Source organism: Aeromonas sp. sif2433, from assembly GCF_019218705.1.
Lineage (GTDB): Bacteria > Pseudomonadota > Gammaproteobacteria > Enterobacterales > Aeromonadaceae > Aeromonas > Aeromonas encheleia.
This window is the reverse complement of sequence record NZ_JAHUXD010000006.1, coordinates 1-229982: the sequence shown is the minus strand read 5'-3', so window position 1 is coordinate 229982 and position 229982 is coordinate 1. Positions and strand designations below refer to the sequence as shown.

Annotated in this window: 206 protein-coding genes, 5 tRNA genes, 1 pseudogene and 1 other annotated feature (1 of these 213 running past the window's edge); of the genes and pseudogenes, 99 read left to right on the top strand and 113 right to left on the bottom strand. The window is 61.8% G+C overall.

Annotation, left to right across the window (positions count from 1 at the left end):
* The 7 genes from KW825_RS11540 to KW825_RS11510 form a co-directional block, all read right to left on the bottom strand.
* Nucleotides 1-273 carry the 5' portion of a substrate-binding domain-containing protein gene (locus KW825_RS11540; protein WP_218329284.1) on the bottom strand. 756 nt of this gene lie to the left of the window's left edge, so only the first 273 of its 1029 coding nucleotides appear in the window; it begins with the start codon at nt 271-273; its stop codon lies beyond the left edge, outside the window.
* Complete coding sequence (gene rbsK / locus KW825_RS11535) at nt 273-1205, bottom strand: ribokinase (protein WP_218329283.1); 933 nt, start codon at nt 1203-1205, stop codon at nt 273-275. Before rbsK ends, KW825_RS11540 begins: the two co-directional genes overlap by 1 nt.
* Nucleotides 1206-1308: 103 nt before the next feature.
* The gene (gene rbsB, locus KW825_RS11530; protein WP_218329282.1) at nt 1309-2184 is read right to left on the bottom strand and encodes a ribose ABC transporter substrate-binding protein RbsB; all 876 of its coding nucleotides are present in this window, start codon (nt 2182-2184) and stop codon (nt 1309-1311) included.
* A gap of 22 nt (nt 2185-2206) precedes the next feature.
* The gene (gene rbsC, locus KW825_RS11525) at nt 2207-3172 is read right to left on the bottom strand and encodes a ribose ABC transporter permease (RefSeq protein ID WP_025327024.1); all 966 of its coding nucleotides are present in this window, start codon (nt 3170-3172) and stop codon (nt 2207-2209) included.
* Nucleotides 3169-4734 carry a ribose ABC transporter ATP-binding protein RbsA gene (gene rbsA / locus KW825_RS11520; RefSeq protein WP_218329281.1) on the bottom strand — a complete coding sequence of 522 codons (1566 nt, stop codon included), beginning with the start codon at nt 4732-4734 and terminating at the stop codon, nt 3169-3171. Before rbsA ends, rbsC begins: the two co-directional genes overlap by 4 nt.
* Nucleotides 4735-4755: 21 nt before the next feature.
* Entirely contained in the window at nt 4756-5175 is a 420-nt protein-coding gene (gene rbsD / locus KW825_RS11515) for a D-ribose pyranase (protein WP_218291389.1), read from the bottom strand.
* 198 nt (nt 5176-5373) lie between these two features.
* Nucleotides 5374-5991, bottom strand: coding sequence for a glutathione S-transferase family protein (locus KW825_RS11510; RefSeq protein WP_042653807.1), 618 nt, complete (start codon nt 5989-5991; stop codon nt 5374-5376).
* A gap of 303 nt (nt 5992-6294) precedes the next feature.
* Here KW825_RS11510 and KW825_RS11505 point away from each other — a divergent pair, with 303 nt between their 5' ends.
* The gene (locus KW825_RS11505) at nt 6295-7047 is read left to right on the top strand and encodes a hypothetical protein (RefSeq protein ID WP_218329280.1); all 753 of its coding nucleotides are present in this window, start codon (nt 6295-6297) and stop codon (nt 7045-7047) included.
* Between the two features lie 16 nt (nt 7048-7063).
* Entirely contained in the window at nt 7064-7729 is a 666-nt protein-coding gene (locus KW825_RS11500) for a DUF2987 domain-containing protein (protein WP_218329279.1), read from the top strand.
* Between the two features lie 83 nt (nt 7730-7812).
* Here KW825_RS11500 and ttcA read toward each other — a convergent pair whose 3' ends face one another.
* The 11 genes from ttcA to ccoN all read right to left on the bottom strand — a co-directional run bounded on the left by ttcA (nt 7813) and on the right by ccoN (nt 17881).
* Nucleotides 7813-8721 carry a tRNA 2-thiocytidine(32) synthetase TtcA gene (ttcA, locus tag KW825_RS11495; RefSeq protein WP_218291392.1) on the bottom strand — a complete coding sequence of 303 codons (909 nt, stop codon included), beginning with the start codon at nt 8719-8721 and terminating at the stop codon, nt 7813-7815.
* A 67-nt stretch (nt 8722-8788) separates the two neighbouring features.
* Nucleotides 8789-9736: a universal stress protein UspE gene (uspE, locus tag KW825_RS11490; protein ID WP_218329278.1), complete on the bottom strand. Its 948-nt coding sequence runs from the start codon at nt 9734-9736 to the stop codon at nt 8789-8791.
* A gap of 139 nt (nt 9737-9875) precedes the next feature.
* Nucleotides 9876-10631, bottom strand: a complete 756-nt coding sequence (locus tag KW825_RS11485; protein ID WP_042653802.1) for an FNR family transcription factor — start codon at nt 10629-10631, stop codon at nt 9876-9878.
* 68 nt (nt 10632-10699) lie between these two features.
* Nucleotides 10700-11386, bottom strand: a complete 687-nt coding sequence (locus KW825_RS11480; protein WP_218329277.1) for a sulfite exporter TauE/SafE family protein — start codon at nt 11384-11386, stop codon at nt 10700-10702.
* A complete protein-coding gene (gene ccoS, locus KW825_RS11475) occupies nt 11370-11558 on the bottom strand; it encodes a cbb3-type cytochrome oxidase assembly protein CcoS (protein ID WP_218329276.1) in 189 nt (62 codons plus the stop codon). The genes KW825_RS11480 and ccoS overlap by 17 nt, the downstream gene beginning before the upstream one ends.
* A 91-nt stretch (nt 11559-11649) precedes the next feature.
* Complete coding sequence (locus KW825_RS11470; protein WP_218329275.1) at nt 11650-14040, bottom strand: heavy metal translocating P-type ATPase; 2391 nt, start codon at nt 14038-14040, stop codon at nt 11650-11652.
* Between the two features lie 3 nt (nt 14041-14043).
* Entirely contained in the window at nt 14044-14532 is a 489-nt protein-coding gene (locus KW825_RS11465) for a FixH family protein (protein WP_218329274.1), read from the bottom strand.
* 125 nt (nt 14533-14657) lie between these two features.
* Complete coding sequence (ccoP, locus tag KW825_RS11460; protein WP_042653797.1) at nt 14658-15635, bottom strand: cytochrome-c oxidase, cbb3-type subunit III; 978 nt, start codon at nt 15633-15635, stop codon at nt 14658-14660.
* Nucleotides 15635-15814 (bottom strand): CcoQ/FixQ family Cbb3-type cytochrome c oxidase assembly chaperone, encoded by a 180-nt coding sequence (locus KW825_RS11455; protein ID WP_042076232.1) that lies wholly within the window; start codon nt 15812-15814, stop codon nt 15635-15637. The genes ccoP and KW825_RS11455 overlap by 1 nt, the downstream gene beginning before the upstream one ends.
* Before the next feature lie 11 nt (nt 15815-15825).
* Nucleotides 15826-16440, bottom strand: a complete 615-nt coding sequence (ccoO, locus tag KW825_RS11450) for a cytochrome-c oxidase, cbb3-type subunit II (RefSeq protein ID WP_042653796.1) — start codon at nt 16438-16440, stop codon at nt 15826-15828.
* A 16-nt stretch (nt 16441-16456) separates the two neighbouring features.
* Nucleotides 16457-17881 (bottom strand): cytochrome-c oxidase, cbb3-type subunit I, encoded by a 1425-nt coding sequence (gene ccoN / locus KW825_RS11445; RefSeq protein ID WP_218329273.1) that lies wholly within the window; start codon nt 17879-17881, stop codon nt 16457-16459.
* Between the two features lie 287 nt (nt 17882-18168).
* Here ccoN and KW825_RS11440 point away from each other — a divergent pair, with 287 nt between their 5' ends.
* The 14 genes from KW825_RS11440 to rmf all read left to right on the top strand — a co-directional run bounded on the left by KW825_RS11440 (nt 18169) and on the right by rmf (nt 38601).
* A complete protein-coding gene (locus KW825_RS11440; RefSeq protein ID WP_218329272.1) occupies nt 18169-18627 on the top strand; it encodes a hypothetical protein in 459 nt (152 codons plus the stop codon).
* 111 nt (nt 18628-18738) lie between these two features.
* The gene (locus tag KW825_RS11435) at nt 18739-19197 is read left to right on the top strand and encodes a GAF domain-containing protein (RefSeq protein WP_218329271.1); all 459 of its coding nucleotides are present in this window, start codon (nt 18739-18741) and stop codon (nt 19195-19197) included.
* A 102-nt stretch (nt 19198-19299) separates the two neighbouring features.
* The gene (gene proQ / locus KW825_RS11430; RefSeq protein WP_042653792.1) at nt 19300-19938 is read left to right on the top strand and encodes an RNA chaperone ProQ; all 639 of its coding nucleotides are present in this window, start codon (nt 19300-19302) and stop codon (nt 19936-19938) included.
* A gap of 8 nt (nt 19939-19946) precedes the next feature.
* The gene (prc, locus tag KW825_RS11425; protein WP_218291401.1) at nt 19947-21962 is read left to right on the top strand and encodes a carboxy terminal-processing peptidase; all 2016 of its coding nucleotides are present in this window, start codon (nt 19947-19949) and stop codon (nt 21960-21962) included.
* Between the two features lie 152 nt (nt 21963-22114).
* Entirely contained in the window at nt 22115-24739 is a 2625-nt protein-coding gene (gene pepN / locus KW825_RS11420; protein ID WP_218329270.1) for an aminopeptidase N, read from the top strand.
* A gap of 108 nt (nt 24740-24847) precedes the next feature.
* Nucleotides 24848-25069 carry a DUF2835 family protein gene (locus tag KW825_RS11415; protein WP_042653789.1) on the top strand — a complete coding sequence of 74 codons (222 nt, stop codon included), beginning with the start codon at nt 24848-24850 and terminating at the stop codon, nt 25067-25069.
* Nucleotides 25070-25343: 274 nt separating this feature from the next.
* Nucleotides 25344-30185 (top strand): NAD-glutamate dehydrogenase, encoded by a 4842-nt coding sequence (locus tag KW825_RS11410; protein WP_218329269.1) that lies wholly within the window; start codon nt 25344-25346, stop codon nt 30183-30185.
* 64 nt (nt 30186-30249) lie between these two features.
* Nucleotides 30250-31260, top strand: a complete 1011-nt coding sequence (gene pyrD / locus KW825_RS11405) for a quinone-dependent dihydroorotate dehydrogenase (protein WP_218291405.1) — start codon at nt 30250-30252, stop codon at nt 31258-31260.
* An 85-nt stretch (nt 31261-31345) separates the two neighbouring features.
* Complete coding sequence (locus KW825_RS11400; RefSeq protein WP_218329268.1) at nt 31346-31882, top strand: cell division protein ZapC; 537 nt, start codon at nt 31346-31348, stop codon at nt 31880-31882.
* Nucleotides 31883-32207: 325 nt separating this feature from the next.
* A complete protein-coding gene (rlmKL, locus tag KW825_RS11395; RefSeq protein WP_218329267.1) occupies nt 32208-34388 on the top strand; it encodes a bifunctional 23S rRNA (guanine(2069)-N(7))-methyltransferase RlmK/23S rRNA (guanine(2445)-N(2))-methyltransferase RlmL in 2181 nt (726 codons plus the stop codon).
* Complete coding sequence (locus KW825_RS11390; protein WP_218291408.1) at nt 34388-34612, top strand: glutaredoxin family protein; 225 nt, start codon at nt 34388-34390, stop codon at nt 34610-34612. Before rlmKL ends, KW825_RS11390 begins: the two co-directional genes overlap by 1 nt.
* 85 nt (nt 34613-34697) lie before the next feature.
* A complete protein-coding gene (locus KW825_RS11385; RefSeq protein WP_218329266.1) occupies nt 34698-36608 on the top strand; it encodes an ABC transporter ATP-binding protein in 1911 nt (636 codons plus the stop codon).
* A gap of 8 nt (nt 36609-36616) precedes the next feature.
* Nucleotides 36617-38263, top strand: a complete 1647-nt coding sequence (locus KW825_RS11380; RefSeq protein WP_218329265.1) for a DUF3466 family protein — start codon at nt 36617-36619, stop codon at nt 38261-38263.
* Nucleotides 38264-38421: 158 nt separating this feature from the next.
* The gene (gene rmf, locus KW825_RS11375; protein WP_005315693.1) at nt 38422-38601 is read left to right on the top strand and encodes a ribosome modulation factor; all 180 of its coding nucleotides are present in this window, start codon (nt 38422-38424) and stop codon (nt 38599-38601) included.
* 160 nt (nt 38602-38761) lie between these two features.
* Here the strand turns inward: rmf and fabA are convergent, their stop codons facing one another.
* The 20 genes from fabA to KW825_RS11275 form a co-directional block, all read right to left on the bottom strand.
* Complete coding sequence (gene fabA / locus KW825_RS11370; protein WP_042653781.1) at nt 38762-39322, bottom strand: 3-hydroxyacyl-[acyl-carrier-protein] dehydratase FabA; 561 nt, start codon at nt 39320-39322, stop codon at nt 38762-38764.
* A 78-nt stretch (nt 39323-39400) separates the two neighbouring features.
* Complete coding sequence (locus tag KW825_RS11365; RefSeq protein WP_218329264.1) at nt 39401-41377, bottom strand: Lon protease family protein; 1977 nt, start codon at nt 41375-41377, stop codon at nt 39401-39403.
* 206 nt (nt 41378-41583) lie between these two features.
* Nucleotides 41584-42615 (bottom strand): zonular occludens toxin family protein, encoded by a 1032-nt coding sequence (locus tag KW825_RS11360; protein WP_218329263.1) that lies wholly within the window; start codon nt 42613-42615, stop codon nt 41584-41586.
* Nucleotides 42612-42881: a DUF2523 domain-containing protein gene (locus tag KW825_RS11355; RefSeq protein WP_218329262.1), complete on the bottom strand. Its 270-nt coding sequence runs from the start codon at nt 42879-42881 to the stop codon at nt 42612-42614. Before KW825_RS11355 ends, KW825_RS11360 begins: the two co-directional genes overlap by 4 nt.
* Nucleotide 42882: 1 nt before the next feature.
* Nucleotides 42883-44202: a virulence factor TspB C-terminal domain-related protein gene (locus KW825_RS11350; protein ID WP_218329261.1), complete on the bottom strand. Its 1320-nt coding sequence runs from the start codon at nt 44200-44202 to the stop codon at nt 42883-42885.
* Between the two features lie 62 nt (nt 44203-44264).
* Entirely contained in the window at nt 44265-44585 is a 321-nt protein-coding gene (locus KW825_RS11345) for a hypothetical protein (protein WP_218329260.1), read from the bottom strand.
* Between the two features lie 17 nt (nt 44586-44602).
* Entirely contained in the window at nt 44603-44824 is a 222-nt protein-coding gene (locus KW825_RS11340) for a major capsid protein (protein WP_218329259.1), read from the bottom strand.
* Nucleotides 44825-44886: 62 nt separating this feature from the next.
* On the bottom strand, nt 44887-45177 hold the full coding sequence (locus tag KW825_RS11335; RefSeq protein WP_218329258.1) for a single-stranded DNA-binding protein: 291 nt from the start codon (nt 45175-45177) through the stop codon (nt 44887-44889).
* Nucleotides 45178-45188: 11 nt separating this feature from the next.
* A complete protein-coding gene (locus KW825_RS11330; protein ID WP_218329257.1) occupies nt 45189-45518 on the bottom strand; it encodes a hypothetical protein in 330 nt (109 codons plus the stop codon).
* Nucleotides 45515-46660 carry a phage/plasmid replication protein gene (locus KW825_RS20565; RefSeq protein WP_256353837.1) on the bottom strand — a complete coding sequence of 382 codons (1146 nt, stop codon included), beginning with the start codon at nt 46658-46660 and terminating at the stop codon, nt 45515-45517. The genes KW825_RS11330 and KW825_RS20565 overlap by 4 nt, the downstream gene beginning before the upstream one ends.
* A gap of 816 nt (nt 46661-47476) precedes the next feature.
* A complete protein-coding gene (locus KW825_RS11320; protein WP_218329263.1) occupies nt 47477-48508 on the bottom strand; it encodes a zonular occludens toxin family protein in 1032 nt (343 codons plus the stop codon).
* On the bottom strand, nt 48505-48774 hold the full coding sequence (locus KW825_RS11315) for a DUF2523 domain-containing protein (protein WP_218329262.1): 270 nt from the start codon (nt 48772-48774) through the stop codon (nt 48505-48507). The genes KW825_RS11320 and KW825_RS11315 overlap by 4 nt, the downstream gene beginning before the upstream one ends.
* A gap of 1 nt (nt 48775) precedes the next feature.
* A complete protein-coding gene (locus KW825_RS11310) occupies nt 48776-50095 on the bottom strand; it encodes a virulence factor TspB C-terminal domain-related protein (protein WP_218329261.1) in 1320 nt (439 codons plus the stop codon).
* Between the two features lie 62 nt (nt 50096-50157).
* Nucleotides 50158-50478 (bottom strand): hypothetical protein, encoded by a 321-nt coding sequence (locus KW825_RS11305; RefSeq protein ID WP_218329260.1) that lies wholly within the window; start codon nt 50476-50478, stop codon nt 50158-50160.
* Between the two features lie 17 nt (nt 50479-50495).
* Nucleotides 50496-50717, bottom strand: a complete 222-nt coding sequence (locus tag KW825_RS11300) for a major capsid protein (protein ID WP_218329259.1) — start codon at nt 50715-50717, stop codon at nt 50496-50498.
* A 62-nt stretch (nt 50718-50779) separates the two neighbouring features.
* A complete protein-coding gene (locus KW825_RS11295; RefSeq protein ID WP_218329258.1) occupies nt 50780-51070 on the bottom strand; it encodes a single-stranded DNA-binding protein in 291 nt (96 codons plus the stop codon).
* An 11-nt stretch (nt 51071-51081) separates the two neighbouring features.
* Nucleotides 51082-51411, bottom strand: coding sequence for a hypothetical protein (locus KW825_RS11290; protein WP_218329257.1), 330 nt, complete (start codon nt 51409-51411; stop codon nt 51082-51084).
* A complete protein-coding gene (locus KW825_RS20560; RefSeq protein WP_256353837.1) occupies nt 51408-52553 on the bottom strand; it encodes a phage/plasmid replication protein in 1146 nt (381 codons plus the stop codon). Before KW825_RS20560 ends, KW825_RS11290 begins: the two co-directional genes overlap by 4 nt.
* A 719-nt stretch (nt 52554-53272) precedes the next feature.
* Entirely contained in the window at nt 53273-54523 is a 1251-nt protein-coding gene (locus KW825_RS11280) for a tyrosine-type recombinase/integrase (RefSeq protein WP_218329332.1), read from the bottom strand.
* A gap of 317 nt (nt 54524-54840) precedes the next feature.
* Entirely contained in the window at nt 54841-55146 is a 306-nt protein-coding gene (locus KW825_RS11275; RefSeq protein WP_042654753.1) for a YebG family protein, read from the bottom strand.
* 273 nt (nt 55147-55419) lie between these two features.
* On the opposite strand from KW825_RS11275, the gene KW825_RS11270 reads away from it, so the two are divergent.
* From KW825_RS11270 to rsmF, 4 genes are all read left to right on the top strand, one after another.
* Nucleotides 55420-56064 (top strand): paraquat-inducible protein A, encoded by a 645-nt coding sequence (locus KW825_RS11270; protein ID WP_218291412.1) that lies wholly within the window; start codon nt 55420-55422, stop codon nt 56062-56064.
* On the top strand, nt 56042-56650 hold the full coding sequence (locus KW825_RS11265) for a paraquat-inducible protein A (protein WP_042654755.1): 609 nt from the start codon (nt 56042-56044) through the stop codon (nt 56648-56650). The genes KW825_RS11270 and KW825_RS11265 overlap by 23 nt, the downstream gene beginning before the upstream one ends.
* Before the next feature lie 55 nt (nt 56651-56705).
* A complete protein-coding gene (locus KW825_RS11260) occupies nt 56706-59258 on the top strand; it encodes an MlaD family protein (protein WP_218329256.1) in 2553 nt (850 codons plus the stop codon).
* A gap of 144 nt (nt 59259-59402) precedes the next feature.
* Entirely contained in the window at nt 59403-60833 is a 1431-nt protein-coding gene (gene rsmF, locus KW825_RS11255; RefSeq protein ID WP_218329255.1) for a 16S rRNA (cytosine(1407)-C(5))-methyltransferase RsmF, read from the top strand.
* 255 nt (nt 60834-61088) lie between these two features.
* On the opposite strand, the gene KW825_RS11250 is transcribed toward rsmF, so the two are convergent.
* The 15 genes from KW825_RS11250 to yceD all read right to left on the bottom strand — a co-directional run bounded on the left by KW825_RS11250 (nt 61089) and on the right by yceD (nt 73251).
* Complete coding sequence (locus tag KW825_RS11250) at nt 61089-61346, bottom strand: RepB family protein (protein WP_042654858.1); 258 nt, start codon at nt 61344-61346, stop codon at nt 61089-61091.
* Between the two features lie 168 nt (nt 61347-61514).
* Entirely contained in the window at nt 61515-62543 is a 1029-nt protein-coding gene (locus KW825_RS11245) for a site-specific integrase (protein WP_126623323.1), read from the bottom strand.
* Nucleotides 62544-62830: 287 nt separating this feature from the next.
* Nucleotides 62831-63610 carry a TatD family hydrolase gene (locus tag KW825_RS11240; RefSeq protein WP_218329254.1) on the bottom strand — a complete coding sequence of 260 codons (780 nt, stop codon included), beginning with the start codon at nt 63608-63610 and terminating at the stop codon, nt 62831-62833.
* An 18-nt stretch (nt 63611-63628) separates the two neighbouring features.
* Nucleotides 63629-64576, bottom strand: coding sequence for a DNA polymerase III subunit delta' (holB, locus tag KW825_RS11235; RefSeq protein ID WP_218329253.1), 948 nt, complete (start codon nt 64574-64576; stop codon nt 63629-63631).
* Nucleotides 64561-65202: a dTMP kinase gene (gene tmk, locus KW825_RS11230; RefSeq protein ID WP_042654761.1), complete on the bottom strand. Its 642-nt coding sequence runs from the start codon at nt 65200-65202 to the stop codon at nt 64561-64563. Before tmk ends, holB begins: the two co-directional genes overlap by 16 nt.
* Complete coding sequence (gene mltG, locus KW825_RS11225) at nt 65202-66203, bottom strand: endolytic transglycosylase MltG (RefSeq protein ID WP_042654762.1); 1002 nt, start codon at nt 66201-66203, stop codon at nt 65202-65204. Before mltG ends, tmk begins: the two co-directional genes overlap by 1 nt.
* Nucleotides 66193-66999, bottom strand: a complete 807-nt coding sequence (gene pabC / locus KW825_RS11220; protein WP_042654763.1) for an aminodeoxychorismate lyase — start codon at nt 66997-66999, stop codon at nt 66193-66195. The genes mltG and pabC overlap by 11 nt, the downstream gene beginning before the upstream one ends.
* A 77-nt stretch (nt 67000-67076) precedes the next feature.
* Nucleotides 67077-68318: a beta-ketoacyl-ACP synthase II gene (gene fabF / locus KW825_RS11215; protein WP_218329252.1), complete on the bottom strand. Its 1242-nt coding sequence runs from the start codon at nt 68316-68318 to the stop codon at nt 67077-67079.
* Nucleotides 68319-68400: 82 nt separating this feature from the next.
* Entirely contained in the window at nt 68401-68637 is a 237-nt protein-coding gene (gene acpP, locus KW825_RS11210; RefSeq protein WP_005300909.1) for an acyl carrier protein, read from the bottom strand.
* A gap of 157 nt (nt 68638-68794) precedes the next feature.
* Nucleotides 68795-69529, bottom strand: a complete 735-nt coding sequence (fabG, locus tag KW825_RS11205; RefSeq protein ID WP_042654765.1) for a 3-oxoacyl-ACP reductase FabG — start codon at nt 69527-69529, stop codon at nt 68795-68797.
* 13 nt (nt 69530-69542) lie between these two features.
* Entirely contained in the window at nt 69543-70478 is a 936-nt protein-coding gene (fabD, locus tag KW825_RS11200) for an ACP S-malonyltransferase (protein WP_042654766.1), read from the bottom strand.
* Nucleotides 70479-70544: 66 nt separating this feature from the next.
* Nucleotides 70545-71504 carry a beta-ketoacyl-ACP synthase III gene (locus KW825_RS11195; RefSeq protein WP_218291420.1) on the bottom strand — a complete coding sequence of 320 codons (960 nt, stop codon included), beginning with the start codon at nt 71502-71504 and terminating at the stop codon, nt 70545-70547.
* 7 nt (nt 71505-71511) lie between these two features.
* Entirely contained in the window at nt 71512-72531 is a 1020-nt protein-coding gene (gene plsX / locus KW825_RS11190) for a phosphate acyltransferase PlsX (protein WP_218291487.1), read from the bottom strand.
* A 9-nt stretch (nt 72532-72540) separates the two neighbouring features.
* Nucleotides 72541-72708, bottom strand: a complete 168-nt coding sequence (gene rpmF / locus KW825_RS11185) for a 50S ribosomal protein L32 (RefSeq protein WP_081966227.1) — start codon at nt 72706-72708, stop codon at nt 72541-72543.
* A 21-nt stretch (nt 72709-72729) separates the two neighbouring features.
* Nucleotides 72730-73251 carry a 23S rRNA accumulation protein YceD gene (gene yceD, locus KW825_RS11180; RefSeq protein WP_084228411.1) on the bottom strand — a complete coding sequence of 174 codons (522 nt, stop codon included), beginning with the start codon at nt 73249-73251 and terminating at the stop codon, nt 72730-72732.
* 339 nt (nt 73252-73590) lie between these two features.
* Between yceD and KW825_RS11175 the strand changes: the two genes are divergently transcribed.
* The gene (locus KW825_RS11175) at nt 73591-73962 is read left to right on the top strand and encodes a hypothetical protein (RefSeq protein WP_218329251.1); all 372 of its coding nucleotides are present in this window, start codon (nt 73591-73593) and stop codon (nt 73960-73962) included.
* A 25-nt stretch (nt 73963-73987) separates the two neighbouring features.
* Here the strand turns inward: KW825_RS11175 and KW825_RS11170 are convergent, their stop codons facing one another.
* The gene (locus KW825_RS11170) at nt 73988-74644 is read right to left on the bottom strand and encodes an START domain-containing protein (protein WP_218329250.1); all 657 of its coding nucleotides are present in this window, start codon (nt 74642-74644) and stop codon (nt 73988-73990) included.
* A 195-nt stretch (nt 74645-74839) separates the two neighbouring features.
* Between KW825_RS11170 and KW825_RS11165 the strand changes: the two genes are divergently transcribed.
* Entirely contained in the window at nt 74840-75421 is a 582-nt protein-coding gene (locus KW825_RS11165; protein WP_218329249.1) for a nucleoside triphosphate pyrophosphatase, read from the top strand.
* A gap of 72 nt (nt 75422-75493) precedes the next feature.
* On the opposite strand, the gene KW825_RS11160 is transcribed toward KW825_RS11165, so the two are convergent.
* Both KW825_RS11160 and rluC read right to left on the bottom strand, forming a co-directional pair.
* Nucleotides 75494-76141: an HAD family hydrolase gene (locus KW825_RS11160; protein ID WP_218329248.1), complete on the bottom strand. Its 648-nt coding sequence runs from the start codon at nt 76139-76141 to the stop codon at nt 75494-75496.
* A complete protein-coding gene (rluC, locus tag KW825_RS11155) occupies nt 76141-77085 on the bottom strand; it encodes a 23S rRNA pseudouridine(955/2504/2580) synthase RluC (protein WP_218329247.1) in 945 nt (314 codons plus the stop codon). Before rluC ends, KW825_RS11160 begins: the two co-directional genes overlap by 1 nt.
* A 413-nt stretch (nt 77086-77498) precedes the next feature.
* Between rluC and rne the strand changes: the two genes are divergently transcribed.
* The gene (gene rne, locus KW825_RS11150) at nt 77499-80705 is read left to right on the top strand and encodes a ribonuclease E (RefSeq protein WP_218329246.1); all 3207 of its coding nucleotides are present in this window, start codon (nt 77499-77501) and stop codon (nt 80703-80705) included.
* Nucleotides 80706-81446: 741 nt separating this feature from the next.
* On the opposite strand, the gene KW825_RS11145 is transcribed toward rne, so the two are convergent.
* The 4 genes from KW825_RS11145 to apbC all read right to left on the bottom strand — a co-directional run bounded on the left by KW825_RS11145 (nt 81447) and on the right by apbC (nt 85761).
* On the bottom strand, nt 81447-82919 hold the full coding sequence (locus KW825_RS11145; protein WP_042654775.1) for an inorganic phosphate transporter: 1473 nt from the start codon (nt 82917-82919) through the stop codon (nt 81447-81449).
* 361 nt (nt 82920-83280) lie between these two features.
* Nucleotides 83281-83862, bottom strand: a complete 582-nt coding sequence (gene dcd / locus KW825_RS11140) for a dCTP deaminase (RefSeq protein WP_043134827.1) — start codon at nt 83860-83862, stop codon at nt 83281-83283.
* 63 nt (nt 83863-83925) lie between these two features.
* A complete protein-coding gene (gene udk, locus KW825_RS11135; RefSeq protein ID WP_042654777.1) occupies nt 83926-84570 on the bottom strand; it encodes a uridine kinase in 645 nt (214 codons plus the stop codon).
* 108 nt (nt 84571-84678) lie between these two features.
* Nucleotides 84679-85761: an iron-sulfur cluster carrier protein ApbC gene (gene apbC / locus KW825_RS11130; protein WP_218329245.1), complete on the bottom strand. Its 1083-nt coding sequence runs from the start codon at nt 85759-85761 to the stop codon at nt 84679-84681.
* Nucleotides 85762-85946: 185 nt separating this feature from the next.
* Between apbC and metG the strand changes: the two genes are divergently transcribed.
* Nucleotides 85947-87980, top strand: coding sequence for a methionine--tRNA ligase (gene metG, locus KW825_RS11125; protein ID WP_218329244.1), 2034 nt, complete (start codon nt 85947-85949; stop codon nt 87978-87980).
* Between the two features lie 113 nt (nt 87981-88093).
* Here the strand turns inward: metG and KW825_RS11120 are convergent, their stop codons facing one another.
* The gene (locus KW825_RS11120) at nt 88094-88837 is read right to left on the bottom strand and encodes a CHAD domain-containing protein (protein WP_218329243.1); all 744 of its coding nucleotides are present in this window, start codon (nt 88835-88837) and stop codon (nt 88094-88096) included.
* Nucleotides 88838-88864: 27 nt separating this feature from the next.
* On the bottom strand, nt 88865-89137 hold the full coding sequence (locus KW825_RS11115) for an acylphosphatase (RefSeq protein ID WP_042654781.1): 273 nt from the start codon (nt 89135-89137) through the stop codon (nt 88865-88867).
* Between the two features lie 82 nt (nt 89138-89219).
* Between KW825_RS11115 and KW825_RS11110 the strand changes: the two genes are divergently transcribed.
* Entirely contained in the window at nt 89220-90650 is a 1431-nt protein-coding gene (locus KW825_RS11110) for a methyl-accepting chemotaxis protein (protein WP_218329242.1), read from the top strand.
* A 122-nt stretch (nt 90651-90772) separates the two neighbouring features.
* On the opposite strand, the gene KW825_RS11105 is transcribed toward KW825_RS11110, so the two are convergent.
* Nucleotides 90773-93985 carry an ExeM/NucH family extracellular endonuclease gene (locus KW825_RS11105; protein WP_256353836.1) on the bottom strand — a complete coding sequence of 1071 codons (3213 nt, stop codon included), beginning with the start codon at nt 93983-93985 and terminating at the stop codon, nt 90773-90775.
* A gap of 332 nt (nt 93986-94317) precedes the next feature.
* Between KW825_RS11105 and KW825_RS11100 the strand changes: the two genes are divergently transcribed.
* On the top strand, nt 94318-95511 hold the full coding sequence (locus KW825_RS11100; protein WP_218329241.1) for a class I SAM-dependent methyltransferase: 1194 nt from the start codon (nt 94318-94320) through the stop codon (nt 95509-95511).
* Nucleotides 95512-95942: 431 nt separating this feature from the next.
* Here KW825_RS11100 and KW825_RS11095 read toward each other — a convergent pair whose 3' ends face one another.
* Both KW825_RS11095 and KW825_RS11090 read right to left on the bottom strand, forming a co-directional pair.
* Nucleotides 95943-96587 (bottom strand): glutathione S-transferase family protein, encoded by a 645-nt coding sequence (locus KW825_RS11095; RefSeq protein ID WP_218329240.1) that lies wholly within the window; start codon nt 96585-96587, stop codon nt 95943-95945.
* Between the two features lie 104 nt (nt 96588-96691).
* A complete protein-coding gene (locus KW825_RS11090) occupies nt 96692-97120 on the bottom strand; it encodes an EamA family transporter (RefSeq protein ID WP_042654786.1) in 429 nt (142 codons plus the stop codon).
* 345 nt (nt 97121-97465) lie between these two features.
* On the opposite strand from KW825_RS11090, the gene selD reads away from it, so the two are divergent.
* Genes selD through KW825_RS11075 form a run of 3 tightly spaced genes read left to right on the top strand, consistent with a single transcriptional unit; the run spans nt 97466 to nt 100330 of the window.
* Nucleotides 97466-98503 carry a selenide, water dikinase SelD gene (selD, locus tag KW825_RS11085; RefSeq protein ID WP_218329239.1) on the top strand — a complete coding sequence of 346 codons (1038 nt, stop codon included), beginning with the start codon at nt 97466-97468 and terminating at the stop codon, nt 98501-98503.
* Between the two features lie 58 nt (nt 98504-98561).
* Nucleotides 98562-99692 carry a tRNA 2-selenouridine(34) synthase MnmH gene (mnmH, locus tag KW825_RS11080; protein WP_218329238.1) on the top strand — a complete coding sequence of 377 codons (1131 nt, stop codon included), beginning with the start codon at nt 98562-98564 and terminating at the stop codon, nt 99690-99692.
* Complete coding sequence (locus KW825_RS11075; RefSeq protein ID WP_218329237.1) at nt 99686-100330, top strand: MBL fold metallo-hydrolase; 645 nt, start codon at nt 99686-99688, stop codon at nt 100328-100330. The genes mnmH and KW825_RS11075 overlap by 7 nt, the downstream gene beginning before the upstream one ends.
* A 117-nt stretch (nt 100331-100447) precedes the next feature.
* On the opposite strand, the gene rplY is transcribed toward KW825_RS11075, so the two are convergent.
* The 5 genes from rplY to KW825_RS11050 form a co-directional block, all read right to left on the bottom strand.
* A complete protein-coding gene (rplY, locus tag KW825_RS11070; RefSeq protein ID WP_042654790.1) occupies nt 100448-100735 on the bottom strand; it encodes a 50S ribosomal protein L25 in 288 nt (95 codons plus the stop codon).
* Nucleotides 100736-100906: 171 nt separating this feature from the next.
* The gene (locus KW825_RS11065; protein WP_218329331.1) at nt 100907-101749 is read right to left on the bottom strand and encodes a hypothetical protein; all 843 of its coding nucleotides are present in this window, start codon (nt 101747-101749) and stop codon (nt 100907-100909) included.
* A gap of 73 nt (nt 101750-101822) precedes the next feature.
* Nucleotides 101823-105710 (bottom strand): ATP-dependent RNA helicase HrpA, encoded by a 3888-nt coding sequence (gene hrpA, locus KW825_RS11060; RefSeq protein ID WP_218329236.1) that lies wholly within the window; start codon nt 105708-105710, stop codon nt 101823-101825.
* 176 nt (nt 105711-105886) lie between these two features.
* Nucleotides 105887-106309, bottom strand: coding sequence for a CBS domain-containing protein (locus KW825_RS11055; protein ID WP_042654793.1), 423 nt, complete (start codon nt 106307-106309; stop codon nt 105887-105889).
* Nucleotides 106310-106392: 83 nt separating this feature from the next.
* Nucleotides 106393-107463, bottom strand: coding sequence for a LuxR C-terminal-related transcriptional regulator (locus KW825_RS11050; protein ID WP_218291440.1), 1071 nt, complete (start codon nt 107461-107463; stop codon nt 106393-106395).
* A gap of 447 nt (nt 107464-107910) precedes the next feature.
* On the opposite strand from KW825_RS11050, the gene KW825_RS11045 reads away from it, so the two are divergent.
* Complete coding sequence (locus KW825_RS11045) at nt 107911-109233, top strand: YjiH family protein (RefSeq protein ID WP_218329235.1); 1323 nt, start codon at nt 107911-107913, stop codon at nt 109231-109233.
* 88 nt (nt 109234-109321) lie between these two features.
* Here KW825_RS11045 and KW825_RS11040 read toward each other — a convergent pair whose 3' ends face one another.
* A complete protein-coding gene (locus KW825_RS11040; RefSeq protein ID WP_218329234.1) occupies nt 109322-110188 on the bottom strand; it encodes a pirin family protein in 867 nt (288 codons plus the stop codon).
* Between the two features lie 118 nt (nt 110189-110306).
* Between KW825_RS11040 and KW825_RS11035 the strand changes: the two genes are divergently transcribed.
* Together KW825_RS11035 and KW825_RS11030 are read left to right on the top strand one after the other, a co-directional pair.
* Nucleotides 110307-111215, top strand: a complete 909-nt coding sequence (locus KW825_RS11035) for a LysR family transcriptional regulator (RefSeq protein WP_218329233.1) — start codon at nt 110307-110309, stop codon at nt 111213-111215.
* A 501-nt stretch (nt 111216-111716) separates the two neighbouring features.
* Entirely contained in the window at nt 111717-112871 is a 1155-nt protein-coding gene (locus KW825_RS11030) for a serine protease (RefSeq protein ID WP_218329232.1), read from the top strand.
* Nucleotides 112872-112990: 119 nt separating this feature from the next.
* On the opposite strand, the gene KW825_RS11025 is transcribed toward KW825_RS11030, so the two are convergent.
* From KW825_RS11025 to KW825_RS11010, 4 genes are all read right to left on the bottom strand, one after another.
* Nucleotides 112991-113320 (bottom strand): YbaB/EbfC family nucleoid-associated protein, encoded by a 330-nt coding sequence (locus tag KW825_RS11025; protein ID WP_042654799.1) that lies wholly within the window; start codon nt 113318-113320, stop codon nt 112991-112993.
* A gap of 115 nt (nt 113321-113435) precedes the next feature.
* Nucleotides 113436-116045, bottom strand: coding sequence for a DNA polymerase III subunit gamma/tau (dnaX, locus tag KW825_RS11020; protein ID WP_218329231.1), 2610 nt, complete (start codon nt 116043-116045; stop codon nt 113436-113438).
* A 182-nt stretch (nt 116046-116227) separates the two neighbouring features.
* Nucleotides 116228-116773: an adenine phosphoribosyltransferase gene (gene apt, locus KW825_RS11015; RefSeq protein WP_042654801.1), complete on the bottom strand. Its 546-nt coding sequence runs from the start codon at nt 116771-116773 to the stop codon at nt 116228-116230.
* Between the two features lie 133 nt (nt 116774-116906).
* The gene (locus KW825_RS11010) at nt 116907-117284 is read right to left on the bottom strand and encodes a YbaN family protein (protein ID WP_218329230.1); all 378 of its coding nucleotides are present in this window, start codon (nt 117282-117284) and stop codon (nt 116907-116909) included.
* A 233-nt stretch (nt 117285-117517) separates the two neighbouring features.
* Here KW825_RS11010 and dusC point away from each other — a divergent pair, with 233 nt between their 5' ends.
* Both dusC and KW825_RS11000 read left to right on the top strand, forming a co-directional pair.
* Nucleotides 117518-118462, top strand: a complete 945-nt coding sequence (dusC, locus tag KW825_RS11005; RefSeq protein ID WP_218329229.1) for a tRNA dihydrouridine(16) synthase DusC — start codon at nt 117518-117520, stop codon at nt 118460-118462.
* 96 nt (nt 118463-118558) lie between these two features.
* Nucleotides 118559-118927, top strand: a complete 369-nt coding sequence (locus KW825_RS11000; protein ID WP_042654804.1) for an RNA polymerase-binding protein DksA — start codon at nt 118559-118561, stop codon at nt 118925-118927.
* A gap of 276 nt (nt 118928-119203) precedes the next feature.
* On the opposite strand, the gene KW825_RS10995 is transcribed toward KW825_RS11000, so the two are convergent.
* Entirely contained in the window at nt 119204-119860 is a 657-nt protein-coding gene (locus KW825_RS10995) for a response regulator transcription factor (RefSeq protein WP_218329228.1), read from the bottom strand.
* A gap of 186 nt (nt 119861-120046) precedes the next feature.
* Here KW825_RS10995 and KW825_RS10990 point away from each other — a divergent pair, with 186 nt between their 5' ends.
* A complete protein-coding gene (locus KW825_RS10990) occupies nt 120047-120340 on the top strand; it encodes a PilZ domain-containing protein (protein ID WP_218329227.1) in 294 nt (97 codons plus the stop codon).
* 80 nt (nt 120341-120420) lie between these two features.
* Complete coding sequence (locus tag KW825_RS10985) at nt 120421-124230, top strand: S-layer family protein (protein WP_218329226.1); 3810 nt, start codon at nt 120421-120423, stop codon at nt 124228-124230.
* A gap of 140 nt (nt 124231-124370) precedes the next feature.
* Here the strand turns inward: KW825_RS10985 and rnd are convergent, their stop codons facing one another.
* From rnd to KW825_RS10950, 7 genes are all read right to left on the bottom strand, one after another.
* Complete coding sequence (rnd, locus tag KW825_RS10980) at nt 124371-125483, bottom strand: ribonuclease D (protein WP_218291450.1); 1113 nt, start codon at nt 125481-125483, stop codon at nt 124371-124373.
* 84 nt (nt 125484-125567) lie between these two features.
* The gene (gene fadD, locus KW825_RS10975) at nt 125568-127244 is read right to left on the bottom strand and encodes a long-chain-fatty-acid--CoA ligase FadD (RefSeq protein WP_371315806.1); all 1677 of its coding nucleotides are present in this window, start codon (nt 127242-127244) and stop codon (nt 125568-125570) included.
* 198 nt (nt 127245-127442) lie between these two features.
* A complete protein-coding gene (locus KW825_RS10970) occupies nt 127443-128285 on the bottom strand; it encodes an alpha/beta fold hydrolase (RefSeq protein ID WP_371315804.1) in 843 nt (280 codons plus the stop codon).
* A gap of 2 nt (nt 128286-128287) precedes the next feature.
* Nucleotides 128288-128803 carry a Slp family lipoprotein gene (locus tag KW825_RS10965; RefSeq protein WP_042654810.1) on the bottom strand — a complete coding sequence of 172 codons (516 nt, stop codon included), beginning with the start codon at nt 128801-128803 and terminating at the stop codon, nt 128288-128290.
* Nucleotides 128804-128851: 48 nt separating this feature from the next.
* Entirely contained in the window at nt 128852-129565 is a 714-nt protein-coding gene (gene tsaB / locus KW825_RS10960; RefSeq protein ID WP_218329223.1) for a tRNA (adenosine(37)-N6)-threonylcarbamoyltransferase complex dimerization subunit type 1 TsaB, read from the bottom strand.
* A gap of 123 nt (nt 129566-129688) precedes the next feature.
* Entirely contained in the window at nt 129689-131656 is a 1968-nt protein-coding gene (locus tag KW825_RS10955) for an ATP-dependent DNA helicase (protein WP_256353835.1), read from the bottom strand.
* A gap of 144 nt (nt 131657-131800) precedes the next feature.
* Nucleotides 131801-132043 carry a hypothetical protein gene (locus KW825_RS10950; protein WP_042654813.1) on the bottom strand — a complete coding sequence of 81 codons (243 nt, stop codon included), beginning with the start codon at nt 132041-132043 and terminating at the stop codon, nt 131801-131803.
* A 185-nt stretch (nt 132044-132228) separates the two neighbouring features.
* Nucleotides 132229-132353 (top strand) — a sequence feature (His leader region).
* Nucleotides 132354-132381: 28 nt separating this feature from the next.
* Between KW825_RS10950 and hisG the strand changes: the two genes are divergently transcribed.
* From hisG to KW825_RS10890, 12 genes are all read left to right on the top strand, one after another.
* The gene (gene hisG, locus KW825_RS10945) at nt 132382-133278 is read left to right on the top strand and encodes an ATP phosphoribosyltransferase (RefSeq protein ID WP_218329222.1); all 897 of its coding nucleotides are present in this window, start codon (nt 132382-132384) and stop codon (nt 133276-133278) included.
* A gap of 12 nt (nt 133279-133290) precedes the next feature.
* Nucleotides 133291-134616, top strand: a complete 1326-nt coding sequence (gene hisD / locus KW825_RS10940) for a histidinol dehydrogenase (RefSeq protein WP_218329221.1) — start codon at nt 133291-133293, stop codon at nt 134614-134616.
* On the top strand, nt 134613-135683 hold the full coding sequence (gene hisC / locus KW825_RS10935) for a histidinol-phosphate transaminase (RefSeq protein ID WP_218329220.1): 1071 nt from the start codon (nt 134613-134615) through the stop codon (nt 135681-135683). Before hisD ends, hisC begins: the two co-directional genes overlap by 4 nt.
* Nucleotides 135684-135694: 11 nt before the next feature.
* The gene (hisB, locus tag KW825_RS10930; protein ID WP_218329219.1) at nt 135695-136828 is read left to right on the top strand and encodes a bifunctional histidinol-phosphatase/imidazoleglycerol-phosphate dehydratase HisB; all 1134 of its coding nucleotides are present in this window, start codon (nt 135695-135697) and stop codon (nt 136826-136828) included.
* Nucleotides 136829-136907: 79 nt separating this feature from the next.
* Entirely contained in the window at nt 136908-137534 is a 627-nt protein-coding gene (gene hisH, locus KW825_RS10925) for an imidazole glycerol phosphate synthase subunit HisH (protein WP_218329218.1), read from the top strand.
* 5 nt (nt 137535-137539) lie between these two features.
* Entirely contained in the window at nt 137540-138289 is a 750-nt protein-coding gene (gene hisA, locus KW825_RS10920; protein ID WP_042654819.1) for a 1-(5-phosphoribosyl)-5-[(5-phosphoribosylamino)methylideneamino]imidazole-4-carboxamide isomerase, read from the top strand.
* A gap of 127 nt (nt 138290-138416) precedes the next feature.
* Nucleotides 138417-139526: a two-component system response regulator gene (locus KW825_RS10915; RefSeq protein WP_042654820.1), complete on the top strand. Its 1110-nt coding sequence runs from the start codon at nt 138417-138419 to the stop codon at nt 139524-139526.
* A 114-nt stretch (nt 139527-139640) separates the two neighbouring features.
* Complete coding sequence (locus tag KW825_RS10910; protein WP_218329217.1) at nt 139641-143060, top strand: PAS domain S-box protein; 3420 nt, start codon at nt 139641-139643, stop codon at nt 143058-143060.
* Between the two features lie 199 nt (nt 143061-143259).
* Nucleotides 143260-144033 carry an imidazole glycerol phosphate synthase subunit HisF gene (gene hisF, locus KW825_RS10905; protein ID WP_218291461.1) on the top strand — a complete coding sequence of 258 codons (774 nt, stop codon included), beginning with the start codon at nt 143260-143262 and terminating at the stop codon, nt 144031-144033.
* The gene (gene hisIE / locus KW825_RS10900) at nt 144026-144661 is read left to right on the top strand and encodes a bifunctional phosphoribosyl-AMP cyclohydrolase/phosphoribosyl-ATP diphosphatase HisIE (RefSeq protein ID WP_371315803.1); all 636 of its coding nucleotides are present in this window, start codon (nt 144026-144028) and stop codon (nt 144659-144661) included. The genes hisF and hisIE overlap by 8 nt, the downstream gene beginning before the upstream one ends.
* A gap of 356 nt (nt 144662-145017) precedes the next feature.
* Nucleotides 145018-145308, top strand: a complete 291-nt coding sequence (locus KW825_RS10895; RefSeq protein WP_218329216.1) for a hypothetical protein — start codon at nt 145018-145020, stop codon at nt 145306-145308.
* A gap of 107 nt (nt 145309-145415) precedes the next feature.
* Nucleotides 145416-145730, top strand: coding sequence for a hypothetical protein (locus KW825_RS10890; RefSeq protein ID WP_218292119.1), 315 nt, complete (start codon nt 145416-145418; stop codon nt 145728-145730).
* 130 nt (nt 145731-145860) lie between these two features.
* Here KW825_RS10890 and KW825_RS10885 read toward each other — a convergent pair whose 3' ends face one another.
* Nucleotides 145861-147483 (bottom strand): acyl-CoA synthetase, encoded by a 1623-nt coding sequence (locus KW825_RS10885; RefSeq protein WP_218329215.1) that lies wholly within the window; start codon nt 147481-147483, stop codon nt 145861-145863.
* 662 nt (nt 147484-148145) lie between these two features.
* On the opposite strand from KW825_RS10885, the gene KW825_RS10880 reads away from it, so the two are divergent.
* The 5 genes from KW825_RS10880 to KW825_RS10860 all read left to right on the top strand — a co-directional run bounded on the left by KW825_RS10880 (nt 148146) and on the right by KW825_RS10860 (nt 156592).
* On the top strand, nt 148146-149672 hold the full coding sequence (locus KW825_RS10880; protein ID WP_218329214.1) for a YfcC family protein: 1527 nt from the start codon (nt 148146-148148) through the stop codon (nt 149670-149672).
* A gap of 256 nt (nt 149673-149928) precedes the next feature.
* On the top strand, nt 149929-150468 hold the full coding sequence (locus tag KW825_RS10875) for a glycine zipper 2TM domain-containing protein (protein WP_218292122.1): 540 nt from the start codon (nt 149929-149931) through the stop codon (nt 150466-150468).
* Between the two features lie 276 nt (nt 150469-150744).
* The gene (locus tag KW825_RS10870) at nt 150745-151272 is read left to right on the top strand and encodes a glycine zipper 2TM domain-containing protein (protein WP_218292207.1); all 528 of its coding nucleotides are present in this window, start codon (nt 150745-150747) and stop codon (nt 151270-151272) included.
* Nucleotides 151273-151870: 598 nt separating this feature from the next.
* Nucleotides 151871-153475: a sensor domain-containing diguanylate cyclase gene (locus KW825_RS10865; protein WP_218292123.1), complete on the top strand. Its 1605-nt coding sequence runs from the start codon at nt 151871-151873 to the stop codon at nt 153473-153475.
* Between the two features lie 1005 nt (nt 153476-154480).
* Nucleotides 154481-156592 carry a phosphocholine-specific phospholipase C gene (locus tag KW825_RS10860; RefSeq protein WP_218329213.1) on the top strand — a complete coding sequence of 704 codons (2112 nt, stop codon included), beginning with the start codon at nt 154481-154483 and terminating at the stop codon, nt 156590-156592.
* A 310-nt stretch (nt 156593-156902) separates the two neighbouring features.
* Here the strand turns inward: KW825_RS10860 and KW825_RS10855 are convergent, their stop codons facing one another.
* From KW825_RS10855 to fadI, 4 genes are all read right to left on the bottom strand, one after another.
* Complete coding sequence (locus KW825_RS10855; protein ID WP_042654834.1) at nt 156903-157460, bottom strand: YaeQ family protein; 558 nt, start codon at nt 157458-157460, stop codon at nt 156903-156905.
* A gap of 180 nt (nt 157461-157640) precedes the next feature.
* Complete coding sequence (locus tag KW825_RS10850; RefSeq protein WP_084228413.1) at nt 157641-157781, bottom strand: TIGR02808 family protein; 141 nt, start codon at nt 157779-157781, stop codon at nt 157641-157643.
* A gap of 296 nt (nt 157782-158077) precedes the next feature.
* Nucleotides 158078-160225 (bottom strand): fatty acid oxidation complex subunit alpha FadJ, encoded by a 2148-nt coding sequence (gene fadJ / locus KW825_RS10845; protein WP_218329212.1) that lies wholly within the window; start codon nt 160223-160225, stop codon nt 158078-158080.
* Nucleotides 160225-161535, bottom strand: coding sequence for an acetyl-CoA C-acyltransferase FadI (fadI, locus tag KW825_RS10840; protein WP_042654835.1), 1311 nt, complete (start codon nt 161533-161535; stop codon nt 160225-160227). Before fadI ends, fadJ begins: the two co-directional genes overlap by 1 nt.
* A gap of 181 nt (nt 161536-161716) precedes the next feature.
* Here fadI and KW825_RS10835 point away from each other — a divergent pair, with 181 nt between their 5' ends.
* The 11 genes from KW825_RS10835 (at nt 161717) to KW825_RS10785 (ending at nt 174078) form a co-directional block, all read left to right on the top strand.
* The gene (locus tag KW825_RS10835) at nt 161717-162667 is read left to right on the top strand and encodes a MoxR family ATPase (RefSeq protein WP_042654836.1); all 951 of its coding nucleotides are present in this window, start codon (nt 161717-161719) and stop codon (nt 162665-162667) included.
* Nucleotides 162668-162746: 79 nt separating this feature from the next.
* Nucleotides 162747-163631 carry a DUF58 domain-containing protein gene (locus tag KW825_RS10830; RefSeq protein WP_218329211.1) on the top strand — a complete coding sequence of 295 codons (885 nt, stop codon included), beginning with the start codon at nt 162747-162749 and terminating at the stop codon, nt 163629-163631.
* Complete coding sequence (locus tag KW825_RS10825) at nt 163616-164134, top strand: DUF4381 family protein (RefSeq protein WP_218329210.1); 519 nt, start codon at nt 163616-163618, stop codon at nt 164132-164134. The genes KW825_RS10830 and KW825_RS10825 overlap by 16 nt, the downstream gene beginning before the upstream one ends.
* Nucleotides 164131-165093: a VWA domain-containing protein gene (locus tag KW825_RS10820; protein ID WP_218329209.1), complete on the top strand. Its 963-nt coding sequence runs from the start codon at nt 164131-164133 to the stop codon at nt 165091-165093. The genes KW825_RS10825 and KW825_RS10820 overlap by 4 nt, the downstream gene beginning before the upstream one ends.
* Before the next feature lie 21 nt (nt 165094-165114).
* Nucleotides 165115-166584, top strand: coding sequence for a tetratricopeptide repeat protein (locus KW825_RS10815; protein ID WP_218329208.1), 1470 nt, complete (start codon nt 165115-165117; stop codon nt 166582-166584).
* A 149-nt stretch (nt 166585-166733) separates the two neighbouring features.
* Nucleotides 166734-168176: a hypothetical protein gene (locus KW825_RS10810; RefSeq protein ID WP_371315802.1), complete on the top strand. Its 1443-nt coding sequence runs from the start codon at nt 166734-166736 to the stop codon at nt 168174-168176.
* Between the two features lie 41 nt (nt 168177-168217).
* Nucleotides 168218-168808, top strand: a complete 591-nt coding sequence (locus KW825_RS10805) for a sigma-70 family RNA polymerase sigma factor (RefSeq protein ID WP_084228414.1) — start codon at nt 168218-168220, stop codon at nt 168806-168808.
* Entirely contained in the window at nt 168801-169550 is a 750-nt protein-coding gene (locus KW825_RS10800) for a DUF3379 domain-containing protein (protein ID WP_218329207.1), read from the top strand. The genes KW825_RS10805 and KW825_RS10800 overlap by 8 nt, the downstream gene beginning before the upstream one ends.
* 408 nt (nt 169551-169958) lie before the next feature.
* The gene (locus KW825_RS10795; protein WP_218292132.1) at nt 169959-171230 is read left to right on the top strand and encodes an outer membrane protein transport protein; all 1272 of its coding nucleotides are present in this window, start codon (nt 169959-169961) and stop codon (nt 171228-171230) included.
* 252 nt (nt 171231-171482) lie between these two features.
* Nucleotides 171483-172739, top strand: coding sequence for an outer membrane protein transport protein (locus KW825_RS10790; protein ID WP_218329206.1), 1257 nt, complete (start codon nt 171483-171485; stop codon nt 172737-172739).
* A gap of 115 nt (nt 172740-172854) precedes the next feature.
* Nucleotides 172855-174078, top strand: coding sequence for an EAL and HDOD domain-containing protein (locus KW825_RS10785; protein WP_218329205.1), 1224 nt, complete (start codon nt 172855-172857; stop codon nt 174076-174078).
* Between the two features lie 94 nt (nt 174079-174172).
* Here the strand turns inward: KW825_RS10785 and KW825_RS10780 are convergent, their stop codons facing one another.
* Nucleotides 174173-175477, bottom strand: a complete 1305-nt coding sequence (locus tag KW825_RS10780) for an outer membrane protein transport protein (protein ID WP_218329204.1) — start codon at nt 175475-175477, stop codon at nt 174173-174175.
* Between the two features lie 448 nt (nt 175478-175925).
* Nucleotides 175926-177089 carry an acetyl-CoA C-acyltransferase gene (locus KW825_RS10775; RefSeq protein ID WP_218329203.1) on the bottom strand — a complete coding sequence of 388 codons (1164 nt, stop codon included), beginning with the start codon at nt 177087-177089 and terminating at the stop codon, nt 175926-175928.
* A gap of 133 nt (nt 177090-177222) precedes the next feature.
* Here KW825_RS10775 and KW825_RS10770 point away from each other — a divergent pair, with 133 nt between their 5' ends.
* Nucleotides 177223-177618 carry a MerR family DNA-binding transcriptional regulator gene (locus KW825_RS10770; protein ID WP_218292137.1) on the top strand — a complete coding sequence of 132 codons (396 nt, stop codon included), beginning with the start codon at nt 177223-177225 and terminating at the stop codon, nt 177616-177618.
* A 145-nt stretch (nt 177619-177763) separates the two neighbouring features.
* Here KW825_RS10770 and KW825_RS10765 read toward each other — a convergent pair whose 3' ends face one another.
* Nucleotides 177764-179002, bottom strand: a complete 1239-nt coding sequence (locus tag KW825_RS10765; RefSeq protein ID WP_084228415.1) for a dicarboxylate/amino acid:cation symporter — start codon at nt 179000-179002, stop codon at nt 177764-177766.
* 270 nt (nt 179003-179272) lie between these two features.
* Between KW825_RS10765 and KW825_RS10760 the strand changes: the two genes are divergently transcribed.
* From KW825_RS10760 to KW825_RS10750, 3 genes are all read left to right on the top strand, one after another.
* Nucleotides 179273-179557: a pyrimidine/purine nucleoside phosphorylase gene (locus KW825_RS10760; protein WP_042654848.1), complete on the top strand. Its 285-nt coding sequence runs from the start codon at nt 179273-179275 to the stop codon at nt 179555-179557.
* 168 nt (nt 179558-179725) lie between these two features.
* A complete protein-coding gene (locus tag KW825_RS10755) occupies nt 179726-181108 on the top strand; it encodes an L-serine ammonia-lyase (RefSeq protein WP_042654849.1) in 1383 nt (460 codons plus the stop codon).
* A 286-nt stretch (nt 181109-181394) separates the two neighbouring features.
* Nucleotides 181395-182765: an L-serine ammonia-lyase gene (locus KW825_RS10750; protein WP_042654850.1), complete on the top strand. Its 1371-nt coding sequence runs from the start codon at nt 181395-181397 to the stop codon at nt 182763-182765.
* Between the two features lie 143 nt (nt 182766-182908).
* Here KW825_RS10750 and KW825_RS10745 read toward each other — a convergent pair whose 3' ends face one another.
* Both KW825_RS10745 and KW825_RS10740 read right to left on the bottom strand, forming a co-directional pair.
* On the bottom strand, nt 182909-183868 hold the full coding sequence (locus tag KW825_RS10745; RefSeq protein WP_218329202.1) for a lytic transglycosylase domain-containing protein: 960 nt from the start codon (nt 183866-183868) through the stop codon (nt 182909-182911).
* On the bottom strand, nt 183868-184146 hold the full coding sequence (locus KW825_RS10740) for a YcgL domain-containing protein (RefSeq protein ID WP_042654852.1): 279 nt from the start codon (nt 184144-184146) through the stop codon (nt 183868-183870). Before KW825_RS10740 ends, KW825_RS10745 begins: the two co-directional genes overlap by 1 nt.
* 106 nt (nt 184147-184252) lie before the next feature.
* Here KW825_RS10740 and minC point away from each other — a divergent pair, with 106 nt between their 5' ends.
* The 5 genes from minC (at nt 184253) to mtgA (ending at nt 187350) form a co-directional block, all read left to right on the top strand.
* Nucleotides 184253-184969 carry a septum site-determining protein MinC gene (minC, locus tag KW825_RS10735; RefSeq protein ID WP_218329201.1) on the top strand — a complete coding sequence of 239 codons (717 nt, stop codon included), beginning with the start codon at nt 184253-184255 and terminating at the stop codon, nt 184967-184969.
* A gap of 18 nt (nt 184970-184987) precedes the next feature.
* The gene (gene minD / locus KW825_RS10730; RefSeq protein WP_042654854.1) at nt 184988-185800 is read left to right on the top strand and encodes a septum site-determining protein MinD; all 813 of its coding nucleotides are present in this window, start codon (nt 184988-184990) and stop codon (nt 185798-185800) included.
* A gap of 2 nt (nt 185801-185802) precedes the next feature.
* Nucleotides 185803-186069: a cell division topological specificity factor MinE gene (gene minE, locus KW825_RS10725; RefSeq protein ID WP_005311265.1), complete on the top strand. Its 267-nt coding sequence runs from the start codon at nt 185803-185805 to the stop codon at nt 186067-186069.
* A gap of 193 nt (nt 186070-186262) precedes the next feature.
* Nucleotides 186263-186589, top strand: a complete 327-nt coding sequence (locus KW825_RS10720) for an HI1450 family dsDNA-mimic protein (protein WP_218329200.1) — start codon at nt 186263-186265, stop codon at nt 186587-186589.
* 53 nt (nt 186590-186642) lie between these two features.
* A complete protein-coding gene (gene mtgA, locus KW825_RS10715) occupies nt 186643-187350 on the top strand; it encodes a monofunctional biosynthetic peptidoglycan transglycosylase (protein WP_218329328.1) in 708 nt (235 codons plus the stop codon).
* Here the strand turns inward: mtgA and KW825_RS20555 are convergent.
* Nucleotides 187347-187478: a hypothetical protein gene (locus tag KW825_RS20555; protein WP_256351777.1), complete on the bottom strand. Its 132-nt coding sequence runs from the start codon at nt 187476-187478 to the stop codon at nt 187347-187349. The genes mtgA and KW825_RS20555 overlap by 4 nt on opposite strands.
* Nucleotides 187479-187636: 158 nt before the next feature.
* Between KW825_RS20555 and KW825_RS10710 the strand changes: the two genes are divergently transcribed.
* Nucleotides 187637-187960 (top strand): HI1450 family dsDNA-mimic protein, encoded by a 324-nt coding sequence (locus KW825_RS10710; RefSeq protein ID WP_042654857.1) that lies wholly within the window; start codon nt 187637-187639, stop codon nt 187958-187960.
* Between the two features lie 51 nt (nt 187961-188011).
* Here the strand turns inward: KW825_RS10710 and KW825_RS10705 are convergent, their stop codons facing one another.
* Both KW825_RS10705 and KW825_RS10700 read right to left on the bottom strand, forming a co-directional pair.
* Complete coding sequence (locus KW825_RS10705; protein WP_218329199.1) at nt 188012-188323, bottom strand: DUF1289 domain-containing protein; 312 nt, start codon at nt 188321-188323, stop codon at nt 188012-188014.
* Nucleotides 188324-189196, bottom strand: coding sequence for a S1 RNA-binding domain-containing protein (locus tag KW825_RS10700; RefSeq protein ID WP_218329198.1), 873 nt, complete (start codon nt 189194-189196; stop codon nt 188324-188326). It lies immediately after the preceding gene.
* A 271-nt stretch (nt 189197-189467) separates the two neighbouring features.
* Between KW825_RS10700 and KW825_RS10695 the strand changes: the two genes are divergently transcribed.
* From KW825_RS10695 to KW825_RS10680, 4 genes are all read left to right on the top strand, one after another.
* Nucleotides 189468-190700, top strand: coding sequence for a UPF0149 family protein (locus KW825_RS10695; RefSeq protein WP_218329197.1), 1233 nt, complete (start codon nt 189468-189470; stop codon nt 190698-190700).
* A gap of 150 nt (nt 190701-190850) precedes the next feature.
* Nucleotides 190851-191321, top strand: a complete 471-nt coding sequence (locus KW825_RS10690; RefSeq protein WP_042653740.1) for a MarR family winged helix-turn-helix transcriptional regulator — start codon at nt 190851-190853, stop codon at nt 191319-191321.
* Nucleotides 191318-191506, top strand: a complete 189-nt coding sequence (locus KW825_RS10685) for a DUF4250 domain-containing protein (protein WP_042653739.1) — start codon at nt 191318-191320, stop codon at nt 191504-191506. The genes KW825_RS10690 and KW825_RS10685 overlap by 4 nt, the downstream gene beginning before the upstream one ends.
* A gap of 159 nt (nt 191507-191665) precedes the next feature.
* Nucleotides 191666-191842 (top strand): hypothetical protein, encoded by a 177-nt coding sequence (locus tag KW825_RS10680; protein ID WP_126623314.1) that lies wholly within the window; start codon nt 191666-191668, stop codon nt 191840-191842.
* Between the two features lie 103 nt (nt 191843-191945).
* Here KW825_RS10680 and KW825_RS10675 read toward each other — a convergent pair whose 3' ends face one another.
* Nucleotides 191946-192533, bottom strand: a complete 588-nt coding sequence (locus KW825_RS10675) for an FMN-dependent NADH-azoreductase (RefSeq protein ID WP_042653738.1) — start codon at nt 192531-192533, stop codon at nt 191946-191948.
* 225 nt (nt 192534-192758) lie between these two features.
* Here KW825_RS10675 and KW825_RS10670 point away from each other — a divergent pair, with 225 nt between their 5' ends.
* The 4 genes from KW825_RS10670 (at nt 192759) to KW825_RS10655 (ending at nt 195995) form a co-directional block, all read left to right on the top strand.
* Nucleotides 192759-193649 carry a DMT family transporter gene (locus KW825_RS10670; RefSeq protein ID WP_218329196.1) on the top strand — a complete coding sequence of 297 codons (891 nt, stop codon included), beginning with the start codon at nt 192759-192761 and terminating at the stop codon, nt 193647-193649.
* 71 nt (nt 193650-193720) lie between these two features.
* Nucleotides 193721-194899 (top strand): formate-dependent phosphoribosylglycinamide formyltransferase, encoded by a 1179-nt coding sequence (purT, locus tag KW825_RS10665; protein ID WP_218329195.1) that lies wholly within the window; start codon nt 193721-193723, stop codon nt 194897-194899.
* 106 nt (nt 194900-195005) lie between these two features.
* The gene (gene hxpB, locus KW825_RS10660; protein ID WP_218329194.1) at nt 195006-195662 is read left to right on the top strand and encodes a hexitol phosphatase HxpB; all 657 of its coding nucleotides are present in this window, start codon (nt 195006-195008) and stop codon (nt 195660-195662) included.
* 129 nt (nt 195663-195791) lie between these two features.
* Nucleotides 195792-195995 carry a CPXCG motif-containing cysteine-rich protein gene (locus KW825_RS10655; protein ID WP_017412080.1) on the top strand — a complete coding sequence of 68 codons (204 nt, stop codon included), beginning with the start codon at nt 195792-195794 and terminating at the stop codon, nt 195993-195995.
* 647 nt (nt 195996-196642) lie between these two features.
* Here KW825_RS10655 and KW825_RS10650 read toward each other — a convergent pair.
* On the bottom strand, nt 196643-197260 hold the full coding sequence (locus tag KW825_RS10650; RefSeq protein WP_218329193.1) for a riboflavin synthase subunit alpha: 618 nt from the start codon (nt 197258-197260) through the stop codon (nt 196643-196645).
* Between the two features lie 137 nt (nt 197261-197397).
* Between KW825_RS10650 and KW825_RS10645 the strand changes: the two genes are divergently transcribed.
* From KW825_RS10645 to KW825_RS10615, 7 genes are all read left to right on the top strand, one after another.
* Complete coding sequence (locus tag KW825_RS10645) at nt 197398-197604, top strand: YaeP family protein (RefSeq protein WP_042653731.1); 207 nt, start codon at nt 197398-197400, stop codon at nt 197602-197604.
* A 152-nt stretch (nt 197605-197756) separates the two neighbouring features.
* Nucleotides 197757-199136, top strand: a complete 1380-nt coding sequence (locus tag KW825_RS10640) for an MATE family efflux transporter (RefSeq protein ID WP_218329192.1) — start codon at nt 197757-197759, stop codon at nt 199134-199136.
* A gap of 183 nt (nt 199137-199319) precedes the next feature.
* Nucleotides 199320-199396 (top strand) — tRNA-Val (locus KW825_RS10635).
* A 13-nt stretch (nt 199397-199409) separates the two neighbouring features.
* A tRNA-Val gene (locus KW825_RS10630) sits at nt 199410-199486 on the top strand.
* A gap of 18 nt (nt 199487-199504) precedes the next feature.
* Nucleotides 199505-199581: transfer RNA gene (locus KW825_RS10625), tRNA-Val, on the top strand.
* A 64-nt stretch (nt 199582-199645) separates the two neighbouring features.
* Nucleotides 199646-199722 (top strand) — tRNA-Val (locus tag KW825_RS10620).
* 35 nt (nt 199723-199757) lie between these two features.
* A tRNA-Val gene (locus KW825_RS10615) sits at nt 199758-199834 on the top strand.
* A gap of 155 nt (nt 199835-199989) precedes the next feature.
* Here the strand turns inward: KW825_RS10615 and KW825_RS10610 are convergent.
* A complete protein-coding gene (locus tag KW825_RS10610; RefSeq protein WP_218329191.1) occupies nt 199990-202401 on the bottom strand; it encodes a DNA polymerase II in 2412 nt (803 codons plus the stop codon).
* A 130-nt stretch (nt 202402-202531) separates the two neighbouring features.
* Here KW825_RS10610 and KW825_RS10605 point away from each other — a divergent pair, with 130 nt between their 5' ends.
* The 3 genes from KW825_RS10605 (at nt 202532) to KW825_RS10595 (ending at nt 204745) form a co-directional block, all read left to right on the top strand.
* Nucleotides 202532-203344 (top strand): DUF3106 domain-containing protein, encoded by an 813-nt coding sequence (locus KW825_RS10605; RefSeq protein ID WP_218329190.1) that lies wholly within the window; start codon nt 202532-202534, stop codon nt 203342-203344.
* Between the two features lie 80 nt (nt 203345-203424).
* Nucleotides 203425-204303 (top strand): pirin family protein, encoded by an 879-nt coding sequence (locus KW825_RS10600; protein WP_218329189.1) that lies wholly within the window; start codon nt 203425-203427, stop codon nt 204301-204303.
* 133 nt (nt 204304-204436) lie between these two features.
* Nucleotides 204437-204745 carry a hypothetical protein gene (locus KW825_RS10595; protein ID WP_218329188.1) on the top strand — a complete coding sequence of 103 codons (309 nt, stop codon included), beginning with the start codon at nt 204437-204439 and terminating at the stop codon, nt 204743-204745.
* Between the two features lie 164 nt (nt 204746-204909).
* Here KW825_RS10595 and KW825_RS10590 read toward each other — a convergent pair whose 3' ends face one another.
* From KW825_RS10590 to KW825_RS10575, 4 genes are all read right to left on the bottom strand, one after another.
* Nucleotides 204910-205770 (bottom strand): PA4780 family RIO1-like protein kinase, encoded by an 861-nt coding sequence (locus KW825_RS10590; RefSeq protein ID WP_218292152.1) that lies wholly within the window; start codon nt 205768-205770, stop codon nt 204910-204912.
* A 208-nt stretch (nt 205771-205978) separates the two neighbouring features.
* Nucleotides 205979-206974: a lauroyl-Kdo(2)-lipid IV(A) myristoyltransferase gene (locus KW825_RS10585; protein ID WP_218329187.1), complete on the bottom strand. Its 996-nt coding sequence runs from the start codon at nt 206972-206974 to the stop codon at nt 205979-205981.
* A 152-nt stretch (nt 206975-207126) separates the two neighbouring features.
* On the bottom strand, nt 207127-208116 hold the full coding sequence (locus tag KW825_RS10580) for a lipid A biosynthesis (KDO)2-(lauroyl)-lipid IVA acyltransferase (RefSeq protein ID WP_218329186.1): 990 nt from the start codon (nt 208114-208116) through the stop codon (nt 207127-207129).
* A gap of 265 nt (nt 208117-208381) precedes the next feature.
* On the bottom strand, nt 208382-209371 hold the full coding sequence (locus KW825_RS10575) for a TDT family transporter (RefSeq protein ID WP_042653770.1): 990 nt from the start codon (nt 209369-209371) through the stop codon (nt 208382-208384).
* A gap of 103 nt (nt 209372-209474) precedes the next feature.
* Here KW825_RS10575 and KW825_RS10570 point away from each other — a divergent pair, with 103 nt between their 5' ends.
* A complete protein-coding gene (locus KW825_RS10570) occupies nt 209475-210389 on the top strand; it encodes a LysR substrate-binding domain-containing protein (RefSeq protein ID WP_218329185.1) in 915 nt (304 codons plus the stop codon).
* Nucleotides 210390-210458: 69 nt separating this feature from the next.
* Here the strand turns inward: KW825_RS10570 and KW825_RS10565 are convergent, their stop codons facing one another.
* The 3 genes from KW825_RS10565 to KW825_RS10555 form a co-directional block, all read right to left on the bottom strand.
* Entirely contained in the window at nt 210459-211460 is a 1002-nt protein-coding gene (locus tag KW825_RS10565; RefSeq protein WP_218329184.1) for a Gfo/Idh/MocA family protein, read from the bottom strand.
* Between the two features lie 21 nt (nt 211461-211481).
* Nucleotides 211482-212327, bottom strand: coding sequence for a deoxyribonuclease IV (nfo, locus tag KW825_RS10560; RefSeq protein ID WP_218329183.1), 846 nt, complete (start codon nt 212325-212327; stop codon nt 211482-211484).
* A 197-nt stretch (nt 212328-212524) separates the two neighbouring features.
* The gene (locus tag KW825_RS10555) at nt 212525-214549 is read right to left on the bottom strand and encodes a glycoside hydrolase family 3 protein (RefSeq protein ID WP_218329182.1); all 2025 of its coding nucleotides are present in this window, start codon (nt 214547-214549) and stop codon (nt 212525-212527) included.
* Nucleotides 214550-214777: 228 nt separating this feature from the next.
* Here KW825_RS10555 and KW825_RS10550 point away from each other — a divergent pair, with 228 nt between their 5' ends.
* Nucleotides 214778-215788 carry an AraC family transcriptional regulator gene (locus KW825_RS10550; protein ID WP_218329181.1) on the top strand — a complete coding sequence of 337 codons (1011 nt, stop codon included), beginning with the start codon at nt 214778-214780 and terminating at the stop codon, nt 215786-215788.
* Here KW825_RS10550 and KW825_RS10545 read toward each other — a convergent pair.
* Nucleotides 215768-216691, bottom strand: coding sequence for a LysR family transcriptional regulator (locus KW825_RS10545; RefSeq protein WP_218329180.1), 924 nt, complete (start codon nt 216689-216691; stop codon nt 215768-215770). The genes KW825_RS10550 and KW825_RS10545 overlap by 21 nt on opposite strands.
* A gap of 127 nt (nt 216692-216818) precedes the next feature.
* On the opposite strand from KW825_RS10545, the gene KW825_RS10540 reads away from it, so the two are divergent.
* On the top strand, nt 216819-217577 hold the full coding sequence (locus KW825_RS10540) for an SDR family NAD(P)-dependent oxidoreductase (RefSeq protein ID WP_218329179.1): 759 nt from the start codon (nt 216819-216821) through the stop codon (nt 217575-217577).
* Nucleotides 217578-217689: 112 nt separating this feature from the next.
* Here the strand turns inward: KW825_RS10540 and KW825_RS10535 are convergent, their stop codons facing one another.
* Complete coding sequence (locus tag KW825_RS10535; RefSeq protein ID WP_218329178.1) at nt 217690-219123, bottom strand: glycoside hydrolase family 1 protein; 1434 nt, start codon at nt 219121-219123, stop codon at nt 217690-217692.
* 147 nt (nt 219124-219270) lie between these two features.
* Between KW825_RS10535 and KW825_RS10530 the strand changes: the two genes are divergently transcribed.
* Both KW825_RS10530 and KW825_RS10525 read left to right on the top strand, forming a co-directional pair.
* Nucleotides 219271-220167 (top strand): LysR family transcriptional regulator, encoded by an 897-nt coding sequence (locus KW825_RS10530; RefSeq protein ID WP_218329177.1) that lies wholly within the window; start codon nt 219271-219273, stop codon nt 220165-220167.
* Nucleotides 220168-220375: 208 nt separating this feature from the next.
* On the top strand, nt 220376-221953 hold the full coding sequence (locus tag KW825_RS10525; RefSeq protein WP_218329176.1) for a sensor domain-containing diguanylate cyclase: 1578 nt from the start codon (nt 220376-220378) through the stop codon (nt 221951-221953).
* Nucleotides 221954-221969: 16 nt separating this feature from the next.
* Here KW825_RS10525 and KW825_RS10520 read toward each other — a convergent pair whose 3' ends face one another.
* The 3 genes from KW825_RS10520 to fdhD form a co-directional block, all read right to left on the bottom strand.
* On the bottom strand, nt 221970-223100 hold the full coding sequence (locus KW825_RS10520; RefSeq protein ID WP_252994344.1) for a hypothetical protein: 1131 nt from the start codon (nt 223098-223100) through the stop codon (nt 221970-221972).
* A gap of 275 nt (nt 223101-223375) precedes the next feature.
* Nucleotides 223376-225667: an FdhF/YdeP family oxidoreductase gene (locus KW825_RS10515; RefSeq protein ID WP_218329175.1), complete on the bottom strand. Its 2292-nt coding sequence runs from the start codon at nt 225665-225667 to the stop codon at nt 223376-223378.
* Nucleotides 225651-226436: a formate dehydrogenase accessory sulfurtransferase FdhD gene (gene fdhD, locus KW825_RS10510; RefSeq protein ID WP_218329174.1), complete on the bottom strand. Its 786-nt coding sequence runs from the start codon at nt 226434-226436 to the stop codon at nt 225651-225653. Before fdhD ends, KW825_RS10515 begins: the two co-directional genes overlap by 17 nt.
* 160 nt (nt 226437-226596) lie before the next feature.
* Between fdhD and KW825_RS10505 the strand changes: the two genes are divergently transcribed.
* Nucleotides 226597-227490 (top strand): LysR family transcriptional regulator, encoded by an 894-nt coding sequence (locus KW825_RS10505; protein ID WP_042653712.1) that lies wholly within the window; start codon nt 226597-226599, stop codon nt 227488-227490.
* A gap of 112 nt (nt 227491-227602) precedes the next feature.
* Here KW825_RS10505 and KW825_RS10500 read toward each other — a convergent pair whose 3' ends face one another.
* A complete protein-coding gene (locus KW825_RS10500; RefSeq protein WP_218329173.1) occupies nt 227603-227989 on the bottom strand; it encodes a hypothetical protein in 387 nt (128 codons plus the stop codon).
* A gap of 76 nt (nt 227990-228065) precedes the next feature.
* Nucleotides 228066-229451 carry an FAD-binding oxidoreductase gene (locus KW825_RS10495; RefSeq protein ID WP_218329172.1) on the bottom strand — a complete coding sequence of 462 codons (1386 nt, stop codon included), beginning with the start codon at nt 229449-229451 and terminating at the stop codon, nt 228066-228068.
* Nucleotides 229452-229732: 281 nt separating this feature from the next.
* Here KW825_RS10495 and KW825_RS10490 point away from each other — a divergent pair.
* Nucleotides 229733-229982: pseudogene (locus KW825_RS10490) on the top strand (IS1595 family transposase); the annotation flags it as partial.

The window sequence follows — 229982 nt, the reverse complement described above, 5'->3', positions numbered from 1 at the left end:
GTTGTAACCCTGCTCGAAGCAGTAGCGCTCCACCCCGCGCACCACCTCGGCGAAGAAGGGGTTGCTGGAGGTGGTGACCAGCATGCCGATGCTGTTGGTCTCCTTCACCTTGAGGCTGCGCGCCACCAGGCTGGGGGCATAGTTGAGGCTCTGCATGGCGGCGAAGACCCGTTCGCGGGTCGCATCGCTCACGACGCGGGTCTCGTTGATGACGTGGGAGACAGTGGTGGTGGAGACCCCCGCCAGCGCGGCCACCTCCTTGATATTGGCCATCAGTGTCCCTGCGCGGCTTGAGCGAGCAGGAAGGCCTCCACCTCGGCCTCGCTCGGGATGGAGCTCTGGGCCCCCAGCCGGGTGACCGAGAGCGCGGCCGCGCCGTGGGCGAAACGCACCGCGCCGTGGAAGTCATGGCCCGCCAGCTGCGCCACCAGCAGGGCGCCGTTGAAGGTGTCTCCCGCCGCCGTGGTGTCGACCGCCGTCACCCGAAAACCCGGGATGAGCGCTTGTTGGCTGGGGTTGCTGCAGTAGACCCCTTGCGCGCCCAGGGTGATCATCACCTCCTGGATCCCCAGCTGATGGAAGCGGGCCGCCGCCTCGCGGGCACTGGCTTCGTCGGTGACGGGGACCCCGGTCAGCAGCTCGGCCTCGGTCTGGTTGGGGGTGATGAGATCCACCAGCGCCAGCAGCTCCGCGGACAGTGGCTGGGCTGGCGCCGGATTGAGCACCACCCGGGTGCCATGGGTACGGGCCAGCCGGGCCGCCTCGAAGACGCTGTCGAGCGGCACCTCCAGCTGCAGCAGCAGGGTGTGGGCGTCGGCAATCATGGACTCGTGGCGCTTGACCATGGCGGGGTCGAGGGCGCCGTTGGCCTCGGCGGAGATGCCAATGCTGTTTTCCCCCTCGTCGCTCACATAGATGATGGCGATGCCGGTGGGGAGCCGGTCATCGCGCTCGACTGCGCTCACGTCTATGCCGTCGGCGGCGAAGCCTGCCTGCATCTGGCGACCGATGGCGTCATCCCCGATGCGGGCGATAAAGGAGACGGGGGCCCCCAGCCGTGCGGCGGCGACCGCCTGGTTCGCCCCCTTGCCACCGGGGACGACCTGGTAGCCGTGGCCGGTCAGGGTCTCACCGGGACGGGGAAAGTGGGGGACGCGCAGCACATGATCCGCATTGACGCTGCCGAGAACTACGAGACGATTCATATCGATCACCCTTGCTTGAGAACATCTTGGCTTGAGTGGGCCCAAGCCGAGCGGCTCTGTAAGAACCAGCAAAGGGGGAGGCGAGCCTCCCCCTTTATCAGACTTATTTGCTGACGATCTGCAGCGGTACCGGGATGGATTGCTCCACCGGCTGACCCTTGAGCAGCTTGTCGGCGGTTTCCACGCCGATGGCACCGATCAGGGCCGGTTGCTGGGCCACGGTGGCGGCCAGTTTACCCTTGGCCACCGCCGCCTTGCCATCGTCCGTGCCGTCGAAGCCGACGATCATCACCTCTTTGCCGGCCGCCTGCACGGCGCGGATGGCGCCCAGCGCCATCTCGTCGTTCTGGGCGAACACGGCCTGCACGGTCGGGTGGGCGGCCAACAGGTTCTCCATGACGTTCAGACCCTTGGTGCGATCGAAGTCGGCGGGCTGAGAGGCCAGCACCTGCAGCTTGTTGGCGGCCACCGCCAGGGCGAAGCCCTCACCGCGGTCACGGGCGGCGGAGGTGCCGGCGATCCCTTCGAGCTGGATCACCTTGGTGCCGGTCCCCAGTTTCTCGGTGATGAAGTCACCGGCCAGCTTGCCACCGGCCACGTTGTCGGAGGCGATGTGGGCCTTGACCTCACCCTGGGCCGCGCCTCTGTCCAGGGTCAGCACCGGGATATTCGCCTTGTTGGCCAGGCGGATGGCGTTGCCCACGGCCTCGGAGTCGGTCGGGTTGATCAGGATGGCGTCGACCTTGCGCACGGTGAGATCTTCCACGTTGGAGAGCTCCTTGGCCGGATCGTTCTGGGAATCCAGTACCACCAGCTCGTAGCCAAGCTCCTTGGCCTTGGCTTCAGCCCCTTCCTTCATGGTGACGAAGAAGGGGTTGTTGAGGGTGGACACCACCATGGCCAGGGTGTGATCGGCAGCCTGGGCAGTGCCCAGCACGGACATGATGGCGGCGGCGAGCAGGGTATTGAGCTTTTTCATCGTTTCATTCCTTGTGTGTGCATTACTTGCTTTTGTTATCGATCATCACGGCGAGCAGGATCACGCTGGCCTTGGCAATCATCTGGTAATAGGACGAGACGTCGAGCAGGTTGAGGGCGTTGTTGAGGAAGCCGATGATGAGTGCCCCGATCAGGGTCCCCATGATGCGGCCCTTGCCCCCCATCAGGCTGGTGCCACCCAGCACCACGGCGGCGATGGCATCCAGCTCATACCCCATGCCGGCGGTCGGCTGGGCCGACGACAGGCGGGAGGTGACGATGAGGCCGGCCAGGGCCGATAGCATGCCGCACAGACCGTAGACCGCGAGCTTGACCCTGGCCACGTTGATGCCGGAGAGGCGGGTGGCCGACTCGTTGCCGCCGAGGGCATAGATGTAACGGCCGAGGCGGGTGTGATTGAGCAGGTACCAGGCCAGCAGGAAGACGATGGCCATCAGCCAGATGGGCACCGGCAGGCCGAACAGGTAACCGGTACCCAGCCAGGCGAAGTGATCGGCACCGTCGCTGAAGCCGGTGGAGATAGGGCGCCCCTCGGTGTAGACCATGGTCACTCCGCGCAGGGCTGTCATGGTCACCAGGGTGGCGATGAAGGCCTGCACCTTGCCCTTGGCGATGATGAGCCCGCTGACGCCGCCGAGCAGGGCGCCGGCGCCCAGGGTGAGCGGCACCACCAGCCAGATCGGCAGCTCCATGGCCACCATGGTGGCGGCCAGGGCGCCACACAGGGCCAGCACGGAGCCGACCGAGAGATCGATGCCGGCGGTGAGGATGACCAGCGTCATGCCGACCGCCATGATGGCGTTGACCGAGGTCTGGCGCAGTATGTTGAGCAGGTTGTCGGCGGTGAAGAAGTTCGGGCTCAGGAAGGAGACCACGCCGATCAGCACCAGCAGGGCTACCAGGGATTTGTTCTCGATCCACCAGGCCTTGCTCATGACGCCACGGCGGGGAAGGGTTTGGGTTGTCATTGCTGTGCCTCTTGCTCTGCTTGCCACTGTTTACCGACTGCCGCGGCCATCAGTTTCTCCTGATTGGCGTCACGGGACATGAATTCTGCGCTGATGCGTCCCTCGTGCATCACCAGGATGCGGTCGCTCATGCCGAGCACCTCCGGCATCTCGGAGGAGACAAGGATGATGCTCATTCCCTCCTTCTTGAACTGGTTGATGAGCTGGTAGATCTCTTTTTTCGCCCCCACGTCGACGCCGCGGGTCGGCTCGTCGAGGATCAGCACCTTGGGACGGGTCAGCAGCCCCTTGGCGATGGCGACCTTCTGCTGGTTGCCGCCGGAGAGCAGCTTGATCAGCTGTTCGCCGCTCGGGGTCTTGATGTTGAACAGCCGCACGTAGTCGGCCACCGCCTGGCGCTCCGCCTTGCCGTCGATCCGGCCACCCTTGTTGAATTCGCTAAGGGCACAGAGGCTCATGTTCTCCCGCACCGACAGCTCCAGCACCAGGCCATCCCCCTTGCGATCCTCGGAGATGTAGGCGATGCCTGCCTTGAGGCCATCGGCGGGGCTGCGGGGCCGCAGGGCGTGACCATCCACGGCAATCTCACCGGCGCTGATGAGGTTGGCGCCGTAGATGAGCTTCATCAGCTCGGTGCGCCCCGAGCCCATCAGGCCGCTGAAGCCCAGGATCTCTCCCTGGCGCAGGGAGAAGCTCACCCCGCGCACGCCGGGGCCGCTCAGATCTTTCACCTGCAGGCTGACGGGGCCGAACTCGCGGGCGAGGCGCGGGTACTGCTCCTCCAGCCGGCGGCCGACCATCATCTCGATGATCCTGTCCTCGTCCAGCTCGCTCACCGCCTGCTCGCCGATCCACTTGCCGTCCCGCAGCACGGTGACGCGGTCACAGATCTGGAAGATTTCCTTCAGACGATGGGAGATGTAGACGATGCCGCAGCCCTGCTCGCGCAGTTCGCGGATGACAATAAACAGCTGCTCGGTCTCGGTGTCGGTCAGCGCATCGGTGGGCTCATCCATGATGATGACGCTGGCATCGAACGACAGCGCCTTGGCGATCTCCACCATCTGCTGTTCGCCGATGGAGAGATCCCCGAGCCGGGTATCCGGCCCATGCTTGACCCCGAGCCGAGCCAGCAGGGTGCCGGCCCGCGCGCGCAACTGCGGGTGATCTATGTTGCCAAAGCGGGTGCGCGGCTCGCGGCCGAGGAAGATGTTGGCGGCAATGGAGAGCTCCGGCAGCAGGTTCAGCTCCTGGTGGATGATGCTGATGCCCTGATCCTGGGAGTCTCGCGGCCCCTTGAAGTGGACCGGCTGGCCGCGATAGCTGACAGTGCCGCCGTCGGCCTGATAGATGCCGGTCAGCACCTTCATCAGGGTGGACTTGCCGGCGCCGTTTTCACCGAGCAGGGCCATTACCTGACCCGGGTAGACGCGCAGGCCGGCCTCATCGAGGGCGCGCACCCCGGGGAAGGTCTTGACGATCCCGGTGAGCTCCAGAATGGGCGAGGGGAGGGCCTTGGCGTTCCCGGTGAGGTCGGAGGAAGGCGAGGAGAGGGTGCTCATGGCAGTTTCCTTAGGATGGCCTTAAAACGCCACGCCGGCGCAGAGGATGAGGTTGGCGTAGGGCGTCACCTCGCCGGTGCGCACTATGGCCTTGCTCTGCCGGGTACGGCTCTTGAACGTTTCGTGCAGGCAATATTCGACGGCGATGGGCTTGCCCTGATCGAGCGCGTGTGCCGCAATCTGATCGAGCAGTGCCTGGTGGGCGAGCGGACTGATCAGTTTGAGCTCGCTCGCCATGATCACCTTCTCCACCACCAGATCGGTGAAGAGTGCGGTCAGCACTGCCTCAAGGCTGGGGGTGCCTGCCATCAGCGCCAGATCGATGCGCTCCGGGCCCGCCGGGATCGGCAGACCGGCATCGCAAACGGTGATCTCGTCGGTGTGACCCATCTGTGCCACCAGGGCACTCAGGGGGGCATTGAGCAGCTTGCCTCGTTTCATACAGCACCTCGGCGGGTGGACCCCGCATCTCTGTTATCCTGTCAGGCAACCGGTTACGCAACCGGTTGCGTCGTGAGGCGAAAGATAGGCGTTAACGGTTAACGGGTCTAGCGACAGATGATGAAAATGTGAAAACGATCTCAATGCGAGGGGATGATGGCTGAAAAAGCGGGCGCTGGCAGGCGCCCGCTTCCGGGATCAGATCACCAGGGCCTGCTGCACGGCGGGACGGGCCTGCATCCGCCGGGAGTGCGCCGCCACCTTGGGGAACTCGTCGATGGATACCCCATCGCTCTCCAGCCAGCTGGCCACCACGAACAGGTAGATGTCGGCCAGGCTGAAGCGATCCCCCAGCACCCAGGGGCCGGTCAGGTAGTGGTTTTCCACCTCGGCGAAGCCGTCGCGCATGTTTTGCGGCATCTTGGCCTTCATGGCGGCGATGGCCTGCTCGTCATCGGCCCAGCGGCTGCCACGGCGCCCGTGGGCATGGGAGATGTGCAGGGTGGCGGCGAGGAACAGGTTGACCTCTTGCATCCTGGCCAGCAGGAAGGGGTCTTCCAGCGGTGCCAGTCCGGCCGCCGGGAAGCGCTGTGCCACATAGAGCAGCAGGGCCGGGGTCTCGGTCAGCACGCCGCGCTCGGTGACCAACGCCGGTACCCGCCCCTTGGGGTTGATGGCTAGATATTCGGGGGTGCGCTGCTCGCCGGCGACCAGATCGAGTCGCTTGATCCGGTGCGGGGCATCGGCCTCCACCAGGGCGATGCGTACCGCCATGGCACAGGTGCCGGGGGCGAGATAGAGCGTCAGTTCGGACATTGCGGGTCTCCTTGTGTGCGATCGCCGGCCTGTACCCGAGGGCGTATCGCCGGCGATCAAATGGGTCTTGGGCATCCTACGCCCATGACGGGCATGGGCCAAGCCGGCTGTCGTGATCGCTGGCGACGGGCCGGCCTGACACCCGCTCGTTATCGCGGTCGATCCGGGCGCCGGCCAACAAAATCAATGGCTTTATGAACAACAGATAACAGGAAAAACGGCTACGCATGCCCGGTCAAATCGCTATAATGTGCCACCTTGGATCAGTCGCTTTCGATGTTGGACAGTCAATTGAGTAATAAAATGCGGATCGGTGGAACCCTCGAACAGTCCCTCAGCCAGGGATATCGTCTGGACCTGCAAGGGGTGGTGAAGGAGGGCTGGCAACAGACCAGGCGCACCGGCTTTGGCCTGTCGCTGGCCATCGCCGGCGTCATGGCTATCTGGATCCTGCTGAGCAACACCCTGCTGGCCCCCTATCTCAGCCGGGAAGGTGACATGGACATGGCGCTGGTGTTGAGCCTGCTCATCACCGTCATGATGTCCCCCATGACCTCTGCCCTCGACATGCTGGGGTTGCAACAGTCGGTCGGGGTGCGGGCGCGCCCGAACCAGGTGTTCGACTTCTTTCGCCACTTCCTGCGCCTCGGTAGCCTGAGTCTGCTGGGCAGCCTGATCACCAGCCTGTTTGGCCCCCTGTTCGAGCTGGTGGGGCTGCCGGTGATGCTGGCGTTCATTCCCTCCGCGCTGGTGGGCATGGGGCTGGTGTTTACCGTTCCCCTGGTGCTGGAGCGCGGCCTGCCGCCTGCCCAGGCCATCCTGGTCTCGCTCAAGCTGTTTGCCCGTGGCTGGCCCAGCATAGTGCTGTTGCACGGCGTCATGCTGGCGCTGTTCTTCCTCGCCCTGATCCCCATGGGGCTGGGACTTATCTGGGTGGCCCCCCTCTATTTCAACTGCAAGGGGATCCTCTACCGGGATCTGTGCGGGGTCGCCGTCGAGGTGACCGAGGTAGGGGAGAACGCAAGCAACGAGGGCCCCGATCATTTCAACGCATGATGCAAAAGGACGGCATATGAAGCTGGTTCGACATGGCATGGCGGCAAGCTTGCTGCTACTGCCAACCCTTGGGCTGGCGCAGCCCTCGCTGGATCTGCAGTACTCAACCTTCTACAGCCAGATGAAGACCTTCGCCAAGGGGGAGTTTGGCCAGGCGAGACTCGGTTTTTATCTGACCGATCCGCAGACGGGCCAGCGCTGTGGCTTGAGCGCGGCGCGGGTCAGCACCCAGGATAGAGAGGTGGCGGCCGAGGTGACGGTGGACGGCGAACTGCGCCTGCCCTATGACGACGATCTCAACCTGGACAAGGCCACCGTGGTGGTGGCGCTGACCGAGCCGCATGCCAGCTGCGATCTGTCGGTGCAGGTGATGGCGGATGCACCCAAGGGGGGGTTCGAGGTGAGCGAGCTGCTGGGGCGTCAGCAGGACATGCAGGCGTTGCTGGACAAGCTGGCGGGCATGATCGGCAAGTACTTCCTGCCGGGGATGGAAGGGGTACGAGTGAGCCTGGCACAGCCGAGCGGCACCGCCTATCTCATCGATGGGGATCGCCAGCAGGCGCTGCCCTGGCAGGATGGCCAGCTGCTGCTCGACAATGCGCTGCTCACCGACTTTGCGACGGGCAAATTGCAGCTGCAGGGGGAGATCCTGCGACTGACCCCCTGGTTGCGCAAGGGTTGATCAGGGCCCGCCATGAATAGAATCCATAAAAAAGGAGCGCCAGGCGCTCCTTTTTTCTATGTGCGGTACAGGGAAGGCGGTACTTAGCGCACCTCTATCACATCCAGCACGTCCATCTCGTCGATGTTCAGCAGGGGGGCGGTCGGCAGCTCGGGCGGATCGAAGGCCTTGTCGCCACCGTCGATGATGCCGGAGTCGCGGTTGATGCTCTTGAAGTCAAACAGCTTGTGATCGAGCAGGTGGCTCGGGATCACGTCCTGAATGGCGGTAAACATGGTCTCTATGCGGCCAGGGAAGCGGCGATCCCAATCCTGCATCATCTGCTTGATGGCCTTGCGCTGCAGGTTCTCCTGAGAGCCGCACAGGTTGCACGGGATGATGGGGAAGGCCTTGACCTCGGCGTAGCGCACCAGGTCCTTCTCCTTGCAGTAGGCCAGCGGGCGGATCACCACGTTCTTGCCATCGTCACTCACCAGCTTGGGGGGCATGGACTTGAGCTTGCCGCCGTAGAACATGTTGAGGAACAGGGTCTCGAGGATGTCATCGCGGTGATGGCCGAGGGCAATCTTGGTGCAACCCAGCTCCAGGGCGCTGCGGTAGAGAATACCGCGACGCAGGCGGGAGCAGAGGGCGCAGGTGGTCTTGCCTTCCGGTACCTTGTCCTTGACGATGGAGTAGGTGTCTTCCTCGACGATCTTGAAGTCGACGCCGAGGGCGGCCAGGTACTCTGGTAGCACGTGCTCGGGGAAGCCGGGTTGCTTCTGATCCAGGTTGACGGCCACGAGATCGAAATGGATGGGGGCGCTCGCCTTCAGGCTCATCAGGATGTCGAGCATGGCGAAGCTGTCCTTGCCGCCAGACAGGCACACCATGATCTTGTCACCCTCTTCAATCATGTTGAAGTCGGCGATGGCCTGACCCACGTTGCGCCGCAGGCGCTTCTGCAGCTTGTTGAAACTGTATTTCTCTTTGGCGTTAAGCTCTTCGTGCATGGCCTCAAACCCGGGACAAAAATAAGCGGCTTATTATAGCCATGTCCCGAGGGAGGGCAAGAAACGCTTATGCCGGATGACGCCTGTCGTCCACCGGGCAGCTGTAATCGTCCGGTTTGAGGATCAGGATGTCGCAGTTGAGCCGATCCACCACGTGCTCGGCGGTGTTGCCAAGCAGTGCGGCGGAGAGGCCGGTACGGCCGACGCAGCCCATGATCATCAGGGTTGCCTTGAGATCGTCGGCCATGTCGGGCAGCACCTCTTCCGGCAGCCCCTCTGCCACCTTGGTCCACATGTGGCCGATGCCGAACTGATCCGCATGCTCGCGCAGCAGATCCTCGTGGTGCTTGCGGATGGCGTCGTTATAGGCGTTGGGATCGAATTCGGGCAGCTCTATGGCCACATTGACCGGGGTGCCCGGGTAGGTATTGACCAGATAGAGGTTGGAGCCGAGCAGATCGGCGATGGCGGCTCCCTCGCGGGTGATGCGCTCATTGAGCACCTTCTGCTCCAGATCATCGCTTGAGCAGTTGATGGCGGCAATGATGTTGCCGCCTCGTTGCCAATGACCCTCCTTGACCAGCAGGACGGGGCAGGGACACTTGCGCAGCAGGTGCCAGTCGGTCGGGGTGAAGATGAAGGTCTGCAGGAAGGAGTGATGGTGGGTCGCCTTGACCACCAGATCGTGGCGCTGTGCCAGCACTGTCTGGATCACGCATTCGAAGGGGCGGTTGTGCCACACCACCTTGACCTCGCACTCGACCCCCTTGGCACGGTAGGGCTGCAGTATGTCATCGAGCCATTCCCGGCGCTGCGAGATGACCCCATGGCGCATCTCTTCCCGCTCATCCACCGACAGCATGGCCGTCATCTCGTATGAGAAGTCGTAGATGGTCAGCAACAGGGTCAGCTGGGCGCCCTCGTCCAGCTCGGCGATCTTGACCGCCCGTTCGAGCGCGATCTGGCGCTCCTCTTCCGGGTTGATCACCACCAGAATATTTCGGTACTTGACCATGTTCTCCTCCTTGGCAAAAACGCCAATGATGGCAACTCTTTAGCCTTTACAGCTTAGTCCAAGGGGAGAGGTGGGGAACTGTGCCGGATCAAATTTCAGGGCGAACCGATCCGGCAATAGGGGGAAGAGGCGGGTGTGATCAGCCGCAGGCGGGGCGGGTGGCGCCAGCCATGACACCGAGTGCCACATGATCCAGCACCGTGATGTACTTGCCCTTGACGCTGATGAGGCCAGACTTCTGGAAGCGGCCGAGCAGACGGCTGATGGTCTCGACGGTGAGGCCGAGGTAGTTGCCGATGTCGCCGCGGGTCATGGAGAGACGGAACTCCTTGGCGGAGAAGCCACGCTCGGAGAAGCGCACCGACAGGTTGTGCAGGAAGGCGGCGAGGCGCTCTTCGGCGTTCTTCTTGGAGAGCAGCAGGATCATCTCCTGATCCCCCATGATCTCGTTGCTCATCAGTCGCATGATCTGCTGACGCAGCTTGGGCATCTTGCCGGAGAGATCGTCGAGCACGTCGAACGGGATCTCGCACACCATGGCGGTTTCCAGCGCCTGGGCGAAGGAGGGGTGAGCCTGCTTGTGGATGGCGTCGAAGCCAACCAGATCCCCAGCCAGGTGGAAGGCGGTGATTTGCTCGTCCCCCTGCTCGGTAATGGTGTATGACTTGATGGTCCCGGAGCGGATGGCGTAGAGCGACTTCAGCTCATCACCGGCCTTGAACAGCTCCTCGCCTTTCTGGATCGGCTTTTTGCGCTCGATGATGCTGTCCAGCTGATCGAGCTCGTTGTCGTTCAGGGTGAAGGGGATGCAGAGCTGGCTGATGCTGCAATCCTGGCAATGAATTGCACAGCCACCGCTCTGAATACGTCTGCCAGGTTTCTTGTCCGGGATCATAGGCTCATATGAATAATTGATTTATATCAAACAAGTTTACCATCAACTCATCCGTTTTGGATAGGGTTTCAAAAGGATGCAATGCCGATCCAGAGGGTATGCAGTCCATACAGGATGAGCAGCAGAGCCCCTCCGACGCGCAGGCTGCGCAGGGTCAACCAGTAACGTAACCTGTCCGCCAGACCGCCCAATGCAAACAGCGTCGGCAGGGTGCCGATGCCGAAGCAGAACATGAGCAAGGCCCCGCCGCTGGCGGAGCCGGCCGCCGCACTCCAGGTCAGCATGGAGTAGACCAGACCGCAGGGCAGCCAGCCCCACACCATGCCAAAGGGGAGGGCCTGCAGGGCCGAATGGAAGGGGAGAAACTTGCCCGCCAGCGGCCTGATGTGGGGCCAGAACCGGGCTCCGAGACGCTCGAGCAGCAGTATGCCCTGCCACCAGCCGGCCAGATAGAGGCCGAGGGCTACCATCAGCAGCGCCGCCACCAGCCGCAAGCCGGCGATGGCATGCTTGCCGGCCCCGAGCTCGCCGGTGGTGGCCAGCAATCCGCCTACCAGGGCGCCCGCGATCACATAGCTGAGGATCCGCCCCAGATTGTAGTTGAGCAGGTAGCCGAGCCGTCCCCAGAAGTGCTGCTTGTCGGGCGGGATCGCCATGGAGAGGGCGGCCGAGACGCCGCCGCACATGGCGATGCAGTGGCCAGAGCCTGCCAGCCCCACCAGCAGGGCCCCCATCAGGTCAAGGCTGTTTGTCATCACGTTGCGGGTCCTCGCCCTTGGCGGTGAGTTGCTCCTCGTCGAACAGGATGTTGGAGCCCTGGCGATCCAGATCCTCGAACTGCTCCGAACGAATGGCCCAGAAGAAGACGACGCCCGCGATGATGACGAACAGGATGGCAATGGGGATGAGGACGAAGATGATGTTCATGATGCGAGCCTTGCTGTGGGGGGGGTCATGATAAACCAGTTGGGGCCGGCATGCCCCTGTCATCGCGGCAAGTGGCCCTGGCGCCTGAGCCTCAACGGTTCAGGCGCATGGAGTTGGTTACTACTATGAGCGAGCTAAGGGACATACCCGCCGCCGCCAGATAGGGGGGCAACCAGCCGCTGGCCGCCAGCGGCAGCACCAGCAGGTTGTAGCCGATGGACCAGGCGAAGTTCTCCTTGATGATCTTGCGGGTGCGCAGCGCCAGGGTGCGGGCCGTCAGCAGGCGGGAGAGATCATCGGCCAGCAGGATGGCATCGGCGCTGTTCTTGGCCAGATCCGTGCCACCCGCCATGGCGAAGGAGGCGTGGGCGCCGGCCAGCACGGGAGCATCGTTGATGCCATCCCCCACCATGATGCTGATGTCGCCCGCGGCTTCTCGCGCCTTGAGGTAGCTCAGCTTGCCATCCGGCGTCACCCCTTTCACCAGCTCATCCACCCCCAGCTCGCGGGCGATCGCGTCGGCCTCGGCCGAGCCGTCCCCGGTGAGTATGGTGGTGTGCAGCCCGGCGGCCTTGAAGGCCTGGATCAGCGCCCTGGCATCCGGGCGCAATGTATCCGCCAGGCTGAAGCGGGCCAGCAGGCGGGCGTCGTCGGCCAGATAGATGGCCAGCCCCTGAGTCGCGCTCTGCTCCTCAGCCAGCCCGAGCCAGCGGGCGCTGCCGATGCGATAACGGGTGCCGGCGACCGTTCCCTGAATGCCGTGGCCGATGACGGGGAGCACCTCGCTCGCCGGCAACGGCGCGACACCTTCGGCGGCCATGCTTCTGAAGGCGCGGGCGATGGGGTGCTCGGAGTAGGCCTCGAGCGCCTGGGCGATGGCGAGGCACCGGGTCTCACTCAGCTCGGCCAATGCCTGGGTGCCTGTCAGGCTGATGTTGCCGGTGGTCAGGGTGCCGGTCTTGTCCATCACCACCCGGTTGGCGCGAGTCAGCACGTCCAGCACGTGGCCGCGGCGCAGCAGTATGCCGGTGCGAGTGAGGTGGGCGGTGGCCGAGGTGAGCGCGGTCGGAGTGGCCAGCGACAGGGCGCAGGGGCAGGTGGCCACCAGCACCGCCAGTGTTATCCAGAACGCCTGCTCCGGCTGATGGAAGTGCCAGTAGGTCCAGACCCCGGCGGCGATGAGCAGCAGCACCAGGATGAAGTGACGGGAGAGTACGTCGGCCAGCTGGGCGATGGCGGGTTTGTCATCGAGGGCGCTGTCCTGCAGCCGCATGATCTGGGCCAGGCGTGACTCCGCGATGGGGTGGCTGACCCGGATGTCGAGCGGCGCATCCGTGTTGATGGTGCCGGCATAGACGGGATCCCCGGGTCGTTTGAGCAGGGGCAGTTGCTCGCCGGTCAGCATGGCTTCGTTGAGGCTGGCCTGCCCCAGGGTGATGATGCCATCGGCGGGCAATGTGGCCCCCGCCAGCACCCGCACCCTGTCCCCGACTTGCAGCGTCTTGGCGGCCACGTCGTGCTCGCCATCCTCGTCGATGCGGGTCGCCATGATGGGCACCAGCCGCGCCAGGTTGGAGCTCGACTCCGACGCCTTGCGCCTGGCCCGCAGCTCGAGCAGGCGCCCCAGCAGCAGGAAGAAGACAAACATGGTGATGGAGTCGTAATAGACCTCACCCGTATTGAATACCGTGGCCCAGATGGAGGCGACGAAGGCACCGATCAGCGCCAGCGACACCGACACGTCCATGGAGAGGTGGCCCTGCTTCAGGCTGCGCCAGGCGCCCACATAGAACGGCTGGGCCGAGTAGATCATGATGGGGGTCGAGAGCAAGAGGCTGATCCACTTGAAGTAGATCATGAATTCCTCCTCGACGCTGATGAAGAGATCCATGTAGAGCGCCACGGCGCACATCATCACCTGCATGGAGCCGAGGCCGGCCAGCGCCATGCGGAACATGTAGCTGCGCACCTCGCGGGCGTAGAGCGCCTCTTGGCTGTGAGTCTGGAAGGGGTAGGCGCGATAGCCGATCTTGGCGAAGCCCTTGAGGATGTCGCTCAGGGAGAGCCGCGCCGGATCCCACTTGATGCGGGCCCTGTGGGTGGTGGTGTTGACGTTGACGTAGTGCAGGCCGTCGAGTCGGGTCAGGTGGCGCTCGATGAGCCAGGCGCAGGCGGCGCAAGTCAGCCCTTCCACGCTGAGCTGGATCTCGCGCTGGCTGCCCGCGCCGCTGTCGGTGACGAAATCCTGCTGCACCTCGGCCAGATCGTAGTGGCTGAGGGCGGCCAGTTCGCTGGGCACCAGCTCCCCCTTGATGCCGGGGGCGGTACGGTGTTCGTAGTAGCTGGCGAGGCCGCATTCGAGAATGGTTTGGGCCACGGCCTGGCAGCCGGGGCAGCACATGGGTTGCACTATGCCCTTGATCTCGAGTGCATAGCTGCTGCCAGCGGGCACCGGCTCACCGCAGTGGAAGCAACCCGTCATGGCTTAGCGTCCCTTGGGATCGAGTTCGATGGGGGCCTTGGTCGGCAGCTGTACCGTCTCCTGCAGGCGCCACTCGTGGTCGAAGGCATCGACCCGGATGTGCCACTTGCCGGTGGGGGCCTTGTCGAACAGCAGGCGATAGACGCCATTGCCGTCGGCCGTCATCAGGTGCTCGCTGTCCATGCCGGCCAGGGTCGGATGGAACAGAGAGAGACGCAGTGCCTGCCCGGGCGGGATATCGCCGGCGAGGGGCTTGAGGGTCAGCTCGTTGCCGTTGACCGCCAGGGCCATGCGAATGTGGAGGGCCTCGGCGCGATCAAACTTGCTGAGGTCCTGATTAATCTCCTTGCCCTGCTTGTAATAGTCTTCGGCCACCAGGTTGACCCCGTCCTTGCTGGCGATGATGGCAGTGGCGATGCTGCCGACGACGGCGGCGCAGGGGAGGGCGATGATGAACCAGGGCCAGAATTGGCGATACCAGGGATGAGTCATAGTGCTACCGAAACCTATGATTAACAAAATAGAGGGATTTTAGCCAACACAAGATAACAAAAAGCCTCGAAGAGTCGAGGCTTTTTGCTGAGTAATCACGTGCTTATCACATGTTACTGCTTATTTTACTTGTCGTTGTGGGACAAGCTATAGACGTAGGATGCCAGCAGATGGACCTTGTCTTCCCCCAGGATATCCTTCCAGGCCGGCATCACGCCGTGACGCCCGTGGGTGATGGTCTGCTCCACCACCTGACGGGAGCCGCCGTACAACCAGGTGTTGTTGGTCAGATCCGGCGCCCCGAAGGCGATACCGCCCTTGGCATCCGGGCCGTGACAGGCGGCGCACATGGCGAAACGGGCTTCCCCCTTCTTGGCTTCGACCAGATCGACCTTGCGGCCGGACAGGCTCAGCACATAGGAGGCGACCTCCTTGACCCCATCCTGACCCAGGATCTCGCCCCAGGCCGCCATGATGCCCTGACGACCGCCCATGATGGTGGTCTTGATCTGATCCGGTTGACCGCCCCATTGCCATTCGCTGTCGGTCAGGTTCGGGAAGCCGCGACCGCCACGGGCATCGGAGCCATGGCACTGGGAGCAGTTCTGCAGGAACAGACGCTGACCCACCTTGCGGGCTTCCGGATCGGCGGCGACGTCTTCGATGGGACGATAGCTCTTGCCGTCAGCCTGATAGGCCAGCTCGCGGAACTTGGCGCCATAGACTTCGTCGGCCTTGACCAGTTCACGGTCATACTCGACCGCGCGCCCTTCCGCCTTGGCGGAGGCCACCGCGGCCTTGGAGTCCGCCAGGGAGCGGATGTCCTGGTTGGAGCTCTGCCAGCCCAGCAGGCCCTTCCAGTTGCCGAGGCCCGGGAAGGCGAGCAGGTAGATGAGGCCGGTGACGATGAAGAAGAGGAACATGTAGGACCACCACTTCGGCAGCGGGTTGTTGATCTCCTCGATGCCGTCGAAGGTGTGCCCCATGGGTTTGCCCTCTTCGGACCCCATCTTGTCCTTCATGCACCACATCAGCAGCAGGAAGCAGCCCAAGATGGTGCCCAAACTGATGACGGTCACAAAAATGCTAAACAAAGTGCTCATTATTGCTTCGCTCCTGCGTTCTTGTTATCAGCACTGGGTTGCTCGTCGTCGGCAAAAACCAGGTTGGCAGCCTCGTCGAAGGAGGCCTTGCGGCGCTTGCTGTAAGCCCAGACGATGATGCCGATCATGATGGCCATCAACAGCAGGGTGTAGAGGCCGCGAAATGTGCCGTAATCCATATCCCTACTCCTTATTTCAGGGCATGACCCAGTGATTGCAGATAGGCCACCAGGGCATCCAGCTCGGTCTTGCCCTTCACGGCATCGCTCGCCCCCTTGATGTCCTCATCGGTATAAGGCACGCCGAAGTTGTCCCGGAACAGCGCCAGCTTCTTGCCGGTCAACTCGCCGGTCAGGACGTTGGTCTCCAGCCAGGGGAAGGAGGGCATGTTGGACTCGGGCACCACGTCGCGCGGGTTGATCAGGTGAGCGCGATGCCAGTCATCGGAGTAGCGACCGCCGACCCGGGCCAGATCTGGACCGGTACGCTTGGAGCCCCACAGGAAGGGGTGCTCCCACACGCTCTCGCCGGCGACCGAGTAGTGACCGTAACGCTCGGTCTCGGCGCGGAACGGACGGATCATCTGGCTGTGGCAGACGGTGCAGCCTTCGCGGATGAAGATGTCGCGCCCTTCCATCTGCAGGGCGGTGTAGGGCTTGAGGCCCTCCACCGGCTCCGTGGTCTGCTTCTGGAAGAACAGCGGGGTGATTTCGACCAGGCCCCCCAAACTGATGGCAAAGATGATGCCGACCACCAGCATGGGGACGCTCTTTTCAAAGATCTCGTGACGATTTTTGTTGCTCATGCTTTGACCTCTTCAATCATGCTGGCTGTGCGACAGGTTCCAGGGAACCCTTGGGCGCAGTGATGGTGCGATAGGCGTTGTAGGCCATCAGCAACATGCCGGTGACGAAGAAGCAGCCACCCAGGAAGCGCACGAAGTAGAAGGGATAAGAGGCCTGCAACGCTTCCACGAAGCTGTAGGTCAGGGTGCCGTCGTCGTTGACCGCACGCCACATCAGGCCCTGCATCACACCGGAAATCCACATGGAGACGATGTAGAGCACGGTACCCACGGTCGCCAGCCAGAAGTGAACGTTGATCAGGCGAATGCTGTACATGCGGCCCTGCTCGAACAGGTTCGGGATCAGGTGATACACGGCGCCGATGGATACCATGGCAACCCAGCCCAGCGCGCCGGAGTGGACGTGACCTATGGTCCAGTCGGTGTAGTGGGAGAGGGCGTTGACCGTCTTGATCGCCATCATGGGGCCTTCAAAGGTGGACATGCCGTAGAACGACAGGGACACGATCAGGAAGCGCAGGATGGGGTCATAGCGCAGTTTGTGCCAGGCACCGGACAGGGTCATGATGCCGTTGATCATGCCGCCCCAGGAGGGCACGAACAGGATCAGGGACATCACCATGCCGAGGGACTGGGCCCAGTCGGGCAGCGCGGTGTAGTGCAGGTGGTGCGGACCGGCCCAGATATAGAGGGAGATCAGCGCCCAGAAGTGCACGATGGAGAGACGGTAGGAGTAGACCGGGCGTCCCGCCTGCTTGGGCACGAAGTAGTACATCATGCCGAGGAAGCCAGCCGTCAGCAGGAAGCCGACCGCGTTGTGGCCATACCACCACTGCACCATGGCATCCATGGCACCGGAATACATGGAGTAGGACTTCATGCCGGAAAGCGGCACTTCCATGTTGTTGACGATGTGCAGCACGGCGACCGTGATGATGAAGGCGCCAAAGAACCAGTTCGCCACATAGATGTGGGAGGTGGTGCGCTTGGCCAGGGTGCCGAAGAAGACGATGGCGTAACTCACCCAGACCACGGCGATGGCGATGTCGATGGGCCACTCCAGCTCGGCGTACTCCTTGGAGGTGGTGTATCCCAGCGGCAGCGAGATGGCGGCGGCGAGGATGATGGCCTGCCAGCCCCAGAACACGAAGGAGGCCAGCGGGCCGCCGAACAGTCTGGCTTGGCAGGTGCGTTGCACCACATAGAAGGAGGTCGCCATCAGGGCGCTACAGCCAAACGCGAAGATGACCGCGTTGGTGTGCAGGGGACGTAATCGGCTGTAAGTCAGCCAAGGGGTGTCAAAGTTGAGGGCAGGCCAGATCAACTGGGCTGCAATCAGTACACCAACCGACATACCGACAATTCCCCAGACAATTGTCATGACGGTGAACTGGCGCACAACGGTGTAGTTGTACTCAGGATGGTTTGTTGTATGGCTCATCGTTGTATTCCGCTTCCGATGCTGCTGTTGTTTGATTTTTTTGTCCGGTGACCAGGACCATTTTCACCCCAAATCTGCGAAATCCCTCTCGTTAACATCTGTTAATAAAAGGAAAAGCAAAAGGTGGTTAAATGAAAATTCATTGAGAATGATACTGAACTGACCGGTAAAATAACAGTACAAACAGTGATATATTTGGCTCTGACGGGTCTCGTGTTCGCCAGTTTTTACCTTGCGCGAGATCACGAAAATCGTATTTTCAAAGTACCTTACAAGGCTGTTTTTTCATGAAAGAGAGACTCACTTCACGCAAAATCGGGCACTTGACGATTGTCCTTGCCATTTTGCTCTCATTGATGGCGTATCGGACCTGGTTTTCGGGCCCGCAGACGGCGCTGCCGCAGGCAGGAAATGATCAGATTTGTGATCTGTCCCACAGCCCGTGCGACGGTCTCATCGGCAACAAGCCGTTGACGGTCAGCGTCGAGGGGGCGCCGGTGCAGGCCGAACATGACTTTGTTTTGCGCCTTCAGGGGGGGGATGCGGCCATCACCCCGCTCAAGGCCTGGCTGGAGGGGAAGGAGATGTTCATGGGCCGGATCCCGGTGCAATTTGAGGCCAGCGATGGCGGTTGGCAGGGGAAAGCCCAGGTGGGTTCCTGCACCTCGGCGACCATGGTCTGGCTGCTCAATATCGAGTGGAGCAATGGCCAGCGCCAGCAGCTGGCGCTCTCCGTTCCCCGTTGATGGTGCTGGCCCGTTTGGGTAAAAGCAGGGGGGCCGAGTGAAATTTGATTTGAATTTTTCAGTCAGGACGGTACCTTGCACTGATTATCAAGGAGTGAAGTTCATTTAATCATGATTGAAAAACAAGCATTTTATCGCACCCTGAACCAGCAGGTCCAGGCATTGCTGGAGGGAGAGCCGGACCTCATCGCCAACCTGGCCAACCTGTCCGCGCTGCTCAATCAGGAGCTGGCTGACATCAACTGGGTCGGCTTCTATCTGCTGCAAGGTGACACCCTGGTGTTGGGGCCCTTCCAGGGCAAGCCGGCCTGCGTGCGCATTCCGGTCGGGCGAGGGGTCTGCGGCACCGCCGTGGCCGAGGGCAAGACTCAGCTGGTGGACGACGTACACCAGTTCGTCGGCCATATCGCCTGCGATGGCGCCAGCAACTCGGAGATCGTGATCCCGCTGCGCCGTGGCGGTGACATCATCGGGGTCCTGGATGTGGACAGTCCGATTTTTAACCGTTTTGACCAGGAGGACCGAATTGGCCTCGAAGAAACGGTGCAAATTTTGGAAAGCATGCTCTAAGTCATTGCTAGATGGTTCGCAAAAGGCCCCAAGCTCTCTATAATAGGGCCTTTGTTGTGTTCGGGCATGGCCCGTGCGTCTATATGAAAGCCAAGGTTATACATGGAAAACACTGAAAAGCTGAAGAACAGTAAAGAGATCGTTGCCTACCTGGTCGAGAAATTCCCGGCCTGCTTCATCGCTGAAGGAGAGGCCAAGCCACTCAAGATTGGCATCTTCCAGGATCTGGCCGCGCGCCTTGCTGATGACGACAGAGTCTCCAAGACCATGCTGCGCTCTGCTCTGCGTCAATACACCTCCAGCTGGCGTTACCTGCATGGCCTCAAGGCTGGCCAGGCCCGTGTCGATCTGGACGGCAACCCCGGTGAGCTGCTGACCGAAGAGCACATCGAACATGCCAAACAGGCGCTGAAAGAGAGCAAAGAGCGTGTCTTTGCCAGCCGCCGCACCAATACCAAGGAAAAGGAAGACAAGCCGAAGCAGCCGCGCCGTCCCGCGCCACGCAAAGCCGATGCCGCCCGTTCCGACAAACCGAAAGCCGCCCCCAAGGCCGCTCCCGTTGCCGAAGCTCCGCTGGTGAAAGTCGATGCCGCGACGCTGAAAGTGGACCAGGGTGTGCGCGTCGTGCTGGGCAAGAACCCTGTCCCGGCGACCATCAAGGAAGTGACCAAGGACGACGTACAGGTTCAATTGCAGACCGGCATGATGTTGCGGGTCAAGTTCGAGCATCTGGTTCTCTAAGGAGACAAATGTTGAAGCATGGCGTAATTCGTTTTTCCCTCGTTGCCTGTAGCCTGGCGCTTGCCGGGCTTGCACAGGCCATCGAGCCGGTGCTCAAGGAAAGTGATTTGCCTGTGTTGGCTCAAGAGAGCCAACATGCTACGGCCAGCAAGCGAATTGCCAATCTGTTTACCCGCTCCCATTACAAACAGTTCAAGCTGGACGATGCCTTTTCCTCCGTGATCTTTGACAAGTATCTGGAGAATCTGGACTACAGCCGCAACCTGTTTTTGGCCTCTGACATCAGCCGCTTTGAAAAGTACCGTACCGGTTTTGACACCGATCTCGAAAGAGGACGGCTGGCTCCTGCCTACGAGATGTTCAACCTGAGTCAGCAGCGGCGTTATGAGCGGTTCGAATACGCCCTTAAACTGCTCGACACTCCCTTCGATTTTACCCAGCCCGACAATTACATCTTCGATCGGGAAGGGGCGGCCTGGCCCAAGGACGAGGCCGAGCTCAACGAGTTGTGGCGTCAACGGGTCAAGTTCGATGCCCTGAGCCTCAAGCTCAGCGGCAAGGAGTGGCCCGAGATCAAGGAGTTGCTTGGCAAGCGTTACAACAACGCCATCAAGCGGATGTCCCAGACCGAGAGCGAGGATGTGTTCCAGCTCTTCATGAACTCCTTCGCCCGTGCCATCGAGCCCCACACCAGCTACCTCTCGCCGCGCAGCGCCGATCGCTTCAACACCGAGATGAACCTCTCGCTGGAAGGCATAGGTGCCGTGCTGCAGGCGGAGGATGATTTCACCGTCATCCGCTCCCTGGTGCCCGGTGGCCCGGCCGCCAAGTCCAACCACCTCAAACCCGATGACAAGATCACCGGGGTCGGGCAGGACGATGGCAAGATTGTCGATGTGATCGGCTGGCGTCTGGATGACGTGGTCGAACTCATCAAGGGTCCCAAAGGCAGCAAGGTGAAGCTGGAGATCCAGCGCGGCAAGGGCGCAACCGCCAAGACCGAGCTGATCGAGCTGACCCGTGACAAGGTGCGCCTAGAAGACAGGGCCGCCAAGTCCAAGGTGATCAATGCGGAAGGCAAGAAGATAGGGATACTCGAGGTCCCGAGCTTTTACGTCAATCTGCACGACGACGTCATCAAGGAGCTCTCCAGCCTCAACAAGCAGAAGATCGATGGCCTCATCGTCGATCTGCGTGGCAACGGCGGCGGTGCCCTGACCGAGGCCTCGGCCCTGAGCGGCCTGTTCTTCGCCAGCGGGCCCGTGGTGCAGATCCGTGATCACATGGGCCGCATCACGGTCAATGGCGACGATGACGGCAATGTCTACTACGGCGGCCCCATGTCGGTGATGATCGATCGCTACAGCGCCTCGGCCTCCGAGATCTTCGCCGCCGCCATGCAGGACTATGGTCGCGCCCTGATCCTGGGTGAAAACTCGTTCGGCAAGGGCACGGTGCAGCAGCATCGCAGCCTGGCCAAGGTCTATGACTTCTACGAACAGCCGCTGGGTCATGTGCAGTACACCATCGCCAAGTTCTACCGGATCGATGGTGGCAGCACCCAGAACAAGGGCGTTGCCCCGGACATCAGCTTCCCCACCGCCGTGTCACCGGAGGAGACGGGGGAGAGCCGCGAGTTCAATGCGCTGCCCTGGGACAAGATTGCCTCGGCCAGTTATGGCAAGTTGGGGGACTTCTCCAGCCTGCTCTCCAGGCTGAAGAGCGATCACGAGGCGCGGATCAACAAGGATCCGGAATTTGCCTACGTGATGCAGGACATCAAGGAGTATCAGGAGGACAAGGACAAGAAGTCGGTCTCCCTGAACGAAGCCGAGCGGTTGGCCGAGCAGGCCAAGCAGGACGAGAAGGCGCTGGTGCGAGCCAATGAGCGACTGACCCGTCTTGGCAAGCCGACGGTGAAGAGCCTGGATGCGCTGCCGACCGATTTCGAGGCCCCTGACGAGTACCAGATCGAAGCCGCGAACATCACGGCTGATCTGGCTCGACTGAGCAAGAAAAGCTGAGCGAACACGCAGCGATGCGAACTGACAAGGGCGACTTCGGTCGCCCTTTCTTTTTGGCCGCGGTTAGCCAGTGGAATGCAAACTATTTGACCCTGCCGATCCGTTGTGACAGCCTCTGACACGTTGATAACAAAGCGTGGAAGCACACAATAATGACCGATCACTCCCAGGCCATGACGGCCAAATATCGCCAGGATTACCAGGCGCCGCTCTACTGGATCGACAGCATCGATCTCGACTTCCAGTTGCAGGAGCCCCTGACCCGTGTCACAGCCATCTCCCGTCTGCGTCGCAACGGTGAGCACAAGGCGCCGCTGGTGCTGGACGGCGAGGGACTCGTCCTGCGGAGCATCAGCGTGGATGGTATTCCGTTCACTCAGTACGAGCAGGGGGAGAACAGCCTGACGCTGTTCAACCTGCCGGCCGAATGTGTGCTGACCCTAGTCACCGATCTGGATCCCGCCGCCAACACGGCGCTGGAGGGGCTCTACAAGTCCGGCGACGCCTACTGCACCCAGTGCGAGGCCGAGGGTTTCCGCCGCATCACCTATTATCTGGACCGCCCCGACATACTGGCGCGCTACAGCACCCGCATCAGCGCCGACAAGGCCAAGTATCCCTTCCTGCTCTCCAACGGCAACAAGGTCGAGAGCGGCGATCTGGATGGGGGCCGTCACTTCGTGCAGTGGCAGGATCCCTTCCCCAAGCCCAGCTACCTGTTCGCCCTGGTGGCCGGTGACTTCGATGTGGAGCGCAGCAGCTACCGCACCAGGAGCGGCCGCGAGGTGGCGCTCGAGATCTTCGTCGACAAGGGCAACCTGGACAGAGCCGGTTTCGCCATGGAGAGCCTGATCAACTCCATGCGCTGGGACGAGCAGCGTTTCGGCCTCGAGTATGACCTCGACATTTATATGATCGTCGCGGTGGACTTCTTCAACATGGGCGCCATGGAGAACAAGGGGCTGAACATCTTCAACTCCAAGTTCGTGCTGGCCAACCCGGCGACCGCTACCGACGGCGACTACCACGGCATAGAGCGGGTCATAGGCCACGAATATTTCCACAACTGGACCGGCAACCGCGTCACCTGCCGCGACTGGTTCCAGCTCAGCCTGAAAGAGGGGCTGACGGTGTTCCGGGATCAGGAGTTCTCCTCCGATCTGGGCTCGCGCGGGGTCAACCGCATCAACAATGTGCGCACCGTGCGCGGCCCGCAGTTTGCCGAAGACGCCGGCCCCATGGCGCACCCCATCCGCCCGGATGTGGTGATCGAGATGAACAACTTCTATACCCTGACCGTCTACGAGAAGGGCTCTGAAGTGATCCGCATGCTGCATACCCTGCTGGGTGAGGACAATTTCCAGGCCGGCATGCGGCTCTATCTCGAGCGCCACGACGGCCAGGCCGTCACCTGCGATGACTTCGTGCAGGCGATGGAGGATGCCGGAGGCCGAGATCTCGGCCGCTTCCGTCGCTGGTACAGCCAGTCCGGCACCCCAGAGCTCACCGTGACGGACGAGTACGATGCCGCCACCGGTATCTACCGCCTGCACGTGCGCCAGCACACGCCGCCGACCCAGGATCAGCCGCAGAAGCTGCCGCTGCACATTCCCCTCGACATCGAGCTGTATGACGAAAACGGGGCCGTGATCCCGCTGCAGTATCAGGGCCAGGCCATCGGCCAGGTGCTCGACGTGCTGGAGGCGGAACAGACCTTCGTCTTCGACCGGGTGCCGGTCAAGCCGGTCATCTCCCTGCTGCGGGACTTCTCCGCCCCGGTCAAGCTGCACTATGAGTACAGCGACGAGGCGCTGGCCTTCCTGATGCGCTTTGCGCGCAACGAGTTCGCCCGTTGGGATGCGGCCCAGATGCTGATCAACAAGGCGGTGATCGCAGGGGTGGCCCGGGTGCAACAGGGCCTGGATGTCGAGCTCTCCGCGACCCTGCTGGCGGCCTTCGTCGCCATCCTGGACGAGGCCGAACTGGATCCGGCGCTCAAGGCCGAGATTTTGGCCCTGCCGGGGGAGGCCACCCTGGCCGAGCTGTTCGAGGTTGCCGACATCGATGCCATCCACCGGGTCCGCGATGCCATCCACCGCGCCCTGGCGCAGGCGTTCGGTGCTCGGCTGGCCGCCAGCTACGAGGGACTGCGCCTGCAGGGCTATAGGGTGGCGCATAGCGATATGGCCAAGCGCGCCCTCAAAGGGGTGGTGCTGGGTTATCTGGCGGCGCTCGACAGTGAGGGCACCGATGCCCTGGTGCGCGAGCAATACGCCCAGGCCGACAACATGACAGATACCCTGATGGCGCTGCAGGTGGCCAATGGCCATCTGCTGCCGTGCCGCGCCGAACTGCTGGCCGATTTTGAAGGCAAGTGGGCCCAGGATGGGCTGGTGCTGGACAACTGGCTGCGCCTGGTCGGCAGCAAGCCGGCGAGCGATGTGCTGGTCGAGGTGCGTCAGGCAATGGGCCATCCCACCTTCAGCATTCGCAACCCGAACCGGCTACGTGCCCTGGTGGGCAGCTTCGCCATGAACAATCAGGTGCAGTTCCACGCCATCGACGGCAGCGGCTATCGCTTCCTGACCGATCTGCTGATCGAGCTCAACGAGGTCAACCCCCAGGTGGCCTCCCGCCTGATCACCCCGCTGATCCAGTTCAAACGGCTGGACGAGGTGCGCAAGGGGCTGATCCGGGCCGAGCTGCTCCGACTGTTCAAGCTGGACGGGTTGGCGCGAGACTTGTTCGAGAAGGTGAGCAAGGCGCTGCAGCAGTAATCTCGCCTGGTTGAACAGAGGGCAGGGGAGCCTGGTTCTCCTGCCCTCTCGTTCGGATCCGGCAGACCCATTCATGACGTGCATATAGAGAGAAGAGGAACCAACAAGGTGAGGCAATATACCTTTCGACTGGCATTGAGCAGCGAGGAGATCCTGCTGATGTATCAGGGCCATGCCAGGCGGCTGGTGGTACGTACCGAGCAGGGGTTGACCATAGAGCTCGGGCTGGAAAAAATTCGGAGTTTTGTCGCAACCACTGGCGTATACGGCTACTTTCGGCTGAAAACCCAGGACGATCATCGCTTCATCAGCCTGGAACGCATAAATTAACAAAAACAGAACAGATTCCCGAGTAATTATCTGCTTTAAGTCACTATCTATCCGGTAGATTTGCCATAAGCCAGTGTGATTTTCTATTTTTTGCCGACTTGGCAAAATTTATCACAACCCAAGCCGTGATCTGTCCCTTGTTTTTAACATCCCATTATCACCATTGCTCGCCTTCCTTGATCCAAGACATTACACTTCGCAGCAACTCTGTACCGGTGGGTATCCAGCGTGGTTACCCATGTGTCGGTGATGTCGTCCGATAAGGAAACTAGCAATGGCATTGAAAGACGCCCCTACCTCAGTTCTGCTCGAAAACGTTCTCAGCCTGATCCATCAGAAGTTGCCCAAGAAGAGTGCCTCCCTGGTCGAGTGCTTCGTCGCCAAGTTCTACGGCAACATGGCCAGCACCGATCTGCACGATCGCAATGACAGCGATCTCTACGGGGCGGCGCTGAGCCTGTGGAATGCGCTCAACCAGCGCACCAGCACGGATCCCTATATCCGGGTCTACAACCCCGAGCTGACCCGCCACGGATGGCAGTCTCCCCACACCATCGTCGAGATCATCTTGCAGGACACTCCTTTCCTGGTGGACTCCATCCGCATGGCCCTCAAGCGTCTCAACATCACCGCTCACATGATGCTGCACCAGCCGCTGCACCTCATTCGTAGCGGCGAGGGCAAGATCAGCGCCATTCTTGAGCTCGACAACACCGCCGAGCAGACCTCGGTGGAGACCGCCTTCCTCATCGAGATCGACCATCTGACCTCTGACGAGCAGATGGAGGCCCTGGCCGCCGAACTGAAATCCGTGGCCGGCGAAGTGGCGCTGGCTGTGGGTGACTGGCAGCCGATGCTGGCTCGCCTCAACGAGATCATCGACGAGCTGCCCAAGCGCAAGAACCCGGTCAGCCAGGCCGAGGTCGATTCCAGTGTCGCCTTCCTCAAGTGGGTGGCGGCCAATAATTTCACCCTGATGGGTTATCGCCGTTATGACGTCAAGGCGGTGGAAGGGGATCACGAGATCCTGCCGCTGTCGGATTCCAGCCTCGGCCTGATGAAGAACTCCGTCAAGGACGAGGGCCAGCGGCTGGGCAGCATGCCCGCCAGCGCCCGTCACGCGGCCCTGAGCTCGGATCTGCTGATCCTGACCAAGTCCAACAGCAAGGCCCGCGTGCACCGCCCGGCCTATGTGGACTACATCGGCATCAAGCGCTTCGATGAGCACGGCAAGGTGGTGGGGGAGGATCGCTTCATCGGTCTCTACGCCTCGTCCATCTACAACACCAGTGCCACCCAGATACCGCTCATCAGCCATCGTCTGGAGCGCATCATGGCCGCCTCCGGTCACGAGAAGGGCTCCCACGCCTACAAGGCGCTGCTGAACGTCTTGGAAACCTACCCGCGCGACGAGCTGATCCAGGCTCGCGAGGAGGAGCTGCTGGCCACCGGCCTCGGGGTGCTGGAGATGCAGGAGCGCGACATGTTGCGCCTGTTCGTGCGCCGCGATGTGTACGGCCGCTTCTTCTCCTGCATGGTCTATGTCACCAAGGAGCGCTACAACACGGCGCTGCGGGTCAAGACCCAGCAGATATTGCAGAAATATTTTGGCAGCAGCGACGAGGTGGAGTTCAACGTCTACTTCTCCGAAGGCGTGCTGGCCCGGACCCACTACATAGTACGGGTCAACAATAACAACGTGGATGTGGATGTGAACGAAGTACAGAACAACCTGATTGAAGCCGCCCGCAGCTGGGATGACCGCCTGGATTCCGTGCTGCTCTCCCATTACGGCGAGGCCCTCGGCAACGGCCTGCGTCGCCGCTTCAGCACCGCCTTCCCCCGTGCCTACAAGGAAGATGTGCTGCCAGGCTCCGCCGTGGCCGACATCATAGCGCTGGACAGCCTGAGCGAGAGCAATCCGCTCGGCATGCTGTTCTACCGCGCCCAGGAAGAGGAGAACGATCGCCGGGTGCGCCTCAAGTTGTTCCACCGCACCGAACCTATCCACCTCTCTGACGTCCTGCCCATGCTGGAAAACATGGGGCTGCGGATCATAGGGGAGACCCCGTATCAGGTGCGCACCCCGACCGGTGAGGTGTTCTGGATCCTCGACTTCTCCATGCTGCTGCGCGGCGATCAGCCGTTCGATCTGGCCCAGAGCCAGCAGCGCTTCCAGCAGGCCTTCGCCGGCGTCTGGAACAAGACCCTGGAAGATGATGGCTTCAACCGTCTGGTGCTGGGTGCCAGCCTCACCGGCCGTCAGGTCTCGGTGCTGCGGGCCTATGCCAAGTACATGCGCCAGACCGGTGTCTCCTTCAGCCAGTCCTACATCGAGGAGACGCTGACCCGTTATCCCGAGATTGCCCAGCTGTTGTTCACCCTGTTCGAGCAACGCCTCTGCCCAACCATCAAGCAAGATGCCAAGGCGCAGGAGAAGCTGCACGAGCAGCTCGCCGCCAAGCTGGATCAGGTCGCGAACCTGGACGACGATCGCATCATCCGCCGCTACATGGAGATGATCGACGCCACCCTGCGCACCAACTTCTATCAGCGGGACGCGCAGGGCGAGATCAAGCCCTACATCTCCTTCAAGCTGGCGCCGTCCAGCATCACCGACATGCCACTGCCGCTGCCAAAATTCGAGATCTTCGTCTACTCGCCGCGAGTGGAAGGGGTGCATCTGCGCTGGGGCAAGGTCGCCCGTGGCGGCCTGCGCTGGTCCGATCGCAAGGAAGACTTCCGCACCGAGGTGCTGGGTCTGGTCAAGGCGCAGCAGGTCAAGAACACCGTCATAGTGCCGGTCGGTGCCAAGGGCTGCTTCTACTGCAAGCAGATGCCGGTCGGCGCCCCCCGCGCCGTCCTTCAGGAAGAGGGCAAGGCCTGCTATCGCCTGTTCATCCGCGGCCTGCTCGATGTGACCGACAACATCATCCAGGGGGAGGTGATCCCGCCCAAAGACGTGGTTCGCCACGACGAGGATGACTACTACCTGGTGGTGGCGGCCGACAAGGGCACTGCGACCTTCTCCGACATCGCCAACGAGCTGAGCCACGAATATGGTCACTGGCTCGGCGATGCCTTCGCCTCCGGCGGCTCGGTCGGTTATGACCACAAGAAGATGGCCATCACGGCGCGCGGCGCCTGGGAGTCGGTCAAGCGCCACTTCCGCGAGCTCGGCCTCAACTGCCAGACCAGCGACTTCACCTGTGTGGGGATAGGCGACATGGCGGGGGACGTGTTCGGCAACGGCATGCTGCTCTCCGAGCACACCCAGCTGGTGGGCGCCTTCAACCACATGCACATCTTCATCGACCCGACCCCCAACGCCGCCAAGAGCTTCGTCGAGCGTCAGCGCCTGTTCGATCTGTCGGGTTCAAGCTGGGATGACTACAATCGCGAACTGCTCTCCGAGGGCGGCGGCATCTTCCTGCGCTCGGCCAAGTCCATCAAGCTGAGCCCGCAGACTCAGGCCCTGCTCGGCACCGACAAGACCAGCATGGCGCCGAACGAGCTGATCAAGGCGCTGCTCTGCCTGAACGTCGACCTGCTCTGGAATGGCGGCATCGGCACCTATGTGAAGAGCTCCCGCGAGAGCGATGCCGAGGTCGGCGATCGCAGCAACGACGTGCTGCGGGTCAACGGTCGCGACCTGCGTGCCCGCATCGTCGGCGAGGGCGGCAACCTCGGCTTCACCCAGCTCGGTCGGGTGGAGTACGCCAGCCAGGGCGGTCACATCAACACCGACTTCACCGACAACGTGGGCGGGGTGGATTGCTCCGACAACGAGGTCAACATCAAGATCCTGCTCAACCAGCTGGTGGCCGCAGGCGACATGACCCTCAAGCAACGCAACCAGATGCTGTACGAGATGACGGATGCGGTGGCGAAGATCGTCATCACCAACGCCTACCGTCAGTCCCAGTCCATCTCGGTCACCGCCTTCCGTGGTGCCGAGCAGCTCAAGGAGCAGCAACGCTTCATCCAGGGGCTGGAGCGGGAAGGCAAGCTGGATCGGGCGCTGGAATTCCTGCCCTCCGATGAGGAGTTGTCCGAACGGATGGCGGCAGGGCAGGGGCTGACCCGTCCCGAGCTCGCCGTGCTGGTGGCCTATGGCAAGATGGTGCTGAAAGAGCAGCTCAACTGCCCGGAAGTGATCGACGAGCCCTTCCTCGCCAACATGCTGGTGACCAGCTTCCCGGCCCAGCTGCAGCAGCAGTTCGGTGCCCAGCTTGCCCAGCACCCGCTGCGCGGCGAGATCATCGCGACTCGCGTCGCCAACATGCTGGTCAACGACATGGGGCTCAACTTCGCCAGCCGGATGAAGGACGAGACCGGAGCCTCGGTGGCCGAAGTGGCCTGCTGCTTCGCCATGGCCCGCGAGGTGTTTGGCCTCAATGCGCTCTGGCGTGACATCGAGGGTTGCGACAACCTGGTGGATGCCAATACCCAGCTCGAACTGATGTTCTACAGCCGCCGCATCGTGCGCCGTGCCACCCGCTGGTTCCTGCGTGCCCGCAACCGCAGCTGGAGCATCAGCGAAAACATCGCCTTCTTCCGCCCGGCCTTCGAGACTTTGGCCCAGCACCTCTACGAGGTGATGGACGAGAGCGAAGTGGCCGAGCACCAGCAGGCGGTGGCCGCGCTGGTGGCCAAGCAGGTCCCCGAGCAGATTGCCCGTCAGGTGGCGCACATGAGCAGTCTGTTCTCCAGCCTGGATCTGGCGCAGATCGCCGCTGAGCACAAGACCGACATACTGCGTGCCGCCAACGTTTACTACCGCCTCGGTGCCAAGCTCGACCTGCACTGGTTCCTCGAGCAGATCAACCATCAACCCGTGGGCAACCACTGGCAGGCGATGGCGCGGGCCTCCTTCCGCGAAGATCTGGACTGGCAGCAACGCAGCCTCACTTCCGTGGTACTGGAAGGGTGCAAAGAGCAGGGCGAATGCGCTACCATACTGGCCGACTGGATTTCGGAGCATGAGCAACTCTTGTCCCGTTGGACCCACATGTTGGCCGACTTCAAGACCACCAGTACTCACGAGTTCGCCAAGTTCTCGGTGGCCTTGCGAGAGTTGAACCTGCTCCAGTTGAATTGCCGAACCTCGATATAACGTTTATTGGCATCATCACACCAAAAGCCCCGGCCAGTTGCCGGGGCTTTTTTAAGGAGCAAACATGCTGTACCCCCTCGCAAGGCATTTCCTGTTCAAGCTCAATCCTGAACAGGCACACGATCTCTCCATCAAATATTTGCCCCGCCTTCTCGGTACGCCACTCGATTGTTTCTTCCGCCACGCATTGCCCACTCGCCCCGTCACCGTCATGGGGCTTAATTTTGCCAACCCGGTGGGACTGGCCGCTGGGCTGGATAAAGACGGGGAGTGTATCGATGCATTTGGCGCCATGGGGTTTGGCTTTATCGAAGTGGGGACAGTGACTCCCAAGCCCCAGAGCGGGAATGACAAGCCGCGTCTGTTCCGGGTTATTCCGGCGGAGGGGATCATCAACCGGATGGGATTTAACAACAAGGGTGTCGATCATCTGGTGGCCCGGGTCAAGGAGGCCAAATATCAGGGAGTGATCGGCATTAATATCGGCAAGAACAAGGATACCCCCATCGAGCAGGGCAAGGATGATTACCTGATCTGCATGGACAAGGTTTATGATCATGCCGGTTATATCGCCGTCAATATTTCCTCGCCGAACACCCCGGGTCTGCGCCAATTGCAATACGGCGAGGCACTGGATGAGTTGCTGGCTGCGCTGAAGGTTCGGCAGCAGGAGTTGGCGGCGCAATATAAGAAGTACGTACCACTCGCCGTTAAAATTGCACCTGACTTGAGCCTGGATGAAATTAATCAGGTGGCCGCGTCCTTGATCAAAAACGGGATCGATGGGGTCATCGCCACTAATACCACCCTGGATCGTGACATGATCTATGACCTGCCCCACGCCGGCGAGGCGGGTGGCCTGAGCGGGCGCCCCCTGCAACACAAGAGCACCGAAGTGATCCGCCAGCTGGCCAAGGCCCTCGATGGCGCGCTGCCTATTATCGGGGTAGGGGGCATCGACAGTGCCATGGCCGCCCGGGAGAAATTAGCCGCGGGTGCCAGTCTGGTCCAAATTTACAGCGGCTTTATTTATAAGGGCCCGAGTCTGGTGAAAGAGATCGTCACCCATATTTAAAAAATAGACGGTTGCCCTTATTTAAAGTTGCTCAAATTCTCGACATGGAATAAAGTCGAGTAACGGCTTAAGTAAGGGCAACTCCATGTGTATCCAACCCAATGACAATTGGCAGTGGCATTACGATGCTCAGGATGATCGTCTGATGCTGGATTTGTCCGACCGCATGATATTTGCCACCGAATATAAGGGGCGACAACTCGTCCCCAGCTCCTTCACCACCCAGCCATTCTGTGTGGACGACGCCGCCCTCTATTATCAGCTGATGGACAAGGCTGCCGAACTCGATTGGAGTACACCCCATCAGGTTCAGCTGGTACTGAATGCCATCGCCGTCAGTCGTTTTTACAAACCCTTGATGCCGCAGAGCTGGTTCTTTAATGAACAGCAGACTCATTGCACGCTCGATGTTGGTTCTCTGGTGCGTATGGATACCTCCCATGGCAGGGGAGAATTCATGATCATCGAGGCAGGCGAACAGGCGAGCGTCTGTCTGAACCTGACCGAGGAATTAGTGTTGGCGACCAGCAAGATCCTGCCACGCTTCGGAGTGATCAAGGTGATGAATAATCGCATGCAGATCAGAACGACAACGGTGGCGCAGTATCGGCAGGTCAGCTAATAGCGCGCCGCCATTAATAGTTCGTTTTTTAAACTCACCTTCCAATAATCGGCTCCGGTTATTTTCAATGATATCCATCTCTGCCTGGCGGCTCATCGAGCGAGATCGTCGCTGTCTCTATTTCCCCTTTTTTTTAAATGCGTCATTGCGACAGGGACTGAGTCAGCGGTAGCTGGCCTGCAACCACAGGATGCTGACGGCCCCCTCAAATAGACCCGGTATCGGCGAGACAACAGGCCGCCCCGGCGCTTGGCCATGGCGGACGGCCCTTTATATTCGCGGGATACCCAAGGTTCGGATGCCGAGTGCGGGCCGATAAGGTATAATGCGGCACTATTTTTATGGCATCCCCGTGAGCGTGATGAAAGAATTCTTTGCAACCTGCCCCAAGGGGCTGGAAAACCTGTTGGCCGACGAGCTGACCACCCTGGGCGCAGAGCAGGTCCGTGAGACCGTGGCCGGCGTGCATTTCAAAGGCGAGCTGGCGATGGGCTACAAGGCCTGCCTGTGGAGTCGCTTCGCCTCCCGCATCGTGCTGGTGCTGTCCGAGTTCCAGATGAACGACGATCTGGATCTCTATCTGGGCGCCCACACCATCCCCTGGGAGGAGCACTTCCCCGGCACCGCCACCATAGCGGTGGACTTTACCGGTACCAACCCCGCCATTCGCAACACCCAGTACGGCGCCTTGAAGATCAAGGATGCCATCGTCGATCGCTTCACCAAGCGCGGTCATGTGCGCCCGGACATCGACAAGAAGTCGCCGGACATTCGCATCATGGCGCACCTTGGCAAGGGCAAGGCCAACATCACCCTGGACCTGTCCGGCCCGGCCCTGCACCAGCGTTTCTATCGCCAGGGCACCGGTGAGGCGCCGCTCAAGGAGAACCTGGCCTGCGCCATGATAGCCCGCAGCGGTTGGGCCGGTGAGCCCATGATGGACCCCATGTGTGGCTCCGGCACCCTGCTGATCGAAGCGGCCTTCATCGCCGCCGACATGGCACCGGCCCTGCGCCGGGAGCGCTTCGGCTTCGATCGCTGGCTGCAACACGATGCCGAGCTGTGGCAGAGCCTGATGATGGAAGCCCAGGTGCGTGCCAAGCGCGGCATGCAGCGCTGCGAGGTCAAGCTGTTTGGTTGTGACGCCGATCCCCGGGTGCTGATGAAGGCCCGTGACAACGCCAAGGCCGCCGGTGTCGCTCACCTCATCACCTTCAAGCAGGCCGATGTGAGCGCGCTGGAGAACCCGCTGCCCATGCCGGTCGGTGAGGATGAGGCTCGCCAGGTGGGGATGTTGATCTCCAACCCGCCCTATGGCGAGCGCCTGGGCGAGTTCCCGGCCCTGCTGGAAGTGCACCAGGCGCTGGGCGATGCCCTGCGTCGCAGCTTCCAGGGCTGGCGCGTCTCCATTCTGTCTGCCTCGCCGGAGCTGCTGAGCTGTCTGCGCCTGCGGGCCGACAAGCAGTATCGCCTGTTCAACGGCGCGCTCGAGTGTCAGCTGCGCAACTACCAGATAGCGCTGGACTCCGTCGCTTCCCAGAAAGAGGTGGCCCAGGACTTCGCGAACCGTCTGCGCAAGAACCTCAAGACCCTGGAGAAATGGGCGAGCAAAGAGGGCATCGACTGCTACCGCATCTACGATGCGGACCTGCCGGAATACAACGCCGCCATCGACCGCTATCAGGATTATCTGGTGGTGCAGGAGTATGCGGCGCCCAAGGACATTCCCGCCCAGAAGACCCGTCAGCGCCTGCTCGACATGGTGCAGGCCGCCATCAAGGTGACCGGCATGGACGGCGAGAAGGTGATCCTCAAGGTGCGCGAGCGCCAGGAAGGCAAGCAGCAGTATCAGAAGCTTGCCACCGAGCAACACCGGATGGAGGTGCAGGAGTACGGTGCACGCCTCTGGGTCAACCTCTATGACTACCTGGATACCGGTCTGTTCCTGGATCACCGTCAGACCCGTCGCATGCTGGGTCAGATGGCCAAGGGCAAGCGTTTCCTGAACCTGTTCGCCTATACCGGCAGTGCCACAGTGCACGCGGCGCTGGGCGGTGCGAGTGAGACCACCACGGTCGACATGTCTTACACCTACCTGGATTGGGCGCAGGACAACATGCGTCTGAACTCCCAGGTGGGTCGCCAGCACAAGTTCGTGCAGGCCGACTGCCTGAAGTGGCTCTCCGAGGCCGATGATCAGTACGACCTCATCTTCATCGATCCGCCCACCTTCTCCAACTCCAAGCGGATGGACGAGAGCTTCGACGTGCAGCGGGATCACCTGTTGCTGTTGCAGCATCTGAAACGTCTGCTGGCGGCCGACGGCACCCTGGTGTTCTCCAACAACAAGCGCCACTTCAAGATGGACCTGGCCGGTCTGGAGGCCACGGGCCTCAAGGCGCAGAACATCACCAGCAAGACCCGGCCGAAAGACTTCGAGCGTAACGTGCATATCCATAACTGCTGGATCATCACCCACGCCGACCAAGCGGCGGATGCCAGCTGATGCTGACCCTGTTTCACACCGACGGCTGTCACCTGTGCGAACAGGCCTGGGCGCTGGTGGAGGAAGCGGGATTGGCCGCGCGGACCCGCCAGTGCGACATCATGGAGGATGCCGACTGGTTGGCCGCTTACCGGGTGCGCATCCCGGTGCTGCGTGACGAGGCCGGCCGCGAGCTGGGCTGGCCCTTCACCCTGGCCGAGCTCAGGCTCTGGCTGGCGGCGTAGGCGAAACACTATTGTGTGCGTATGACATTGAGAGTGGGGCAGACCGGGTCTGGCCCGCTTTTTCATGAAGAATTAAGGAAATGACATGGCTTTATTAACATTGCACGGCGCCTGTCTGTCGTTCAGTGATTTCCCGCTGCTCGACCATGCCGAACTGGCGATCGAGCGCGGCGAGCGTCTCTGTCTGGTGGGACGCAACGGGGCGGGCAAGTCCACCCTGATGAAGGTCATCGCCGGCGAACTGCCGCTCGATGACGGCCGCATGGTGCAGCAGCAAGACTTGAAAGTGACCCGCCTCGAGCAGGATCCGCCCGCGTCGAGCGATCTGACGGTGTTTGACTACACCGCCGAAGGGCTGGCCGGGGTGGGCGAACTGCTCAAGCAGTATCACCATATCGCCATTGAGCTGGGCCACGATCCCTCCGACGCCAACATCCGCAAGATGAGCGAGCTGCAAGAGCAGCTCGATTACCAGAATGGCTGGCAGTTAGAGACCCGCATCAGCCAGGTGCTGACCCTGCTCAACCTCGATCCCGATGCGACCCTCGACAGCTTGTCCGGTGGCTGGCTGCGCAAGGTGGCCCTGGCCCGCGCCCTTGCCTGCGATCCGGATCTGCTGCTGCTCGATGAGCCAACCAACCACCTGGACATCGAAGCCATCAACTGGCTGGAAGAGTTCCTGAAAGATTTCCGTGGCGCCATCGTCTTCATCTCTCACGATCGGGAGTTCATCCACAAGCTGGCGACCCGGATCATCGATCTCGATCGCGGCGAGATCACCTCCTGGCCTGGCAACTACGATCAGTACCTGCTGGGTAAAGAGGAGTGGCTGCGGGTCGAGGAGCTGAAAAACGCCGAGTTCGATCGCAAGCTGGCCCAGGAAGAGGTATGGGTCCGCCAGGGCATCAAGGCACGCCGCACCCGTAACGAAGGCCGGGTGCGCGCCCTCGAGGCGATGCGGATGGAGCGTGGTCAGCGCCGTGAGCTGCAGGGCAAGGCCAAGCTGCAGATGGACGATGTGAATCGCTCCGGCAAGCTGGTGTTCGAGACCGAGGGGTTGGGGCTGGACTTTGGCGATCGTACTCTGTTCCAGGGGCTGGATCTGCAGGTGCTGCGCGGCGACAAGATTGCGCTGGTGGGCCCCAACGGTTGCGGCAAGTCGACGCTGATCAAGCTGCTGCTCGGCCAACTCGAGCCAAGCCGTGGTGTGGTCAAGGGCGGCACCAAGCTGGAAGTGGCCTATTTTGACCAGTATCGCGATCAGCTCGATCCCGAGCAGACGGTGATGGAAAACGTGGGGGAGGGCAAGCAGGAAGTGATGGTGCGCGGTCGTTCCCGCCACATCCTCGGCTACCTGCAGGACTTCCTGTTCGAACCCAAACGGGCAAGGACCCCGGTCAAGGCCTTGTCAGGGGGTGAGAAAAACCGTTTACTGTTGGCCAAGTTGTTCCTCAAACCCAGTAACTTGTTGATTTTGGATGAACCAACCAACGATCTGGATGTCGAAACGCTGGAATTGCTGGAAGAGTTGCTGGCGGATTACCCCGGTACTCTGCTGCTGGTCAGCCACGATCGTCGCTTCATCGACAACACTGTAACCGGTTGCTGGCTGTTTGAAGGGGATGGCCGGATCAGCGATTATGTGGGTGGTTATGCCGACATGATGGCAACCCGTGCCCTGCAAGAGGCACAGCTGGCGGTCAAGACCGCGGCGCCGAAAGTGGCAGAGCCTGTCGCATTGGCGGCGGAGTCGGCGAAAAAAACACGTAAGCTCTCTTACAAGTTGCAGTTGGAGCTGGATAATCTGCCGGCCAGACTGGAACAGTTGGAGACCGAACTTGATGCCCTGCAGGCGGAGGTAAACGACCCGAGTTTCTTCTCCCTGCCTGCCGAGCAAACCCAGCTTAAACTGGATGCATTGAATGCAGCAGAGGCTGCATTGGAACACGCCTTCTCCCGTTGGGAGGAGTTGGAAGCGTTGAAACATCAAGACTAAGGAAGTAGATGAAAAAGCAATTATCCATGCTGGCCATCCTGGTCGGCGCCAGCCTCAATGCACAGGCGGCACAGAGCCCCTTTTTCACCATTGTCGATGACGAAGTCAAGGGATATGCCAGCGGGATCAGTGCCGATGGTAGCGGAGTCATCGGGATCAACACCAAGAACAACATGGCCGAGTACTTCTCGACCGTGCGTTCTGCCGACTTCCTGGTCGATCGTTTCCGGTTTGAGCAGGGCTGTTTCCTCTCCGATGATGTGTGCAACACCTTCTGGGACGAAGGCCCGACGCCGACTTATGCCTATCAATGGCGTCGTGACTTCCTCGATGGCCTCGATCAGCGCAGCAACGTAGGTTATGTGGCGAGCTCCGAAGTCGACGGTCTGGTGACCGCCCTCGGCGAGACGCCGAGCACTCAGGTGGGTTACAAGATGAACGGCAAGCTGCGCACCGCCTTTGCCATCGTCGATGACGGTACTCCGGTTGAGCTTAAGGATGCCGCCAGCACCCACGCGATAAGCGTCCCGACCAGCATCAAGAAGCTGGACAACGGTCAGTACCTGGTGACCGGGACCGCCGCCAGTGGCAAATATCGCCATAACGTAGGCGGTGATTTCTATAACTGGTGCTTCGCTGGCAATGACGATGAGTACGGCGATTTCCGTTACTGCCCGGGCCTCGATACCCAGGCCAGTTTCTGGCTGCTCAATGGTTCGGGTGGCTTCAACAAGCTGATGCAGGCCCGCGACTATGGCCGTCAGCGCGACGAGGTGCTGCAGACTGCCTCTGCACTGGGTGCCGCCGAATTCAAGGGTACCCTGTATGGGGTGGGCTATAGCTCCACCGGTGAAGTGGGCTCGGGCGATCTGGATGGCCGCAACCTGGCCAGCTACTGGACGCTGGATCTCAATGCTGGCAGCGTAGGCACGACTCAGGTCATTCCGCTGCCCGACGGTGAGCCGGGCAAGGATGATAGCGTGCTGCAGAATAGCTGGGCGGTGTCGGTCAACGAGAATGGTTATGTGATCGGTAACCAGCGTTACAGTATCAACAAGGGTCAGAACCGGCCGACCGAGATGTTCGTATTCAATCTGAATACGAAGGAAACCGCGTCCATCCCCCTGCAGGACAAACCGCTGAGCGGCTCCGGCTCCGAGGGCGCGGCCATCAACGATCACGACATGGTGGTCGGTTGGCGCGACTCCCGCCACCAGACCCAGCCTGTGGCCAACGGCACCAACCGCATGCAGGAAGGCTTCCTGCTCAATGCGGGCACTGGCAACAACTGGTACCTCAACGACCTGATCTGCGGTCTGGATGATGCCGGCACCAAGCTGTGTGCCCAGAATGGCAAGTATTACCATATTGCCTACGCCAGCGGTATCAGCACCGATGGCACCGTGGTGGCAACCGCCTATCGCTACAACAGCGAGAGCGATCTTAACCTGCGCACCAATGCCACCGTAGTGAGTGTGAAACTCACTCCGGCGGTGAAGGATTACAAGGGTAACGATCCAGCCAACTATGTGGTCAGCAATGCGCCGGTCAATAACCAGACCGGTCAGGATGGCGAAGACGGTGGTGGTGGCAGCCTGTTCTGGTTGACGCTGCTGGCCTTGCCTTTTGCCTGGCTGCGCCGCCACCCGCGATAAAAAGTGGGGTAATGAAAAATTAATGCAGTTCAGCACCTTGTGTCACAATGCCGGAATAGCATGACATTTTTTGTTTGACCCTGTTCCCCCCGTGGGGTAAAGATGAAAGCGACCGGTGAAAACTTGGTCGCTTTTTTGTTCCACGAAGAGGGTCGTAGATGATGAAGAGACAGAAACGGGACCGTCTGGAAAGAGCTCGCGCTCGTGGTTATCAGGCTGGCGTAGTCGGCAAACAGAAAGAAGCGTGTCCGTACCAATGCCTGGATGCCAGAGGGCACTGGCTTGGTGGTTGGCGCGACGCCATGGAGGGGCGAGGCTCAGGCCTCTTCATGAAGTAACCGAGACTTCATCACTCATCAAAAAAGGAAAGGGGCCGTGCTGGCCCCTTTACGTTTCCCCGAGAAGCTCCCTCTCGAGCAAGATCACTCTGGTCACCCATCCTGAAAAAGGAAAAGGGGCCATGTTCAGCCCCTTGACCTTATGCGCGCAGGTCACATATCAGAATGCGGTGGTGTCCTTGAACAGGCCCACTTTCAGGTCGGTCGCGCTGTAGATGGGGCGGCCATCCACTTCGACCACGCCATCGGCGATGCCCATGACCAGCTTGCGATTGATGACCCGCTTGAAGGTGATCTTGTAGGTGACCTTCTTGGCGGTCGGCAGGATCTGACCGGTAAACTTCACTTCACCCACGCCGAGGGCGCGGCCTTTGCCCGGACCACCCTTCCAGCCCAGGAAGAAGCCAACCAGCTGCCACATGGCATCCAGACCCAGACAGCCTGGCATGACGGGGTCACCCGGGAAATGACAGTCGAAGAACCAGAGGTCCGGGGTGATATCGAGTTCGGCGATGATCTCGCCCTTGCCATGTTCGCCACCGTTGTCGGTGATCCTGACGATACGATCCATCATCAACATGTTGGGGGCGGGCAGTTGGCTGTTACCTTCACCGAATAATTCGCCGCGGCTGCAAGCAAGCAGCTCGTCACGGGTAAAGGATTCTTTGCCTTGTTCACACAGGGAAAGGCGGGGCTGAATGGTGTCGTTATCTAGGGTCACGCTGTTTATCCTTCATATGAGTCAAAGCTGGGCCAATTTAGCGTACAGTTGTGCGCTAAACAACTCCGATCTCTTTATTTACAGGCCGAATAGGCGGCCAAGCAGGCTGCGCAGCAGCCCGCTCTTGGGGGCGGTGCCATTGAGTTCATCCAGTCTGTCCTGGATCCGGCCAAACAGGGTATCCGGAATATCCGGCTCACCCGCCACGCAGCCGGTCAGCAACTCGATGGCCTCTTCCACATGATCCACCGGATGGATATGGAACTGACCCGCCTCGACGGCGGCAATCACCTCATCGGACAGGTTGAGCTGCTGGGCGTTGGTGCCGGGCAGGATAATGCCTTGCTTGCCGGTGATGCCGTGGATCTTGCACACCCGGAAGAAGCCTTCGATCTTCTCGTTCACGCCACCCACAGCTTGCACATTACCGAACTGATCGACCGCGCCGGTCACGGCGAAGCGCTGGGAGATGGGCTGGCGGGCGAGGGCGGAGAGCAGGGCGCACAGACCGGTCAGGGAGGCGCTGTCGCCGTCGATCTCGTGGTAAGACTGCTCGAACACCAGGTTGGCCGAGAGCGGCGAGGGGTTTTCGGCCCCAAACTTGTTAGAGAGATAACCGTGGATGATCATCATCGCCTTGGCGTGAATGTGGCCAGCCAGCTCGGCCTTGCGCTCGATATCCGCCACATCGCCATCCCCCAGGTGCACGGTCGCGGTCAGACGGACGGGTTCACCGAAATCATAGGGGTGTCCGGCCACCTGAATGACGGACAGGCCGTTGATCTGACCGATCTCCTCACCGTCGGTCTGCAGCAGGATCTGACCATCGATGACCCCCTGATCCGACTGCTCCACCAGATAGTTGAGGCGGTAATCCTGCTCTTCCAGGGCAAGCAGAATGTGCTCGTCGGTGACGGTCGTTGCCTCCAGCTCGCGAGCCAGGCTGTCGGCCATGCGCATGATGGCGCCGAGTTGCACCTCGGAGAGGGCGAGCCACTCCTGATGGTCGCACAGGCGGCTGGCATGGCGGCACAGAGCGAGGAGGGCACCCGGAGTGAAGTCCAGCAGGTTCCAGCGCAGCCGCAACCAGGCCAAGTATTGCAGGAACTCGGGCAGATCTTCTTCGATGTTCACTTCTGACACCAGATCGGCCCGCAGGAAGATACGCTCCGACATGTCCCTGTCCAGCATCTGGAACTCGGCCACCTCTAGGCGGTCGCCTACTAGGATCAGCTTGAACCGGATCGGGGTGGCCTCAGGGGTAAAGAAGGGGGTCAGGGTCTTGCCTTCCTGATAGGCGTTCCAGTCCAACTCGCCTTTTTGCATGGCATTCTTGAGCTTGAACCAGAGATGGGGCTGATCGAGCAGCTCGTCGAGCTGCAGGATGAGATAGCCACCGTTGGCTTCTCGCAGCAGGCCCGGCTCCAGCAGATGCTGGTTGGCATAGACCGAGCCTTGTTCCGTCTGGTAGTTGATCGAACCGAACAGGGTGTCCCAGTTCAGGTCCCGGCCATAAATGACGGGGGCTTGCTGGTCCTCATGATGGATCAACAGATTGATGAGCACCGGATGCTGGAATTCGAGCCCCTGAGCCACGTGTGCCGCCAGATCGGAGAGAAAATCCACGATCTTGGGGTCATTTTTCTGTTTGCGGATGATCCGGGTGACCAGACGCTCTGCATCCAGATGATGGCTCATCAGCTTGAGCAGCTCGCCAACCATCTCGCAAAACTCGAAACCGCTGCTGGGTTGCAGACGCAGCCAGATGGGCTTGAACGGATTGTTGAGGTTCTCCGTGTAGCAGAGATCGAACAGGTCGCCATCCTTGCCATTGGAGGCGGCGATCAGCGTCTGGCAGACATTCTCATAATCGGCCCCGGGGAAGCCGTTGAGCAGCATGACCGGGCAGTCACCGTCGAAACTGGCCAGTCGTTTGATGCCAGAAATGGCTCTGGGTTGTAAGGCGGCAAAAGGGATGGGGTCGAGCTCGCTGAGCGTAGGAAACTGCTCAATCGCAAAAGCGGGTTTTAATTGTTCTGATGTTAATTCAGCCACTTAAGACATCCGGTCGGGGATAGGATCAATTGTTTCCATTATACACAGTTCAATTAGCGGGAACAGGAAACAAGATTATATCATTTAACATAATATACATTATGCGCGGTCACCCAAAGGGTGGAATGCCGGCTTTACAGGCTAATAAAAGATGATGCCGATAAAGCTAGTTATCGGCATCAGGGTTGGCGGTAAGAGATAACGCCTCACGATTCGGTAGCTGGCGGCGGCACAGTGCTCGTGCTTCCGCCCCCCACAGCGCGCGGCTCCGCCGCATCCCTGTATGGGTCGTAAGCCCTGCGCTCAAGGTGCTGCCGACATTGGCCCTCGGTCATATCAACGCGAGTCGACTGCTCGGTATAGCAAACACAGCTAGTGTCACTGGCCATGCAAGCTGTGATGCGTGGCATGGATTTCACCACGCGCAAATTGTCATAAGCCGGCGCCGTTTCGGGTTGGCCATGAATGCGCGGAATGAATTGCTCACGAATATCAACCTCTGGTGCCGGCTGTGCGGCCAACTGCGGAATTTCAGCTGATGACTGGGGGCTTAGATTCAACGCTCCTGGCTGAGGTTGTTGAGACTGTTGAGGGCGACCAGCAGAAGAAGCAGCCTTAGATAACGGATTAGCCAGGATGCCGTAAAGAAACCAGCCAGCAAACGGCAGGATGAGCATTGGAATAATAATGAGCCAGATGGCTTTGGGAAGCCTGAATTTCACCTTCTGATGAACACTGGCGCTCTTGTATAGCCCAAAGGAGCTCTTGGGGTGCTTCCAGCGCAACTTGGTCAGCGCGGTACGCCAAGCAGTATCTGGGTTGGTCTTACACTCACTCCACTCATACACGACAACGCCAAGCGCGGTACGGCGAACGTGAATATGGCGACCAACCAAGCGGCGTACGTTGGAATGAATCAGGTTAGGGTGCTGCGTCATAATCGTGAAATCAAGACCACGATGGCGATGAGTTTCGAGCTCAGCAATCGACGGCGGAATAGCCTTACCAGCAGACTCAGGACGCCAGATGCGTTGAACCTCATCTATGACGATATGAGCCCCTTGAGGTGCCCAGTTGTGCCAGTCCATCGGGTCAGGTGCAGGTTCGTGAGTGATGAGCAAATCCGGAATGCCATCAACGTAAAGCTGCCGACCAGCCTTGGCTTCTGGCTGCAAGATTTGGTCAACGGCATACAGGGTCTTGCCCGCCCCGGGTACGCCAGTAATAAGGGTTATCATTTGATTTGGAACCTCTTAGTGACTTGAAGGGCTAAGCGGGCGGTGATGGCGGCAGCGATAATGCCGAGCGCATCGTTTGCACCCGACATAGCCAGAATGGCGAGAATGTCGGATGGCAATCCCAAGTAAGACGACTTGGCGCTATTTATGAGGGCGCCTACCGCAGCGGAAACAGCGGCGTAGCTAACGATACCGATACCAAGCTGGATAAGTACCCGAGTGATGATTGGGCCGGAAATGGATAATAACCAAGCGGCAATGTTCATATTACTCCCCTCCCCCTGAGCGACCGAAGCCACCAATAATATAAGCAGCAGCGACAAGCGCGAGACCGATAAGCAAAGGCCTGAGCATGGTTACAAAATCACAGGTCGGCTGATAGCTAATAGAAAAACTTTTGCCGTCGAATATATTTACCACTCTAGGTTGTGGGCAATTTGAGTTTGATGAGCCCCACGGGGAATAAGAGGTGTTAACGGGTATTTCTTTTGTTTCCAGCTCTTCCTCTTCAAGCTCCCCCATTTCGGCGCAAGCAATAGACATAGGGTTGTCATCACAAAATTTCGTCTGCTCTTTGGGTGCGGTCGAATTGTTTGCGGGAGTGTCATCGGGTTTGACCGTGGGGTCAGTCATACCTTCCAGCTTAACGGGGCCAATATCAATTCGAACACGAGTTGGCTGGCCAGGTAAAGGTGCAGGGGAAACGTCCATGCGGTCACGCCACCAGTTGCCATCCTTAAAATAAGGGTCGCTCATCCACTCAGAAAATGGTGTGAAGTCAGTGGACTTAATAGGCGTAGGTTGACCAATTAGAGAGGGTATTTTAGTCCAGCCGGAAATAATAAGCGGAATGGGCGGATTTGGAAGCTTATTGAAATCGGCATCGGTTGCAGTCGGGTTTGAATAAGTAAAGGGGGATGATGGCGGCCTGACTACATAAGTGACAGTTCTGGAATAATTGTAAACATAGCCGTTGGTATGAGTGGCGCGACCCGTGAATGTTGTATCAAAAAGCATGTCGCGGCTCGGGTCGGTATATCCTGGCTTTGGAGTTGCACCGGAAACATTCAAATAGTTGAAGGTGTAACCGGGGCCCATCATATAGGTTTTGATGTTGTTATAGCTCATTTGCATGCAGGCGGAATATGCCAGCGGGGCAAGATGGGTTCTGATGTTATTGCCTGTGTCAACGTAATTACAGCCGAGGGAATCCATTTCATCAGGAACAACAACGGTCGGAGTGCCGATGCAAAACGAAACATCACAAGGCTTAATATCGGTTGCAGTGGCCCACTGGTAAACGTCATAGGCAGCAGCAGCAAGCGCGACAGGGCCAGCAAGACGAGCTGCCCCACGAAGCATGGCGCCAGCGGCAGCGGTATCGGCAGCCATAGCGACAGGGAGATTCTTAGTCGTGCCATATACGGAAACCTGAGCGGTGGTGCGTACAAAGCCTTGGGTATCCATCACACCAGCAGTTGTCCAGACGCCATTGGATTGTTTCACGCCTTCAATGACCATATCGGTATAAGCGGCGCTGGAAATAAACGAGAAGGAAAGTGTTACCAGAAATATAAGGTATTTCATGTTACCTCCCCGTGTAGAGAATAAGGAATGTACCGAGGATGCCAACGGCAACCAATATCGCGTCAATAGTCATCGCCACCACCTGTATGCATGGAAGAGCGCAAGAGCCGATAACCATAGGCAAGCGTCCAGGCTGAAATGATGGCGGTGCAAATGACGATGGTTTGCGGGAGAGTGATGAGCTGACAATCGACAAGCTCAGGGGTCATGATGGTTGTGAAACCAGTGCTGGTAACGGTCTTGAGGGTTGCGCCATCAACGACCGTGTAAAAAGAAACGGGAGCCCCATCAGATGAGACCCCCGCCCCCGACATGTCAGAGGCCATAGCTGACAAGAGGGATTCAGGGGTGCCGTAGCAAAGCGCCTTGTACTGATACGACATGACAGCACCCCCTTGCCTCAAAACGCCTTGCGGATGAGCTTGTAACCCATGATGGAGGCGTACACGCCGAGTACGATGACGCCAACAGACCCGACAGCAGCGGCGACCAAGGCCAGAACGGCCAGGGCGTCGGTGATGTCGAATTCAGCGAAGGCTGGGACGGCCAAACCGGCAGCAGTAGCGCCAGCGGTGATTTTGAACAGCAGTTTTTGAGCGGTAGTCGGTTGTTGATTTTGCATGGTGATTCTCCTTTCGTTGGGTTGGCTTCCTGCCCTTCACCTTGAGCAAGCAGCGGGGTAAATCAGGCGACGCGGGTTGCGGGCTGACCGGCTGCAATGGGCAGCAGAACGAGCTGACCAGAGAGCGACAGGGCGCCGAAGCGGTCGACAAAGAAACTGGATTCGTCGAGCTTGTACATGCCGGGCGCAAAGGCGGTTGCGCCATCGGCGAGGTTGAACTCGAAGCGAACGGGATATTTGGCCCCTTCAGTGAAAAGGAAGCCTTCCTGCTTATGGATGGAATACGGCTTTTGGGTGCGCTGACTGGTACCGGATTTCACTGTTACTTTGTCAGATACGATTTCGATTTTCATGTGTGAGTACCTTATTGGCGGAGTTCAACGGACGAGCCGTCGGGGTGTATTACGAACAGGTCGGCGACTTGTTCGCGAATTGAATTAACGAAGGAGTAGCAGCCCCAAGCATCTTCGAAGCGGCGAGTTTTAGTTTCGGCTTCGAAGGTTTCCCACTGGACTATATATTTCATCTGCTCAAGAGCCTTGCGGGAGTCAACGCAAGATTTACGAGCGCAGTTGTTATAAAAAGGTCCGTCACAAACATAAATGCGCAAGTGGCAGTGCTCGCAATAATCCTTGAGGAAGGCGTGGGCGGTCGTCATGGCCTGACCGATATAGCCATTAACGGCGGTTATCATGCTACAGCCCTCAGAGTTTGCGGCATTACGTACCAGCTAGGAGGATTGGCGATATTCGATTTCACCTCACGGGAAGCGGTGACGTATACCGGACTGAATTTCGAGATATTGCATTTGGTGGCAATATCGATACCAATTTGACGAAGGCGGGCGCGATGCTGTTTAACTTGTCGCTTATTGGGGTCGAAGTTCTGGCCGTGCATCCATTGAAGGGCATACATGGCAGTGGTGTTTGCGGCACGGGTGGTATCCACGATGCCCAGCGCAATAAGACGCTCAGAGATAGTTTCAAAGTCCATGGCGGTCACACTCAGCTTTTTGTCAAGGTTTACGAAGTCGTCCATCAATGAATTAAGGGGGTCGAATTTATGGAAGCCCCAATATTGCATGTCGTTGCGTTGAAGGTATTTGCTTTTAAGTTTGAGTTCGAAGCGGACAATCCCAGCGTCACGGCAATAGCCAATCAATGTTTGAATGTGGCGCATTTCGTCAGAATCATCGCCAAAGTTACGGGCAATTTTACCGAGGGAATGCAATTCAAGTTCATACGCCTTGTTATAAACGGTTGGGTAGATAAGGGCGGCGTTACCCAGCTTTGACAGCCAATCTACTGAATTGCCATCTGTATGAAGTCGAGGAATAGAGTTGCGATAGCGAAGAGTGGAAAGGCCGCAAATATAATCGCGCTCATTGCCAGCGCCGAGAGATATATTTTCAGTGATGTGTAACTCTCGAATAATTGCACCATCTGACACCTCGAATGGAGTTGGGTTTGAATTAGTGGCCTGACTGGTGAATACCTGAGTGCATTTAGTGAACTGGGGTATTTGGTCACAGTGACCATAAATATCGCGGAGAATATCGTTGTAAACGGCGACACAGGCATCCAGTGAACGATGGCCCCAGAGGTTATCGAGCCTGCCCCAGCGGGACGGGTTGCCAGACATGCGAATGGATGAACCGTTCACCTTAATCAGCACGCTGTCACAGAACGAGCCCTTGTGCGAAAAAGCAGGTGCGCAGAGCGCGCCGGTTTCGACCACCTCCCCCTCCTCTATCACCAAGCGGGCGTAGGCGTTGCCATCCAGAAGTGGAAGCTGAAACCCGAAATCCTGTTCTATGGTTAGCCAGTCGAGGAACATCTGATTTTCTCAGAAATTAGATAATGGCGTAATCTTGGAATCTAAGTTCTGATAAGTCAAGAAAGATGAGTTCTTAGATTCAAATTCGTTAGAATAAAGAGGTGATGTACTGAAAAGGTGATAGAAATGCCTACCAAACACATTGATGACGCGACATGGAGGAAAGTGGAATCCGAGACAGTGAAGGCTGTCACGACCACTCGAGCCGCGTTAAAGGATACGGAGGTTCTTAAGATATTGATTTTGAAGGGATTGCAGAACGTATCAGAAGAGGATTACACCGAGTATCTGAAGAAGAAGAAGCGGTTGTAGTGCGGGTTTCCGCACCAAAGTCCGAGTGTTACTGGCCCTCGGACTCAGACCAGCAAAAAGACCCTGCCCCAGCGGCGGGGTTTTTTACGACCAAAAAACGCTGCCGTGAGTGCCGCTTGTCTTCGACAGGTGAATCTCGCTGCTGGACGCACTATCGGGGAAGCAAAGACCGGTTTGGCAGAGGAAGGGGGCTCAAGGGCTCACAGAGGCACCACAAAGACGTTTCGGCGGGCCTGCCTACGTCACGACAATGGCCATCAATGGGCCGCCTTGTATGGCTGCGCCATGGGGCCGAGGCCGACGCACAATGCGGGTTATATTAAACATCCCTGCGGGAGCCCCCTGCCCCCTTCGGGATTGTTGCAGGGGGCCGAGTCTTCAACATAACCACAGGACATTATGCGCGGTCACCCAAAGGGTGGAATGCCGGCTTTACAGGCTAATAAAAGATGATGCCGATAAAGCTAGTTATCGGCATCAGGGTTGGCGGTAAGAGATAACGCCTCACGATTCGGTAGCTGGCGGCGGCACAGTGCTCGTGCTTCCGCCCCCCACAGCGCGCGGCTCCGCCGCATCCCTGTATGGGTCGTAAGCCCTGCGCTCAAGGTGCTGCCGACATTGGCCCTCGGTCATATCAACGCGAGTCGACTGCTCGGTATAGCAAACACAGCTAGTGTCACTGGCCATGCAAGCTGTGATGCGTGGCATGGATTTCACCACGCGCAAATTGTCATAAGCCGGCGCCGTTTCGGGTTGGCCATGAATGCGCGGAATGAATTGCTCACGAATATCAACCTCTGGTGCCGGCTGTGCGGCCAACTGCGGAATTTCAGCTGATGACTGGGGGCTTAGATTCAACGCTCCTGGCTGAGGTTGTTGAGACTGTTGAGGGCGACCAGCAGAAGAAGCAGCCTTAGATAACGGATTAGCCAGGATGCCGTAAAGAAACCAGCCAGCAAACGGCAGGATGAGCATTGGAATAATAATGAGCCAGATGGCTTTGGGAAGCCTGAATTTCACCTTCTGATGAACACTGGCGCTCTTGTATAGCCCAAAGGAGCTCTTGGGGTGCTTCCAGCGCAACTTGGTCAGCGCGGTACGCCAAGCAGTATCTGGGTTGGTCTTACACTCACTCCACTCATACACGACAACGCCAAGCGCGGTACGGCGAACGTGAATATGGCGACCAACCAAGCGGCGTACGTTGGAATGAATCAGGTTAGGGTGCTGCGTCATAATCGTGAAATCAAGACCACGATGGCGATGAGTTTCGAGCTCAGCAATCGACGGCGGAATAGCCTTACCAGCAGACTCAGGACGCCAGATGCGTTGAACCTCATCTATGACGATATGAGCCCCTTGAGGTGCCCAGTTGTGCCAGTCCATCGGGTCAGGTGCAGGTTCGTGAGTGATGAGCAAATCCGGAATGCCATCAACGTAAAGCTGCCGACCAGCCTTGGCTTCTGGCTGCAAGATTTGGTCAACGGCATACAGGGTCTTGCCCGCCCCGGGTACGCCAGTAATAAGGGTTATCATTTGATTTGGAACCTCTTAGTGACTTGAAGGGCTAAGCGGGCGGTGATGGCGGCAGCGATAATGCCGAGCGCATCGTTTGCACCCGACATAGCCAGAATGGCGAGAATGTCGGATGGCAATCCCAAGTAAGACGACTTGGCGCTATTTATGAGGGCGCCTACCGCAGCGGAAACAGCGGCGTAGCTAACGATACCGATACCAAGCTGGATAAGTACCCGAGTGATGATTGGGCCGGAAATGGATAATAACCAAGCGGCAATGTTCATATTACTCCCCTCCCCCTGAGCGACCGAAGCCACCAATAATATAAGCAGCAGCGACAAGCGCGAGACCGATAAGCAAAGGCCTGAGCATGGTTACAAAATCACAGGTCGGCTGATAGCTAATAGAAAAACTTTTGCCGTCGAATATATTTACCACTCTAGGTTGTGGGCAATTTGAGTTTGATGAGCCCCACGGGGAATAAGAGGTGTTAACGGGTATTTCTTTTGTTTCCAGCTCTTCCTCTTCAAGCTCCCCCATTTCGGCGCAAGCAATAGACATAGGGTTGTCATCACAAAATTTCGTCTGCTCTTTGGGTGCGGTCGAATTGTTTGCGGGAGTGTCATCGGGTTTGACCGTGGGGTCAGTCATACCTTCCAGCTTAACGGGGCCAATATCAATTCGAACACGAGTTGGCTGGCCAGGTAAAGGTGCAGGGGAAACGTCCATGCGGTCACGCCACCAGTTGCCATCCTTAAAATAAGGGTCGCTCATCCACTCAGAAAATGGTGTGAAGTCAGTGGACTTAATAGGCGTAGGTTGACCAATTAGAGAGGGTATTTTAGTCCAGCCGGAAATAATAAGCGGAATGGGCGGATTTGGAAGCTTATTGAAATCGGCATCGGTTGCAGTCGGGTTTGAATAAGTAAAGGGGGATGATGGCGGCCTGACTACATAAGTGACAGTTCTGGAATAATTGTAAACATAGCCGTTGGTATGAGTGGCGCGACCCGTGAATGTTGTATCAAAAAGCATGTCGCGGCTCGGGTCGGTATATCCTGGCTTTGGAGTTGCACCGGAAACATTCAAATAGTTGAAGGTGTAACCGGGGCCCATCATATAGGTTTTGATGTTGTTATAGCTCATTTGCATGCAGGCGGAATATGCCAGCGGGGCAAGATGGGTTCTGATGTTATTGCCTGTGTCAACGTAATTACAGCCGAGGGAATCCATTTCATCAGGAACAACAACGGTCGGAGTGCCGATGCAAAACGAAACATCACAAGGCTTAATATCGGTTGCAGTGGCCCACTGGTAAACGTCATAGGCAGCAGCAGCAAGCGCGACAGGGCCAGCAAGACGAGCTGCCCCACGAAGCATGGCGCCAGCGGCAGCGGTATCGGCAGCCATAGCGACAGGGAGATTCTTAGTCGTGCCATATACGGAAACCTGAGCGGTGGTGCGTACAAAGCCTTGGGTATCCATCACACCAGCAGTTGTCCAGACGCCATTGGATTGTTTCACGCCTTCAATGACCATATCGGTATAAGCGGCGCTGGAAATAAACGAGAAGGAAAGTGTTACCAGAAATATAAGGTATTTCATGTTACCTCCCCGTGTAGAGAATAAGGAATGTACCGAGGATGCCAACGGCAACCAATATCGCGTCAATAGTCATCGCCACCACCTGTATGCATGGAAGAGCGCAAGAGCCGATAACCATAGGCAAGCGTCCAGGCTGAAATGATGGCGGTGCAAATGACGATGGTTTGCGGGAGAGTGATGAGCTGACAATCGACAAGCTCAGGGGTCATGATGGTTGTGAAACCAGTGCTGGTAACGGTCTTGAGGGTTGCGCCATCAACGACCGTGTAAAAAGAAACGGGAGCCCCATCAGATGAGACCCCCGCCCCCGACATGTCAGAGGCCATAGCTGACAAGAGGGATTCAGGGGTGCCGTAGCAAAGCGCCTTGTACTGATACGACATGACAGCACCCCCTTGCCTCAAAACGCCTTGCGGATGAGCTTGTAACCCATGATGGAGGCGTACACGCCGAGTACGATGACGCCAACAGACCCGACAGCAGCGGCGACCAAGGCCAGAACGGCCAGGGCGTCGGTGATGTCGAATTCAGCGAAGGCTGGGACGGCCAAACCGGCAGCAGTAGCGCCAGCGGTGATTTTGAACAGCAGTTTTTGAGCGGTAGTCGGTTGTTGATTTTGCATGGTGATTCTCCTTTCGTTGGGTTGGCTTCCTGCCCTTCACCTTGAGCAAGCAGCGGGGTAAATCAGGCGACGCGGGTTGCGGGCTGACCGGCTGCAATGGGCAGCAGAACGAGCTGACCAGAGAGCGACAGGGCGCCGAAGCGGTCGACAAAGAAACTGGATTCGTCGAGCTTGTACATGCCGGGCGCAAAGGCGGTTGCGCCATCGGCGAGGTTGAACTCGAAGCGAACGGGATATTTGGCCCCTTCAGTGAAAAGGAAGCCTTCCTGCTTATGGATGGAATACGGCTTTTGGGTGCGCTGACTGGTACCGGATTTCACTGTTACTTTGTCAGATACGATTTCGATTTTCATGTGTGAGTACCTTATTGGCGGAGTTCAACGGACGAGCCGTCGGGGTGTATTACGAACAGGTCGGCGACTTGTTCGCGAATTGAATTAACGAAGGAGTAGCAGCCCCAAGCATCTTCGAAGCGGCGAGTTTTAGTTTCGGCTTCGAAGGTTTCCCACTGGACTATATATTTCATCTGCTCAAGAGCCTTGCGGGAGTCAACGCAAGATTTACGAGCGCAGTTGTTATAAAAAGGTCCGTCACAAACATAAATGCGCAAGTGGCAGTGCTCGCAATAATCCTTGAGGAAGGCGTGGGCGGTCGTCATGGCCTGACCGATATAGCCATTAACGGCGGTTATCATGCTACAGCCCTCAGAGTTTGCGGCATTACGTACCAGCTAGGAGGATTGGCGATATTCGATTTCACCTCACGGGAAGCGGTGACGTATACCGGACTGAATTTCGAGATATTGCATTTGGTGGCAATATCGATACCAATTTGACGAAGGCGGGCGCGATGCTGTTTAACTTGTCGCTTATTGGGGTCGAAGTTCTGGCCGTGCATCCATTGAAGGGCATACATGGCAGTGGTGTTTGCGGCACGGGTGGTATCCACGATGCCCAGCGCAATAAGACGCTCAGAGATAGTTTCAAAGTCCATGGCGGTCACACTCAGCTTTTTGTCAAGGTTTACGAAGTCGTCCATCAATGAATTAAGGGGGTCGAATTTATGGAAGCCCCAATATTGCATGTCGTTGCGTTGAAGGTATTTGCTTTTAAGTTTGAGTTCGAAGCGGACAATCCCAGCGTCACGGCAATAGCCAATCAATGTTTGAATGTGGCGCATTTCGTCAGAATCATCGCCAAAGTTACGGGCAATTTTACCGAGGGAATGCAATTCAAGTTCATACGCCTTGTTATAAACGGTTGGGTAGATAAGGGCGGCGTTACCCAGCTTTGACAGCCAATCTACTGAATTGCCATCTGTATGAAGTCGAGGAATAGAGTTGCGATAGCGAAGAGTGGAAAGGCCGCAAATATAATCGCGCTCATTGCCAGCGCCGAGAGATATATTTTCAGTGATGTGTAACTCTCGAATAATTGCACCATCTGACACCTCGAATGGAGTTGGGTTTGAATTAGTGGCCTGACTGGTGAATACCTGAGTGCATTTAGTGAACTGGGGTATTTGGTCACAGTGACCATAAATATCGCGGAGAATATCGTTGTAAACGGCGACACAGGCATCCAGTGAACGATGGCCCCAGAGGTTATCGAGCCTGCCCCAGCGGGACGGGTTGCCAGACATGCGAATGGATGAACCGTTCACCTTAATCAGCACGCTGTCACAGAACGAGCCCTTGTGCGAAAAAGCAGGTGCGCAGAGCGCGCCGGTTTCGACCACCTCCCCCTCCTCTATCACCAAGCGGGCGTAGGCGTTGCCATCCAGAAGTGGAAGCTGAAACCCGAAATCCTGTTCTATGGTTAGCCAGTCGAGGAACATCTGATTTTCTCAGAAATTAGATAATGGCGTAATCTTGGAATCTAAGTTCTGATAAGTCAAGAAAGATGAGTTCTTAGATTCAAATTCGTTAGAATAAAGAGGTGATGTACTGAAAAGGTGATAGAAATGCCTACCAAACACATTGATGACGCGACATGGAGGAAAGTGGAATCCGAGACAGTGAAGGCTGTCACGACCACTCGAGCCGCGTTAAAGGATACGGAGGTTCTTAAGATATTGATTTTGAAGGGATTGCAGAACGTATCAGAAGAGGATTACACCGAGTATCTGAAGAAGAAGAAGCGGTTGTAGTGCGGGTTTCCGCACCAAAGTCCGAGTGTTACTGGCCCTCGGACTCAGACCAGCAAAAAGACCCTGCCCCAGCGGCGGGGTTTTTTACGACCAAAAAACGCTGCCGTGAGTGCCGCTTGTCTTCGACAGGTGAATCTCGCTGCTGGACGCACTATCGGGGAAGCAAAGACCGGTTTGGCAGAGGAAGGGGGCTCAAGGGCTCACAGAGGCACCACAAAGACGTTTCGGCGGGCCTGCCTACGTCACGACAATGGCCATCAATGGGCCGCCTTGTATGGCTGCGCCATGGGGCCGAGGCCGACGCACAATGCGGGTTATATTAAACATCCCTGCGGGAGCCCCCTGCCCCCTTCGGGATTGTTGCAGGGGGCCGAGTCTTCAACATAACCACAGGACATTATGCGCGGTTATTCATGCAGACGATCCAGCGGTTTATGGTTGGCGCTTTCGTGGCGCTCGCTGTTGCCGGTGTGCAGATACTTGGAGGTGGTGTCGATGCTGTCGTGTCCCGCATCTGCTTGGACGTGGGACAGCGGCCGGCCATGCAAGTTGATGTCGTGGGTGATGCCGGTATGGCGGATGGAGTGTGGCGTCAGCTGGCGCATCTCGGCCGCATCTTGGGGAAAGCCGTCCAGCTCTGCCAGGTTGGCCGCTTGCTCCAGTACCGTCATCACCAGATCCCGCAGTTGGCGGATCCCGAGGTTGGCATTCAGCTCACCTTGCTCCCGGCCGTGGGCTGCCGCCTTGTGGCGGACGAAGAGCGGTGTCTGTTCGTTGGGCGCAGGCAGCGGCGAGAGCCCCAGAAAGGTGCGGTAGCGTTTGAGTGCCTCCAGCAAGGCCTGGGATACGGCCACGGTGCGCCGCTTGCCGCCCTTGCTGCGTGGAATGTAATAGCCCCAGACACCCGTCTTGCTGTCTCGGCGAAACTGGCTCATAACCGGGCTGAAGCCGGGTCTGGCCGCCACCTCAGAGATACGCAGATAGCAGGCATACATCAGGCTGATGAGGAACCGACTGCGCTCGTGCTGGGCCGGGCATTCGTCCGCCAGCTGTTCGGTGGCCTGCATCACATAGGACCACTGCAATTCGGTAAAAGACTGGCCCTGATCGTCGGCATCCTGGCTGACGGGCCGTTTCACCCGCTGCAACAAGAGCGCCGGATTGCGGTCCATGTACTCTTCCTGGATCAGGAACTGGAAGAAGGCCGACAAGATGGCGAGCTTGGTCTTCATCGCCTGCTCGCTTAGGCGGTATGGCAGCTCCAGGCCCAGCTCCCGTTTGCCCAGGAATGGCCGCCACTGGGGGTTGGGCAGTCGCTCACCCCACTCCTTGTCGAGCAGGAACTGGGCCACGTTACGATATGCGATCAGCGCCTGCGGCGGTGCCTGGCAGTAGTCGAGATAGCGCATCATGATGCGCCTGGTGAGATCCTTCGGGCTGATGGCCACCTCGCTGAAGCACCAATGCAGGAAGGTGGTCAGCTCGCTGCGATAGGTCTTGTAGTTGTTCTCGCTATGGCGCTGCTCCAGCAGCCAGTCGACGGCCAGCTCATAGACCAGGCCGGCGTCGGGCACGCCGCCCAGGCTGAGATTGGCCAGATACTGGTTAACCTGGGGGTTGCCCGCCTCCAGATGGAGCAAGTTGTCGAACAGCGGCATGGCGGGCGGAAGTGACGGATGGATCATGGTAGCGCTTGTGGTTCTTGTGGACTGAAGTGAGATTGGGGGCCGCTCGACCCTGATGCCGATAAATGGGGTTATCGGCATCAGGGTCGGCTGGACTGCTCTGGCATAGACTGCCGGTCGGTCGCGTTAGTGTCTCAGGCTGCGGCGCAACATGACATTATTCAATGGATATGCACCCTGGTTGGAAATTTCCCCGGGTGAATATCGATAAAAATGACTGTGAATTCTAAGTTTATGAATAGACAAGGTGCGGATCTGAGTTGTCAGGAGATCACCCCGCCCTCCTCGCCTCAGGCCACACTCTTGAGGGATTTTCCCTTGGGCTTCTCGACGTCCACCTTCTCTTCCTTGGGGCTGATCCCCTGCCCCTTGCCACCGCGCAGCACGTTTTGCAGCAGATCCCGCTGCTCGGCCAGGTAAAAGGCCAGGCTCTCCTGCTGCTCGGGCGTCAGCTGGACGGGGGCCCCGGCCAGCAGCGTCATCAATTCATCGGCGGTATCCAGCAGCTTGTCATAGGCATCCGCCTCTTTCTTGCTGGCAAAGGTCATCTTCTCCACTCCCCCACGCACGACAACATACTTGATCTCAACGGCCATAGTGGCGTCCTCCTCATGATAGTGAGTATAAGTATATGTACGTATATACAGCATTGCAAATAACGCCATGAGCCGATGCTTCGGGATGCTGAGATCCCATCGTGACTGGGCCGCAGCCTTCTTCTGTACGGCGCTGTTGGGTGGATGCCATGTCCCCTTCCCCTGGCAGCTGGCCGGCGAGCCGCTCTTCTTATGGCCGCCGACCTGCCCCAAACAAGACAGGAGAGCACTTTTAGGGTAAATTTCATCAATTCCTTCAACAGGTTGAATCGTATGTCGGATCCCCATTCCGTGCTCGTCTGCCCGGCCTGCGACTTGCTGATCGAACGCAAGTTGCTGCCGCTGCGCCGGCATGCCCATTGTCCCCGCTGTCATCAGCACCTCTACGGGCGCTATGCCTTTCGCCCTTCCCAGCTGATGGCACTCACCATCACCGGCTTTTTGTTGTTGCCTTCCGCCTTCTTTGAGCCGTTGATCTACCTGCGCCTGGCCGGGGTCAACTCCGATGCCAACCTGCTCAAGGGCATCATGGTATTGCTGGATGAGAGCGAGTTCTGGGTGGCGGCTCTGGTGCTCTGGTGCGCCGCGCTGGCGCCGACCGGCTTGCTGCTGGGGATCTTTGCGCTCGCCTCCGGTCTCGCCAAACGCTGGGGCATACTGGCCCTGACCCTCAAGATGGTGGAGGTGTTCCGCCATTGGGCCATGCTGGAGGTCTACATCGTCAGCCTGCTGGTCGCGCTGTTCAAGCTCATCGACATCGCCGATGTGCGCTTGGGGGGCGGCCTGCTGAGCCTCGGGATCCTGATGCTGCTCAACATGACGCTGCTGATCCTGTTTGACCCCGCCCCCTACTGGGAGCGGATACCCTTGCAAGCAGCCTCGCAGGAGCAAAACCATGATCCCGACCAGCGCCCGTGAGCTGGGGCTGTGCCGTTGCCACACCTGCGGCCTGCTGGTGCGCTATCAGCCTTCGCTGAGTTGCCCCCGCTGCCACAGCCCCTTGCAGATGCGCATCCCCCATTCGCTGGCCTGGTCATGGGGCTTGCTGGCGCTGGCCACCTTCATGCTGCTGCCCGCCAATCTGCTGCCCATCACCCATTTCTACAACAAGGGATTGCTGCAGTCCGATACCATCTTCAGCGGTATCATGGCGCTCTATCGCAGCAAGATGTCGGGCATCGCCACCATAGTGCTGACCGCGAGTATCATAGTCCCCATTGGCAAGATTCTGGGGTTGGGCTGGATCTGCTGGCAGTTGCAGCGGGCCAAGCCGGTGCGGCGCAAGCGCCAGCTCATCATGTATCGCATCATCGATTTCATCGGGCGCTGGTCCATGCTGGATCTGTTCGTCATCTCGCTGATGGTGGCCCTGGTGGATCGCGGCGTGTTGCTCAACGTGCGAGCGGGCCCCGGGGCCACCGCCTTCGCCGGCGTGGTGGTGCTCACCATGATGTCGGCCCGCATGCTCGACACCCGCCTGTTATGGGACAAGGCGTCCCGCTAATGCTTTTTTCGTCTGTATCGGATGCGCTGTTTATCACAGCCAATAAGGAGTCGTTATGATCGGGGCTGAACCCGTCATCGAGAAACATCGCTGGTTATCCCCAGTCTGGTTATTGCCCGTCATAGCGTTGCTGCTGGCGGGCGGTTTCATCTACCAGCAGTGGACGAGCAGTGGTCAGATCATTCGCATCAACTTTGCCCAGGGCAACGGCATTCTGCCGGGCAAGACCCAGATACGCTATCAGGGGGTCGCCATCGGGGTGGTGCAGGAGCTGGTACTGGCTCAGGATGGTCGCAAGATAGCGGTGCTGGCCAAGATAGACAGCCGTGCCCGGCCGCTGATCCGCAAGGGCTCCGCGTTCTGGCTGGTGAGCCCCAAGGCCTCACTGACCGAGATCTCCGGCCTCGATACCCTGGTCTCCGGCAACTACATCAACCTGCAGCCAGGCCGGGACAACAACCCGTTGGAGGATGAGTTTGATGCCCAGGACGGCCCTCCCCCCGGTTATCAGGCCCAGGGGCGGACCCTGCACCTGACCGCCGATTCGCTGGGATCGGTCGGCATCGGTGCCAAGATCTACTTCCGCGGGCTCGAGGTCGGCAGCGTCATCAACACCCGCCTCAGCGAGGACAACCAGAATGTGATCCTGGATCTGGTGATCGAGCCGCGCTTCGAACACCTGGTCAAGATGGACACCCGCTTCTGGAACATCAGCGGCATCAAGGGCTCCTTTAGTCTGGCTGGCGTCAATGTGGAGGCCGGCAGCCTCGCCTCCATCCTGAGTGGCGGCATAGCGTTCGACTCCCCCAAAGAGTCGCCGGTCGCCCAGAAGGGGCTGAACTTCACCCTCTACAAGGGACTGGCCGAAGCGGCGCGGGGTGAGCGCATCAGCATCCAGGCGGGTGATCTGCCGATCAAGGAAGGGATGCCCATCCTCTATGAGGGGATCGAGATTGGCAGGGTTGACCCCATCCGCCTGACCGAGCAGGGCCGGATCGTCACCGCCCTGGTCAACCCGGAGCAGGCATTTAGAGTGACCGGCAAGAGCCGCCTCGTCTGGGAGACGGTGTCGCTCTCCCCGAGTGGACTCAAGCACGCGGATCGCCTGCTGGCGGGGCCGGCCATCCGGCTCGACTACGTGGCGGGTGCCAGGGTCGGCACCATGACTCTGGAGAGTCAGGCCCAGCGCGGCGGCATCAAGGTGACCCTGCAGGCCGACGATCTCGCCGGCCTGAGTGAAGGCGCGCCGCTATGGTTCAAAGGCCTGCAGATCGGCCAGGTGGGTCCCCTGACCCTGGATGCCAAGGGCAATGCCAGCGTCAGCCTGCTGGTGAACGAGAACCATAGTCACCTGTTGAAGGGGGCGCGTTTCTATCGCGCCTCTCCCCTGCAGATCGAGGCCAATCTGAGCGGTATCAAGGTGGACACCAGCCCGGCGAGCGCCTGGCTGGCGGGCGGGATCAAGCTGGTCCAGGCCCCCGCGGGTGAGCGCATCGACCGGCTCTACCCCAGTCAGGAACTGGCCTTGCTTGGCACCCGCAACGCCAGGCCGCAACGCTGGTTGCTGCGCGCCGAGCAGGCGGATGGCGTCAGCATCGGCTCGCCGGTCCTCTATCTGGGACTGGAAGCCGGCAAGGTCAAGGGATTGAAGGCGGATGACCGCGGTGTGGAGATCACCCTGGAGATCGATGCCGTCTATGCGCCCCTGCTCAAGCAACAGCCCCAGTTCTGGAAGAAAGCGGCCATCGACGGCAAGATCCGGCTGGACGGGGTACAGGTCAAGATGGGGAACCTCGCCACCCTGCTGCGCGGCGGCATCGAATTTGATCGGCTCGGCACCGGCCGCAGCAGTCATCAGCTGTTCGACAGCAAGGAGCAGGCCAGAACCCGGGTGCGGACGCTGACGCTGACCGCCGAGCGCAATCCCGGGCTCGGGGTGGGCAGCCCCATTCGCTATCGGGGGGTCGACATCGGCAAGGTGGAGCAGATCGAACTGGACCCCTCCCTCGGTCAGGTGAGCTTCAAGGCCGAGCTGGATGAGCAGTACGCCGCGCGCTTCCTGCAGTCCGGAGCCAGGTTCACCCTGGTACAGGCCAAGCTGGGGCTGGGCGGCGTCGCCCATCTCGATACCCTGATCAAGGGATCCTTCGTCGAGGCGAGCCCGGGCCAGGGCGCGGGCAAGGATCGCTTCCCCCTGAGCCAGAGCGGCCCCATCGGGCTGGCACTGACCCTCAGGAGCCCGTCGGTCAGCGGCATCAGCGTCGGCAGCCCCTTGCTGTTCCGCAAAATGATGGTCGGCAGTGTCACCGGGGTGGCACTGGCCCGGGACGGCAGCGAGGTGCTGATCGACGTGAGCATCGATCGGGAGTACGCCCATCTGGTGCGCGCCAACAGCCGCTTCTGGAACGTGTCCGGCGTCAAGGCCGACATCGGTCTGACCGGTGGCACCATAGAGGTGGAAACCGTGCAGAGCCTGCTGGCCGGCGGCATCGCCTTCAACACCCCGGAGCGGGAGATGGGGCCGACCGTCAAGGCTGGCCACCGCTATCCGCTGTATGGCAAGGCGGAGAAAGAGTGGCTGGAGTGGAGCCCCCGCATCCAGCCCTGATCCTCCTCTGCTGTTATCTCCAAACCCGGCATTCTGCCGGGTTTGTTCATTCTGCTCTCCCACGCCATCCAGCAAGCTCGCTAAAGAAAACCCTTATCCTGTGATAGGATATGGCCCCTCATTTTGGGTCAGCGAGACTGCGCCGTGCACGATAACACCTATCTTCCCGATCACTTCCTACGCCATATCGCGGCCATCATGCCGGCGCACCTCTCCATGGAGGAGTTTGTGGCGAGTTGTCGGCGACCGCTGCGGCGCAGCATCCGGGTCAACACCCTCAAGATCACAGTGCCGGCCTTTGTCACGCGGATGCAGGGGCTGGGTTGGCAGCTGGATCCCGTACCCTGGTGTGAGACCGGCTTCTGGCTGGTTCGCGCCGATGAGACAGTGCCCCTCGGCAACACCGCCGAGCACCTGAGCGGCCTGTTCTACATCCAGGAGGCGAGCTCCATGCTGCCGGTGGCGGCACTGTTTGCGAGCGACAAGATCAAGCGGGATGGCATGTTGCTGGATGCGGCGGCGGCGCCGGGCTCCAAGACTACCCAGATCGCCGCCCTGATGGATAACCAGGGGATGCTGATCGCCAACGAATATTCCAGCAGCCGGCTCAAGGTACTCAGTGCCAACATCCAGCGCTGTGGCGTGACCAACGTGGGCATGACCCATTTCGATGCCAAGGTGTTTGGCCAGTGGTTGCCGGAGACCTTCGATGCCATCCTGCTCGATGCCCCCTGCTCGGGAGAAGGCACTGTGCGCAAGGACGAAGATGCCCTGCGCAACTGGAGCATAGAGAGCATCGATGAGATCGCCGCGGTGCAGCAGGGCCTGTTGGAGAGTGCCTTCCATGCGCTCAAACCGGGCGGTGTACTGGTCTATTCCACCTGTACCCTGAGCGAGCAGGAGAACCAGGCCATCTGCCAGTCCCTGCTGGACCAGTTCGGCGATGCCCTGAGCTTCGACTCCCTTGCCGGTCTGTTCCCGGGTGCCGAGCAAGCCTGCACCGCAGAAGGCTACCTGCATGTCTGGCCCCAGATCTTCGACAGCGAGGGCTTCTTCGTCGCCAGGCTGCGCAAGCATCACTCTGTGCCGAACACCATGTTCAAGCCGGGCAGGCTCGGCAAGTTCCCCTTCTCCCCGTTGCCGGTGAAAGAGGCCGAGCCCATGTTGCGCGAGATTGAGGCGAGCTTCGGAATAGTTCCGCGCGGTCAGCTGTCCGGTCGCAACGACGAGATCTGGCTCTTCCCCCAGGCGTTTGAACAGGTGCGGGGCAAGCTGCGCTTCGACCGCATCGGCATCAAGTTGGCGGAGACCTTCAAGAAGGGCTATCGAGTGACCCACGAATGGGCGCTGGCCTATGGCAGTCTGGCCACCCGGGGATTCGTCGAGCTGGATGTCGCCAATGCCCGTGAATTCATGATGGGGCGGGATGTCTGGCCCGAGCTGGAGGCTGGTACTGGCGAGGTGATCGTCCGCTATCAGGGACATCCGCTGGGGATGGGGAAATGGGTCGGGAGTCGCATCAAGAATGCCCTGCCCCGCGAGCTGGTGCGTGACAACAATCTGTTCAACATCTGAGGCCTAAACAGGCTGGCAGCCGGAGCAAGACTGCCTTCTGAACCAGGGCGTTGCCGCGAGTGTAAAACCTGATCGAGTCTGGAAAACCCACACTCTGTTTGAACTTTTAGTCAGATCTTGAAATGCCTCTAGCCTTGTCTAAGCTTAAGGCAATCCGCATATCAATTAGCGCACGGCTCTGCAAGGAGCCAATTCCCCTATGCCAGGTACAAGGAATTCGTACCTGGCTTTTTTTATGTTCGAGCGTTCGGCATATTATTCGATAGTCTCCGCCAACGCCTGCTCGGAGCGGATCTGTGGCACCAGCTCATGTTGGTAGAGCAGATCAATAGCCTGCTCAATAAGCGACGCCTGACTGTCTTCCAGATGGTGACCGAGTTCCTGCAACCGCTGCGCGTGGCGATTGCTGATCCAGCACTGCAGCCGACTATGGGTTTCCTGCTTGCGCTTCACATGCTGACGCTGCCGCTCGGCATTGTCTTGCGCTTCATTCGCTGTTATTTCCTGGTTCATATGACCTTGCATCTTTCACTTTTGTGACTCGTTATCTCTCATTCTTGGTGGAGAGCCGCCCTATGGCATGTCTCCCATCCGCCCTGCTCCCTTCAGAAGGGATTGGATTATAGGTAACAGGATCAACGAGATAGTATTTAACATAAATAATGTGGTGACGCGGTTTTATCAAAGCAAGCCTTCCAGGGCATGATCGGAGAACTTGTGCGCATCGTCGAAATACTCCTGCAGGGTACGCATGTCCTTGTGCCTTGTCACCTCGATGATCTTGTTCATCGGCTTGCCGGCGGTCACGGCCGAGGTGATGAATCCCCGTCGCAGGCTATGGCCACTGACATAGAGATCGTCGATGGCCTGGCCGGTGCGCCGCTTTATCATCAGGTTGATGCCCTGCGGGCCCAGGGGATCCGCGGTGAGCTGTCCCCAGCGGGTCATCCGCCGAAACAACGGGCCCTGGCTTAGCCGGCTCGCTTTCAACCAGCGGCTCAGGGCCGACACCGGACAATGTTGCTTGCCAGGAATGAGCGCGATCTCGGTTTCATGGAGCTGATGCTTGCTCGGCTTGAGGCGAAGCCTTATCCCCTGCCCCACGAAGTCGAGATCGCTCACCTCGATGCGGGCGGCTTCCGAACGACGAAGGGCCCCGCTGAACATCAACAGCAGCAGGGTGTGATCCCGCAAACCGGCCAGATTGGAGGTGTCGATCTCATCGAGCACCCGCGTCAGGGGTTGCAGGGTCAAGGCTCCCGTCTTGCGTTTGCGGTTATCACCGAGGCGCACTATGCCGCGCATCATCTCTTTGATTTCCGCATGCTCGGTCGGCATGGGATGAATGCCCTTCTGCTTGAAGGCGTAACGGATCCCGGCGAGTCGCCGTACCAGGGTGGCCGGCTTGCGCGGCTCGCCGTTTCGCAGCTCCCCCTTCCCCTCTTCCCTGTCCAGCCATACCCAGTCGGCCAGGATGCCATCCGCCTGATCCGCCAGAAAGTTCATGATGTCGTGATGGCTGGTTTGCAGTGGATCCAGCCCGTGCAGCTGACACCAGAACACGAAGATGCGGGTATCTGCCTGATAGGCGTTGAGGGTCGAGTCCGCCTTGGCACTGCGCAGGAACCGCCGAGCCCGGTTATTGAGCGCTGGATCGAACACGGCCTGCAAGGACTGATGAACAGGGGGTGAGACGGTTGGATATGCCACTTAAGTCTATGATTCTATGCGGAGTTTAGGAGGATCTTACAGGATCTTTCAGGTACATCAAGTATCGATAATGAATATTATCGATACTTATGATATCTCGGTTTAACACCATCAGCCTCCTCATCTCTCCCGAAACAACAATGGAAAATGGAGCTGGTTTTCCTGGTTATTGGCGCTTGGTCAGGAGATGTTTTGTGAGAGATAACGAGTATTTGAGGTGGAAACGGTGCGGCTGATTATGCTGAACATTTAAAAGAATGAGGCCCCGGTTTATGGGGCCTCATGGATCACTTTTTTGCCAGCTTGAACAATTCGAAGAAGTTGTGGCTGGTGGCTTCGGCCAATTCAGCGAGCGGGATCTCGCGCAGATCGGCGATGAACTGGGCGACGTCTCGCACGAAGGCCGGTTCGTTCTCCCTCCCCCGGTGAGGCACCGGGGCCAGATAAGGAGAATCAGTTTCGACCAGCAGCCTTGCCAGTGGCAGAGCCTTGACCACGGCTTGCAGGGCAGTGGCCGTCTTGAAGGTCGCGATACCCGAGATGGAAATATAAAAGCCCATCTCCATCGCGGCTTGTGCCATCTCCAAAGACTCGGTGAAACAGTGCAACACACCACCGACTTGATCGGCCCCCTCTTCGCGCATGATCTGCAGGGTATCTTGCTGGGCATCCCGGGTATGGATGATGAGGGGTTTATTCAGGGCGCGGGCCACCCGGATATGCTCGCGGAAGGAGGCTTGCTGCACCTCCTTGTTTTCCGGTGAATAGAAGTAATCGAGCCCGGTTTCACCTATGGCCACCACTCTGGAGTCTGCCGCCTGGGTCAGCAGCAGATCCGCGTCCACACCGGGATCCTGGTTGAGCGGGTGCACGCCGCAGGAGGCAAACACCTGGGAATAAGGGGCGATGGCCGCCAGCATGGTCGGGAACTGTTGCTGAGTGACGCTCACACACAAGAAGTATCCCACCCCCTGAACGGCCGCCTTGGCCAGCACATCGGCCATGTCGGTCTGCTTGCTGCCATAGCTGAGGCGATCGAGGTGACAATGGGAATCAACGAGTAACATACACAACCTTAAAGCTTGTCATAACCAGCGACTGAGCCAGTTCATCAGATGGATGGTGGGATTGGAGAGTTGGCCCGGCTGGCAGGCCGCTTTCAGGGCGACGAGCTGCTGCTCCGCCTCCAGCAGTTTCTCGCTGGAGTGCCGCTCGGCCAGCTGTTGGCTGAGACTGGCCAGATCCGGCATCGCCAGCTGATGATGGCCACAACCGGCCTGGGTCTTGAGGGCGTCACACAAGAATAGCTGCAGCCAGTGCAGGCGAACCTGACTCTCTTCCGCCAGCTGGGTACAGACGCTGGTGGTGCGGGTCGGCGTCTGTGCCAGCGCGACGAAACTCTCCAGCAGCGTCCGCCGGGCAACATCCTGCTGCTCTTCGATGTAGCGCAACACCCGCAGCGGCGCCCCCTGGCAGATCCGCACCTGAGCCTGGGTGGCCTGATGCCCCTGCTCGGCCAGCCAGCGCAGGGTATCCCCCTCCGCCGGCAGCTGACAGACATGCTTGTGGCAGCGACTCAGTATGGTGGGCAGCAGGCGGGACACCCTCGATGCGATCAGCAGCAGCAAGCTGTCGCCGGCCGGCTCCTCCAGGGTCTTGAGCAGGGCGTTGGCGGCGGACTCCGTCATCCGCTCCGCCTCCGGAATGATCACCACCTTGCCGCGCCCGAGCTGGGCGGTGCTCTGCAAGCGGCCGCAGATCTCGCGAATGGCTTCGACGCCTATGGTCTTGCTGTCGGCGGCGATAGTGCCGAGATCCGGGTGATGGCCCTTGTCGAACAGCTGGCAGGAGTGACACTGACCGCAGGGCTCCCCCGACACAGGTTGCTGACAGAGGTGCAGGCGGGCCAATCGCTCGGCCAGCTGCTCCTTGCCAAGACCAGGATCCCCGAGCAGCAACCAGGCGTGACCCAGGCGACCGCTCTGGGCACTCTGACTCAGGGCCTGCCAGTCCGGGATCAGCCAGGGATACATAGGCGCTCGTTCGACAGGTAATGGTCCAGTGCGGCCTCGATGGCGGCCTTGACCCGCTCCGGGGTCTGCCCGGCATCGATCACCAGGATGGAATCATCCTTGGCCGCGAGTTCCAGATAGCGGGCGCGGGTGCGCTCGAAGAAGCTGAGCTGCTCCAGCTCGATGCGATCCAGCTCGCCGCGATGGCGGGCCCGCTGCAGACCGAGCGCGGGATCTATGTCGAGATAGAGCGTCAGATCCGGCTTGAAGTTGCCGAGCACCGCCTGCTTGATGGCGTCGATCAAGGCGGCGTCTATGCCACGACCACCGCCCTGATAGGCGCGGGAGGAGAGATCGTGGCGATCCCCCACCACCCAGATCCCTTCGGCCAGGGCCGGTTTGATCCGGGTCTCGACCAGCTGCACCCGGGAGGCATACATCAGCAGCAACTCGGCCTCGATGGTGAGGCGCTCGTCGTGCACCTCCTTGACGATGGCCCGCATCCGCTCGGCCAGTGGCGTACCACCGGGTTCGCGGGTGCACTCGATCCGAACGATGCCATGGCTGCGCAAATAGTCGGTCACATAGCGTACCGCGGAGCTCTTCCCTGCCCCCTCCAGTCCTTCAATTACGATAAATTTAGACATTAGGGTTTCTTCAATATGTATTCACGAACAGCTCTATTGTGCTCGTCGAGGGTCTTGGAAAATTGGTGGGCACCGCCCCCCTTGGCGACGAAATAGAGATAATCGGTCGACTTGGGATTGAGCGCCGCCTCGATGGAGGCCTTGCCCGGCATGGCGATGGGGGTGGGCGGCAGACCGTCGATCACGTAGGTGTTGTACGGGTTCACGTCGGTCAGATCGCTGCGACGGATGTTGCCATCGTACCTGTCCTTGACCCCGTAGATGACGGTAGGATCGGTCTGCAACTTCATGCCAAGACGCAGGCGATTGACGAACACCGAGGCGATCTGCGCCCGCTCGTCCGGCTGACCTGTCTCTTTCTCGATGATGGAGGCCATGATCAGCGCCTCGTACGGAGTCTTGTAAGGCAGGTTGGCCTGACGCTTGTCCCAGTTCTCCTGCAGGAAGGCCTTCATGTCCTGATAGGCGCGGCGCAGGATCGAGATGTCGCTGGCATGGGTGGTATAGGCGTAGGTCTCCGGCAGGAACCAGCCCTCCAGCTTGCCGTTCTCGATGCCAAGCTCCTGGGCCAGATCTTCCTCGGTCTGCTCCACGGTCAACCGCTCCAGATAAGGTGCGCCGGAGAGCTGCTTCAGCCAGTCCTCAAAACGGGAGCCTTCGACGAAGGTGAGGCTGAAGTGGAACTCCTTGCCGGAGGCAAACAGGGAGAGGGCATCCTTGAGCGGCGCCCCTTCCTTGATCTCGTAGGTGCCCGACTTGATGGCGACCAGCTCGGGATGACCACGCAGCCAGAGTCGCACCGCCCAGGGACTGGTTTCCCCCTCCCCCAGCTCGGCGATCAGGCGCGCCGCGTGGGCCCCTTTCTCGACGGTGAACAGGCGGGTCGGCCCCTTGTTGGTGAGCGTCTCCACCTGCTGCCATTTGTAATATACATAGCCCCCGGCGACGGCAACTGTCAGCGCCGCCCCCGCGAGCAGGGTGTAAAGCCGATTAAACTTCAATGACCAAACGCTCCTGTAAACGGCGGATCAATACCGGGCTGGGATACTGATGATCCCCGATGCCGGTCACCGGCACTATGCCCATCAGGGTATTGGTCAGCCATACTTCTTCGGCCTGCCACAGTGACTCCAACGGAGCCTCCACGACACGCAGTTCAATGCCCATCTGTTTAAGCATCGCCATCACGCGGCGGCGCATGATGCCATCGATCCCCCCGTGGGAGAGATCCGGCGTGAACACCGTCTTGCCGCGACGCCAAAACAGATTTGCGCTGACTCCTTCTACCAGAAATCCGCGGCTGTTCAATACTATACCTTCGACTCTGCCGCGCGCAGCAAGTTCGCTTTTTAATAGCACCTGCTCCAACCGACCCAGGGTCTTGAGCCCCGCCAGCATGGGCGCATCGCCGAGTCGCTGTTGGCAGACCAGCACCTCTATGCCCTGTTGCCGCCACTCCGGGTAGTGCGCCGGGTACTCGGCCAGAGACACTATGCGGGTGGGCGACTGGCAACCGGCGCCGTCATAGCCCCGACCACCGCTGCCACGGGTCAGCACTATCTTGGCGACAGCCTGCGTCTGCCCTGCCGCAAGTTGCGCCACCTCCTCGGTCAGCAGGTCCCAGGGCAACTCGGCAAACCCGAGTCTGGCATTGGCATGTTGCAATCGCGCCAGGTGCTGCGGCCACCAGATCACCCGCCCGTCCAACACCTGCATGGTGGTGAAATGGCCGTCACCGTATGCCAGTCCACGATCCGTTGCGGATAAGGTCTCTGTTGGTATTCCATTGATCAGCAAGTGGATCCCTCCGATAAAAAAGGCCCGATACTTGGTATCGGGCCCGACTCTTCGCTTAGCAAGCCGCCCAGCGAGAATTATACGCGTTTGAAGATCAGGGAGCCATTGGTGCCGCCGAAACCAAACGAATTGGACAAGGCATAGTCGAACTGACCCGCCTTGGCCACATGGGGCACCAGATCCAGGTCGCACTCCTCATCCGGATTATCCAGATTGATGGTGGGCGGTACCCGCTGGTCGCGCAGCGCCAGCACGGTGATGATGGCCTCGATGGCGCCGGCAGCACCCAGCAGGTGGCCGGTCATCGACTTGGTGGAGCTGATCATCAGGGCGCTGGCGTGCTCGCCAAACACCTTCTTCATGCCGCGCAGCTCGGCTACGTCACCCAGGGGGGTGGAGGTGCCGTGAGCATTGATATAGCCGATCGCCTCAGGCTCTATGCCGGCATCCTTGATGGCGTTGCGCATAGCGCGGGCGCCACCGCTGCCATCTGAAGGGGGCGCCGTCATGTGATAGGCATCGCCGCTCATGCCAAAACCGACCAATTCGGCATAGATCTTGGCACCGCGCGCCTTGGCGTGTTCGTACTCTTCCAGCACCAGTACCCCGGCGCCATCACCCAGCACGAAACCGTCGCGATCCTTGTCCCAGGGACGGCTCGCCTTCTGTGGCTCGTCGTTGCGGGTGGAGAGCGCCTTGGCCGCCGCGAAACCGCCCATCCCCATCGGGGTGGAAGCCTTCTCGGTACCGCCAGCAACCATCACGTCCGCATCACCGTAGGCGATCATGCGACCGGCCATGCCGATGGCATGGGTGCCGGTGGTGCAGGCGGTGGTCACGGCGATGTTCGGACCTTGCAGTCCCTTCATGATGGAGAGATGACCGGACACCATATTGATGATGGTGGAGGGCACGAAGAAGGGGCTCAGCTTGCGCGGGCCGCCGTTCATCAGGCTGGTGTGGTTCTGCTCGATGAGACCCAGGCCGCCGATGCCAGAGCCGATGGCCACGCCAACCCGCTCCGCGTTCTCTTCGTTGATGACCAGACCGGAATCGTCCAGCGCCTGCACACCCGCCGCCACGCCGTACTGGATGAAGAGATCCATCTTGCGGGCTTCTTTGCGGTTGATGCCGAACTGTTCGGGGTCGAAATCCTTGACCAGACCGGCGAAACGGGTAGCGAACTCGCTGGCATCAAAATGGTCGATGAGGGAAATGCCGCTCTGCCCGTTGAGCAGGGCTTGCCAGCTGGATTCGGCAGTGTTGCCCACCGGGGAAAGCATCCCCAGGCCGGTCACCACGACTCTGCGTTTTGACACTGAGCTAGTCTCCGAGAGGTATTTTGAAAGGGAGTAAACATAAAAGAAGCGGCCCTTGGGCCGCTTCTTTCAGAACAGGAACTTATTCCTGATTAGCGGTGATGTAATCGATAGCCGCTTGAACAGTGGTGATCTTCTCGGCTTCTTCATCAGGAATTTCGGTATCGAATTCTTCTTCCAGCGCCATTACCAGTTCAACGGTATCCAAAGAGTCAGCGCCCAGGTCGTCGACGAAGGAGGCAGCGTTTTTAACGTCTTCCTCTTTAACACCCAGTTGTTCGATGATGATTTTCTTTACGCGTTCTTCGATGTTGCTCATGACCTGAATTTTCCTTTAAAAATACGCTATTGCGTCTGGTTGGGGTAGTGTATTCAATTGACGTGAGTTTGCAAGTAGCTTGCCGCTGGTCAAACCACGAAATTCGCCAAACTTCGGCGTATTATCGCAAATTTGAACAGATCTCACGACAAATTGATTACACCATGTACATCCCGCCATTAACATGCAGGGTTTCGCCGGTGATATAAGCAGCGTCATCAGACGCCAAGAATACCACAGCGGCAGCAATTTCTTTCGGATCACCCAAACGGGCGGCGGGCACCTGATTCATGATGCCGGCACGCTGTTCATCATTGAGGGCCTTGGTCATATCGGTCTCGATAAAACCGGGCGCCACCGCATTCACCGTGATACCACGGGATGCCACTTCACGGGCCAGCGACTTGGTGAAGCCAACCAGGCCTGCCTTGGCGGCAGCATAGTTGACCTGACCCGCATTGCCCATGGTTCCGACCACGGAACCTATGCTGATGATGCGGCCGTGACGCTTCTTCATCATGGCACGCAATACCGGCTTGCTCAGACGATACAGAGAGGTGAGATTGGTGTCGATGATCTCGTTCCACTCATCATCTTTCATCCGCATCAACAAGTTATCGCGAGTGATGCCCGCGTTGTTGATCAGGATGTCGATGTCGCCAAAGCGCGCCTTGATGGCGGCGAAGACGGCTTCGATGGATTCTGGGCTGGTCACATTCAGCGCCATGCCACAGCCTTGCTCGCCCAGGTAGGCACTGATGGCCTCGGCGCCGCTCTCGCTGGTCGCGGTCCCCACCACTTTCGCGCCACGGGCCGCAAAAGTTTCGGCAATCGCACGGCCGATGCCACGACTGGCACCGGTGACCAACACAACCTTATCGGTAAAACTCATGACTCGCTCCTGTTTACTTGATCTGGGCCAGCGCCTGCTCGAATGAGGCGGCATCGTTGGCATGGATACCTTCCACGCGCTTGTCGATGCGCTTGGCCAACCCGGTCAATACCTTGCCCGGTCCCATCTCGATCTCGAGGGTCACGCCATCGTTCGCCATCCGCTCGACCGTTTCGGTCCAGCGAACCGGGCTGAACAGCTGACGCACCAGGGCTTGCTTGATGGCGGCCGGATCCTGTTCACAGGATACGTCGACATTATTGATGACTGCGATGGTTGGAACCTTGATCTCGATCCCATCCAGCGCCGCTGCCAATTTTTCGGCGGCAGGTTGCATCAGGGCGCAATGAGACGGCACCGAGACCGGCAGCGGCAGTGCACGCTTGGCGCCGGACTCTTTCATCAGCAGGTTGGCACGCTCGACCGCTTCCTTATGACCGGCGATCACCACCTGGCCCGGGGAGTTGAAATTGACCGGGGAGACCACCTGACCCTGCGCCGCTTTCTCGCAGTTGGCGGCGATGGAGTCGTTGTCCAGACCTATGATGGCGGCCATGGCGCCGGTGCCTTCCGGCACGGCTTCCTGCATGGCCAAGCCACGCAGTTCGACCAGCTTGACCGCATCGGCGAAGTCCAGGGCACCGCTGCAGACCAGGGCGGAGTACTCGCCCAGGCTGTGACCGGCCATGACGGCGGGAGTGGCCCCACCCTGCTGCTGCCACAGCCGCCACAGGGCGACGGAGGCGGTCAGCAGCGCGGGTTGGGTGCGCCAGGTCTTGTTCAGATCCTCGGCAGGACCGTCGAGCACCAGGCTGAGCAGATCATAACCCAGGACCTGGCTCGCCTCGGCGAAGGTCTCTTTAATCACGACGTGTTGCTCGGCCAGCTCGGCCAGCATGCCGACGCTCTGGGAGCCTTGTCCAGGGAAGGCAATGGCAAATCGGGTCATCATTGATTCCTTTAAGGTAAGACGAAATCGCTATGCGGGCACCCGACATCCGGGCGCCGCGTGGTATCAGAGACGCACCAGCGCCGAACCCCAGGCAAAACCACCGCCGAAGGCTTCCAGCAGCACCAGCTGACCCGGTTTGATACGGCCATCCCGTACCCCTTCATCGAAGGCGATGGGTACGGAGGCGGCGGAGGTGTTGCCATGGCGATCCAGGGTCAGGATCACCTTGTCCAACCCCATGCCAAGCTTCCTGGCGGTGGCGTTGATGATGCGGAAATTGGCCTGATGTGGCACCAGCCAGTCGAGCTCGCTCGGATCGATGCCGGCAGCGGCCAGGGTCTCGGTCACGATCTCGCTCAGACGGGTAACCGCCACCTTGAACACGTCATTGCCCTTCATATACATGTAGGCTTCGAGCTCGGCGCCAGGCATGCCGCGACGGGGCTGCGGCAGCTTCAGCAGCTCGCCATAACGGCCGTCGGCGTGCAAGTGGGTCGACAGGATCCCCGGCGTCTCGCTGGCGCCCACGATCACGGCCCCTGCCCCATCCCCGAACAGGATGATGGTGCCGCGATCTTTCGGATCGCACATACGGGAGAGCACATCGGCCCCCACGACCAGCACATGGCGGGCCGCACCGGATTTGACGAACTGATCGGCGATGGCGAGGGCGTAAGTGAAACCGGCGCAGGCGGCGGCCACGTCAAAGGCCGGGATCCCCGGCACCCCGAGCAGCCCCTGCAGTTCACAGGCGGCGGCAGGGAAGGCATTTTCGGCACTGGTGGTGGCCAGCACTATCATGTCCAGATCGGCCGCCGTCAGGCCCGCCGCGTCCAGTGCCCGCAAGGCAGCCTGATGAGACAAGGTGGCGACGGTCTCGTCGGCCCCTGCGATGCGGCGTTCACGGATCCCGGTACGTTCCACGATCCATTCGTCACTGGTCTCAACCATCTGTTCAAGATCGGCGTTGGTACGCACCGAGCTCGGCAGGTAACTGCCAGTACCCAGAATTTTGCTATGCATAGAGTTCTTATAGGTCCCTGTCGGAAAAGACAGATTCAAGGCGATCTGCTATTTGCAATGGAAGCTGATGCTTGGCCTCTTGTGCGGCCAGCAGGATCGCATTACACAGAGCGCGCCGTTCGGCCCGCCCATGGCTTTTTACCACAATGCCGCGCAATCCTAACAGACTTGCGCCATTATACTGGTCGGGGTTCAGGTAAGAAAAACGCCGTTTGAACATAAATCCGGCGATCCGGCCAAGAAAACTGCGTTTCTTGCGGGGATATCCGGCCAGTTGGGCCATCATTCGCACCACCCCCTCGGCCGTCTTGAGCGCCACATTGCCGACGAAGCCATCGCAGACGATGACGTCACATTCACCGCTGAAGATCCTGTCTCCCTCGATGAAGCCGACAAAATTGAGCGCACTGCACTGCCGTAGCAGCTCAGCGCTGTGGCGCACCAGATCGTTGCCTTTTATCTCCTCCTCCCCCACGTTGAGCAGCGCCACCCGGGGTGAGGCGATCCCCTCGACCCGCTCCGCCACCACTGACCCCATCACCGCAAATTGCAGCAAGGTGTCGGCATCGCAGCTCACGTTCGCCCCCAGATCCAGCATTACGGTGCGTTTGCCACTCAGGGTTGGCAGCGCCTTGATCAGCGCAGGCCGATCGACACCGGGCAGGGATTTGAGCACACACTTGGCCATGGCCATCAGGGCGCCGGTATTGCCGGCGCTGACGCAGGCATCGGCCTCACCGGCCTTGACCAGATCCAGGACCACACGCATGGAGGAGTCTTTCAGGGTACGCAGCGCCACGATCGGTTTTTCGCCCATGCTCACCACCTGTGAAGCATGCACGATACGAACGCGGGGATGAGTCAGCAAGCCATGTTGCTGTAACAGGGAGGCGGTCTGGTGTTGGTCACCGACCAGAATAAGTTTGAGCTGAGGCAGAAGAGACAGTGCCTGCACGGCGGCAGGCACTGTTTCCGAGGGGCCAATATCTCCCCCCATTATGTCTAGCGCGACAGTTTGCGTAGACAAAGGCAATCCTTAAGCGATTACCTTTTTACCGCGGTAGAAACCATCGGCAGTCACGTGGTGACGACGATGGATTTCACCACTGGTCTGATCAACAGTCAGTGCTGCTGCGGTCAGTGCATCGTGGGAACGACGCATGCCACGCTTGGCGCGGGTTTTACGGTTCTGTTGTACGGCCATGGTAGGCTAACTCCTAAAAATTCACTTACGTTTGAGCTCTTCAAGAACTGCAAAGGGATTCGGCCGCTCATCAGCAGGTTCGATATCACCCCAAGTCATCTCCATGTTCCCTCGCGGGCAAACATCCATTGGATGCATTGCTACCTGAGGCAACGAGAGGATGAGTTCATCCTCCAGGATTTGATGAAGATCTATCTCGCCGTTTTCATCCAACTCAATGGGCTCATAAGCTTCCGGCAGTTCTTCCTCGTTTGTTTTTTCAAACAGCGGAGTGTAGATAAAATCAGCTTCACAAAGGTGTTCGAATGCCTCTCCACAACGTTGGCAAACCAGATTGACCTTGGCATGGGCAGTGCCTTTCATAACGGTCAAATGCTGGATATCTTTACCAAATTGCACAGTGACATCCACATCACTTCGCAAGCCTTCGGTTGACGCTTCCAATCTGGGCATCTGCGACTTTTCCACTATCCCGACATAGTCGAGTAGCTTCAAGGCATTACGGACTGGATCAACCTTAACGGGCAACTTCACCTTTTGCATAGGGCGCGAATATTATAGGTCCAACAAGGGATAGTCAAAGGAAAAAGTCCTTACCGCCGATGATTTTAACCGCACAGGTCCCCTGAATACAGGAACTTGTGTTCATCGGTGGCTGATTATGCCACAAACCTCGGGATCCCACACAGGATCCTGCACGATCCAGTGGCAACGCACTGGCAGGGGCATGCTGAGCGAGCAGATCCAGGCTGATACGGACGACCGCGCGGCCCTCCCCCTCGACTGAACCTGACGCACTGGTCAAAAAACACCCTTACAGCGCCGTGTGCTCTGTCTTAGGATAAGGGTGGATCTTATAAGGACATCATCTGGAGTGTGCCCATGAAAGGCCTGATCCCCTGGTCGTTCGCCCTGTTGCTGTCAGTTGGCAGCTTACTGCTACCCGCATTCGCCGAAGAGAAGGCCACCGGCCACTATTACTGGGAGCGCGAGGTCGAATCCTTCATTCCCTGCGGCTCGGACAACGCGTTCGGGGTGCTGGGCGAGAAAAGCGTGCTGCAACCCTTGCGGGACAAGGTCAGTAAACTGGGCGACCATCAGCCGATCTATGTCGAGGTAACCGGTCATTTCGAAGATAACGCCGACAGCGAGGGGGCCGCGGCAGATTACGACGGCCTCTATCGCATCGAGTCCGTGATCGCGAGCACTCCTGACAGCCCCGCCACCTGCCCCGTGCTGGTTATGGGTGACTGATCGCAACCGCACCTTCCTTTCCCCCTCAGGGAGTGGCAGGACAATGTTTACTGCCACCCAGCAGCTTCTTTTGAGACTTTGATCGGGGTTGCGCCTCCATTAATCGCCGGATGGCCTGAAAGCTGGCTAGCGCCGCCTTGACAGCCATCGGATTGACCAGCCAGCCCGGCAGGTTGTCGCCTGGGTTGGTATAGGTCTCCAGCCTGATCAGGGTAGAGCCATCCTGTTGTGGCAACGCTTCCCAGCGCCCGGCACTGGCCCGGATCCGCACCAGACCAGGACGCGCAGCCAAGGCATCCGGCTCGGCCCACACCTTGAGTTCCAGCCCGCAGTCGGCCCGTCTGCTCAGATGAGAACGGGTGATAAGCTCTCTGTCCTGTACCGGCCAGGGGGATTCCAGTCGGGTATAGACCAGATCGTCATCGGGGCCGGACCTTGCCAGCAGTCGTACCTCGCGACTCTGGGGCAACCACTCCCGATGACGCGCGGTGTTCCGCAGCACGGCCAGCAGCGCAGCGGGATCCGCCATGACTCTCATCTCCAGGCGCAGGGCCAGGAAGGGGGACGGGGGACGGGGCTGGGTCCAGAGCATCACCCCCACCTCACTCTGCTGGCGTTGCCACCCCTGCCCCCAGCTCGCCAGAGAGATCAGCATCAAGGCCAGCACTCCGTATCTAGTCATCGGTCTCTCCCGCCTCATTACCCTATGCTTATAGCCGTTTTTCCGGTGGTCTGTGAGACGACCTCTCCACGCCTCCGCTTGGCAGTGGGCAGTTATCGCCGGTACCGTCGGGTTGCGATGTCTCTGTTGATTTGTGCTGCTCGCCCCACATCGGTAGAATCAACCAATTGATTTATAGATGGATATCACCAGAATATGCGCACACACCTGATCCTCGCCTCCACTTCCCGCTATCGCAAGGCACTGCTGGAAAAGCTCGGCCTGCCGTTTCAATGCGCCTCCCCCGCCGTCGATGAAACCCCTCTGCCCGGGGAATCGGCCGAGGTGCTGGTTGCCCGGCTGGCTCATGCCAAGGCGAGCGCCATTGCCAGCCAGCATAAGCAGGGGCTGATCATCGGCTCGGATCAGGTGTGCGTGTGTGACGGCCGCATTCTCGGCAAGCCGGGTACGGTGGAAAAGGCGGTGGCGCAGCTGATGGCGGCACAGGGCAAGAGCGTCACCTTCTATACCGGCTTGTGCGTGCTGGATGCCGCAAGCGGTCAGGTTGAGCAGCTGGTCGAACCCTTCACCGTGCACTTTCGCTCCCTCGATGAGGCTGCGATCCGCCGTTATGTGGGGGCTGAGCTGCCGCTCGATTGCGCCGGCAGCTTCAAGTGCGAGGGGCTGGGCATAGTGTTGTTTAGGGGGCTGGAGGGGCGGGATCCCAATGCGCTGATCGGCCTCCCCCTCATCGGCCTGATCGAGCTGCTGGGTCTGCATGGTCTGGCCCTGCCCTAAGCCACGGCATGCGCCGAGATCAACAACGGGAGCCAAGGCTCCCGTTTTACGATGAGTAGATAAGCAGGCCGATCAACTCAGCTGTTGCCTCAGCGCCTCCATGGTATCGACGATGGCGACGGGATGATGCTCGGCCAACCGGGCCCTGTCGTGCACGCCCCAGGTCACGCCGAGGCGCGGCATCTGCAACGCCTCCGCCATCGCCATGTCGTGGACGGAATCCCCTATCATCAGCGCCTGATGAGGGGCCAGCCCCAGTTCATCCAGGATCTGCACCAGCATCAGGGGATCGGGCTTGGAGTTCGCCTCGTCCGCGCCACGGGTGGCGGCAAACAAGGGGCGCAGCCCCGTCTCGTCCAGTACCCTGTCCAGGCCACGGCGGGACTTGCCCGTGGCCACCGCCAACGCAATCCCCTGTGCGTGCCAGTGGTGCAGCAAGTCGCTGGCCCCGGCAAACAGCGGGCTCGGCGTGTCATCATGCAGGTAGTGATAGCGATAGCGGGCGATCAGGGCCTGAGCCCGCTCGCCGCCCTGGGGCAGGTTGAACAGTCGGGGCATGCCGACCTCGAGGCTGAGCCCGATGATCTGGTGCGTCTCCTGCGCCGTCGGCACAGGTTCGCCACAATCCCGTGCGGCCCCCTGCACACAGGCGACGATCCGGCCCACCGAATCCATCAGGGTACCGTCCCAGTCGAAGATGGCGAGCCGGATAGCCTTCATCAGCGCGCCAGCTTGTTCAGGAAGTTGTCGAGCTCGGGAGCGAGCGGCGCCTCCACCTGCATCTCGCGGCCATCGGCCGGATGGGTGAAGCTCAGCTTCCAGGCGTGCAAGAACAGCCGTTTCAAGCCCTGGGCACGCATCTTCTCGTCGAAGGCGGCTTCGCCATATTTGTCATCACAGGCGATGGGATGGCCGGCATGCTGGGTATGGACCCGGATCTGGTGGGTGCGGCCGGTGATGGGGCTGCATTCAACCAAGGTCGCCTCGGCAAATTGGCGGGCAATCCGGAAACGGGTTTCGGATGGCTTGCCGTCACTGTTGACTCGAACCACCCGCTCGCCGGATTGCAGATCGTTCTTGCGCAGCGGCGCATTGACCACCTTGACGTGGGACTGCCATTGGCCACGCACCAGCGCCAGATATTGCTTGCGCATGGTCTTGACCCGCAGCTGCTCGTGCAGGCTGCGCAGGGCACTGCGCTTCTTGGCAACCAGCAGTACGCCTGAGGTGTCGCGGTCGAGGCGGTGCACCAGCTCCAGGAAGCGAGCTTCCGGGCGCAGGGCTCGCAGCCCCTCGATGACCCCGAAGCTCAGGCCGCTGCCACCGTGCACGGCCATGCCGGACGGCTTGTTGAGCACTATCATGGCCTCGTCTTCAAACAGGATCTGGCTCTCCAGACGCTGGATGCTGCCGAGGTTGGCAGAGGGCAATTCGTTCTTCTCGGCAACGCGCACGGGCGGAACCCGCACCTCGTCACCTGGGCAGAGTTTGTATTCGGGTTTGATGCGCTTCTTGTTGACGCGCACCTCTCCTTTTCGAAGGATGCGATAAATCAGGCTCTTGGGGACGCCCTTTAACTGAGTCTTGAGAAAATTGTCGATGCGCTGCCCTTCATGCTCAGCTTCGATGGTGAGCAGCTGCACTTGTTGATGTATCTGTGTCATGGCGCGGATTTTAACACTGCCGGTGCCCCTTGGCTGCATGCTTTGTTAAAAAATGGCACCTTGCTATAAAAGTGGTTTAAATGGGATAATAAACAAGGTTTTGTCATTGTGTTCAAGCCTTGTACTAAGTGGCCAAAAATTATGCCACCCAATCCCGAAACACCGTGTATACAAGAACATGACGGTTCCCGGGTGCGAGGTACAACGCATGGAGAACGCAAACAGAACCGGTTTAATTGTCTCCACATCGGTATCCTTAATTCACGCCTTCTCGAGAAGGCAGAACCAGAGTGCCCTTAGTTTGCGCCTCATGCATGCCCCAACCGGGAGGTTGCCCAAGCATGCTGAAGACCCGAGGCCGGCACCGGCAGGACCCTGTGGAGGAATCAAAATGACAAAATAATGAGAACTCAATGAAAAGAATGCTAATCAACGCGACTCAGGAAGAGGAGTTGCGCGTAGCGCTGGTTGACGGACAACAGCTCTACGATTTGGATATTGAAAGTCCGGGACACGAGCAGAAGAAAGCGAACATTTACAAGGGTAAAATCACCCGCGTAGAACCCAGTCTCGAAGCTGCTTTTGTTGACTATGGCGCAGAGCGCCACGGTTTCCTGCCATTAAAGGAAATCGCCCGCAATTACTTCCCCTCCGGTTACTCCTATCAGGGTCGTCCCAACATCAAAGAAGTGATCCGCGAAGGTCAGGAAGTGATCGTCCAGATTGATAAGGAAGAGCGTGGCACCAAGGGTGCGGCCCTCACTACCTTTATCAGCCTGGCCGGCAGCTACCTGGTGCTGATGCCGAACAACCCCCGTGCCGGTGGTATCTCCCGTCGCATCGAGGGTGATGAAAGGACAGAACTGAAAGAAGCCCTGAGTGGCCTGACCGTGCCGGACGGCATGGGCCTCATCGTGCGCACCGCCGGTGTGGGTAAATCCCCGGAAGAGCTGGAATGGGACTTGAACGTTCTGCTCAACCACTGGGATTCCATCCACAAGGCGTCACAGAACCGCTCCGCTCCGGTGCTTATCCATCAGGAAAGCAACGTGATCGTGCGCGCCATCCGTGATTACCTGCGTCGCGATGTAGGCGAGATCCTGATCGACAATCCTGTTATCTTCGAGCGTGCCAAGTCTCACATCGAGCTGGTCCGTCCCGATTTTCTCAACCGCGTGAAGCTGTACAAGGGCGAAGTTGCTCTGTTCAATCACTTCCAGATCGAGAGCCAAATCGAGTCGGCCTTCCAGCGTGAAGTGCGTCTGCCCTCCGGCGGCAGCATCGTCATCGATCCGACCGAAGCGCTCACCTCCATCGATATCAACTCCTCCCGTGCCACCAAGGGCGGCGATATCGAAGAGACGGCGCTGCAGACCAACCTGGAAGCAGCCGACGAAATTGCCCGTCAATTGCGTCTGCGCGATCTGGGTGGCCTGATCGTCATCGACTTCATCGACATGACGCCGGTTCGCCATCAACGCGAAGTGGAAAACCGTCTGCGTGAAGCCGTGCACCAGGACAGAGCCCGCATCCAGCTGGGACGGATCTCCCGTTTCGGTCTGCTGGAGATGTCCCGTCAGCGTCTGCGCCCCTCCCTCAACGAGTCCAGCAGCCACATCTGCCCTCGCTGCCAGGGTCAGGGGGTGATCCGTGACAACGAATCACTGGCCTTGTCCATCCTGCGTCTCATCGAAGAAGAGGCTATGAAGGACAACACCGAGCAGGTTCATGCTCAGGTGCCGGTCGACGTAGCCGCCTATCTGCTCAACGAGAAGCGTACCGCCATCGCCAGTCTGGAACAGCGTAATGAAGTGCGTCTGTACATCATTCCGAACCAGCATCTGGAAACCCCGCACTACGAAGTGACCCGCATTCGTCAGAATGAAGTCCCGGAAGCGGCCAGCTACGAGCTGAAAACCGAGATTGCCAAGCCGGTCTACCAGCCGAAGCAGGCTCAGGTGATCGAGCGCGAGCAGCCGTTGCTGCAAGGCTTCGTGCAGGCTCCCCAACCCGCGCCTGTCGCGCCGGCTCCCGTCGCCGCGCCGGCACCGGTTGTCGCCGAAACGGGTCTGTTCGGCAAACTGTGCAAGGCCATCTCCGGTCTGTTCGGTTCCGACGCCGCCCCTAGCGATGTCAAGGCCCCTGCTGCCGAGAAGCCGGCCGTGCAACGGGAAGATCGCAAGGATGACGGTCACCGTCATCAGCGCGATGAGAACCGTGCCCGTGGTCAGCGTCCCCGTCGCGACGACAACCGCAGCAACCGCAACACTGCGGAAGCGGGTGAGAAGCGTGAAGGTACCGCCAACCGCGAGGGTGGCGAGAGCCGCAACCGTCGTCCGCGCAAAGAGCGCGAGCCGCGCCAGGAACGTGAAGTCCGTGGTGAAGCCCGCAGCGAACAGCGCATGGATCGTGAACCCCGTCAGGAGCGCGAGCCCCGTGGCGAAGCACGCACCGAACCGCGTGTGGATCGCGAACCTCGTGAGCCGCGTCAGGAACGTGAACCCCGCGCCCCGCGCCCGGCTCGCGAACCCCGTGCTCCGCGTGAACCTCGTGCCGAGGTGGTCGTTGAAGCGGTAGAAGCCGTTCAGCTTGATGCTGCCATCGTCAATGACGAGCCGCAGCAGGAGAAAGAGCAGAAGGTGGCCGAGCGCCGCGAACGTCGTCAACTGCGCAAGCAGGTTCGTGTCGATGTCGTCGCTGCCGATACCCCTGCCCTGCCGGTGGACGAGCTGGCGGATGACGTCGTCGAGACGCAGGCTGTGGCCGGTGAGCAAGAGGAGCAGACCGACGGTCAGCGCCGCTCTCGTCGTACCCCGCGCAGCCAGCGTATCGAAGGTCAGCGTCGCAAGCGCATCAACGAAGATGCACGTGGCCAGCGTGATGATGAGCCCCAGGCTGACGTTCAACTGACTGCGGCCGCTCAGGCGGATGCTGCTCAGGTGAAAGTGGAAGAGCCTGCGGTACCCGTCATCACCATCCCGAGCGCCGAAGCCGTTGCTGCCGCGCTGCAAGCCTCTGCCGCCCTGACCGAGCACGTGGTCGCGGAAGCCGTGGCGGAAGAAGCCCGTGAAAAGGCCGCTGCGACTGTGGTTGAGCCCGTCGTTGAACCAGTGGTTGCCCAGGCAGTCCAAGCCGTCGCCGAAACCGTTGCAGAGGTAGCACCCGTTGCCGAGCCGGTTGTGGCGGAAGTCGAAGTCGCTGCTGTCGTGGTCGTCGAAGAGGCGCCTATGGTTGAGGCCCCCATCGCCGAGGTTGCTCCTGCTCCTGTCGCCGTGGAAGTGGCACCTGTGGTCAGCACCGAAGCCGCACTGCCGGTTGAGGAAGTTGCAGCCGCCCCCGTCGCTGAGCCCGCACCAGTAGTCGCGGCTCAGGTCGAGACCGTTGCCAAGGCCGCCGTGGCTGCCCAGACCAAACCGGTCGATCAGGGTGCAGGTGTTCTGGCGCGAGCTCGCAAAGCCTCTGCGCCTATGGCGACACCGGCTGCGGCCCCTGCCCAGCCTGAGTCTGAGCAGCCGGTCGAGCAGGCACCGTTGGTTCGCAACGAAGTCGCCAGCTCTGGCCGTCACGCTGGCAGCACTGCTGCGGTCAACGTGGCAACCAGCCCGGCGGGTCGTCCCTGATCTGCTAGTTCGCTAGTCTGATAAAAAGAGCCACACCCTGTGTGGCTCTTTTTTTGCCTGGCTGCCGAGGGTATTCCACTCAGTAGATCCGTCTCCCCCAATCCTCTGTCTTTCTCTTCTTGGAGCTACTCTGCACCGGTATCACTGCTGAATGGTGCCTTGCCTGCAATCGGGATGTACATCAGCCCCGGTCATACAGTCGCTGCGGCCTGCTCTGCTCACGCGCGTCTTCCCGCGAGGTATCCGGCACACAGCCTCTCCCCACATAGGCGCCACCGCAGGATTAGCTCCATATCTCACTCCCTGTTCTTTCATTTAGCCTGCCCACAGGTGCTGACATATGGCGTTAGCCTCTCTGGCAGGATGATGACACGCGATATGCCCCATTGAACTGACACTCACTCCTCTTCCTGACGGCAGTACGCCCTTATCTGGATACGAGGCTGACGCCCATCCATCATCACCATATCTCAACGCTCAAGCACCATAGCGCAAGAGGAGCCAGCACTGAGTGCTCCTGCCCTTTCAGGCTCTTGTTGGGAGGTGATCCCTTGGCTTGGTGGCAGGGTTTTGCTGAGGGTGTTGATGGAGGTAAGGTCGGGGGTGTTTATCTGTGTACCACAAATAAAGTTTGATGGCATATAGTCTGATTCGATCACTAAGTAGCGCACACCATTGCTGATAAGCAGGCATGAAAAAAGGGCCCATTGGCCCTTCGTCATTCAATCAGGTTATCTGCTATCAGTTGCCAAACAGGCTGTTGCTGATAAGGAACAGGCCACCGGAGAGCAACATGGTCAGCGGCAGGGTCAGCACCCAGGCCAGCAGTATGGTCTTGATGGTCTGGCTCTGCAGCCCTGACTTGTTGGCTACCATGGTCCCCGCCACCGCGGAGGAGAGGATATGGGTGGTGGATACCGGCATGCCGGTCAGGCTGGCTACCCCGATGGAGGCCGCGGCCGTGATCTGGGCGGCAATCCCCTGGCTGTAAGTCATGCCGGAAGAGCCAATCTTCTCACCGACCGTGTAGACGATACGGCGCCAGCCCACCATGGTACCGCAACCCAGCGCCAGGGCGATGGAGACGATGACCCAGGTCGGTGCATATTCGGCCGTCGCGGTCAGATCCTTGCGCCATTTGGCCAGATCGGTCAGCTCCTTGGCCGGCAGCGGCAACTTGGAGACCTTGCGGGCGGTGTCGTCGATGCAGAGCAGCAGACGACGCACTTCGCGGCGGTCGGTCAAGTCCATCTCTTCATAGGTACGCACCTGACCGAGACGGTTATCCAGCGTGGCCATCGCCTCGAGTGCCTCACCGGCGGAGCAGTGTGTCATCAGCTCTTGCTGGGCATGCGCCGGCACGCTGAAGTTCACGACCTGGGACACCTGCTCATGGTTGCGCTGGTAGATCTCCAGGATGCGCTGGTTGGCGTCCTGGGTCCGATCCAGCTCGTAGGAGCGGCTGCTCATGTCCAGCGCGAAGTAGGCAGGTGCCATGCAGATCAGCACCAGCATCACCAGACCTATGCCCTTCTGGCCATCGTTGGAGCCATGCACGAAGCTCACGCCCATGGCGGAGCAAATCAAGGTCACACGGGCCCAGAATGGTGGATGCTTCTTGCCGTCCACCAGCAGACGCTCTTCCGGGGTTTTATGGATCTTGCTGCCCTGCCAGACGCGCTTCATGGCAAACAGCAACAAGGCGGCGATGATGAAACCCACGGTGGGAGAGATGATCAGGGAGAGCATGATGTCGATGGCTTTACCGACGTTGATCCCCTGCGTAAGAGGTTGGTGATTGAGCCAGGCATAGGCACCACCGACCCCCAGAATGGAACCGATCAAGGTGTGCGAGCTGGATGCCGGGATGCCGAAGAACCAGGTACCCAGGTTCCAGACGATGGCAGAGAACAGCAGGGAGAACACCATGATCAAACCCTGAGTGGAATCCATGCCGAGCAGCAGATCGATGGGCAACAGATGGACGATGGCGTATGCCACCCCCAATCCGCCCATCATGACCCCGGCAAAGTTGAACAGACCAGAAGCCACTACCGCCGTATGAGCGGGCATCGCCTTGGTATAGATAACCGTTGCTACCGCGTTGGCGGTATCGTGAAAGCCGTTGATGAATTCATAAGCCAGCACAAAAAAAACGGCCAATACCAAACCGATTGACCACCACAAACCCAAACCACTAAACATTTCAAACATAAAAACGAACCTGTTTATGAGTTGCGGCGGATTATGCCAGAAGGCTCGATGCGCCATACCCGTTGTTGAAATATTTCAGTAAGAAAAAAAAAGGGCATTCCGTCAGAAAATGTCTTAGGACCAGTGGGAATGCGCTTTGTCAGGGATTAATTAAACCCCTCCTCTCCCTTCTGGATAGGTTTCAATCAACCCCAATTCATCTATGTGAACCCGTTTTTTCGCTCTTTCCCCGCAACCGATTTTGCGGTTTCGCCCTGTGACGACGGCGGGAACCCCGACGCCAGGCATCATGGCATCTGACCAGAAAATGAAAAAAGGGTACCTGGGTACCCTCTACAAGCTAGCAGTATACGAGGCTCAATCAGTCCTGATTCATCCGACTGGCCACCGCCCCCTGCTGGCTCTTGTACTTGGCATTTTCCCGCTTGTTGTAAGGACGGGCGGCGGCGCCTGAGAGCATCTCGAAGTTGAGCGCGCCTATCTTCATCTTGGGGCGCAGCGCCAGCGGCAGCTTGCCGCCGTTGTAGAACTCCAGCACGATGCGACCTGACCAGCCCGGATCGATGCGGTGCGCGGTCACGTGCACCATCAGCCCCAGTCTGGCCAGGGAGGAGCGACCATCCAGCCAGCCGACGATATCGGCCGGCAGGGTGACGGATTCGTAGGTCACCGCCAGGGCCAGCTGACCCGGGTGCAGATAGAAGGCCTCACCGTCCGCAATGTGGATCTCGTCGCTCATCACCCGATCGATGGCATCGGCCATCTCGCTGCTCGGGCCGCTCAGGTCGATATAGGGGGCGGTGTGATCGCGGAACACCCGGAACTCGTTGCCGAGCAGCACATCGACGCTGACGCCACTGATCCGCTCAACACCGGGCCTCGGCTCAATGACGATCTTGCCTTCATCCAGATGGCGTTCGATATCGGTATCACAAAGACGCATTGGGCGACTCTCCTGCTAAATGATTCATTTAAAAAAGCCGGGCATCGCCCGGCTTGTAGCATCTTATCCGATCAACATGTGGCGAATGCGCGCCTTGAGCATGTCGATGGCGATGCGATTCTTGCCGCCGCGGGGCACTATCACATCGGCGTACTGCTTGGACGGGTCGATGAACTGCATGAACATCGGGCGCACCGTCTTCTGATACTGCTTGAGTACCGAGTCCATGGTCCGGCCGCGCTCTTGCACGTCGCGCACCAGCCGGCGCAACAGGCAGATGTCCAGCGGGGTATCCATGAAGATGGAGGCATCCATCAGCTCCCGCAGCCGGCTATCGGTCAGCAGCAGTATCCCTTCCAGGATGATGACCCGACGGGGGGCAAAGGCGGTCACCTCCGCCAGGCGGGTGTGTTCGGTATAGGAGTACTGGGGAATATCGACGGCTTCTCCGCGCACCAGCTGGCTCAGATGCTGCACCAGCAGATCATGATCCAGGGCATTGGGATGGTCATAGTTGGTCTTGACCCGCTCTTCCATGGTCAGGTGGGTCTGATCACGGTAGTAGCAATCCTCGGTGATCACACCAATCTGACCTGCGCCCAGTTCGGCCACCAGCTCTTCATAAATGGTTTGAGCGATAAGACTCTTGCCGGATGCGGATGCACCAGCAATACCGATGATCACACACGAATGTTGAGTATCAGACATTGAAAATACCTAAGGAGAAGAGCACTGGGGATTGTTTAAACCGATCCATTATATAAAAAAGGGTGAGCCATGCCCACCCCAAATCCATTGCAATCGGCCAACAGCCGATTATTCGTCCAGCGCCACCGTGTAGAGCGGGGTCGCAATCGGTTTACCGCTGAAATAGAGCTCAGCACTGACCCGGCGGGCCAGCTTGAGGTAAGCCTCAGCCAGATCCCCTTCCGGCGCACCGAACACGGTGGGAGTCCCATTGTCCATGTGCTGACGGATGTCGATGTGCAGCGGTAGCTGGCCAAGCAGTGCCACTTGATACTGCTCTGCCATCTTCTGGCCGCCGCCGGTCCCGAACAGCGCCTCATGATGACCGCAGGCGCTGCAGACGTGATAACTCATGTTCTCTATGATGCCGAGCACAGGTACATGCACCTTGTTGAACATGGCGATGCCCTTGCGTGCGTCCGCCAGCGCCACGTCCTGCGGCGTGGTGATGATCAGCGCCGCAGTGGTCGGCACCTGCTGGGCCAGGGTGAGCTGGATATCGCCGGTGCCCGGCGGCATGTCCACCACCAGATAATCCACCTCGCCCCAACGGGTCTCGTGCAGGATCTGCGCCAGCGCCTTGCTCGCCATGGGGCCGCGCCAGATGGTGGCATCCTGCTCGGCCACCAGGTAACCGATGCTGTTGCTCTTGAGGCCACAGGCCATCACCGGCTCCATGGTCTTGCCGTCGCGGCTGCCGGGACGTTCCTTGAGGGTGCCCATCATGGTCGGAATGGAGGGGCCATAGATGTCCGCATCCAGGATGGCGACCCGCGCGCCCTCCCTGCTCAGCGCCAGCGCCAGGTTGACGGCGGTGGTGGACTTGCCCACCCCGCCCTTGCCGGAGGCCACCACCAGGATGTTGCGAATACCCTGCACCGCCGCCAGTTGCTGGGCGCGGGGCATGCTCGCCACCTCGATGTCGCATTGCCAGTCGATGGCGGCGGTTCCCGTTGCGATGCGCAGGCGGGAATCGAAGTCTTGCTTAATCTGCTCAAACAGGGAGCGCCCGGCAAACGGCAGCACCAGCTTGATGGTCAGGCGCTGCTCATGATGCTCGATGGCACGCACGAAACCGGCCGCCACCAGATCTTTGCCCCACCCTGCCGGCTTAAATTCGGCAAGGATCTGTTTTACTGAATCAATCACCATTAACTCCCCATTATGTTGTCGTTATGCTGAGGTGAACGGTTACCGCACACAAATCAGTGGCTTGACTGCGGATCCGGGATGCCCTCTGCCGCGCCAGGCAAGGCCACAACCCTAGGCAGGCCGCCCCCAATTCGGGTAACATGCACGGCACTGTATCATCCCAACAGGCACATAAAGAACGTATTATGGCAACTGATCCTCGTACAATGCTGGTAACCTGCGCCCTCCCCTATGCCAATGGCTCCATCCATCTCGGTCACATGCTGGAACACATCCAGGCCGATATCTGGGTTCGTTATCAGCGAATGCGTGGCCATCAGGTGCATTTCGTCTGTGCCGACGATGCGCACGGCACCCCCATCATGCTCAAGGCGCAGCAGCTCGGGATCACCCCGGAAGCGATGATCGCGGCCGTGTCCGAAGAACATCAGACGGATTTCGCCGGCTTCAACATCAGCTTTGACAACTATCACTCCACCCACAGCGACGAGAACCGCGAGCTGGCGGGGCTGATCTACGGGCGCCTGAAAGAGGGCGACTTCATCAAGGGCCGTACCATCACCCAGCTGTTCGATCCGGAAAAGTCCATGTTCCTGCCGGACCGCTTCGTCAAGGGCACCTGCCCCAAGTGCAAGTCCCCCGAGCAATACGGTGACAACTGCGACGCTTGCGGTGCCACCTACAGCCCGACCGAGCTCATCGATCCGAAATCCGCCGTCTCGGGTGCGACCCCGGTGATGAAGGACTCAGAGCACTTCTTCTTCGACCTGCCCCAATTCGAAACCTGGCTCGCCGGCTGGGTACGTGGCTCCGGCGCCATCCAGGAAGAGATGGCCAACAAGATGCAGGAGTGGTTCGAGAGCGGCCTGCAGCAGTGGGATATCACCCGTGACGCCCCCTACTTCGGCTTCGAGATACCCAGCGCGCCGGGCAAGTACTTCTACGTCTGGCTGGATGCCCCCATCGGCTACATGGCGTCGTTCAAGAACCTGTGCAACAAGCGTGGCGACATCGATTTCGACAGCTACTGGAAGAAAGACTCCACCGCCGAGCTCTATCACTTCATCGGCAAGGACATCGCCTACTTCCACTGCCTGTTCTGGCCGGCCATGCTGGAAGGAGCGGGTTTCCGCCAGCCAACCAAGGTCAACGTGCACGGCTATGTGACCGTCAACGGCGCCAAGATGTCCAAGTCCAAGGGCACCTTCATCAAGGCGAGCACCTATCTCAAGCACCTGGATCCGGAATGCCTGCGTTACTACTACGCCGCCAAGCTCAACAGCCGCATCGACGATCTGGATCTGAACCTGGAAGACTTCGTCTCCCGCGTCAATGCCGATGTGGTCAACAAGCTGGTCAACCTGGCCTCCCGCAACGCCGGTTTCATCACCAAGCGCTTCGACGGCAAGCTGGCTGACAACTGCAGCGAACCCGAGCTCTACGCCGAGTTTGCCAACGCCAGCGCGTCTATTGCCGACGCCTACGAGGCCCGCGAGTTCAGCCGCGCCATTCGCGAGATCATGGCGCTGGCCGACAAGGCCAACCGCTACGTGGACGACAAGGCCCCCTGGGTCATCGCCAAGCAGGAAGGCGCGGATGCGCAGCTGCAGGACGTCTGCTCCGTCGGCATCAACCTGTTCCGGGTGCTGATGGCTTACTTGAAGCCCGTCATGCCGCTGCTGGCCGAGCGCACCGAAGCCTTCCTGGGTGAGACCCTCAGCTGGGAAGGAGTCGCCAAGCCGCTGACCAACCACCAGCTGGCCCCGTTCAAGGCGCTGTTCTCCCGCATCGAGCCCGCCAAGGTTGAGGCCATGATCGAAGCCTCCAAGGAAGATCTGGCCAAGGAGCAGGCACCCAAGGTGGCCGGTCCGCTGGCGGATGACCCCATCAGCCCGACCATCTCCTACGAGGACTTTGCCAAGATTGACCTGCGCGTGGCGCTGATCAAGAAGGCCGAAGCCGTGCCGGAAGCCGACAAGCTGCTCAAGCTGCAGCTGGATCTGGGCGGTGAGACCCGTCAGGTGTTCGCCGGCATCAAGTCTGCCTACAACCCGGAAGATCTGGAAGGCAAGCTGACCGTGATGGTGGCCAACCTGGCGCCGCGCAAGATGCGCTTCGGCATGTCCGAGGGCATGGTGCTGGCCGCAGGCCCGGGCGGCAAGGATCTCTGGATCCTGGAGCCCCAGGAAGGCGCCCAGCCCGGCATGCGCGTCAAGTAAGCGCGACCCGCACGCTGTAATCAACACGCTGCGATCAAGAAGAGAGGCCATTGGCCTCTCTTTTTTTATCTCTTCCTTTCTAGCCCTTCATTGCCACTGAACGGCCCCAGTCATCAGGCCGGGCGCAGCATCGCCATCCTGAGCCCGACCAGCTCCGCCTGCTGGCAATCGAGCTGCTGCAACTGGCAGTGCATCGCCGCCTCCAGCCGACGTAGCTGACGCTTGCGCTTGTCGCTGACCCGCTTGCGGCGCAGCCGTCTGAGCCATTGCCGACCGTCCTGCAGCTGACCGAGCCGCTCCTGCCACTCGATCAGCATGGCCAGCCAGGCCGGATCGCCGACCCCCTGCCCGACCAGCAGCTCCACCCCGTAGCGGGTCTGCTTGAGGATCAGCCGCAACCGATGCCAATGGCGCAACTGGCGCCGCTCGCTAGCGGTGGCATCCAGCGGCGCCGCCAGCCCGTCGGCCAGCCGCAGCACCAGCTGCAGTTGAAACAGTGGCAAGGGATTGAAGTCGGTGGGCACCTGGGCCAGGCGGCTGATCCAGCGCTCCAGGCGCACCGTCAACATGGGCACCCGGACTGGCGGCATGGGGACGGCCTTGCCGCCGAAGCGCTCCCCATACACCTGGGCATCCCGCAGGGCGGAGAGTCGACAGGTCGCGCGGTGCAGGCGCCGCTCCAGCCCGGGTTGGTGGATCAGGGGGCGCCACAGGGCGAGCAGCGCCAGCAGCCGGCGGGCCGCGATCCGGTAGGCGTGCACCTCGGCCACATCCGCCCGCTGGCGCAGGGCCAGGGTGGCCGCCCAATACTGATCGATGAGCCCGTGCGCCTGCTCCAGCCATGCCGTCTGTGGCATCCTCTCCATGCTCTTGCCTCCCTTCTGCTAGTTGGTATGAAAGCCGCTACCCGTGGGCGGCGCTGCCTTGGCACACTCCATTCGGGTCACAGTCGCCGTCCTGGGGCCGTGCTCCAGCCAGCCCAGCATCATCTGCACCCTCTGCTCGGGACCGGCGATCAGGATCTCGACCGAGCCATCCTCCAGATTGTAGGCATGACCCCGCAGCCCCAGTTGCAGAGCCCGCTCCCGGGTGAAGTAGCGAAATCCCACGCCCTGCACCTGGCCCCAGACCCGGACGACAAACGATTGCTCTCCCATTTTCGGCACCTTTCCCTTAAGAAATTTCCCTCCAAGGCGATAATGAGTGCGACACTCTTCCCTTGCAGGACGCAATATCATTATGAAAGAAGTAAAGTTTCGGTGGGTTGACCGTTATCTCATTCACCTCACAATCAGCGAAAAATTTCTCATCACCTTCTGGTGCCCCCTGCTGTTCATCGCCTTCCTCACCTGGTATCTGCTGGCCGACGGTCATGATCGGCAGATGCAGCTGCGGCTGGATCAGTTGCAGCAACGGGTCGAGACCACGGCGCAACTGGTGAGCCAGCAACCGACCCTCCGCCTGCCGGCCGAGCTCACCCTGAGCCAGAGCGCCAGCGGCGGCCTGAGCCAGCAAGGGGATCACTACAGCTTCAGCGCGAGCGCGGGTCAGGCCGGTTATGTCACCGGCACCCTGGATGCCAGCCACTACTCCCCGTGGGACGGGCAAGGCAAGACCCTCACCATCATCGCCGTGCTGGCCGCCCTGCTGGCCCTCATCACCCACTACCTGATGACCTTCGTGGCGGGGGCGCTCTACTCCACCAACAAGGCGCTGCAGACGGTGGCCGACGGGGATCTCACCTTCCGCCTCAACTTCTTCCCGGTGCGGGACGAGTTCTCCATCCTGGCCGGCAGCATAGACAGATTCACCGATCGCCAGCACAAGATAGTGCGCCTCGTGGATGAGTCCGCCGAGGCGCTGGCCATGGCCGCCGACGAGTTCCGCGAGCACGCCAGCGACGGGGAAACCCTGGCCCGTGCCCAGCGCCAGCACATGGACTCCCTGGCCGCCGCCATGGAGCAGATGTCCGCCGCGATCAGGGAAGTCGCCCGCAACGCCAACGACACCCTGCTGCAGACCCGCCAGTCCAGCGAGGAGGCCGCCAACGGCGCCGAGCGGGTGGCCCGCACCATCACGGCGATCCGTACCCTGGCCGATGAGATTGGCAATGCCTCGGGCGCCGTCGAGCGCTTGACCCACAACGCCAATCGCATCAACGAGGTGGTCAGCGTCATCAACGCCATCTCCCAGCAGACCAACCTGCTGGCGCTCAATGCCGCCATCGAGGCCGCCCGGGCCGGCGAGCAGGGTCGCGGTTTTGCGGTGGTGGCCGATGAGGTGCGCACCCTCGCCAGCCGCACCCAGCAGGCCACGGTGGAGATCCAGCAGATGATCGAGGAGCTGCAGGCCGGCACAGGCGCGCTCAACGACATCATGGAGAAGACCGTCGGCCGCGCCGCCAGCAGTCAGGCGCTCATCACCGAGGTGGGGCAGGACATCGACAAGCTGAGCAGCCACAGCGACGCGGTGCTGGAGATGAGCACCCAGATCGCCACCTCCAGCGAGGAGCAGAGCTCGGTCGCCGAGGAGATCACTCGCAACCTGGATCAGGTGCGCAACGAGGCCGGTCGGGTGGAAGAGTCGGCCAGCGCCTCGGTCGCCGGCACCTCAGGCCTCAAGGCCACCGCCACCGAGCTGAGTCAGGCGATGACGGGTCTGCGGATCTGAGGCTCGCCACCGCAAACGACAAGGCCATCCAACGGATGGCCTTTTTTATTGGCGCACATTTTATCGCCCTATAAAACGCCGGATGAAAAAAGGGACCCGAGGGTCCCTTTCTGCCTGCCGACTCAGCGCCCGAAGGGCCACCAGGACTTGTCGTTGTCCTGGATGTCGACCCGGGTCTCCTGCTGATCACCGGCCTGCGCCCCTTGCAGCCGCTGCAGGCTGACCCTGAACTGCTCGGTGGGCTCGACAAACCAGTCGTCGATGACCAGCACCTTGATGGACTTGACGCCGCCCTCACCGGCGGCCCAGCTCACGGATTGGCCGAACCAGGGCAGGAAGTCCAGCCCCCAGCGGGCGCTCAGGCCATCGAGTGCCAACTGGGCACGGGCGGGCTGACGCAGATCGCCGCTGCGCACCAGCGGGATCTCGACCAGCCAGTCACCCTCACTCACCTTGATGACGGGACTCTGCAGGGCGATGGTGGAGGGGGCCAGCTTGTCCTTGATGGTCACCAGGGTCTGATGCTGCTCCCCCAGGGTGGCGCCGCTGGCATCGTGCAGCACCAGGCTGAAGGTCTCATCCCCTTCGTTGCGGGTGTCGCTCAGGATGGGGATCTGCAGGCTCTTCTCCTCCTTGTCCCCGTCCGCCCAGTTCAGCACCCCGCTCTGCGGTGCCACGTCCTGGCCGTCGGCGCTGCCGTGCTGCACCCGCCAGCTGACGCTGGCGGCGCCATGGCTGCCGGCCAGCCGTTGCACCGCCAGGCTGAGGGTGTTGCCCTCCTCCACGCTGGCCGCGCTCTGGCTCAGGCCGAGCTCCCCGGTCGGCGGCAGCGGGTACTGGATGGCCACCAGCACGGGATCGTGATCCGAGGCGCTGAACGGCCCCTCGGACTTGGTCAGCTGACCCGAAAACTTACTGCCGTACTCGAAGAAGTTGCTCTCGGCCGAGTTGATGTGCCAATCCTCGATGCCGATCACCTTGCTCACCAGACCCGGGCTCGCCAGGGCGTGATCCAGATTGCCCAGCTCCCCCTCATAGCTGTAGGAGTAGGTATCTGTGCCGTGGAACTGGGTGTTGAGGTTGACCAACCCGGCCCCTTTGCCCACCGCGCCCGGCTGCTCCTCATAGGGCTGGCCGGCCAGCTGGGTGAAGCCGGCGCTCATGATCTGGCGGCTCTGGGCGGCCGGATCATAGTCGGTCAGCACCCGCACCGGATCCTCCATCCCGTAGGCGTTGAGATCCCCGATCACCAGCAGATCCCCCGCCTCCTGCTTGAGTCGCTCCCCCAGCACTTTCGCGGCGGAGACCCGCAGCGCGTTGCAGTGCCCCTGCCCATCCAGGGGATCGGCGCTGGCATAGTCGGGATAGTCCTCGTAGCAGGCCGATCCCTTGGACTTGAGGTGGTTGACCACCAGGGTCAGCGGCGCATCCCCCTTGGGTGAGCGGAAGCGCTGCATCAGGGAGTCGCGCATGCCCTGCCGGATGCTGACCGGCTTGCCTGCGCCGTCGACGGCCTCGGCCACCTGCACCGGCAGCGGAATCAGCTGAGCGCCGCCCTCCAGGTTCACCTTGGCGGGCCGGTAGATGAGCCCCACCGTGATGGCGTCCGTGCCCATGGGCTGGCCATCCGGCGAGGCCACCCAGGCGTAGTGATCCTGCTCGTCCGGCAGGGCGGCGTTGAGGGCCCCCACCAGATTGGCGATGGCGGAGTTCTCCCCATAGCCGTTGTTCTCTATCTCCATCAGCCCGACCACATCGGCGTTGAGCCGGGTGATGGCGCTGACGATCTTGGTGCGCTGCAACTCGAACTCGGCCACCGTCAGGGCGCCTCGGTTGCTGCCGGTCGGGTTGGCATCGCCCCCCACCACTGTGGTGAAGAAGTTGAGCACGTTGAAGCTCGCCACCCGCAGATCCCCCGCAGCGGCCAGCTCAGGGGTCTGCACCCTATCCCAGCCGCGGTGATCCACGTCCGCCGGGGTGATCCTGTTGTCCGCCACCAGCCGGTAGAAATCATAGGAGTAGCCGATGGCCCCTTCCAGGTTGCTCAGCCGATCGCCGGTGCGCAGATAGCCCTGCTCGGCATCGAAGGCGGGATACCAGGGCAGGACGCCATCCGGCGCCTTGGCATCGGTCTCGACCACCAGCTGATTCAGCCGATTGCGCTCGGCCCACTGGCTCGCCTGCTCGCTCATGGCCGGGAATTTCTGGGTCGACTTGATGAGCGGCGCGCCGTAGGCCAGCACCAGGTTGTTGCGCTTGCCATCGTAGTCGAAGCTGAAGTTGCGGGTGACCACCAGGCTGGACTCGGGCACCAGCCGCACCCGCATCCCCTCGTGGCGCTCCAGCAGGGTGGTCAGGCTCTCGCCCGCCGTCGCTACCAGATCCACAGCCGGCACCAAGCCCACCATGGGCTGGGTCACCGTCAGGGCGTCGGCGCTGAGCTGGGTCTGGTTGTAATACTCCTTCACCTTGCCGGAGACACACACCTCGGCCCCGGGCACCAGCCCGCTGGTCTGGCTGCTCTGCACGAACAGGCCATCGGAGCTGGCGGGATCGCCGTCCCCTTGTGTGTCCTGAATGAAGAAGCCCTTGTAGAGGCCGCTCACGACCTGGGTCACCACCCCGCGGGTGGCATGGGCGGTCTCGGATTCGAACTTGCCGGCCGGCACCAGCGGGCTGCGATCGCCCGAGCCTTGAATGGCCGGTACGGAGATCAGCTCGTCCACCGGACAGGCGAAGACCGGCGGCTCTGTGCCATCGCAGCTCTGCTCGCCGCTGCAACCCAGGCCGCTCACCTCATCCCGGGCGAAGCCCTGGTATTCCGCCGCCGGGTCGAAGGCGGCCTCGGCCCCGGTGCGCCCCAGGTTGACGCTGGCCTTGCGCCGCAGCGTCATGTCCAGGGTCGAGACGGCGCCGGACACCCAGGCGGTGCCGGGATCCACCCCGATCTGACCCAGGCTGTCGACTATCTCGTCCCCCCGATAGAGCACCAGCCCATCGTCGCCGTTGAACACCAGGTTGCCGCTGAGCTGGTTGGCCTTGGCCAGGGTGGCGGCCAGCGCCGAGGGGTGGGCCAGCACCAGGCTGGCGCCGGGGGCCAGGGTCCCTTGCAGGGGCAGGCTGTTGGTCGGTCCCGCCGCCAGGGTGCGGCCGTTGGCGTAAAGGGCCAGCCGGTATTGACCGAGATCGACCGCGCTGGCGCCGAGATTGCTCAGCTCCACCGCCTTGTTGTTGCCGGATCCTTCCAGATATTCGGTGATGAGCAGCTGTGCCTGCACCTGTCCAGACAATGCCAGCCCGATCGAGAGCGCCAGCAGAGAGTGTCTTCCTGACATGTTAAGCCTTCCTTTCTTGTTTATTGTTGCCAGTGATATTGGGCGACCCTGAGGCCGCAGCACCTTGTTAGCTGCCGCAGGCAAGAGCCAGACGGCGCACATACTCTGCCCGCTTTTCCCGGCTCACACCGCGAGCTGGCTAACAATTGCAGAAGTTTGTTGCCGGCAAGTGACAGATAAGGTTCAGGTTTATCGAGTTGTTTAACATTGGCGGCGCGTCAGGGCGGGCGAGGCGCAGGGCGGGCCCACGAAAGCCGTGGGGCAAGGCTGGCTTAAGGCCTCCTTTAACACTAGAATGTGCCCCCTCCTCTTCCTGGCATCGGCAAACACCCATGAGCACATACATCTATCTCGTCAAAGGCCGCGAAAAATCCCTGCTGCGCCGTCACCCCTGGATCTTCTCCAAGGGGATCGACAAGGTGCAGGGCAACCCCATCGATGGCGACACCGTCGAGATCTACAGCAACGATGGCAAGTGGCTCGCCCGTGGCTCCTGGTCCGGCAGCTCCCAGATCCGGGCCAGGGTCTGGACCTTCGATAAAGAGGAGACCATCGATCTGGACTTCTTTATCCGCCGCCTCAAATATGCCCAGGAATCCCGGGATCCGCTGATCAAGCGTCAGGGTCTCACCGGCTATCGCCTGTGCGCCGCCGAGTCGGACGGCCTGCCGGGCCTGACCATAGATCGCTACGCCAACTTCCTGGTGTGCCAGATCCTCTCCGCCGGGGCCGAGTTCCAGCGCGAGCTGATCACCCAGGCGCTGCGTACCCTCTACCCCGAGTGCAACATCTATGAGCGCTCCGACGTGGCGGTACGCAAGAAAGAGGGCCTGCAGGAGCGCACCGGCGTCATCCATGGCGAGGCCCCGACCGAGCCGGTGATGATCGAAGAGAACGACGGCGTCAAGATCCTGGTGGACATCCGCAATGGTCACAAGACCGGCTTCTATCTGGATCAGCGCGACAACCGCCAGGCGGTGGCCAAGTACGCCGAAGGCAAGCGGGTGCTCAACTGCTTCTGCTACACCGGTGGCTTCGGCATCTACGCCCTCAAGGGCGGCGCCCGTGAGGTGGTCAACGTCGATCTCTCCCAGAACGCGCTGGACATGGCCCGCCAGAACGCCGAGCTGAACGGGCTGGATGTCTCCAACACCCAGTTCGTCCGCCACGACGTGTTCAAGCTGCTGCGCGAATACCGCGAGAAGGGCGAGAAGTTCGATGTCATCGTGCTGGACCCGCCCAAGTTTGCCGAGAGCAAGGCCCAGTTGCTGGGTGCCTGCCGTGGCTACAAGGACATCAACATGCTGGCGTTCCAGCTGCTGGCGCCGGGTGGCGTGCTGCTGACCTACTCCTGCTCCGGCCTGATGGAGCAGAGCCTGTTCCAGAAGATAGTGGCCGATGCCGCGCTGGACGCCGGCCGCGATGCCCAGATCCTGGAGCTCTTGTCCCAGGCCTCCGATCACCCCATCGGCACCGCCTATCCGGAAGGCTTCTACCTGAAGGGGCTGGCGGTGCGCGCCCGCTAAGCCGCAGCGACCGCAGGGCTCTCTTTGCCAGTAAAGGGAGACCTACCGTGTCACAGAAAAGGCCCGCTATCGCTAGCGGGCCTTTTGTTTGCGCCCTTCCACGGCAAGAGATAACGAGGGTCACGCTGACCAAGGGGCTTGCCACAGATACCCATCGAATCGCCCTACCTTCACTGCCAACCGTTGGGCTTGGGGAACTCAGCCCCCAACGGCAGGAGAGAGTTGCGCTCTTGTCTATGCAAAAAAACTGCGTATTCAATCGCTGATATTGAAAATTCCCCGGGGAAATATCGGCAATATTTTCATAAAAATCCATTTTCATGCATAAAGCATTGTGTTTCCCCTGCTGATACCGTCGCCCCCCTGCGCGCTTGCTGCTGCCTGGGTCGACAAGACGCCGAGCCTGTGAGGACAGCCTGCCACCGCCCTGTTCAGTCACGATCCGGCGCCCCCAGCGGGAAGTAGTGGCGAAATGGCCGCGCCTCGTCCACCGCCCGGGCGACCGAGGGCCGACTCAGCAGACGGGCACGGTAGGCCCGCAGCCTGGCGTGAACGGGCGGGATCTCATGGGCCCAATCCGCATAGAAGAGCGAGGGAGCGGCAGAGCAGTCCGCCAGGGTGAAGGCATCACCGGCGATCCAGCGGCGCCCTTCGAGCCGCTCGTCGAGCCAGGGGTAGATACTGTCCAGTATCTCGCGGGCCTCCGCCACCCCATGGCTGTCGCGCTCAGACTCTGGCCGCAGCTGGTCCAGTACCACCTTCTGCATCGGGGTCATCACATAGCTGTCGAACAGGCGATCGAGCATGCGCACCTTGATGCCCGCATCACCGGCCGGGATCAGGCACTGGGGGCCGGGATAATGGCACTGGAGATACTCGATGATGGTGCTGCTCTCGAGCACGGTGCGCTTGCCATCCTGCAGGACGGGGAAGCGCTTGAGGGGCCAGAGGGCCGCCAGTTCGGCGTTGGCCTGGGGATCCTCCAGGTTGCGATAGTCAAACGGCAGGGCGTTCTCGTAGAGGGCGATCAGCACCTTCTGGCAGTAGGACGAGAAAGGGTGGGCATAGAGTTTCATGACAAGGCTGCTCCGCTTCGGTGGGTGACAACCCAGTCTATCCCCATCCTTCGGCGCCTGCCGCCCGCCGACTTGCCAGGTGTGCCGAACCAGCCGTCGCGCCCCTAGCGCCTGATGGCGAGCACCAGCACCCCAACCGCAATCAGGCCGATGCCCAGCCACTCCCGCGGTGCGGGTCGCTCGCCGAGGAAGAGGCAGGCGAAGAGCACCACCAACACCAGGCTGAACTTGTCGATCGGTGCGACCTGGGAGGCCTCCCCCAGCTGCAGGGCCCGAAAGTAGCAGAGCCAGGAGGCCCCGGTCGCCAGCGCCGACAGGCCGAGGAACAGCCAGCTGTGGCCAGACAGCTGCAGCGGGTTGCTCCACTGGTGGCTGAGCCCGATGTAACAACCGAGCACCAGCAAGATCATGGCGGTGCGGATCAGGGTCGCCAGATCCGAGTTGATATGCTGCACCCCCAGCTTGGCGAAGATGGCGGTCAGGGCGGCGAAGATGGCCGATAACAGGGCCCAGGAGAACCAGCTCAGGCTCATGGCGCTTACCTTGCGAGAAAGGGATGCCTAAGTTGTAGCAGAGCCGCTCCCGGCCATCAGGGCCACGGCGGCGCCTGTGCGCCTCCCCCGCGCGCATTCATCTCAATTGCGGTTCGGATCCCGCACTCGCTTTGTGGCATAATGCCCCGTCCCGTGGCCCTTGGTGGCGCTGCTGTGGGGTCCCTGCCCCCGGCGCCCCGTCCGACTCGACGGCCCATTCAGCGGTCCGCCCGCTATGCCAGCCAAGGTCACCCGTTTTCTGCGATCTATCCGTACCGTGATGGCCGCGCCGTTCTCGAGCAGCGTCGCACCAGCCTGAACGAGCTTGAACCAAGAGGGGTAAGTATGTCTTCCATTCGTCTGACCCAATACAGCCATGGCGCTGGCTGCGGCTGTAAAATCTCCCCCAAGGTGCTCGACACCATTCTCAAGAGCCAGATCCCGGGGTTCGACGATCCGACCCTGGTGGTGGGCAACAGCAGCAAGGATGACGCCGCCGTGGTGGACATCGGCAACGGTCAGGGCATCGTCTCCACCACCGACTTCTTCATGCCCATCGTCGACGATCCCTTCACCTTCGGCCGCATCGCCGCCACCAACGCCATCAGCGACATCTATGCCATGGGTGGCAAGCCCATCGTCGCCATCGCCATCCTCGGCTGGCCCATCAACACCTTGGCCCCGGAAGTGGCCCAGCAGGTGATCGACGGCGGCCGCCAGGTGTGTCACGAGGCGGGGATCTCCCTGGCCGGCGGCCACAGCATCGACGCCCCCGAGCCCATCTTCGGCCTGGCGGTGACCGGCATAGTGCCGCTCGATGCCATCAAACAGAACGACACCGCCAAGGTCGGCGATGTGCTCTATCTGACCAAACCGCTCGGCATCGGCATCCTCACCACGGCCCAGAAGAAGGGCAAGCTCAAGCCCGAGCACGAGCAGCTGGCCCCGGACGCCATGTGCACCCTCAACAAGATCGGCCAACAGTTCGCAGCCTTGCCGGGGGTTCACGCCATGACAGATGTGACCGGCTTCGGTCTGGCCGGCCACCTGCTGGAGATGTGCGAAGGCTCCAAGCTGTGCGCCCGCCTCGAGTTCGGGGCGCTGCCGCTGCTGGACGAGGTGGATTACTACCTGGCCGAGGGCTGCGTGCCCGGCGGCACCCTGCGCAACCACGACTCCTATGGTCACAAGCTCGATGCCATGGACGATCGCACCCGCAACATCATGTGCGATCCCCAGACCAGCGGCGGCCTGCTGGTGGCCGTCGGCAAGGAGAGCGAAGCCGAGCTGCTGAGCATCGCCGCCGATGCCGGCCTCAGCCTCTCCCCCATCGGCGTGATGAAGGCACGGGATGGCGAGCGCTTTATCGAGGTCATCCAATGAGTTCATCGCGATTTGCCGCCAACATCGATCTGGCCCAGGCCTTGCGGGGTGATGCGCGATGAGTGAACTGCCACTCGCCACGGACCTGGCCGGGATCTTCTTGCAGGATGTGCCGCTCATCGACCTGCGCGCCCCCATCGAATTCAAGGAGGGCGCCTTCCCCACTGCCGTCAGCCTGCCGCTGATGACGGACGAGGAGCGCGCCAAGGTGGGCACCTGTTTCAAGCAGCAGGGCCAGGCCGCCGCCATCGCACTTGGCCACAAGCTGGTGGGCGGCGCGGTGCGCGCCGAACGCCTCGAGGGCTGGCTGGCCCAGTTGCGCCAGCAGCCCGATGCCCTGCTCTACTGTTTCCGTGGCGGCCTGCGCTCGCAGACGGTGCAGCAGTGGCTGCATGAGGCCGGCGTCACCCGTCCGCGGGTGGCCGGGGGCTACAAGGAGCTGCGCCGCTTCTTGATCGACACCCAGGACCGGGCCGCGACCGAGTGCCACTGGACAGTGCTGACCGGTATGACCGGCTCCGGCAAGACCCATATGCTGGGCCAGGTTGCCCAGGCGGTGGATCTGGAGGGGCACGCCCATCACAGGGGCTCCTCCTTCGGCCAGCTGCCGGGCGGCCAGCCCAGCAACATCAACTTCGAGAACAAGATCGCCATCGAGCTGCTCAAGCGCCGTCACCGGGGCGAGCACGCCTTCGTGGTGGAGGACGAGAGCCGCCTCATCGGCCGCTGTGCCCTGCCCCATAGCCTCTATGAGGCCATGTGCCAGGCACCGCTGGTGGTGGTGGATGTGCCGCAAGAGGAGCGGGCCGAGCAGATCCGGGTCGATTACGTGCAGGATCTCTGGCAGCGCTACCAGGAGATGTATGGCGCCGAGGAGGGCTGGCCGCTGTTTGCCGGCTACCTGACCGATGCCCTGGCGCGCCTCAAGAAGCGGCTCGGGGACAGGGACCATCGCGAGCTGGATCAGCTGATGCAAGCGGCCCTCCTCGAGCAGGCCGGCAGCGGCCACACCGAGCTGCACCTGGCCTGGATCCGCCTGTTGCTGACCCGCTACTACGATCCCATGTATCTCTATCAGCTCAACAACAAACGGGAGCGGATCCGCTTTCGGGGCGACAAGCAGGCCTGCCTCGCCTTCTTTGCCGAGCAGCAGGCCGCAGAGGCCAATCAGGAGACCCCAGCATGTTGAAATTCGAGGTGATCCCGGTCACCCCTTTCGCCCAGAACTGCTCCCTCATCTGGTGCGACGAGACCCGCCAGGCGGCGCTGATCGATCCCGGTGGTGAGACAGACAAGCTGCTGGCGGCCATCGCCCGGCACAACCTGGTATTGGAGAAGATCATCCTGACCCACGGTCATCTGGATCACGTGGGGGGCGCCGACCAACTGCGCGAGCAGAGCGGGGTCAAGATCATCGGTCCCCACAAGGAAGACGCCTTCTGGCTCGACATGCTGCCCCAGCAGAGCCAGATGTTCGGTTTTCCCCACACCCCCGCCTTCAGCCCGGACGGCTGGCTGGCGCAGGGCGACAAGGTGACTGTCGGTAACTGCGAGCTGGAGGTCTATTTCTGCCCCGGCCACACCCCGGGCCATGTGGTGTTGCTCAGCCAGGCCGAGCGGCTCGCCTGGGTCGGCGATGTGCTGTTCGCCGGCGGCATCGGCCGCACCGACTTTCCCCGTGGCGATCACGGCACCCTCATTCGCTCGATCACCGAGACCCTGCTGCCCCTTGGCGATGACATCGTCTTCGTGCCGGGCCACGGTCCCAGCTCCACCTTCGGTCGCGAGCGGGTCAGCAATCCCTACCTCACCCAGCCGGTCTGGTAGAGAGGCAGACGACAAGGGCGACCCGCGGGTCGCCCTTTTTCATGGCAGCAGCAAGCGTGCCAGAATGCAAAAAGCCACTCCGGAGAGTGGCTTCTTAATTCAACCGGATCGACGCGATTAGACGCGAACGAAGTCCAGGTGAACCAGCTTGTAACGTACCGGGTGACGCTGGATAGCCTTCACTTTTACGTTAACTTCTTCGCCGTTGATGACCATGGTCAGTACGGACTCGTAGAATTCCGGCTTTTCTTGGGCCAGTACTACTTTTTTGTGGTCCAGGGTGATGGACAGAGCTTCTTTGCCTGCACCGTAGATGATGGCAGGAACTTGGTCAGCGTGACGCAGGCGGCGGCTCGCACCTTTCCCCAGGTCAGAACGGACTTCAGCTTGGAATACGAAAGACATAGTGGTTATCTCTTTTAAGATGAATTTATGGTGTTGACTGCGACCGGTCAGCACCTCGCAAAACGAGCGCGAATACTAGCATGGGGTCATAGCGGATACAAGCCGCGAACCGTGCGGGATCCGCCGAGCCTTCCCATCAGACGAACTGTCGCGGCGGAGGACTCTGGGCGATCAGTGCCCCTGCTCCAGCCGGGCAAACTGTTGCTGGCGCTGAGCAGGGCTCATGGCATCGAACTGGGCCAGGGTCTCGGCCCGCGGGCAGTAGAGGCTCTGGCCGGCCCGCACCTGGATCCCCTTGCCCATGCTGGTCCGGTTCTCCGCCACCAGCGCCAGCAGATAGCTGTAGGTATCGGCCCCGGCCTGGGCTCCCTGCCCCACCAGCTGGCTCGCGATGCGCCAGAGGGTCTCCCCCGCCACCACCTGATGGCAGAGCCGCGACTCGCCTCCCGCCGCCGGCGCAGACAGGGTCAGGGTGGTCGCCTCGACCAGCTGGCTGACGGCCGCGATCTGCACTGCAGTGGCCCGCTCGGACGCCTGCGCGCCCAGGGCGCCATGGCGCATCAGGCTGGCCAGCAGGGGCTCGGTCTGTGTCGTCCGACTCCTTGCCGCGTCCATTCCCGGCAGCGAGAACTCGGCGATAAAGGGGGCACTGCTCCCCTCATCCCATGACGAGGGCGCACTGGCGAGTTGACTGACCGCTTGATGGGGCGCCATGCCATAGGCCATCTCGTCGATGCGCTTGAGGCGCGCCAGATACGCCTTGGAGAGCTGGGCCTCCCCCTCGAATAGATCGAAGGGGGGCACCAGCCGGGCGGGGAACAGGACTTGCCAATGGCCGTTCTTCTTCTTCTGTTCCAGCGGCGGGAACTGGTTGCCCCGCCAGGCCACGAAGATGGGGGGCACGGCACGGTGCAGCGGATAGTACTCCGGATTGAGCTGCACCCAGGTTTGCTCCGCAATGGGTTGATAGCCGCTGATGTTGACCAGCGCCACTCCTAACCAGATCCCCAGCATCACCACCTCCCCTCGCTCTCTTCGCCCAAGCATTCCGTCACATTATGGCGCAGAAAAACAGCCACATAGCAACTTAGCATTGGGCTATCGCATTCAAGACCCGCTTGTCGGAGACCGGATAAGGGGTCCCCAGCTGCTGGGCGAAGAAGGAGACCCGCAGCTCCTCGATCATCCAGCGGATGTTGGCCACCTCGGCCGGGATCGGCTGGGATTTCGGGATCTTGGCGAGCAGCGCCTTGTAGTCGGCCTCGACGCTCTGCACCTTGAGCATGTAGACCCGGTCGCGATTGGGATCGATGGCCAGCTTCTCCATCCGCCGCTCGATGGCGCGCAGGTAGCGCAGCAGATCCGGCAGCCGCTGCCAGCCAGTCTCGGTCACGAACCCCTTGTGGATGAGCTTGTCGAGCTGCAACTGGATGTCGGACATGGCGAAGGCGGTATCGAGCTGCATCTTGCCCTTGAGCCGTTTCTTGATCTCGTGGGACAGGGTCAGCACGGTTTCCACCTGACTCGCGACCTCCACCACGGCGTCATTGAGCTCGGCGCGCACGAACTCCTTGAGCGCCTCGAAGCCCGCCTCGTCCCAGGCCAGGCCGCCGTGGCGCTCGATCAGCTTGTCGCAGCCGCAGGCGATGCAGTCATCAATCAGCTCCGCCACCTTGCCGAAGGGGTTGAAGTAGAGGCCGAGCTTGGCCTTGTTCGGCAGCTTCTCCTGCAGGTACTTGATGGGGGATGGCACCCCCAGCAGGATCAGCCGACGCTGGCCGCTCCACATCAGCTGCTGCTGGGCCACCGGGCTCTCCACCAGCTGGATCGCGACCGAGTCTTTCTGATCGACCAAAGCCGGATAGGCCTTCACCTCGAAGCCGCCGCGCTTCTGGCTGTACTCCTTCGGCAGCTCGCCAAAGCTCCACAGGGTGAGGCCGGACTGCTCGATGTCGTCATCCGCCACCTGGGACAGGGTCTCCTGCACCTTGCCACGCAGGGATTCCTTCAGCGCCTCCAGATCCTTGCCCTCCGCGATGGGCTTGTGCTTGTCATCCAGCACCCGGAAGGTGAGTTTCAGGTGATCGGGCACCGCCGACCAATCCCAGGCCTCGCGCGGCACAGTCACCCCTGTCATGCGCCGCAGCTGGCGCTCCATCTCGTCCAGCAGCGGCCCCTGCTCGGGGTTGATGCTGGCGAGCAGCGCATCGGCATAGTTGGGGGCCGGCACGAAGTTCTTGCGCATCGGCTTTGGCATCGACTTGATCAGCGCCACCAGCAGCTCGTGACGCAGGCCGGGGATCAGCCACTCGAAGCCTTTCACCTCCACCTGGTTGAGCAGCGGCAGCGGGATGTGCAGGGTGACACCGTCCGCCGCCTCCCCAGGCTCGAACTGGTAGCTCAGCTTGAGCTTGAGCCGCCCCTGCTGCCAGAAGTTCGGGTAGTCGAGATCGCTGATGTGGGCCGCATCCCCCTTCATCAGCATCTCCCGCTCGAAGTTGAGCAGCTCGGGATCCTGCTTCTGCGCCTCCTTCCACCACTTGTCGAAGTGACGGCTGGAGATCACCTCCTGGGGCAAGCGGGCGTCGTAGAAGCGGAACAGGTCCTCGTCATCCACCAGGATGTCGCGCCGGCGCGACTTGTGCTCCAGCGCCTCCACCTCGGCCAGCAGCTTGCGGTTTTCGCCGAAGAAGCGATGGCGGGTCTCGAAGTCCCCCTCCACCAGGGCGCGGCGAATGAACAGCTCGCGGCACAGGACGGGATCCAGGGTGCTGAAGTTGATGAGCCGCTCGTTGACCAGGGTCAGGCCATAGAGGGTCACCTTCTCCTTGGCCATGACGGCGCCGTTCTTCTTCGACCAGTGCGGGTCGCTGTGATGCAGCTTGATGAGGTGACCGGCCAGCGGCTCCACCCACTCGGGCTCGATGCGACCGTTGATGCGGGCATAGAGGCGGGAGGTCTCCACCAGCTCGGCGGCCATCACCCACTTGGGCGGCTTCTTGAACAGGCCGGAGGCCGGGAAGAGGTGGAAGCGACCGTTGCGGGCCCCCAGAAACTCCGGTTTCTCCAGATCCTTGTTGCCGATGTGGCTGAGCAGGCCGGTCAGCAGGGCGCAGTGCACCGTCTTGAAGTCAGCGGGCTCCGAATTGCTCTTGAAGCCCAGCTCTTTCACCGTCTGGCGCAGCTGGAAGTGGATGTCCTGCCACTCGCGCACCCGCAGGTAGGAGAGAAACTCCTTCTGGCACAGGCGGCGGAACGGGTTGCTGCCCAGCAGGTCTTGCTGCTCTTTCAGGTAGTTCCACAGGTTGACGAAGGCGAGGAAGTCGGACTCTTTGTCCTCGAAGCGGCGGTGCTGCTCGTCGGCGGCCTGCTTCTTCTCCATGGGCCGCTCGCGGGGATCCTGGATGCTCAAGCCAGCGGTGATCACCATCACCTCGCTCAGGCAGCCGGTCTGCGCCGCCGTGATCACCATCTTGGCGAGCCTGGGATCGAGCGGGATGCGCGACAGCTGGCGGCCACTCTCGGTCAGCTGCAGCTTGGGCTCCTGCTCCCGGCTGGCGGGCAGCTCGCGCACCGCCTCCAGCTCCTTGAGCAGGGAGAGACCGTCCTTGATGTGGCGCGACTCCGGCGGCTCGACGAAGGGGAAGGCCTCCATGTTGCCAAGACCCAGCGCCAGCATCTGCAGGATGACCGAGGCCAGGTTGGTGCGCAGGATCTCGGGATCGGTGAAGGCGGGCCTGTTGTTGAAATCCTCCTCGCTGTAGAGGCGGATGCAGATGCCGTCCGCGACCCGGCCGCAGCGCCCCATGCGCTGGTTGGCGCTGGCCTGGGAGACGGGTTCGATGGGCAGACGCTGCACCTTGGTGCGCCAGGAGTAGCGGCTGATGCGGGCGGTGCCCGGATCGATCACATAGCGGATGCCCGGCACCGTCAGCGAGGTCTCCGCCACGTTGGTGGCGAGCACGATGCGCCGCCCGGCGTGCTGCTGGAACACCTTGTTCTGTTCGCTGTTGGAGAGGCGCGCGTAGAGCGGCAGCACCTCGGTATCGCGCAGGTTGAGCTTGCGCAGGGCGTCGGTGGTGTCGCGGATCTCCCGCTCGCCGTTCATGAAGATGAGGATGTCCCCTAGCCCTTCGCGCGCCAGCTCCTCCACTGCATCGAAGATGCCCTGCAGTTCGTCGCGATCCCCCTCACCCTCCAGCAGCGGGCGATAGCGCACCTCCACCGGGTAGGTACGACCTGACACTTCGATCACCGGCGCCTGGTTGAAGTGATTGGAGAAGCGCTGGGGATCTATGGTGGCCGAGGTGATGATCACCTTGAGATCCGGCCGCCTCGGCAGCAGCTGCTTGAGGTAGCCCAGGATGAAGTCGATGTTGAGGCTGCGCTCGTGGGCCTCATCGATGATGATGGTGTCGTACTGGGTCAGCATGCGATCGTGCTGGATCTCCGCCAGCAGTATGCCGTCGGTCATCAGCTTGATGTGGGTCTGCTCGCTCACCTGATCGGTGAAGCGCACCTTGTAGCCCACGTACTGGCCGAGCTCGGACTGCATCTCCTCGGCGATGCGGGCCGCCACGGTGCGAGCCGCCAGCCGGCGCGGCTGGGTGTGGCCTATGTAGCCTTTCACCCCGCGCCCGAGCGCCAGGCAGATCTTGGGGATCTGGGTGGTCTTGCCCGAGCCGGTTTCGCCGGCGATGATCACCACCTGATGCTCACTGATCGCCTTGGCGATCTCGGCCTGCTTCTGGCTGACCGGCAGGTTGGCCGGGTAGGTGACCTTGGGCACCCCCGCCAGGCGGGAGCGATAGCGCGCCTCGGCGCTGTCCAGCTCGGCGGCCAGGGTCTCCAGCACGGCGGTCTGTTTGCCCTCAGGCAATTTCTTGACCCCGTGCAGGCGACTGGAAAGGCGACGGGCATCAAGATTCATGCAGGCTGAGAGACGGCGGCGCAGCGCCTCGATAGAGAGAGACAAGGTACAGATTCCTTATAGAAAGCCCGCGGGGGGCCATATCGATAGCTGGGGAGATCCTAAAGAGCGGGCGGGAGCGGTGCAAGCCTTAAAGCGTGCCGAGTCCGGATAAGCGCAATGGTGCGGATGAAAAGAGCAGGCACCCGGCCTGCTCCTGATGACGAATGTCGAGCCGGGCGTCAGCCCCTGGCCTGATGCACGAAGCAAGTACCCAGCTGGGCATGGATTGCCTGCATCACGTTGTGGCGGCTGATCACCCCGAGCAGGCGCCCCTCCTCCACCACCGGATAGATCTTGGGTTTCTGGCCCATCATCATCTCCGCCAGCTCCAGGATGCTGGTGTCGGGGCCGACGGCCAGCACCTCCTTGCGCATCACATCCTTGACCTGCGCCACCTGCTCGCAGTGATAGGCCTCTTTCAACATGACGGCGATGCAGTCCTGCTCTGACACCCAGCCGATCAGATGGCCCTTGGCATCCACCACAGGGCCACCGAGCTGATGACTGTTGAGAAACTTGGCGACCGCCGTCTGCACCATCATGTCCGCGCCGAACGTGATGGGCCTGGTCTGCATATAATCCTTCGCCTTGAGTGATTCCATGACGCTTCCCCCACAGGCCTCCCGGGCGGGAGGCGCAAGCCGGGCACTATGTCCGGCTCACTCCAAGCATAGCTGGCGGCATCTCAGGAGATGGATTGCAGCAGCAGCAGAAGCTCGTTCTGGCTGTGGCAGTCGGTCTTCTTGAACACCCCCTTCAGGGTGGAGCGGACGGTCTCGACCTTGACCCCTCGCAGCTCGGCGATATCGTTGCTGCTGTAGCCCTTGCTCATCAGCACCAGCAGCTCCTTCTCGCCTATGGTCAGCGGATAGAGGCTGGCCAGCGCCTCTATGTCGGGATTGAAGGAGTGCTCGGGGTCGCGCAGTACCACCTCGACATAACGCTCGAACCGGCTGAGCCCACTCATCAGGGTGCACTGGATCAGCAGCGGCCTTAAATTGGCCTGACGGGGAATGGACATATAAGCGCTCGCCCCCGGCAACAGATAGGCAAAGCCATTCAATATCTCCTTGAGCTGGCGTTGCTGCTCCTTATTTTGCAGCGAGAAAATACCATTGATCGCCCGCAGCTCCACATTTTCATCGGAGATCCGGTTAAACGCCACATTGGAATAATGAATATGGCCTTTGTCATCGATGATGGCACTGGGCTTATTATGGTTTTTCACCAACTGTTGCAGCTGATAGTTCTGGGTTTCCAGGGCCAGCAGGTTCCAATAATGCTGACTCCAGGCGGCCAGGCCGGAATAGATCTCGGTCAGGGAAGAGAGATCCTGAGCACTGAAGTCATCCTGGGCGGCGCCGCGATAACTGCACAGGCTGCTGAGGCCGCGCCCCTTCACCCGGCAGACGCCGCCCGCCGCGAACTGGGCGCCGAAGCTGGCCAGCAGGCCGGCGGAGTTGGAGATGGCGTTGGCGCTCACGATGCCCTGGCAGCCCTTGTCCAGGTAATGGTTGAACCACACATCCTGGCGATGGTGCTGCACATAGAACTGCTGCTGCGCCTCGCTCAGGCCACTGGAGAAGAGCTTGATACCGTCGCTCTTGTCATCATCCCGCAATAAGAACAGGGACGAGCTGCCGGACAGATCTGAGCGAAATTGGTCCACCACCAACTTAATGTCAGAATCATTAATACCGCACTCGTATAACTGGCTGATATACGGCGATATCCTTTCTTTTTCTAATGCCTTCACACCCGAACTCCCAATTCTTATTTTTATTGAAGTGGCATCTTACTCTGCAATGGGAAACACGAAAAGTAGTCAAATGAACAAAGGTTTTATGACCAATCCATAAATAGTAATGAGAAAAGTCTCTATGAATGAAGGGGCAGGGAATTTTTAAATCCAAGCTAATGTTTCATATTGCTTTTGTCGTTATACCACAGGTTTGTCCCGCACACTTTTCCAGGCACTGCGCATTACCCTCCCCCGGCAGCCATTTTTTCTCCTCCTGCTGCACCCTGGGCCTCCACCCCTGCCTCCCCCTGCCAACAACAATCAAACCTCATACGAGACCCAAATTAACCAAATGTTGCATCTTTGTTTATTTATTGCTTCCCTTTCGGCCTTGGATGGATATTGTATATACAATTTCACACCACAGAAGGAGTTGCCCCATGGAGATCACAAGGAGGACAAATGGAACCTGAGCAGGTACTCACGGCGCCCGTCAAACCGGGGGTAGGCATCAAGCTGCTGGCGACCAGTGTGTTGGGCATCGCCATCTTTTTCGTGCCCTTTGAGCTGGCGGGACGCAGCACCATACTGGTGGATCACCTGGCCGGATTCCTGATGGTGCAGCGTCCCCTCGCCCTGGGGCTGATCCTGCTGCTGATCGCCTATGGCGCCATCACGCCCCTGCTGGACGGCCGCTGGCGGGCCCGCCCCATCGACCGGCTGCTGAGTCTGTTCAAGCTGCTCGGGCTGGTGCTGGCCGTCATGTATGTGGCCGGCGTGGGGCCTGCCTGGCTGATGACCCCGGATCGGCTGCCCTTCCTGTTCGACAAGCTGGCCATGTCGGTGGGCCTCATCGTCCCCATCGGCGCCATGGCCCTCACCTTCCTGCTCGGCTTCGGTCTGCTCGAGTTTATCGGGGTGCTGATGCAACCCGTGATGCGGCCGCTCTGGCGCACACCGGGACACTCCGCCATCGATGCGGTCGCCTCCTTCGTCGGCAGCTATTCGGTTGGTCTGCTCATCACCAACCGGGTCTTCCTGGCGGGCAAATACACGGTGCGGGAGGCCGTCATCATCGCGACCGGCTTCTCCACGGTGTCGGCCGCCTTCATGATCATCGTGGCCAAGACCCTCAACCTGATGGAGCACTGGAACTTCTACTTCTGGTCCACCCTGGTGATCACCTTCGTCATCACCGCCATCCTGGCGCGGGTGCCCCCCATCTCCGGCATGGCGCACCACGGCGAGACCGATGAACCCCTGCCCGCCGGCAAGAGCCGCTGGCAAGCCGCGCTGGATTCGGGGCTGACCCAGGCCAACCAGGCGGACCCCGTGCTGCGCCAGCTCAAGGACAACCTCAAGGATGGCCTCTACATGGCAGCCGCCGTGGTGCCCACCATCTTGTCGGTCGGCCTGCTCGGGCTGTTGCTGGCGCAACACACGCCGCTGTTCGATCTGCTTGGCTGGCTGCTGTGGCCTCTGACCTGGCTGCTGGATCTGGGCGAACCGCTGACCACGGCCAGGGCGCTCGCGGCGGGGCTGGCGGAGATGTTCCTGCCCGCCATCCTGCTCAAGGACGCCGATCTGCTGGTGCGCTATGTCGCGGCCGTGGTGTCGGTGAGCTCGGTGCTGTTCTTCTCCGCCTCCATCCCCTGCGTCCTGGCCACCAAGATCCCGGTGAGCGTGGGCCAGCTGGTGATGATCTGGCTGCTGCGCACCCTGCTCGGCATCATACTGGCCGCGCTCTGTGGCCGGCTGGCAATGACGCTGGGCTGGCTGAGCTAGTCCCCCGTTACCACCAGTCAGAAACAAACAAAGCGCCATCAGGCGCTTTGTTTGTTTTATCCGGCGACATCAAGCACGCCGCTGAGGATCAATGGGCGATATTGGCGAAGCGTCCGCTGTTGAAGTCATCGATCGCCTGAGTGATCTCCTCCTGCGAGTTCATGACGAAGGGGCCATAGCCCACGATCGGCTCATCGATGGGTTCACCGCTGAGCAGCAACAGCACGGCTCCCTCGCGGGTCTCAAGCTGGACGTCACTGCCGCGGGGATCCAGCAGCACCAGCTGTGCCTCGCCCGCCTCCTCCTGACCATTGATGCGCACCGATCCCTTGAGCACCACTATGGCCGTGTTCCAGCCATCAACCGCGGGGAGCAGCAGGCTGGCCCCGGCCTTGAGCCGCAGATCCCAGACGTTCATGGGCGAGAAGGTGCGGGCGGGCCCCTGCCGACCGGCGTAGTCGCCCGCGATGAGGCGCACGCTACCCGCCCCGTCGGGCAAGGCGACCTCGGGGATGCTGTCGCTGCGGATGGCCTGATAGCCCGGTGCCGACATCTTGTCCCTGGCGGGCAGGTTGACCCAGAGCTGTACCATGTCAAGGGTACCGCCCGCACGGGTGAAGGCCTCCGAGTGGAACTCCTCGTGCATGATGCCGGCGGCGGCGCTCATCCACTGCACGTCGCCTGGGCCGATCACGCCGCCCTGCCCGGTCGAGTCGCGGTGGGCGACCTCCCCCTCATAGACGATGGTGACCGTCTCGAAGCCGCGGTGTGGATGCTGACCCACGCCACGGGCATGGTCGCCGGGCTCGAATTCCGCCGGCCCGGCCCTGTCCAGCAACAGGAAGGGGCTGAGCGCCTTGCCGTGGCTGTGGTACGAGAACAACGAACGGACCGGGAAACCGTCGCCAACCCAGTGTTGGCGAGGTGCACTGTAGATACCGATAACTTTTTTCATGATGCTCTCCAAGGTTGCCGCTCCGAGATGGTGGCGTTGGATACAGTCTGCATATAGAACGATATTCGCGGTAGGCGTATTATTTGACGTCAGAGTCCTATTTTGTGAACGATAAGCGATGCAACAAGACCTCAACGATCTCTATTACTACGTCCAGGTGGTGGATCACGGCGGCTTTGCCCAGGCCGGCAGGGCGCTCGGCATGCCCAAATCCAAGCTCAGTCGCCGCATCGCCATGCTGGAGGAGCGGCTGGGGGTGCGGCTCATCCAGCGCTCGACCCGCAGCTTCACGGTCACCGAGCTGGGCCAGGCATATTATGCCCGCTGCCGCGCCGTGCTGGTCGAGGCCGAGGCGGCCCAGGCCGTAATTGAATCCACTCATCAGGCGCCTTGCGGCCTGGTGCGGCTCTCCTGTCCGCTCGACCTGCAGCATGCCCATGTCGGCAGCATGCTGGTGGCGTTTGCCCTGCAGTATCCCAGCGTCAGCGTGCAACTGATCGGGGTGAACCGGGCGGTCGACGTGGTGGCCGAGGGGCTGGACATGGCGATAAGGGTGCGGCCGCTGCCGCTGGAAGACAGCGATCTGGCCATGCGGGTGCTGGGCCATGCGAACCAGTACCTGGTCGCCAGCCCCGCCCTGCTAGCACAACATGGGGTGCCACGGGCCCCCGCCGATCTGCTGTCCTGGCCCAGCCTGGGGCACGGGCCCAGCATAGAGGGTCATCACTGGACGCTGCAGGGACCGGAAGGGGCACAGGTGAAGCAGCATCACAGCCCCCGTTTTGTGGCGACCGACATGCAGACCCTGCGCCAGGGGGCGATCGACGGCGTGGGAGTGGTGCAGTTGCCCGCCATGATGGTACGGGAGCCCCTGGCGGACGGCCGGCTCATCCGGCTGCTGCCGGAGTGGGCCCCTCGCCGGGAGGTCATCCACGCCGTCTTCCCCTCGCGCCGTGGACTCTTGCCCTCAGTTCGCGCCCTGATCGACCATCTGGTCGACTGCTTCAGGCCGCTGGAGGAAGAGTAGGACCAGGATAAATGCCCACCCTTCTCTATCTGGGCCAGCGCGGCCCTCGCCAGGAGAGACTGGGAACTGGGCGGCTGGCCACCCTTACCCCACGTCCTCCCGCCACGCCGGCACTCCTGCGCTCACCCTTATATGGCGATCTTGGCCCGGCGCGGACAACGCCCACCCGAGCGGTGAATTGATATAGTTCAGAATAATAAGCGGCTGGCCAGAGTAACCAATATCCCTGCGGGCTGAAATTGCCATGCAATATATATAAGCATCATTTTCAGAACATTTTATACACTATCAATGACAGCATCATTGAATGAATAAACAAATATTTAAAACCACCGCACCGATCACGATATTCAAATGACCCACCGCTGTATCATTTAATACATTAGCAGATTCATTATTAATAACAAAAGAGACAATAATATGCTCGATACCAGCATGAAGACATTATCGCTGACCATGTTGTCATTATTTGCATCCGTCGCCCATGGGCAACCAACAGCGGTGCCACGTATTCTCGGCGGGGCCACCACCCCGGCGCCCAGCTGGATGGTGGCCATCGGCAACGACAGCGACGGTCAGTGGCGCAATTACTGTGGCGGCACCCTGATTGCCAAGGACTGGGTGCTCACCGCCGCCCACTGTCTGGAAGAGGCCAAGCTCGACGGCATGCAGGTGGCCATCGGGGTGAGCGATCTCAGCAAGCCTCACTCGCGCATCAGGGTCGATCAGATCATCATGCATGACACTTATCTCAGCGGCTTTATCAGAAATATCGGTACCGGCCATATGGAGGCCGACTCGGATATCGCGCTGCTGCACCTGAGCACCACCAGCAAAAATAACACCCTGCCCATTTCCGCCAAGGAGATGCCCGCGGATTATAATAACGGCTCTCGTTTTTCGGCCTGGGGATATGGCGGAATTAATCCAGACGCCAGCCTCACCAGCCCGCAATTACTGAGAGTCGAGCTGGCATTTCAGGGGTTCAGGGATCGCTGGATGTATGACAATACCCAGACTCATATCTTCGCCGGTAATATAGCCGGGCAGGATACCTGCCGGGGTGACAGTGGCGGTCCCCTCACCGACCAGAGCGGCCTCGTCGGCATTACCAGCTATGGCAGTCAACGCTGCGGCCTGGGACAGCCAGGGGGCTATACCTTCGCACCCCTGTTCAGAGACTGGCTGGCCGAGAAGATGAACGCCGTCAGCCTCACCAGCCATCAACTGGTTGCCCTGCCCGCCGGCCAGCACAGCTGGGTCAGCTATACGGTGCTCAACGGATCGGCCGAGGCGATCACCCTGAACGGCGCCACCACCGACGCCCCGGCCATGCGAAACGAGTGCCCGTCCGTGCTGGCGGCAGGCGAGCAATGCCGCATCAAGCTGCGCTTCGATGCGAACTTCACGCCGGACACCTATCAGCTCTACCGGTTGAGACTCAACGCCATCCAACCCAATGGGGCCAGCCAGCGTCTCGATGCAAGCCTCATCGCCGTCACCACCCCGCGACGCGAGACCGATGCGGCCATCGCCGGCGGTTCCTCGTCCGGCACTGAGTCGCACAACGCCTCGACCACCTCATCCGGTGGCGGCGGCAGCATAGGGCTGCTCGGCCTCCTGTTGTTGCCGCTGGCATGGCGCCGCAGAGCCTGAGTTCCCCCACAGTTACCAAACGCTGATCAATAAAAAGGCCAGAGCATGGCTCTGGCCTTTTTCATTCTGGTTCCCCTCGAGCCGCAAGATAGCGCGGTCGCAAGGGTGAACCCACTGGCTTAGAACGGCATCTTGAAGCCCGGGGGCAGTTGCATGCCACCGGTCAGCTCGCCCATCTTGCTCTTGTTCTGCTCTTCCACCCGGCGAACGGCATCGTTCACGGCGGCGGCGACCAGATCCTCGATCATCTCCTTGTCATCTTCCATCAGACTCGGATCGATCTCGATGCGGCGCACGCTGTGGCTGCCGGCCATGGTGACCTTGACCATGCCAGCACCGGCTTCACCGACTACTTCCATCTGGGCAAGCTGCTCCTGCATCTTCTGCATGCGCTCTTGCATCTGTTGGGCCTGTTTCATCAGGTTACCCATTCCACCTTTACCAAACATAGGTCGTCTCTCGTCTTGAAATCCGGCATCCAGCGCCGGGCTGTGGGTTTGTCTGTCCTGAATATGGGGACAGCCACGCTGCGTTTCAACCGGGAGCGGGCTCCCGGCATGGGATTTAGCGACTCAGCGGCTCAATGCTCTCTGGGTGGAGCACGGCCCCGAATCGCTGTTGTAGAAATTGTACGTTGGGATCCTCGGCCAGATCCCGGCTCACCTGCTCACGCACCCCCAGATAGAGGCGGTGCTCGATCTCGAGCGGGGTCTCCCGCGCCGGATCCGTGCCCAGCGTCACCTCGACGCGCACAGACTCTCCAAGCTCTGGGCCTATGATCTCGGCCAGGTCGGCAAGGGCCCGATCGCTGACCAGATGGCGCTGCTCGGGTTTGAGGATAAGCGATACCCGCTCCCCCTGCCGGGTCATCACCGAGTTGATCGCCAGCTGGCGCAGCCGGCCACCGACCCCGGTGCGGGCGATGAGCTCGGCCCAGGGATCGCCGCAGTTGACCAGCAGGGAGGATGGAATAAGCCTGGCGACCTCCTCCCCCTCCTCCGGCTGGGCTTCGCTCTCCAGCTCATCCCAGTCGATGGTTTCCATCAGGGGTGCCGCTGGCTGCAATTCGCTTTGCTCGGCGGCGGGCACCGGCATCGGCGCTACTGCCGGCGCGACAGAGGTGGGCGTGTCAATTTTCGTAGCGAGCACCCCATCCAGATCCCAGGGGGGCAGATCGTCCGGGTTGGGACGCGCCCTTTGCGGGGCAGTCTGTGCCTGGCTGGGGACCGCCCGAGCCATTGGTGGAGGGGCCACCGGCGCTATCGTGGGGGCAGTGGCAACGCCGTCACCAAAGCCCTGGCTCAGGTACTCCTCGTAATCGTTGCCGCCGTCCTCATAGGCATCGAGCGGCGGCAGCTCATCATAGTCCATCTGGGCCGCAGCATAGGCAGGCACTGGAGCCGCAGGCTGCCTGGCAGCGGCGGCCGGAGTCGCCGGTTGCACCTCGGGGCGCTGGGGCGCCACCGGCTTGGTCGGTGCCACCCGAGGGGCTGTGGCCGTCGCCCCGGGCTCAGCCCGCAGCCGGCTGCGCAGCAGGTTGCGCTTGCCCAGCAGGCTCTGCATGCTGGAAGCCGCCGACGGGGCGGCCTCCAGCGCCGGAGTGACGGCCAGGGGCTCCGGGGCGATCGCCGGCAGAGGCTCATCATTCGATGGCTCTGGCTGAGGCGGCTCCATCGGCGCCGCGTCATCGGTAGCCACCAAGGCATGAGCCTGGTCGAGTGACTCGGGCCTGGCCGCCGGCGCCTCATACCCCATCCGCTGCGCCTCGTGCAGCAGCTCGTCCTGCTCGGCAAACAGTTGCGCACTCGGCTCATCGTCGAGGCTGTCCTGCTCGCTGGCATCGACCGCGGCGGCCGTGACGGCGGGTGTTTCTTCCATGGCCGCGGCCTGCGCCGCTACGGCGACCGGGGCGCTAGTCGGCGCAGCCGGTCGGACCGGCGTGGCGATGGCCTGGTTCGGGGCTGGCTCAGCCCCGTGGGGCTTTCCCAAGGGGGCCGGTGTGGCCTCCCTCCCTGCGGCAGGCATGGCCACAGGGAGTCCTGCCATGGACGGGGGCAAGGCCGTCAGGTTGGCGGGATGCAGCGGCTCACGGCGCGGCGAGAACGCCAGCATCCGCAAACAGGTCATCTCGAGGGCGGTACGGCCATCCGGCGCCCAGGGCAGATCCTTGCGTCCCCCCAGCACTATCTGGTAGCAGAGCTGCACCTCTTCCGGGCTCATGGCGCCCGCCAGCTGCAGCAAAGCATCGGCATCCGCCCCCTGCTCCTGCACGCTGGCAGGCAACAGCTGCGCCATGGCGACGCGATGGAGCAGGGCTTCCAGCTCGGCGTGGAGCTGGTCGAAATCCGGGCCCAGGGTGGCGATCTCGGTGATCTTGGCCATGGTGGCCGGGGCATCCTGGCGCAGGATGGCCTCCAGCAACTGGTGCAGATGATGGTGGTCGAGCGTGCCCAGCATGGTCAGCACGCTGTCGAGGCGCACGCTGCCGTTGCCATGGGCCAGCGCCTGATCGGTCAGGCTCAGGGCATCGCGCATGCTGCCATCGGCCGCCTTGGCCAGGGCCAGCAGGGCCCGCGGCTCGAACGGCTGGCCCTCCTGATCCAGCACCCACTCCAGCTGTTTGGCGATCTGGCTCTGATCCAGACTCTTCAGATGGAACTGCAGGCAGCGGGAGAGGATGGTGATGGGCAGCTTCTGCGGATCCGTGGTGGCCAGCAGGAACTTCACATAGGGGGGCGGCTCTTCCAGGGTCTTCAGCAGCGCGTTGAAGCTGTGCCGGGACAGCATGTGCACCTCGTCGATGAGGTAGACCTTGAAGCGGCCGCGGGCCGGGCGGTACTGCACGTTGTCCAGCAGCTCGCGGGTGTCTTCCACCTTGGTGCGCGACGCCGCATCGATTTCCAGCAGATCGACGAAGTTGCCCTGATCGATCTCGCGGCAGGTATCGCATACGCCACACGGGTGGCTGCTGATCCCCTGCTCGCAGTTGAGGCTCTTGGCCAGAATGCGGGCAATGGTGGTCTTGCCGACCCCACGGGTGCCACTGAGCAGATAGGCGTGATGCAGCCGTCCCTGATCCAGGGCATTGGTCAAGGCAGTCAGCACATGTTGCTGGCCAACCACTTGTTCAAACGTATGGGGGCGCCATTTACGCGCCAGAACCTGATAGCTCATAGATCTCGATGCTGGGAAAACGAGGCATTGAGGCAGGATGCTAACACAAATGCAGGGCGGGCTGTATCGGCTATCGGCCGCTTGGGGAGGGATCGCTTGATTTTCAAACCGGTGCCCATGGGGCACCGGTTTGGGGGCGAACGGCAGACGGACGAAGCCTGCACGTCACGCGGGCATAAGCCTTACTCGCCGGCCAGTTCGACCAGCGAAACCACCTTGATGCCGGCCGCCGTCAGGCGGGCATCGCCCCCCAGGGAAGGCAGGGAGATGATGAAGGCCGCATCGGCTACCTCACCACCGGCACGGCGGATGAGCTTGACGGTCGCATCGACGGTGCCGCCGGTGGCCAGCAGATCGTCGACCACCAGCACCTTGTCACCGGGCACTATGGCGTCGGTGTGCAGTTGCAGGGTGTCGGTACCGTATTCGAGGGCATAGGACTCCTCGATCACGGCGCGGGGCAGCTTGCCCGGCTTGCGCACCGGCACAAAGCCCAGGCCCATGGCGAAGGCGACAGGCGCACCGAAGATGAAACCGCGGGCCTCGGTGCCGACGATCTTGGTGATCCCTTGATCACGATAATGCGCAGCCAGCAGATCTATGGTGGCCTTGAAGGCCTCGGCGTTCTCGATCAGGCTGGTGATGTCGCGAAACAGTATGCCCGGCTTCGGATAGTCGGGGATGGTCTTGATGCTCGCTTCGATAAATTTCAGGGTATCCGGATTCATTATTTGACCGCTTATTTTTTTGAGCCCTGATGTGGCGTCTCTTGCGATGCCGCCAGTGGGCAATAAAAAGGCCCGTCATGCAAAAAATGACAGGCCGACTCCATAGCATTATTGCCGCAATAGCTTAGGGATTTCACTTCTCCATTGCAACTGGCTCCAGCACCGGCAGGCGCATTAACCAGGTGAGCAGGATCACCATTATGGCAACCAGCAGCAGGCGCACCCAGGGCATGGGTACCACCAGCAGCGACACCGAGAAGGAGAGCAGAATGAAGATGATGGCGCGGCGCCGGGCATGACGACGAATGCCACGATACTGCTGCCAGTCGACGATGGGCGGCCCGAACCAGGGGTGAGCCAGCAGCCAGCGATGGAAACGGGGGGACGAGCGGGCAAACAGCGCCGCCGCCAGCAACATGAATGGCGTGGTCGGCAGCAGGGGCAAGACGATTCCGACTATGCCCGTGGCAAATGCTGCCCAGCCAAGGACCATCAGACACCAACGCTTCATTCGTACTCCTTTTCAGTGCATCTTCGCCTAGCCTAGCAGAGTTGCCCCAGACGCCGACAGCGTCTCCTTCTTCTCTCTTTTCCCTGTTTTGGACGGAGCGCTATCTCCTCGCCCCCATACCATCTGTCTTTGGCCGATCTCCCCTGCCCCCACCGTGGGCAAAAGGCTGACAGCTTCACCTATTCCCTCTACAATCTGCGCTCTTTTTTCTCCCCTTGTCTTCGGAAGCAGCTATGCGCGTTATTTTGGCCCCCATGCAGGGGGTGCTGGATCACCTGATGCGGGAGGTGCTCACCTCCGTCAATGATTACGACCTCTGCGTCAGCGAATTTATCCGGGTCGTCGATCAGCTGCTGCCTGCCAAGGTGTTCTATCGTCTCTGCCCCGAGCTGCGTCAGGATGGCAAGACCCGTGCCGGCACCCCGGTGCGGGTGCAGTTGCTGGGCCAGCACCCCGAATGGTTGGCAGAGAACGCGGTGCGCGCCATCGAGCTCGGCTCCCCCGGGGTCGATCTCAACTTTGGCTGCCCTGCCCCCACGGTGAACAAGAGCAAGGGCGGCGCCGTCTTGCTCAAAGAGCCCGAGACCATCTATCGCATCGTCAAGGCAGTGCGCGAGGCGGTGCCCGCCCATCTGCCGGTGAGCGCCAAGATCCGCCTCGGTTACGATGACAAGGAGCTCTACCTGGACAATGCCCATGCGGTCCATCAGGCAGGGGCCGACGAGCTGGCGGTGCACGCCCGCACCAAGCGCGAAGGCTACAAGGCACCGGCGCACTGGGAGTACGTGGATGCCATCCGCCGCGCCCTGCCCATTCCGGTGACCGCCAATGGCGAGATCTGGCACCATGCCGACGCGCTCGCCTGCGCCAGGGTCTCCGGCTGTGATGCCCTGATGGTGGGGCGCGGCGCCATCTCCCTGCCCAATCTGGCCAACGTGATGAAGACCGGCTGTGCCCACATGAGCTGGGCCGAGGTGCTGCAGCTGATGGTGGGTTATACCGAGCAGGATCTGGCGAGCGAGAAGGCCGACTACTACCCCAGCCGGATCAAGCAGTGGTTCAGCTACCTCAAGCGTGAATACCCCCAGGCCGACCTGCTGTTTCGGGATATTCGTCTGCACAAGGAGACGGGACCTATCCGGGAAGCATTGCTGCAAGCCGCGAAAACTGTGAGCTAACCGACCTTTACTTGACTCATGTCATCTTGATAAACCACTCGATTCCCTATACTGACCGAGTTTTATAACTCGTCTGTGGGGGCTGTTGTGTGTGAAATGACGCAAGCCCAGTTGGCCGAATGGCGTGAGCGCCTGCAGGCCGACTGGGCGCATGTAAGAGAAGAACTGATAGGTCAGCTCAAGGCCTGTCGGCGTGATGAATGGGCGGAGAAGGTGGATCATTGTGAGCATGATCAGCTGGTGGAGTTGACCAGTCGCCTCGACTTGCCGAAGGTAGAGCAGAGCGTGGCGCACCTCAAGCGGCTCGACGCGGCGCTGTGCCAGATGGACCTTGGCCTCTATGGCCTCTGCTCCGATTGTGAGGAGCCGCTGGCCATTGCCCAGCTCGAGCAGGATCCAACCCTGCAACGCTGTCCCCGCTGTGAGACCCGCTATCGCAAGGGATTCCACGCCCACGAACTCTGATAAGGGTGCACCTCAGTGCATCCTCTCTTCCTGATTGACCAACATATCCCACCGTTAACCGCAGCCTGACTGCCGAGCATGATGAAACCGCGCCTGCGGCCTCTTCATCACGCCAGGATCATCCCCTCCCCGCCTGTCCGAACAGCGCTGCTGGGGCTGGCAATGGCTGCGCCTTGCTCGGGGTCCTTGGCGGTGGGCTAATCAGGGGTAAAATCGGTGCCTCCCAGCCACCAAGCTTGAGGATACCGCCTCGCCATCCTGGGCCGGGCGGCTCTGTCATCCGGTCAGGGCATGCTTCTGCGCGTAGGCATACAAGCCCACCCGGTTACGTACCCCCAGCTTGGCGTAGATGGAGGTCAGGTGGTTGCGCAAGGTGTGTTCGCTGATGTTGAGGCGCTCCGCAATCTCCAGGGTGCTCGCATCCAATCCCAGGGTGATGGCGGCTATGGTCTGCTTCTCCTTACGGGTCAGCCGTGCGATCTTCTCCTGCTCGGCATGGCTGGCGCCCTGCTCCCTGACGACCGCCATCAGGATGCGTTCCGTCGCGGCGCGATCGACCCAATACTCTCCCCCATGCACCTTCTGGATGGCCTTGCACAACACCTCGATCGGCTCGTGCTTGCTGATGGCACCACAGGCCCCGGCCAATACCGCCCTATCCTGTAACTCGAACTCATTGCGGGTGGAGAGGGTCAGTACCCGTACGTTCGAACCGGACAGCAAGGCGGGGATCTGCTCGATGCCATGGCGGCCATCCAGATCGAGCAATGCGACATAGCGCTTGTCACTGTCGATCCACTGGGCCACCTCGGAGGCATGCGCCACCGAGGCGATGAGTTCCATCTGCTCTGGCTGCGCGGCGATCATCTCTCGCAGGCCCCATGCCACGATCGGCAAGTCGCAGATCAAGATGACGTTGACTCTGGTATCCATACCCTGGCTCCTCTACCGCCGACGGCGGCGTTGCAAGCAATCCCCTCGCGTTATGGCTGCTTTTCCCCCTTCTCAAACTAGTCGAAATGTCCTGCTTTTGTCCTAAATCGAACGACTCTTTTTCCCGGATAAATAGGCCAGATTTTTCCATTTTTCGGCCCCCTCTTCTGGCCTAGGCTAAATCCCATGACAAACACATCGAACGGCAACGCACGTCGAGATGAACGCGTCCAGGTGGTGATGCCAATACGGCTCGCAGGCCAGAGCGGCTTCACCAGGGACATCAGCGTCGGCGGCTTCTATCTGGAAGTGGACGACACCGACATTCATGACGGTGAAGTCTGCTTCGAGCTCGATCTGGGGGCGGCGCACAGGACCATGAAGATGCAGTGCCGTGGCCAGGTGGTGCGAACGGAACGTATCGGCGGCCTGATAGGCGTCGCCGTAAAGATCAGGGAATTGCAACTGTTGGTGAATTAGGTTTTCGAGTCGTCGAAACACGCCGTTCGGACGGATAGCCAACGAGGTTGTTTTTTATCATAGGTTCAAGGAGAGCAGACATGGCCACCACAACGACCAGCAGCGGAACCGTTACCTCATTCTCTAACAGTCCCCAAGCCAAGGATGACACTTTCACTACAGGCCTCATCGACGGGCTGAGCGGGAGTCTCATCACCGAAGATCTCGTGGGCGTCGTCTATCTGGATGTCATGGCCAACGATCTGGGCGGCAACGCGAAGACGCTCTGGTCACTGGACAACGCGGAGAGTTTGTCCGCCACCACCAAGAGCTATGCTCCCACCGATCTCCTCACCCAGGACACCGCCAGATTTGAAGGCGTCAGCAATGACACCAGCCTGAATGGCGCCAGGATCTGGATCACCATGGATGGCAAGGTCGGCTACGATGCCGGCACGCTGTCGACAACGTTCAAAAACGCCCTGCAGGCGCTCTCGGCAGGCCAGACGCTGAGCGACACCTTCACCTATTCGATCCGCCTCGGGAATGGCACCCTGAGCTGGGCCACCGCGCAGGTCTCCTTTGCCGGCAGCAACGATGCGGCGGTCATCACCGGCTCCAGCACCGCCAGCCTGACCGAGACCAACTCCGCCCAGAGCACCAGCGGCAACCTCGACGCCAGCGACGTGGACAGCTCCGCCGCCTTCATCGTCCAGACCAACGTGGCTGGCATCAATGGTTATGGCACCTTCAGCATCGATGCCAGCGGCGCCTGGACCTACACCATGAACGGCGCCCATGACGAGTTCGTAGGGGGCGTCGACTATACCGACTCGATCACCGTGGCCACCGCCGACGGCACCAGCCGGGTGTTGACGGTGACGATGCACGGCAGCAACGACGCCGCCATCATCACCGGCTCCAGCACCGCCAGCCTGACCGAGACCAATGCCGCCCAGAGCACCGGGGGCAACCTAGACGCCAGCGACGTGGACAGCTCCGCCGCCTTCGTCGTCCAGACCAACGTGGCTGGCATCAATGGTTATGGCACCTTCAGCATCGATGCCAGCGGCGCCTGGATCTACACCATGAGCAGCGCCCACGACGAGTTTGTGGGGGGCGTCGACTACACCGACTCGATCACCGTGGCCACCGCCGACGGCACCAGCCGGGTGCTGACGGTGACGATGCACGGCACCAACGATGCCGCCATCATCACCGGATCCAGTACCGCCAGCCTGACCGAGACTAACGCCACCCAGAGCACCGGCGGCAACCTCGACGCCAGCGACGTGGACAGCTCCGCGGCCTTTGTCGTCCAGACCAACGTGGTTGGTAGCAACAACTATGGCACCTTCAGCATCGATGCCAGCGGCGCCTGGACCTACACCATGAACGCCGCCCACGACGAGTTCGTGGGGGGCGTCGACTACACCGACTCGATCACAGTGGCCACCGCCGACGGCACCAGCCGGGTGTTGACGGTGACGATGCACGGCAGCAACGATGCGGCGGTCATCACCGGCTCCAGCACCGCTGGCCTGACCGAGACCAACGCCGCCCAGAGCACCGGTGGCAACCTCGACGCCAGCGACGTGGACAGCTCCGCGGCCTTTGTCGTCCAGACCAACGTGGCCGGTAGCAACGGTTATGGCACCTTCAGCATCGATGCCAGCGGCGCCTGGAGCTACACCATGAACGGTGCCCACGACGAGTTCGTGGGGGGCGTCGACTACACCGACTCGATCACCGTGGCCACCGCCGACGGCACCAGCCGGGTGTTGACGGTGACGATGCACGGCAGCAACGACGCCGCCATCATCACCGGCTCCAGCACCGCTGGCCTGACCGAAACCAATGCCGCCCAGAGTACCGGCGGCAACCTCGACGCCAGCGACGTGGACAGCTCCAACGCCTTCGTCGTCCAGACCAACGTGGCCGGCGGCAACGGCTATGGCACCTTCAGCATCGACGATACCGGTGCCTGGACCTACACCATGAACGGCGCCCACGACGAGTTCGCGGCCAGGCAGGACTACACCGATTCGATCACCGTGGCCACCGCCGACGGCACCAGCCGGGTGCTGACGGTGACGATGCACGGCACCAACGATGCCGCCATCATCACCGGCTCCAGCACCGCTGGCCTGACCGAGACCAATGCGGCGCTGAGCACCAGCGGCACCCTGACCAGCGACGACGTCGACAATCCCGACAATGCCTTTAACGCCAGCACCACCCTGGGCACCATAGGCAACTTCGCCATCGACGCTGCTGGCGCCTGGACCTTCACTGCCAACGGCGCGTTCGATCAACTGAATGTCGACGACTCCGTCTCCGAGACCTATCAGGTCACCAGCGTCGACGGTACCCCCAGTACAGTGAAGATCACCATCACCGGCGCCAACGATGGTCCGGTGGCCGTGGTTGACACCGCCGCCGGTACCGAAAATCAGACCCTGACCATAGACGTATTGGGCAATGATACCGACATCGACGACGACCATGCGTTCACGATCAACAGCGTCAATGCGCCATCCGACAAGGGCACCGCCAGCATCCTGGACAACAAGGTGGTGTTCAATCCGGGCACGGCTTTCGACCATCTGGCGCAAGGTGTGCAAGAGCTGGTGACACTCAGCTATTCAATGCAAGACGAGCACGGGGCGACCTCAACCAGCACGATAGACATCACTATCACCGGCAGCAACGATGCTGCGGTGATTGCCGGCGTTGCGACGGGCAACGTTCAGGAAGACACCAACGTCGTCGGCGGCCTGCTGAATACCAGTGGTTCACTGACTGTCAGCGATGCGGATACCGGTCAATCAGGCTTCCTGGCCCAGCCAACGGTGGCTGGAATCTACGGTACCTTCACCCTCACGGCGACGGGCAACTGGACCTACTCGGTGAACAACAGTCTGGCGGTGATCCAGGCCTTGGGCACCGGGCAATCGCTGCTCGACAGCTTCGTCGCCCACTCACTCGACGGCAGCGATTCGCAGTCGGTACAGGTGACCATACTGGGGCTGAACGACAACACCGCACTCACCGGCACGACGGGTAACAACAATTATGACTTCAGCGCCACGGGCAGCGGGGTCTATACGATCACCGATCCGGGTGGTAACAACGATGCGATCCGGATCACCGGGGACAACAGCAAGCTGACCACGCTGAATTTCGAGCGATCCGGTAACGATTTGCTGATCGATGTCGGCAGCCAGGACATCACAGTACTCAACCATTACGGTGCATCAGGCAATGCGGTCGACAATATTACCTTCGCCGCCGGACAGAGCTATTTCGGTTATGCACTGGCCGGTACCTACAGCATCTTCTCCGGCAGCAGCTTTGACGCCGGCAACGGCAGCAGTAACGATGTGGTCGCCGGCACCTCCGGCAACCAGACCATAGACGGCGGCGGCGGGGCCAGCGGCCGGGACCTGTTGTTTGGCAATGCGGGCAACGACACGCTGTCCGGGCAGAACGACGACGACTTGCTGATCGGCGGTGGCGGCAACGACATTCTGAGCGGCAGCGATGGCAACGATCTGCTGATCGGTGGCACTGGCAGCGATTCTCTCACCGGCGGTGCAGGCGCCGACCGCTTCGTGTTCGCCGAAGCGGACCCGCTCAACCTGGACACGGTACTCGACTACAGCTTCAGCCAGGGTGACAGCCTCGATCTGTCGACGCTGCTCGACAGCAATTTCGTCAGCGGTAGCCAGGTCTCCGACTTCGTCCAGGTGGCGCAAACCGGCAGCAACATCAGGGTACAGGTGGATACAAACGGCAGCGCCGGTGGGGCCAACTTCGTCGACGTGGCGACCCTGAGCGGCTATGGCACCAGCGGGGCCGACCTGATACGCACCTACTTTGAGGGTGCCGAACATCAGTTGAGTGCCTGATCTGTCACGGCGAAGAACATGCGCTCTTCGCCCTTTCCCCTTGCCGATGACATGCCGCCAGCATGGTAACAAAAGAGCCCCAAGTGTCATTCACACTTGGGGCTCTCTTCATGACTCAGCGCCGATCAGGCAACCAGAGCTTATTGCGCCAGCAGGTGACCCACCAGCTCATGGCGCCAGCCTTGCAGCAGCATGGGCTTGTCGGCGCGGGCGCGCTCCTCCTCGCTCATACGCCAGCTCCAGGTGAAGTACTGGTGGATGATCTTCTTGCTGGCCACCAGCTCAGGCGGGATGTTGCTGGCCTTGGCCTTCTCTTCCACCATGGCCTTGATGCGCTTGAGCTCGGCCTTGTACTGGGGGAAATCCACCAGCCGGCGAATGGGCTCTGGCCAGCTCGAAGGATCGCTCTGCTGGGCCGAGGCGACGATATCCAGCATCCGCTTGCCGTGGATCTTGATCTCGATGGGGGCCAGCCCCAGCTCGTTGAGGTCGCGCAGGGAGGTCGGGCGACGCTCGGCCACCTTGAACAGGTGCAGCTCCTTCACCACGAAGTTGAGGGCCAGATCCCGGCGCACCGCCTCTTTCTGGCGCCAGGCGGCCAGCTCACGCAGGATGGCGAGTTCACGCCGCCCCAGCTGCCAGGCGTTGATGATCTCGAGATAGGCCTGCATGGGATCGCTGCCCTGGGTCTTGCGGGCGGAGTGGTTCTGGCACTCCTGCTCGAACCAGGCGAACTTGCCGCTCTCGTGCAGTCTGGCCATCACCTTCTCGTAGAGTGGCATCAGGTAGAACACATCCGCCGCCGCGTATTCAAGCTGACGCTCGGTGAGCGGGCGGGCCAGCCAGTCGGTGCGGGCCTGATCCTTCTCCAGCTCCACCCCGAGGAACTCCTTGACCAGGGCGCCGAAGCCCACCGAGACGCCGTGCCCCAGGAAGGCCGTCGCCAGCTGGGTGTCGTGCATCCGGTTGGGCAGATGGCCCGCCTGATGCTGGATGAGCTCCAGATCTTCACCCGAGGCGTGCAGTATGGCGATCTGCCCTGCCCGGCCGAGCCGTTGCCACAGGCCGGACAGCTCCAGAGTCAGCGGATCCAGCAGGGCCAGCCGCTCGCCATCGTAGATCTGGAACAGGCCGAGCTGGGGATAATAGGTACGGGTGCGAACGAATTCGGTATCGATGGCCAGGGGAACGTCGGCCAGGGAAGCGAGATACTGTTCCAGTTCGGCTTGCTGTGAAATGAGTTGATATTGCATCTTTGCCTGCACGTTGGTCGGGGCCCAAAAAAGAAAAAACCGTGGCATGACCCACGGTTTTGCATGACATCAGCTGTCTGCCCGTTACTGCTTGGCAATCTCCTCGTCGCGCAGCACGCGGCGCAGGATCTTGCCCACATTGGTCTTGGGAAGTTCGTCACGAAATTCTACCAGTTTCGGCACCTTATAGGCAGTCAGATGTGTGCGGCAGTGGGCAATAATCTCGTCTTCCTGCAGTTTTGCATCTTTCTTGACCACGAAGATCTTCACCAGCTCGCCGGAAACCTTGTGGGGCACGCCGACGGCGGCCACTTCCAGCACCTTGGGATGCAGCGCCACCACGTCTTCTATCTCGTTCGGATAGACGTTGAAGCCAGAGACCAGGATCATGTCCTTCTTGCGATCGACGATCTTGAAGAAGCCCTGCTCGTCACACACGGCGATGTCACCGGTGCAGAGCCAGCCATCCTGCATCACCTCGGCAGTGGCCTCCGGTCGCTGCCAGTAGCCAGTCATCACCTGGGGGCCGCGCACCTGCATCTCGCCAGGGGCGCCGAGCTCGGTGATCACCTGGCCGGCATCGTCCACCAGACGGATGTCGGTGGAGCAGACCGGCAGACCGATGGAGCCGTTATAGTCCACCAGATCGTAGGGACAGACGCTCACCAGCGGCGAGCATTCGGTCAGGCCATAGCCTTCCAGCAGCGGGGTATCGGTCAGCCCCTTCCACTGCTCGGCCACCGCCCGTTGCACCGCCATGCCGCCGCCTATGGTCAGCTTCAGCCCGGAGAAGTCCATGCTCTGGAATTCCCCGTTGTTGACCAGGGCGTTGAACAGGGTGTTGACCCCGGTGATGCAGGTGAAGGGGTACTTTCTGATCTCTTTGACGAAGCCCGGGATGTCGCGCGGATTGCTGATGAGCAGGTTGTTACCCCCCAGGCGCATGAACAGCAGGCAGTTTACGGTCAGCGCGAACACGTGGTAGAGCGGCAGCGCGGTCACCACGAACTCCTTGCCCCGCTCCAGCACGGGACCATAGACCCCGAGGCACTGCTCGACGTTGGCGATCAGGTTGCGGTGAGTCAGCATTGCGCCCTTAGAGAGGCCTGTGGTGCCGCCGGTGTATTGCAGGAAGGCGATATCCAGGTTGCTGATCTCGGGCTTGATGTATTGCAGGTAGCGCCCCTTGGCCAGTGCCTGGCGCATGGTGCTGGCGTGCGGCAGGTTGTATTTGGGCACCAGCTTCTTGACGTACTTCACCACGAAGTTGACCAGGGAGCCCTTGGCCAGCCCCAGGTTGTCCCCCATGCGGGTCAAGATCACGTGCTTGACCGGGGTGTCGTGCACCACCTTTTCCAGGGTATGGGCGAAGTTGGAGACGATGACGATGGCCTTGGCGCCGGAGTCCTTGAGCTGATGCTCCAGCTCGCGCGGGGTGTAGAGCGGGTTGACGTTGACCACCGTCATGCCGGCCCGCAGTATGCCGAACACGGCGATGGGATACTGCAACAGGTTCGGCATCATCACCGCCACCCGATCGCCCTTGCCGAGCTTGAGCTCGTTTTGCAGATAGGCGGCAAAGGCACGGGACTGCTCCTCCAGCCGACGATAGGTGATGGTCTGCCCCATGTTGACGAAGGCGGGCTGATCGGCAAACTGGCTCACCGACTCTTCAAACATCTCGACCAGAGAGCCGTATTGGTCTGGATTGATCTCGGCGGGAACCCCTTCCGGATAACGCTTCAGCCAGACTTTGTCCACGAACTTCTCCTGCATAACTAGCACCTGTGCGCTCACTGTGTTGCCTCCGTCCCTGTTCACATCCATTTCAATCAGCTGTTTTAAGCTCATGCTCTAATGCCGCACATAGTTACATAAGGCAACATCGATTAACAGCAAATTAACAAGGTGAAAGTGTGAGGGAGAAAGCAAACCTGGAATGATGTAAAGCCGCTGATTCTAACGGCTCTGGCAGAATTTTTCGATATAAACGGCGGTTTGGACTGAATTTTCCATGTGGAAATGGTGATTTCCTGCCACCACCGCCATCTCTATCTGCCCGAAGGCCCTCGCCCGCAGCTGCCACTGCTCGACAAGCGTCGCAAAGCCCTGCTCCCCCCGGATGAACAGCACCGGGCAGGCGATGGCCCGGATCAGCGCCTGGGCCTGGCCCTCGCTCATGCGCAGCGGCGACAGATCCCGCAGCCGCGGATCGCTGCGCCAATGCCAGCGCCCGTCCCGCGCCATCAGCTGCCGCTCGCAGATGAGCCGCGCCGCCGTGGCAGAAATATCCGCCACCTTGCAACGGGCGGCCACCGCCTCATCCAGGGAGGAAAAACCATTGGAGGCCCGCTCACGGGTGCGGCTGCGATTCAAGATCGCCTTACGCAACTGCGCCGGCACCGCCTCATCGGGCTGGCTGAGGGGCCCCAGCCCCTCCAGCATGACGAGCCGAGTCACCTGCTCGGGAAAGACCCCCGCATAGGCACTGGCAATGAGCGCCCCGAGGGAATGGCCGAGCAGCATGAAGCGCGACCAGCCGGCGGCCTGACTCAACTGATAAAGATCGTCCAGCCAGTCGACGAAGACATAGGGGGTCGACTTGTGATCCGAGTGGCCGTGCCCCGGCAGATCGACGCAGATCAGATGAAATTCGGCGAGATGAGGGGCAAGGGGCAGGAAGCTGGCGCCGTTGTCGAGCCAGCCGTGCAGGGCGATCAGCAGCGGCTTGCCCTGCTGATCATTGTCCAGCAGAGCGATGTGGCGCCCGTCATCGAGGGTGATGGACCGCTCGCGCATCATCATCAGCGGTAGAAGCGGTGACGCGGCCAGAAGGGATCATAGAAGGGGTCGTAGAAATAGGGATCCATGTAGCGGATCTCCACCTCCTTCACCGGTGGCCACAGCTTGCTGGCGGTCACCTTGAGCACCGAGAAGCGGTACTTGTGGCTGCCGATCTGGCTGTCCACCGGCGCCGCCAGGGTGCCGAGCACCGTCAGACTGCGCCCCTTGGCATACAGGGTCGGATCGACGAAGCCCTTCATGATGGCGAGGAAGCGGCCAGGGCTCTGCTCGGTCTGCTCCGGCACACCGTTGGCCTTGAGCGGCAGGTAGACGACCTCGATGACGCTCTGATCCTGCTCGTTGTGTACCGCCGAGATGACCCCGCTCCAGCGGGCAGGCTTGCCATCCATGCCCTGCAACGCAGGTTGATAGGCCACCAGCTGATCCGCCGGCTCATAGGCCAGCTCCTTGGGCACTGTGCTGCACGCGCTGAGCAGCAGCCCCATCATCCCCAACATGATCGTGCGTTTCATCATTCTCCTCTCCTCATCCGGATCCTAAGGCGACTCGCCCGTGGTCCAATGTTATTCGCGACCCGGCAATTTCTTCCAGGTCACCTTGTCACGCAGATAGACAGGGCTGGCCTGCTCCACCGGCACCGCCTCACCGGCCAGCCAGGCGGCACGCGCCAGCGGCAACATGTCCAGCGCCGCCGGGAAACGCACCTGCTGGCTGATAACCAGCTCCTCGGTCAGCCCATTGAGCTGTTCGCCATAGGTCTCGAACCCTGTGCCCACCGCCAGCCAGCGGCCCGCCAAGACGCCTTCGCCAGTCAGCTCGCTCACCAGCCGGGCCGGATCCCTCACCACCTCCTCGCCCACCAACTGCATGCAGCCTGCCTGCAGCTCATAGCGCCCGAAGTAGACTTCGTTCATGCGCGCATCGATGGCACTGAGCACGCTATCTGCCCCCTCCAGTCGATAGACCCCCTGCGCCATGGCCGCCAGGGTCGAGATGCCGATGAGCGGTACCCCGGCGCCGAAGGCCAGCCCCTGCGCCACGCTGATCCCGATCCGCACTCCGGTGAAGGAGCCGGGACCGCGACCGAAGGCGATGGCATCGAGTTGGTCCAACGATAGTCCGGACTCGTCTAACACAGCCTGAACCATGGGCAAGATTTTACGGGTGTGATCCCGCGGCGCCTCTTCCCAGCGGGAGAACAGCTTGTCGCCCACCAGCAGCGCGGCGGAGCAGGCTTCGGTGGCGGTATCAACGGCCAGGATCTTCAACTCGTTCATGCTTTCTAATCTCTATAAAATCAGTCAATTACATAATCGGCAAGCAACAAATGCTCGGCGGTTGTTCAAATCTGTCTCTTTTTACCAAGCAGGCCACAGTGACTCAGTCAAATCCTGGGCCGGTTAAGGAAGGCGCCCTAGGACCCTACGCCCTGATACAGGGCTCGTCACCGGCAGGCTCACTCGCCCCCGCTCGAAGAAATTACCCAGGGTCGCCAGCTCCCGGGTACGGGGGATGGCGGGCAGGCTCTTGATGAAGGTGGCGCCATAGGGTTTGTTGACCATCCGTGGATCACAGATCACCAGCACACCGTGATCAGTGCGATCACGGATGAGTCGCCCTACCCCCTGCTTGAGGGCGATCACCGCCTTGGGCAGCTGGATATCGGCGAAGGGATCGCCGCCCTTGAGCTTGCAATCATCGACTCTCGCCTTGAGCAGCGGGTCGTCTGGGCTGGCAAACGGCAGCTTGTCGATGATAACACAGGAGAGCGCGGCCCCCCGTACGTCTATCCCCTCCCAGAAGCTGCTGGTGGCCACCAGCACGGCACGGCCATTCTCCACGAAGGTCTTGAGCAGCCGCTGCTTGCTGTCCTCCCCCTGCAGCAACACGGTGCGGCCTATCTCCCGGCGCAGCACCTCGGCCACCTGCCGCATCACCTGATGGCTGGTGCAGAGGAAGAAACAGCCTCCCGGCGTCTTGTTGATGAGCGGGATCATCAGCTGGGCCAGCGCCTCGCCCCGGCCGAAGGCATTGGGCTCGGGCAAGAAGCGGGGCACGCACAGCCGCGCCTGCTCCCCATAGTCGAACGGGCTGTCGAGGATGAGCTCGGCGCTGCCGGCGAGCCCCAGCTCGGTCTTGAAGTGATCGAAGCGGTTGTCCACCGTCAGGGTCGCCGAGGTAAACACCCAGGCCACCTCGGGGCGCAGCACCTCGGCACCAAATCGCTCGGCCACCGACAAGGGGGTGAGATTGAGGGAGAAGTGCAGCCGCGAGCAGTCATACCAGTAGGAGAAGCCGGTCTGGCTGATGGCCAGCACCTCGCCGAGGCGGGTGCGCAGCTCGCAGATCCGCTCGAAGGCATGATCCAGCTGCTCGCCACGTCCCAGCGCCAGCTTCAACACCTCGTAGCAGAGCCCGAGCGCATCGTTGAGCCGGGCCAGCGCCTGAGCCCAGAGCGGCAGACGCAGCATGTCGCGGGTGTTGCCACGACCGCCGTCCACCCCGAAGGCGAGGCGCAGATCCTGGCTGGCGATGGCGAGCCGGTCCGCCGCCTTGCCGAGCTGCCCCATGTCGTGGGCCTCGGCGCGATAGGCGAGCTGGATGTCCTGCGCCAGATCCAGGATGGTGCGGCTGCCCACCGACTTGCCGAAGTAGTTGGTGGCGATCTCCGGCAGCTGGTGCGCCTCGTCGAACACATAGACCTGCGCCTCCGGCACCAGCGCGCCGAAGCCGGTGTCTTTCACCGCCATGTCGGCGAAGAAGAGGTGATGATTGATCACCACCACCTGGGCATCCATGGCGCGGCGGCGGGCCACCACCAGGTGGCAGTCATCGTAATAGGGGCAGTCGCGACCGAGGCAGTTATCGTTGGTGCTGGTGACGTGAGCGAGGATCTCGGCGTTCTCCTGCAGCCCCGGAATGTCCCCCACATCGCCGGTCTCGGTGGCGGTGGACCAGGACTTCACCTTGACCAGATCGCTCAACACCTCCGGCTTCTGCAGATGGGACTCCCCAAGCAGGCGGTTCATCCGCTCGATGCACAGGTAGTTGCTGCGCCCCTTGAGCAGGGCCACCGGCGGGGTGTAGGAGAGCGCCGCCGTGATGGTGGGCAAGTCCCGGTAGAAGAGCTGCTCCTGCAGATTCTTGGAGCCGGTGCTGATCACCACCCGCTTGCCGGACTCCAGCGCCGGTACCAGATAGGCATAGGTCTTGCCCGTCCCTGTTCCCGCCTCCACTAGCAGGCGCCCGCCACTCTGGATGGCGCGGGCCACCGCCTCGGCCATGGCCAGTTGCGGCGCACGGGCGACGAAGCCATCGATGTGGCTGGCCAGGGGGCCGTCAGGCTTGAACAGGGTCTGTATGGTCAAAGGGGTGTCCCGCGCAAAAGCGGGCATTATGCCAAAAGAGCGGGGAAAGCGGGATCGCTAAATCTCATCCCGACTCTGGGTCTCCCCCTAGGGACGCTCATGATGCCTTTCCTCTGGGCGGGAGAGGCGGAATGCTGACCAGGCTCAGACGAAGAGATCGATCCGATGCTCGGGATCGGGTTTGTGATCATCGCTCTTAGCCCCCTTCTGATCATGCTTTGCCTGCGACTGAGGCTGCTGCCGTGGCTGGGAGCCTTCGCCGTCTGCGCTGGTTTTGCGCAACTTATGCTTCTGGCTGATCTGGGTCACCTCCCGCTTGATGTCGTCCGGGCTCGGCGCGGCCGGTGCCCGCGGCAAGATGGGGAATAACAGGTCCTGGCTGGGCATAGTGATCACTCCTCAGGCTATCTTGTTTAGTTATCGACCAGAAAACCGTTTTCTCCACTTTAATCGGGCAAATCACAATTTCAGGTTGCATTTTCTGTCAAGGCAGGTAGTTTAAATCAGGCGTCAACTACGACATCTTATTTGTAAAGGATTGATTACATGAAGTTCACCCTGCTGAAGACTCATCATCACCATCATCATCCCGACTAGTCTTTCAGGAGGTTGACTGCTGGAAGACACTTAACTGGTGACTTCCAAAAGGACCGCAAGATTCATAAACCCTCGGAAGCACACACTTCCGAGGGTTTTTTCGTTTTTGACTAGAAGGAAATCGAGCAATGGAAACACAACGTCTACGCATCGCCATGCAAAAGTCCGGTCGCCTGAGCCAGGACTCCCAGGCCCTGTTCAAGAGCTGCGGCCTCAAGATCAACCTGCGCGAGCAGCGCCTCATCGCCCACGTGGAGAACATGCCCATCGACATCCTGCGGGTGCGCGATGACGACATCCCGGGCCTGGTGATGGAAGGGGTGGTCGATCTTGGCATCATAGGCGAGAACGTACTCGAAGAGGTGCAGCTCATCCGCGCCGCTCAGGGTCAGTCTTTCGCGGTCAAGACCCTCAAACAGCTCGACTTCGGCGGCTGCCGTCTCTCCCTCGCCATTCCCGATGACGTGGAGTATCAGGGCCCCGCCAGCCTGGCGGGCAAGCGTATCGCCACCTCCTACCCCGGTCTGCTCAAGCGTTTCTTCGACGAGCAGGGCTTGAGCTTCAAGAGCGTGATGCTGGGTGGCTCGGTGGAAGTGGCGCCGCGCGCCGGCCTGGCCGACGCCATCTGCGATCTGGTCTCCACCGGCGCGACCCTGGAGGCCAACGGCCTGAAAGAGGTGGAGGTGATCTACCGCTCCAAGGCGGTGCTGGTGCAGGCGCCGAATCCGCTGAACGACGCCAAGCAGGCCATCATCGACAAGCTGCTGCCCCGCATCCAGGGCATGCAGCAGGCGCGCGAGAGCAAGTACATCATGCTGCACGCCCCGAAAGACAAGCTGGCCGCCATCACCGATCTGCTGCCCGGCGCCGAGCGCCCGACCATCATGCAGCTGGCCGGTGACACCAATCAGGTGGCGCTGCACGTGGTATCCAGCGAAACCCTGTTCTGGGAGACCATGGAACAGCTCAAGGCCCTCGGTGCCAGCTCCATTCTGGTGCTGCCCATCGAGAAGATGATGGAATAAGGAGGGGACACCATGCAGACCCTGATCTGGAAGACCCTCTCCCCCGCCCAGCAGGCCGACGTGCTGACCCGGCCCGCCCTTGGCGACGAGGCCGACATCGGCGCCGTGGTGAAGGAGATCATCGGTGCCGTGCGCAGCCGGGGCGACGAGGCCCTGCAAGAGCTCAGCCTGCGTTTCGAGCGCGCCCCCCGCGAGCAGTTGCGGGTCAGTGAGGCCGAGATTGAGGCCGCCTGCGCGCGCCTGGATGACGATATCAAGGCCGCCATCAACGCCGCCATCACCAATATCCGCACCTTCCACGCCGCCCAGGCACAGCCGGTGATCCGGGTCGAGACCCAGCCCGGCGTGCTGTGCGAGCTGCGCACCCAGCCCATCAACCGGGTCGGCCTCTATGTGCCGGGGGGCAGCGCCCCGCTCCCCTCCACCGTGATGATGCTGGCCATTCCGGCCGCCATCGCCGGCTGCCGGGAGCGGGTGCTCTGCACCCCGTCCCCCGCCAGCGACGAGATCCTGTTTGCCGCCCGCGCCTGCGGTGTGGAGAAGGTGTTCGCCATCGGCGGCGCCCAGGCCATCGCCGCCATGGCCTATGGCACCCAGAGCATTCCCAAGGTGGACAAGATCTTCGGCCCGGGCAACGCCTATGTGACCGAGGCCAAGGGCCAGGTCTCCCGAGACTGGCGCGGCGCCACCATCGACATGCCGGCCGGCCCCTCCGAGGTGCTGGTCATCGCCGACGAGAGCGCCAACCCCGCCTTCGTGGCGGCAGACTTGCTCTCCCAGGCTGAGCACGGCCCGGACAGTCAGGTGGTGCTGGTCACCACCTCGCCGCTGCTGGCCGATGCCATCGCAGGGGAAATCAAAAGCCAGCTCGCCCTGCTCAGCCGGCGCGACATCGCCGCCAAGGCGCTGGGGGCCAGCCTGGTGATCCTGTGCGACGACCTGGATGAGGCCTGCGCCATCTCCAACGCCTATGCCCCCGAGCATTTGATAGTGCAGACCAAGGCGCCGCGGGATCTGCTGGACCGGCTCGAGAACGCCGGCTCCATCTTCCTCGGTCAGTGGACACCGGAGTCGGTGGGGGATTACGCCAGCGGCACCAATCACACCCTGCCCACCTACGGCTATGCCCGCACCTGCTCCAGCCTGGGGTTGGCCGATTACCAGCGCCGCTACACTGTGCAGGAGTTGAGCGCCGAGGGCATCGCAGGCCTGGGCCCCATCGTCCAGCGCATCGCCCAGGCCGAGGGGCTCGATGCCCACAAGAACGCCGTCACCCTGAGGTTGAACGCCCTCGCCGGCGCCTCTCAAAAAAGTAAGCCGCAGAAGGATTTGTCATGAGCATCGCCAACCTGGCTCGCCGCGTGGTGCGGGCCCTCACCCCCTATCAATCCGCCCGCCGCATCGGCGGCAACGGCCACGTCTGGCTCAACGCCAACGAGGCGCCGCTGGCCTACCCCTTCACCATCGAGGGCAGCCGCCTCAACCGCTATCCAGAGTGCCAGCCGGCCGCGGTGGTGAACGGTTATGCCGCCTATGCCGGGGTAGAACCGGAGCAGGTGCTGGTGAGCCGGGGGGCCGACGAGGCCATCGAGCTGCTGATCCGTACCTTCTGCGAGGCGGGTCAGGATCAGATCCTCATCTGCCCGCCCACCTACGGCATGTACGCCATCAGCGCCGAGACCTGCGGCGTGGGCATAGTCGAGCTGCCGTTGACGGCCAGCCGCCAGCCGGACTGGCCCGCCATCGCCGATCGCCTGTCCGATGTGAAGCTGGTCTTTCTCTGCTCCCCCAACAACCCCACCGGGGATCTGGTGGGCCGCGGCGGCCTCATCGCCCTGCTGGAGAAGGCAAAGGATCGCGCCATCATCGTAGTGGACGAGGCCTACATCGAGTTCTGCCCTGAGGCATCGGTGGTGGATCTGCTGGCACGCTTCCCCAACCTGGTGGTGACCCGCACCCTCTCCAAGGCCTTCGCCCTGGCGGGGATCCGCTGCGGCTTCACCCTGGCCAATCCCGACGTCATCGCCATGCTGACCAAGGTGATAGCCCCCTACCCCATCCCCGAGCCCATCGCCCAGATCGCGGCCCAGGCCCTCAGCCCCATGGGGCTGGAACTGATGCAGGAGCGGGTGGCTGAGCTCAACCTGCAGAAGGCCCTCATCAAGGCCGAGCTGGCGGCGCTGCCCTGTGTGCGCGAGATCTTCGAGGACAAGGGCAATTTCGTGCTGGTGCGCTTCACCGATGGCGCCGCCGTGTTTGCCGCCATGAAGGCCGCTGGCATCATCTTGCGGGATTTCTCCACCAAGCCGGGCCTCGAAAACAGCATCCGCATCACCATAGGTTACCGGGGTGAGATGGACGCCGTGCTCGCCGTGTTGCGCGATCTGCCCGCCCCTCGTTTATAAGGATGTAACCCATGAAGACCCCGTTTTTGTTTATCGACCGCGACGGCACCCTGATCGAAGAGCCGGTGACCGACAAGCAGGTGGACAGCCTCGCCAAGCTGCACTTCGAGCCCATGGTGATCCCGGTGCTGCGCGAGCTGCAGGCCGCCGGCTATGTGCTGGTGATGGTGACCAACCAGGATGGGCTGGGCACTGCCAGCCTGCCGCTGGAGAACTTCCAGCCGCCCCAGGATCTGATGATGCACCTGTTCGAATCCCAGGGGGTTCACTGGGAGCGGGTGCTGATCTGCCCCCACTTCCCCACCGACGGTTGCAGCTGCCGCAAGCCGAACCTCGGGCTGGTGAAGGAGTATCTCGCCTCGGGTCGCATCGATTTTGCCAACTCCTTCGTGATAGGCGACCGGCAGACCGATCTGCAGCTTGCCGAGAACATGGGCATCCGTGGCATCCGCTACCAGCCGCAGGATCACGACTGGCTCGCCATCCGTGATCAGCTACTGTCCAAGGGCCGCGTCGCCGAGGTGGAGCGCTACACCAAGGAGACCCGCATCCAGGTGGCGGTGGATCTCGACAAGAGCGGTGGCAACCAGATCGCCACCGGCATCGGCTTCTTCGATCACATGCTGGATCAGATCGCCACCCACGCCGGTTTCAGGCTCAGGCTCAAGGTGAGCGGCGATCTGCACATCGACGATCACCACACGGTGGAAGATGTAGGGCTGGCGCTCGGTCAGGCCCTGCGCCAGGCGCTGGGTGACAAGCGCGGCATCGGCCGCTTCGGCTTCGTGCTGGCGATGGACGAGGTGCAGGCGGTGATCGATGGCCGCCCTCGTCAGAGTGCTGACGCCCCCTCCCTCACCGAGCTGGACGTAGCCACCGCGCTGGATCTGAGCGGTCGCCCCTACTTCGTGTTCGACTGCCCGAGCGGCTTTGGCCGCGACAGCGTGGGCGAGATGGCCACCGAGATGGTGCCCCACTTCTTCCGCTCCCTGTCGGACGCCATGGCCATCACCCTGCAGATGAAGGTCGGCAGCGGCAACACCCACCATCAGGTGGAGGCCCTGTTCAAGGGCTTCGGTCGCGCCCTGCGCCAGGCTATCCGGGTGGAAGGGAGCGAGCTGCCCTCCAGCAAGGGGGTGCTGTGATGGCTAACCAGAACCTCGTTATCACCGATGATGCCTTGATGGTGCCAAGCTCGCAGACATCCATGGGGAGGCGTACCCGATGAGCAATCAGAAACTGGTGATCATCGACACCGGCTGCGCCAACCTGGCCTCGGTGCGGATGGCGTTCGAGCGCCTCGGCGTCACGCCGCTGGTGAGCCGCGACGCGGCCGATATCGAGCGGGCGGACAAGCTGATCCTGCCCGGGGTCGGCACCGCGGTCGCCGCCATGCGCAACCTCAACGAGCGCAACCTGGTGCCACTGATCCGCGCCGCCCGCCAGCCGCTGCTGGGCTTCTGCCTCGGCATGCAGATGCTGGCACAGGCCTCCGAGGAGACCATGTGTGGCAGTGAAAAGCCGGGTGAGGGCTTGATCGACTGCCTCGGCATAGTACCGGGCCGGATCCGGCTAATGGAGGTGGGCAACCTGCGCCTGCCCCACATGGGCTGGAACCAGATCGAGCACGATGAAACTCACCCGCTGCTCAGAGGCATCCCCAGCGGCAGCTACTTCTATTTCGTCCACTCCTATGCCCTGGAGGTGACGGCGGCGACCCTGGCCAGCTGCGACTATGGCACCCCCTTCACCGCCATAGTGGGGCAAGACAACTTCTTCGGCGCCCAGTTCCACCCGGAACGTTCCGGTGCGGCCGGGGCCCGTTTGCTACAAAACTTTCTGGAGCTGTGACAAGGATGATCATTCCCGCCATTGATTTGATTAACGGCCAGGTCGTTCGCCTCTACCAGGGCGACTACGGCCAGAAGACCGAATACAGCAGCAGCCCCCAGGCGCGCTTCGATGAGTATGTGACCCAGGGGGCGCTGCAGCTGCACCTGGTGGATCTGGACGGCGCCAAGGATGCCAAGGCGCGCCAGCTCGCCCTCATCACCCAGCTGCTGTCGGCCACCGAGGCGCCGGTGCAGGTGGGCGGCGGCGTGCGCACCGAACAGGACGTGGCCGATCTGCTGGCCGCCGGGGCCAATCGGGTGGTGATCGGCTCCACCGCCGTCAAGTCCCCCGAGCTGGTGGCGAGCTGGATGGAGAAATACGGTCCCGAGCAGATAGTGCTGGCGCTGGACGTCAACATAGACCCGCAAGGCAATCGCCAGATCGCGGTGGCGGGCTGGCAGGAGAACAGCGGGGTGACCATCGAAGCACTGATCGAGCGCTTCCTCCCCGCCGGCCTCAGGCATGTGCTCTGCACCGACATCAGCCGCGACGGCACCCTCCAGGGCTGCAACGTCGCACTCTACCAGGATCTCTGCGCCCGCTTCCCCAGCGTGGCGTTCCAGGCCTCCGGTGGCATCGGCGGCCTGCAGGACATAGAGGCGCTCAAGGGCTCCGGCGTCAAGGGGATCATCCTCGGCCGCGCCCTGTTGGAGGGCAAGTTCTCGGCGGGTGATGCCATCGCCTGCTGGGCCGACGAGGCCAGCAGCCGCTGAGCGAAGGCAACGTGAGCCCGCTGCCCGCGGGCTCACGACTGGCGCGCCGTCGAGTCTGAGCCATCATTTATCCCTTAGTGACAATCGACTCTATACTCGACTGACCCATTTGCGTCGCGGAGGCGCCATGTTCACAGCCCAAGCCGCCACCATCCTGATCGTCGACGATGCACCCGAGAATTTGATGGTACTGACCGATCTGCTCACCCCCACCTACCGTGTGCTGGCCGCCCAGGGGGGCGAGAAGTGCCTGCGCATTGCCACCGGCTCGGCCCGGCCGGATCTGATCCTGCTGGACGTGATGATGCCGGACATGGACGGTTACGAGGTACTGCGAAGGCTGCAGTCAGATCCCTCCACCAGTTCCATTCCCGTGGTGCTGCTCACCGCCCTCTCCGATCCTCGCAGCGAGGAGCAGGGGCTGGCCCTCGGCGCCACCGATTACATCACCAAGCCCATCAACCCCGCCATCGTCCAGGCCCGTGTACGCACCCAGCTGGAGGCCAAGCAGGCACGGGATGGGCTGCAAAGCCAGAACGCGCTGCTGGAGGCCGAGGTGGCGAGGCGCATGACGGAAAATGATCTGATCCAGCAGGCCTCCATCCGCGCCCTCGCCCATCTGGCGGAGATCCGGGATCCCGAGACCGGCAATCACATCCTGCGCACCCAGCTCTATGTGCGCCAGCTCGCCATCGGTCTGGCGAGCCACCCCCGCTTCACCGACACCCTGACCCCCGCCTACATAGAGCTGCTGAGCCGCTCGGCCCCCCTGCACGACATCGGCAAGGTGGGGATCCCGGACCAGATCCTGCTCAAGCCGGGCAAGCTGACCCCCGAGGAGTGGCCCGTCATGCGCACCCATGCCAAGCTCGGCAGCGACGCCATCGAGGAGGCGGAGCGCGACATAGAGCAGCCGCTGGCCTTCCTCACCCTGGCCAAGGAGATAGCGCACTGGCACCACGAGAAGTGGGACGGCAGCGGCTATCCGGACGGGTTGAACGGCGATGCGATCCCGGTGTCGGCCCGTCTGATGGCGCTGGCCGATGTGTTCGACGCCCTCATCAGCGCCCGGGTCTACAAGCCCGCCATGTCGTACCAGCAGGCGCGCAGCCTGATCCTCGAGGGCTGCGGGCTGCACTTCGATCCGGACGTGGTGGCCGCCTTCGACGAACAGTTCGAGCAGTTCATCGCCATCGCCGAGCGCTACCGGGACGATCACGAGGTGCCCCATGATTAAGCGTCTCCCGCTCAGGATGCCTGTATCCCCCCTGCGGCGGCATCTCCTCGCCATCCGGCCTGGACAATGCCCCCAATCCCCCGAGATCCCCAAGCTACCTGCGGAGCCTGCCCCATGAAGTGGTCATTCCCTCTGGATAGGCATCAACGGATAGGCGCCTGCCTGCTGGCCATACTGATGCCCCTGTTCGTCTTGCTGATCCGGCTCCAGCTGCCCATTCCCGTCGAGGAGCGGCCGCTGCTGGTGCTCTTCATGCTGCCCATCATCATCTGCGCCCTGCTGGGAGGGCTGCTGCCGGGGCTCATCAGCACCCTCAGCGTGGCCCTGATGACCGCCTATCTGCTCCTGCCGCCACGCTATGAGCTGTTCATCGCCAGCGGGCAGGATCAGGTGCAGTGGGGTCTGCTCATCGCCAACGGTTGCCTCATCAGCCTGCTGAGCGCGGCCATGCACCGCTCCCGCACCCGGGAGAACCAGCGCTGGCAGGAGCTGCTGAACACCCAGTCCCGACTGCAGCAGAGCGAGAAGCGTTTCCAGGCCACCTTCGAGCAGGCCGCCGTCGGCATCGCCCTGGTCTCCCCCACGGGGCGCTGGCTGCGGGTCAATCAGCGGCTGTGCGACATGGTGGGCTACCGAGCCGATGAGCTGATGGAGATGAGTTTTCAGCAGATCACCCACCCGGACGACCTCTTCATCGATCAGAGCTATGTCGATCAGGTGCTGGCCGGCGAGCGCCAGCACTACGCCCTGGAGAAGCGCTACCTGCGCAAGGGGGGCGAGGCATTCTGGATCACCCTGACGACCACTCTGGTCAAGGATCCCCAGGGAAAGCCGGACTACTTCATCTCCATCATCGAGGACCACCAGCAGCGCAAGGAGACCGAGGCGGCCCTGCGCCGGAACGAGGTGATCCTGCGCGAATCCCAGCGGCTGGCCAAGATCGGCAACTGGCGCTGGCACATCGCCCAGGATACCCACTACTGGTCCCCGGAGATCTTTCGCATCTATGGCCGGGATCCGGCGCTCCCCCCCGCCGTCTATCCCGAGGTGAAGGACTATTTCACCGAGGCGGCATGGCTCACCCTGAGCGAGGCCGTGGATCGCTGCCTGCAATATGGCACCCCCTATGAGTGCGATGCCGAAGTCGTCACCCCCGGCGGGGAAGCCGTCTGGATCATCGCCCGTGGCGCCGCCATACGGGACGACGGCGGCGCCATCGTGGAGCTGTATGGCACAGTGCAGGACATCACCGAGCGCAAGCTGGCCGAGCAGCAACTGCGGCAGCTGTCGCTGGCCCTGGAGCAGAGCCCGGACGGGATCTTCATCACCAACACGGCATCCTGCATCGAATATGTCAACGCCGCCTTCCTGGCTGCCAGCGGCTACCAGGAGGAGGAGGTGCTGGGGCAGCCCCCCCAGCTGTTCGACTCCGGCCTCACCCCGCCGGCCACCCATGTCGCCCTGCGGGATGCCCTCAAGCAGGGCCAGCGCTGGCACGGGGAGTTCACCAACAGGCGCAAGGATGGTTCCCACTATCAGGTGATGGCCTCCGTCTCCCCCATTCGACGGGAGCATGCCCAGGTGACGCACTTCGTGACGGTGCAGGCCGACATCACCGAGAAGAAGCAGCTCGGGGAGGAGCTGGATCAGTACCGCTTCCACCTGGAGGAAATGGTCAGCGAGCGCACCCAGCAACTGGCGCAGGCCCATCAGCGCGCCGAAAGCGCCAACCAGGCCAAGAGCGCCTTCCTCGCCAACATGAGCCACGAGATCCGCACCCCCATGAATGCCATCCTGGGCCTCACCTACCTGCTCAAGCGGGATGCCAAGGAGATCGCCCAGCACAATCGGCTGGAGAAGATAGACAACGCGGCCCAGCACCTGCTCACCCTGATCAACGACATCCTGGATCTCTCCAAGATAGACGCGGGCAAGATGGTGCTGGAATGCCACGACTTCTCCCTCGTCGCCATGTTGGATAACGTCTGCGCCCTGATGGACGAGCAGGCTAGTGCCAAGGGGCTCGACATTCAGGTCGATCTCGGCGGCACCCCGGTCTGGCTCAACGGCGACATCACCCGGCTGCGCCAGGCCCTGCTCAACTATGCCGGCAATGCCATCAAGTTCACCGATACGGGCACCATCACCCTGAGGGTGCGGATGCTGCGCAAGCTGGTCAGCGGCTATCTGCTGCGCTTCGAGGTAGAGGACAGCGGCATCGGCATCACCGAGTTCCAGCGCGAGAAGCTGTTCCAGGCCTTCGAGCAGGCCGATGTCTCCACCACCCGCAAGTACGGCGGCACCGGCCTCGGGCTCGCCATCACCAGCCGGCTGGCCAGGCTGATGGGGGGTGAGGTCGGGGTCGACAGCACCCCCGGCAAGGGCAGCTGCTTCTGGTTCACCGCCCAGCTCGCCCCGGGCAAGAGCATCCCCCTGCCGGCGGTGCTGCCGAGTCAGCCCAAGCAACCCTTCTTCTCCCCCCACCCGGCGCGCCTGCTGCTGGTGGAGGACAACGCCATCAACCGCGAGGTGATCACCGAGCTGCTCACCGGCAGCGGCCTCACCATAGAGACGGCAGTCAACGGCCTGGAGGCGCTGGACAAGATCCGCGACCAGTCGTTCGATCTCATCCTGATGGACATTCAGATGCCGTTGATGGATGGCTACAGCGCCACCCGCGCCATCCGGGCCCTGCCGGGTCAGGATCAGGTGCCCATACTGGCGCTCACCGCCAGCGCGTTCGAGGAGGACAGGAAGGCCTGCGAGAGCGCCGGCATGAACGACTTCATCACCAAGCCCGTGACCCCCGCCAGGCTGTTCGAGGCACTGCGGATGTGGCTGCCGGCGGGCGCCCCGTCGCAGGCCCCCAGCCGTCAGGTCGAACACCTGTCTCCTCCCCTCGCCCGTCTGCAGGAGCTGCCCGGCTGGGATATGGCGCAGGGGCTGGCGGCGCTGCAGGGGGATCAACAGAAGTACCTCAGGCTGCTGCGCTTCTTCGCGGTCCAGCATCAGGGCGACACCGAGCGCCTGGCCGGGTGCCTGGCCGAGGGCGATCACGCCGGGGCCCTGGGGCTGGCCCATAGCCTGCGCGGCGCCGCCGCGACCCTGGGCCTGACCAGTCTGGCCGAGCAGGGACTGCAGCTGGAGCGGGTCCTGAGGGCCGGCGAAGAGGATCTGCTGGCCGCCCTGATCGGCGGCATTGGCCGGGATCTGGTCGAGCTGGCAAACCGGCTGGGCAGCGAGGACGAGCCGGAGGATGCCGCCTCCCCCCTGCCGAGCAGCCACTGGCAACAGCAGTTGTTGCGCCAGCTGGAGGCCTTGCTGGCCCAGAGCGACACCGCCGCCATCACGCTGTTCGAGCAACATGCCGGCGCCCTGCTCACCGGTCTCGGCGAGCGGGGCACCCTGCTGGCACAGCAGCTGCAAGGATTCGATTTCGACGGTGCCCTGCTCACCGTCAGGGGACTGAAACAGACAGAAGACGGCCTGCTGGCCTTCCACTCGGAGGGATCCGGCGCCATCACCCGGCATTGAGGAATAGCGGAGAAAGGGTTGGATCGGGGTACTCACTCATGCTTATAGTGTGGGCTCTCCCGCCGCGGCCGGCCTTGCCACTTCGCCAGATGGGGCCTGCGGTTGCACCATGCCAACCCCCTTTATCCAGGATCGCGAGAACGCCAGCGTCAGCTGGCCGAATCGATTTGTTAACCGTGCTTTACATGGAGCAACGAGCATGTTGTCAAAGCGTATTATCCCCTGTCTCGACGTCAAAGACGGCGTGGTGGTCAAGGGAGTGCAATTTCGAAATCACGAAGTCATGGGGGGCATAGTCGAACTGGCCCGCCGCTACGCCGAGGAGGGCGCCGACGAGCTGGTGTTCTATGACATCACCGCCTCGAGCGATGCCCGGGTGGTGGACAAGAGCTGGGTGAGCCGGGTGGCGGAAGTCATCGACATCCCGTTCTGCGTCGCCGGCGGCATCAAGAGCGTGGAAGATGCGCGCCAGATCCTGGAGTTTGGTGCCGACAAGGTCTCCATCAACTCCCCGGCCCTGGCCGATCCCAGCCTGATCAGCCGGCTGGCCGAGCGCTTCGGCGTGCAGTGCGTGGTGGTGGGCATCGACTCCTACTTCGACGCGCAGAGCGGCCAGTATCAGGTCAAGCAGTTTACCGGCGACGAGAGTCGCACCCGCACCACCGCCTGGACCACCCTGGAGTGGGTCAAGGAGGTGCAGGCCCGCGGCGCGGGGGAAATCGTGCTGAACGTGATGAATCAGGACGGCATGCGCCAGGGCTATGATCTCGAACAGCTGAAACTGGTGCGGGCCCTGTGCAAGGTGCCCCTCATCGCCTCCGGCGGTGCCGGCACCATGGCGCATTTTCTCGATGCCTTCACCCAGGCCGATGTGGACGGGGCCCTCGCCGCCTCAGTGTTCCACAAGGGCCTTATCCCCATTCCCGAATTGAAACGCTGGCTGAAAAACGAAGGAGTCGCCATCCGTGAGTAATCAAGATGTTATGAACCAGGTCCCGCTCATCGAGCGCCTGGACTGGGCCAAATGTGATGGCATGATCCCCGCCATCGTCCAGCATGCCGCCAGCGGCGAGGTGCTGATGCAGGGCTTCATGACCCGCGAAGCCCTGGAGAAGACCCAGGCCACCGGCCAGGTCACCTTCTTCAGCCGCAGCAAGCAGCGCCTCTGGACCAAGGGGGAGAGCTCGGGCCATGTGCTCAAGCTGGTCGCCATCAGCACCGACTGCGATCAGGACTCCCTGCTGGTCGCCGCCGATCCGGTCGGCCCCACCTGCCACCTGGGCACCCCCTCCTGCTTCGACGGTCACCCGCTGCCGCCGCTCGGCTTCCTCGCCGAGCTCGAGCAGATCCTGGCGGCGCGCAAGGGGGCAGACCCGGCTACCAGCTACACCGCCAGCCTCTACGGCAAGGGTACCAAGCGCATCGCCCAGAAGGTCGGTGAAGAAGGGGTAGAGGTGGCGCTTGCCGCCATGGCCAAGGATCGGGAGGAGCTCATCAACGAATCCGCCGACCTGCTCTATCACCTCACCGTGTTGCTGCAAAACGAAGGCCTCGGCCTGCAAGACGTGGTGCAGCGTCTCCATGAGCGCCACAACAAGTGATCAACGAATCCATGTTGACCCAGCTCTACCACCTGACAGTGCTGCTGCAAAACGAAGGGCTGGGATTGAAGGATGTGGTGCAACGGCTGTATGAGCGCCACAACAAGTAGTCTTTGAACTGATATAAAAAAACGGGCCCGCTGGCCCGTTTTTTTATGCACCAGCGTCACCACCCTCCTCGTGGGAGGATTGACGCCTTTCAAGCCTATTTCTCGGGGATTAGCTCCGTTCGCCTGAGCGGGCTGGCGTGCCAGGACAGGCCCCGAACATGATCCAGCCCCCTGTACAGGGAGTCGCGCTCCCCTGAGTTGGCGGCGATAATGGCGAACCGCCCTCATCTCCCCAAGTCAGGCTCAATGAACAAATTTCAGGTTTTCTCCACCCCGGCGGCACCCGCCGCCTTCACCTTGCTCGACATGGCGTCGGCCAGCTTTCTGGCAGACAAGGCCGTCTTGCTGGCACAGGGATTCGAGGTCATCGGCGAACCCATACTGGCCGCCGATGCCCGCGCGGCGGCCGAATCCCATCGGCTCAACATGGCCGATCCCAGCCGCCCCTATGGCGGCTTCACAGCCACCGGGGCTTTTGTTTATACGCTGCTCCATGCCCCCCGGCTGTTTGGCAAGGGCAAACCGCCAAGGCGCTGACTGAAGCGAGTCTGAACAAAGGCCCCTTTTGGCGCCGCACATGGGGCCTGCCCAGCGGGAGTGCCCCCATGGATAATGGCGCGGCACAGTCCATCGCCAGAGGCCCTATGAGCAAATACCAGTTCTTCCGCCTGGGACAAGATCCCGCCAGCGTCACCTTCCTGCTGATGTCATCCCCCTCCTTCTTGCCCGCCAAGGCGCAACTGCTTGAGCAGGGCTTCGAGGTGGTGGGGGATTACATCGAGGCAGACAACGATCGCGAGGCCCTCGACACCTTTCGCAGCGGCATGATCGAACCCTTGACGCAATACACCAAGGCCACCGAGGAGGGAGGGCTTTATTACTTCATCACCGGCCTGTGTGAGGAGCTGAGCAAGCGCATCAAGGGCGGTAAATCCCCCCGCCGATCGGCTCGGGGATGACAGGTCCCTTATCCTATATTGCCTCCCCCCAGCAGAGCGCCTGCTGACCGCGCTACAATGGCCCGCCGCGGGCTTTGCACCGACGATAAAAAAACGGGCCCCTGGGCCCGTTTTTGATGGCAAACCAGCCTCACTCCAGCTGCTGGCGCAGCACGTATTTTTGCACCTTGCCGGTGGAGGTCTTGGGCAGCGGGGTGAAGATGATGCGCTTGGGGGCCTTGAAGTGGGCCATCTGCTCGCGGCAGAACGCGATCAGCTCCGCCTGGCTCAACTCCCTGCCTTCCTTGAGCTTGACGAAGGCGCAGGGCACCTCCCCCCACTTCTCATCGGGCATGGCGATCACCGCCGCCTCGTCCACGTCGGGATGGCGATAGAGCACATCCTCCACCTCCAGGCTGGAGATGTTCTCCCCGCCCGAGATGATGATGTCCTTGGATCTGTCCTTGATCTCCACGTAGCCGTCCGGGTGCCAGACCGCCAGATCGCCGCTGCGGAACCAGCCTTCCGCCATCGCCTCCTCGCTGGCCGCGGGATTCTTGAGATAGCCCTTCATCACCACATTGCCGCGCAGGAAGATCTCCCCCAGGGTCTTGCCATCCTGGGGCACCGGCTCGCCGCTGACGGGATTGGCGACCCGCATCTCCCCCTGCAGCGGTGAGGCCACCCCCTGGCGCGCCTTGAGCCGCGACAGGACGGTGGCATCCTGCCCCTGCCAGTTGCGCTGGGGCTCGCACACCACACAGGGGCCATAGGTCTCGGTCAAGCCATAGGTGTGAGTCACCGCTATCCCCATCGCCTCCATGCCGGCGATCACCGTGGCCGGTGGCGCCGCGCCGGCCGTCATCACCTTGATGGGGTGATCCAGCCCCTGCTTGAGCGCCTCGTCGGCGTTATTGAGCATGTTGAGCACTATGGGGGCCGCACAGAAGTGGCTCACCTTGTGGGTATGAAGGGCCTCATAGATGGCGCCCGCCTGCACATGGCGCAGGCAGACACTCACCCCGGCTGTGGCCGCCATCGTCCAGGGGAAGCACCAGCCGTTGCAGTGGAACATCGGCAGGGTCCACAGATAGACGGGATGCTTGGGCATCTCCCAGGAGAGCACGTTGTTGATGGCATTGAGGTGGGCCCCGCGATGGTGATAAACCACCCCCTTGGGATTGCCGGTGGTGCCCGAGGTGTAGTTGAGGGAGATCGCCTGCCACTCGTCCCTCGGCAGCCAGCCGGGCTCCTCCCCATCGCCCGTGGCGATGAAGGCCTCGTAGTCGAGCTCGCTTACCAGCGCTCCCTGCTGATAGAGGGGATCGTCGATGGCGATGAGCAGCGGCGCGGCGTCGAGCAGGGCCAGCGCCTTGCCGACCACGGCGCCAAACTCCCTGTCCACCAGCAGCACCTTGCTCTGGGCATGCCGGAAGATGAAGGCCATGGACTCGGCATCGAGCCGGGTGTTGATGGTGTTGAGCACGGCGCCGCTCATGGGCACCCCGAAGTGGGCCTCTAACATTTCCGGAATATTGGGCGCTACGATGGAGACCGTGTCCCCCTCGCCTATCCCGTGCCGGCGCAGGGCGGAGGCGAGCCGGCGACAACGAGCCTCGGTCTCGGCCCAGGTGCGGCTGAGGGGGCCGTGGATCAGCGCCGGATAGTCGGGATAAACCCGGGCCGCCCGCGTCAGAAAACTCAAGGGGGTCAGGGCCTCGAAATTGGCGGCGCTCTGGTCGAGGCCAATCTCATAGATGTTCTGCTCTGTCATCGGGTTCCTTCCTCATATGTGGCACAAAGCGGGTGACATGCCGTGGCCGCACCGCGGCCGGGAAACCGCGCCGGGCATCATGCGGTGGCGGGTTTCTGATGGGAATGGCAGCGTATCAGGGGCCACCGGCGGCAGGTATTAGCAAAACGTCTTAGTGAGCCGCGGGCACAGGGCGCCGATGAGCGCCGCCCGACATCGGATCCGGGTGCATGTATTTTCATGATATCCGGGGTGACGCCGCCTCATATATTTACGGTCAGAATAAACCCCCAAACAATATGCATTGACCGTGCTGCCCATACGCTCCCTATGACATATTTACCACATGGGCATTTGTTGTTATTTATATCCATCAAAAACCAGGAAATAGTTATGACTTATTTGAATGGGGAAGGCAGAACTTAATGGTCACAGACGACCATGCCCAAGGAAATATATTTTGTGAGCCACCCCATAAAGCAGGCGCCCTTCTGTATTCATGCTCACCTCAGGGCGTTATGGTTGCTCAGTGAAACAATCTACCGGATGTTCAATATCAGGCCAGATTTCTCGCCAGAGAGTGCGTCATCGGCAGTAGAGATGCGCACAGCTTGCTATGACGATGGAACCCTATCGACCCGATATTCCGCCGAGCCCAAACCTGCTTTATCAAGGAGCATTTTATGTGTGCCGAGCCGAATACGCACTCACGCAGACAATTTCCCACCGCTTTTACCATTCTGTTTCTGATCATGCTGCTGGCCATCGCCCTCACCTGGATAATACCGGCGGGCGCCTACTCAAAACTCTCTTATAGCCCGACCAGCGCCACTTTGATGGTGAATAGTCCACAAGGCGAAATAAGCCGGGTGCCGGCCACCCAGGCCGAACTGGAAAAACTCAACATCAATATCGGGGTGGAGCAATTCACCAGCGGCACCATACGCCAACCCATCGCCATTCCCGGCACCTACGAGCGGCTGGCCCAATCGCCCAAGGGGCTCGCCGACGTGGCGGTCAACATGGTCAAGGGCACCATAGAGGGGGCGGACATCATCGTCTTCATCCTGGTGCTCGGCGGGCTGATCGGCGTCATCAACAAGACCGGTGCCTTCAATGCCGGTCTGGTGGCGCTGTCGCGCAAGACCCGGGGCAACGAGTTCATGTTCGTGGCCCTGGTCTGCTTGGTGATGGCGCTGGGGGGCACCACCTGCGGGCTGGAGGAAGAGGCGGTCGCCTTCTATCCCATACTGGTGCCCATCTTTCTGGCGCTGGGCTATGACTCCATCGTCTGCGTCGGCGCCATCTTCCTCGCCGCCTCCATGGGCACCACCTTCTCCACCATCAACCCCTTCTCGGTGGTGATCGCCTCCAATGCGGCCGGCATCCCCTTCACCGAGGGGCTGGGCTTTCGCGCCGTCGGCTGCCTGGTGGGCACCCTGGTGGTCATCGCCTACCTCCATTGGTACTGCAAGAAGATCAAGGCCAACCCGGCCTTCTCCTATACCTATGAGGACAGAGACAGCTTCCGTGCCCGCTTCCTGAAAGGGGGCGCTCTGGAAGAAGGGGTGCCTTTCACCCTGCGCCGCAAGATCATCCTGACCCTGTTCATCCTCGCCTTCCCGCTGATGGTGTGGGGCGTCTCCATGGCCGGCTGGTGGTTCCCGCAGATGGCTGCCTCCTTCCTCACCATTGCCATCATCATCATCTTCATCTCGGGCCTGAAGGAGAAAGAGGCGGTGGAGGCCTTCACCCAGGGCGCCTCCGAGCTAGTGGCGGTGTCGCTCATCATCGGCCTGGCGCGCGGGGTCAACCTGGTGCTGGATCAGGGGATGATCTCGGACACCATACTGGCTTACGCCTCCGAGCTGGTTTCCGGCATGGACGGCGCCGTGTTCGCGGTCTCCGAGATGCTGGTATTCACCCTGCTGGGACTGGTGGTGCCCTCCTCCTCCGGGCTGGCGGTGCTCTCCATGCCCATCATGGCGCCGCTCGCCGATACCGTGATGATCCCACGTTATATAGTGGTGTCGGCCTACAACTGGGGGCAATACGCCATGCTGTTCCTGGCGCCCACCGGGCTGGTGCTGGTCACCCTGCAGATGCTCGGCATCCAGTTCAACCAGTGGGTCAGGTTCGTGCTGCCCATGGTGGGTTTCGTGCTGGGCTTTGGCGCCCTGATGCTGGTGGTGCAGGTCATGATGATCTGAGCCTGCTCCCGCCCTACAGCAATGCCCCCGCCTGCGGGGGCTTTCATCTTCATCGTCTTGCCCATACGTTTCAAGCAATTGCCCACCCATCTTCCGTTGTTGTCGCCAAAGTCAGACACCTGGTCGGCACCGGGTGTTTTGGTGAAGTCAGGGATTGTCGTGCCTGCATGGCCATCGGCTTGTGCCGCCACGGCGTTCTGCCAAGATGACCGCAAGCGTGATGAGCATCAGAGGATGCATTTCAGGAGAACTCAAAATGAACAAATCCATGTTGGCAGGTGTCGGGATCGGTATCGCCTCAGCGCTGGCATTGTCGGCGGCGGCCAGCGGATCCCTGTTTTCATCCCAGCCCCAGTTTGCCGAGGTGCTGGCCAGCAAGCCGGTGACCGAGACCATCAAGACCCCCAGACAGGAGTGTCGCAACGTCACCGTCACCCACCGCAAGCCGGTGCAGGATGAGCACAAGATCCTGGGCACTGTGGTCGGCGCGGCCCTCGGCGGCGTGCTCGGCAACCAGTTTGGCGGTGGCAGCGGCAAGAAGGTGGCCACCGCCGCCGGTGCCGTGGCCGGTGGCTATGCCGGTAACCAGGTGCAGGGCAACATGCAGGCCGGGGACATCTACACCACCCAGGAGCAACGCTGCAAGACGGTGCAGGACAGCAGCACCCGCACCCTGGGCTATGACGTCACCTACCGCCTCGCCGGTCAGGAGGGCATCATCCGCATGAACAAGGCGCCGGGCGCCACCATCCCGGTCAAGGATGGCAAGCTGGTGATCGACGACGCGCAAGGCTGATAGCGCCACTGCCCCCGATAGCAACAGGCCCGCCCCTCCGGCGGGCCTTTCTAATTTATGGCCGGCACTCATTGGTGGCCGACGACCCTCGCCCGCCCAGTGATCCCTCACCTCCCCCTTGTCGCCGATTGCAGACACAGCGTCGGCGAGTCGGCGGTTGCTGTCGTCAGCCGCTGTCGCAACGGACGGGCCCTTCCCTTGAGCCGCGACGGCAAAGCGCCAACAATAGCCGCAATTGACCAATCGAACAGTAGAGAGAGTGAGATGAACAAATCCATGTTGGCAGGTATCGGCGTCGGCATCGCCTCCGCATTGGCGCTGTCGGCCGTCGCCAGCGGATCCATGTTTTCCTCCGAGCCCCAGTTTGCCGAGGTGCTGTCCAGCAAGCCGGTGACCGAGACCATCAAGACCCCGAGACAGGAATGCCATAACGTCACCGTCACCCACCAGCAACCGGTGCAGGATGAGCACAGGGTCGCCGGCAAACTGGTCGGGGCGGCGATCGGCGGCGCCATCGGCAACCAGTTTGGCGGTGGCAACGGCAAGAAGGTGGCGACCGTCGCCGGCGCCGTGGCCGGTGGCTATGCCGGCGGCCAGGCACAGGCCAACCGGCAGGCCAATGACACCTACACCACCCAGGAGCAGCGCTGCAAGACGGTGCAGGACAGCAGCACCCGCACCCTGGGTTATGACGTCACCTACCGCCTCGCCGGTCAGGAAGGCATCATCCGCATGAACAAGGCACCGGGCACCACCATCCCGGTCAAGGATGGCAAGCTGGTGATCGACGGCACCCAAGCCTGATAGCGCCCCGACCCCGATAGCCACAGGCCCGCCCCTCAGGCGGGCCTTTTTCATGGTCTCTCAGGCAACACGCATTCGGTAAAACCCGATCCGTTTATCCTGCTGTCGATAAGCCCAACACCCATGCTGTTGGATGCCGGCCGGGTGATTGACCTCGCCCCCTTCCACATCGGGGCGAAGCAACCAGGCAAGAGCTATGGGGTAGGTATCAGGCAACATAAAAGGCCCCTCGATTAACTGCGTTATCGCAGCGTACCGAGGGGCCTTATGGGCTAGGGTTTATGGTGAATTACAGGGGAAAGCTCCAGTGTGCTGGCCTGTTTATAGAAGCCATTGTGCCCGGCACTTGATATATGTCATGGTCAACATTCCACCTTGATGATAAAAGAGTCATCAGCAGCCAAGGCTCTTGGCTCTGATATCTGCAATGCCTCTCGAACGCCCGATCACGCTCTGCTCACCAGCCCTTCGGATACACCAACAGCACATCAACGAATAAACAAGGCGTGATCAGCATTGGGATAAGCTCGCCACCACCTTGGCCGAGCGACACCAACGGCCAAAGAACACCCTCTGATTTACTGCTAGGCAGGTAGAGATGAAAGACCAGACGACACACGATACCGCCGTGAATGTCCCCGTTAAACCCCGCGCCAGTGACGGCAAAGATCTCCCATCAAGGTTTTCACTACGCAAAATCCTCGACTATGTCCTGAGCAACTTCAGCCTGACTGCACAACGCGGCTTGTTGCTGCTGTTCATTCTCCTGCTGGCCTCCCTCTTCGTTGGCCACCTGGTGTATCAACGCAACCGTATCGAAGACAATACCGCCCGCATCCTGCGCAACACGGCGTTATTGGAGGCTCAGCAGTTTGAGACCAGCATGGATGCGCTTCGTTATCAGGTACGCGTCATCGGTAACGCCATACTGCTGAACCACACAGTCACACTCGACAAGGTCGAACCTTTTTTAGTTCGGGAACTGAAACGGGACTGGCTGGACGCCGTGATCATCTTCGATGCAAACGGTGATTTCGTTGCCAAGAGCAGCGTGTTTCCACTCGAGCAAGCACTGAGCGCATCGACACTCGCCAAGGCAAGCTTCCGGGATCGGCTGCTGTTCAAGGATCTGCGCAGCCAGGAGATCACCGAGAGTCTGATTTACTGGCAGAGCCACGGACTCGATCCAGGCATCATGGGCTTCGTGATGTACCGGGCCATCCGCGACCCACAGGGGCGCTATCTGGGTGGCGTCGCCGGTTACTTCAATTCCAGCGCCATGGAGAAGATGTTCCGGAAAATGGAGCACAGCGGCCTGGATCTTGGCCCAGGTGGTGCCATGGCCGTGCTGGATCGCAACACAGCCGTTCAGCTCGCCCGCATGGGGGCTGGGGCTGGTTCAGTCATCTCCCATCCCGACGATCGACTCTTGCCTCTGATGAACTACGCCAGCGATACGGCCCAGGCGCATCACTACCTCTCACCGGTGGATGGCATCCCCCGCCTGGGGGTATTCCTCAACTTGAACGAAGGTAAATGGATACTGGCGGTGGGCATGGCCAAGCGTGACATGCTGCATGGCTGGTACCTCCAGGTTTTCTGGACCAGCTTGGCGGTGATCTTCATGGCCGCCCTGCAGTGGTGCCTGCTGAGACACATGCGAATCATTTTCGTGCAGCGCGCGCGCCTTGCCCAAGAGGCGCGCCAGGATCCTCTTACTGGCCTAGCCAATCGGCGCCGCTTCGACGAATGGGCCCAAGGCACCTGTAGCCTGGCGCAGCGTCACCGGCAACCTCTCTGTGTCATGACACTGGATCTGGATTTCTTCAAGAAGGTCAACGACAGCTACGGCCATGATGGCGGCGATGCGGTGCTCAGGTGCGTAGGCCATGTATTGCAAGGCCTGCTGCGAGGCAGCGATATCGCAGCCCGCTTTGGCGGAGAGGAGTTTGTCGTGGCCATGGCACAGACCGAACTTGAGGTTGCAAGCGAGGTAGCGGAGCGCATCCGCGCCAGCTTCGCCGCTCAGGCGGTGGAATACAATGGCCAGCAGATCCACTTTACTGCGAGCTTTGGCCTTACCCAGATGACCCCTGATGAGCTGGCAGTAAACAAAGGCATACACACCGCGCTGACCAGGGCCGACCAGGCGCTCTATCGCGCCAAGCACGAAGGACGCAACAGGGTGACCATCGCGTATTAACCGCGTTTTTTCGTTGTGCGATAGCGAGACCACAACCGCATGTCACGACAGAGGCGCAAAAAATAATGCCAGCCAGGATAAATTGGCTGGCATTACCACTGGTGGTAGTCGTCGTTATGGCTCGAATAAATCAGGCTGAACCCGTCGCCGCAATAGCATTCGCTGCTCTTTGAGGGCCCTGGGTTCGATTAGCGAAGCCTAATCAGACGTGCGCGGCAGCTAACAAAACGGCGGATCTCCCCGCCGTTGCTATTTATACCAACCTTGCACCGTCGCCGGCCGCTCCAGAGCGGCCAGATCTTCCCGTCCAATGAGGAGATTGATCGCCAGATCCAGGGCTAATTTAAGGAAAAGGGAGTAAGACGTGAGACATTCTGATCATATTCAGATATGCATTGTTAGAGGGCGAGGCATAAAGACATTCATTACAACTACAGAGGGATAATTAAAGGTATACCGCAAATGCAGAGGAATGGTCCCTTGGTGGCTTGTCCCTTATGGACAACGTGACACCTTTCCAAGGCATGGTTAAAACATCTCCAAGCTATAGCACTATTCTAAACAGCTATTCAAAAAGTCCGTATTGGCTGTTTATGTGACATTTACCCCTACTTCCTGCACCAACACTGTTGCATTACAGCATAAGTTCAATGGCATTATTTTTAAACTCCAGCCCGATTCAGCTTATATCAAGGTTGCCATACATTTTATTTTTATCTCGGTAATTAATGTTGATGTTGTCATCTGTTGTTAACAAAGACGGCTTAAGGTTTAACTGACCAAATTATCCTTCTACTGTGACATGGTTTTAAAATGGAGTTTTGGGAATGAAAATAAAACATTTATCCAATATCAGGCTGCTATTGCCTATGGTGTTTCTGATTATTGTCACAGGGTGCAACAATAGTAATGACAGTGAAGAACCTGAGGCTATTACCCCCTCTGAGCCCAATGATGTACGTTGCCCGCCTTGATCGTTCGCTTATCCATTTTAGGTGAAATTTAATGTCAAAACATATAGATAAGAGCCGCCGTGACTTTATAAAACTATCTGGCGCCAGCGTGGCTGCTGTGGCCACCTCCAGCATGTTCTATCCCTCGATTGCCAGAGCGCTAAGTATCTCTGCCAATAATGTGCAGGGTTCGATCATGGATGTGGAACATATCGTGGTGCTGATGCAGGAAAATCGCTCATTCGATCACTATTTTGGAACTATGTTGGGAGTCCGTGGCTTTGGCGACCGTCACCCGATACCAACGGTGAATGACTCTGTGTGGTGGCAGGAGTTCAGGAGTGATGAAAATAATCGTCTACTGAGCCCTTATCATCTCGATAGTCGTATCGGCAATGCCCAGAGAGTCAATGGTACGCCCCATTCGTTCAATGATGCTCTGGATGCATGGGACAATGGACGCATGGATAGTTGGCCGACTTATAAAGAACAACAATCCATGGGGTATTATACCGAGACGGAAGTGCCATTTCAGTTTGCCTTGGCCAATGCATTTACCGTTTGTGATGCATATCATTGTTCCCTCCATGGTAGCACCAATCCCAACAGACTATTTTTTTGGACGGGCACCAATAATCACCCCGACGATCCCAACCCGCCAGCCATTAATAATAACTTTGACTCACTGGGTAAATCCGATGAAGGTTATCAGTGGCGTACCTACCCTGAGCGGTTGCAAGAGGCAGGTGTCAGCTGGAGGGTGTATCAAAACCTGCCGGATAATTTTACCGATAATCCATTAGCTGGATTTGTGAATTACCGTATAGCCAATGAGCAACGCGGCAATCAGCCCAATGGGGCACCTTATCCGGCTTGGAAACCTGAAGATGATCAGTTCATTCCGCTGCTTAAGGGAGTGAGCAATACCATGCCAGATCGTGGCTTTCTCGACGCACTCCGCGAGGATGTGGCGGCGGGCACTCTGCCACAGGTCTCCTGGATTGTGGCACCAGCGGATTTCTCTGAACATCCGGGGCCATCGAGCCCTGTCCAGGGAGGCTGGTATACGCAGGAGGTGCTCGATGCTCTGACGTCAGATGAGGAGCTGTGGAGCAAAACGGTGCTGATCATCAACTTTGATGAGAATGACGGCTTCTTTGATCATTTGCCCCCTCCTACCCCGCCAACCTTGCTGGATGGCGAGATCCAGGGGGGCTGTACCCTGGATACGCGCGGTGAGTATCATACCGATAATCGCCCCTATGGTCCCGGCCCCCGGGTGCCAGCACTGATCGTATCTCCCTGGAGTCGCGGAGGCTGGGTTAACTCCCAAGTATTTGATCACACCTCTGTATTGCGTTTTATCGAGGCCCGGTTTGGCGTGGAGGAGGAGAATATCAGCCCCTATCGCCGTGCGATTTGCGGCGATCTGAGCTCGGCATTCAACTTTAACAATCCCAATGATGAACAGTTACCCAATCTGCCCAAGGTAACCAAGGCACAGGCCAACATCCTGGTGAGACAGCAGCAGAAGCTGGATCAGCTCAGTCCGCCGGCAGAGGATCAGCAACAGGTCCCACGCCAGACCATGGGGGTGCGCCCGTCACGCGCCTTGCCCTATGAGCTGCATGTCAATGCAGAGCAGTACAGCGATCGCCTCAGCATCAAAATGAGCAATACCGGCGAGCAGGGGGCGCTGCTCCATATTTATGACAAATTGAAGCTGGATGCGGTGCCACGCCGTTATGCACTCGCCAGCCAGGAAACCATGGAAGATGATTGGTCGGTCTCAACTTCTACCGGATACGATGTCTGGTTGATTGGTCCAAATGGCTATCACCGCTCCTTCACGGGGGCTGGGGATGAGGAGAGCAAGGCGCGGGTAAGTGTTTGTTATGATCTGACGCAGCCGGCCTTGTTGCTCACCCTGACTAACTTGATGGATGAGCCGCTGACGCTGACACTGGACAACAGTGTCTATCTTGGTGGCGTGATGACACTGGAGCTGACACCTAATCAGGTGTTGGATCAGCGTGTCGAGCTAGCCGGTCAGGGCAATTGGTATGACGTCACGGTGCGCTATGGTGAGCACTGGCAGCGGCGTTATGCTGGCCGTATCGAGACCGGGCAACATGGTGTCTCCGATCCCATGATGGGGATCTGATCCGCCTGCTTTGAGGCGGGTTGCAGGCTCAAGTCAACAGAGAGGTGCCCGTCACAAGATAGGCACCTCTTTTCACTTTGGCAGGCGAGCAATTACTGCGGTATCTGTGCTTTTGTGTGACAGGGCCGCAGGCTAGATTAGCGAAGTGTCACCTGACATTAGCGACAGTTAACAAAACGGCGGGTTTCCCCGCCGTTTTTAATCGCCCAATCATCACATTGTTTCATGCCGAGCTACATAGAAGGGCACGACCTCGGCGTTCAAGGCCAACAATGTCCCCCTCCAACTCGAACTGAACATGGTGCCCGCCTCAGAGCTCCCGGGCGGCGCGGCCCATCAGCACCACAGGGTCGAGGGTGACTTCCAGGGTGCCGTTGCTGACCCAGAGCTGGCCATCCGAGATGGTGCAGGTGAGGTGCATGGTGCGCTCCACCATGGCGGTCAGCGGCAGGGTCTGGCTGTCGGAGAGTTCGATCACGCTGAGGTTGTCATGCTGGCTCAACTTGCCCTGATTCTGCTTCCACCAGACGCTGGTGCCACGACCACCGTACAGATAGAGCACCACCTGGCGGGAACGGTTGCACGCCTTCTTCAGCCGCTTCTCGTCTGGCTGACCCAGCTCGATCCAGAGTTCGATTTCGTCGGAGTAGTTCTTGCACCAGAGCTCGGGCTCGTCATCGGCCGAGAGCCCCTTGGTGAACTCCAGCCGCTCGGCGGCGTGCCAGGCGAAGGCCGCCAGCCGGATCATCATGCGCTCGTCGGTCTCGGAGGGGTGACGGGCCAGGGTGAGGGAGACATCTTGATACAGATTGCGGTCCATGTCGGACAGACTGAGTTGGGCCTTGAATACGGTTGCCTTGAGAGCCATAAAAACCTTGATACCTTGAAGAGGCGAACGCGCCGGAAAACTGCGCGCCAGTGTAATCAAAATCGGCGCCGGGTTCGACCACCTTGGCAAAACAGTTCGGCCTGGAGGCAGGTGGCTGGGGGCAAAAAACAAATGCCAGTCCGAAGACTGGCATTTGGCAGTATGAACGACAGAAGTGGATCACTTCTGGGCGGACTGGACCCCGAAGGCGTTGAGCAGCACACAGCAGGTAACGGCTACGGCCACAAATCCGCTCAGGAAGATAAAGGGCATGACCCCGTACCCCAATACAGTCCAGATGGTTTGTTCAAGCAGACTCATTGTGTGTCCTTCATCCAGTGAAACCAGTGTCCCTTTCGATGGCGGGTTGTCTCCCGCTCCTGATAAGGCTATTTGACCCCAAAGGCGGTCCGAGTCCTATGCCACCAAAGTAGTAAATAGGGCACTTGTTTGCGCCAGATCAATAATTTAGCCCCATTCTGGCCGGGCAATGGCACTTCCGTCCCGCGTTCGACCCCTTAATGAACACGCTTGGTCAACAATAGCGCAGGCAGGGGCCCGGCAAAAAAAACGGAGGCGACCCTGGGTCGCCTCCGTTGTCATGCCGGTGAAGAGCCTCAGTAGAAGGTCAGCTGCTCCGCCGCCATCGCCTTGAGCCGGGCGCAGGGGGCGAATCTGTCACCCAGGCGCTTCTGGTACTGCTCCAGACGCCCGACCAGTTGTGCGATGCCGAGGCTGTCCATGTAGCGGAAGGGGCCGCCGAGGAAGGGCGGGAAGCCGATGCCGAAGATGGCGCCGATATCACCGTCCCGGGCCGAGGCCACCACGCCGCTGTCCAGCGCCATGGCCGCTTCGTTGAGCATCATCAGCACGCAGCGCTCCGCGATCTCATTCTTGGCGAGCTTAGGCATAGGCTTGACCCCCAGCACGGCGTAGACGCTCTCGTCCACCGTCTTCTTGCCCTCCTTGCCGGTGAGCCGGTTGCGGGGGGCTGCCTTGCCGTAGAGGTAGAAGCCCTTGCCGTTCTTGCGCCCCTTGCGATCGTTTTGCAGTAGCTGGTCAAACGCCTTGGGAGCCTGGAACTGCTCGCCGCCGAGCTCTTTCTCCAGGATGGGGGAGATCTTGGCGCCCACGTCGATGCCGACCTCGTCCAACAGCTGGATGGGGCCGACCGGGAAGCCGAAGTCGAGCAGGGCACCGTCCAGCACCTCTACCGGCTCCCCTTCCAGTACCAGCCGCGCCGCCTCGTTCATGTAGGGGGCGAGGATGCGGTTCACGTAGAAACCGGCCTCGTCCTTGACCACGATCGGGGTCTTGCCCTGGGCGCGGGCGAAGGCCAGGGTGGTGGCCACCGTCTCGGCGCTGGTGCCGGCGTGGGGAATGATCTCGGCGAGCGGCATCTTGTCCACCGGGCTGAAGTAGTGCAGACCTATGATGCGCTCAGGGTGCGCCGCCTCGGCCGCGATCTTGTGGATCGGCAGGGAGGAGGTGTTGGAGGCAAACACCGTCTGTTCAGCGCACTCGCGCTCCACATCCGCCACCATCTGGTGCTTGAGCGCCAGATCCTCGAACACCGCCTCCACCACCAGATCGACGCGGTGGAAGCCGGAGTAGTCCAGGGTGCCTGACAGCAGGCTCATCTGCTTCTCCAGCTCGCTGCGCAGGATCTGGCGACGCTTGAGCTTCTTGGCCAGCAGCTCGTAGCTGTAACGCATGGCGTTGCCGATCCCGGCACTGGCCACGTCCTTGATCCGCACCGGCACCCCGGCCTTGGTGGCGGTGACGAAGGCGATGCCGCCCCCCATCAGGCCACCGCCCAGCACGGCGGCATGGCCGACCTTGCGCGGCGCGGCCCCCTGATAGGTGACTTCTTTCTTCATCTCAGTGGTGGCGAAGAACAGCGAGCGCAGGGAGGCGGACTCCGGGGTCATCACCAGCTCGCCGAAGTGGCGGGACTCGGCGGCCAGACCGGCCTGCATCCCCTCCTCCACCCCGATCTGCACCACCGCCAGGATCCGCTCCGGCGCAGGGTAGTTGCCGCGGGTTTTGGCTTTCACGCCTTTACGGGCCTGATCGAACAGCACCTTGCGGCCCAGCCCGTTGGTCTCCAGCAGCTTGCCCTGCAGATCCCGCTTCAGTGCGTGGCGCGGCTTGCCCTTCTTGGCCAGTTTGATGGCCGCCTCCAGCAGGATGGAGGGTGGCACCATCTCATCCACCAGCCCCAATTTCCTGGCCTGTTTGGCGCGCACCTGCTTGCCGGTCAGCATCAGATCCAGCGCCTTGGCCACCCCGATGAGGCGCGGCAGACGCTGGGTACCACCGGAGCCCGGCAGCAGGCCGAGTTGCACCTCCGGCAGGCCCAGCACGGTTTTAGCGTGATCGGTCACCACCCGGCCATGACAGGCGAGCGCCAGCTCCAGCCCGCCGCCGAGGCAGGGGCCGTGGATGGCGGCGATCACCGGGATGCTCAGCGCCTCGATCTCGGCGAACACCAGCTGGCCCTCCCGGGAGAGGGTCTGGGCATCCTGGGCGCTGGCACAGGCCGCCAGCATGCCGATGTCGGCCCCGGCGATGAAGGAGTCCTTCTTGCCGGAGACGACAACTAACCCGATCAGATCCTTGTTGCTCTTCACCTGGGCCAGCACGGCGCGGATCTCGTCGGCGAAGGCAGCCTTCAGGGTGTTCATGCTCTCACCGGGCACATCCATGGTGAGGATGCCGATGCCGTCTTTACGAATATCCAATGCAAAGGTATTAGTGCTCATCATTCCACCTCCAACACCATGGCCACACCCAACCCACCCGCCGCGCAGGCGGTGTTGAGCCCCAGTCCCCCGCCCCGACGGCGCAACTCGTGCAGCGTCTGGGTGATCATCCGCGCACCGGTCGCGGCGAAGGGGTGGCCGTAGGCCAGGGAGCCGCCGAGCACGTTGAACTTGTCCATGTCCACCTCGCCGATGGCCTGATCACGGCCCAATTTGTCGCGGGCGAATTCGTGGCTGGCAAACATCTTGAGGTTGGCCAGGGTCTGGGCGGCGAAGGCCTCGTGCATGTCGATCAGGGTCAGATCGGCGAGGGTGATGCCGGCGCGGTCGAGCGCCAGCGGCGTGGCGTAGGAGGGACCCATCAGCATGTCCTGCCAGACGTCGATGGCGGAGAAGGCGAAGCTGCGAATATAGCCGAGCGGCTCGAGACCCAGCTCCTTCGCCCGCCCTTCCCGCATCAGCAGCACGGCGGCGGCGCCGTCGGTGAGCGGGGTGGCGTTGGCGGCGGTGACAGTGCCATGCAGCCGGTCAAACACGGGTTTGAGCTTGGCGTAGCTCGCCAGGTCAGAGCTCTCGCGGATGTTGTTGTCCCGCTCCAGCGGTGACTTGTAAGGGGGCACATGGGCGGTGAACACCTCGCCGCTGAGCTTGCCCTGGGCCCAGGCCTCGGCGGCCAGGCTGTGGGAGCGGTGCGCCAGCGCATCCTGCGCCTCGCGGCTGATCTGGTGACTCTTGGCCATCTGCTCGGCGGTCTGCCCCATGGAGAGACCGGTGGAGTACTCGGCGACCGCGGGCGGCACCGGCAGCAAGTCCTTCAGCCGCAGCCGGCGCAGGATATTGAAACGCTGCTGCAGGTTGCGGGCCTTGTTGAGATCCACCAGGGCGCGGGCCAGCGACTTGCTGACGCCGATGGGCAGCACTGAGGAGGAGTCGGCGCCGCCGGCGATGGCGATATCGACAGTGCCGGCCATGATGGACTCGGTGACGTTGGCCACCGCCTGGAAGCTGGTGGCACAGGCGCGGGAGACGCTGTAGGCATCGGTGCTGACACTCATGCCGGTGCCGAGCACTATCTCGCGGGCGATGTTGGGCGCCTCCGGCATCTGCACCACCTGGCCGAACACCAGCTGATCGATGAGCTTGGGATCGAGATCGGTGCGGGCGAGCAGTTCACTCACCACCAGCTTGCCGAGATCCACCGCGGGCACGCCGTGAAAGGCGGTGGCCTGCTTGGCAAAGGGGGTGCGCAGACCCGCCACGACGGCAATCCGTTCGCCCTGGCGAGTCGTCAGTTTCAATGGCTGTTTCATCCTGGCTCCTTGGTTAAAAGGTAGAGGTCTGACCTCATTGCGCCACATCTTAACAATCCACTCACAACTTTCATACGGCTGATTGAAACTAAATTGTCGCCATCTGTGCCCCCTCCCTCGCCCTCTTGCGACATCTGGAGTATAAAAAGAGCAACTCCTATTAAAACAACGGGTTCATCCCATGGCAGCGACCGAGTTCAGACAACTTAGCGACTATCTTGGCAGCCAGATCCTGGGCCAGGGTCCGCTCATCGACGGGCTGCTGATCGCCCTGCTATGTGAAGGACATGTGTTGATCGAAGGCGCCCCCGGTCTCGCCAAGACCCGGGCCGTCAAGGCGCTGGCTGGGGCTGTTGAGGGGCGCTTCGCCCGCATCCAGTTCACCCCGGATCTGCTGCCCGCCGATCTCACCGGCAGCGAGGTGTTCCACCCCCAGGATGCGAGCTTCGTGTTCCAGCCAGGGCCCCTGTTCAACCACCTGGTGCTGGCGGACGAGATCAACCGGGCCCCTGCCAAGGTGCAATCCGCCCTGCTCGAGGCCATGGCCGAGCACCAGATCACCGTCGGCAAGAAGAGCTGGCGCCTGCCGCCGCTGTTTATGGTGGCCGCGACCCAGAATCCGATCGAGCAGGAGGGCACCTACCCGCTGCCGGAGGCCCAGCTCGACCGCTTCCTGCTGAAACTGGTGGTGGACTACCCCAGCCCCGCCATGGAGCTCGCCATCTTGCAGCTCAACGCCCATGGCGACGCGCTGCCACCGCCCCCCGTGACCCTGAGCCAGGCCAGCCTGCTGGCGGCCCGCGCCGCGGTGCAGGAGGTGCAGATGCAGACCCGACTCGAGCACTATCTGGTGCAGCTCGTCTGCGCCACCCGGCCGGGCAGCGGCCTCTGTCCCGAGCTGGAACCCCTCATCGCCGTGGGCGCGAGCCCCAGGGCCAGCATCGGCCTCGCCAGGGCGGCCCGCGCCCGCGCCTGGCTGGCGGGGCGCGACTTCGTGCTGCCGGAAGACATCCAGCAACTGGCCCCCGCCGTGCTGCGCCATCGCCTCATCCCGAGTTATCAGGCACTGGCCGACAATCTCGACAGCGAGGCGCTGATCACCCGCCTGCTGGACTGGGTGCCCTCGCCTTGAGCCGGCGCCAGCCTGCCTTATCGCCCCAACAGCGGCCCTCTGCTCAGGCGCCGAGCGCCCGCCTGCGGGGCTGGGTCTGATGTCCCTGGATCCCCGCAGCCATCCCCACATCGCCCTGCCACTGAGCCAGCTGCTGGCCATCCGGCTGTGGGCGCGTCAGGGCCCCAGGGCCCGCGTCCATCAGGCCAAACAGGGTCGGCTCGGGCGGGTGCCCGGATTGAGTTTTCGCGAGCTGCGCGCCTATCAGGCGGGGGATGAGGTGCGCCACATCGACTGGCGGGTCACCGCCCGGCTCGGGCGCCCCTACACCCGACTCTATGGCGAGGAGCAGGATCAGGCCCACTGGCTGCTGCTCGATCTCTCCCCCGCCATGTACTTCGGCTCAGGACCTCAGCTCAAGGCCCGCCTCGGCTGCGAGCTGGCGGCCGCCCTGCTGTGGCAGGGGGAGAAACAGGCCAACACCCTGATCTGCCACGGGGTGGAGACCCGACTAGAGTCCCAGCGCGGCACCCTGATCCCGCTACTCGAGACCCTCTGCCATCACTACCAGCAGGGGCTGGATCGCACGCCCGTCCCCCGCAGCCTGGCCCAGACCCTGGCGGGGCTCAAGCTGCCCCACGGCGCCAGACTGACCCTCATCGCCGATCACCGCCCCTGCGACGAGGCCCTCGCCAAGCAGCTGCAGTTGCTCGGCCGGCGCCACGACATTCACTACTGGCAGATCCGGGATCCGCTGGAGGCCTCGCTGCCCGAACAGGGTCAGCTGGCGGTGCGGGCCGGCAGGCGCAGCGGCTGGCTCGACGCCGGGCAGCCGGGGTTTGCCCGCCACTATGCCCTGGCGGCCGACTACCAGGCCCAACAGAGCCAGCGGCAGCTGTTGCCGCTGGTGCAGCGTCTCTACCGGCTCGACAACGGCCAGTCCTTGCAGCGCCAGTGGCAGGAGGGCGGATGCCGTCTGCTCTGAGCGCCGCCCTGGCCGGCTCCCCCCTCGCGGCGCAGCTGCGCGACATTCACCCGGGCCCCGCCCTCGGCAGCGCCGTCGATCCCCGCCTGCTGGGCTGGGGCTGGCTGCTGATCATCCTGCTGTGCGCCCTGCTGATCACCACCCTGGCGCTGGCACTCTGGCGCCAACGCCGCTGGGCACGGCAAATCGAGTGGCAAGGCCCCGAACTGGTGCCCCGGCTGCAAGCCGTGCTGCGCCAGGCCGCTCTGGCGCACTGGCCCGAGGCTCGCCACCTGCAGGGGGAGGCCTGGCTCGCCTGGCTCGATGCCAGGGGGGGCAGCCGCTTCGCCGAATTTGCCCCGCTCTGGCCCCACTGGCTCTACGGCCGGGGAGAGCCCGATGCCACAGAGCAGGCGGCGTTGCGGCGCTGCTACCTGCGGTGGGGACGCCGCTGCGTCAGCCCGCCCCGGCTGCTGACTAGGGCGACGGGCTGGCGACGGCGCCATGACGGAGGGGCGACATGATCCTCGCCTGGCCCTGGTTTGCGCTCGCGCTGGTGTTGCCGCTGCTGGTGCGCTTCGGCTTGCCCCCCCTGCGCCGATCGACCCTGGCCCACGACGGCTTCCCCCTCCTGCGACCCCACGCCGGCCAGCCGCTCTGGCGCATGACGCTGTGCTGGTGCGCCCTGGTGCTGGCCCTGTGCCGCCCGCAATGGCAGGAGGCGCCCCTCATTCACTATCAGGCCAGCCGGGATCTGATCCTGGCGGTGGATCTCTCCGACAGCATGCGCACCCAGGACATGCTGGATGAGGGGGAGCAGCACGACCGGCTCAGCGCCGTGCGCCAGCAGCTCAGGCAGCTGATCAGCGCCCGCCCCGGCGATCGCATCGCCCTGGTGGTGTTCGCCGATCACGCCTATCTGCTCTCCCCCCTGACCCAGGAGACCCAGGCCCTGTTGACCCTGACCAAGGAGCTGGACTTCGATCTGGTGGGGCGCACCACGGCGCTGGGAGAGGCCATACAGCTGGCTCGCCAGCACGCCGATCCCGCTCGCCCCAGCGCCCTGCTGCTGGTCACCGATGGCCGCAACACGGCGGGCAATGCGGATCCGCTCACCGAGGCCACCCGCGCGGCGGCCGCCGGCATGACCCTCTACACCCTGGGGGTCGGCGCCGATCCCGGCACCTTTGCCGATGCCCAGCCCCAGAGCGGGTTCGATCCCAGTGCCGAGCTGGATGAGCCCCTGCTGCAACAGTTGGCCAAGCTGGGCCACGGCCGCTATTTCCGGGCCCGCAGCCAGGCCGATCTCGCGGCCATCAACCAGACGCTCGATCGGCTGGAGCCCAGCGCCCGCCCGCAGACCCTCTATCGCCCGAGCCGGGAGCTCTATCCCTGGCCCCTGGCGCTGGCCTGGCTGTTGCTGATCTGGCCGACTCGCCGGCTGCCGTGGCGGCGCCCGCAGGCGGAGCCGCCCCATGGCTAAGCAGTTGCGCCAGGAGTCCCCATGGAGTTGATCCTGCTGCGCCCGCTCTGGCTGCTGGCCCTGCTGCCCTGGCTGTGGCAGGGTTGGCGCCGCCGTCGCCAGCGGCACCTGCTCGCCCCCGCCATGGGGGCCTATCTGCTGCCGGGCCAGGGCCGCACCAGACCCTGGCTCTGGCTCGCCTGCCTGCCGGTGATCCTGGCCCTGTCCGGCCCCGCCCTGCGCCAGCAGAGCCAGCCCATCAGCAGCCCGGCGCTCGATATCTGGTTGCTGGATCTCTCCGACTCCATGCTGGCCGGGGATCTGCCGCCGGATCGGGCGACCCGGGTGCGGCTGCTGCTGCAGGACATGCTGGCCGAGGCAGGGCCCCACCCCGTCGCCCTCATCCTGTTTGCCGGCGATGCCTATCTCGCCATGCCCGCGACCCGGGATCATCAGGCCATCTCGCTGCTGCTGCCGGACTTGCGCCCGGCCATCATGCCGCTCCCCGGCAGCGCCCCCGAGCGCGCCGTGGCGCTGGCGCTCAGCCAGATCCCCGCCGGTCAGCAGGCACGGCTGCTGCTCATCACCGATGGGCTCTCCCCCGTCCAGATCGCGCGCATTGCCGCCCAGTGGCCCTGTCAGAATGCGTTGCTCTGCCCGCAATCGGCGACGCCCCGTCTCGACATCCTGCTGGCCAATGGGGGCAAGGCCGCCAAGCTGCCCCCTTCCAGTGCGGGGCTTGGCCGTGAATTGCCGCCCCCCGACGGGGCGGCCATGCAACGGCTTGCGGCCCAGTCAGGGGGAGAGCTGCAGTGGTTGCAGGCCGGGGTGCCGCGCTTCGCGCCGCTGCCCATGAGCCAGACCCTGACCGCCAACCAGTCGCGGGATCTCGGCCCCTGGCTGTTGCTCCCCCTGCTGCCGCTGGCACTGCTGGCCCGCATCGGGGCGCTCTGGTTGCTCCTGCTCGGCGTGGGCGTCGGCCTGTTCAACCCGCCCCTGCAGGCGAGCCCCGCCTCCCCGCTGGCCCCTGGCTTATCGGAGCAGGATCGGCAAGCCTGGCAGGCCTTCCAGCAGGGACGCTACCTGGCGGCGGCCCGCGACTTCCAGGATCCCGTCTGGCAGGGGAATGCCTGGTATCGCGCCGGTGACTACGCCCGGGCCGTCGCCGCCTATGGCCGCGCCACCAGCGCGACCGCCCATTACAACCGGGGCAATGCACTGGTGCAGCTCGGCGATCTCAAGGGCGCCGAGCAGGCCTATCTGGCCACCCTGGCGCTCGAGCCCGGCCATGAGGATGCGCTCTACAACCTGGCCCTGCTGCGTGCCCAGCCGCCGCAGGCCGCCCCCACGGCGCAGCAGCCCCAACCCGCCGATGCCCCCGAGCAGTCCGCCGCGCCGGATCGCCCGCGCCCACCCGCCCCGCCTGTGCTGCTGCTGGAGCAGCGACTGCGCAAGGAGGCCCAGCGCCGTGCTCAAGCCACGCCATCGCTCAAGCCGGAGGAGCCCTGGTGACGGCCCACCCGCTGAGGCGCCCCGCCCTGCAGAGAGATCGTCGGGGGGGCTGTTCTTTATCAAGGGTCCAGCCACCGACGGGCATCTCTCCCTGGCAGCGCTGGCTGCTTATCCTCTCTCTATTGACGACGCTTTTATTGACGGGCCAGGTGCTGGCCGCCCCGCCACGGGCCGAGCTGCTGGCAGGCGCGAGCGAGGGTGACTGGCTGCTCATCATCGAGGCCGATGGGGAACGCCGCGCCGACGAGCTCAGCCTCACCCCCTTGCTGCGCCAGTTTGCGGTGGGCCGGGTAACTTTGAGTCGCGTCACGACCGAGGTGCACAGCCTCACCCGCTGGCAGATCCCGCTGCATCGGGTGGCCGGCGACGCCAACCAGGTTCCCGCCCTCAGCCTGGGCACCGAGCAGACTCCAGCGCTCCCCCTGCCCCGGCGCAGCGAGTCAGAGGCAGCACCTGCGGCGGCCCTCTCGCCCATCGAATTGCAGGCCAGCGTGCTGCATCAGGGGCCGCTCTATCCGGGGCAACCCTTCCTCTATCAACTGAGCCTCTGGCTGCCCGCCAACCTGGAGGCCCCCAACCTCAGCGAGCCGGCCGGCAACGGCTTCACCATCCGCCGCCTCGGCGACGACAGGTGGGAGTCCCCCGCCAGCCCCGGCATGCCGGGACGACTGACCCGCAGATGGCTGCTGCAGGCCAAGGAGCCCGGGCTCCATCCGCTGGAATCCCCCCGTTTTCAGGGAAGACTGCCCCAGGAGGGCGGCCAGAGCGAGGCGCTCTCCGCCAGGGCGGCCACCCGCTTCATCAAGGTGGACAAGGCCCCGCTGGAGCCGGTGGCGAGCGCGCTGACCCTGCGCCAGCAGCTCAGCCCGGCGACGGGCGCCAAAGCCGGGGAGCCAGTGATCCGCACCCTGACCCTGGTGATGGAGGGTGGCGATGGCAACCGTCTGTCCCTGCCGCCGCCACTCGGCTTGCCAGCCGGCCTGCAACTGCGGCCAGATGGAGAGCAGCAGCGCGAGCAGTTCACCGCCAAGGGGGCGCTGCGCTTCGAGCGCCAGTGGCGCCAGGCATTGACGGCAGGCGAGGCCGGCCACTACCGCTTGCCCCCGGTGGATCTGCCCTGGTTCAATACCCAAAGCGGTCGCGTCGAACATGCCCGCCTGCCGGCCCAGACGGTGCGGTTCGAGGCCGGCCTCTCGTCGCCCGCAGACAGCCGGGCCCCCGGTGGGGAGAGTCTCTGTTGGGTGCTGGGGGCCTTGCTGCTGCGCGCCCTGTGGCGAAGCGGGCCACGCTGGCTGGCCTTCTATCGCCTGCAACGGGCCCTGGTGGCCAGGGAGCCGGACTCGGCCAGAGGAGCCCTGCTGGTCTGGGCCGATCGGCGCTGGGACGCCTCTCATCGACAGCTCACCAGCCTGCCCTGCCATCGCGATCCCGCCATAGGTGCCGCCCTCGACACCCTGGATCGGGCCTGCTTCGCCCCCCCCTCAACCGTGGCCGAGCCGGTTCGCTGGCAGGCCCTCGCCGAGGGGTTGTGCGCCTTCGAAACTTTTGCGATAGCCTATAGCCTCAGGAAACTGGCGCGGGTGAGTCGCTGATCCCGCCGCAAGCCACCGCAGATAAAAAAGGAAGCCCCGCAATGGCGTTAGGTTTTTTCAGAAAAAAAAGCTCAGGGACGGGAAAGGATCCCGCGACCGATCCGGTCTATGGGGGTATGGCAGACAAACAAACCAAATATGAAGCCCTGGTGCATGCCCTGCATGGGGACATCTATCGCTACGCCTACTGGCTGTGTCGGGACCCGCAGGTCGCCGAGGATCTGGTGCAGGAGACCTTCCTGCGCGCCTGGAAGGCGATCGACAGCCTGCAGGACGACAAGGCCGCCAAGGCCTGGCTCATCACCATAGTGCGGCGGGAGAACGCCAGGCGCTTCGAGCGCAAGCAGTTCGATCTCATCGATCTCGACGAGCATCCCCAGAGCGATCCGGATGCCCTGCACAGCGAACAGGAGATGGAGCACGAGTGGCTCAGGCGTCATATCGCCCGCCTGCCCGCCGAGTACCAGGAGCCGCTGCTGTTGCAGGTGCTGGGGGGATTCAGTGGCGAGGAGATCGCAAGCCAGCTGGGCCTGAACAAGAACACCGTCATGACTAGGCTGTTTCGGGCACGCAACCAGATAAAAGAGGCCATGGAGTCAGCAGCACAACAGAGAGGACACACTAATGGATGAGCTTGAGTTTCGCCGCAGGGCCATCGCCCATCCAATGGATCAGGATCCTGCGTTCCTCGACGCGGCGCAGACCTCCCCTGCCAATCGCAAGCACCTGGACGAGATGAAACAGCTGGATCGTCAGCTGCAGCGGACCCTGGAGGTCGAGGTGCCGGCCGGGCTGGCCGAGCGCATCTTGCTCAGGCAGGCGATGGAGGCCGACGATGACGATGTCGTCATCCCCCTGCCGCCCCCGCCTGCACGCACCGGCTGGCGTCCCCTAGCCATCGCGGCCTCGGTCGCCTTCCTGCTCGGCATCAGCACCCGCTGGATCAGCTGGCCGCCGACGGCGCCCGCCGAACTCTCGCTGGCGCAGGTCGCCATGGCCCACGTCTACGGGGAGGAGCCCTTCATCAAGGGGGTGGATGAGAGGGTCAGCCTGCAGACCATCAATGCCAAGATGGAGAAGTACGGCGCCACCCTGATGGGCATGCAGGACATGAAGGTGACCTATGTCAATCACTGCTCCTTCTATCAGGGGCCGGCCCTGCACATGGTGATCCAGGGCAAGATGGGACCCGTCACCCTGTTCCTGGTCCCCAAGCATGTGCCGCTCAGCCTCCAGCCCAGCTTTGAAGATGGCCAGCTCAAGGGCGAGATAGTGCCGCTCAAGGGCGCCAACATGGTGTTGATCGGTGATATGCAGGAGTCACTCGAACCGGTTGCCGCGCAATTCGAGTCACGGCTGCACTGGTCCATTTAACAGAACTTAACCAGAGCTGACCGGCGCCCCGCCGCCTCGGCATCACAGGCAGATACGCCAGTTGTCTGCCTGTTCATTCCTAACTACGCGATTTTTCCCGCTCATTGCCCGCCTGATCCCACAACAGCACTCAATTTATTTTTATGACACAAACGGAACTTGTTGCTTTTTATTTATCCAATAATGGATAAATTCGGTTATTAAAACGCCAAGTTAAAACAAATGATTAACACAATGGAAACTTTTATGTATTCTGCTGTCACTGGTCTGATTTCTTACCTCCTACCAGATCCATAGAATCACGCCAGAAGTGAATGGGAAGAAGCTTACATAACAACAGATCTTGTCGTGTATAGCGGCCAAAGAGCCCTGATATCGACAGAAAATCTGCTTACAAGAGAGAACACTATGACAACTGCCTTTTTCAAGAAAAGCCTGATCGCCGCGGCCGTGACCCTGGCCAGCACCCAGACCTTTGCCGCCGCGTTCCAGTTGAACGAGCACTCCGCCTCCGGTCTGGGGCGCGCCTATGCAGGGGAAGCAGCAATCGCAGACAACGCCTCTGTCTTGTCCCGCAACCCGGCTGCCATGACCACCTTCGACAAGATGGCACTGTCTGTTTCCGGTACCTACATCAAGCCGGATGTAGATGTAGCGGGTGACATCTATGCGGGCCCCAACAAGCTGGCCTCCTCCAGCGAGAGCGACATAGCACCGGATGCCTTCGTACCGGCCACCTACTTCATCCAGCCGCTGAACGATCAGTGGGCCTGGGGCCTGGGGCTGTTCTCCAACTACGGTCTGGCCACCGAATATTCCAAGACCTTCCCGGCCGGTGCCGGCGCCGGTGACACCGAGCTGTTGACCTTCAACATCAACCCCAACGTCGCCTATCGCATCAACTCCAACTTCAGCATCGGTGCCGGCCTCAATGCCGTCTACGCCCAGGCCGAGTTGAACCGCTATGCCGGCGCCCTGGCTGCCGCCATTCCCGGTGCCCACTCAGATACTCCCCTGGCGCACCTGAAAGGGGATACCTGGGGCTTTGGCTGGAACGTCGGTGGCCTGTACGAGATCAACGAGTACAACCGCCTCGCCCTGACCTACCGCTCCCAGGTTGACTTGAGCTTCGATGGTGACTTCCAGGGTGCCACCTCCGGCAACCGGGTGGTTGACGGCAACCTGAAGCTGGATCTGCCGGCTCAGGCCGAGTTCGCCGGCTACCACCGTCTGAACCAGCAGTTCGCGGTGCACTACTCCGTCAACTGGACCGACTGGAGCGCCTTCCAGGAGCTCAAGGCCACCAGCGACTCCTGTGCCGGCGGTGTCTGCCTGCAGAAAGACGAGAAGTTCAAAGACTCCATGCGTTACGCCCTGGGCGGTACCTGGTACGTCAACCCGGCCTGGGAAGCTCGCATCGGCTTCGCCTACGACAACAGCCCGGTCGAACCTGAATACCGCAGCCTGAGCATTCCTGACTCCGATCGTATCTGGTACAGCGCCGGTGCCACCTACCACATCGATCAGGACATGAGCGTCGACTTCGGCATGGCCTACCTGGATGGCAAGGAAGTGGACGTGAACGAAGGCCTGCGCAGCCACGGCGACGCGCTGCGCTGGAAAGGCACCTCCCACGGTAACGCCTTCCTGGCCTCTGCCCAGTTCAACATGAAGTTCTGATCCCGGGATCAGCAAAAAGAGCGCCTCAGGGCGCTCTTTTTTTATACCGGATCCGGCTTTCAGCGTACAGCTGTAGCAAACAGCTGTACGCTTTTCGTTTTTTATCAGCCTGTTAGCCCCAGACTCCCCAGCATTTAATCCCGTTTTATCGTCAGCGCCCCCGCCGCCGTTGCCTTACTGGTCATACCATATAAAATCCCGCCCCCAACCAAATAACAGAATGAACCACGAGTTCATCCCAAGGAAGACGCTATGCATCCCTCCCTCAAGCCCTCTCTCATCGCCCTGCTGGTACTGTCGGGTCAGGCCCAGGCGGCCGGTTTCCAGCTGGCCGAGCAATCGGCCACCGGCATGGGGCGCGCCTTCGCCGGTGAAGCCGCCATCGCCGACAACGCCAGCGTGCTCTCCCGCAACGCGGCGGCCATGACCCGCTTCGAGCGCACTGCCTTCTCCGGCGGCTTCATCTATATTCGCCCCGACGTCAACATCGAGGGCACAACCCGGGTGCCGACCGCCATCGGCCCCCTGACCCTGGACGCAAGCGCCCACGACATCGCCGCCTCAGCCTGGGTGCCCAATGCCTATCTTATAGTGCCGCTCAACGAGCGCTGGCGGCTGGGACTGGCGGCGACCTCCTACTATGGCCTCGGCGTCGAGATGCCCGCCAACTACAACGCCGGTCACTTTGGCAACGTGTCCGACATCAAGACCATGGATCTCGGCGCCTCGCTGGCCTATCGCATCAACCGGCTCTGGTCCGTGGGGGGCGGTCTGTCCGCCATTCAGGGCGAGGGGGAAGTGGGCGGCACCTTCCCCTCCAACAACAAGATAGCCAAGCACCTCAAGGGGGATGGCTGGGCGCTCGGCTGGAATCTGGGCACCCTGCTGGAGCTGTCGGAGGCGACCCGCATCGGCCTCTCCTATCGCCACGACGTGACCCTGACCCTGTCCGGCGACGCCATCGGCACCGATCTGCAGGGGCGGACCTTCACCGACACCGGCAGCCTGGATTTGCCGCTGCCCGCCACCGCCGAGCTGGCACTGTTCCACCAGCTGACCCCGGCGCTGGCGCTGCATTCGAGCATCAACTGGACCAACTGGAGCAAGTTCGTCCAGCTGGAGTCCGAGCTCGATCACTATGGCAGCATGCACATCAAGGATGAGCACTGGGAAGACAGCTGGCGCTACGCCGTCGGCCTGACCTACCAGCTGGCGCCCCAGTGGCAGCTGCGTTCGGGCCTGGCCTATGATCGCAGCCCGGTGCCTGCCGATCGCCGCACCATCTCCATCCCCGACTCGGACCGGATCTGGTACAGCGCCGGGCTGGGCTATCAGCTGGATCGCAACCTCTCGCTGGACCTTGGCCTGACCCTGCTCGACGGCAAGAAGGTCGATGTAACCGAAACCATGCAGCTCAAGCCCGGCGTGCCGCAGACCAGCTCGAGCTTCCAGGGCACCTCGGAGGGGGACGCCTGGCTGGCCGGCCTGCAGCTGAACTACCTCTTCTAACCGCCCCGACCTTATCAAGCACTATGCCAGTTGTTGACCGGTGCAACCCGACCAGCGCTGGCATAGTGATCCGCTTCCCAATAGAATCAAGCCAGCACCCATGCTGGAGAGATGCATGTATTCCTATGTAGCAAGGCAGCCCATCCTGGATCGGGAATTGAACACCCATGCCTATGAGCTGCTGTTTCGCGACAGTCTGGATAATGTGTTTCCCCTGATCTCCGCCCGACAGGCCACCGCCAGGCTGGTGGCCGAACAGTTTCTGCAACAGAACATCGATCAGCTGCTCGGCGGGCGCCTCTGCTTCATCAATTTCCCCCACTCCCTGCTGCTGGACGGGCTGGCCGAGTGCCTGCCCCAGGACAAGGTGGTCATCGAAATACTGGAAGATGCTACCCCGGACGACGCGCTGCTGGCCAAGGTGCGCCAGTTGCACCAGCTGGGCTATCGACTGGCCCTGGATGATTTCACCCTCTCCCCCGCCTGGGAGCGCTTTCTGCCCTTCATCCACATCATCAAGTTCGACTTGCGGGCCACTTCGCTCGCGAAGATCGAAGGTTTCATCCTGAGTCACCGCCACCTGCCGCTCACCTACCTTGCCGAGAAGGTGGAGGACAAGCTGGAGTTTGAACGGATGAAGAGCCTGGGGGTCGAGCTGTTTCAGGGCTTCTTCTTCAGCCGGCCCGAGATGGTGCAACAGACCACCCTGCAGCCGGATCAGCTGGTGGTGATGCAACTGCTCGAGGTCGTCAATCAGGCGGCCCCGGATCTGGACAGGATAGAGCAGCTGCTCAACCAGGATGTCTCCCTCTCCCTCAAGCTGCTGCGCTACGTCAATCACCTCAAGCGTTTCCCCCAGCCCATCGCCTCGTTTCGCCAGGCGGCCAGCTACCTGGGTCACGCCCAGTTGAAACGCTTCGTGGCCCTGGTCGCCGCCACCAGCGCCGGCCATGACAAGAGTGGTGAGCTCTATCAGATGTCGCTCATCCGGGCCCGCTTCTGCGAACTGCTGGCGCAGACCCACGCCCCGACCCGGCAGGCGCAGCAGGCCTTCATCACCGGCTTGTTCTCCTTGCTGGATGTCTTGCTGGGTCAACCGCTGGATCAGTTGCTCGGCTCCATCCCGCTGACGGCCGAGATCCGCGCCGCCCTGCTGGAGCGCAAGGGCAGCCTGGGTTTCTACCTTGCCTTTTGTGAAGATTATGAGAATGCGAACTGGCCACGGATCGCGGCCAGCACGGCCCGGCTCGAGCTCACTGAGGAGAAGGTCAGCCACCTCTATCTGGCCGCCACCACCTGGGTCAATGAGCAGATCCAGGCCATGGCGGGGACTGACTGAAAGACGAAGCCGCTGCCAACCAAGCAGGTGGCGATCGGCCCCTCGCCGCCCATCAGGCCCCAGAAAAAGGTCCCTCAAGAGGGACCTTTTTCATTTAGAACAGCATGTTGAACTGAACCGAGGCCAGGAAGGCGTTGCCTTCGTTGTTACCTTCGAAATAGAACGGCTGACCCGGGTCGTTGTTGTGAACCCCTTCCTTCACCTCACTCGCTTCCCCATTGATATAGGTCATGCCGAAGTCGATGCTCTTGGTCTCATCCAGATGGTAGGTCGCCCCCGCGCTGTACCACCACTTGTCGGCATCCGGCAGGCTAATGGTGGCGTGCTCGCTCTGTACGGCCGACTCGTCATAGGCGACGCCGACGCGCGCCTCCCACTGCGGGTTCACATACCAGGTCGCGCCGACCGCGTAGCGCATCGCATCCTGCAACTGCTCGTTCTTACTCAGGCAGACGCCGCCCGGCAGATTGCACTGCTCGCTGACTGCCTCCAGCTTTTCAAAGGCACTCCAGTCGGTCCACATCACCGAGTAATGCAGCGCAAATTGCTGGTTCAGACGGTGATAGCCGGAGAACTCGGCGATGGCGGGCATGGGCACATCGACCGTGGCATCGGCTTTGTAACCGGGAGCGCCAACAGCCCCGGTGTAATCTCCCTCCAGCTCCACGTCGATCTGGGAACGGTAGGTCAGCGCCAGGCGGTTATCCTGGTTGATCTCGAACAGGCCGCCGATGTTCCAGCCCCAGCCGTTGCCAGAGCCATCGAAGTTGGCCAGGGTATTGTGGGAACCATTGGGGTTCGCATTGGGATTGACCCGATCCACATAACCGGTGGCGATGGTGTAGTTGACGCCGGCACCCAGGCTCCACTGCTCGTTGATGCGGTAGGCCACATTCGGGTTCAGGTTGACGCTCATCAGCGAGGTCTCCCCCGCCAACAGGCCGGCGGCAGGATTGCTGCCCGCCCCGAAGCTGTCGTCGAAGCGGGTGCCCAGACCATAGTTGGTCATCATGGCGAAACCGACCGCCCACTGCTCGTTGATGGGGTGGATCAGGTAGGCGGCGGGCACCACCGCATTGGGACCGGCGTTGCCATGGCTGGCGGCGGTGCTGGAATCAAACCGGCTGCCCGGCAGATCGGTGACGAAGGCCCCGTCCACGCTGTAGTCCGGATCCACCATGGTGGCGGCCATGGAGACGGCGGTCTTGTCGAACATCATCATGGCGGCCGGGTTGCGGCCCAGCACCGACGCGTTGTCGGCGATGGCACCCTCCCCCGCAAAGGCGCGGCCGAGGCCGGCGGCGGAGTGTTCGTTGATCTGGAAACCGGAGGCGAAGCTGTTGGTGGCCAACAGCGCCAGGGCGCTGGCGAGGGCGCGGCTCTTGAATAATGTGGTCATGGGGATTCTCATGTTGGTACCCGCCGCAGGGCGGGCACTCGGGATAGATATCATCGCGCCAGCCTGGGCTGGCGTGGCACGGCCCTGAGTCGGCGGGCAGCCGGCTCGAGATGAGGGCGGCAAAATGCGTCGGCGCATGGTAGGGATCCCTGCCCCCGCCAACAAATCAGACCAGTGACCAAATTGGCCACCAAGCTTAATCGCGGCTGAATGAGCGCAAGATCCTGCCTTTTCCATCCAATAACAGGGCTTTTAGCCGCCATGACGCGACTAAGAATGGCGTGGGTGAGCCGGGCAGAGATAAGGGGGGATTGATATGCACTGAATCGCCGATTCGGGATGCGCGAGTCAGATAGGCTGGCCGCCGTCGCGGCCAGCATGATGAGCACTATAAGAGTGTTGCCACCTCAAGAACCGAGGTGGCCAGGCGCCTATGTGATTGGCTGGCTCAGCCCAGCTCGACGGCCAGGGCGGTCGCCTCCCCACCACCGATGCACAGGCTCGCCACCCCACGCCGCAAGCCTCGCAGACGCAGGGCATGGATCAGGGTCACCAGGATGCGGGCACCGCTGGCGCCGAGGGGATGACCAAGGGCGCAGGCCCCCCCGTTCACGTTCAGCTTGTGGTGGGGGATGTTGCAGCCCGACATGGCCAGCATGCTGACCATGGCGAAGGCCTCGTTCACCTCGAACAGATCCACCTCCTCCACCCGCCAGCCGACGCGTGCCAGCAGCTTGTCGATGGCCCCGACGGGAGCGCTGGTGAACTCGGCCGGCAGGGCGGCATGGCTCTGATAGCCCACTATCCTCGCCAACACCGGCAGCCCCAGCCGGGCGGCGGTCTCGGCCCGCATCAGGACCAGCGCCGCCGCACCGTCCGAGATCGAGCTGGCGTTGGCCGCGGTAATGGTGCCTTGCTTGCCGAAGGCAGGTTTCAAGGTGGGTATCTTGTCGGGTCTGGCCTTGGCAGGCTGTTCGTCCTCGGCCAGCAGCAGTTGATCATGCGCCATCACCGGGGTCAGCTCGGCCCCGAACGCACCGCTGCGCTGCGCCGCCAGGGCCCGCTCCAGGGAGGCGATGGCGAAGGCATCGATGTCGGCCCGGGTCAGTCCGGCCCGATCGGCACTCGCCTGCGCATAATGCCCCATCAGGTGCCCCTCGTAGGCATCCTGCAGCCCGTCGAGGAACATGTGATCCAGCACGCACTGATGGCCCATGCGAAAACCGCCGCGCGCCTTGTCGAGCAGGTAGGGCGCTCGCGTCATGCTCTCCATGCCGCCGGCCACCACCACCTCGACCTCGCCGAGCCGCAGGCTATCGGCTGCCAGCATCACCGCCTTCATGCCGGAGCCGCACACCTTGTTGATGGTGGTACAGGGCACGCTGTCCGGCAGCCCGGCCTTGAGCGCCGCCTGGCGGGCAGGGGCCTGCCCCAGCCCGGCACTGAGCACGTTGCCCATGTAGACCTCATCCACCTGCCCTCCCCCGAGCCCGGCCGCCGCCAGGGCCGCGGCGATGGCGCAGGCCCCCAGCTCGGGGGCACTCTGGCTGCTCAAGGCGCCCTGGAAGGCGCCCATGGGGGTCCGCTTGGCCGCCACTATCACAATATCCATCGGTCACTGTCTCCTTGTTACATAGGGATAACATATGCTGATGCCGGAGCGGGAACAAGACTTGCGGGGAAGTTGACGTTTGGGTAAGGTGCCAGCCTGCATTGACAACCAAGATGGCAGCCAAGACAGCCGTATGACCATATCCAAGGATGACACCCGGACCTATAGCATCAGTGAGCTGGCCCGTGAATTTGATGTGACGACCCGCAGTATCCGCTTCTATGAAGATCAGGGTCTGCTGAATCCGACCCGCCAGGGCCAGACCCGGATCTACAGCAGACAGGATAGGGTGCGCCTCAAGCTGACCCTGCGCGGCAAGCGCCTGGGGTTCAGTCTGGCGGACATTCGCGAGCTGTTCGATCTCTATGACGCAGACAAGAGCAGCCGCACCCAGCTGCAGACCATGCTGGGCCTGGTGGCCGACAAGCGCGAAACCCTGGAGCAGCAGCTGGAGGACATCAAGATGGTGCTGCTGGAGCTCGAGGCCGCCGAGCAGCGCTGCCAGCAAGCCCTGGCGCAGTTGCAGTAGCGAGAGACGCCCGGTCGGTGCCGGTTTGTTAGATGCCGGCGAGCAGGCCGTTCGCCTCGTCGCGAATAAAAGAAGAGGGAGGCATAGGCCTCCCTCTTCTTTTTGGTGTGCCTGCCATAGAGGCAGGCGGCAGTTCAGCTCAGGCTCACTTGTTCCAGCGATCCGGATCGTAATCCGGGCTATAACGGTCGACGATGATGGCGCAGGCCGCATCCCCGGTGATGTTGAGCGCGGTGCGGATCATGTCGAACAGGCGATCCAGTGCAAACAGCAGCGGCAGCCCCTCGATGGGGATCCCGGCCGCCAGCAGCACGGCCACCACCAGGAAGCTCGGCCCCGGCACGCCGGCCTGGCCGATGGCCCCCAGGGTCGCGGTCAGTATGATGGCCACCCAGGCGCCCATGGTCAGATCGATCTGATAGACCTGGGCGAAGAAGATGGCGACCAGGCCGTAATAGATGGCGTTGCCACTCATGTTGATGGTGGCGCCGAGCGGCAGCACGAAGGAGGCGGTGGCGTTGGTGACCTTCAGCTCCTGCTCGCAGGTCTCCATGTTGACCGGCAGGGTCGCCATGGAAGAGGCGGTGGAGAAGGCGACGATCTGCGGCTTCTTCATCGCCGAGAAGTACTTGCGCACCGGCGTGTTGGAGAAGATCACGATCAGCAGCGGGTAGACCACGAAGCCGAAGATCAGGATGGCGCCAACGTAGACCAGGAACAGCTTGAGCACCAGGGTCAGCACATCGAAGCCGTAGGTGCCGATGGCATCGGCCATCAGCCCGAATACCCCTATGGGAGCGATCAGCATCACCTTGTTGATCATCCAGACGAAGGCGTCGACCAGGGTGTTGAGCCCGTCCACCAGCGGCTTGGCCCGCTCGCGAGGCTGCTTGGCCAGCGCGATGCCGAGGAACATGCAGAACACCAGGATCTGCAGGATGTTCGCCTCGTTCAGGGACTGGAACACGTTGGTCGGGATCATGCCGAGCAGGGTGGCCACGGCGTCCGGCAGGGCTCCCTTGTCGGCGTAGTCACCGGTAAACATCTCCGCCATGGTGCCGAATTCGACCCCGACCCCGGGCTTGAAGACCTGGCCCATCACCAGAGCCAGCAACACCGCCAGCGCCGAGGTGCCGAGGAAGAAGGCGAGCGTGGTGATGCCGATCTTGCCCGCGGCCGGGCTGGCCCCCAGATTGGCGGCCCCCGACAAGATGGCCACCGCCACCAGCGGGATCACCAGCATCTTGATCAGCTGGATGAAGAGGGTACCGAGCGGTGCGAAGACGGTGGCCTGTTCACCCATGAACGCCCCGACCAGTGCCCCCAGTACCATGGCGACCACGACCTGGAAGCCAATGTTCTTAATGAGTCCTTTTGTTAACACAGAATGTTCCTTTAATTAGCAATTATTCACACTTTCCCAGTGCAATCGACCACTTGGGGCCATAAAGCCTCGCCATTACGCTGGCGGCGCGCTTTATCTCATATTTATTCTCCGTTTAACATCGTGATTCCTGAACGTAGCGAACATTTGCATAGTGGCCACAAAGTGAAGACTCATAAGAAGCAATCGTTTTTTTCCCTGTTTCACCATGACAACCGCCAAAAAAGTGTGCTACGTTGGCTTGGCAAACGTGCATACAGGGAAGAAAAGATGCTGAAAGTTAACGAGTATTTCGATGGAAATGTTAAATCCATCGGTTTCGAGCAGAAAGGCGAGAAAGCCACCGTCGGTGTGATGGATGCGGGTGACTACCTGTTCAACACCGCCGCCCCCGAGCGGATGACGGTGATCAAGGGTGCCCTGACCATCCAGCTGGCCGATGAAGATGAATGGCACAGCTATGGCCAGGGCCAATCCTTCGACGTGGCCGGCCACTCCTCCTTCAAGCTGGTCGTGAAGACCCCGACCGCCTATCTGTGCGAGTTCCTCGACTGATAGCGGCGCAATGCGGGCCACGAGGCGCCAACCCGCTCCCCGTGGCTCCTTTAGCCCAGCCTGTAGTGCCCCATTTCCACACCGCCATCACAAGCCGTCGCTTCCCCCCTTTCCATCGACTACAAAAAATTTACAATGTTTAGACGAAATCCATAATCGGAGTACGTCATGATCAGTGTCTTCGACCTGTTTTCCATCGGGATCGGCCCCTCCTCCTCCCACACAGTGGGACCGATGCGGGCCTCCTGTGCCTTCGTCAATGCACTCAAGCAGGCAGGGCACCTCTCCCGCACCGAGCGGGTCGTGGTCGAGTGCTATGGCTCCCTCGGCCAGACCGGCAAGGGTCATGGCACCGGCAAGGCCATCATCCTGGGGCTGGCCGGGTTTGAGCCGGAATTGGTGGATATCGAGGCCATCCCCGCCTTTCTGGGCCAGGTAGAGCACAGCCAGACGCTGCGCCTGGCAGGGGAGCAACCGAGCCATTTCCCCCGGGTCGGCGCCATCATCTTCAACCGGCGCAAGACCCTGCCCGCCCACTCCAACGGCATGACACTGCGCGCCTTCGCAGCCGATGAGCTGCTGTTCGAGCAGACCTACTACTCCATCGGTGGCGGCTTCATCATCGAGGAGAGCCACTTCGCCAACGCCAAGGAGGAGGCGGCCAGGTTCGACGCCGCCCACCCCGTCCCCTACCCGTTCGAGAGCGGTGCCCAGCTGTTGGCCCACTGCCAGGAGAGCGGCCTCTCCATCTCCGGCCTGATGCTGGCCAACGAGAAGGTGTTTCGCAGCGAGCAGGAGATAAAGGCGGGCCTGCGCAAGATCTGGCAGGCGATGCAGGGCTGTGTCGAGCGCGGCTGTCGCAGCGAGGGGATACTGCCGGGCGGCCTCAAGGTGAAGCGCCGCGCCCCTGGCCTCTATCGCCAGCTCAACGGCGAGACCAACTTCAACAAGGATCCCCTGATGGTGATGGAGTGGGTGGATCTGTTTGCGCTGGCCGTCAACGAAGAGAACGCCGCCGGTGGCCGGGTGGTGACGGCACCCACCAACGGCGCCGCCGGCATCATCCCGGCGGTGCTGCACTACTACGATCGCTTCGTGCGCAAGGTGGATGACGAGCTGCTGCTGCACTACTTCCTCACCGCCGCCGCCATCGGCATCCTATATAAGAAAAACGCCTCCCTGTCGGGGGCCGAGGTGGGTTGCCAGGGTGAAGTGGGTGTCGCCTGCTCCATGGCGGCCGGGGCCCTGGCCGAGCTGCTCGGCGGCAGCCCGGGGGTGGTCGAGAACGCCGCCGAGATCGGCATGGAGCATAACCTGGGGTTGACCTGCGATCCCATCGGCGGCCTGGTGCAGGTGCCCTGCATAGAGCGCAACGCCATGGGGGCGGTCAAGGCGATCAACGCCGCCCGGCTGGCCCTGCGCGGCACCGGCGAACACAAGGTGTCGCTGGACAAGGTGATCAAGACCATGTGGGAAACCGGCAACGACATGAAGACCAAGTACAAGGAGACGGCGCGCGGCGGCCTGGCTGTTAACATTACAGAATGTTAAAAAATGCCAACTGACTCCACTTTGTCCCACGATACCCGGCCTGGCCGGGTATTTTTTCGCGAAACGTTTGCCAAGCACTTAACAAAATGGATAACCATCAAAATTAATTTTATACTCGCGCCAGAGATTCAACAAAAATAGATCTGTTTCAACTTTTTTTAGGTATTGAACCGTTACACTGCGGTTATCTGGTTCATTGGCCTTTGTGACGACAGACCCGTCCCATGGATCACCCCCTTTCTGCGAGCGGGCATGACGCCCCCTTCTACCCTGAGGTAATTGTTACATGATCAGCGTTTTTGATATCTTCAAAATCGGTGTTGGCCCCTCCTCTTCCCACACTGTCGGCCCGATGAAAGCAGCCAAGCAGTTCGTGGATGATCTGCGTGCTGGCGGCAAGATCCGTGACATCACCCGGATCCAGGTCGACGTCTATGGCTCCCTCTCCTGGACCGGTAAAGGTCACCATACCGATACCGCTATCATCATGGGTCTGGCCGGCAACCTGCCGGAAAATGTCGACATCGACGGCATCCCCGAATTCATCTCCCGTGTCGAGCAGACCGGCCGCCTGCCGATCGGCCTGCATTGCCACACCGTCAGCTTCCCGCAGGGTGCCATGGTGTTCCATGACGAGGCCCTGCCGCTGCACGAAAACGGCATGAAGCTGACCGCCTTCATCGAAGATGAGGCTGTCTACAGCAAGACCTATTACTCCATCGGTGGTGGTTTCATCGTCGACGAAGAGAACTTCGGCAAGGCCGACAGCGGCGACATGTCGGTGAGCTACCCGTTCAAGAGTGCTGCCGAGCTGCTCGCCCACTGCAGCCAGACCGGTTTCTCCATCTCCGCCCTGATGCTGGAAAACGAGAAGTGCTTCAACACCCCGGAAGAGATCTACAAGAAGCTGGGCAAGATCTGGACCACCATGCGGGAAGGGATCGAGCGCGGCTGCCGCACCGAAGGGATCCTGGCCGGCCCGCTGCGCGTCCCCCGTCGTGCCGCCCCGCTCTACCGTCAGCTGACCACCAACGAGCATCTCTCCAACGATCCCATGAGCATCGTCGACTGGGTCAACATGTTTGCCCTGGCGGTGAGTGAAGAGAACGCCGCCGGGGGCCGTGTAGTGACGGCACCGACCAACGGCGCCGCCGGCATCATCCCGGCCGTGCTGGCCTACTACGACAAGTTCATCCAACCGGTCGGCCGCGACGAATACACCCGCTTCTATCTGGCCTCCGCCGCCGTCGGCATGCTCTACAAGATGAACGCCTCCATCTCCGGTGCCGAAGTGGGCTGCCAGGGTGAAGTGGGTGTCTCCTGCTCCATGGCCGCCGCCGGCCTGACCGAACTGATGGGCGGCAGCCCGGAGCAGGTGTGTGAAGCCGCCGAGATCGGCATGGAACACAACCTGGGTCTGACCTGTGATCCGGTCGCCGGTCAGGTGCAGGTGCCCTGCATCGAGCGCAACGCCATCGCCGCCATGAAGGCGGTCAACTCCTCCCGCATGGCGCTGCGTCGCACCTCCAAGCCGCGCGTGTCACTGGACAAGGTGATCGAGACCATGTACATCACCGGCAAGGACATGGACTCCAAGTACCGTGAGACCTCCCGCGGTGGCCTGGCCATCAAGGTGATGCAGGTTGCCTGCGAATAAATCGCAAATCTGAGATGCAAAAAAGGCGGGAAATCCCGCCTTTTTTATTGCCTGTTATTCAGGCCCTGCTGATCAAACTGCTGCGTTCGATATTGCGCGGCCAGCCTCGGTTATTTCGGCCAAGGCGACACAGACCCGGCCCATTATTCCACGATGCGATCGGCCAGGGTCCCAACCGCCACCACAAAATAGTGGGAGCGATTCCAGTGACGCAGCACCCGATAATTGTCGTAGGCGAGATAGCTGCGCCCCTGGACATCGTCCGGCCGGATGAGGGAGGCCTGCATACCGACCCTAGGCAAGGCTGAGCCATCGAGCTGGCGTACCCCGAGCGCCTGCCAGGCCGACAACGGCTTGCGCCGCTCCAGCCCGAGCAGGGCGGGGTCCAGCGCCGCCGGCACTCTGACTCGCCGCCCCCAGGTTTCATCCTCGCGCCAGCCGTTCTGATGCAGATAATTGGCAGCCGAACCAAACACATCCGCGAGATTGCCCCACAGATCCTTCCTGCCGTCCCCATCCTGATCGACCGCATACTTGAGGAAGGACGAAGGCATGAACTGCACCTGCCCCATGGCCCCCGCCCAGGAGCCCTTGAAGTCAGCCGGGCTCACATGTCCCTGCTCTATGATGCGCAGGGCATCGAACAACTGGGCCTTGAAGAAGGCCTCCCGCCGCCCTTCCCAGGCCAGGGTCGTCAGCGACGATATCAGCGGAAAGTGTCCGGTCAATTTGCCGAAATTGGTTTCTATGCCCCACAAGGCGACAATAAAACGGGGTTGAACCCCATATTCATGGCCTATTTTGGTGAGCAACGGCAAATGCCGGCGATATAAGGCTCTCGCCTGATTGACTTTCCATTGGGGAACGGCGCGGGGAATATAAGTATCCAGCGTCAGTTTAAATTCCGGCTGGTTCTGATCGTGTTTGATGGCCGGCTCGATGATCCGGATATCGGCAAAGGCGGCGTCCAGGGTAGCGGCCGGGATCCCGGCCGCGAGCGCTTCCTGTCGCAGCCCGGCCACATACTGCGCAAAGTCGGGTCTGGCCTGCAGCGGCGCGCTTAATATCGCCCCAAGCAATAACAGCGCCAACCGACCCTGCATCAGGCCGAGGCCTTTAATTGCGCCTTGTGCTGCTCCAGCAAATTCTCCGGCGGTGGGGGGACCTGCAGATAGAAGCCCTGCCGTTGCAGCGCCTCCATCACCCGCTCGGTCGAGGCGATCCCCAAGGGCTTGGCCGGGTCCAGCTTGGTCATCAAGACCAGCTCGGGACGACCGAAGGTACTCATCAGTGCCTCTGGCACACGGGAGAAATCCTCTCTTCTTTCAATAAAAAGATAGGTCTCGGCTTTTTTGCGACTTTTATAGACTGCACACAACATGGAAATTGATATAATCCGACGGGTTTATTGCCTCTGATGGTGGCAAACTATAACATCAGGAATTGAATAACAATAACGTATTACCGTCTCGGTTCGGGGAAGATTCATGGTTGAGCGCGATAACGAATTGAAAGGGACTACCTTCACTATTTCTGTGTTGCATCTCAGCGATGGCAATCCGGCGCGGATCCGTCAATTGTTGGCGGCCAAGGTCGCGCTGGCCCCCCAGTTTTTTAATTGCGCCCCCCTCGTCATCAATGTGGAGCGACTGGCTGCGATCCCGGACTTCGAGCAACTCAGGGAGTTGGTCGAGTCGGAAGACTTCGTGCTGGTCGGCATCACGGGGGCGCGCGATGAGGCGATGAAGACGGCGGCCAAGGCGGCGGGACTGGCGGTCATGGTGTCGGGCAAGAGCCGCAAGGTGGAGCCCGAGCAACAACCCGTGCCAGTCCCACCCTCTGTCGAGACCCCGGCCACAGAGCCGGCCCCCCTGGTGCCGAGCAAGGTGCACATCGGGCCGGTGCGTTCCGGCCAGCAGCTCTATGCCGCCGGCACCTCGCTGGTGGTGCTGGGCTCGGTCAGTCCGGGCGCCGAAGTCATCGCCGACGACAGCATCCATATCTATGGTGCCCTGCGTGGCAGGGCCATCGCCGGGGCCAAGGGCAACACCCGGGCCCGTATTTATTGCCAGCAATTGCAGGCCGAGCTGCTCTCCATCGCTGGCACCTTCCAGCTGAGCGATGCTCTGCCGGCAGGCCTGATACAAGAGCCGGTTCATATCCGGCTGGACAACGAACAACTCCGTATAGACCGTATCAAATAGAGTTACAAGGAAGCGAGAATGGCGCGAATCATAGTCGTTACATCGGGCAAAGGTGGCGTTGGCAAGACCACAACCAGCGCGGCCCTGAGCACCGGTTTGGCTCAGCGTGGCCACAAGACAGTGGTCATCGATTTTGACATTGGCCTTAGAAATCTGGATCTCATCATGGGCTGCGAGCGGCGCGTGGTGTATGACTTCGTCAATGTGATCAATGGTGAAGCCAACCTCAACCAGGCGCTCATCAAGGACAAACGCTGCGAAAATCTGTTCATCCTGCCCGCCTCCCAGACCCGGGACAAGGACGCGCTGACCCGCGAAGGGGTCGAGAAGATCCTGGATCAGCTGGCGGAGATGAAGTTTGACTACATCGTCTGCGACTCCCCGGCCGGCATAGAGTCGGGCGCGTTGATGGCGCTCTACTTCGCCGACGAGGCCATCGTCACCACCAATCCGGAAGTCTCTTCCGTGCGTGACTCGGATCGCATCCTCGGCATCCTGGCCTCCAAGTCACGCCGTGCCGAACGCGGTGAAGACCCGATCAAGGAGCACCTGCTGCTGACCCGCTACTGCCCGACCCGCGTCAACCGCGGCGACATGCTGAGCGTGCAGGATGTGCAGGATATCCTGGCCATCAAACTGCTCGGGGTGATCCCGGAGTCCCAGGCGGTGCTGCGCGCCTCCAACTCGGGGGAGCCGGTCATTCTGGACAAGGAGTCCGATGCCGGTCAGGCCTATGAAGATGCCGTCTCGCGTTTGCTGGGCGACACCAAGGATTTTCGTTTTCTGGAAGAAGAAAAGAAGGGCTTCTTTAGCCGACTGTTCGGGAGTTAAACATGTCATTATTGGATTATTTTCGTTCCAACAAGAAACAAAACACCGCACAACTGGCCAAAGAGCGGTTGCAGATCATAGTCGCGCACGAGCGTTCATCCAGAGGGGGGCCGGATTACCTGCCCCAGCTCAAGCAGGACCTCCTCGACGTGATCCGCAAATATGTGCAGATCGATCCGGACAAGATCACCGTCCAGCTCGATAAGAAGAGTGACGAGCTGTCGGTACTGGAGCTCAACATCACCTTCGCCGATGACAAGAAGGGATGAGCTGACGCCCCATGCGTGACCCCTTCCCTCAATGAAGACCGGATCCTGTAGCAGGATCCGGTTTTTTATTGCCCTCAAGAGTCCCGGCGTGACGCTGCATCTCGCCAAGGGGCAAGAGGCCAGCTAGAATACCGCGCGCCACCGTTCGCTCACGACGGGGCTTCTTATTTTTATTATCTGGAACAGATGACTTATGTCTTTGAACGACGAAATGCACAGCGTCGAGGAACTGCTCGATACCGCCCTCGAACTCTTCATGGAGCTGGCCTCCGACAACCTGCCGGAGCAGGAGATCGCCCGCTTCAACCAGGAGTTCAACAGCCGTGGCCTGCTGGCCGAGAGCGATCCGGCCGATGACTGGGAAGCGGACGTGGGCTTTACCGTGAGCGATGCCGAGTACGCCGAGATCTGGATCGGGCTTGGCAACGACGAGCAAGAGTATGAGCACCTGTTCGCCCGCATGCTGCTCTCCCGCCGCGTCGACGAGAAGTTCTGCCACATCGAATGGCTGCCCCAATAATTCCCGACCCCGATGATCCTGGCCACTATGCCTGGGAGTCGGAGCCTGACCCCGTGCGGCCGGCGCTGATGCGCCGCCTGCTGAGCTGGCTCGGCAGGCTGCTGCTGGGGGCTCTGCTGTGCTCCATCGTCTCGGTGGCGCTGCTGCGCTTCATCGATCCCCCCATGTGGACCTGGCGCATCGAGCGGGTCCTGTTCCCGCCCGCCAAGGTGGCCGAGGTCAGACACGACTGGGTGCCGCTCGAGCGGATCTCGAAGGAGCTGCAGCTGGCGGTGATCGCCGCCGAGGATCAGCGCTTCGCCGAGCACAACGGTTTCGACATGGATGCCATCAGCTCGGCGCTCAAACACAACCAGCGCAGCGAGCGGGTGCGCGGCGCCAGCACCCTGAGCCAGCAGACGGCGAAGAATCTCTTCATGTGGAGCGATCGCAGCTTCCTGCGCAAGGGGATAGAGGCCTGGTTTACCCTGCTGATGGAGCTGGGCTGGAACAAGTCCCGCATCCTCGAGATGTACCTGAATATCGTGGAGTTCGGGCCCGGCATCTATGGCGCCGAGGCCGCCGCCCAACACTACTTTGGCAAGCCGGCGGCACGCCTGACCCGCTACGAGGCCTCCCTGCTGGCGGCCGCCCTGCCCAACCCCTGGCGCTACCGGGTCAAGCCCCCCTCCCCCTATGTGCAACAGCGCTCGGCCTGGATCCGTCGGCAGATGGGACAACTCGGCCAGGTCACCCTGAACAAGGTACACGAGGCCGGCTAGGGCTTGTCTGCACGCTCGGCCGCCGGCCCCAGGTGGCCGCCGATCGTCTCCCGATGCAGCGGCAGATAGTGCCACCACCAGGTCTCTCGCCGCCGCTTGATCTGCCGCCTGTGCTGTCGTCGTTTCATGCTGCCCACGCCTCGTCCTGCCACCGGATGAAGACAGGTCTGTTAACCTTATGCCCTGACGCCCCCCTTGGGTAGGGCCGACTCGTTGCAGCCCCACTCTGGCCGCCCTGCACAATAATTGCTACAGTGGCGAACCTGGATGTATCTGGAGTGATTTCATGGAACAGCGTACCCCGGATCAGCTGGTCGAATGGGCCTATGATCAGTTTCTCGAGCAGGCCGCAGACATGCTGGCCCCCGAACAAATCGTCGACATCACCCTCGAGTTCGAGCAGCGTGGCGCCGTCGAGGCAACCCTGCCCAATGCCGACTGGTCGGCCGAACTCGGCGTGCCGGTCGACATGGAGCGCTGGGCCGAGGTGTGGGTCGGCTTGCTGGATCATCAGGAGGAGTTTGAGGTGATCTACGCCACCTTCCTGTTACCCCGCAGTCAGACCGAGCACGAGGTGTATGTTCGCTGGCACCGTCAGCAGCAGGCATAAGAAAGGCGCCATATAGGCGCCTTTCTCGTTTCTGATGTTAGACATCCCCGTTCATGGCCGCGCGGCGATCGCCTTGGCCAGACAGCGGCGGCACCAGCAGGCGCTCGCCTCGCTCATGGGCAAGGCGGGCAACTGGCTACACCAGCACGCCGAGATGCTCTCGCCGGCTGACACGGCGCAGAAGGCCGGTTCACCACAGCCCGGACAGCGATGAGTGCTGCGGGTGCCATCCAGCTCGGCCATGCGCGCCAGCTGGGCGTCGCCGTCCATGGCTGACCAGTGGCCGATCTCGGTCAGGGTGCGGCCGCAACCGAGGCAGAGCCCGTCCTTGGCCTGGCAGTGGCCGATGCAGGGACTCGGCACTTATTCGCCATCCTGTGCCTTGTCGGCAGCGGTGAGGCTGATGCTGTTGTCTTCGATGACAATCTTGCCCTGCTTGTAGAGGCCGCCGATGGCCTTCTTGAAGGTGCCCTTGCTCATGTTGAACATCTTGTAGATGAGCTCGGGTTCGCTCTTGTCCCCCACCGCCAGGCTGCCACCCTGCTTCTGCAGACGGGTGAGGATACGGCCACCGGCATCATCCATCCGATCCAGCCCCGGCTTTTGCAGGGTCAGGTCCAGCTTGCCATCCTCACGCACCTGTTTGACCCAGGCCGTCAGCGGCCGGCCCGTCATCAGCCGGCCGAACACCTCATTCTTGAACAGCATGCCGGAATACTGGCCGTTGACGATCGCCTTGATGCCGAGGGGGGTATGCTCGCCCGGCAGGGCGGTCACCTCGTCACCGGCCTTGAAAGGAGGCAGATCGGTGCTGAGGAAGCGCTCGAGGCGGCTGGTGCCCACCATGCGCCCCTCGTTGTCCAGCATCAGGTGCACCAGATAGACGTGACCCACCTGCATCGGCTTGTTCTGCTCGCGGCTTGGCACGAACAGATCCTTCTTCATGCCCCAGTCGAGGAAGGCGCCGATCTTGTTGGCGTTCACCACCTTGAGGCCGACGATATCGCCCACCATGGCAAACGGCTTGTCGGTGGTGATCACCGGCTCGCAATCGGCGTCCAGATAGAGGAACACGGACACCTCGCCCTCCTCGGCAACGCCTTCCGGCAACTGGCGCTTGGGCAGCAGCAGTTCGCCATATTCGCCCGCGGCGAGCCAGGCGCCACGATCTTCGAGTTCAACGACGGTGAGGGTGTTCATCTTGCCAATCTGTAACATGGTGATCTCTTCTTTCAATATCCGGATGGGCCCGCATTTCGTGCCCGTAAATAGATGCGCATTGCCCCTGTCACCCCGTGGACGATGACAGCCAGCTTCATTTCTCATGCAGGCGCGCATGTTACCTCAGAGCCGTGACAGGACCTAGCCCCTTGCCCGATCCCGCGCACGTTTTTCGCGTCAAACCGGCCCCCGGTTGGCGATATTATCGGCATTCGGCTGCCGATTTGCTGCATTTGACCCCATTTTTGGGTAGACTGCGCCGCCGTTAAATCCAGAGGAAGCGTCGATGAATCCAGCCACTCGAACCCGTCATCTCAATCAATGGATCCAGCACCACAGCGGACAGGACATGAGCTACCCGGCCCTGCACGGCTTTCTCTGTGCCCGTCTGGCGGGGCCGCAGGCCCCCGACTGGCAGGCACCGCTGACCGGTCTGTTGTCCCATGAAGTCGAGCTGGATGAGGAGAGTGCGGCGGCGCTACGGCACCTCATCGGCGAGCTGGAGGCCCAGGCCGACGCCGCCCAGCTCGCGCTGCCAAGCCAATGCCGCCTCTCCAATGAGACGCCGGAGCAGGTGTTCGCGCAGAGCCACCCCCTCGGCCAGTGGAGTTACGGCTTCAGCCAGGGCGTCACCCGCTGGCCCCCCCCTCAGGATCTGAACGATCCCGTCACCCAGCAGCGTTTCAGTCTCGCCGCCGAGCTCTGCCTGTTTCGTGACAGACCCATGGCCCGGATGCTGCATCAGGCCGCGGCCAGCGAGCTGCCTTTTATGGCGTTTTGCAAGCGCCAGCGCCTGCAGATGAAGACGGCCCTCAACCGGTTGCTGCAGTTGGATGAAGATGAGGCGGCACCACCCGCCCAGGAAGCGCTCAACACCGAGCAGAGTCAGCAATGGCAGCAGTGGTTCGAGTTGGCCGATGCCTGCCGCGCCCCCCAGGATCGCCTCGGCTGGTTTGACAAGGTGATTGACGATGCCGCCCCGCTGTTCGATGAGGCCTTCTGGCAGCAGCATGGGGGCCATGGCTGGGGCGCAGCAGAGGCGCGCCCCCTGCTGGCGGCCAGGGCCGGTCGGGCCGACTGCCTGCTGCGACTGGGGCAGCTGGCGCAAGCAAGGGAGCAGTACCTGGCCCTGCTGCGCCTGTGCCAGGCCGATGAGCCGGGCTGTCGTCATCCCCTCTCCAGCCTCTATGCCCGGCTGGGAGATTGGGCCGCCCTGCGCGCCCTGCTGCTGCGCTTCGATGAAGCTTCCAGCTGGCTGCTCTACAACCGGGCGCTGATGGTGTTTGTCTGCGAGGGAAGCGAGGCGGCCCGTCCCCATCTGGTCGCCGCCCTCGCGGCCAACCCCCATGTGCCGGCCTGTCTGCTGGGTCAGCGCAAGCTGCCAAGGCAGGAGCCCGGCCACTGGCAGGCGGGCAGTCGCGATGAGGCGGCGCTCTATACGCTGCAGAGTCGCGAGGCCTGGCTCGACCACAATGCCTTGATCTGGTTACGTAAACACGCCGTCACCAAGGCAAACTAAGCCTCGAACAGACCCGGGTGAAACAGAACACGTGCGCGACCGCACATTTCTCTGGTACTTGTTCAGACAAATGTCCTTGTGTTACGTATCATCAAGGTCAAAGTATCAAGAGAAACTGCACCCGATGCAGCCGTCACAGCAGGATGTCATATGTCAAAGATCATAGAGCTGCTCGCACACTACCCCCCTTATCAGCTGGTGCATGCCGCTGAGATGGTGCGCGACACCTTTGAACAGTTTTACCAACAACGTTACCAGCTGACGGTGCCCCAATGGCGCCTGATGATGGTGCTCGGTCCCAACTACCCCATCAGCCAGAAGGAGCTGGTGGAGGCGAGCGGGATGGACAAGGTGCGGATCTCCCGCGAGATCCACCGCCTGGTGGAGAAAGGGATACTGTTCACCGAGAGCAGCCCCCAGGACAAGCGGATCAGTCTGGTCTCCTTCACCCCGGCGGGGCTCACGCTGTTCCAGCAGCTCAAGACCGAAGCGGGCAGCTGGCAACACACCCTCACCGACTATCTGCCGAGCGAGGCGCGCCAGACCATTCGACTGCATCTGCAGAGTGTCAGCGATGCCATCGAACAACTGCACCTGCTGGACAATGAGCAACAGCCATGAATCTGAACAACTTCACCACCATGGACGTCAATATGCTGCTGAGCCTGGTCAACATGCAACTGCGTGATCGTTACGATGATCTTGACGATCTCTGCAAGGCGCAGGATCTCGATCAGGCGGCGCTGATCGCCCGCCTCGCCAGCGCCGATTTCCACTATCGGCCGGATCAGAAGCAGTTCAGATAGGGATCCGGATCACAAGCTGTCGCAGGGGGCTGGCTCTGGCGGCAAAAGCTGCTAAGGTGAGAGCAACCCCGCATAGACCAAAACCTGAGGTATGGATACATCAGGTTGTCATACAGGGGGACTAGCCTTACCTGAGACCTCATAGCCAAGGACGACACTATGATCCTGACCCGACAGACCAGCCTGATCATCCTCAGCGCCATCTTCATGATCAGCCTCTTCTCCCCTCATCTGCCCGAGAGTGCCGAGCAGTGGCTCAGCTGCCTGTTGCTGGGCTCACTGGTGGCGGTGTGCCTGATGGTCGGCAGCGGCTGTCGCCGCTTCATCTGGGATTGAGCCCTCTACATTCTTCTTCTTCGCCTTCCAGAAACAACAACGCAGCCATCAGGCTGCGTTGTTGTTTAGCGGCATCCGGTGTGTGACACACCGAAGAGTCTTATCAGATCGCCAGAGTTTCCAGCTGCTCTTTCGCCTGCTCCAGGCCCTTGGCCTGAGCGTCCGGGCCCATGCCCATGCCTTCGGCGTAGATGAAGTCTACCTCGTTGATGCCGATGAAGCCGAGCACGGTGCGCATGTAAGGGGTCACCAGATCGGTGGCGCTGCCGACGTGCATGCCGCCACGGGGGCTGATCACCAGGGCGCGGGTGTTCTCCACCAGGCCGACCGGGCCGGTCTCGGTGTAGCGGAAGGTCACGCCGGCACGGGCCACCAGGTCAATCCAGTTCTTCAGCTGGGTCGGGATGTTGAAGTTGTACATGGGGGCGGCAATCACCACCAGATCGCTCGCCTTCAACTCGGCGACCAGCTCATCGGACTGTGCCAGCACGGCCAGCTGACGCTCGCTCAGGTTCTCACCACCACGCAGACCCAGGGCCAGCTCGCCATCCAGCACCGGCAGATTGAGGGTGGCCAGGTCACGTACCGTGACGCTGTCATCCTGATGATCGGCAAGGAAGCCGTCGATCAGGGCGTTGGACTGAGAGTATTGACCCAGGATGCTGGACTTGAGTACGAGGATATTGGCCATGGTAACGCTCCATTTGGTTGTCAGTTGGACAGTACGACTGTCGATGGAGGTCACTATAAACATTGAGCTACAAGCCTGATAGCGAAAATAGATGCTCAAGTTATTCAAAATTTTTGACGATTGTTCATTTCATCGCCAAGGGGGCGATGACCTCGCGCCCCACCCTTGGCAGAACAAACGATTGCCGTTATGATTTGCCGCACTTTTTTCAGCGACCCGGATCCCATGGAACCCTCCCGCAGGCACTCCCCCTTTGCCGGCGCAATCTGGATGATGGTGGCAGGTCTCTGCTTCGCCGCCGTCAACAGCCTGAGCCAGTATGTCAGCTTCAAGCTCGGCCTCCCCTCGACCCAGGTCGCCTTTCATCAGTACCTGGTTGCCCTGATCTGTCTGCTGCCCTGGCTGATCCGCCATGGCCTGCGCCAATCCCTGATGACCAACCAGCTGCGGTTGCACCTGCTGCGCGTCCTGCTCGCCGTCATCGGCATCCAGTTCTGGCTCTGGGCGCTGGCGGTGCCCGTGCCCATCTGGCAGGGCATAGCGCTCCTGATGACCTCCCCGCTGTTTGCCACCCTGGGCTCTGCCCTGCTGCTCAAGGAGCAGGTGAGCCGGGCGCGCATCCTGGCCACCCTGGCGGGCTTTGTCGGCGCCATGCTGATCCTGGCCCCTTGGACCGACGACTTCAGCTGGGCCTCCTTGCTGCCGGTGGCGGCCGCGCTGTTCTGGGCCGGTTACTCCCTGCTGGTGCGCTACCAGGCGGCGAGCGAGTCGTCCCACACCATAGTGGTCTACCTGCTCATCTTCAGCACCCCGTTCAACGCCATGCTGGCCCTGCCGGAATGGCAGTGGCCGAGCGAAACCCAGTGGCTGCTGGTGGCGGCCTCCGGCGTACTCTCGGCGCTGGCCCAGATGTCCATCGCCCGCGCCTACAGCGTGGCCGAGGCCTCCTTCGTGCAGCCGTTCGACTTTGCCAAATTGCCGATGAACGTGCTGGCAGGCTGGCTGGTGTTTGGCTGGGCGCCCCCCGGCCGATTGTGGCTGGGCGCCGCCATCATCATTGGCGCCATCACGCTGCTGACCCATCTGGAGCAGCGCGCCCACAGATCCGTTTCCTGAGGTACGCCATGCGTGCCTCTTTTTTTGTCTAACTCTTGGCCATCAACCACATCGACTTCAGGAGAGATCACATGTTTGGAACCGCTACCCGCCCCGGCGCCACCCGCGCCCTGCTGCTTGGCTCGGGGGAACTTGGCAAGGAAGTGGCCATCGAGCTGCAACGGTTCGGGATCGAGGTGATCGCCGCCGACCGCTACCCCCACGCCCCCGCCATGCAGGTGGCCCACGCCTCCCATGTGCTGGACATGCTCGATGGCGACGCCCTGCGCGCCCTGGTGGCCGAGGTCAAACCCGATCTCATCATCCCCGAGATTGAAGCCATCGCCACCGATACCCTGGCGCAGCTTGAGCAGGAAGGAGTCAGGGTCGTGCCCAATGCCCGAGCCACCCAGCTCACCATGAACCGGGAGGGGATCCGCCGCCTCGCCGCCGAGGAGCTGGGTCTGCCCACCTCCTCCTATCGATTCGCCCAGAGCCAGGAGGAGTTTGTCGCCGCGGTCCACGCCATCGGCCTGCCTTGCGTGGTGAAACCCGTGATGAGCTCGTCCGGCAAGGGCCAGAGCCTGCTGCGCGACCTCGCCAAGCTCGACGAGAGCTGGACCTATGCCCAGGAGGGTGGCCGCGCCGGCCGTGGCAAGGTGATCGTCGAGGGCTTCGTGCCCTTTGACTACGAGATCACCCTGCTCACGATCCGCGCCGTGGATGGCATCCACTTCTGCGATCCCATCGGCCACCGCCAGGAGGATGGCGACTACCGCGAGTCCTGGCAGCCCCAGCAGATGAGCGAGCTGGCGCTGGCCCGATCCAAAGAGGTCGCAGCCAAGGTGGTCGAGGCGCTCGGCGGCTACGGCCTGTTCGGGGTCGAGCTGTTCGTGCAGGGGGAAAACGTCTGGTTCAGCGAGGTCTCCCCTCGCCCCCATGACACCGGCATGGTGACTCTGATCTCCCAGGATCTCTCCGAGTTTGCCCTGCACGTGCGCGCCATCCTGGGCTTGCCCATCGGCACCATCACGCAGTACGGACCGAGCGCCTCCGCCGTGGTGCTGCGGGAGGGCCACAGCCAGGACCTTCGCTATCAGGGGATTGGCGAGGCGCTGTCTCTGGTGCCGGGTGCCCAGCTGCGACTGTTCGGCAAGCCCGAGATCGCCGGTCGCCGCCGGCTCGGGGTGGCACTGGCCCGTGGCCAGCACTGTGACGAGGCGGTCGAGCGGGCCAAGGCCGTCGCCGCCAGGGTAGAGGTGATCTTCTAGGGAAAAGCCACGCCGGCATGATCGGGCGCAAGGGGCATCGAAATGCCCCTTTTGCATTTCTGCGCCCGGCTTATAATCCAGAGTTCAATTTAGTCAGGAGTAGATGATGTTAGCTGCCGTGATCTTCGATATGGATGGTGTTCTGATCGATTCTGAACCCTTTTGGCAACGGGCCCAGATGGCCGTCTTCTCCGAACTGGGCCACCCCCACACGGAAGAGGATTGCCACTCCACCATAGGGGTACGCATCGATCAGCTGGTGGCGCACTGGTATCGGCTGCGCCCCTGGAGCGGCCCCAGCCAGGAGGAGGTGGTGCAGCGCATCCTGGATCGGGTCATCGCACTCATCCTGCAGGAGGGCGAGGCCAAGGAGGGGGTGCTGGCGGCACTGACCCTGATCGAGGCGCAGGGGCTCAAGATAGGACTGGCCACCTCCTCCCCCTTCAACATGGTGGAGGCGGTGCTCGGCAAGCTCGGCATCAAGGATCGCTTCCTCGCGGTCCACTCCGCCGAGGTGGAGCGCTTCGGCAAGCCTCATCCCGATGTCTACATCCATGCGGCCGAGAAGCTAGGGGTCCTGCCGGTGCATTGCCTCGCCATCGAGGACAGCTTCACCGGTCTGCTGGCGGCCAAGGCGGCCTCCATGCAGGCGCTGATCGTGCCGGACCCGGCACTGGTGGGAGATCCCCGTCTCGCCATCGCCGATCACCAGCTGCGCACCCTGGCCGAGCTGGATGCCGCCATGCTGGCCAACTGGGCCTAGTGACGCCGACCTCCTCGCGGCCAGGCCTCCTACAGGGGCTGCCGTAAACGTGCGCCTGCTCGCGGTTGCGCCGCCTCTCGCCGACTAGAATCAGGAGAGAGGCGGCCAGTTCGGCCCGAGGAGGTCACCATGATCGAGTACACCAGCAAACGCATCGTCTGCCCCCACTGCGGCCATCACACCCGGGTCGAGCTGGATGCCAGCCAGGGGGATCAGGAGTTCTACGAGGATTGCATGGCCTGTTGCAACCCCATCCACCTGCGTCTGCACCTGGATGAGGCGCGCGACTGCCTGCAGCTGTTTGTGGATGCCGACGACGAGCAGATGTTCTGATTGCGGTTTCGATGGCCTGGCCTAAATCAGGCGGCAAGTATCAGCGCGATCATGATTGATGGCGCTCGCCCCATGGCAGACTGCCTGCGGGGGGCTTATCAGCCTGGTCGCAGCGGGCTCACCCTGTCCTGTGGCTGGTACTTCGCAGACAATGAGCGACGGCAGCGGCGCCATAGCGTCTAGAGCATGCCCACCTCCCCTCACATGTCCCTGCTCAACCAATTCCCCCATAGAAAAAAGCCCCTCGGAGAACCTCAAATCATCCTGAAGTTCGCCAAGGGGCCTTGTCGCTTATGTGATGGTTGTCGGCTCATGGATGTGCCAGACACATGAAGTGTAGGCCCGGTTTCCTCCATCGGCCAGAGTCTGACGCTCAGGGTCCGTCAGGCCAAGCAGGCCAGGGGTTTAACAGCCACACTGGGGATGGCGTTCATCCTCGCCACATGGTTCTTCTGTTCATTCCTTTAAGCCCGTCAGCTCGATGGGCTTCTTTTTTTGGCAGTGCCATTGCTGAGTCGCGGGGAACGGACCCATTACGGCAGAACGTTCTGCCGTGACTGGCGCCTCGTCTCGTCTTCCGTTCACGGGATCGAAAAGGGCCCGCATGATGCGGGCCCTTTTGAAGTTGAGGCGTGCACTCCGGCGGATCAGGCCGGCTGGCGCGCCGCCAGCACCCGCTCCACCGTATCGACGATGGCCTGGGTCTGGGGATCGATCTCGATGTTGGTACGCCAACCCGCCTTGACCCAGCCCAGGTTGGTGCGGGCCAGGGTCTCGGGGATCAGGTTGACGCAGAACTCAGCCCCCCGCACCTCGCCCACCGTCAGGCTGATGCCGTCGATGCCGATGTAGCCCTTGGTCAGCACGTATTTCATCAACTCGGGGGCGAGGCGATACCAGACCTGGCGGTTGTTGGGGGTGTCGATGACGGCGCTCACCTCCGCCGTGCCCATGATGTGGCCGGACATGGCGTGACCGCCTATCTCGTCGCCAAAACGGGCGGCCCGCTCCAGGTTCACCTTGTCCCCCGGCTGCAGGCTGCCGAGGTTGGTGACCGCCAGGGTCTCCTGCATCAGATCGAAGCTGACCAGCGCCCCCTCGATGCGGGTGACCGTCAGGCAACAACCGTTGTGGGCCACCGAGGCGCCGAGCGCCAGCCCCTCTCCCCAGGCCGGGTTCGGCATGCGGATCACGTGGGTGCGAAAGTTGGGCAGCGCCTCTATGGCCACCAGTTCGGCGGTCCCCTGTACTATGCCGGTGAACATGTCTCGTCTCCTGCTATGACAAAAAATCGCTGGCAGGTTAACCCCGTCCACCGGCTCAGACAAGCGCGCCGGCTGACAAGCACCGGTCCGATCGCTATAGTGGCGAACTATGCACTCTGTCGATTGAGGATGAAATAATGCAGGTATATCAATGTTGTGAGGCCATTCGCATCGCCTATAACCAGATTGGGTCCGGTGAGCAGGGCTATGTGCCGCAGGCCATCGCCGCCAGCATCCGGGCACTCGACGCCGTGGCGAGCGACGAGCGGGTCCCCGCCGAGCTGCGCCAGCAGGCCGCCTACGCCGCCGCCAACCTGCTGATCAGCGATCACGAGGACGCCTGATCCCCCCACGCAGGGCTCGCCAACCGTTTCATGTTGGCTGATTTTCAGGCTAGAATGACACCCCCGCATTTTGTCTCCTCCCGGTGAGGAGACAAAAGCTCTTCTCATTTACCCGTTCTTTTCTCTTTTATCTGATCCACTCGGAGGTGTCAGTGCAACGTTATTGGACCGAGGCGAAGCAGCTCGTTCGCCTAGCCAGCCCCATTCTGGTGGCCCAGGTGGCCCAGATCGCCATGAGCTTCGTCGATACCGTGATGGCGGGACAGGTCAGTGCCGTGGATCTCGCGGCGGTGTCGGTCGCCTCCAGCTTCTGGCTGCCGATCATCCTGCTGACGCAAGGCATCATCATGGCGCTCACCCCCATCGTCTCCCAGCTCAACGGGGCCCGCAAACGGGACGAGGTACGCCCGGCCGTGCACCAGGGCTTCTGGCTGGCGCTGATGGTGATCCCCTTCGCCATGCTGGCGCTCTACTTCAGCCCGCTGGCGCTGCATATAATGGACGTGGATCCGGTCATGGCCGCCAAGACCACGGGCTTCCTGCACGCCATCCTGTGGGGCCTGCCCGCCTTCGTGCTGTTCCAGGTGCTGCGCAACTTCAGCGAGGGGCTCTCCCACACCATGCCCACCATGGTGATAGGCTTCGTCGGGCTGGCGGTCAACATCCCCGCCAACTACATCTTCATCCACGGCCACTTCGGCATGCCCAAGCTCGGCGGGGTCGGCTGTGGGGTGGCCACCGCCATCGTGCTCTGGGCCATGCTGCTGGCGATGATCCTCTACGTGAAGCTCTCCCCTCACTTCAAGACCATCAACCTGTTCGCCCAGCTCGCTCGCCCCAACGGCAGCCGGATCTGGCGCCTGTTCCGACTCGGCTTCCCCATCGCCATGGCCATCTTCTGCGAGGTGACCCTGTTCACCGTGGTGGCCCTGATGCTGGCACCGTTCGGGGCGGAGACGGTGGCGAGCCACCAGATCGCCCTGAACTTCTCCAGCCTGGTGTTTATGCTGCCGCTGTCGATTGGCGTCGGCGTCACCATCCGGGTCGGCCACAGCATAGGGGAAGGACAACCGGCCCACGCCCGGGTCGCCGCCCGTACCGGCCTGATGCTGGGCATGGCGGTCGCCGCCGGCACCGCCGCCCTGACGGTGCTGCTGCGCGAGCATATCGCGGGTATCTACACCGATGACATCCAGGTGATCACGCTGGCGGCCACCCTGCTGTTCTTCGCCGCCATCTATCAGGTGTCCGACTCGGTGCAGGTGGTCGCGGCCGCGGCCCTGCGTGGCTACAAGGACACCAAGGCGATCTTCTACGTCACCATAGTCGCCTACTGGGGACTGGGGCTGCCGACCGGCATGATGCTGGGGCTGACCGACTGGGTGGTGCCACGCATGGGGCCGCAGGGCTTCTGGATAGGCTTCATCGTCGGCCTGACCGGCGCGGCCCTGATGCTGGGCACCCGGCTGCGACTCATCTATGGCCGCTTCGCGAGTCCCGAGGCCTGCACCACCCTTTCCCAGGCCCAGTGACGGACGTCCGGACCCGCTCCCGTGAGCTGCTCGCCTGCAAAATCAACAGGCTGCGCAAGAACTGGGCAAACAGTCTCCTTTGTGCATGTCCCTTGTTGACAGCCTTGGGGGGCATGGGTAGTATGCCGACCACGCCAGCAATGCTGGCGTGGTGAAGCGGGCCTGCGGTTCGATTCATACAGTGGGTTTATAGCTCAGTTGGTTAGAGCACTACCTTGACATGGTAGGGGTCGTTGGTTCGAATCCAATTAAACCCACCACTTTTTCTGTGATGCGTCCTTAGCTCAGCTGGTTAGAGCACCACCTTGACATGGTGGGGGTCGGTGGTTCGAATCCACTAGGACGCACCATCACAGCACATTGAATATGCGTCCTTAGCTCAGCTGGTTAGAGCATCACCTTGACATGGTGGGGGTCGGTGGTTCGAATCCACTAGGACGCACCATATTCCCGTGAGTTGACTCCCATTTCGGTTCAACCTCATGTGAGTAGACAGGTTTGCCTGATGTGGGTTTATAGCTCAGTTGGTTAGAGCACTACCTTGACATGGTAGGGGTCGTTGGTTCGAATCCAATTAAACCCACCACTCCTCGCAAACGAAAAAGCCGCATCGCGCACCTTGCGTCCTTAGCTCAGCTGGTTAGAGCATCACCTTGACATGGTGGGGGTCGGTGGTTCGAATCCACTAGGACGCACCAAATTAGCAAAGCCCGCTCATCGAGCGGGCTTTTTGCATTCCAGACTCGGCCCCCTTCCCGTTGAGAAGCGACCTATTGCCGCCCTCTCCCGCTCCATATCGCGGATGGCAACCATTGCCGTCCGTGCTCGCTCCTTGCCGCCGCCAATGACCGTGCTAGAAGAGATCCAGCTGCTGGCCGCAGATCCGATCGAACGACTCGCCGATGAAGGGCAGGATGGCGTCGGCGATGGGCCGCAGCTGCTTGTCGATGTAGTGCTCGTAGTCGATGGCGCTGCGTCTGTACTCCAGCGGTTCGGGTCCATTGAGGGTCATCAGATAGGCGATGGTGCCCCTGTGCTGGTAACGCTGGGGCCGGCCGCGGCGCAGGTTCTCCTCGTCCGCCAGCCGCGCGGCCCGCACGTGGGGCGGCACATTCTTCTGGTACTCCTCGAGCTTCTGGCGCAGCCGCTTGCGATAGACCAGCAGTTCGTCGTGCTGACCGGCCCGGGTCTCGTCCACCATGGTGCGCACATAGCCGCTGGGATCGGCATCGTGAAACACCAGATCGAAGAGCCGGGTCTGGAACTGCTTGGCCAGCGCGGTCCAGTCGGTGCGCACCGATTCCAGCCCCTTGAACACCAGATGCTCCCCCTCTCCCTCCCCCTGTTTGCCAACCAGCCCGGCGTATCGCTTCTTGCTACCCTTCTCCAGCCCGCGGATGGTGGGCATCAGGAAGCGGCGGTAGTGGGTCTCGTATTCGATCTCGAGATAGCAGGGCAAGTCGAACTCGCGCTTGATCAGACTTATCCAGTTCTCGTTGATCATGCTGGCCAGCTTGCGGCCGATCTCGTCCGCCTCTTGCGGGCTGACCGCCCGGTTGAGGTGGACGAAGGTCGAGTCGGTGTCGCCATAGATCACCTGATAACCCTGCGCCTCGATCCACTCCCGGGTCTGCTGCATGATGCCATGGCCGCGCAGGGTGATGGAGGAGGCCAGGCGGGGATCGTAGAAGCGGCAGCCCCCCGAGCCCAGCACCCCGTAGAAGGAGTTCATGATGATCTTGATGGCCTGGGAGAGCGCCTTGTTGCTGGCCGCCTTGGCCCTGTCCCGCGCCGCCCACAGGGTGGCAATGAGATCCGGCAAAAAGTGGCGGGTGCGGGAGAAGAGCGCGCCGCGAAAGCCGGGGATGGCGGTGGCGGGCTGCTGCAACCCCTCCACCAACCCCATGGGATCGATGCAGAAGGTGCGGATGATGCTGGGATAGAGGCTCTTGAAGTCGAGCACCAGCACATGGTGATAGAGGCCGGGTTTGGAGTCCATCACATAGCCGCCCGGGCTCGCCAGGCCGCCATCGGCAGGCAGATTGGGCGCCACGTAGCCACCGCGGTGGAGCCTCGGCAGGTAGAGGTTGGTGAAGGCCGCCACCGAACCGCCGATCCTGTCCAGCTCCAGCCCGGTGAGGGAGGCACGCTCGATGGCGAAGGCAATGAGGTGGCAGTGATCGAAGATCTCCCACACCAGCTTGCAGTCTTCCAGGTTGTAGCGGGCCAGCGCCTCCTTGTCGGAGTGGAACAGCTCGGTGATCTTCTCCCCCCGGTTCGCCACGTCCTCGATATCCTTGCCGCGGCCGAGCAGCTCGCTCGCCACCGCATCCAGGCTGAAGCTGGGAAACTGCCAGGTGGCGCTCTTGAGGGTGTCGATGCCATCCAGCACCATGCGGCCCGGGATGATGACGTTGCCGGTCTGGGGATCGTTGCGCGACGAGCGCCAGAAGCAGAGCTCGCGCCCCCGTCCCAGCCGCAGTCGCCGCCCGTTGAGCTCGGCCCGGCGCAGCAGCAGGCGAAAGTCGAAGTTCACCACGTTCCAGCCGATCACCAGATCCGGATCGTGCAGGCCAAACCAGCGCTCCAGCGCCCCGAGCAGGGCGTTTTCGTCCGCCACCCACTCGATGCGGGTCTCCCACTCATCCGAGCCGACTTCGGGCTCCCCGATCAGGATGACCCTGGCGTCCCGTTCGCTGTAGAGCCCCACCGAGAACAGGGCCCCGTCCATGGCGCACTCCACGTCGAGCGACACCCAGGAGAGCGCCGGCGTCACCGCCTGGGGGGCGCAGCGCGCCTCGCTCACCTCCCAGTAACCCTGCTTGCCCCCCTTGCGCGTCGTCTTGCCGCCGAAGCGCACCCCGGCGGTGATGAAACGCTCCATCAGGAAGCGCTCCGGCAGCCGGATATCCGCCTCGAAGTGCTCGAGCCCCCGGATCAGCAGCAGCTCGATGGCGCGGTGGAAGGCGCTCAGGGTGGAGAAATAGCACCCCACCACCTTGCTGCCGTCGAAGGTGTGCATGGGCAGCCGGCGAAACCGGCCCCGCACGCCGGATCCCTTGAACAGCAGGGCGGCCTCCTCCATGTGGCGCTCCGGCAGGAAGAACACCGGCTCCTGCCCCGGCACCACCAGTCGCACCGGCCCCTGCTCGCTCCACAGCCACATCACGATTTCGGTGCGACCGCGCACATCCCGCCCATGGCGGGTCAGGATGAAACCATCGAGTGGTAGCTTGGGGGCGGCGGCGGGCTGGGTCGCGGTCATGCAGCATGGGTCAGAGTCAGACGATGAGACTATTGTACGTGCATACAGTAATGGCTCGCAATCCTGGCTGCTCGGCGAGACGGTTTGCCGTATAATCGGCCCATGGTCTCGCCCCCTCCCAGGAGTTCCCATGCGTACCGCCCTGCTGCTTTCCCTGCTGGCCCTGAGCCTCGCCGGCTGCTCGACGACCTCGTCAACGGTCGGCACTGCCGGCGTCGGTGTTTCCTATGGCAGCTACTATGGCTCCTATCCCTGGTGGTATGACGATTACTACCATTACTGGGATGACCACTACCCCTGGTGCTGCGACAACGAGGGGGATTTCGACGAACTGATCAAAAAATGGTGGAGCGGGCTCGATGAAGAGCGCCAGCAGGAGATCAAGGACAAGTACCAGGATTGGCAGGACAACAATGGCCAGCCGGATCTGACCGCGCTGCGGGGGGAGCTGGCGACGCGCTGGAATGCCATGACGCCGGAGCAACGACAGGCCCTGCGTGACAACCGCCAGAACAGACCGAGCCTGAGCAACCCCGACAAAGGCCTCCGCTCGCCCCTGGACTATAGAGCCGACACCCTCCCCAGGGGGGAGAACGGCATGCTGGCGCCAACGCCGCGGCCCAAGGTCGACAACGGCTTGCTGACACCCAGGACACAGCCCAAGGCCGATAATGGCTTGCGGACACCCGGGGCACAGCTCAAGGTCGACGGCGGCCTGCTGCCCTCCACCCCGCCCAGGGTCAATAATGGTGCACTGACGCCCTCCACCCTGCCCAAGACAAATAACGGCATCTTGACCCCCGGGACCCAGTCCAGGGTGGATGCCAGACCGCACCTTCCCCGCTCCATGGTCACCCCGGTGCGCATACCCACCGTCAGACCGGCGATAAGGCCGAGTTTCACCCCCATGCGCAGCTTCGGAGGCGGAGGCCGCCGCCGCTAGCCCTGACCCATCCCTCTCGGCGAGCGTGAGGGATACACTATCCTGATGCAGCAGGATCACCGCCCAGCAAGGAGCACGACATGGAACAACAGTGGCAACGCATTCCCTCCCGCCTCACCGACGTGGGCGGCATCCCGGTGGCCCGCGCCATCCCGGTCAAAGAGCGGCGCACCATAGGCCCTTGGTGTTTTCTCGACCACATAGGGCCGACCCGTTTCGCTCCCGGGGATGCGGGTCTGGACGTGGGACCCCACCCTCACATCGGTCTGCAGACCTTCACCTGGATGCTGGCTGGGGAGATCTTGCACCGCGACAGCCTGGGGCACGAGCAACTTATCCGCCCGGGGCAGGTCAATCTGATGACCGCCGGCCACGGCATAGTGCACACCGAGGAGTCGGTGGCGGGCCACCCCGATCTGCATGCCGCCCAGCTCTGGATCGCCCTGCCCGAGGCGGACAAGGATACCCGCCCCCGCTTCGATCACTACCCCGAGCTGCCCAGCTGGCAGGAGGGCGAGACCCGCTTCACCCTGCTGATCGGCGACTATCAGGCCCGCAGCGCGCCTACCCTTTGCTTCTCCCCCATCCTGGGGCTGGACCTGCACAGTCGCCAGGCGCAGCGCCTGCGGCTGGCGCTCGATCCCGCGTTCGAGCACGGCCTGTTCGCCCTGCAGGGTCAGGTCAGCATCGCCGGGGAGCCCCTCGCCCCCGAGCAGCTCATCTACCTGCCGCCGGGTGAGCAGAGCCTGGAGGTCGAGCTGGCGGCCGGCGCCCGGTTGCTGCTGATCGGCGGCGAGCCCCTGACCCAGCCGCTGCAGATCTGGTGGAACTTCGTGAGCTTTGACAGGGAGGAGATCCGCAGCGCCGCCGAGGATTGGGCGCACGGCCATCCGCGCTTTGGCAAGGTCGCCGGCTACCCGGGACCACCCCTCATCGCCCCGCCGCTGATCGGGCTCTGATCCCGGCGAGGCAGGCATGTCGTAACGGCATATATCTACAAAAAGCTGCCCGCAGACCCGCTTACCCGCATTGGCACAGGCCGTTTACACAAAGCAGGTGGCGGGCTCTCTCGGTGAGTACCAAGGATTGTTTATGGATTTATCTCCCTTCTATCACGCCAGCGCAGCGGTCTCGATACAGGCTCTGATCGGATATCGTCTGAGGCACTGGGGATATGGCGGCCTCATTGGGTGCATATGGTTTGTGGCACGGGAGCAGACACAGGCGGAATACAGGTGGATAGCGCTGTTCGGCCAGGGGCGGAGGGCCAACATGCCCTGGTGGGGCGGATTCGATCCCAGAGTCTGGGAACTGGGGAGTGTTCTGGATTTTCTGGTGCCGATCGTCTTGTGTACGCTGGTGTTTGTGATTGCGCGCCGCGCCAATCGGCTGGTTTGCTGACCCGACTTGTTCAGTGGGCTCAGGCTCCCGGCTGGGTCCGCCGTTTAAACGAAGAGGGGCACATTGCCCCTCATCATTATTGCAGTACCCTTCCACAACCAGCCTGCTAAAGACCGGCACCCCAACACAGGGGGTGTAGGCAGAGGGAGCACCTCAAGTTCGCATCAGAACTCCTCTTCCTGCTCGGCCTTCATGCGGGCACGGCGTTCCATCGCCTCCTCCTCCGCACTCTCGATCTCGTGCAGCACGGCACTGAGATCGATGGCCTCGGTGCTCTCCTCGAACAGACCGGTCAGCTCGCTCTCCGGGCTGAGCTTGCCATCTTCAAACAGCGCCCACATCTCCTTGGCGTAACGGGTCTGGAGCAGCTCCGGCGCGTACATGCCGTAGTAGTTGCGCATGTTGTTGACGTCCCGCTCCAGCATCGCCTTGGCCTGGTTGTTGGCGGCGGCGTCCACCACCTGGGGCAGATCGATGATGACGGGGCCCTGGGCATCCACCAGCACGTTGAACTCGGAGAGATCCCCGTGGATGAGGCCGGCGCAGAGCATGCGCACCACGTAGCGGATCACCTTGGCGTGATCGGCCAACGCCTGCTCGGGGCTGAGGGCCACGTCGTTGAGGCGGGGCGCCACATTGCCCTCCTCGTCGGTGATCAGCTCCATCAGGAGCACGCCATCGAGGCAGACATAGGGCTTGGGCACCCGCACGCCGGCGGCGGCCAGCTTGAACAGAGCGTCCACCTCGGTGTTCTGCCACACCTCTTCGTGCTGCTTGCGACCGTACTTGGAGCCCTTCTCCATGGCGCGGGCGCTGCGGCTGTTACGCACCTTGCGCCCTTCCTGATACACCACGGCCTGTTTGAAGCTGCGTTTGGCCGCCTCTTTATAGACTTTGGCGCAGCGGATCTCGTCGCCGCAGCGCACCACATAGACGTCGGCTTCTTTGCCGCTCATCAGCCGGCTGATGACATCGTCGACCAGGCCGTCATCAACCAGAGGTTGGATTCGATTTGGAATTTTCATGACCGCCCTTTTACCTTATTTGCACCTTGTTTGCACCTTGTTTGCGTAGGACAAGACAGTCCGGCGCAGCCTCGTTTTTCCATCCCATATCCCCGTGGCGTCGCTATCCCCCGCCTCTTCCCGTCCGGACCGGCCGGAGGGCGCAGAAAATGGCGACAAATGAGACACTATCGTGCCCGCCAAGCCACCTTTGTGAGGGCCGCACCGGTCAGGGCTCGGGGGGCAGCCCCTGCCGGATACGCCGGATCCCCTCTTCATAGAGGCCGTCTTCCCCCTCCTGATGCTCCTGGGTCTCGAAGATCTTGAGAAACCACATGTACTGCTCCGGGAAGCGGCTGAGCTGCCGCTCCACCATACGGTTCATGGCATTGACGTCCGTCACCAGATCCGCCGTGGGATAAGGGTCGAAGGGCGGCTCCACCTCCAGCCGATAGCAGCCTTCATCCTCGTCATAACAGGCCAGGATGGGCACCGCCCTGGCACCGGTCAGCTTCACCAGCTTGGGCAGGGCCGGCAGGGTGGCCTTGGGGTGGCCGAAGAAGGGCACGAACAGGCTCGCCTCGCGTCCATGATCCTGATCCGGCAGGTAGAAGAAGCTGTCCCCCCCGCGCAGGGCCTTGATGGCGGGCTTGATGCCGACGCTGCGCTCATACACCCGCCCGCCCTTGCTGCGCTCGCGGTTGATATACCAGTCGAACACCAGATCCTTGGGGCTCTTCATCATGGTGCAGAGGGGCACCCCCTCATCGGTCAGGTAGCGACCTATCATGTCCACCGCCCAGGTGTGGGGCACCACCAAGATCATGGGGCGTCCGGCGGCCAGCTCGGCCTCTATATGCTCCCAGCCACGCACCTTGATGCGACTCTTGAGGAAGGTCTTGCCGCGCCAGGTGAGCTCGCCAAAGCCCATGAAAGTCTTGAGGCCGACCCGGATGGACTTGAGCAACAGCCGCTTGCGCCCGGCCGCATCCAGTGCGGGGAAGCAGATCTTGAGGTTGGTCTCGGCGATATAGACTTGTTTCTTGGAAAACCGCAGCAGCACGGGCGCCAGCCCGTCGGCCAACCTGTCCCGCCAGCGGGCCGGCGTCCAGGCCAACAGGGAGAGCAGGCCGAGTGCCAGCCAGCTTCCCCACAGACGCGGGTGCAACAGGCGCGGATGAAATGAGGTGTCGAACACCGGATCTTGTGAGGACATGGTCGCCATCGAATCATCAAAACAGAGGGTTATTTTAGTGATCCTGACATTTTTTTCTACTCCAAGGCCGCCCAGAGCCGCCGCCAAGTCACTGATCAGACTAGTTAGAAATAAATAATGGCCCACTTGGGGCCATTCGCAACTGCGCATTAAGCTGGGGTTCAGGGATGGGGCGAGAGCCCACGGCGAATGCGCCGGATCCCCTCTTCGTAGAGGCCATCCGGCCCCTCCTGCCCCTCGCGGGTATCGAAGATCTTGAGGAACCACATGTACTGACCGGGGTGACGGGTCAGCTGCCGCTGCACGCAATCGTTCATGCGACAGGTGTCGGCCAGCAGATCCTCGCTCGGGTAGTCGGCGAAGGGGGCCTCTATCTCCAGCTTGTAGCAGTGCGCCGCCTCGTCATAGCAGGCCAGCACCGGCACCGCCTTGGCGCCGGTCAGCTTCACCAGCCGTGGCAGGGCCGGCAGGGTCGCCTTGGGATAGTCGAAGAAGGGGGCAAAGATGCTCGCCTCGCGGCCATGATCCTGATCCGGCAGATAGAAGAAGCTCAGGCCGGATTTGACCGCCTTGATCACCGGCTTGATGCCGGCGCTGCGCTCATAGACGCGGCAGCCATTCTTGGCCCGCTCGCGGTTGATGTGCCAGTCGAACACCGGGTTGCGGGCGCTCTTCATCATGGTGCACATGGGCACGCCACGCTGGGAGAAGTAGTAACCCGCCGCATCGATGGGCCAGCTGTGGGGCACCACCAGGATCACCGGTCGGCCGGCGGCCTGCTCCGCCTCTATGTACTCCCAGCCGCTCACCTGGATGCGTTTCATCAGGTATTCTGGGCTGCGTACCGTGAACTCGCCGAAGCCGAGCAGGCTCTTGAGGCCGACCCGGATGGAGGCCATCAGGATGGCGTCCCGCTCGGCCTCGCTCTTCTCCTTGAAGCAGATGGCGAGGTTGGTCCTGGCGATATAGACCTGTTTCTTCGAGATCTTGAGCACCAGCGGCGCCAGGGCGTCGGCCAGCCTGTCGCGCCAGCGCGGCGGCACGAAGGCGAACACGCCGAGGGCACCCAGGGCCAGCCAGCTCGGCCAGTAACGGGGATGCAGCAAACGGGGCTGAAAAGAGGAGTCAAAAACGGGATCTTGGGAGGACATGGATACTATCGAATGATGAAAATGGGCAATTGTGGCAATCCTGACAGGTAATACCAGTTAAAGCTATCTTAATGTCACCTGAATCATCGGCTTCCTGATCCCGCTCACGCCTCTGGCCAAGGGGCCTGGCGCCCCTCCCCCGAGGGCGGACCTCTCCCGCTCAGAAAAGCAACTCAGCCGGCCATGTACAATGCAAAACACCCCGCATGAGGGGGTGTTTTGCCGATGACAAGATTGGACGGTCAGCCTAAGTCCGACAGCGCCCTCAGCGACGCGCCAGAGGCGGGTTCGCCACCGTCATGCGCGCCTGGCCCAGGGGCAGGAAAAACATCAGGTAACGCAGCGCCACGTAACCGACGATCAGGGTCGCCACACCGAGCTCGACATAGGCCAGCCGGGTGATCTGCGCCGCATAGTGCGCCGCCTCAGGCCACTGCGCCAGCAGGTGAGCCACCTTGAACAGGGCGGTGGCACCTATCACCAGCGGGAAGGTGAAGGCGGCAAACCCTGGCGAGAACGGCAGACGCAGCAGCTTGACGAAGGCCAGGTAGATGATGCCCGTCATCAGGAGTGCTATCCCGAGCAGGGTGGCCACCAGCAGCAGCGACGGATCCTGGCTCACGGTCAGGTAGCCGGCCAAGGAGAGGCTGGCGGGGGCGGCCAGGATGGCGATGGTCGGCTTGGCGGCATCCGGCACCTCGTGGCTGAAGATGAGGCGATAGAGCATCAGCGGCAGCATCAGGCCGTAGCAGATCATGCCGAACCAGAGCAGACCGTTGGCCAGCCCGGCGAAGGGGCCGCCCGGATAGGCGACGTCCGCCACTATGATCCCGACCGGCGGCACGAACCAGCTCGGCACCATGTGATGGAGCTCGAACGCCTTGGCCCGGTGCCAGATGAAGGTGGCCAGGAACAGCAGGTGCAGCACCACAGCGAACAGCCAGAGCCCCTGGCCGAGCGCCGGCGCCAGCAGCCCGACGGCCTTGGAGACCACCATGGTGGCCATGGCATAGGTGGGCACCACGCTGCCGACCACGGGGTGGGCCAGATCCTGCCACAGCAGCCGCGGGTGCAGCACAAACTTGCAGGTGAGGATCAGCAGCAGGGCCGCGGCGATGGCCCCGCCCAGCAGTTGCAGGCGACCATCGAACTGACCGGCGTTTTCCCAACACCAGCCGAGGCTGGCGATCCCGAGAGCCAGCCCTGCCATGGGGGTCGGGGCGGCGGCCAGGGAGCGGCGGGTTCTTGCGATCATGTCTGATACCCTCTTATTGATGACGATGTGCATAGGATAATGAGGGTCTATCGTTTACGATATCTAAATGAATTGAATTAAGCGTTCAGGAAAACCAAACAATATGAAGCTGACCCTGCAACAACTCAAGGTGTTCGCCACCATAGCCCGCCATGGCAATCTGGGGCTGGCGGCGGGCGAGCTCTGCCTGAGCAAGGGCGCCGTCTCCCAGTCGCTTCAGGAGCTGGAGCGCCAGCTCGCCACCCCGCTGTTTGACCGGGTGCATCCCCGGCTGCAACTCAACAACGAGGGGCGCCTGCTGCAGCCGGCTGCCGAGGAACTGTTGACCCGGATGCAGGAGATAGAGCAGCTGTTTCGCCCGGATGCCGAGCCCAGCGGCCAGCTGCGGCTCGGTGCCAGCCAGACCATAGGCAACTACCTGCTGCCGAGCCTGCTGGCCGACAGTGCCCACGAGCTGGGGCTGCCCCCCAGGGTGACCATCGCCAACACCCATCTGCTGTGCCATGCCCTCGCCAACTTCGAGCTGGATCTGGCGCTGATCGAGGGAGAGAACCATCACCCGGATCTGGTGACCGAGCCCTGGCTCGAGGACGAGATGCTGATCATCGCCCCGCCAGACCACCCCCTTGCCACGCATGCCGCCCTCTCCCCCGAGCGGCTCGACGGTGAAACCTGGGTGCTGCGCGAGCCCCAGTCCGGCAGCCGCGAGCAGTTCGAGCAGCAGCTCCAGCCCAGGCTGCCGCACTGGCGGGCGGGGCTCGAGCTCAACACCCTGGAGGCCGTCATGCTGGCGGTGGAGCATGGCCTCGGCCTCTCCTTCGTCTCCCGGCTGGCGGTGGCGGATCGGCTGCAGAGCGGCCGCCTGGTGGCGCTCTCCCTCAGCCAGTCCTTCCCCCGCCGACTCTCCCTCATCTGGCACAAGCAGAAGTACCACTCCGCCGCCCTGCGCCGCTTCCTGGCATTTTGCCGCAGCCAGCAGGGCCCTGAGCTGGCGCGAGCCGGCACTCCGACGCCCTGATAACCCCATGACGAAGAGGGCGCCGTGGCGCCCTCTTTTATTCGGTCAGACAGGATGGCTCCGAGCCACTCAGCGCCCGATCTGCAGCCCCGCCTCGACCCAACCCAGCACCCGGCGGCTCAGGGCCTGGGGCAACCAGGGGGAGTCCAGCAGCCCCTGGCGGACGCAATCGGCGAAGTGATCCGCCTCATGCTGCATGCCGCCCCCCAGCACCGGCAGGTGAATATCCTCAGGCCAATGGTCAAGGGGCCCGGCGGATAGCAGGCGAACATGCTGCGGGTTCCACCACTTGCCCTCCAGTACCAGCTCCCAGCGCTCTCCGTTCACATCTCCGCTCAGATAGGCACTCTTGTCGAGCTCCTCGACTATGGAGGCGCCGAGTTCGGCCGCAAGGGGCCCGTTAAACACGAAGTGCGCCGCGAGATCCACCTCCCCCTCGGCCCGCACCAGACGCAGCTCGGGCTCTCCCGCCGCCAGCCCCAGTCGCTCACAGAAGGCGGCATAGAGCCAGAGCGGATAGACGCCGACGTCCCAGCCGGCGCCACCGTCCAGGCCAGGATCAAACAGCTTGCCGCCGCGCTCCTGCACCGAGCCGAACGCCGCCCGCAGCGAGCGGGGAGCGGGCAAGGCGGGCAGCCGCGCCAGCAGGGCGCGCATGGCCGGGAAGCACATCACCTTCATGGCCTCGAGCAGCAGCAGGCCACGCTCATGGGCGAGCGCCACCAGCGCATCCCAATCCGCCACCCGGGTGACGGCGGGTTTTTCCACCAGCACGTGCTTGCCTGCCAGCAACATCTGCCTGATCAGCCCGGCATGCTCCGGGTGGATCACCGCCACATAGACGGCATCGACCTCGGTGCTCTCGGCCAGCGCCTGGTAGCTGCCATAGGCCAGCGCCAGCCCCTGCTCCCGGGCAAACGCGTTCGCCCGCCCCTGATCACGGGCGGCGATCGCCACCACCCGGCCCGCGCCGGCGTGCAGGTTCACATCCTGGCAGAAACGGCGCGCTATGGCCCCCGCCCCGGCGATGCCCCAGCGCAGTGGCGCCCCCGTCAGTTCCTCTGTTTGCATCCGTTCTCTCTCCTGCACCGGTTATGCCTTGGCCAGACTGCGCAGCCAGCGGATCTCGTCACCCCAGATCGTCTCATCTATGGTCTCCAGGATCAGCGGAATGCCGTCGAAGCGCGCATCGTTCATGATGTGGTGGAACACCGCCTCCCCCAGATTCCCCTGCAGCAGGCTGTGGTGACGGTCGACCCGGCTACCGAAGGTACACTTGGCACCGTTGATGTGCATCCCCTTCAGGTACTGAAAACCCACGATGCGATCGAAATCCGCAAACACCTGGGCACAGCTCTCGGCGCTGCGCAGATCGTAGCCGGCGGCGAAGGCGTGGCAGGTGTCGAAACAGATGCCGACCCGGCTCTTGTCTTCCACCCCGTCGATGATGGTGGCCAGGTGCTCGAACGACCAGCCGAGGTTGGTGCCCTGCCCGGCGGTGTTCTCGATCACGGCGCTGACCCCCTGGCTGCGCTCCAGCGCCCAGTTGATGGACTCGCTCACCAGTTTCAGGCTGACGGCCTCGGGGATCTGCTTCAGGTGGCTGCCGGGATGGAAGTTGAGGTAGCAGAGGCCAAGCTGCTCGCAGCGCTTGAGCTCGTCCAGAAACGCATCCCTGGACTTGGCCAGGGCATCGGGGTCGGGATGACCCAGATTGATGAGGTAGCTGTCGTGGGGCAGGATCTGCTCGGGGCGAAAGCCCGCCTTGTCGCAGGCCTGTTTGAAGGCGCGAATGCTGGCCTCGGAGAGCGGCGCCGCCTGCCATTGGCGCTGGTTCTTGGTGAACAGGGCGAAGGCATTGGCCCCGATGGCCTGCGCGCGGGCGATGGTGTTTTCCACCCCGCCGGCCGCACTGACGTGGGCTCCGATAAATTTCATAACATCTCCTCTGCACTGTGAACCGTCATCAGGCAGACCCGCGCCAAGCTGAACGTCCGATGCGGCGTCTCATGGGGTCTGCGTTGTGAGGCGCCATTATGCCCAAGCCCCCCGCCCGCGCCAAACCGGGATTGTCGATGGCCACCATAGAAAAGGCGCCCGCAGGCGCCTCGTTCAGGGTGGTGGTCAGTCATGACTCAATAGTCAAGCCCGGCACCATAGGGGTAGAGCGGGCTGGCAGAGTCGCTCGCCACATCCGACTGCTGGTTCAGCACCGCCTGCCAGCTGGAGGGCAGCTCGAACGGCAGCTTGCCCCTGGCCTTGGCCTTGCCGCTGATGACGTCGAACAGCGCCTGATCCAGGGCACCGAAGTTGGCCAGCAACACCTGGGCCGCAGGGGCCACCTCGGTCAGGATGGCGGGCCTGTCCAGATAGACCGACAGCACCAGCGGCACCCCGGCCTGCTCGATGGCCTGGATGGCGGCCAGCTCGTCCGCCCCATGGTAGACCCCCTCATGGGCGGTCTCCTGCTCCACCTGATCGCTGCTGGCGAAGCCAAGCTGACCGAAGTGGATGCTGCCAAACGGGAAGCGGGGATCCTGCTCGCCGGGGGCATTGACCCTAGCGATGGCGAGATCGGCCTGGGCCAGATCCGTCACCACCGTATAGCCATTGGCCGTCGCCACCTCGGCATTGACGTTATGGAGATAGACCCGTTTGCCCTCGGCCTTGAGTGGCAGCAAGGCGCCGTCATTCTTCAGCAGCACGTGGGCCGCCGCCTGCGCCGCCTGGGCCTCCTGCTGGAAGGCGCTGTTGCCGACCAGGGTCACCGCCGCCTGGGCATCGACGTAGGGGTTCTCAAACAGCCCCAGTGCGAACTTCTGCTCGAGGATGCGCAGGGCCGAGTTCGACACCGCCGCCTCGGTCACCAGACCCGCCTGCACGGCCGCCAGCAGGGGGGCCGGATCCTCCACCCCACCGAACTGATCCACCCCGGCGGCGATGGCCTTGGCGTAGCGCTGGGCCTTGGTCAGGTTCTCCACCCCCCAGGACATGCCAAAGGGCACAGTCCATGGGCTGACGCCGGCCGCCACCTCCTCCTGACTCAACCCCTCCTCGCAGCGGGCGTTGCAGTCGTTGACTATGCCCCAGTCGCTGAGCACCACCCCCTCGAACCCGAAGTGGCCCCGCAACAGCTCGGTCAGGATCTGGCGGTTGAAGCCAAAGCCCACCTCCTCGATGGCCTGTCCCTCATGGGTCAAGCCCTCCGGCAGGGCATAGTAGGGCATGACAGCCCCCACCTTGGCCTCGAAGGCCCCTTCGAAGGGCACCAGATGGTAGGCGAACTGACCCCCCGGATAGACCTGCTCCTTGCCCCAGGGGTTGTGGGCATCCAGTCCGTCCTTCTGCGGGCCGGCCCCGGCGAAGTGCTTGACCACGGTGACGACGCTCTGCGGGCCTATGCCGTCACTCCCCTGCTGGAAGCCCTCGATGTAGGCCTTGACCAGGGACTTGGCGAGCTGGTTGTTCTCGCCGAAGGTGCCGTTGATGCGGCCCCAGCGCGGCTCGGTCGCCAGATCCGCCTGGGGTGACAGGGCCTCCTGGATCCCCACGGCGCGGTACTCCTGGCGGGCGATGTCGCCGAAACGCTGCACCAGGGCGGCATCGCCGATGGCGGCGAGACCCAGTGTCTCTGGCCACTGGGAGAAGGCGCCGGCGCCGATGCTGGTAGCGTTGGGATCATGAGTGAAATGGTTGCGCGGATCTGTGCTGACCGTCATCGGGATGCCGAGGCCCACCCCCTCCAGCAGCGCCTGCAGCCGGTTGTTGTCCTCGGCGATCGCCGCCGGATCGCCGGCCATGCGGGTGATGAAGGTGTTGACCCCATCACTCTTCAGCATCTTGTCCATGGCGGCCAGATTGACCCGCCCCTCCCCGTCCAGCACCAGGGTGCCGTGCATCATCAGCCCCGCCTTCTGGGCCAGGGTGAGTCGCGCCACCAGATCCCGCGCCCGCTCGTCGGCACCGAGGCGCCAGTCTTCATAGGGGGTCAGGTCGCCGCTGGCATCCAGATCCTTGAATTGCAGGCCATCCTGCTCGATCAGTGCCGCCGAGCGGTGCCCCAGGTCGGGTTGCTCGGGCTTGGGGGTGGAGTCGTTGTCATTGTTGCACCCGGCCAGCAGCAGGGCGCCTATGGTCAGGGCGAGACGGTGGTATTTCATTATTGTGACCTTCCATGTGTGTAGGTCAGGCCACTGTATGGAAAAGCCAGCCCCTTCACTTGCCCGACGGGTGCAGGAAATTGCCCGCTGGGAGCAGCATGCAAAACTGTGAAAAGGGTTGCAGGATTACGCTTGGTTACAAAATTGAAACAATTAACCGCACCTGGGTCACAGCAATTTGTTGCCGGTGCTGGATCATGGTGGGCCACCGCCGACAAGGATTTCGCCGTGAAGACAGTCTCCAACCGGATAGCCCAGCACTGCCTCGCCCACTGGCAGACTCAGGGGCGGGATCCGGCCCAGCTCCTGCTCGCCGCCGGGATAGCCAGAGAAGAACTGCAACTGCCCCAGGGCAGGATCGATGCCCAGCGCCACTTCCGGCTGCTGGCCCAGGTCGCCCCCCATGCGGATCTCGCCCGCGGCTGGGCGCCCCCCTCGCTGACCGGGCTGTTTGCCGACTTCCTGCCCCTGGCCAGCCTCTGCTGCAACGCCGCCACCCTGCGCCAGGCGCTGCACTTCTTTCTCTCCTACCGCCCCCTGATCGGCGAGTGCGACCGGATCCTCCTGCGGGAGGAAGATGGACAAGCCAGGCTCAGCTACCATTCGGAGTCCGCTCACCCGGACGTGATCGCCATCAGCAGCCTGGCCAACCTCTGCCACCTCTATGCCCTGCTCCAGTTTTACCACCCGGGGCAGGGCCAGCTGGTGCTGCCGACGCCGGTGCGCCCCAAGCTGTGGCGCGAGCTGGCCGCCTGGCTGGGAGGGCGGCTGCAACTGGGAACGGGCTTTGAGCTGCGCTTCCCCGCCGCCCTGCTCGATCTCGCCTATGCCGGCCACAACCTGGCCCTGCAGCCCCTGCTGCTGGGGGAGCTTGGCAACCAGATGAGCCTGCTCCACCCGCCGACCCGCTACCGTGAGCGGGTGCTGGAGCTGATCCGGCTGCGGCTCTGGCAGGGGGACGGCGAGCCCCACCGGCTGCTCGGCGAGATCTGCGAGACGCTCAAGCTGACCCGCTGGACCCTCAATCGTTACCTGCGCGAGGAGGGCTGCCACTTCTCGGCGCTGCTGGATCAGGTCAGACGGGAGGAGGCCTGCCGCCTGCTGCAGGATCCCGGCCTGCAACTGCAGGAGGTGGGTGGACGACTCGGCTTCGCCAGCCAGAGCAGCTTCAGCCGCTTCTTCAAGGAGGCCTTCGCCCAGTCCCCCAGTCAGTACCGCTCAAGGCGCAGCCGCGCCTGACTCGGTGGCCAGGGCCGTCTCGAGCAACTCTGCCAGCCAGCGGATGAACAGCTGCACCCTGGGGGCCAGCTGGCGACGATGGGCATAGAGGGCGTGAATGGGCAGCGGCGGCGCCTGCCACCGAGGCAATATAGTCACCAGCTCGCCGCTGCCCAGCAGTGGCTCCACCCCGACCCGCGGCATCTGGATGATGCCAAGCCCCGCCCGCGCCGCCGCGAGATAGGATTCGCTGTCGTTGACCGTGAGCGCCCCCGCCATGGGCAACAGGGCGCGGCTGCCATCCTCGGCCAGGTACTCGAAACCGGGCTCGCTGCGCCCCAGCCCGGTGCCATAGTGCACCAGCCGGTGACGGCTCAGATCCGCCAGGCTTTGGGGCAGCCCGTGGGCGGCCAGGTAGCCGGCGCTCGCACAGTTGATCTGGCGATACTGGCCGAGGGGGCGCGCCACCAGGCTGGAGGACTCCAGCGCTCCGACCCGCACCACGCAGTCAAAGCCCTCGCGCACCAGATCGACCCGCCTGTCCGTGCTGCTCAGCATCAGCTGCAAGGCGGGATGAGCCGCCAGCAGGGCGGGCAGCGCCGGGATCACCAGATGGCGCGCCATCCGGCTCGGCATGTCCACCCGCAGTTGACCCGAGATCTGCCCCTCCTGACGAAACAGGCCGCCGAACTCCTCCATGTCCGCCAGCAGATCCCGGCAGCGGGCGTAGCAGAGCTGACCGTCCGTGGTCAGCTGCACCCGCCTCGTGGTGCGCTGCAGCAGGCGGGTGCCCATTCGCTCCTCCAGCCGGCGGATGGCGGCGGAGAGGGTCGCCTTGGGGATCCCGAGCTGCTCGGCACTGCGGCTGAAGCTCTCGAGCTCGGCGACCCGCATGAAGAGCCTCATCTCATCCAGTTGATCCATGGGCTATTATCCTTTCAAACGGAACAGTGCATTCATTATCACCCTCTTTATCCCGCATGAAAGCACCAATAGAGTGAAGAGGTAAGTTCAACACACCCTCTTACATCCCCCAGACAGGAGTCACACCATGACCAGATCCATCGCCCTCATCACCGGCGCCAGCCGCGGCCTCGGCAAACACGCGGCCCTGGCCCTCGCGGCCAAGGGGGTCGATCTCATCATCACCTACCGCAGCCAGGCCGACGAGGCCGCCGCCGTGGTGGCCCAGGCGCGTGCCCTCGGGGTACAGGCCCACGCCCTGGCACTGGAGGTGGGCGAGAGCGCCGGCTTCCCGGCCTTCGCAGAGGAAGTACGCCAACTGCTCGCCCTGGAGTGGCAGCGCACCCAGTTCAACTTCCTGGTCAACAACGCCGGCATCGGCATTCACGCCAGCTTCGAGCAGACCACTGAGCAGCAGTTCGACACCCTGCTCAACATCCACCTCAAGGGGACCTTCTTCCTGACCCAGCAGCTGCTGCCGCTGATCATGGACGGCGGGCGCATCCTCAACCTCTCCACTGGTCTCACCCGCTTCGCTCTGCCGGGTTACGCCGCCTACGCCGCCATGAAGGGGGGGATCGAGGTGCTGAGCCACTATCTGGCCAAAGAGTTGGGTCCGCGCGGCATCGCGGTCAACGTGGTGGCCCCCGGCGCCATCGAGACCGACTTTGGTGGCGGCGCCGTGCGTGACAATCCGGCCCTCAACGATTTCGTGGCGAGCCAGACAGCCTTGGGCCGGGTCGGCCAGCCCGACGACATCGGCGGCGTCATCGCCGCCCTGCTCTCCCCGGACAGCCGCTGGATCAACGCCCAGCGCATCGAGGCCTCCGGCGGCATGTTTATCTAGGTCTCTTTCGCCGCAGTCACTTGGTTCCAGCAGCCAGGCACAAACACAAAAGGCCCCCGAGGGGGCCTTTTGACATGGCGGCAAGGGGAATACCTCCCCGCTCAGGCGAGCCTTATAGCGTCTTGCCGCCGGAGGCGATGACGCTCTTGTACCAGTGGAAGCTCTCCTTCTTGATGCGGCGCAAGGATCCGCCCTGCTCGTCGCGCTCCACATAGACGAAGCCGTAGCGCTTCTGGTAGCCGTTGAGCCAGCTCAGGATGTCGGTGAAGGACCAGGCGCAGTAGCCGAGCAGCTCGACCCCGTCCTGCAGCGCCTCCTGGCAGGCCTTCAGGTGACTGCGCAGGTAGGCGATGCGGTAGTCGTCGTGCACCCGGCCGTCCGCGGTCAGCTTGTCAAACTCGCCGAGGCCGTTTTCGGTGATCATCAGCGGCAGGCCGTAGCGGGACGAGAGACGGCGCAGGGCGATGCGCATCCCGGTGGGATCGATGGCCCAGTCCCAGTTGCTGGTCTCGAGGTGCGGGTTCGGGGTGGTCTTGTAGAGACCCGGCACGCCGCTGGACGGCGTGGTGCCCTTCTGGCCCGTGGTGTTGATGCGCTGCATGGTCTGGCCGCCGATCGGGTTGTCGGTGAAGGTCAGGGTGTAGTAGTAGTTGACCCCTATGTAATCCGGTGTGCCTTCCCGCAGCAGCTCCAGATCCCCCGGCAGGATCTCGGGCGCCTCACCGGTCTCCCTCAGATAGGCAAGCGCCGCCTGGGGATAGCGACCGAAGCAGTAGGCATCCAGCCACCAGAGGTTGGTGAACTCCTCGGCATTCTCATAGGCCAGCATGTCGCTGGGGGCGCAGGAGGCCGGATAGGCCGGCGAGTAGGCGAAGCTCGGGCCTATCAGACCGCCCGGCACGTGCTGGCGGAACGCCTTGATGACCCGGGCGTTGGCCAGAAACGCGATGTGGTTGGCGGCGAAGAAGCGCTTCCTGTCCTGCACCGCGGGCGGATGGGTGCCGAGCTGATAGGCGTTGGTCAGGTTGTAGTTCTGCTCGTTGAGGGAGACCCAGTACTTCACCTTGCCGGCGAAGCGCTGATAGAGGGTGACGCAGTAGCGCTCGAAGTCGTCGATGATGCGTCTGTCTTCCCAGCCGCCGTACTCTTCCTGCAGCGCCTGGGGCAGATCCCAGTGGTAGAGCGTCAGCACCGGCTCGATGCCGTGGGCGATCAGGCTGTCGATGAGCCGCTCGTAGAAGGCCAGCCCCGCCTCGTTCACCTCGCCCCGACCGGTGGGGAAGATGCGCGGCCAGCTCACCGAGAAGCGATAGGCCTTGAGCCCCATCTCGGCCATCAGCGCCACGTCCTCTTCCACCCGATGATAGTGATCGACGGCCACGTCGCCGTTGCTGCCCTCAAAGGTCTTGCCCGGCAGCTTGGTGAACAGATCCCACACCGAGGGGCCCTTGCCATCGGCGTCCCAGGCCCCTTCGACCTGATAGGCGGCGGAGGCGGCGCCCCAGAGGAAGTCCGCGGGGAAGTCATTGAACTTGGGGTGATGCATCTGGCTTGTCTCCTGCTGCTTGAAACCTGAGTGCCTTGGCAACCTGGGCACCCTGAATGAATTGGCACAAGCATCGAACAGTTCTAGAATTCCGTCCAATGACAATTTTGACCATTCAACATTCCACACAGGAATGAAGGAGCAGCGATGGAGCTGAGAGACCTGAAGGCCTTCGTCACCCTGGGGGAGGTATTGCACTTTGGCCAGGCGGCGGCGCGCCAGCACATCACCCAGTCGGCCCTGAGCAAGCAGATACGGCGGCTGGAGGCGGAGTTTGGCGGCGAACTGTTCGAGCGCAACGCCAGCAGCACCCGGCTGACCCTGCTCGGGCGGGCACTCTATGCGGATGCCTGCGCCCTGGTGGCGCAGAGCGAGCAGCTCGGCCGCACCGCCCGCGACGTGCTGGCGGGCAGCGGCGGCAGCCTGCGCATCGGCTTCGGGGTGGCCACCAAGCTGCTGGTGCCCGCCGCCATCGCCCGCTTTCGGGCGACCCGCCCCCGGGTGAATATCGAGCTCAACGATCTCTCCACCCATCACCAGCTGATGGCGCTCGCCGAGGGCAAGCTGGATCTCGGCTTCTGCCGCCTGCCCGCCCCCAGGGGCTGGCACTTCCTGCCGGTGGTGCGCGCCCATTTCGTCGCCGTGCTGCCCGCCAGCTACCGCGGGATAGGCGGCTTTGCGGATCTGGTGGACAAGCCGCTGGCCATCTTGCGCCGGGACAAAGCCCCCTCCTTCCACGATCAATTCGTGCACTACCTGGCCCAGAGCGGGCTGCGTTTTCGCGACATCCAGTATGTGAACGACTTCGCCGCCGGCATCGCCACCGCGGCGGCGGGCATCGCCTGGACCCTGGTGCCCTCCTCCACCACCATAGAGCACCCGGACGTGATCGCCCTGCCGCTCATGGAGCCCGAGGCGAGCTGGATCATCGGCCTCACCCGCCCGCCCCAGGGCGACAACCCGCTCATCGACGCCTTCTGGCAGACGGTGGCCGAACTCGGGGATCCCGAGCTCCGAGACGCCACCCCGGCTCAGGGCCGATAGCGTAGCGGCCGGCCTCGCTGCACAAGGCGGTGCTCGACGGCTGAACGGGGGATGGATTCGGGATGAAAGAGGCTCGGGTGGCCAGAAAGCGCTGGGCGCCATGGGCGCGCCGCCTGATTAGCAGTAGCTTTTCGGCAGACAAGCCCATTAGAATCTCCCCATCGACCCCGGCGCTCGATGCGCCGCCCGACAAGGATCCCTGTCCCCCATGCCACCTCACTGGCTGCTGAAATTCGATTTGCACCGCCTCATCTTGGCCCTGGCCGTCCTCGGCGTGCTGGCCACCTTTGGCAACAGTTTCTACGCCGTCCACCAGGCCCAGCGACAGCTGCTGATCGCCAGCACCCTGGAGGCCAACCGGGTCTATGCCGCCAAGCTGGCCGCCTCCGCCGATGCCATGCTCCAATCCGCCCAGGGGCAGCTGGCCTACAGCGCCTCCCTGCTGGCGCCGTTGCTGCAGGCCAGGGACCTGGGGGGCCTCGACGAGGAGGTCAGCCGCCTGCGCCTGCAGACCAACACCTTCAACTCGGTGGTCATCGTCAACCGCGACGCCACCATAGTCGCCGTCTCCCCCGAGACGCTGCAGCTCAAGGGGGCCAAGCTCAGCTCCCCCATCTCCCGGCAAGCCCTCAGCCTGCAGCAACCGCTGATCTCGGACCCCTTCGTCTCGCTCTCCGGCAACTACCTCATCAGCCTCTCCTACCCGGTGTTTGCGGCCGATCAGCGCTACCTCGGCTACGTCGCCGGCACCATCTACCTGCAGTCGGCCAGCATCCTCTCCAGCATGCTGGGCCAGCACTACTACCAGGATGGCTCCTACCTCTATGTGGTCGATCGGGAGAAGACGCTGATCTACCACCCGGATCCCCAGCGCATCGGCCAGAAGATCGAAGACAATCAGGTAGTTGACGAGGTGCTGAACGGGCAGCAGGGGGCGCTGAGTGTGATCAACTCCGGGGGCACCGACATGCTGGCCGGCTTCGCACCGGTTGCCAGCGCGAGCTGGGGCATAGTCGCCCAGCGCCCGCGCAGCGCCACCCTGGCGGGGCTCGACGAGCAGTTGTCCGGCGTGCTGATGCAGATGGTCCCCCTCACCCTCTTCATCCTCTTCGTCATCTGGCTCTCGGCGACCTTCATCTCCCGGCCGCTGCGCCAGTTGGCCAACCGGGCCAGGCTGATGGATCAGCAGGAGGCGATTTCCAACATCGCTGGCATCCGCGCCTGGTACTTCGAGGCGGCCCAGTTGAAGCAGGCCATCCTCAAGGGGCTGGGCCTGCTCAATACCAAGATCGACAAGTTGCACAACGACAGCCACACCGATCCCATGACCGGGCTCCTCAACCGGCGGGCGATGCAGCAGATGCTGGATGAATATCAGGCCGAGCGCCGGGCCCTGTCCGTCATCGCGCTGGACATCGATCACTTCAAGGCCATCAATGACAACTTCGGTCACGACGTCGGGGATGAGGTGATCATCGCCCTGGCCGGCCTGATGCAGCAGGAGATCAGGCCGGATGCGGCCCTGTTCCGCAGCGGCGGTGAGGAGTTTCTGTTGCTGCTACCCGGGGTCTCGCTGTCGCAGGCCCAGGCGATTGCCGAGCGGCTGCGGCTGAAGGTGGCGGCCCATGAGATGGCCAGGGTGGGACGAGTCACCCTCTCCCTCGGCGTGGCGCATTGGCCCGAACATGCCAGCGCCACCCTCGGGGAGGTGCTCAAGTGTGCGGACAAGGCGCTTTATGAAGCCAAGCACCAAGGCAGGAATTGCGTGGTGGTGGGAATGTGTTGATGGGCGGGGCCCAGCGTCAGAAGCTGTAACCCATCTTCAGATAGATGCCCGAGTTGTCGTCCTTGCCCATCGCATACTCGAGGTTGGCGACTATGCCCGCCTCCGGCTTGAGCAGATACTGGACCCCCGCCCCCCAGGCGGGATAGATGTTGTCACTGTCGGAGCAGTCCAGTGACTCACCGTTGACGGCGTCGCCGTAGAGGCAGGCCACCCCGGCGAAGGCGGTGAGGGTCCAGCGATCCGCCAGCTTGTAGCGCTCCTCGACCTCGACCGCCGACATGTTCTGGGCCAGGTACTCGCCCGGGGTGTAGCCGCGCAGATAGATGGGGGAATAGGAGCCGCTCGGCGCGTCGTGCGAGAACTGGTTGCGATTGCGCCAGGCGAGCACGTTACCCTCCCCGTGACTCCAGTAGCCCCGGTAGTCGACCCGGTAGATGTCGAAGTCCTGCTCTCCCCCCAAGCCCTCCCGATAGGCCAGGTTGTTGACGTTGAGGTACCAGCCCTTGGTCGCGCTGAAGTCGCTGTCGCGAGAGTCATGCTGCACCACCAGCCCGAGCCCCCCCGAGGTGAAGCCCTCCAGTCCCAGCTCGTCGAGGATCTGATCCGACTGCGGATCCTGACCCTGCATCTCGTAGTTGGAGTACGCCGCCATGCCGCCGACGAACCAGTCCCCCTCCACCCGGTACAAGTAACGGAAGAAGGCGGAGCGGAAGTTGTCGTTGGTCTCCAGGGCACGGCCGGTGCCGAGGTAGTCCTCGTAGCTGTTGTTGATGTCGCCGGAGATGATGCCGCCGACGATACGGTGGTGATCCGCCCCGAACGAGGTCTTGGCGAAGGCGCTGGCGATCAGGGACTCGGAGGTGGTGTACTTGGCCGAGAGGGTGAACAGCGACGGACGCGACTCTTCATCGAACTGATGCAGATAACCCACCATCAGGCCCGCCGCCGTGTCCAGCTTGGGGCTGGAGCTCAGCAGCGGCACGAACAGCCAGGGGGAACGATCGGCCTTCGCCGTCTCCTCGCTTTTCTTGCCATCCTGGCCGGCTTTCGCATCCTCGTTGGCGGGTTCTGCCGCATTCACGGGGGCCGCCGCCAGGGTCATGGTGAGGGCCAGGCCGGCCAGCAGAGGGGAGGTCGAGTTACGCATGTATGGGATCCGCACTGGGTCACGCGCGGTACTGCGGTGGCGCTGGGCCACCCAGCTTCGCAGGCGCGTTCCGTATTCAGGTTGCCGGCCGCTGACATTCGTCACGGGCGACCGGGAAAGGGGGGCAAGCATATCGGCAAGCCCGGACCCCAGCTACCCAAAGATGGTTAGCCGTACAATCGCCATACAGCTTCGGCGCACACTGGGTTAGCACGAACGCCAGAGATGAAAAAACCCCTGCCGATGGCAGGGGTCGAATGGGAAGGTGCAACAGGCTACAGGTTGACGGCGAGGCTGGCCGGCGCCCTGGTCGGGCTCACCAGCACGGGGATGGACTTGGAGGTCGGGGTGAAGGAGCCCTCGCCTATGCTCTCGATGGCGACCAGCGGGTTGGTCTCCGGGTAGTAGGCGGCGATGTTGCCCCGCGGGATCTCGTAGAAGATGACGCTAAAGCCGCGCACCACCCGTTCGCGCCCGTCGTTGCAGATGGCGGCCATGTCCACCTGTTGCTCCTCGGCCAACCCGAGCGCGCGGGCATCCGCCTCGTTCATGAACACCACGTTGCGCCGCCCCTTGATGCCGCGGTAGCGATCGTCCATGCCGTAGATGGTGGTGTTGTACTGATCGTGGGAGCGCAGACTCTGCAGCAGCAAGACCGGCTGATCCAACATCTGCTCGGCGTGGCGGGTGCAGTCGGGCAGGATGGAGTCCGGCAACCGGCTCGGCCTGAACTCGGCGAGGCCGCTGCGGGTATTCCAGCGCAGCTTGGCCGCCGCGTTCTCGAGGTGGAAGCCGCAGGGCTCCTCGATGCGGCGATTGAAGTCGTCAAAGCCGGCGATGGTCTCGGCGATCAGATCCCGCAGCAGCCCGTAGTCATCGCGCAGGGCCAGCCAGTCGACCCGCTCGCTCCCCAGGGTGGCCTCGGCCATGCGGGCGACTATGTCGATCTCGGACAGGCAGAGCGGGGAGACAGGATCGTTCATGCCGGTCGAGGCGTGCACCATGCTGAAGGTGTCTTCCACGGTGATCTTCTGGATGCCGGTGCGCTGCCGGTCGAGCTCGGTGCGACCGAGACAGGGCAGGATCAGCGCATCCCGGGACACCATCAGGTGGCTGCGATTGAGCTTGGTGCTGATCTGCACGTTCAGCTCGCTGTTGCGCAGCGCCTCATAGGTGAAGTCGGTGTCAGGCGCAGCGGCCGCCAGGTTGCCCCCGAGGCAGACGATCATCTTGCTGTTGCCTGCGTGCAGGGCCTTGAGCGCCTCGTAGACGTTGTGCCCGGGCGTGCGCTTGAGCCCCGAAAAACGGCGCTCTAGCCGGTCGATGAAGGCCGCATTCGGCTTCTCGTTGATGCCCATGGTGCGGTTGCCCTGCACGTTGCTGTGGCCGCGCACCGGGCAGAGCCCCGCCCCCGGCTTGCCAATCTGGCCGCACATCAGGTGCAGGTTGACTATCTCGCGGATGGTGTCAACCGAGTGCTTGTGCTGGGTGATCCCCATGGCCCAGCAGCTGATCACGCTGTCGCTCTGGGCAAAGATCCTGGCCGCCTGGCTGATGGCGTCCCGGCCAAGCCCGGACTGGGCCTCTATCTGGGCCCAGTCGGTGGCCCGCACCTGCTCAAGGTACTGATCAAAGTACGCGGTATGCTGCTCGATGAAGGCGAGATCGATGCGTCCGCCCTCCTCCTCCAGGATGTACTTGGCCATGCCGCGCACCGCCGCCATGTCACCGCCCAGCTTGGGGGTCAGGTACTGGTGGCTGATGCGGGTGGCCGCCGGGGTCAGCAGCTCGGCCGGACTCTGGGGGCTGGCGAAGCGCTCCAGCGCCACCTCTTTGAGGTTGTTGAAGGTGACTATCTGGCAACCCTGGCGCGCCGCCTGGCGCAGTGCGTTCATCATGCGCGGGTGGTTGGTACCCGGGTTCTGGCCGAACACGAAGATCGCCTTGGCGACGTCGAAGTCCTCCAGCACCACAGTGCCCTTGCCCACCCCGACCGACTGGATCAGGCCGACGCCGCTCGCCTCGTGGCACATGTTGGAGCAGTCCGGGAAGTTGTTGGTGCCATAGAGACGGCCGAACAGCTGATAGAGGTAGGATGCTTCATTGCTCGCCCGCCCCGAGGTATAGAACTCCACCTCGTCCGGGCTGGCCAGACTCTGCAGCTTGGTGGCTATGATGGCGAAGGCCTCATCCCAGCTTACCGGCTCGTAGTGATCGCTGGCCGGGTTGTAGCGCAGCGGCTCGGTCAGACGGCCCTGATATTCCAGCCAGTAGTCGCTCTGGCTGGCGAGGCGGCGCACCGAATGCTCGGCAAAGAACGCGGCCCCCACCGTCTTGCCGGTCGACTCCCAGGCCACCGCCTTGGCGCCGTTCTCGCAGAACTGGAAGGCCCCCTGCTTGTTGTCACCCCAGGCACAGCCCGGGCAGTCGAAGCCATCGGTCTGGTTGACCCGCAGCAGGTTCTTGATGTTCTGACGGGTCTTCTGGCTGCGCAGCACCTGCTTGAAGGTGGATTGCAGGGAAGAAAATCCACCGGCCTTGGCTGGTTTCTCAATATGACTGGACATTGGGTTCTCCGATCTGGTCTGAGGGCCGGCCATGGGAATAGTAGACCGGGGCGTCAAACCTGGGCACATGAATGAGGTTCAGGTTGTATTTCAGGGCCAGTCGCACGGCGAGCTGGCTGGGGGATGCGAGGCTTATCAGGTGAGCGGCGCCAAATTGCACGGCCTTGTGAATGAGTTCGCTGCCGCAGCGGCTGGTGATGACCAGGGTGCTGGCGCGCACGGGCTGGCGCAACTGCATGCCGATGAGTTTGTCCAGGGCGTTGTGCCGGCCTATGTCTTCCCGGCAGGCCACTATCTCACCCTGCTCATCCAGCGCCAGTGCGGCATGGATCGCGCCGCTCTGGCGGGCCTTGCACTGCCAGGGGGCGATGCGCTCGCGCAAGTTGGCAAGGCTCACGGCCGCAGGTGGTGCCAGCGGTGCGAGAGGGGTCAGGGCGGGCAAGGCATGTTCGATGGCCTCGACCCCGCAGATGCCGCAGCCGGTGGCGCCGGTGAGGCGGCGCTTGCGCTGGCTCAGGGCGGCGAGGCAACGGTTGGCGATGGTCACATCGAGCACCATACCCTGCTCGGAGGGGGTGATCTGGATGTCGTGCACATCCTGATTGCCCGCGATGATGCCGTCGCCGAACAGGAAACCTATGGCGAAATCATCGAGATCGTCGGGGGTCACCATCATGACGGCATGGTTGATGCCGTTGATATTGACTGACAGGGCCGCCTCTTCCACCAGCTCGTCCAGCCTGGGCAACCATGCATTGAAAGGGTCCATACGACACGCTTAAAAATGTATCCGAGAACCAAGTTTAGAGAAGTCATGGCGGCAAAACCAATGAAACAAATCTATTCACCAATAGAACAATCCTATTGCAGACGGAGGCTCGATTGATTAAGTTTGTCGCCCATTCATGGTACCCATCCGCATAGCTTCAATGAATATCAATCAGTTACGCTACTTTTACGAGCTGGCCCAGCACCGCCACTTCGCCAGGGCGGCCAAGGCCTGCTTCATCACCCAGCCGACCCTGTCGGCCAGCATCACTACCCTGGAGAAATCCCTCGGCACCGAACTGGTGGTGCGCAACAGCCAGTTCGTGGCGCTGACCCAGGCCGGCGAGGTGGTGCTGCGCCACGCCGAGCGGATGCTGCTGGAGCAGGACTCGATGCGCCAGGAGCTGAGCCTGTTCAGCGGCGAGCTCAGTGGCGCCCTGCGCATCGGCATAGTGCCGCAGTCGAGCGTTGACATCATGCCGCTCATCAAGCGCTTCAATACCCTCTACCCCAACGTCACTCTGCGCCTGTCGGTGATGACCCACGGCACCCTGCTCGAGCAGCTGGACCTGCACCGGACCGACATCGGGCTCGGCTTTGACGAGCCGCTCACCGACGGCCAGCGCCGCTCCCTCGACGTGCAGCTGCGCCGCCCCAATCCGATGGCGGTGCTCAGCCCCCGGCCCGCGGCGGGCGGCACCGCCAACCAGGGCCCGTTGAAACTGGCCGATCTGCAACCCCTCCCCCTGATCCTGCCGAGCAGGACCATGCAGTTTCGCCACCATTTCGAGCAGGCCGCCGCCCGCCAGCAGCTGAGTTTCAAGGTGGTGCTCGAGACCGACTCCCTGTTCCACCTGGTCAATGCGGTGAGCCATGGTCTGGGCAGCGCCGTGGTCAGCGCCGGCATCGCCAGCACCGCCAACCAGCTGTTCAAGGTGCACTGCCAGCCGCTGGAGGACGCGACGGCGGGCACCACCGCCTTCATCACCCGCAAGCAGAGCGTCACCCCGGCCATGCGCGCGTTTCTCGATATGGCGGAAGTGGATGAGTCGTAATCCCTGAGGGGATTGTCTCATTTGAACGCGTTGGAGGGTCTGGAACTGGGGGAAATTCAGGGACCATCATCGCACCGATGATGGTCCTCTCGATTGAATAGTGAGAACTGACTCAGCTGCCCAGCTTGTGGAGCATGTGATCGATCACCTCACTGTGCTCGTGCTGCGGACTGAACAGAACGACCTCGGCGTCTTGACCGACCCTCACCGTGTGCCCGGGTGGCCAATAGAACAGATCCCCACCGCTGATCACCTCGCTCGAACCATCCCCATAGGTGACCGACAGTTCGCCCTGCAATACATAGCCCCAGTGCGGGGCCTGGCACAGATCGCCCTTCAGCCCTTGCAGCAGCGGTGCTATATCCGTGCCCGCGCCGAGGGAAAAATATTCGCCGCTGATCATGCCGTATCCGGTCGCGTCGCCAAATTCGGTCTGTTGCCGCGCGATGGCGCCCGGCACCTGGATTCTGACGGGTACGTCCTGCTTGGAAATACGCATCTGTACGCTCCTCGATGGTGGTTGTGGAGGTCGAATAACGATCTCAGGCTTAGGTTGCATGGCGCATGATCGCTGCTCATACCGGTTTGATGTTCTGGTTCATCCGGAAGAGGTTGGTCGGGTCGTACTTCTTCTTGATCTCCACCAACCGATCGTAGGTCGCACCGTAGGCGAAGGCGATGCGGTCGGTCTCGTCCTGGGTGAGGAAGTTGATGTAGGCGCCGCTGCTGGCAAAGGGTTGCGACTTGGTAAAGAACTCGCGCGCCCAGGCGATGCAGCGCTCGTCCTCGCCAGCCGACTCCCAGCGACCGTGCACGTTCATCACATAATTGGCATCCCGGCTCGAGTAAGCCATCGCCTCGGGCGCGACGCGGGCCGTCTGGCCGCCGATCGTGCCGATGAAGATCTCGCACTGGAGCGACGGCAACTTGCCGGCGTATTCGATGATGGCGTCGATCGCGCCGTCACTGAGCTGCGAGAAGTTGTGCGACTTCCAGTAGTTGCGCGCCCCCTTCGACAGGAGCGGATCGAACGCCTGCTGCCAGGCGACGTATGGCTGGACCCCGATGTGCTCGCCGAGCACGGTGCCAAACCCGCGCAGCGGTTCGATCAGCCTCTCCCCCTCTTTGGGATCGCCCGCATAGCACAGGGCGAGCGCGACCATCTCCTTGCCGTGCACGTCTTCGGGCAGGAAGGGCAGCGGAGGCGCCTTGCGCGTGACCATCCAGACGCTGAGCTCGTCCGGCATCGTCTCGGTGAAGCGGGCGAACCGCGTCAACACGAGCTTCGCCTGATCGAACGCAAAGACGATGAGCCCGCTCAGTACATCCGGCCCGACGGGATGGAGCTGGAACTCGAAGCGGGTGACGACACCGAAATTGCCACCTCCCCCCCGCAGCCCCCAAAAGAGATCCGCGTTTTCCGTTGCGCTGGCGTGCAGCCGACGGCCATCCGCCGTGATGACTTCCGCGGAGAGCAGGTTGTCGATGGTCATGCCGAACTTCCGGCTCAGCCAGCCGAACCCGCCGCCGAGCGTCAGGCCGGCCACTCCCGTGGTCGAGTTGATGCCCAGTGGCGTGGCGAGGCCGTGGGCCTGTACGGCCGCATCGACATCGGCGAGGGTGCAGCCGGGCTCGACGCTGGCCCGGCGAGTGGCCGGGTCCACTTGCACACTCTTCATCAATGAGAGGTCGATCATCAGGCCACCGTCGCACACGGCATTGCCCGCGATATTGTGCCCACCCCCTCGGATCGAGACGAGGAGGCTGTGTTTTCGCGCTAACTCGACGGCCTGCACGACATCTTCGGGCGAGGTACAGCGGGCGATCAGCGCGGGCTTGCGGTCGATCATGGCGTTCCAGATCTGGCGCACCTCGTCGTAATCCGCGTCTGCAGCAAGAAGCACCTCCCCCCGGAAGTGCGCTTTGAACTCGTCGATATTGGCATTTCGTAACGGCTTCATGGCGCCACCTTTTTGTTTGCACCTGACAACTGATTATGGTGCCCTTTCCCAAAGGTGCTCAGCTGATGGGCTGGAGTGGCAGCAATCTGTCATGACCCAAACCGAGGCGATCAGGAAGATGAGCGGCGGCTAAACGAATCTGTACGATCCACGGGCAGCCACCGTGTGTTCGCGCCCCTGCATGAGGATCTGGGTGATAAAGGGCCTTTACCAATGGCTCTGTCCCAATTACATGTTGAAAGGCTAACCTTGAAGTAGGTCATCACCCGAGGGCCGCCATCATGGATACCCAAGCCTTTCAACACCTGCTGTCTCTCTTCCCACAGCTCAGCTTGCGCCAGCGTCGCCTTGCGCAACATGAACTCACGACCCCCCATCCCATCACCTCGCTGGCCGCTCAACTTCCCGCTTGCCGATATTGCCCCCACTGTCAGGCCGAGGCCGCCCAATTGGCACCCTGGGGCTGGAGCCGAGGACTGCGCCGTTATCGCTGCAAGCAATGTCGGCGCACCAGTTCACTCCTCACCAAGA

What these genes read in the sequence shown, in the direction of transcription:
- KW825_RS10875 (WP_218292122.1), top strand. Translation starts at nt 149,929, where the DNA reads ATGAACAAATCCATGTTGGCAGGTGTCGGGATCGGTATCGCCTCAGCG.
- KW825_RS11345 (WP_218329260.1), bottom strand. Translation starts at nt 44,585, where the DNA reads ATGTCGTATCAGTACAAGGCGCTTTGCTACGGCACCCCTGAATCCCTC.
- KW825_RS10800 (WP_218329207.1), top strand. Translation starts at nt 168,801, where the DNA reads ATGGATGAGCTTGAGTTTCGCCGCAGGGCCATCGCCCATCCAATGGAT.
- apbC (WP_218329245.1), bottom strand. Translation starts at nt 85,761, where the DNA reads ATGGTGATTGATTCAGTAAAACAGATCCTTGCCGAATTTAAGCCGGCA.
- KW825_RS11260 (WP_218329256.1), top strand. Translation starts at nt 56,706, where the DNA reads ATGATCGGGGCTGAACCCGTCATCGAGAAACATCGCTGGTTATCCCCA.
- KW825_RS11300 (WP_218329259.1), bottom strand. Translation starts at nt 50,717, where the DNA reads ATGCAAAATCAACAACCGACTACCGCTCAAAAACTGCTGTTCAAAATC.
- fadI (WP_042654835.1), bottom strand. Translation starts at nt 161,535, where the DNA reads ATGAAACAGCCATTGAAACTGACGACTCGCCAGGGCGAACGGATTGCC.
- hisB (WP_218329219.1), top strand. Translation starts at nt 135,695, where the DNA reads ATGAAGACCCCGTTTTTGTTTATCGACCGCGACGGCACCCTGATCGAA.
- selD (WP_218329239.1), top strand. Translation starts at nt 97,466, where the DNA reads ATGTCTTCCATTCGTCTGACCCAATACAGCCATGGCGCTGGCTGCGGC.
- rmf (WP_005315693.1), top strand. Translation starts at nt 38,422, where the DNA reads ATGATGAAGAGACAGAAACGGGACCGTCTGGAAAGAGCTCGCGCTCGT.
- KW825_RS10850 (WP_084228413.1), bottom strand. Translation starts at nt 157,781, where the DNA reads ATGAGTCTGCTTGAACAAACCATCTGGACTGTATTGGGGTACGGGGTC.
- KW825_RS11330 (WP_218329257.1), bottom strand. Translation starts at nt 45,518, where the DNA reads ATGATAACCGCCGTTAATGGCTATATCGGTCAGGCCATGACGACCGCC.
- KW825_RS11270 (WP_218291412.1), top strand. Translation starts at nt 55,420, where the DNA reads ATGTCGGATCCCCATTCCGTGCTCGTCTGCCCGGCCTGCGACTTGCTG.
- KW825_RS11095 (WP_218329240.1), bottom strand. Translation starts at nt 96,587, where the DNA reads ATGAAACTCTATGCCCACCCTTTCTCGTCCTACTGCCAGAAGGTGCTG.
- KW825_RS11055 (WP_042654793.1), bottom strand. Translation starts at nt 106,309, where the DNA reads ATGGAATCACTCAAGGCGAAGGATTATATGCAGACCAGGCCCATCACG.
- KW825_RS10540 (WP_218329179.1), top strand. Translation starts at nt 216,819, where the DNA reads ATGACCAGATCCATCGCCCTCATCACCGGCGCCAGCCGCGGCCTCGGC.
- KW825_RS11335 (WP_218329258.1), bottom strand. Translation starts at nt 45,177, where the DNA reads ATGAAAATCGAAATCGTATCTGACAAAGTAACAGTGAAATCCGGTACC.
- KW825_RS10750 (WP_042654850.1), top strand. Translation starts at nt 181,395, where the DNA reads ATGATCAGCGTTTTTGATATCTTCAAAATCGGTGTTGGCCCCTCCTCT.
- KW825_RS20555 (WP_256351777.1), bottom strand. Translation starts at nt 187,478, where the DNA reads ATGAAACGACGACAGCACAGGCGGCAGATCAAGCGGCGGCGAGAGACC.
- KW825_RS11310 (WP_218329261.1), bottom strand. Translation starts at nt 50,095, where the DNA reads ATGAAATACCTTATATTTCTGGTAACACTTTCCTTCTCGTTTATTTCC.
- KW825_RS11105 (WP_256353836.1), bottom strand. Translation starts at nt 93,985, where the DNA reads ATGTCAGGAAGACACTCTCTGCTGGCGCTCTCGATCGGGCTGGCATTG.
- KW825_RS11165 (WP_218329249.1), top strand. Translation starts at nt 74,840, where the DNA reads ATGCGCACACACCTGATCCTCGCCTCCACTTCCCGCTATCGCAAGGCA.
- rplY (WP_042654790.1), bottom strand. Translation starts at nt 100,735, where the DNA reads ATGTCTTTCGTATTCCAAGCTGAAGTCCGTTCTGACCTGGGGAAAGGT.
- KW825_RS10580 (WP_218329186.1), bottom strand. Translation starts at nt 208,116, where the DNA reads ATGTCCTCCCAAGATCCCGTTTTTGACTCCTCTTTTCAGCCCCGTTTG.
- KW825_RS10860 (WP_218329213.1), top strand. Translation starts at nt 154,481, where the DNA reads ATGTCAAAACATATAGATAAGAGCCGCCGTGACTTTATAAAACTATCT.
- KW825_RS11120 (WP_218329243.1), bottom strand. Translation starts at nt 88,837, where the DNA reads ATGCCACAGACGGCATGGCTGGAGCAGGCGCACGGGCTCATCGATCAG.
- KW825_RS10495 (WP_218329172.1), bottom strand. Translation starts at nt 229,451, where the DNA reads ATGAAGCCGTTACGAAATGCCAATATCGACGAGTTCAAAGCGCACTTC.
- apt (WP_042654801.1), bottom strand. Translation starts at nt 116,773, where the DNA reads ATGAATCCGGATACCCTGAAATTTATCGAAGCGAGCATCAAGACCATC.
- KW825_RS11400 (WP_218329268.1), top strand. Translation starts at nt 31,346, where the DNA reads ATGTGTATCCAACCCAATGACAATTGGCAGTGGCATTACGATGCTCAG.
- KW825_RS10525 (WP_218329176.1), top strand. Translation starts at nt 220,376, where the DNA reads ATGCCACCTCACTGGCTGCTGAAATTCGATTTGCACCGCCTCATCTTG.
- KW825_RS11160 (WP_218329248.1), bottom strand. Translation starts at nt 76,141, where the DNA reads ATGAAGGCTATCCGGCTCGCCATCTTCGACTGGGACGGTACCCTGATG.
- KW825_RS10595 (WP_218329188.1), top strand. Translation starts at nt 204,437, where the DNA reads ATGGATTTATCTCCCTTCTATCACGCCAGCGCAGCGGTCTCGATACAG.
- KW825_RS11090 (WP_042654786.1), bottom strand. Translation starts at nt 97,120, where the DNA reads ATGAGCCTGAGCTGGTTCTCCTGGGCCCTGTTATCGGCCATCTTCGCC.
- KW825_RS10820 (WP_218329209.1), top strand. Translation starts at nt 164,131, where the DNA reads ATGATCCTCGCCTGGCCCTGGTTTGCGCTCGCGCTGGTGTTGCCGCTG.
- KW825_RS10530 (WP_218329177.1), top strand. Translation starts at nt 219,271, where the DNA reads ATGGAGCTGAGAGACCTGAAGGCCTTCGTCACCCTGGGGGAGGTATTG.
- pyrD (WP_218291405.1), top strand. Translation starts at nt 30,250, where the DNA reads ATGCTGTACCCCCTCGCAAGGCATTTCCTGTTCAAGCTCAATCCTGAA.
- KW825_RS10805 (WP_084228414.1), top strand. Translation starts at nt 168,218, where the DNA reads ATGGCGTTAGGTTTTTTCAGAAAAAAAAGCTCAGGGACGGGAAAGGAT.
- KW825_RS11115 (WP_042654781.1), bottom strand. Translation starts at nt 89,137, where the DNA reads ATGGGAGAGCAATCGTTTGTCGTCCGGGTCTGGGGCCAGGTGCAGGGC.
- KW825_RS11035 (WP_218329233.1), top strand. Translation starts at nt 110,307, where the DNA reads ATGCAACAAGACCTCAACGATCTCTATTACTACGTCCAGGTGGTGGAT.
- KW825_RS11390 (WP_218291408.1), top strand. Translation starts at nt 34,388, where the DNA reads ATGCTGACCCTGTTTCACACCGACGGCTGTCACCTGTGCGAACAGGCC.
- KW825_RS11010 (WP_218329230.1), bottom strand. Translation starts at nt 117,284, where the DNA reads ATGAAGCGTTGGTGTCTGATGGTCCTTGGCTGGGCAGCATTTGCCACG.
- KW825_RS20565 (WP_256353837.1), bottom strand. Translation starts at nt 46,660, where the DNA reads ATGTTCCTCGACTGGCTAACCATAGAACAGGATTTCGGGTTTCAGCTT.
- KW825_RS10575 (WP_042653770.1), bottom strand. Translation starts at nt 209,371, where the DNA reads ATGATCGCAAGAACCCGCCGCTCCCTGGCCGCCGCCCCGACCCCCATG.
- KW825_RS11295 (WP_218329258.1), bottom strand. Translation starts at nt 51,070, where the DNA reads ATGAAAATCGAAATCGTATCTGACAAAGTAACAGTGAAATCCGGTACC.
- hisH (WP_218329218.1), top strand. Translation starts at nt 136,908, where the DNA reads ATGAGCAATCAGAAACTGGTGATCATCGACACCGGCTGCGCCAACCTG.
- KW825_RS10650 (WP_218329193.1), bottom strand. Translation starts at nt 197,260, where the DNA reads ATGTTCACCGGCATAGTACAGGGGACCGCCGAACTGGTGGCCATAGAG.
- purT (WP_218329195.1), top strand. Translation starts at nt 193,721, where the DNA reads ATGTTTGGAACCGCTACCCGCCCCGGCGCCACCCGCGCCCTGCTGCTT.
- KW825_RS10995 (WP_218329228.1), bottom strand. Translation starts at nt 119,860, where the DNA reads ATGGATACCAGAGTCAACGTCATCTTGATCTGCGACTTGCCGATCGTG.
- ccoS (WP_218329276.1), bottom strand. Translation starts at nt 11,558, where the DNA reads ATGAACATCATCTTCGTCCTCATCCCCATTGCCATCCTGTTCGTCATC.
- KW825_RS11340 (WP_218329259.1), bottom strand. Translation starts at nt 44,824, where the DNA reads ATGCAAAATCAACAACCGACTACCGCTCAAAAACTGCTGTTCAAAATC.
- KW825_RS11500 (WP_218329279.1), top strand. Translation starts at nt 7,064, where the DNA reads ATGAAGCTGGTTCGACATGGCATGGCGGCAAGCTTGCTGCTACTGCCA.
- KW825_RS11385 (WP_218329266.1), top strand. Translation starts at nt 34,698, where the DNA reads ATGGCTTTATTAACATTGCACGGCGCCTGTCTGTCGTTCAGTGATTTC.
- KW825_RS10505 (WP_042653712.1), top strand. Translation starts at nt 226,597, where the DNA reads ATGAATATCAATCAGTTACGCTACTTTTACGAGCTGGCCCAGCACCGC.
- fabG (WP_042654765.1), bottom strand. Translation starts at nt 69,529, where the DNA reads ATGAGTTTTACCGATAAGGTTGTGTTGGTCACCGGTGCCAGTCGTGGC.
- rluC (WP_218329247.1), bottom strand. Translation starts at nt 77,085, where the DNA reads ATGACACAGATACATCAACAAGTGCAGCTGCTCACCATCGAAGCTGAG.
- KW825_RS10545 (WP_218329180.1), bottom strand. Translation starts at nt 216,691, where the DNA reads ATGGATCAACTGGATGAGATGAGGCTCTTCATGCGGGTCGCCGAGCTC.
- KW825_RS10515 (WP_218329175.1), bottom strand. Translation starts at nt 225,667, where the DNA reads ATGTCCAGTCATATTGAGAAACCAGCCAAGGCCGGTGGATTTTCTTCC.
- KW825_RS10825 (WP_218329210.1), top strand. Translation starts at nt 163,616, where the DNA reads ATGCCGTCTGCTCTGAGCGCCGCCCTGGCCGGCTCCCCCCTCGCGGCG.
- KW825_RS11265 (WP_042654755.1), top strand. Translation starts at nt 56,042, where the DNA reads ATGATCCCGACCAGCGCCCGTGAGCTGGGGCTGTGCCGTTGCCACACC.
- KW825_RS10565 (WP_218329184.1), bottom strand. Translation starts at nt 211,460, where the DNA reads ATGCAAACAGAGGAACTGACGGGGGCGCCACTGCGCTGGGGCATCGCC.
- rbsK (WP_218329283.1), bottom strand. Translation starts at nt 1,205, where the DNA reads ATGAATCGTCTCGTAGTTCTCGGCAGCGTCAATGCGGATCATGTGCTG.
- KW825_RS11065 (WP_218329331.1), bottom strand. Translation starts at nt 101,749, where the DNA reads ATGCTGGGGATCTGGTTAGGAGTGGCGCTGGTCAACATCAGCGGCTAT.
- KW825_RS11075 (WP_218329237.1), top strand. Translation starts at nt 99,686, where the DNA reads ATGTTGAAATTCGAGGTGATCCCGGTCACCCCTTTCGCCCAGAACTGC.
- KW825_RS10670 (WP_218329196.1), top strand. Translation starts at nt 192,759, where the DNA reads ATGGAACCCTCCCGCAGGCACTCCCCCTTTGCCGGCGCAATCTGGATG.
- KW825_RS11145 (WP_042654775.1), bottom strand. Translation starts at nt 82,919, where the DNA reads ATGTTTGAAATGTTTAGTGGTTTGGGTTTGTGGTGGTCAATCGGTTTG.
- KW825_RS11480 (WP_218329277.1), bottom strand. Translation starts at nt 11,386, where the DNA reads ATGACAAACAGCCTTGACCTGATGGGGGCCCTGCTGGTGGGGCTGGCA.
- KW825_RS11280 (WP_218329332.1), bottom strand. Translation starts at nt 54,523, where the DNA reads ATGCCGCTGTTCGACAACTTGCTCCATCTGGAGGCGGGCAACCCCCAG.
- KW825_RS10675 (WP_042653738.1), bottom strand. Translation starts at nt 192,533, where the DNA reads ATGGCCAATATCCTCGTACTCAAGTCCAGCATCCTGGGTCAATACTCT.
- KW825_RS10745 (WP_218329202.1), bottom strand. Translation starts at nt 183,868, where the DNA reads ATGCAGGGTCGGTTGGCGCTGTTATTGCTTGGGGCGATATTAAGCGCG.
- KW825_RS10590 (WP_218292152.1), bottom strand. Translation starts at nt 205,770, where the DNA reads ATGAAAATTCCAAATCGAATCCAACCTCTGGTTGATGACGGCCTGGTC.
- KW825_RS10865 (WP_218292123.1), top strand. Translation starts at nt 151,871, where the DNA reads ATGAAAGACCAGACGACACACGATACCGCCGTGAATGTCCCCGTTAAA.
- KW825_RS10775 (WP_218329203.1), bottom strand. Translation starts at nt 177,089, where the DNA reads ATGGATATTGTGATAGTGGCGGCCAAGCGGACCCCCATGGGCGCCTTC.
- yceD (WP_084228411.1), bottom strand. Translation starts at nt 73,251, where the DNA reads ATGCAAAAGGTGAAGTTGCCCGTTAAGGTTGATCCAGTCCGTAATGCC.
- KW825_RS10570 (WP_218329185.1), top strand. Translation starts at nt 209,475, where the DNA reads ATGAAGCTGACCCTGCAACAACTCAAGGTGTTCGCCACCATAGCCCGC.
- hisD (WP_218329221.1), top strand. Translation starts at nt 133,291, where the DNA reads ATGCAGACCCTGATCTGGAAGACCCTCTCCCCCGCCCAGCAGGCCGAC.
- KW825_RS10770 (WP_218292137.1), top strand. Translation starts at nt 177,223, where the DNA reads ATGACCATATCCAAGGATGACACCCGGACCTATAGCATCAGTGAGCTG.
- hisG (WP_218329222.1), top strand. Translation starts at nt 132,382, where the DNA reads ATGGAAACACAACGTCTACGCATCGCCATGCAAAAGTCCGGTCGCCTG.
- KW825_RS11350 (WP_218329261.1), bottom strand. Translation starts at nt 44,202, where the DNA reads ATGAAATACCTTATATTTCTGGTAACACTTTCCTTCTCGTTTATTTCC.
- KW825_RS11410 (WP_218329269.1), top strand. Translation starts at nt 25,344, where the DNA reads ATGGCATTGAAAGACGCCCCTACCTCAGTTCTGCTCGAAAACGTTCTC.
- KW825_RS10985 (WP_218329226.1), top strand. Translation starts at nt 120,421, where the DNA reads ATGGCCACCACAACGACCAGCAGCGGAACCGTTACCTCATTCTCTAAC.
- KW825_RS11290 (WP_218329257.1), bottom strand. Translation starts at nt 51,411, where the DNA reads ATGATAACCGCCGTTAATGGCTATATCGGTCAGGCCATGACGACCGCC.
- udk (WP_042654777.1), bottom strand. Translation starts at nt 84,570, where the DNA reads ATGTCTGATACTCAACATTCGTGTGTGATCATCGGTATTGCTGGTGCA.
- rbsB (WP_218329282.1), bottom strand. Translation starts at nt 2,184, where the DNA reads ATGAAAAAGCTCAATACCCTGCTCGCCGCCGCCATCATGTCCGTGCTG.
- proQ (WP_042653792.1), top strand. Translation starts at nt 19,300, where the DNA reads ATGGAAAACACTGAAAAGCTGAAGAACAGTAAAGAGATCGTTGCCTAC.
- KW825_RS10685 (WP_042653739.1), top strand. Translation starts at nt 191,318, where the DNA reads ATGAATCTGAACAACTTCACCACCATGGACGTCAATATGCTGCTGAGC.
- KW825_RS11240 (WP_218329254.1), bottom strand. Translation starts at nt 63,610, where the DNA reads ATGTTACTCGTTGATTCCCATTGTCACCTCGATCGCCTCAGCTATGGC.
- rpmF (WP_081966227.1), bottom strand. Translation starts at nt 72,708, where the DNA reads ATGGCCGTACAACAGAACCGTAAAACCCGCGCCAAGCGTGGCATGCGT.
- KW825_RS10970 (WP_371315804.1), bottom strand. Translation starts at nt 128,285, where the DNA reads ATGATGCGCGAGCGGTCCATCACCCTCGATGACGGGCGCCACATCGCT.
- KW825_RS11045 (WP_218329235.1), top strand. Translation starts at nt 107,911, where the DNA reads ATGGAACCTGAGCAGGTACTCACGGCGCCCGTCAAACCGGGGGTAGGC.
- KW825_RS10990 (WP_218329227.1), top strand. Translation starts at nt 120,047, where the DNA reads ATGACAAACACATCGAACGGCAACGCACGTCGAGATGAACGCGTCCAG.
- KW825_RS11510 (WP_042653807.1), bottom strand. Translation starts at nt 5,991, where the DNA reads ATGTCCGAACTGACGCTCTATCTCGCCCCCGGCACCTGTGCCATGGCG.
- tmk (WP_042654761.1), bottom strand. Translation starts at nt 65,202, where the DNA reads ATGTCTAAATTTATCGTAATTGAAGGACTGGAGGGGGCAGGGAAGAGC.
- ccoP (WP_042653797.1), bottom strand. Translation starts at nt 15,635, where the DNA reads ATGAGCACTTTGTTTAGCATTTTTGTGACCGTCATCAGTTTGGGCACC.
- KW825_RS20560 (WP_256353837.1), bottom strand. Translation starts at nt 52,553, where the DNA reads ATGTTCCTCGACTGGCTAACCATAGAACAGGATTTCGGGTTTCAGCTT.
- KW825_RS10915 (WP_042654820.1), top strand. Translation starts at nt 138,417, where the DNA reads ATGTTCACAGCCCAAGCCGCCACCATCCTGATCGTCGACGATGCACCC.
- KW825_RS11040 (WP_218329234.1), bottom strand. Translation starts at nt 110,188, where the DNA reads ATGAAAAAAGTTATCGGTATCTACAGTGCACCTCGCCAACACTGGGTT.
- KW825_RS11470 (WP_218329275.1), bottom strand. Translation starts at nt 14,040, where the DNA reads ATGACGGGTTGCTTCCACTGCGGTGAGCCGGTGCCCGCTGGCAGCAGC.
- KW825_RS11275 (WP_042654753.1), bottom strand. Translation starts at nt 55,146, where the DNA reads ATGGCCGTTGAGATCAAGTATGTTGTCGTGCGTGGGGGAGTGGAGAAG.
- rbsD (WP_218291389.1), bottom strand. Translation starts at nt 5,175, where the DNA reads ATGAAACGAGGCAAGCTGCTCAATGCCCCCCTGAGTGCCCTGGTGGCA.
- KW825_RS11455 (WP_042076232.1), bottom strand. Translation starts at nt 15,814, where the DNA reads ATGGATTACGGCACATTTCGCGGCCTCTACACCCTGCTGTTGATGGCC.
- minD (WP_042654854.1), top strand. Translation starts at nt 184,988, where the DNA reads ATGGCGCGAATCATAGTCGTTACATCGGGCAAAGGTGGCGTTGGCAAG.
- KW825_RS10790 (WP_218329206.1), top strand. Translation starts at nt 171,483, where the DNA reads ATGCATCCCTCCCTCAAGCCCTCTCTCATCGCCCTGCTGGTACTGTCG.
- pepN (WP_218329270.1), top strand. Translation starts at nt 22,115, where the DNA reads ATGACCGATCACTCCCAGGCCATGACGGCCAAATATCGCCAGGATTAC.
- KW825_RS10605 (WP_218329190.1), top strand. Translation starts at nt 202,532, where the DNA reads ATGCGTACCGCCCTGCTGCTTTCCCTGCTGGCCCTGAGCCTCGCCGGC.
- KW825_RS10880 (WP_218329214.1), top strand. Translation starts at nt 148,146, where the DNA reads ATGTGTGCCGAGCCGAATACGCACTCACGCAGACAATTTCCCACCGCT.
- KW825_RS10655 (WP_017412080.1), top strand. Translation starts at nt 195,792, where the DNA reads ATGATCGAGTACACCAGCAAACGCATCGTCTGCCCCCACTGCGGCCAT.
- KW825_RS11435 (WP_218329271.1), top strand. Translation starts at nt 18,739, where the DNA reads ATGATTGAAAAACAAGCATTTTATCGCACCCTGAACCAGCAGGTCCAG.
- KW825_RS11465 (WP_218329274.1), bottom strand. Translation starts at nt 14,532, where the DNA reads ATGACTCATCCCTGGTATCGCCAATTCTGGCCCTGGTTCATCATCGCC.
- KW825_RS10740 (WP_042654852.1), bottom strand. Translation starts at nt 184,146, where the DNA reads ATGTTGTGTGCAGTCTATAAAAGTCGCAAAAAAGCCGAGACCTATCTT.
- KW825_RS10895 (WP_218329216.1), top strand. Translation starts at nt 145,018, where the DNA reads ATGAACAAATTTCAGGTTTTCTCCACCCCGGCGGCACCCGCCGCCTTC.
- KW825_RS10585 (WP_218329187.1), bottom strand. Translation starts at nt 206,974, where the DNA reads ATGGCGACCATGTCCTCACAAGATCCGGTGTTCGACACCTCATTTCAT.
- ttcA (WP_218291392.1), bottom strand. Translation starts at nt 8,721, where the DNA reads ATGCACGAAGAGCTTAACGCCAAAGAGAAATACAGTTTCAACAAGCTG.
- KW825_RS10755 (WP_042654849.1), top strand. Translation starts at nt 179,726, where the DNA reads ATGATCAGTGTCTTCGACCTGTTTTCCATCGGGATCGGCCCCTCCTCC.
- uspE (WP_218329278.1), bottom strand. Translation starts at nt 9,736, where the DNA reads ATGGTCAAGTACCGAAATATTCTGGTGGTGATCAACCCGGAAGAGGAG.
- rnd (WP_218291450.1), bottom strand. Translation starts at nt 125,483, where the DNA reads ATGCAATATCAACTCATTTCACAGCAAGCCGAACTGGAACAGTATCTC.
- hxpB (WP_218329194.1), top strand. Translation starts at nt 195,006, where the DNA reads ATGTTAGCTGCCGTGATCTTCGATATGGATGGTGTTCTGATCGATTCT.
- dnaX (WP_218329231.1), bottom strand. Translation starts at nt 116,045, where the DNA reads ATGAGCTATCAGGTTCTGGCGCGTAAATGGCGCCCCCATACGTTTGAA.
- KW825_RS11110 (WP_218329242.1), top strand. Translation starts at nt 89,220, where the DNA reads ATGAAAGAAGTAAAGTTTCGGTGGGTTGACCGTTATCTCATTCACCTC.
- minE (WP_005311265.1), top strand. Translation starts at nt 185,803, where the DNA reads ATGTCATTATTGGATTATTTTCGTTCCAACAAGAAACAAAACACCGCA.
- KW825_RS11170 (WP_218329250.1), bottom strand. Translation starts at nt 74,644, where the DNA reads ATGACTAGATACGGAGTGCTGGCCTTGATGCTGATCTCTCTGGCGAGC.
- KW825_RS10815 (WP_218329208.1), top strand. Translation starts at nt 165,115, where the DNA reads ATGGAGTTGATCCTGCTGCGCCCGCTCTGGCTGCTGGCCCTGCTGCCC.
- ccoN (WP_218329273.1), bottom strand. Translation starts at nt 17,881, where the DNA reads ATGAGCCATACAACAAACCATCCTGAGTACAACTACACCGTTGTGCGC.
- KW825_RS10780 (WP_218329204.1), bottom strand. Translation starts at nt 175,477, where the DNA reads ATGACCACATTATTCAAGAGCCGCGCCCTCGCCAGCGCCCTGGCGCTG.
- dusC (WP_218329229.1), top strand. Translation starts at nt 117,518, where the DNA reads ATGCGCGTTATTTTGGCCCCCATGCAGGGGGTGCTGGATCACCTGATG.
- KW825_RS10855 (WP_042654834.1), bottom strand. Translation starts at nt 157,460, where the DNA reads ATGGCTCTCAAGGCAACCGTATTCAAGGCCCAACTCAGTCTGTCCGAC.
- KW825_RS11305 (WP_218329260.1), bottom strand. Translation starts at nt 50,478, where the DNA reads ATGTCGTATCAGTACAAGGCGCTTTGCTACGGCACCCCTGAATCCCTC.
- KW825_RS11100 (WP_218329241.1), top strand. Translation starts at nt 94,318, where the DNA reads ATGAGCACATACATCTATCTCGTCAAAGGCCGCGAAAAATCCCTGCTG.
- fdhD (WP_218329174.1), bottom strand. Translation starts at nt 226,436, where the DNA reads ATGGACCCTTTCAATGCATGGTTGCCCAGGCTGGACGAGCTGGTGGAA.
- rlmKL (WP_218329267.1), top strand. Translation starts at nt 32,208, where the DNA reads ATGCGGCACTATTTTTATGGCATCCCCGTGAGCGTGATGAAAGAATTC.
- prc (WP_218291401.1), top strand. Translation starts at nt 19,947, where the DNA reads ATGTTGAAGCATGGCGTAATTCGTTTTTCCCTCGTTGCCTGTAGCCTG.
- KW825_RS11250 (WP_042654858.1), bottom strand. Translation starts at nt 61,346, where the DNA reads ATGAACCAGGAAATAACAGCGAATGAAGCGCAAGACAATGCCGAGCGG.
- KW825_RS11355 (WP_218329262.1), bottom strand. Translation starts at nt 42,881, where the DNA reads ATGAACATTGCCGCTTGGTTATTATCCATTTCCGGCCCAATCATCACT.
- metG (WP_218329244.1), top strand. Translation starts at nt 85,947, where the DNA reads ATGGCAACTGATCCTCGTACAATGCTGGTAACCTGCGCCCTCCCCTAT.
- KW825_RS10500 (WP_218329173.1), bottom strand. Translation starts at nt 227,989, where the DNA reads ATGCGTATTTCCAAGCAGGACGTACCCGTCAGAATCCAGGTGCCGGGC.
- KW825_RS10950 (WP_042654813.1), bottom strand. Translation starts at nt 132,043, where the DNA reads ATGCCCAGCCAGGACCTGTTATTCCCCATCTTGCCGCGGGCACCGGCC.
- KW825_RS10535 (WP_218329178.1), bottom strand. Translation starts at nt 219,123, where the DNA reads ATGCATCACCCCAAGTTCAATGACTTCCCCGCGGACTTCCTCTGGGGC.
- KW825_RS11000 (WP_042654804.1), top strand. Translation starts at nt 118,559, where the DNA reads ATGACGCAAGCCCAGTTGGCCGAATGGCGTGAGCGCCTGCAGGCCGAC.
- KW825_RS10870 (WP_218292207.1), top strand. Translation starts at nt 150,745, where the DNA reads ATGTTGGCAGGTATCGGCGTCGGCATCGCCTCCGCATTGGCGCTGTCG.
- KW825_RS10965 (WP_042654810.1), bottom strand. Translation starts at nt 128,803, where the DNA reads ATGATGAAACGCACGATCATGTTGGGGATGATGGGGCTGCTGCTCAGC.
- rne (WP_218329246.1), top strand. Translation starts at nt 77,499, where the DNA reads ATGAAAAGAATGCTAATCAACGCGACTCAGGAAGAGGAGTTGCGCGTA.
- KW825_RS11380 (WP_218329265.1), top strand. Translation starts at nt 36,617, where the DNA reads ATGAAAAAGCAATTATCCATGCTGGCCATCCTGGTCGGCGCCAGCCTC.
- KW825_RS10690 (WP_042653740.1), top strand. Translation starts at nt 190,851, where the DNA reads ATGTCAAAGATCATAGAGCTGCTCGCACACTACCCCCCTTATCAGCTG.
- KW825_RS10645 (WP_042653731.1), top strand. Translation starts at nt 197,398, where the DNA reads ATGCAGGTATATCAATGTTGTGAGGCCATTCGCATCGCCTATAACCAG.
- acpP (WP_005300909.1), bottom strand. Translation starts at nt 68,637, where the DNA reads ATGAGCAACATCGAAGAACGCGTAAAGAAAATCATCATCGAACAACTG.
- nfo (WP_218329183.1), bottom strand. Translation starts at nt 212,327, where the DNA reads ATGAAATTTATCGGAGCCCACGTCAGTGCGGCCGGCGGGGTGGAAAAC.
- KW825_RS10720 (WP_218329200.1), top strand. Translation starts at nt 186,263, where the DNA reads ATGTCTTTGAACGACGAAATGCACAGCGTCGAGGAACTGCTCGATACC.
- KW825_RS10610 (WP_218329191.1), bottom strand. Translation starts at nt 202,401, where the DNA reads ATGACCGCGACCCAGCCCGCCGCCGCCCCCAAGCTACCACTCGATGGT.
- fadJ (WP_218329212.1), bottom strand. Translation starts at nt 160,225, where the DNA reads ATGAGCACTAATACCTTTGCATTGGATATTCGTAAAGACGGCATCGGC.
- hisF (WP_218291461.1), top strand. Translation starts at nt 143,260, where the DNA reads ATGTTGTCAAAGCGTATTATCCCCTGTCTCGACGTCAAAGACGGCGTG.
- KW825_RS10760 (WP_042654848.1), top strand. Translation starts at nt 179,273, where the DNA reads ATGCTGAAAGTTAACGAGTATTTCGATGGAAATGTTAAATCCATCGGT.
- KW825_RS11175 (WP_218329251.1), top strand. Translation starts at nt 73,591, where the DNA reads ATGAAAGGCCTGATCCCCTGGTCGTTCGCCCTGTTGCTGTCAGTTGGC.
- KW825_RS10520 (WP_252994344.1), bottom strand. Translation starts at nt 223,100, where the DNA reads ATGCGTAACTCGACCTCCCCTCTGCTGGCCGGCCTGGCCCTCACCATG.
- KW825_RS10835 (WP_042654836.1), top strand. Translation starts at nt 161,717, where the DNA reads ATGGCAGCGACCGAGTTCAGACAACTTAGCGACTATCTTGGCAGCCAG.
- KW825_RS10695 (WP_218329197.1), top strand. Translation starts at nt 189,468, where the DNA reads ATGAATCCAGCCACTCGAACCCGTCATCTCAATCAATGGATCCAGCAC.
- ccoO (WP_042653796.1), bottom strand. Translation starts at nt 16,440, where the DNA reads ATGAGCAACAAAAATCGTCACGAGATCTTTGAAAAGAGCGTCCCCATG.
- KW825_RS10830 (WP_218329211.1), top strand. Translation starts at nt 162,747, where the DNA reads ATGTCCCTGGATCCCCGCAGCCATCCCCACATCGCCCTGCCACTGAGC.
- rbsC (WP_025327024.1), bottom strand. Translation starts at nt 3,172, where the DNA reads ATGACAACCCAAACCCTTCCCCGCCGTGGCGTCATGAGCAAGGCCTGG.
- hisA (WP_042654819.1), top strand. Translation starts at nt 137,540, where the DNA reads ATGATCATTCCCGCCATTGATTTGATTAACGGCCAGGTCGTTCGCCTC.
- KW825_RS10600 (WP_218329189.1), top strand. Translation starts at nt 203,425, where the DNA reads ATGGAACAACAGTGGCAACGCATTCCCTCCCGCCTCACCGACGTGGGC.
- mnmH (WP_218329238.1), top strand. Translation starts at nt 98,562, where the DNA reads ATGAGTGAACTGCCACTCGCCACGGACCTGGCCGGGATCTTCTTGCAG.
- KW825_RS11440 (WP_218329272.1), top strand. Translation starts at nt 18,169, where the DNA reads ATGAAAGAGAGACTCACTTCACGCAAAATCGGGCACTTGACGATTGTC.
- KW825_RS10885 (WP_218329215.1), bottom strand. Translation starts at nt 147,483, where the DNA reads ATGACAGAGCAGAACATCTATGAGATTGGCCTCGACCAGAGCGCCGCC.
- KW825_RS10680 (WP_126623314.1), top strand. Translation starts at nt 191,666, where the DNA reads ATGATCCTGACCCGACAGACCAGCCTGATCATCCTCAGCGCCATCTTC.
- KW825_RS11485 (WP_042653802.1), bottom strand. Translation starts at nt 10,631, where the DNA reads ATGATCCCGGACAAGAAACCTGGCAGACGTATTCAGAGCGGTGGCTGT.
- KW825_RS10795 (WP_218292132.1), top strand. Translation starts at nt 169,959, where the DNA reads ATGACAACTGCCTTTTTCAAGAAAAGCCTGATCGCCGCGGCCGTGACC.
- KW825_RS10785 (WP_218329205.1), top strand. Translation starts at nt 172,855, where the DNA reads ATGTATTCCTATGTAGCAAGGCAGCCCATCCTGGATCGGGAATTGAAC.
- dcd (WP_043134827.1), bottom strand. Translation starts at nt 83,862, where the DNA reads ATGCGTCTTTGTGATACCGATATCGAACGCCATCTGGATGAAGGCAAG.
- KW825_RS11505 (WP_218329280.1), top strand. Translation starts at nt 6,295, where the DNA reads ATGCGGATCGGTGGAACCCTCGAACAGTCCCTCAGCCAGGGATATCGT.
- hisC (WP_218329220.1), top strand. Translation starts at nt 134,613, where the DNA reads ATGAGCATCGCCAACCTGGCTCGCCGCGTGGTGCGGGCCCTCACCCCC.
- KW825_RS10710 (WP_042654857.1), top strand. Translation starts at nt 187,637, where the DNA reads ATGGAACAGCGTACCCCGGATCAGCTGGTCGAATGGGCCTATGATCAG.
- KW825_RS10910 (WP_218329217.1), top strand. Translation starts at nt 139,641, where the DNA reads ATGAAGTGGTCATTCCCTCTGGATAGGCATCAACGGATAGGCGCCTGC.
- KW825_RS10890 (WP_218292119.1), top strand. Translation starts at nt 145,416, where the DNA reads ATGAGCAAATACCAGTTCTTCCGCCTGGGACAAGATCCCGCCAGCGTC.
- tsaB (WP_218329223.1), bottom strand. Translation starts at nt 129,565, where the DNA reads ATGAACGAGTTGAAGATCCTGGCCGTTGATACCGCCACCGAAGCCTGC.
- rbsA (WP_218329281.1), bottom strand. Translation starts at nt 4,734, where the DNA reads ATGAGCACCCTCTCCTCGCCTTCCTCCGACCTCACCGGGAACGCCAAG.
- minC (WP_218329201.1), top strand. Translation starts at nt 184,253, where the DNA reads ATGGTTGAGCGCGATAACGAATTGAAAGGGACTACCTTCACTATTTCT.
- KW825_RS11025 (WP_042654799.1), bottom strand. Translation starts at nt 113,320, where the DNA reads ATGTTTGGTAAAGGTGGAATGGGTAACCTGATGAAACAGGCCCAACAG.
- KW825_RS11320 (WP_218329263.1), bottom strand. Translation starts at nt 48,508, where the DNA reads ATGATAACCCTTATTACTGGCGTACCCGGGGCGGGCAAGACCCTGTAT.
- holB (WP_218329253.1), bottom strand. Translation starts at nt 64,576, where the DNA reads ATGTATCCCTGGCTGATCCCGGACTGGCAGGCCCTGAGTCAGAGTGCC.
- KW825_RS11315 (WP_218329262.1), bottom strand. Translation starts at nt 48,774, where the DNA reads ATGAACATTGCCGCTTGGTTATTATCCATTTCCGGCCCAATCATCACT.
- KW825_RS11360 (WP_218329263.1), bottom strand. Translation starts at nt 42,615, where the DNA reads ATGATAACCCTTATTACTGGCGTACCCGGGGCGGGCAAGACCCTGTAT.
- fabD (WP_042654766.1), bottom strand. Translation starts at nt 70,478, where the DNA reads ATGACCCGATTTGCCATTGCCTTCCCTGGACAAGGCTCCCAGAGCGTC.
- KW825_RS11195 (WP_218291420.1), bottom strand. Translation starts at nt 71,504, where the DNA reads ATGCATAGCAAAATTCTGGGTACTGGCAGTTACCTGCCGAGCTCGGTG.
- KW825_RS10555 (WP_218329182.1), bottom strand. Translation starts at nt 214,549, where the DNA reads ATGAAATACCACCGTCTCGCCCTGACCATAGGCGCCCTGCTGCTGGCC.